Here is a 229,150-nt window from a genome sequence, read left to right as displayed (position 1 = left end):
TCACGGGCTCGGCCGGCAAGACCACGGTCAAGGAGATGCTCGCGCAGATCCTCTCCCGCGTGGGAACCACCTGCAAGAACCACCTCAACCTGAACAACAGGCTGGGGCTGCCGCGCTCTATTTTCGAGGCCGATCCTGACGCCGCTTTCTGGGTGTTGGAGGCCGGCATCAACATGGAAGGCGAGATGGACGATCTGGGCGCCGCGGCCGGACCGGATCTCGCGGTCATCGTCAACGTCGGCCCCGCCCACCTGGAAGGCCTGGGCGACGTGGACGGCGTGGCGCGCAACAAGTCACGCATCCTGGCGCACCTTGCTGAGGATGGACGCGGGCTCATCAACCTCGACTACCCGGAGCTGGTGAGCGCGGCCTTCTCGCTGGAGCCTCGCTGCATCGGTTTTTCCGCCAAAGCGCTGGAGCACGACGAGGCCAGCAAGCTCAAGGGGCTAGCCCGCTACCACGGCGAGTTTCTGGGCATGGACGAGGAGGGCAAATCCCGCTTCGAAATCACCCTGGACGGCGCGACCATCAACCTGGCCCTGGATGTGCCAGGGGCGCTGATGGCCGAGAACATCACAGCGGCCGCCGCGGCCGCGCACCTGCTGGGCGTGGAACCGGAGGTCATCGCCGCCGGGCTGGCCGCCATCGAGTACCCGCAGCAGCGCTTTGCCAGGCGGCAGGCCGGGCCGTGGCTGGTCATCGACGATTCCTACAACGCCAATCCCCTGTCCATGGGCCGGGCCCTGAGCAGCGCGCGTGAGGCCGCCGCTGGCGGGAACCTGGTCGTCGCCCTGGGCGAGATGCGCGAGCTCGGCTCCTCGGCAGGTAGCGCGCACGAGACCCTGGGCCGGCAGATCGCCGCGGCGCAGCCCGCCGCGGTTTTCTGGAAGGGCGGGGAGTACGAGGCCATACGCCGCGGCCTGCAAGAGAGCGGTTACCAAGGCAAGCACACGCTGGTTTCCGGGGCGGACGACTTCATGAACGCATGGAAGAGCCTCGGAATGGATGCGCTGGACGGCGGCGTGATCCTCTTCAAGGCTTCGCGCACCATCCGCATGGAGCAGCTTGCCCAGGCGTTCATCAAGGAGCGTGCAGCATGATATACAATCTTCTCGTGCCCTTGAGTGACGAGTTCGTCATCTTCAACGTGTTCCGGTACATCACGTTCCGGTCCATCTGGGCCATGCTCACGGCGCTCATCCTCAGCATCTTCCTGGGTCCGATGTTCATCCGTTGGCTACGGCGCATCAAATTCGGCCAGTACATCCAGGAGGACGGTGTCTCCGCGCACAAGGAAAAGGCCGGCACCCCCACCATGGGCGGCCTGCTCATGAGCCTCACCGTGGCCGTGTCCGTGCTCCTCTGGGCGGACCTCACCAACCACTACGTCTGGCTTACCATGCTGGTCTTCCTGGGTTTTGGCGGTGTTGGCTTCCTGGACGACTACCTGAAGATCAAGCGCAAGACCAACAAGGGGCTGTCCGCAAAGGCCAAGATTCTGGGACAGATCGGCGTGGCCGCGCTTGCCCTGATCATCCTGGTCTGGGAGCCGGCGTACTCCACCAAGCTCTCGATGCCGTTCTTCAAGATGTTTCAGCCGGACCTGGGCTGGTTCTACATCCCCTTTGCCGTACTCGTTCTCGTGGGCTCGTCCAATGGCGTGAACCTCACCGACGGCCTGGACGGCCTGGCCATCGGCCCCTCCATCGTGGCCGACGTCTGCTTTGCCGTGTTCATCTACGTGGCCGGCAACAAGGTTATCTCCGAGCACCTGCTGGTGCCGTATGTGCCCGGCGTGGGCGAGGTCACGGTGTTCTGCGGCGCGCTTATCGGCGCGGGCCTCGGCTTCCTGTGGTTCAACGCCTATCCGGCGCAGGTCTTCATGGGCGATGTGGGCTCGCTGGCCATCGGCGGCACCCTGGGCTTCATCGCCGTGCTGGCCAAGCAGGAGTTGGTGCTGCTCATCGTGGGCGGGCTCTTTGTGGTGGAGACCCTCTCCGTGATCCTGCAAGTGAGCTACTTCAAAATGAGCGGCGGCAAGCGGATGTTCAAGATGGCCCCCATCCACCACCATTTCGAGCTGCAGGGGATTCCGGAGTCCAAGATCATCATCCGCTTCTGGATTCTGTCCATACTTCTGGGGCTGGCGGCCCTTTCAACCCTCAAGCTGCGCTAAAGGCAACTGATTCGTCATCAACAGGTTTATAAGAAAATGCAAGGAACCAAGATAACATCCACCCCCCTGGCAGGCCGCCGCGCCGGCGTGCTGGGCAGCGGCCGTTCCGGCCAGGCTGCGGCCCGCGTGCTGCATGCCATGGGCGCCGCGGTGCGCGTGGTGGACAAAGACGCCGCACGGCTCGCCTCGGTCTACGACGGCACAAAAGAGGGTGGCCTCTTCGAGCTGGTGAGCGGCGAGCACGAGCCGGCGCAGTTCGCCGGGCTGGACCTCCTGGTGGTCAGCCCCGGCGCGCGTGTGCGCGACATCGAGCCGTTTCTGCCGGCCGACCTGCCCGTGATCTCCGAGCTGGAGCTCGCCTCCCGTCAGGTGCAGGAGCCGGCCATCGCCATCACCGGCACCAACGGCAAGACCACAACGGCCAGCCTGACCGATTTCATGCTCCGCCGCGCCGGCAAGAAGGTTTTTTTGGGTGGCAACATCGGCACGCCCCTGTCCGAGTACCTGCTGACCGAAGACCGCGCCGACGTGATCGTGCTCGAGGTCTCCAGCTTCCAGCTCCAGCACTGCGAGACCTTCCGGCCGCGTGTAGGCGTGCTGCTCAACTTCTCGCCGGACCACCTGGACTACCACGCCTCTCTGGAGGAGTACCTGGAGGCCAAGCTCAAGCTGTTCGAGAACCAGACCGGCGAGGACGTGGCGCTCATCGATCAGACCCTGCGCGGCGAGATCGAGAAGCGCGGCGGGGTGGCTGCCCGGGTGGAGTGGCTGACGACTGAAATCGATTTCAGTACCCCGCACCTGCTGGGCGCGCACAACCGCCAGAACCTGGAGGCGGCGTGGAAGGCCGTGCGCGAGATGGGCGTATCCGAAGAGGACGCCCGTGCCGCGGCGTACGACTTCGAACCGCCGCCGCATCGGTTGCAGATCGTGGCCAACAAGCGGGGCATCATCTTTATCGACGACTCCAAGGCGACCACCGTGGACTCCCTGGTGGCGGCGCTCAAGGCCATGGACCGCCCGGTGCGGCTGCTGGCCGGCGGCAAGTACAAAGGCGGGGACCTGGAAGCGTTGCGGCCGCTGCTTGCGGAAAAGGTCCGCAGTGTTGGGCTGTTCGGCGGGGCGCGCGAGGTCTTCGAAAAGGCCTGGACCGGTGCGGTTCCCGTGTTCTGGGAAGAGACCATGACCAAGGCGTTCGCCAGGCACATGGCCGAGGCCGAGGAGGGCGAGGCGATTCTGCTCTCGCCGGCCACTGCCAGCTTTGACCAGTACAAGAGCTACGCGGAACGCGGCAACGAGTTCCGCCGCCTGGCGGAGGAGGCGTAGACGATGCGTGCGCCCACGAGACAGGAATTCCGCGAGATCCTAGCCGGGTTCGACTTCTGGCTGCTCCTCGCCACCGTGCTTATGGCCGTCTTTGGACTGGTCATGGTTCTTTCGGCCAGCGGCATCATGGCCGAGAAGTACTTCGGCGGGGTCTACTACTTCTTTGTGCGCCAGCTCGCATGCTGCGTGGTTGGCGCCGGTCTCATGGTTTTCCTGGCTCTGGCTCCGCAGCAGATATTCCTCAAGACGCACTACTTCCTGCTGGGCATTGCCTGCGCACTGTTGCTCACTGCGCTGTTCACGCCCCTGGGGGTGGAGGTCAACGGCGCGCGGCGCTGGATATCCCTGGGCATCACGCGCATCCAACCCATGGAGTTCGCCAAAATCGCGCTGGTGCTCTACCTTGCCTGGTTCCTGAGCCACAAGAAGGACCTGGTGCGCACCTTCAGCGTGGGCGTGGTGCCGCCGTTCGCGGTCACCGGCCTGTTCGGCGTCCTGCTGCTCATGCAGCCGGACTTCGGCGGCGCGGCCATGCTCGCCATGCTCCTGTTCCTGATGTGCCTGGCCGGCGGCACCCGGCTCGTCTATCTTTTCATGTCCGTATCCATGGCTGCCGGCGGCGCATTCCTGCTTATCGTCAACTCACCGTACCGTTCGCGCCGACTGCTGGCTTTCCTCGATCCCTTCAAGGACGCCATGGACACGGGCTACCAGCTGGTGCAGTCGCTGTACTCCTTTGGCGCCGGCGGGTTCTGGGGCGTGGGCCTGGGCGCGGGCAAGCAGAAGCTCTTCTTCCTGCCCGAGGCGCACAACGACTTCATCGTGGCGGTGATTGGCGAGGAGCTCGGATTCGCCGGCCTCAGCCTGCTCTTCTTCCTCGTGGCCATCCTGCTCTGGCGGGGGTTCAACGTGGCCGTGAAGCAGGAGGATCTGCACCGCCGTCTGGTGGCGTACGGCATGACGCTGATCCTGGGCCTGGGCGCGATCCTGAACATGGCCGTGGTGCTGGGCGTGGCGCCGCCCAAGGGTGTGCCCATGCCGTTCGTGAGCTACGGCGGCTCCAGCCTGCTGGCATCCTTTGTCTGCGCGGGCATCCTGCTCAATCTTTCCAGGGAGACGGACCCCGTGGTGCGGCGGGCGGCGGTGGGAGGTGCGGCATGAGCCTGTCGCGCGTCATCCTGACCACCGGCGGCACCGGCGGCCACATCTTCCCGGCCCTGGCAGTGGCCGAAGAGATCACCGCGCACAACCCCGGCTGCCGCGTGCTCTTTGTGGGCACGAAGCGCGGTCCCGAGGGCGACCTGGCGCGGAGTCGCGGCCTGGAGTTCAAGGCGCTGCCCTCGGCCGGCGTGCTGGGGCGCGGTTTGCGCTCCGTCTCCGGGATCGCATCGCTCATCGCCGGGCTGGCTCTGGCCATCCCGCTGGTGCTGCGCTACCGGCCCGATGCAGTGGTGGGCTTCGGCGGCTACGCCTCCTTTGCCGCTGTGGCCGCTGCCTTTCTGCTGCACCGGCCCACGGCCCTGCACGAGCAGAACAGCGTGCCCGGCGTGGCCAACAGGCTCCTGGGCCGGATCGTACGTACGATCTTCCTCTCCTTCCCGGACACGCACAAGCGCTTCCAGGCGGAGAAGACCGAACTGGTGGGCAACCCGGTGCGCCAGGACATCCGCGCCCTGGCGAACGCACCCGCGAAGCCTGCGGGCGAGAAGCGCCGCCTTCTTGTGCTGGGTGGCAGCCAGGGGGCCAAAGCGCTCAACGACGCCATGCTCGAAGCCCTGCCTGTGTTGCTGGAGGCCGGCATCGAAATCGTCCACCAGACCGGACCGCGCGATTTCGAGCGCGTCCGGCAGGGATACGAAGGTTTGAAGAGCAGCGGCGCGGATGTGAACAGCCCGCGGGCGTTCATCGAGGACATGGCCGGCACATACGCCTGGGCAGACCTCGCCGTGTGCCGCAGCGGCGCCTCCACCGTGTTCGAGCTCGCGGCCTCCGGCACGCCGGCCGTGCTGGTGCCGTTTCCGTATGCAACCCACGACCATCAGCGCGTCAACGCCGAGTACCTGGCCAAGGCTGGCGCGGCCGAGCTGGTCCTGCAGCAGGACTTCAGCGGCGAACGGCTGGCGAAGATGGTTATTGAACTGACAAGCGACCGCGACCGGCTCGCGGCCATGGCCAAGGCGGCAAAAAGCCAAGCCATGCCCCAGGCCGCCGCGATAATGGCGCAGCGCATCGAGGCGCTGGCCGCATAGGGTGGAACAATGTTTCGTACCAAAGTCACCAAAGTACACATGATAGGCATCGGCGGTTCCGGCATGAGCGGCATCGCCGAGGTGCTGCTCAACCTGGACTACACGGTCACCGGCTCGGACATGTCCGCCGGTCCCATGGTCGACCACCTCAAGGCGCTCGGCGCGACGATCCACCAGGGGCACGACGCCGGCAACCTCGGTGACGCCCAGGTTGTGGTGCGCTCCACGGCCATCAAGGACGACAACCCCGAGGTCATGGCGGCCAACCAGCTCGGCATCCCGGTCATTCCCCGCGCCGAGATGCTGGCCGAGCTCATGCGCCTGCGCACGGGAATCGCTGTGGCCGGAACCCACGGCAAGACCACGACCACCTCGCTGCTGGCCGAGATTCTGGACGAGGCCGGGCTCGACCCCACCGTGATCATCGGCGGCCGCCTCAACGCCTACGGCTCCAACGCGCGCCTGGGCGAGGGCGAACTCATGCTGGCCGAGGCCGACGAGTCCGACGGCAGCTTCCTCTGCCTGCTGCCCATCATCACCGTGGTTACCAACGTGGATGCCGACCATCTGGACTTCTACGAGGACCTCGACGCCATTGACGACGCCTTTGTGCAGTTCATGAACGGCGTGCCTTTCTACGGCATGAATGTGGTCTGCGGCGACGACCCCGGCGTGCAGCGGCTCATCCCCCGCGTGCGCCGGCCCGTACTCACCTATGGCCTGAAGCCGGAGAACGACCTGCGCGCCGTGGATGTGGAGTACGGACCCACCAGCAGCTTCACCGTGATCTACAAAGACCGGGAGCTGGGCCGCGTCTCGCTGCGCCAGCCGGGCCGGCACAACGTGCTCAACGCGCTGGCCGCCATCGGCGTGGGACTCGAATCCGACATCCCGGCGGACAAGGTGCTGGCTGGCCTCGCCCGTTTCGGCGGCGTGGGCCGGCGGTTCGAGCACAAGGGCGAGAAGGGCGGCGTACTCGTGGTTGACGACTACGGCCACCACCCGGCAGAGATTCGCGCGACCATCGAGACGGCGCGGCTTTCCTACCCGGACAAGCGACTCGTGCTCGTGTTCCAGCCGCACCGCTTCTCCCGCACGCAGGCCCTGTTCGGCGAGTTCTGCCAGGCCTTCGACAATGTGGACGAGCTGCTGCTGACCGAAATCTATCCGGCGTCGGAGAAGCCCATCCCCGGCGTGAGCGGCATGAGCCTGGCCCAGGGCATCAGCCAGATATCCCAGACGCACGTGAGCTTCTTCCCCAAGTTTGACGACGTGAACCTGGCACTCCCCACCATGCTCAAGGAAGGGGACCTGTTGCTGACCATGGGCGCCGGCAACGTCTGGCAAATCGGCATGAAGTATCTGGAAGGATAAGGAATATGGCCCTGACGATCATCGAATCTCCCTCGCTCGCAGAGCTGACCACGTTGCGCCTCGGCGGCAATGCGGTCGCGTTGGTGCGCGCCTCCGGGAGCGGTGATCTGGATGCGCTGCCCGAGACGCTGGAAAAGCTCGGCGGAACGATCCATGTGCTGGGCCGCGGCTCCAACATCCTGGCCAAGGACGGCGCAATTGCCGCCACGCTGGTGCAGTTCGACGAGGCCGAGCCGGCAATGACCATGGAGCACGAGGCCAAGGACACCGCCGTGGTCCATGTGTCCGCCTCGCTCTCCCTGCCGGCCCTGGTGCGCAAGCTGGTGGCGGCAGGGCTCTCGGGTCTGGAAGGGCTGCTCGGCGTGCCCGGCTCCGTGGGCGGGGCCGTGGCCATGAACGCCGGGGCCTTTGGCTGCGAGATTGGCACCGTTCTCGAAGCCGTGCAGATTTTTTCGCCGGAGCGCGGACTGGAGTGGCTGGACCGCGACGGTTTTGCCACGGCGTACCGGGCGTTCACGCTGACCAGGCCGGTCTCGTGGATGGTCGTTACCGCGGCGCGGCTCCGGCTGCCCAAGACGGGGGCCGAGGCGACCAAGGCGGCGGCCGACGAGGCCATTGCCAAGAAGAAGGCGGCGCAGCCTCTGTCCGCCTGGAGCGCGGGCTGCGTGTACAAGAACCCGGCTCTGGGCGTGGCCGCCGGGTGGCTGCTGGACGAGGCCGGTTTCCGCGGCAAGACGCTGGGCGGAGTCGGTTTCTCGGAGAAGCATGCGAACTTTCTGGTGAATTATGGAAAAGGAACGTCTACCGAGGCGTTCGAGCTTCTGGCCATGGCTGAAGAAGCCGTGGCGGAGCGGAGCGGTTACACGCTCGTGAAGGAGGTCAGGGTTTGGCCGTGCAGCTAGCAAAACAGGGCGGGATGGTCCGCCGCAAGAAGGCGGGCAACCGCTACAGCGTGCGCAAGGACCGCGCCGGCGCCGCCGTCAAGGCGATTGCCGCCGGGGGCCGCGGGCTCTTGCCCGCGTTCCTCAAGACCATGACCATCGGCGGCTCGGTGGTTCTGGCCGTGGTCTTCTTCCTGGTCGTGAGCTGCGGCCTGCTGATCGGTTACCGATACCTGACCCATCACGAGTACTTCGCGCTCAAGAAGCTGGAGGTGAGCGGGAACAAGCGACTGGCCAACGTGGAGGTGCTCTCGGCGGCCGGCGTGGCCCTGGGGCAGAACACGCTGGAGCTGAACATGCGCGACGTGGAGTCCGGGCTCCTGGCCAATCCCTGGGTGGAGCGCGCCATGGTCAAGCGGGTGTTGCCGTCCACGTTCCGGATCACGATTTTCGAGCGCACGCCGCGCTACTGGCGCCGCAAGAACGAGGAGCTCTACTACGCCGACGCCCAGGGCCGGACCATCGCGCCGGTCACGGCGAACCAGTTCACGTCCATGCCGTTGCTCGAAGAGCAGGCAGACATGCATGACGGCGCGGTGTTCTCGCGGCTGCCGGAGCTGACGTCCCTGCTGGCGGACGCGGGACTGCCGTTTACGGTGCAGCATGCGAGTTGGATACGTGCAAGCCAGGCAGGCGAGATCGAGCTGCGCTTCGACGACGCGGGGCTCACCATGGGTTTGGGAACGGACGACCTCGACGGCAACGTGCAGCGGCTCTCCCTGGTCTACCAGGACCTGGTCAGGCGCGGAGAGCTGAATAGAGTCAAGGCGTTGCGCGCACACGGCCGGCGCGTCTGGGTGCAAACACACGGCAGCGCCGCCGGGTAGGGCGGCTTTTCAAGGCGAAGGCAAGGAGATTTCAATGGCCAAAGGCGAACTCATCGTCGGACTGGACATAGGGACCACGAAAATCTGCGCTGTGGTGGGCGAGCCCACCGAGGAAGGCGTCGATATCGTCGGTATCGGCACGAGCCCATCCACTGGCTTGCGCAAGGGCGTGGTCGTCAACATCGAGCAGACGGTCCAATCCATCAAGAAAGCCCTGGAAGAGGCGGAGCTCATGGCCGGCTGCGAGATCCGCAGCGTGTACGCGGGCATCGCTGGCAGCCATATCAAGGGCTTCAACAGCCACGGCGTCATCGCGGTGAAGGGCGGCGAGGTCGGCCCCAAAGATGTGGAACGCGCCATCGACGCGGCCAAGGCCGTGGCCATTCCCCTGGATCGCGAGGTCATCCACATCCTGCCGCAGGAGTACATCGTGGACGACCAGCGGGGCATTGCCGATCCCCAGGGCATGGCCGGCGTGCGGCTGGAGGTGAAGGTGCACATCGTCACCGGAGCCGTCACCTCGGCGCAGAACATCGTGCGCAGCTGCCACCGCTCCGGCCTGGACGTGGCCGATATCGTACTGGAGTCCCTGGCCTCGTCCAAGGCCGTGCTCACGGAAGAAGAGCGCGAGATCGGCGTGGCCCTGGTGGACCTGGGCGGCGGAACCACGGACATCGCCGTGTTCGCCGACGACTCCATCAAGCACACAGGGGTTCTGGCCCTGGGCGGCGCCAACCTGACCAACGATATCGCCTTCGGCCTGCGCACGCCCATGGTCGCGGCCGAGAAGATCAAGATCAAGTACGGCTGCGCTTTGGCAGAGCTGGTCAAGAGCTCGGACACCATAGAGGTGCCCAGCGTGGGCGGGCGGGACGCCCGCCGCCTCTCCCGCCAGGTGCTTGCCGAGATCTGCGAGCCCAGGGTGGAGGAGATGCTCTCCCTGGTGGACCAGGAGCTCGTACGCTCCGGCTTCAAGAACCAGATCGGCGCGGGTGTGGTGCTCACCGGCGGCACCTCGCTCATCGAGGGCATGCAGGAGCTGGGCGAACAGATTTTCAACATGCCCACGCGGGTTGGTTTCCCCAGCGGAGTGGGCGGTCTCAAGGACGTGGTGAACAGCCCGATGTACGCCACGGCCGTGGGGCTTCTGATGTACGGCGCGGAAAAGGAAGGGATGGAGCACAAGTTCCGGATCCGAGACGCCAACGTGTTCAATCGCATCCTCTCGCGGATGCGCAAATGGTTTTCCGACATCTCCTAGGGGCGGGGGTCCCATAGGAGCAACATCTAAGGAGTGGGAAAGGAGACGCGTTATGGAATTCATGGAAATCGACGGCGATCAGATGGCGAAGATCAAGGTCATCGGCGTTGGCGGCGGTGGTGGAAACGCCGTGAACAACATGATCAACTCGGCGCTCAAGGGCGTGCGTTTCGTTGCGGCGAACACGGACATCCAGGCGCTCAACCGCAGCCGCGCGGAGTTCAAGATCCAGCTCGGCGAAAAGCTGACCAAGGGCCTGGGCGCCGGCGCCAACCCGGACATCGGCAAGGAAGCCACCATCGAGTCCATCGACCAGGTGAAGGAAGTGGTGGGCGATTGCGACATGGTCTTTGTGACCTGCGGCATGGGCGGCGGCACCGGTACTGGCGCTGCCCCGGTCATCGCCCAGGTGGCCAAGGAGTGCGGCGCGCTCACCGTGGGCGTTGTCACCAAGCCGTTCTACTTCGAGGGCAAGAAGCGCCGGGAGCAGGCGGACAAGGGCATCCTGGAGTTCAAGGAGTACGTGGACAGCCTGATCACCATCCCCAACGACCGTCTCCTTGCCCTGGCTTCCAAAAAGGCCACCTTCATCGAGATGCTCAAAAAGGCGGACGAGGTCCTCTACTACGCGGTGAAGGGCATCTCCGACCTGATCATGGTGCCCGGCCTCATCAACCTGGACTTTGCCGACGTGAAGGCCGTGATGAGCGAGATGGGCTTGGCCATGATGGGCACGGGCATCTCCCGCGGCGAGTCCCGCGCGCGTGAGGCCGCCATGAAGGCCATCACCAGCCCGTTGCTGGAGGATGTCTCCATTGAGGGCGCCCGCGGCGTGCTCATGAACATCACCTGCGGACCGGACCTGACCATCGACGAGGTGAGCGAGGCCGCCTCCACCATCTCCGAGGCCGCACACGAGGACGCCAAGATCTACTTCGGTACGGTTTTCGATCAGGACACCAGCGACGAGATGCGCATCACCGTCATCGCCACGGGCATCGAGCTGGAGATGGAGTGCGACGGCACGGACCGCGGCTTCTCCATCCAGCAGGGCCAGTCCGCCGCATCCCTGCGCGGCGGCGGTGGTGGCGGCAATGGCGGCAACGTCACCAAGCTGCCTGGCCGCTCCCGCGCCGAACAGCCCAAGACCGGCCAGGCCCGTGTGGGCGGCGGTCAGCGCCAGACCCGTCGCAACCAGGAAGATGATTGGAACATCCCCAGCTACCTCCGCTATAAGAAGGGCCAGGATGAGCACATGCAGCAGGCTGTGAACAACCACGCGCCCGGCGAGGATGACTTCATCTTCGACGAAGACGAGTTCGAAATTCCGTCCTTTATCCGCAAGCAGGCGGACTAGGACAACGAGCGTTGCCGTACCGCCGCCCGGAATGATCCGGTGCGGTGATGCGGCTTCTCCACCCCCACTCCACGTGGACCCGGGGCGGGCAACTCCCGCCCCGGGGTCCCACGGCTCAAGCTTGGGGGCCTGCCGGCGTCTCCAAGCCGGTCGATCTCTCGTCGCCAGCAGTAGGGCTGCCCTCTTCAGCAGGGTTGATCCCGTTGCACTCCTGCCTCATCCCGCCGCCATATTCCGGACGGCGTCTATCCGCACTTCACGGCGTCAGCCGCGCCAGGGGCTGTTGCGTAGCCGCGTCGATCTGGCGCGCGTCCAGTACGTGAACCACGCCACACCCGCGGCCGCCAGCACAGCCAGGGCGGCCATCCAGTAGTGCGGGCCATGCTGCACATTGGCGGCGGCTATGGCCACGCATCCCCAGACCACAGGGAGCGCATACAGAATGGCGCCGCGCAGTTGGCGCTGCACGCCTATGCACAGTGTGCACGCGCACAGGAGCAGCACGGCGGCCGCGCCTGTCTCGCCCAGGCCGAAGAGGCGTATGTTGATGAATGCGAGGAACGAGGAAATGTTGGCGAAGAGCGCCAGGGAGATCCAGCCGGTGAAGAGCAGGAAGGGCCAGTGGATGAAGGCCCGTCGGCGTTTGGTGAGCACAAAGGCGTCCGGCTGGATGTTGAAGAGCACAACGATCAGCAGAAGGAGCTCGGCCGCGGCGATGAGCACGGTGACGAAGGAGAGCCCTGTAAGTTGCGCCGCCACAACCCACAGCGCGTTGAGCGCGAAGACGATGGCCGAGGGCAGGCGGATGACCGCAAGGATGGCGTCGTACCGCTGGCCGGGCAGAAGCTGGTACACGGCGTAGAGGAAGGACCAGAGATAGATGACGGCCCAGATGGCAAAGGCCCATCCGGCCGGGGTGAGCGGTGTGCGCACTGCCTCGGCCCGGACCGCCACGGTCTGGCCAACGCCCAGGTTGGGCAGGAACATTACAAGGACCTGGACGATGGCGAGCGCCACTATGGTCCAGGCCAGCAGGGATTCGCGTTGCGAGCGTGTTGTGAACGACACGGTATCTCCTGGGGATGGTTGCATGTCGGCGGCAAACAATTAGTATGTAGTCTGCTGGTGGAGCGCTGGCAAGCACGGCGGGAATGTATAGCACGCGTGCTATCGGCGATGAACTCTCACAAGGACGAGCTATGGATTTCCAATGGGTGACGCCCCTGGCCACGGGGCTGGAGCAGTGCCACGACACGGGCGGCAGGGAGGTCCCCTGCGACGACAGCGGGCAGGACGCGGCGTATGGGCTGGGATTGCGCGTGGACGGAGCGCGGTTCGAGCTGGATACGGCAGGCGAGGTCGTGCGCGACCGGCTGACCGGGCTCTACTGGACGCGCGACGCCAGCCAGGGCGGATTTCCCGTGTCCTGGCGGGAGGCGCTGGAGTACATCGCGCAGATGAATGCCGATTCGGCCCATGGTCGCGCAGACTGGCGGTTGCCCAACCGCCGGGAGCTGCGCAGCCTGGTGAACCACGGCCGCCGCAGGCCCGTGCTGGACGAGGATCACCCCTTCGCCTCGGTCTTCCAGAACTGGTACTGGACCTCCACCACGGCGGCCAAAGAGCCGGGCTATGCCTGGCGCGTACACATGGCCGGCGGGCGGATGTTCTACGGCCGCAAGGACGAGGGCTCCATGGTCTGGGCCGTGGCCGGGACGAGCGATATTTTACCCAAAACCGGACAATCCGAGTGCTTCGATGATGTGGGGCGTGTCATCGAGTGCGACGGCACGGGCCAGGACGGTGCGTTGGGCATGGGCGTTGCCTGGCCAGGGCCACGGTTTACGCCGCATCCGGATGACGAAAATGCGGTGCTGGACCGGCTGACCGGCCTGCTGTGGCGGGTGAACGCCCACGAGTGCGGCCGCCTGACCACCTGGAAGGAGGCGCTGGACGTGGCCACGCAGGCTGGAAATTCGCCGGCCGGGCCGTGGCGGCTGCCCAACATCAACGAGCTCGAATCCCTGGTGGACTGCTCGGCCCACGATCCGGCGCTGCCGGCCGGCCATCCCTTCGAAAATCCGCAGGAGGCGTACTGGTCCTCCACCACCAGCGCGTTTGAACCGGACTGGACCTTCAACCTTTATCTGCACAAGGGTGCCGTGGGCGTGGGCTACAAGGCCAACGCGGAGTTCTCCTGCTGGCTGTGCGCCGGGCCTGTGGCCGGGTGATACCGATGTAGCCCTGGCACGGACGGTCCGTGCATCACGTTGCCGCGATCAACATGAAAAAGGCCCGAACCGGATATTTCGGCGCGGGCCTTGTGCATATCGATATGGGGTTTGTCGTCTAAGATGACAGACAAGAGCCGTCCAAGATAATGGACTAGATGCCCATCTGCTCCTTGAGGTAGTTGAAGTCGATGGAGGAGGAGACGAGCTGCGCGCCCTGCTTGATCTTGATGACCGCGCGGAGCTTGTGCCGCGAGAGGATGGCCTCCATCTTCTTGGCCACGGTGTAGGTGTCGTCCCGGACCACGATGATGGGGATGGAGAGCACCTCGGAGCGGGTCAGAATGATGTCGTTGGGATAGAGGTTGCCGGTGAGCACCAGGCAGGGGCAGTTGCCCTCCAGCGCCACGAGCTGTACGTCGGAGCGGTCGCCGCCCACGATGACCGCGGAGTTCTTGTTCTTGCGGAAATGGGTCATGAAGTTCTCCACCTGCATGGTGCCAATGAGGAAGTTCTCCACAACCTTGTCCGACTTGTTGTGCGCGGAGATGATCTTGCCGCCCAGACGCTCGGCCAGGTCGCCCACCTTGATGGCGCCCATGAGCGGGTCCTTGGGGATCACGCCCACCACCTTCACGTCGTTGTGCTCCAGGAAGGGCTTGATGAGGCCGTCCACCTCGGGCATGAAGTTCGGCGGAATATCGTTGAGGATCACGCCGGCCAGGGAGTCGCCCAGGGTGTCTTTCAGCACAACGAGGTAGTCGTAGTTGAGCTCTTTCTGGAGGCGGTCGATGACCACGCACTTGATGCCGAGCTGGCGCACGACGTTGATGCCGTCCAGGCGGCAGTAGCGGCCGGAGTACATGGAGCCGGAGCCGGCCACAACCATGGCGTCGTGCTGATCGGAGAGCTTCTTGTAGGAGCCCACGATGTTCGGCATGAGGTCGTCGCACTGGCCCGAGAACGCCTTGACCTTGAAGTCCTGGGTTACGACAACGGGCGTGACGTCGGTGGGATCTTCCTGGAGGCCCAGCACTTCCTGTACAAAGTGCGCGTCCTCGTCACCCATCTTGCCGTCGATGTCCATGGGCATGGCTCCGACGGGCTTCATGTAGCCGACGTTGTAGCCTTCCTTCTGCAGCCGCAGGCCGATACCCATGACGACCATGTTCTTGCCGGAGTACCCTGCGGTGGAACCGATGTAGATGCCGCCAGCCATTGTGATATCCTCCTTGGGAAAGGGCTGTGCGCACTATACCGCGCGAACCCTCTGTAGGCAAAAGGGTTTTTTCGTCATGCGTCCCCGTTCTCCGCGGCCTTTTCCTGAGGGGCCAAAATCACGCGCACGTCGGCCACCACGGCGCCATCCGGGTTGACGAGCACGGGGTTGAACTCGGCCTCGTCGATCTCCGGAAAGTCCAGGGCAAGCTGCGCCATGATGAGGATGATCTCCTCCAGGGCCGCGAAGTTCACGGGTTGTTCGCCGCGGACTCCGCGCAGCACAGGAAACGATTTGATTTCGCGGATCATCTGTTTGGCGTCGTCCAGCGTCAAGGGGGCGAGTCGCGCAGAGATGTCCTTGAGCACCTCCACGTACACGCCGCCCAGGCCGAAGATGATGAGCGGGCCGAACTGGTCGTCGCGCTTGAACCCCACGATGACCTCGCGCGATCCGGACGCCGCCATGGACTGCACCAGGCAGCCGGAGATGAAGGCGTCCTTGCGCAGACGTTGGGCCCGGGAGGTGATGTCCATGAACGCGGCGACGACTTCCGAGGAGTCCTGCAGGTTGACGCGCACGCCGCCCACGTCGGACTTGTGGGATATCTGGGGCGAGGCGATCTTCAGGACCACGGGGTAGCCGATACGCTCGGCCGCCTCCACGGCCTGCTGCGAGGTGCGGGCCAGCTCCGTCTTGGGCACTGGCAGACCGTAGGAGTTGAGCAGGCCCTGGGCCTGGAACTCCACGATCTCCAGGGCGTTGCGTTCTCGCGCATCGGCAATGACCGTGCGTGCGGCCTCGATGTCCCGGCGGATGCAGAGCTCGGCCGGGGCCGGTCGGTTCCTGCGCTCGTGGTACTCGTACATGGCCTCGATGCCGGCGATGGCCGGCTCCGGGAAGGAGTAGACCGGGATGGAGGCGTCCTGGAGCATGCGCTTGCCCGGACCCACCACCTTGTCGCCCATGAAGCAGGCAAAGACCGGCTTATCGAGCTTTTCGGCGATCTCAATGACGGCCTGCGCCGTCTCCTTTATCTGGGCGGACGCCGTGGGCGAGAGGAGCACGAGAATGGCGTGGACCAGCTCATCCTTGGCGACCACCTCCAGCGTCCTGGCGTAGCGCTCGGCCGAGGCGTCGCCGATGATGTCGATGGGGTTGTACAGCGAGGCGTAGGCGGGCAGGAACTCGCGCAGGGCCTTGGACGTCCTGGCCGTCAGGCTGGAGAGGTTCAGGCCGCTTTTTTCTGTGGCGTCGGCAGCCAGGATGCCGGGGCCGCCGGAGTTGGTGATGATGGCCAGGTTCGGCCCCTTGGGCAGCGGCTGGGTGGAGAAGCAGGTGGCGAGGTTGAAGAGGCTGGCCACGTCATGTACGCGGATCACGCCTGTCTGCCGGAAAGCGGCGTCGTAGGCCTGGTCGCTGCCGGCGATGGCTCCGGTGTGGGACGAGGCCGCCTTGGCGCCGGAGGCCGTGGTGCCGGACTTGATCATCACCACCGGCTTCTTCATGGTCATGGCCGAGGCGGACTCCATGAACCGCTTGCCGTCGGACACGCCCTCAATGTAGCCGAGAATGACGTTGGTCTGGCCATCCTCGGCGAGGTAGTCCAGCATGTGGGACTCGTCCAGCACGGCCTTGTTGCCCAGGCTGATGAACTTGGAAAAGCCGATGTTGTTGCCCAGGGCCCAGTCCAGGATGGAGACGCAGAGCGCGCCGGACTGGGAAAAAAAGGCGATGTGCCCGCTTTCGGGATAGCCGGTGGCAAAGGATGCGTTGAGATCGGAGTCGGTGGCGATAAGGCCCAGGCAGTTGGGGCCCAGCAGGGCGATGTCGTTGTCCCGGGCGATCTTGGCGATCTCCTCCTCCAGGTAGTAGCCCTCGCGGCCCACCTCGCGGAAACCGGCGGTAATGATCGCCACGGCCTTGACCTTCCTGGCTGCAAGGTCTTTCATGACCTCGACCACGGCTGCGGGCGGGATGGCGATGACGGCGAGGTCGAGCCCCTCGGGCAGATCGGCCACGTCCTGCGTCACCGGCAAGCCCAGAATCTCGCCGGGGTCGGGATTGACCGGGTAGATTTTTCCCGTATACCCGGCATCCAGCAAGTTGGAGACTATGATATTGCCTATCTTGCCCGGAGTCGCGGACGCGCCGATCACGGCCACGGAGCCGGGCTCGAACAGTGCGGCGAGTGATTTGTTGCTGACCATAGAGCAGCTTACCTCGATCGGGCACAGGAGATGGAATGGAAGAACAAATCAAGACAGTACAAAATGTTATCAACTATGCGTTTCGAGACGTCAAGCTTCTTCGCACGGCGCTTACGCATTCGTCGTTCGCCAATGAGCAGGGCACCTGCGAAGAGCGCGAGGCCATAGAGCATAACGAAAGGCTGGAGTTTCTCGGGGACGCGGTGCTGGAGCTCTGCGTGACCGAGGAGCTCTTCGGCCGTTTTCCGGACGAGCGGGAAGGAGAGCTGACGCGGATGCGCGCCAAGCTGGTGAGCAAGACGGCGCTCAAGGACATCGCCCTGGAGCTGGGCCTGAACAGCTATCTGCTGCTGGGCAAGGGTGAGGAGAGCCAGGGTGGCCGGATGCGGGGTTCGCTGCTTTCCGACGCGCTGGAGGCGATCATCGGCGCAGTATTTCTGGATGGAGGGTTCGACGCGGCGCGGGTATTTGTCGGCCGGCTCTACGAGGATCTCTGGCCGGGCGGTCCGGAGCGCCGGTACACTAAGGACTACAAGAGCGCCCTGCAGGAAGTGACGCAGGAGCTGTACAAGGAACGACCCGTGTACGCACTGGTGGCGAGCCGTGGCCCGGAACACGAAAAGGAGTTTGAGGTGGAGCTGACACTGCCGGACGGACGCGTCATCCGCGGACAGGGGCCGGGAGTGAAGAAGGCCGAACAGGAAGCGGCAGGCATAGCGCTGAGGCTTCTGGAGCGCGAGAATCCGAGGTGAGGCCCGGGGGCGGACGGTGCCGCCCCCAAGCCTGCATGTCCTTGGTCTCGTGCGTGTGTCGCATTCGTATTTTGTCCTACCTGCTCGCGGCCTAGCCGCCGCCGATGAGCTGCATGGCGAGCCTGGGCAGGGAGTTTGCCTGGGCGAGCATGGCCACAGCGGACTGGGTGAGAATCTGGTTGCGCACGAACTCCGTCATCTCGGAGGCGACGTCCACGTCGGAGATGCGCGATTCAGCTGCCTGCAGGTTTTCCGCCTGGATGGAGAGGTTGGTGATGGTGTTCTGCAGGCGGTTCTGCAAGGCGCCGAGCTGGGCGCGGATGGTGTCCTTGGAGATGATGGCGTTGTTCAGGCTCACGAGCATGGCCTGCGCGAGAGACTGGGTGTTGATGCGGCCATGGATGCCCAATGCGGACGAGGTCGCATTGCCCATGTTGATGAAGTAGTAGTCTTCGTCGCTGTCGTTGCCGGTGCCGAAGTGGATCTTGATGGGACCGGTGGACTGCAGGCCCGTGCCGTCGTGCTGCTGCAGCAGGGTCTGGCCGGCGGATGCGGAGAGGGTGCCGTCCAGCAGCTTGACGCCGTTGAAGTCCGTGGCGATAGCGATACGGGTAATTTCCGAGGCCATGGCCTGGAACTCGGAGTCGATGAGGATACGCTGGTCCGAGTTGTAGGTACCGGTAGCCGCCTGCTCGGCCAGCTCCTTGAGCCGGATGAGCTTTTCGTCAACGACCTGGAGCGCGCCGTCGGCGGTCTGGATCATGGAGATGGCGTCGTTCGCGTTGCGCACGCCCTGGTTCAGGGAAGCGATGTCGGCACGCATGAGCTCGCGGATGGCGAGACCGGCGGCGTCGTCAGCTGCGGTGCCAACGCGAAGGCCGGAAGAGAGCCGCCGCGTCGAGACAGAGAGCCTTCCATAGCTCTCGCCCAGATTGCGGGAGGCGTTCATAGCCATTAAGTTGTGATTGATGACCAAAGACATGGTTCATAACCTCCTTGTTATTTGGCCATGATGAAGCAATGGCGATGCCAAAGTAATCTTTCCACGTAAATTCAACTTGTTAAATATTTTCTAGACTTTTGGGCGGCATTTCCAGCCACCCTGACGGCAATATTTTTCCCTACAATCAGTGCCTCTTGGCGGTTCTTCGACGCTGCCAAGCGCGTGCAGGCCCGGCATTCTGGCCGTGGAGTACTTGTTTGCGGCGTTCCCGGCTGGGATGGAGCGACAAAGAGCCCGTAATGGCTGGAGATTTTTCCCAGGCAGGTCAGGGGGAGGCAAAATCTGCATCCCGCGTCAGGCACGAACGTCAACAAGGATGGGAGCGCGGCGGGCTCATGTCTGCGAAGCTGTACGCAGTGCCTTGTGAGGGAGAGGGCTGCCGCGCTGAGCCGGCGATATTGATTGGTTCACGCGGGTTCCGGCCAGTCCGGGAACCATGGCCAGGTATGTCGGATAACGTCCGGCAGGCAGGTTGTGCCGCCTCGTCTTCAGGACATGGCCGAGGGGCGTCCGGTTCTTGTCGCATTGACTGGCGCAGCACGCTGCCTTCCTCCGGGAGCAGCGACTGCGTGTGAGAGAACACCGGGAAGATCTGTCCGCATGCGCGCATCGGGCCTGACGGCTCACGTGGCCAAGGCGGGAAATGTGCGCTCCGGGGCTTGGCGTGCGCCTGGTCCATGGACAAGAGCTGGCACCCGGCAGAAGTGTGCAGTTGAGCGTTCGACTGGCCCAAACAAGAGAAACCCGCCCCGGACATTCCGGAGCGGGCTCTGCAAGAGTGCCTGTCGAGCTAAGCGTTAGCGCTTGAGCATGATGACTTCGGAAAGCATCTGGTCCGTGGTGGTGATGACCTTGCCGTTGGCCGAGAAGCCTCGCTGCGTGGCGATCATGTCCACGAACTCCCTGGCCAGGTCCACGTTGGATTGCTCCAGCGAGTTGGACGAGATGGTGCCGAGCCCGGCCGTGTTGGGCGGCTGCGAGCTCGTCAGGGGCGATTCCCGCGTTTCGGAGAACAGGTTGTTGCCCTCGCGCCGCATACCCACCTGGCTGGCGAAGTCGAAGAGCGCGACCTGGAAGAGCTCCAGGGTGACGCCGTTGGAGTAGCGGCCCTGCAGGATGCCGTCCTGGGTGACGTTGATGGACTGCAGGAATCCGAAGGTATAGCCGTCCTGGGATTGGAAAAGCGTGGCCGACGAGGCATCGTAGCTCGTGGTGGCCGAGGCGTTCCGGGTGGCGTCGGTGCCGAAGCCGGGCATGCGGTCGAGCACGTCCGGCGTGTTGCCGATGCCCGCGGCCGAGGTCCTGCCGTCGCTGCCGTAGTCCCAGTCGCCGTTGGGCGTAGTGCGCAGGCCCAGGTTGAGCTCGATGAGCTTGCCTTGTGCGTTCTCCATGGGCGGCTTGATGAAGTCGCCGCTGCTGTCCAGCACGGCGCTGGCGTTGGACAGGCCGGTGAAGTTTGCGGAGAAGATGGGGTACCCGTTGTTGGATATCTGGGTAGGATACCACTCGTTCAAGTCCAGCGTCGAGTTGGAGCCGGCAGAAAAGTCCGCGTTCGAAACGATGGTGTAGGCGGACATGTCGGTCATCTGGTTCGCGGAGTTGAAGGTCAGGGTGCCCATCATCAGCAGGCCCTTGGCCTCGCCTTCCACCGCGTTGCCGCCCAGGAAGCGCTTGTCCTCGTCCGGGTCCATGGTCACGATGTATTCCCAGACATTGGTGTCGCCCACGTTGGAGGTGCTCACCTGGTCGTAGTAGATGGTGATGTCGTGGGCCGTGCCGCCTTCATCGTAGACCTTGAGGGTGGACTGGTAGGCGTACTGCTGCGGCGAGAGCGGCTCGTCCTGAGTGCCGTCCCAGGCCCCGGCCAGGGCGAAGAACGGGTTGGCATCGCTGACGGACTGGGAGTTGTCGCCGCCGTTGTCCTTGTCCAGCTGGGTGATCATGGTGATGTTGTTGGTGTGCTGGGGCTGGGCCACGCCGCCGGCGCCGATGCGGATATCACCGATGGAGCCGATGCGGTTGACCTGCTCCAGGCCGATCTGGTCGGAGGAGCGGGTGACCTCCTGGGCCGGCGTGGTGGGCTGGGACTCAAGCTGCCAGCCCTGCACGACAAAGCCGTTGGGATCGATCAGGTAGCCGTCCTTATCGAAACGGAAGTTGCCGGCGCGGGTGTAATAGCGGTCTTCGGAGCCCTTGGGCGAGACGCCAAAGAAGCCCTTGCCGCCGATGGCCAGGTCCGTGGCCTCGTTGGTGGTTTCGAAAGCGCCCTGGCTGAAATCGCCGTATATGGCGTGGACGCTGACACCGCGTCCGACCTGGGCCTGGTAGTCGCCGGTGGTGCCGACGTCCTGGCTGATGAAATCGGCGAAGTGCATGCGCGACGCCTTGAAACCGACGGTGTTTGTGTTGGCGATGTTGTTGCCGAGCACATTCATTCGTTCACCGTGGGCGAGCAGTCCGGAGACTCCGGTCCACATCGATGCTGACAAACTCATATCAGGCCTCCTTGCGTGAATGCTGCCGCGTCTGGGCGGCGCATAAGGTACGTATGTTGTCCGGATCTACCGCCTATGCGGAGGAGTCGGACCCGGAATCTTCTTCCTCGTCGGTGGCGCCATCTTCTTCCGTCGTGTCGCCATCGCCTGTGTTGTTTCCTTCGTCCGTAGTGTCTGCCGGGGTAGTGGGGTTGACCACTTCCTTGATGGAAGTGAAGTCGACCATACGGCCGTCAGCCAGACGCATATAGAACTCGCCGTTTTCCTTTTGGATGCCGACGACCGTACCGCTTACGTCGGTGTCCACCAGTACGGGCTGGCCGTTGTGATCTTCGCAGGCCATGGCAATCTGGTACACGCCATTGGGCGCTTCGTTGCCGTCGTAATCCTCACCGTTCCAGGTGATCTCGTAGCTGCCTTCCTGCATCGCGTTGAGCCGGATGGTGTTCACGATGCCGCCAGCCGAGTCGAAAATATTGATGAAGCCGTGGGCGATGGGCTCTTCGAGCTCGAAGTAGAGCGTGGAGACGCCGTCGTTGGTCTTGCCGACCACGTCGCCTGTGGCGCGCACCTGCTTGCCGATGAAGTTCACGGCCGTGACCATGTCTGTCCGCTCGGAACCACCGTTGAGAGACTCGACGCCTTTGTTGATGTTGGTCAACTGCTCCAGACTGGAGAACTCGGCGAGCTGCGAGGTGAACTGGGTGTCTTCCATCGGGTTCAGGGGGTCCTGGTTCTGCAGCTGGACAACGAGCAGGGTGAGAAAATCCTCTTTGTCCAGGTCAGATTTGCCGACCGGTTCGTTCGGGTCGCGTGCGGCGCCGTACGAGCTGGTAAGGCCCAGGATTTCATTAGTGTTCACGACGGCCATGGTATGTCTCCTTGCGGGGCGGAGGATCGCGTTATGCGATCAGGTGCAGTCCGCCCTGGGAAATTAGTTCCTGCACATTCCCATTCTGCACATCGTGGGCCAATGATGCGGCATCCGAGCCGCGGCCGCCCATTTGTTTCCAGGCGTGAATGGCCTGCTGCCGGGCGTTCTGCTCCTGAGCCGAGTTGTGCTGGTCCATGCCCAGCCAGCCTTGGGAGTTCATGTCGTTGTTGAGCTGCGTCTGCACGTCGAGCTTCTGCACCTTGAGACCCTGTTGCTCCAGGCTGTGCCGGAGATGCTGCATCTGCTCGGCCAGCATCTGGCCGGTCTCGTGCTTCTCGGTGCGCAGCACGGCGGAAACCTCGTTGTTCCGCACCGTAAGCATCACCTGCACGCGGCCCATCTGCGGCGGATCGAGGCGCAAGGTCAGCTGCCGCTGTCCCTGGCCCAGATTCTTCATGAACGCCTGCTCCAGGCTGCGCAGGGTCTGGCGCGGCAGGGAACCCTGGCGGCCCAGCGCCTGGTCGGCGCGCTGTGTCGCGCTGGTTGCGCGAGCCTCGGCCTGGGCTGCAGTATCCGCGACAGAGTAGAAATTCTTGGTCGTGTCGGCCGTGGCTTCGCCCTTGGAGACCTTGTTCCAGAACGCGGACCAACCATTTTCGCCACGGTCGCTGGAGCCGTCTGAGCCTCCGCCCCCGGCATTGTCCTTGCCCTGGCCGGCGGCCTTGTCCTGGGCCACTGCGGCGTTCTCGGCGCGGTTCTTGGCGAAGCGGTCGGTGGCTGCGTCGGCGGCCTTCTTGGTCTCGGCCAGCTCGTCGGCCCCATCCTTGGTGTTGTTGACCGCGGCGGCCTTCAGATCGCCGTCCTTGGCGTCCTTTGCGGCGGCGTCTTTGGCATCGGCGGTCTTGCCGGCGTCGGCAGAGTTTTCCATCACGGGCTTCTTGAAGAAGTGGTCCGTGTCACTTTGTTCGGCTTCCGTGCCGTTCGGACGGGAGACGCGGCCGGCGGCCTCGCCGTAGTTCTCTTCCGCGGCCTTCTTGATGCGGACCTTGGCCTGGGAGACGCTCTTGGTCTCCTTGTTGTCGGCCAGCTCTTCCCGCTTGGCCCGATCCATGGCGTTGCTGATGGCGTCCTGGAGCTTCTCGTGGATGGACTTGAGGCTTTCGGCTGCATTTTCCAACGCTTCCGAGCTCTGCGTGCCCGAGGCCTGCTTGAGCATGAACACGAGGTTCTGCAATCCGGCCGCGTTCATGGTCAGCTTGCCGCCGCCGGCAAAGAATGCGGACAGGGAGGCGTCGTTGGTGCCAGGCACGTTGAAGGCCCTGGCCAGGGCCTTGACCTCGTCGCGGGAGACCGTGATCTGATCGGTGGGAGAAAGGGTGGCGAGCTTGGACGCTATCTTCTGCCATGCGGCGTCCAGCTTGCTCTCGTCCAGGTCGGCAATGATGTCCTTTGTCTCCGTGATATTGCAGCCAATGCGGCCCAGGAAGCCGGTGAGCAGCCGCTTGGTCTCCACGTCCAGGCTCTGGCCGCCCTCGACGTGCTGCGCGGCCAGCGTGCTCACCTTGTTCATCAGCTCGCGCCAGGTCATGCCCTCCGGGCTGTTGACCTGCTCTTCCAGAGCGTCGATGTCGTCGCTGTCCAGGCCGTATTTTTCCAGATCGCCGCGCAGATCGGCAAAATCTTCCTGACTGACCAGGAGTCCCGCTGCGCTGTCTTCCAGGGAGTCGTCCGGGGAAGAGGCGGTCTGTGAGGCATATGATTCGGTCGCACGGCGGCCGGTGTCGTATAGGGTATCCGCCGTACTCTGGGCCGTGCTGCGGGCCGCGCTGTCAGCGGATGCAAGGGTGTCGAGCAGGTCGGCGAAGGGCTGGGACGATGAGGCGTATCCGTTGCTGTAGGACTGGGACGCGCTCTTGCCCAGGGCGTTCATGGCCTGCTCGGCTCTCTCTGCATATTCGGGAAAAATCTGCATGGCGATGCTCCTCGCCGGAGTAATTAACAAGAGCCGTGCCAGAGCGAATGCACGCAGCAGGAAGCTGGCGCAAAGCGGACGCGAACAGAGTGGAACAGGCCAGGCGTGAGCAGGCACAGGACCCGCGCCATGGTTCGCTTATATTGAGGAAGGATCAGCGGAAAAAGGAGGAGACAGAGCCGGGATCAGCTCACCCAGGCTGACAGGACCGATTCGACCAGGGCCGCGGCGTGGGTCAGCGACTCTCGCGAGGCGTTCTCGTTCTCCACATACATCTGGATGTATCCGGCCAGAGGACGCGTGCACGGCGGCCGCGATGACCAGAACGCCTGGGGCAGAGGTTGCTGCGAGGACCGGTGCGCGGCGTGGCCAGCCAGCTCCCGCAGCATGGTCCGCAGATGGCGGAGCAGGGCGCGGTCCAGCTTGGGGAACGCCTCGGCCAGCTGCTTCCGGGCCGTGACCAGGCGGTCCTGCGTCCACAACCCGAAGTGCGCGCCAAAGGCCGCGTGCCAGAACAGGCTCATCAACTCCCGCGCCGGGGCCGGCGGCCGTCCGCTCAGCGGGGCAAGGCAGTGCAGGCCGTCCCGGTCCCGGTCTGTGGCAAAGAGCCGGACCCCGCGGAAGCGTATGCCGTCGAGTGCGTTTGTTGTGCCAAACGCAGCCGGGGTAGGCGCCTCCATGAGCCTTTCGGCGAGCATGGCCGTGCGGCCGGGCTGGAACCGCTCGCGGCAGGCGTATCCCAGGCCGGCGGCGCATTCCCAGCAGCCCACGCAGGAAAGAGAGGTCTGGAGCACGGCGTGGCCCGGTGTGTGCGGCGCCGTCTCGCGCGGGTTCACCGGTCCCATGGAAAGGTCCAGGGTCTTCACGCCGGTCCAGGACATCAGATGCATGGGGCCGGTGTCCGGCGTGATGAACTGGGCGAGCCCCTGGCCGGCCTTGACCAGACCAGGGAGGTCGAACTTGCCGGCAAGGTTCGGGGGCTTGGAGCGGCTGAGCTTCCGCGCTTCCGCAGCGAGCTGCCTGTCATCCGGTCCGCCGAAGAACATGGGCCGCAGATCGCGCTTCACCAAAGCGTCGGCCAACTGGGCAAAGAACGCCGGGTCAGGCCGCTTCTCCGGCTGGCTCGCTCCCACGAACAACCCCACGCTGTGGTTCTGCGTCCCCATGTGTCGCGGTCCGGAGAACCTCGTGGCGGCCACCTCAGCCAGCGGGATCACATCCAGGGCGTTCATGTCCGCCCAATGGAAGCGGTTGTGGCGGTTGTTGTGCACCAGGCTGGCCCGGTAGAGCTGGAAGTGGCCCCGGACGTACGTGGCCCCGTCCTTCTCCACAGGCCCCACCACCTCTTCGGCCTGCACCCTGCCGGCCAGAGCCGCTGCCTCGGGCCTATGGCTCAGGTTGATGACCAGCTCGTACTGCTGCTGGAGCATGCCCTGCAGACTGGACCAGGACAGATACGTTGCCGGCGGGCTGATGGGGATGAGCTGCTTCGAAAACTGCTCCTCGGCCGCCACCCATAACGGATGGCCCGGAAACCGCCGGCCCAGCCACAACAGCAGCGGGAACGTGAGTACAAGATCCCCCATGCGCTGGAGCTGGAGGACGAGAATCGGGCGCTTGCCTGTCATGACGGGTATCTACCGGTGATTTCTGGCAAAAGCAAATTGGTGTGATGGCTTCCTCGGTTGCACAGAGCAGTGCTCCCTGGCGGGTGCTCGGGGGCGGAGCCCTCGAATTACCTGAGTCAGTCTACCCGAACGACTGCCTCATAATCTCCAGCAGCTCGCCGACGCGTATGTCGTAGGTGTGGTGGGCGAGGATGCGCTGACGGGCGGCGGCGATGACTGTGCGCCGGGCGGGTTCGTCGCGCAGGTAGCGTTGGGCCAGCTCGGTGGCCTCGTCCGGGGAGTGGTAGGCGATGACTTCCGCGCCGGGTTCGAAGAGCTGGTCCATCTGGGCGCGCCAGTCCGTGAGCACGAAAGCGCCGGCGGCCGGGGCGTCGAACACGCGCTGGTTCACAGCGCCTTTCATCTGCTTGCTGGTGGCGTTGAAGTTGACGGTGACGCTGGGATAGAAGCCGGGCAGGTCGGCGTAGTAGGAGAGCTCGTGGTGGTAGCGCCAGGGGCGTGGATCGTGGCGCAGGGTGATGCGCCAGCCGCGATCGCCGGCGATGAGCGGGTTCAGGCCCATGACGCCCTGAAGGCAGGCGAGGCGGTACTGCCGGGTGGCCTCCCAGGTGATCATGGCCTCGAAGGCGAGGCGGCGCTCCATGGTGTCCAGAGCTTCGAAGTGGGGCACGAGGTCCGGGTGCTCCAGCTCCAGAAAGCGGCGCACGGAGCGTTCCTCGTGCTCGCCGAACTCGGCGGCCAGACTGCGGTAGCGGACGAGCAGGGGCTTGGGCGGTTTGGCCACGCGCATGCGGTGGCCCACCTTGAAGACCATGGAGTTGCCCACGAAGGCCACGTCAGCAACCGGGGCCGGCGTCTGCCTGGGCGGCTGGAAGCGGTGGGGGTCCGTGGCCAGGGGCAGGTAGTGGACCTGGTCGAAGCCGAGGTCGCGCAGGGTGGCGATGTTGTCGGCGTCCCAGGTGAAGATGGCCGCGCGGGTGCTGACGACCTTCTCATAGAGGTAGAGGATGAGGTGGGGGTTGTCCACGAACCAGGAAGCGAGGGGCAGCTTGAGCCGGTCCAGCAGCTCCATGAGCACGCCTTCGCGATCCACGCCCAGGTGGTTGATGGTGAAGACGAAGTCCGGCTTGAACTCCACCACGGCGGTGAGCAGCTGCTCCACGAACTCGTGCGATCCGATCTCGTCGTCCAGGATGGCCACGAAGCGGTGGGGCACGCCAAGGCGTTTGCAGGCCGCCTCGATCTCGCCCATGAGGAAGTACTGGCTGGTGATGAGCAACACGCGCGGGGGCGAGCTGCGGAACTTGGGGTAGCGCGTTCTGGACCAGAAGTCGGCCTCGCCGGAGGCGGCCAGGCTGGAGCGCAGGGGCTGGTAGTAGCTGCGGTCCAGGCGCAGGTAGAAGGGGTGGGCCAGGGGCATGAGCGGCAACCCGCCGTTCTGCATCTGCCAGCGGGTGATGGCGGCCAGCGCAATGTTCGGATCGGAGTCGTCGAGGAACAGGACCCGATCCGGGGAGGCTTCGGAAAGCTCGTCGCGCAGGCCGGTGACGGCCAGGATGGGTGATTCCTTATCCACAACAGCCAGGGGCAGGGGGCGCTCGTCGTCGTCGGTCTCCTGCAGCAGGGTGCGGACGGCGCCGCCCAAGCCGGCGCCCAGGAAGACGGGCAGGACACGTTCGCCGCGGGCCCGGGCCTCGCGCCACGGCCGGAGGATGGCCGCGTCCTGGGAATCGCCGTAGCGTCCGGCGATGTGCTGCGTTTTGCCGCTCTGGTGGATGCGGATGTCCACAAGGCGGCCGTGCTCGTCCGCCACGCCTTCGGCGGTATAGCTCTGGGTGGGATCGGCGTCGCTGGTCATGGGCGTCCGGGAGGTCGGGGGAATCTGGGCGGCTGGGGGCTGCTACCAGCTACGTTCATCCGGCTTGTGGAAGAAGAACTCCAAACGGTTGTTGGCCTGGCGGTTCTCGGCGGTGGTGTTGGGCAAGAGGGGCAGGGTGTCGGCGTAGCCCACGGCCTTGAGCCGGCCGGCGGAGATGTCGCCCATCTGCATGAGCTTGCGAAGCGCCGCAGCGGCCCGCGCCGAGGAGAGCTCCCAGTTGGAGGGATAGAGATTGCCCGGTGCCGGAGAGTCGTCCGTGTTGCCGCGGACCACGACGTCGAAGTTGTGGTCCTTGAGCAGGCTCACCACGGACTCGAAGTACTTGTCCGCACCGGGTTTGAACTCCACCGAGCCTTGCTTGAAGATGTCGTCGTTGGGAATGCGCACGATGACGCCGTCGTCCTCGGTGGTGATCTTCATGCTGTCTTCAATCTTCAGCTCGCTGGTGATGGACTTCATTTGCAGGACCATGCTGAGCAGGGCCTTTTCGTCCTTCTCCAGCTCCACATCCTTACGCTCGAACTTGGAGGGGGAAAACGCGGCGTAGGATGCTTCCTTGCGCTCCACCTGGACGCCGAAGGCCTCCTTGATGGAGCCCATGAGCGTCTTGAACTTGGAGATGTCCTGCTGGGCGAAGGAGAGCAGCAGGATGAAAAAGCAGAGGAGCAGGCTCATCATGTCGGCGAAGGTCGCCATCCATATGGGCAGACCTTCCTCGACAGGCGGCTCGTCGTTCTTTTTCGGAGGCGGTGGTGGTGGAGCCTCTTTCTTCCGTGGCATGGCCGATTTCCCCTAGGACGACTCGCGCTGGTTGGGCGCGAGGTAGGATGCGAGCTTTTCCTTGAGGATGTTGGGGTGTTCGCCATTAAGGATGGAGAGCACACCCTCTGTGGTGATCTCCATATAGTGGGCTTCCTCCTGGGAGCGCTCGGCCAGCTTGTTGGCCATGGGCAGGAAGAAGACGTTGGCGAGCACGGCGCCGTAGAACGTCGTGAGCAGGGCGACGGCCATGGCCGGGCCGATGGAGGAAGGATCGTCGAGGTTCTGGAGCATGCGCACCAGGCCGATGAGCGTGCCGATCATGCCGAAGGCCGGGGAGAACGTCCCCATGCCCTTGAACACGTTCTGGCCGGTGCGGTGCCGTTTGATCATGGACTGGATCTCGGACTCCATGATGGAGCGGACCAAGGTCTCGTCGGTGCCGTCGGCCACAAGCAGGACGCCGCGGGCCATGAAAGGGTCGTCGAGAGAGACCTTTTCCAGGGCGACGAGGCTTTCCTTGCGCGCAGTTTCCGCCAGGCTGACCAACTGCGAGATGTTCTGCTTGGGGTCCGGGGAGGAGCCGAGGAAGGTTTTCATGGCGACCTTGAAGGAGCTCAAGACCGTTTTGAGGGGGAACATGACAAAGGTGACGGCAAAGGTGCCGCCGATGACGATGAGCACCGAAGGCATGTCGATGAAGCCGCCGACGCCGCCGCCCATAAAGATGGCGCCGGCAATGAGGCCCATCGCCCCGATAAGGCCGATAAGAGTTGCGATATCCATGAGTAAGACTACGATTTGGCTGGTATGTAATCGAAGATGGCCAGGCGGCCTTCCGCATCGAGGCGGATTCGCGCCGGACCGCGGATCTCGTCTATGAACATGCTTTCCTTGCCCATCGTCACCATGACTCCGGGGCGGATTTCTCCTTCCACGATGATCTGGTGCGCATCGGGATTGGCCGGGGGATTGTCCAGGATTTCAATGAGGCTGTCGCGTCGTTGCTCCAGAAGCTTCTTCCTGCGCTGCGTCCGCGCGATTTTGGCGCTGTATTCGCTGTGCAGGGCAGGGCCGAATGTGATTTGTTCGCCGTAGTATTCCATGCGTTCTTCAATATCCAGCAACTCTTCCTCGATCATTTCCAGCTCGATGAGGTGACGCGGGTCCTGTCCGAGCACGAGACTGGTCGTGGTTCCTACGCCGCCGCCGAGGATTTCGCGCACGAATAGGATACGGCCGGTAACGACTCTGCCGCCCTGCAGCCGACCATCGACCAGGATATTGCCGCTGGCTGAAAGCTGGCAATGCATGGCCGAGCCGTCCACCCGAATATGCCGCCCGGCCGTAAGCTGGGCGTTTTCGCAAAAGGCGACACGCATATCCTTCTGTGCTGTAAGGGACGCCTTCTTTTGCCCTTTGATGCCGCCTTGCGCAAGTATTGATCCGTGGGCTGTGAGGTCGGCGCCGCCGATAATGTCCAACACCTTGATATTACGTGCTTTGAGGGAGAAGCCTGTACGCACTGCGCCATGCACGATCATGTCGCCAAGGAAGTTGATATTGCCGGTATGGAAGTCCACGTCGCGGCGAACGTTAAGGATGTCGTGGACATGGATATGGCCATTATCGCAGAATACGTAGCCGTTCACGGCGGCCAGGAGCCGGCGTGGATTTTCCGGATCAAGCTTGGTGTTCTCTCCGGCTGGCAGGACGGGCTCGTCAACAACGAACCGCTGCTCGATATCAGATCCGGCCTCGTCCAGATCCACGATCTCGGCAAGAAGCTGGTCCTGCTTCACGTTCTGGACATAGCCCAGGTCATAGTGGTCCACGCCGCCGTCCAGGCGTTCGCGGGGGCACAGACGGTGATAATCGAAATGTGGGTCGAAATGATGGCGGATGTAGTAGGGCATGGGGTCCGCTCCTGGCTCGTAGGTTGTCTAGTGCGGCAGGAGCTTGTCGAGCTCCTCGTCGTTGTCCAGGCTCGTGAAGAAACGTTCCAGCTTGACCAGGGAGAGGATGCGGCGAACCTTGGGGCTGGGTTTGAGCAGGTAGAACGCCTTGCCTTCGGAGCGAAGGCGTGAGGCCTTGGCCACGAGGAAGCCTATGCCGGAGCTGTCCATGAACGTGGTCTCCGAGAGGTCTATGGCCACGGCCTGGCAGGATTTCGAATCGAGCCACGGCTCAAGCTGCCGCTTGAGCATATCGGTAAACTCGAGACTGAACTCTCCATGAATCTCCACGCGAACCAGGGGCCCGTCACTGGTTATCCGGAAGGGTTCCATCGGTTCTCCTCGACGCGCATCTTGAGATACACGCTGTTGCGGTCGCCGTTGCGCCGGAGCTCGAACTCGTCGGCCAGCTCCGACATGATGAAGAGCCCACGTCCTCCTTCGGCCTCCGGGCTCGCATTCTTTATATCCACAGGAAATTCAGGAAAGCCGCAGCCCCAATCCGATATCTCGATCTCGATGGTCCGGCCCTCGTAAAGCGTGAGGTCGATCTCTATCTGCTGCTTGCTGGAGAAGGGCTCCTTGGCGTAGGCGTGGCGGACCACATTGGCGCACGCCTCGGACAGGCTGAGATCGATGTTGTACATCAGATCGTGATCGGTGATCGCGTCGTTCAGTATGGTCAGAACCGCTTTGGCCAGGCGCCTGCTCGCGGCCGGGCTTGCCTGGGTTCGCAGAACATAGTGCTGCTTGCTCTCATCAAAGGTACGCAGGTCGTCAGCCATCGGCTTCTCCACGATGCACCCAAAGCGCCGTGAGATCGTCACGGAATACCGGCAGCTTGCCGCCGGCTGCCTTGAGGCTGGCGATGAGGTTCTCCAGGAATGATTCTTTTGTGGGCATGAGCCCCTCCGCGAGCTCCAGGAAGTCGTCGAGCTCGAAGAATACGCCGGGCTTGCGCTCCCACTCGTAAAAGCCGTCGGTGAAGAGAAAAAGAGAGTACTCCTCCGAGAAAGGCAGGGTCCGGCATCCGAAATCTATGGGGAAGAAGCCCAGCAGCGGGTGGGTGGAGTTCAACTGGACATTGGTCCCGCCGGCCGTGTGCAGCAGCCCCGGGCAGTGGCCGGCGTTGATGTAGGAAAGCGTGCTTTTTTTCAGATTCAGGTCGGCGGCGAAGGCTGTCACGAAGTCGGCCTCGTCGCCGATGATGTCCACAAGCTGACTGTTGATGGTGCGCATGGTCTCTTCAATGCTCAGGTCGTGTTCCAGCGAGAGCTTGAAGAGAGTGCGCACGATGGCCATGAGGAACGCGGCGCGGGCGCCATGGCCGGAGACGTCCGCAATGGCCACCCGCAGCACGTCGTCGTTCAGCACGGCGTAGTCGAAGTAGTCGCCGCTGGCCTGGCCGGAAGGGCGGTAGAGGCTCTGTAGCTGCACCTTCTCCAGATAGGGGCTCTCCTTGGGCAACAGCCGCGTCTGCAAGGCGGCCACCGTCTCTATCTCGCGGCTGATGCGCTCCATGGAGTGGTGCAGCTCTTGCGTAAGGCGCACCTGTCTGGCGGCCACGCCGATGCGCGCCAGCAGCTCCACCTGGTCGAATGGCTTGAGCAGAAAGTCGTTTGCCCCCAGGTTGAGCGCCTTGGGCTTGATGTCTTGGGCGCTCTCGGCCGTGAGCATGATGATGAAGGTCTGTTCGTCGCGACGGACACGGCGGATATGCTCGATGACGCCGAAGCCGTCGAGCCGCGGCATGATGATGTCCAGCAGCAGAATATTGGGAGCGAAGGAGTCCAGAACCTCCAGAGCGTGACGGCCGTCCCGGGCGGTGCGCACCTCGTACCGCTCGGCAAGGATGGTCTCCAGGGCTTGGCGCATCGTCCTGGAATCATCGACGATCAGAATCCGGACGTTTTGCTGCATGGCGTTGGTTGTCATGCGAAATCCGCACCATCGAGTGTTATGGTCACCGGTCCCCAGTTGACCAGGGAAACGTCCATGTTCGCGGCAAACACGCCTTGCTCCACCTGGCCGGGATACGCCGCGGTCGCATCCTGCACGAAGCGCTCGAACAGGGCCGCGGCCAGCTCCGGCGCAGCCGCTCCCGTAAAGGACGGCCGGCGGCCCTTGCGGCAGTCCGCATACAGGGTGAACTGGGAGACGAGCAGCAGCCCGCCTTCCACGTCGCCCAGGCCGAGATTGAACCTGCCTTGATCGTCAGGAAAGATGCGCAGGGTGAGCAGCCTGGACAGCAGCGCGCGCCACGCCTTGGAGCCTGGCAGCTCCGGACCGTCGCCGGCGCCGAAACCCACCAGGGCCAAAATGCCCGTGTCGATACGGCCGACCGTCTCGCCGGCCACATCCACCCGGGCCTCCTTCACTCGTTGCGCCACTATCCGCATGCGATCATATCTCCGAAGCCAAAAACAGTGGAGCGAATCACCTCATTTGGCGATACCTAAAGAATCACGGGAGGTAAAGATGAGAAATATAAGATGCAGCATCCTGCCGTACTTGCATAGAGTTGTCGGTGAATGTATCAAGCTGGACGTTAGCACGCTTGGAATATAGTAAAAAAGTGTAGGGTAGGCGTATAGCTTGGAGTAACGTCTTAAAAAGGACAAATTGATTTAGTTCTACTGGGAGAGTGGGAATGTATGATAATATCCTAGAGAATCTTAGGGAGGAGAGGTGGCAGCCTCTCACATATGAAAATATAGCGTATTGTTCTGATTTCCCAGGCGTCTATGTAATAACTTTTCTGGGGTCGGAAGGAGAGAAATTTTCATATAAACGAACATGCTATGTTGGAATGACGAACAGAGCGTTACGAGTTAGAATCAGAGCATTTTATAAATCAGCTACAAGCAGAAAGTCAGGACATAGCGGGGGAAGGACATGCCAAAGAGTTTTAGAACAGCTTGATAAGTTCGGATCAAAAAAATATCAAATAACAAAGAATGATCTGCTTTTTATCGAGATTCCATTTATGTTGAGGCATGGAGAGCAAGAGCCTTTCCGTACAGCGCGCATAGAGTACATTGAAAAATTGGTTCAGATAAAAGTAATGCAGGCGACTAGTGGAAAAGGACCCTTGTTGAATAGTGCATGTATGCGACGAAGTGAGATTCCAACGCCTGAGTTCAAGCAGAGAATAGCAACGCTGCTGCAATGAGGCCGGCATAGCACGGAGTGTACAGAGATAGTATTCACCTGACACTCCGCCCCTGGCGGGGTGATGGTTACGCTGCTTCTTCGATTACTTCTGCCTCTGCCTCGCCGGTTACGATGCCATCCAGGAACGCTTGGTAGGGCACTCGGCCGTCCATGCCGCGACCCTGGTGGGTGCGTTCCCGGTTGTAGTGGTTCAGGTAACTGTCCAGATCCTCTTGCATTTCCTCCACCGATTCGTACCACTTCTCGCGGCCCTTGATGCGGAAATGCTCGTCGAGCAATGTCCGATGCAACCGCTCCACAAAGCCGTTGCTCTGCGGCCTGCGTACCTGCGTCGTGCGATGCTCAATCCCTTCTAATTGCAAGAACAATTCGTACGGATGCTTGTCCGGGCGACCGCAGAACTCGCGACCGTTGTCCGAGAGAATCGTCGAAATGCGCGCGCCGTGCTCCTCGAAGAACGGCAGCACGTCCTCGTTGAGCACGTGGACCGCGGTCACTGGCAGCTTGGTGGTGTAGAGCCGGCCCCAGGCGTAGCGGCTATGACAATCGATAACCGACTGCAAATACACGCGTCCGACCCCCTTGAGCGTGCCCACAAAGAAGGTGTCCACGGCCACGAGATCGCCGGTGTGGCGCGTCTCGATGTGCCGGTCACGAAACTCGGGACTGAAGCGCTCCAGGACACGGATTTGCTCGTCCGAGAGTTCGAGGCGCTGCGCCCGCACGCTCTTCTCCAGCCGTAGCAGTCGCTCGTGTCGGGTGAGCAAGCCGTGCCGGCTCCAGACGCCGCGGACGCCGCCGGAGCTGACCTGAACGCCCTGCAGGACAAGCTGTTGGGCGACGCGGAGCGGCCCGTACGTGGGGTGGTCCAGGCAGTAGTCGAGGATTGCCTGCTCGACAGCCTCGTCGACGCGGTTGGGGTGCGGGCCTCGCGGCCCGGGCAGGCGGTCCAATAGACCTTCGGCGCCGAAGGTCTGGTAGTTGCGCCGGATCTCGTAGAACTGCTGCCTGCAATAGCCCATGATTTTGCACGCTTTGCTGACGTTGCCCAATTCAGTGGCCAGCTCTAGCAGACTCATCTTCCTTCGTGCTACTTTGCGTTTCGTGGTCATGGCGTTCTCCTCGAAAGGGTTCGTGAAGCTTCGCAACTCCATCGATACCCAGCCAGGGACGGCATGACCACAACCTTTTGGTGGCCCAGGTGTCAGGTTATATCCATCTCAGTTCACACGGAGTCGCCTCAAAAGAAACTAGTGCTTCAGACTCCGGGGCGTTCCTTGGCGCGTCTTGCCATGGGCTCACCTCTGGTCCGTTTATGTTGCCACCATTCCGATTTTCTATCCTGAAAAATCGTCGAACACCCTTGCCAGGGAGCTAAGCTCCCTGTTCCCATATAGTGGGGTCCGGGGGCCAGGGGGACAGCGTCCCCAGAACTAGCCCGGATAATACGTGGCTGTCTGGCCGGGTTTTTCCGAGACGCTGACGGCCACGAGGATCACGTGATCCGGCAGGGTGGGGCTGAGGCGTGCATAGATATGGCGCGCGAGGTTTTCCGAGGAGGGGTTCTGCAGATCAAAGGGCGCGACCTCGTTGAGGTGGGCGTGGTCAAAGGGCGCGACGGCTTCTTTGAGCCGGGTGCGCAGCTCCTTGAAGTCCATGAGGAACTCGATCTTGGGGTCGAGCTCTGTGCCTTCCACGGCCACTTCGACCTCGAAGTTGTGGCCGTGCAGGTTTTCGCACTTGCCCTGGTAGTGGCGCAGGCAGTGCGAGGCGGCAAAGGATTCACGGATGGAAAGGCGGTAGCGGCCTTCAGGCATGGCTGGCCTCCGCAGAGTGTGATGCGGACGCCTGGGCGCGCCCGTTGAGTTCGCAGGGATCCAGGGCGCGGCACTCCAGCCGCTGGATGGCCTTTTCCAGCTCCGGGCATGGGGACACGCGGTAGCTCGCGCCCAGCTTGAGCAGGCAGCAGGCGTCCGGGTAGTGGACGCGCAGGTTGACCTCGGCCGGGCCGGAGTGGCGGGAGACAAGCGCCTTGAACGCGGCCAGGCCCTCGCCGGTGAGCTGCTCGGCGCGCAGGTCAAAGGTCACGGGCTCGGTGCACTCCTGGGCCGCCTCGGCCAGGAACATGCAGGAGTTGATCAGCAGCTTGGCCTGCTTGGGGCCTTCCTCTTCTTCCGGGCCGGAGCGGTCGCTCACAGTGCCTTCGATGATCAGCGGCTTGTCCGCGTTGATGAACTCCTTGTAGGTCCGGTACGACTCCGGAAAGATCGCGGCCTCGCCCTGGCCGGTGAGGTCCTCGATGCCCAGGAAGGCCATCTTGTCGCCCTTCTTGGTGATGTACTCCTTCTTGGAGGTAATCAGGATGGCGGTGCGGACCGGCTGCTTGGGCGCTTTGTCCGCGCAGGTTTCCAGCGTCTCCAGCCCTAGGCGCGGCAGCTCACGGCGGTAGGGCAGCAGCGGGTGGGCGGTGAGGTAGAAGCCGAGGGCGTCTTTCTCGAAACCGGAGCGCAGCTCGTCCTCCCACTCCTCCATCCCCTGCTCCGGGCAGTCGAAGCCCACGCCAGGCGTGACCGGCGCCTCGGACTCCGGCACCATGGCAAAGAGCGACGTCTGGCCGGACTCCTTGTCCTTGGCGCGTTTCTGCGCCCGGGCCACCACCTGGTCCAGGGAGGCGAGCAGTCCCTGCCGTGTCGCGCCCAGACAGTCGCACGCGCCGGCCTTGATGAGGTGCTCGAAGACGCGCTTGGTGACCTTGCGCAGGTTGATGCGGCAGGCCAGGTCGAGCAGACTGATGTAGGGCCCGTTCTCCTCGCGCTCGCGGACGATCTCGTTGATGGCCTCGTCGCCCACGTTCTTCACGCCGCCCAGGCCGTAGACAACCTCGCCCTCGGAGACGTTGAACTCGCGGCGGCCCACGTTGACGTTCGGCGGCACCACCGGAATGCCCATGTCGCGGCAGGCGTTGATGTACTTGAGCAGCTTGTCCTGGTTGGAAAGCTCCGAGGTCATCAGCGCGGCCATGAACTCGGCCTTGTAATACGTCTTGAGGTAGGCGGTGTAGTAGCTGATGAGCGCATAGGCCGCGGAGTGCGACTTGTTGAAGCCGTACTCGGCGAACTTTTCCATCAAGTCGAAGATCTCGTTGGCCTTCTTCTCGCCGATGTTGTTCTCGGCGGCGCCGGCCACGAACTTCACACGCTCCTCGGCCATGGCCGCGGCGTTCTTCTTACCCATGGCCCGGCGCAGCAGGTCGGCGCCGCCCAGGGTGTAGTTGGCCACCACCTGGGCGATCTTCATGACCTGTTCCTGGTAGACGATGACGCCGTAGGTGGATTCGAGAGTGTCCTGAAGCTGGGGCACGGGGTAGGTGACAGGGACCTCGCCGTGCTTGCGCTTGATGAACTCGTCGACCATGCCGGAGTTGAGCGGGCCGGGCCGGTACAAGGCCAGCATGGCAATGAGGTCGTCGAAGCATGAAGGTTTGAGCATACGTAGATATTTGCGCATGCCCGAGCTTTCCACCTGGAACACGCCGTCCGTGTCACCGCGGGAGTAAAGCTGGTAGGTCTCCTCGTCGTCCAGGATCATGGTGTCCAGGTCCGGCACTTCTTTGCCCTGGCGACCGATGAGCTCCAGAGCGTCCTGGACCACGGTCATGGTGCGCAGGCCCAGGAAGTCGAACTTGATCAGGCCGACCTTCTCCACCATCTTCATGTCGAACTGGGTGACGACCTCGTCCTTTTTCCCGCGGTACAGAGGCAGGTAGTGGTCCAGCTGCTTGTCGCCGATAACCACGCCGGCCGCATGGGTGGAGGCGTGGCGCGAGAGGCCTTCCAGCCGGCGGGAGACGTCGATGAGCTGGCCGATGGTGGGATCTTCCTCGGCCAGGATCTTGAGCTCCGGCTCCTGCTCCAGAGCCTTGTCGATGGTCATCTTGAGATCTTCCGGAATGAGCTTGGCGATGCGGTCGGTCTCGCCGAAGCTCATGCCCAGGGCGCGGCCCACGTCGCGCACCACGGCCTTGGCCTTCATGGTGCCGAAGGTGGTGATCTGCGCCACGCTGTCGTCACCGTACTTCTCGGTCACGTATTTGATTACCTCGCCGCGACGACGCTCGCAGAAGTCCACGTCGATATCCGGCATGGAGACGCGCTCGATGTTCAGGAAGCGCTCGAACAGCAGATTGTACGGGATAGGGTCGAGGTTGGTGATCCTGAGCGCCCACGCCACCAGGGAGCCGGCCGCCGATCCGCGGCCCGGACCCACCGGAATGTTCTGCCCCTTGGCCCAGTTGATGAAGTCCTGCACGATGAGGAAGTAGCCCTCGAAGCCCATCTCCGCGATAACGCCGATCTCTTTTTCTAGCCGCTCGTCGTAGACTTGGCGGTCCACCTCGTACGGCGCCTTGGCGATGCGCTCCTCCAGACCCCGGCGGCACAGGTCCACGAACTCCTCGTGCAGGGACTTGCCCTCCGGCAGGGAGTAGACCGGGAAGTGGTGCGACTTGAGGTCCAGCTCCACATCGCACTGCTCGGCGATGAGCGCCGTGTTCGCGATAGCCTCGGGCAGCTCCGGGAAGTGCGCGGCCATCTCCTCCGGCGACTTGTAGTAGAGATCGCTGGTGGTGAAGCGCATGCGCTTCTCGTCGTTCACGCAGGCCGCGGTCTGGATGCAGAGCAGCACGTCGTGCGCTTCATAGTCCGACGCGGCCAGGTAGTGGCAGTCGTTGGTGGCCACCAGAGGCAGGTTGGTTTGCCTGGACAGGGCGATGACCTTCTCGTTGAGCTCGGCCTGCTCCGGCAGGTTGTTGGCCTGCAGCTCCAGGTAGAACCGGCCGGGGAAAATGTCGGCATACTCCTGGGCCAGGGGGATGGCCGCTTCCACGCCGTCATTCATGAGCTTGCGCGGGATCTCGCCGGCCAGGCAGGCAGACAGGGCGATGATGCCTTCGCTGTGCTGGCGCAAGAGCTCCTTGTCCACGCGCGGCTTGTGGTAAAAGCCCTTAAGGTAGCCGGTGCTGACCAGCTTGACCAGGTTGCGCCAGCCGACCTCGTTCTGGGCCAGAAGTACGAGGTGGTAGCGGCGCTTGGCCTCGGTGCTTTCCCTGTCCTGGTGGTTGTGATGGGCTACGTAAAGCTCGCTGCCCAGGATGGGTTTGATGCCCTCGGCTTTGGCCTTCATGTAGAAGGACAAGGCGCCGTAGAGGTTGCCGTGGTCGGTGATGGCCGCGGCCGGGCAGCCGAACTCCTTGGCGCGGGAAATGAGGTCCTTGAGGCGGATCGCCCCGTCCAGGAGCGAGTACTCTGTATGACAATGCAGGTGTACGAAATCAGGCATGATATCAGCGTGTTGTGGAGGTTACGGATTGATCGGGAAAGGGTACCAGAAGGCGTGCGCAGGGGCAATGCGCAGAAGGAGGCGTCTATCAGAGGACGCTCGAGACTCCGAGGGGCTCTGCCCCTCGGACACCCCGCAAGGGACCATTGGCCCCTTGACCCCAAATTGGGATCAGCCTCCCATGCTGGTCAGATAGGCATCCCGCGTGAGCCAGAGTTCTTCTATTCGATACATATGCCAATGGTCGTGCATCAGGATATGGCGGGCGAAGATCTGCACGCCGTACTGCTGATACTCCGGGTGGATGGCTGTGCGCGCCCAATCGGCGGGGGCTATGCCGGTGAGCAGGTCGACAATGGCCTGCCTGCCTTTCTGGAAGTCGGCCAGAGATTGCTGGACAGGCGGGGGCGGCGCCGGTTTGCTGTTCGTTTCCTCATCGGGAAAGAAGGGGATGAACTCCGGGGTGTCCTCCTGGAGCATCCGGGTGAGCCGCCCGAGCCCCATAGGTTGGACGTCCGCCAAGTGGGCAACGTGCTGGGCAATGGTCCAGAATCCCTCGCCGCGCACGCGGTGGAGCGCCTCTTCCGGAATGGCGGCTACAAACCCAGAGAGAATGGTGCAACTGTCCTGGAGGCCGCGGAGAATGGCGTCGGTCTCGGGTTGCTGAAGATGCATTATTATATCCTATGCTTGTATGCTTCGAGGGGCTCTGCCCATCGAACACCCCACACGGGGCCAACGGCCCCCTGCCTCGCCCCGTCTCTGGGCTCCGGTTAAGACTCCGAGGGGCTTAGCCCTCGGGCTCCCACCAGGGAGCACAGCTCCCTGGACCCAGAACTGGGGTCCGGGGAACAGTGTTCCCCGGCCGCCGGAGGCTCTCTTAATAACTGAGTGTTACACTCCGGCCGCCTTGAACGCGGCGTCCACGATGGCCTGGGCTTCCTCGTGCAGCTGTTTCATATGGCGCTCGCCGTTGAAGCTTTCCACGTAGATCTTGTAGACGTCTTCGGTGCCGGAGGGCCGGGCCGCGAACCAGCCGCTCTGCGTCGCCACCTTGAGGCCGCCGATGGGCTCGTTGTTGCCGGGCGCGTTGGTCAGGATTTGTTCGATGGGGTCGCCGGCCAGGGAGTCGGCCGTGATCATCTCCGGCGAGAGCTTCTTGAAGGCGGCTTTCTGCTCGCGATTGGCCGGAGCCTCGTAACGCTCGTAGAGCGGCGCGCCGAACTTCTCGGCCAGCTCGTTGTAGATGATGTCGGGCGACTTGCCGCGCACGGCCATGATCTCGGCGGCGAGCAGGTCCATGATGATGCCGTCCTTGTCCGTGGTCCACACAGCGCCGTTCTTGCGCAGATATGACGCGCCGGCCGACTCCTCGCAGCCGATGCCAAGGAAACCGGTGCCGAGCCCTTCCACAAAGTACTTGAAGCCCACGGGCGTTTCGTACACGGCGCGGCCCTTGGCCGCGGCCACCTTGTCCAGCATCATGGACGTGACCACGGTCTTGCCGGCCTTGAGGTCCGAGCTCCAGCCAGGCCGGTGGTCGAAGAGATAATCCACGGCCACGGCCAGAAAATGGTTCGGGTTCATCAGTCCGGTGCGGGTCACGATGCCGTGGCGGTCGAAGTCCGGGTCGTTGCCAAAGGCGAGATCGAACTGGTCCTTGAGCGCCAGCAGACCGGCCATGGCAAAGCGCGACGAACAGTCCATGCGGATGGCGCCGTCCTTGTCCAGCGGCATGAAGGCGAAGCGCGGGTCCACGTGTTTGTTCACCACGGTGATGTCCAGGCCGTAGTGCTCGGCAATGGGCTCCCAGAAGCCGATGCCCGATCCGCCCAGGGGGTCGGCTCCCAGTTTTAGCCCGGCGCGGGCAATGGCCTCCATGTCCACGATGTCCGCCAGATCGGCCACGTACGGCTGCACATAGTCGTACTCGCGGGTGGTCTCGGCCTTCAGGGCGCGGGCATAAGGGATACGCTTTACGCCGGCGAGGTCCTTCTCCAGGAGCTCGTTGGCGCGCTCCTCCACGGCCTTGGTCACGTCCGTGTCGGCCGGGCCGCCGTTCGGTGGATTGTACTTGAAGCCGCCGTTGTCCGGCGGGTTGTGGGACGGCGTGATCACGATGCCGTCGGCCGTGGCGTCTTTGTGGTCGCGGTTCCAGGTAAGGATGGCGTGGGATATGACGGGCGTTGGCGTGTAGCCGAAATCCTTCTGGTACATGACCGTGACGCCGTTGGCCGCCAGGACTTCCAGGGCCGTGGCCATGGCCGCCTCGGACAGGGCGTGGGTGTCCATGCCCAGAAAGAGCGGACCGTTGATGCCCTTGGCCGCGCGGTGCTCGCACACGGCCTGTGTCACGGCCGCGATGTGGTTCTCGTTGAACGAGCCGTTGGAGGACACGCCGCGATGGCCCGAGGTTCCGAAAGCAACGCGCTGGTCGGGGTTCGCCGGGTCGGGCGTGAGCTCGTAAAAACAGGTCATGAGACGCGGGATGTTGGGCAGGACGGATTCCGGCGCCTGCTTCCCGGCCAAGGGATGGACGGCCATATGGTTCCTCCGTGGGCTGTGTTGTGTTCTCGGACAGTTGTACCCCACCGGAGCGATGGATGGAAGCGGGAAGCTGTGAAAATAAGCAGCGATACCATCAAAAAGGCCGGCCGCAATGACGCGACCGGCCTTTGTATTCCACTTGTGGAATAGGCAGAGCTAGCAGTTGCCCACGCGATAGACGCAGAACTTGGCCGTGACGCCTTCCTTGATCAGATAGTCCTGCTTGGCCATCTCCAGCAGCTCCCACTGGTTGTCGGCTTCCAGCTCGTGCATGCGCTTGCGGTAGCCGTACTCCTGGTAGGCGCCGTCGCGGATGGTGAAGCAGACGTAGCCGCCGGGCTTGGTCACGCGGATGAGCTCGTTGAACGCCTCGGGCCCCACGTGCTTGTAGGTGAACGTGCCCACGCAGATGCTGGCGTCGTATGTGTCATCGTTCAGAACCTCCAAGGGCTCGCTCATGTCGGCCTGGAAAAACTTGTTGTAAACGTCTTTCTCCTTGGCCACCTGGAGCATGTCCTTGGAAATGTCCATGGCGTCCACCCGGCCGTAGCCGTGTTTGGAGAGGACCTGGCCCACGAGGCCGGTACCGCAGCCGGCGTCGAGCACGCGGCTCTCGGGCGATTCGAGGTAGGTGTCGAGCATCCTGCAGGCCGTCATCGGGCCCACGTAGCCCATGCCCTGCACGCAGTCGCGGTCATAGTCCGTGCACCAGAGCTTGTAGGCGTCGTTCAGCTGATCCTGGGTTTCGGCATCGTACGTCGCTTTCCAGAGTTCGAGGTTGGAACCGCTCATGTGATCTCCTGGGTTTTCCTTAGCGAAGGGGTCGCCGCCCATCCCCATGAGTAGGCGTGACCCGGGGAAGCAAGACAGAAGCAATACGGCAATTGTGCATGACGTACCAATAGATTACCGATGCAGTGTTTCAGTTCTGTGAAAATTGTGCATCGATGATGTACAAATTACACCCAAAACGCAGAGCAAAACGCAATCCATGGATGCAATACGCACACGTATGAGTTTGATTGCTACGTCGGTCGATGCGGACACGTCGCGTCATGAACCGGAACGCGGGACCCGCATCTGGAGTCTCGTACCATACACGGAACATTGGGTTTGTCAAATTTGTCTAACAAGATGCGGGAAGCAACGTTATTGCTTGCACGAGCGCCGTATGGGGCGTTGATTGTTCAAAAAAAATCCGGGCTGCAGCAAAAAAAGCCGCAGCCCGGATTATGGTGTCTATGTAACAACCTAACTATTTGGAATAAATGATCATGGTTGCCTGGGGGACACTGTCCCCCAGCCCCTGCCGGGGACCGCTGGTCCCCGGACCCCAGATTAGGGTCCAGGGAGCATTGCTCCCTGGTGGAGCCTGAGGGCAAAGCCCTCGGAGCCCTACACGTTGAACAGGAAGTGGACCACGTCGCCGTCCTGGACCACGTACTCCTTGCCTTCCACGCGCAGCACGCCGGCCGAGCGGCAGGCGGCCTCAGAGCCGTACTGGACGTAGTCGTCAAAGGAGATGACCTCGGCGCGGATAAAGCCGCGTTCGAAGTCGGTGTGGATGACGCCGGCGGCCTGGGGCGCTTTGGCGCCGCGGGTCACGGTCCAGGCGCGCACCTCTTTGGGGCCGGCGGTGAGGAAGCTGATGAGACCGAGGGTCTTGTAGCCGGTGCGGATGACCTGCTCCAGACCGCCGGCAGTGACGCCGTACTCGGTCAGGTACTCGGCCTGCTCTTCTTCGGAGAGGCCCAGCAGCTCTTCTTCCATGCGCGCGCAGATGCGCACGACCTCGGCGCCGCGCGCCTCGGCGTACTCGCGCACGCGGGTGACCAGCTCCGGCTCTTCGGTCAGGCCGGCCTCGTCCACGTTGGCGCAGTAGATCATGGGTTTGGCCGAGAGCAGGGAGAGCTCCTTGAGCTGCCTGACCATGTCGTCGTTGGGCGGCTCGTAGGTGGCGGCGGGGTCGCCGCCGGCAATGTGGTCGCGCAGCTTTTCAAGCTGGTCGGCAATGGCCGCGGCCTTCTTGTCGCCGCGCTGCTTGCGGGTGCGCTCCAGGCGGTTCTCCACGGCCTGGAGGTCGGCCAGCAGCAGCTCGGTCTCAATGGTCTCGATGTCGCGGATGGGGTCCACGGAGCCGTCCACGTGGGCCACGTCGCCGTCCTCGAAGCAGCGCACCACGTGGAGGATGGCGTGGGATTCCCGGATGTTGGCCAGGAACTTGTTGCCCAGGCCCTCGCCCTTGGAGGCGCCGCGCACCAGGCCGGCGATGTCCACGAAGTTCACCGTGGCGTAGATGACCTTGGCCGGCTTGACGAGCGTAACCAGGGCGTCCACCCGCGCGTCTGGCACGGGGACCACGGCCTTGTTGGGCTCGATGGTGCAGAAGGGGTAGTTGGCGGCCTCGGCGTTCTGGGCCTTGGTCAGCGCGTTGAACAGGGTGGATTTGCCCACGTTGGGCAGTCCGACGATGCCGATATCGAGAGCCATGGTGCTTCCCTTGGCGATATGGGTGGGTGAAACGATGAAAACCGGTCGCGTGGCGCGTGCACGGTTCGTACAGCGATGCCGCGGGTGGCGTCAAGCCCACCGCAAGACGGCGTGGGCCCAGAAGAAAATCTTAAAAAAATGCATCAACAAAAACCGACGTTAATCAACAATACCCGCTCTAAGGCGATGTAAATTCACATAACATCAAGAAATATTTGAAGAAATATAGACATGCTCTGAAATTTGAGATAAATTCAAAACAAAGTCTAGAGGATTTCTATCGGGCTACGGGACGGTGGCCACGGTGTACCTCCAGCCGCTGCCGCCGTCCCCTTCGTGACAGGCTGCGCCCCCCCGGGCCGGAAAAAATCTCTCTCCTGCGCCCACTCGTGTTGGGGTCCGGGGGGAGCAGCCCCACGTTTGCAAAACAAGGAGCGGTCTCATGGCTACGGTCTTGTCGTTCTCCAAGGGGTATTGTCAGGCCTGCGGTCACGAACGCAAGGTCCCGGCGGCGATGCACGGACTGGACGCGCGGTGCCCGCACTGCGGCCACACCGCCAAGGTGCTGGTGGGCGAACCCCACGAGCGCCGCGGCTGCGACCGCCACGAGGTGGGAGGCTCCAGCGTCCGGCTGGGCCCGTTCCTGGGCGAGCTCCCGCTCATCGACATCGGCGCAGGCGGCATGTCCTTCGACGCCAGCGCCAGCGGCTTCCAGTTCAAGCCCGGCGATATGTTGCGCATGGAGATCGTCCACCGCGGCATGAGTCTGGCCGGAGACATCGAGGTCGAGGTGGTGCGCACCGAGGGCCCGCGAATTGGATGCTGCGTGCGCAAGGACGACCCGGCCGCCGAGGCCCTGGTCAACGCCTGCGTCTACACCATGCTGTTCCGCGAGCACGCCGCCCAGCTGCGGCAAAGCGCGTAAGACTGATCTGTCTAAATTTATAGACGGCGGACCGGGCGCAGCAATGGTCGTATCGCGCTTCGTCCGCCGATTTATTTTTCCTGCGCCGGCACCATGACCAGGCTGAGGTAGTGCGGCTTGTCCGGTACTTCCTCCAGCCGCGTGTGCACGGTCTCGCCGTCCTGGCCCACCTGAGAGGCGAACCGCGCACGGCCGGCCATGCCTTCCTCCTCCAGAACCCGTCGAATCATCCTGAACCCCTTGTATGCCTTGAGGATCACCAAGTTCTCCGCCACGTGCAGGGTGGAGCGCAGCTGCTCCTCGTCCGCCACGCCCGAGAGCACGGCCAGGCTTTCGCTGCCGGCGGCGAGCATGGTCCGCGTCCGCGCCGCCGCGGCCTGCATGGCGGTGATGCCGGGCACAACCTCCACGGGAATCTCCGGGAAGTCGCGCTCCAGCTCCCGCGCCACGTAGGCAAAGGTGGAGTAGAGCATGGGGTCGCCCAGGGTGAGAAACGCCGCGCTTTTGCCGGTGCGCAGGAACTCGGCCACCACGGCGGCGTTCTCCCGCCACGAGGTGTGCAGAATGTTCGTGTCTTTGGTCATGGGGAAGCCGAGGCGCACGATGTCGGCTCCGTCCTTGAGGTGCGGCTCGGCAATGTCCAGGGCAAAGGAGTGGTCGTTCTTGGTGGACGAGGCCGCGTAGATCCTGTCCGCCAGGCCCAGCACCTCCACGGCGCGCAGGGTCAGCAGCTTGGGGTCGCCGGGACCGACGCCCACACCATATAATGTGCCATAGCTCATGGCTTTTCTCCTGTGTTGTCAAATAAATGCGGATACAAGGCGGCGGCCAGCTCCTCCACGGCGTCCACGCTGCGCGGGCCGGGCCGGGAGAAAAGCTGCTCATCCACGGTGTAGATATGGCCGCTCTGCACGGCGGCCAGGGTGCGGAAGTGCGGCCGCTCCGAGGGGGGCAGCGGGTCCGGGTTCATGGGGCCCTGCTGCACCACGTAGACGTCCGGGTCGAGCCGCAGCAGCTCTTCCTCGTTGAGGCGAACGAGCTTGCGCGGGGAGTCCACGCAGTTTGCGCCGGCGGCGGCGCGGATTACGTCGTTGACCATGGAGCCGCGCCCGACGGCCAGCAGATTGGGGTAGCGGACCTCGAAAAACACGCTGGGCCGGTGCGGCACGGTGCCGATGGCCTGGGTCACGGCGTCCAGCCGGCTCTGCATAGAGGATATGAGCTCCCCGGCCTTGCCCTCCGCGCCCAGCAGCACGCCCATGCGCGTAATCGCAGAGAACAATCCATTAAAAGTATGGATGTCGAAAACCGTCACGGTGATGCCCTTGGCGCGCAGGGCGGCCACGGCCTCTCCGGCCGCGGCGCGACGTCCGGCCATCTGAAACACCAGGTCGGGCCGCAGGCCCAGGATGAGCTCCACGTTGGGCCGCATGTGGGTGCCGATGGACGGCAACGCGGTGATCTCCGGCGGCAGTTCGTCGGCGCGGGTGCGCGCCACTAGACGGTCCGTTAGATCCATGGCCGCGATGATCTCGTTGAACGCGCCGTACAGGGAGATGACCCGCGCGGCCGGCGCATCCAGGGTGACCGCGTCGCCGGCGTCATCCGTAATGGAGACCTGGGCAGAGGCGGAAAGCGGCAGAAGCAGGCAGAGCAGCGCCGCGAACACGCAGAAATATCTAGTCATTATTTGGTACCAGACAGCATTGGGGCGCGCCGGTTACCGGGTGCGGGAACACGGTGAGCTTTGCGCCGTAGATTTCGGTCAGATGGGTCTCGGTAAAGACCTCAGCCGTGGGGCCGTCCAGCACAATGTGGCCTTCCTTGAGGAAGACGAGGCGGGAGCAGTAGAGCGCGGCGAGGTTGAGGTCATGGATGGCGGAGACCACGGTGGCGCCGGCGCGGTGCCGGGCGCGGAGCAGATCGTGGATGTGCAGCTTGTGCGCTACGTCCAGGCCGGAGGCTGCCTCGTCCAGCAGGAGCACGGCGTCTTCCTGCGGGCACTGGGCAAAGGCGCGGGCAATGGCCGTGCGTTGCAGCTCGCCCCCGGAAAGGCCGCCGGCAGAGCGCTCCGCCAGGTGCATGGTCCCGGTCTCGCGCATGGCCGTCTCGGCCGCGGCGTGATCGTTTTCGCCGTATCGCGCCAGGAACGAGAGGTGCGGGTAGCGGCCCATGAGCACGAACTCGCGTACGGTGAGGTCGTGGCTCGGCTCGATGTGCTGGGGCACGGCCGCGATGCGCCGGGCGCGCTCCTTGGCCGGCATGGCGTGCACGTCGTCCCCGTCCAGAAGCACGCGGCCGGACTCCGGGGCGAGCACGCCGGAGAGGGCCAGGAGCAGGGTGGTCTTGCCGGAGCCGTTGGGGCCCAGCAGGCCGACCATCTCGCCGCGGCCAACCTCGAGGTCGATATCGGAGAGCACGGCGCGACGGCCGTAGCCGCAATGCAGCTTTTCCACCCGGATCATCGGGTCGGGCATCGAAGTATCCACATGACGGTTCGTGGAGTTGTCCAGGATATTAGACGGGCGGCTCATGCGTTCTCCCTTCTGGCGCGGCGGGCCAGGAGTACGCAGAAAAAGGGGCCGCCGAACAGCGCAGTGACAACGCCTACGGGCAACTCCGCGCCGCCGGGCAGCACGATGCGCGCGAGCACGTCCGACCAGAGGAGCAGCAGACCGCCTACAAGTGCGGAGACCGCGAGCAAAGGCCGGTGCGCACCGCCGATGGCCAGGCGCACCAGATGCGGCACTACCAGGCCCACAAAGCCGATGATACCCGAGACCGCCACGGCCGCCGCGGCGGCGAAGCTGGCCCCGAACAGCAGCAGCATGCGCGAGCGGTCCACGTTGACGCCGAGCTGACTGGCCTGGGTGTCGCCCAATGCCAGGATGTCCAATTCCTTGGACAGCAGGAAGACCACGGCCGTGCCGATGGCAGCGTACGGCGCGAAGAGCAGTACGTGCGCCCAACCCCGTCCCTGAAAGCTGCCCATGATCCAGAAGACGATGGCGCTGACCGCCTCCTCGTCCAAAGATTTCACGAATGCGATGCACGCCGAGAGAAATGTGGTGACCACGATGCCGGCCAGGACCAGGGTCTCGCGGCGGAACGGGCCGGCCAGGCGGCCCAGCATGAGCACAACGAGCAGCGCGCAAAGGCTGCCGGCAAGGGCGGCCAGAGGCAAGGCCGTGAGGCCGGAGCCGGCCAGCAGCGAGCCGGTAAGGCCGATGTGGATGGCGATGGCTGCGCCGAAGGCGCCGCCACTGGATACGCCCAGGGTGAAGGGGTCGGCCAGCGGGTTGCGCAGCACGCCCTGGTACGCAGCGCCGGCTACGGCGAGCACAGCGCCGGCAAGCCAGGCAAGCACCGCGCGGGAAAGGCGGATGTCCAACACGACCACACGCGCCGTGTCATCGACGCCGTGGGCGCCGGTCAGCACGTCCCAGACCGTGGACAGCGGCACGTGGAACGGCCCCATGGTGCAGGCGGCCAGGAAGGACAATACGCTGAGCAGAAGAGCGGCGACGCCCAGAACGAGCCCGCGCGAGGAAGCGCCACGGATGGGCGAGCTCCTGTCGCGCGAGCTATGTGTTCCGGGATTACTCATGTTGATTCCAGCGTGCGAGCGCCTGGCGTATTACTCGAAGTGGCTGAACGCACCCTTGAGGTGCTCTATCCAGATATCCACGATGGGGTCCACCTCGGCCGTGCCGCGCAGTACGGGAATGGGCTTGAAGCCCTGCTCGGTGAGCACGGACTTCCAGGAGTCGGGCTCGTCCCCGGCCATGTCGTTGCGGGCGTGGTCGCCGGCCACGGACATGAAGGGTACGAGGTACGCGGTTTTCAGGTCTTTGGCTTTCAACCCGGCGATCACGTCATCCAGGGTGGGGTGGCCTTCCACCGTGCCCACGAAGACGTTGGGGTCGCGCTTGCTCAGGTAGTACTGCAGGGCAGCGTAGTACACGTCCGCCGGATGGTGGGTGCCGTGGCCCATGAGGACCACGGCCTCGTCCGCCTTGCGCTCCTTGGGCAGGGTGGCGATAATCGCGTCCGCAACCTCGGCCATGTCTGCCGACGTCGAAAGGAGCGGATATCCGACCAGAATCCGTTTCATACCCTTGGGCATGGTTGCGAACGCGTGGGCAGTCTCCACCAGGCCGTGGTACTCCTGGCCGGGGATGGTGTGCAGGGACTGCACGGCCACGTGGGTGAAGCCGTCGGCCATCATCTTGGCCAGGGCCTCGGCCGGGGAGGGCAGCTCCTCGCCGGTTTCCTTGGCCACCTTGGTGCGGATGATGTGCGAGGTGTAGGCCCAGCGGACCTCCACGTCCGGGAAGGCGGCTTTGACCTTGGCGTCGATGTTGTCGAAGGCTGGGCGCGCCTCGGGCACGGAGGTGCCGAAGGCCACCAGCAGGATGCCTTTCTTCTCGGGCTTTGATTTGCCATGGCCGGCCATGGCGGGCGAAACCGCCATAAGCATAAGGCACAGAGCACAGGCCAACACAAGCCAGACAGGTCGGGGGCGCCGACGAGGGACGGCAGATACGGACGACATAGGGTTCCTCCGGATGGGAATCCGGGACTCGTTGGGGCTGCAAACGAAAAAACCCTCTCCCCGAATACACGGGAGAGGGCCGATCCGTTTTTCGTGCCCGGGGAGATCGCGGCCGGCAAGAGTCCCGTTGCCGTTGCGAAGTCTTCCATGTCCAGGCAGGTCTTCCGGCTCGCTGCGCACCGGCCCGGCCTTCCCGGAGAAACTCCCCAGTGGCGCGTGCTGGGACGGCGCAATGCTGCAGCTTACGGCGGCGGGTCCGCTCCCGACTTTAACGGGATTCCCTATTCTGCCCCTTGCAAACGGCTCGGGGCCACCCGGACAGGAAACCACTACCCTCGGGGGGCACCTCGGTCAACAGGCGGCAAGCGGTTGACAGAACCGGGTGCGGCTGTCAAACCCCGTGAACTTCCGGGGAGAAATATATCATGCAACGTGACACGCTGACTGCCGATCTTCTATTACTACTCACCGCGCTGCTCTGGGGCTTTGCCTTTGCGGTCCAGCGGGTGGGCAACGAGTTTGTGGGACCGTTCACCTACAACGGCATTCGCTTCGCCCTGGGCGCGGCGTCATTGGTGCCGGTCATCCGCTGGTTGGACAAGCGCAAGATCGGCAAGCCCGTGGAAAAGACGCTGGACGTGCCCCTTCCCTTCTGGGGGGCGTCACTTCTGGCCGGGTTCGTTCTCTTCTGCGGCGCAAGCCTGCAGCAGGTGGCGCTGGTGTACACCACGGCCGGCAAGGCCGGATTCATCACCGGGCTGTACGTGGTCATCGTGCCCATCATCGGCCTGTTCCTGGGCCAGCGTGCGGACAAGGGCCACTGGATCGGCGCGACGTGCGCCGTGCTGGGCCTGTACTTTCTTTCCGTCACCAGCTCCTTTTCCCTGGCGCCCGGCGATGGCATGGTGCTGATCGGCGCAGTCTTCTGGGCGATCCACGTGGTGCTGCTCTCCTGGCTGGCTCCGCGGTACGACGCAGTGCGTCTTGCGTGCGGCCAGTTCACTGTTTGCGCAATCCTCCATCTGGTCATCGCCTTTTTTACGGAAACACTCACCTTATCCGGCCTGTACGGTGGCATGTGGCCCATCCTTTACGGCGGCGTCATCTCCGTGGGCGTGGCATTCACCATACAGGTGGTGGCGCAGCGCAGGGCCAACCCGGCCCACGCCGCGGTACTCCTGTCCATGGAGACGGTGTTCGCGGCGCTTGGCGGCTGGATTCTCCTGGGCGAGATGCTCGGCTCGCGCGGGCTTCTGGGCTGCGGGCTGATGTTCGCGGGTATGCTTATCTCGCAGTGGACGGACATGAAAGCGTCATAAGCTTGCCAAGGCGCCTCGGGTATGGAATAGGGAAGCGGGACGGATAATTAGGTTTTTCTCCTGCATCCTCATCCCGGTTTTTATTTCCGGAGGCCCATACATGTCCGCAACCCTCATCTGGTTCCTCGTCGGCGTCGCCTTTGTGGTGGCGGAGCTGCTCATGCCGGGCTTCATCCTGCTTTTTTTCGCCCTGGGCAGCTGGCTCACGGCGGCGGCCATGCTCTTCTTCCCGTCGTTGACCTTGCAATGGCAGATTGCCGGGTTCCTGGCGGCCTCGCTGGCGTTTCTCTTCAGCCTGCGGCGTGTGGCGCTGCGCACCTTTTCCGGCAATCAGAGCTCGCAAGCCGGAGAGGATGCTGATCCCATGGCCGGCCGCAACGCCGTGGTGACCAAGCCCATCCAGCCGGGGCATCCGGGCGAGGTGAAGTGCATGGGCAGTTTCTGGCGCGCCGAGTCCGGCGTGGCAATTGAAGAGGGTGCGACCGTGCGCGTGGCGGGCAAGGCGTCCGCCGACGGCCTGACCCTGGAAGTACATCCCCTTACTTCGGAGGCGAACAAGCCATGAATGAATCCCTGGTGATGGTTGCGATAATAGCCGCCGTCGTCATTATCCTGTTCCTCAAGACGGCGCGGGTGGTACCGCAGAAGTCCGAGTTCGTGGTGGAGCGTCTGGGCAAGTACCACAGCACCTTGGGCGCGGGCTTCCACATCCTCATTCCCTTCCTGGACCGCGTGTCTTACCGCCGCAGCCTGAAGGAAGAGGTCATGGACATCCCCTCGCAGATCTGCATCACGCGGGACAACGTCTCCGTGGAGGTGGACGGCGTGATCTACCTCATGGTCATCGATTCCAAGCTCTCCAGCTACGGCATCGAGAACTACAAAATAGGCGCGACCCAGCTTGCACAGACCTCACTGCGCTCTGCCATCGGCAAGATCGATCTGGACAAGACCTTTGAGGAGCGCGATTCCATCAATCAGCAGGTGGTGGAGGCCGTGGATGAGGCGGCCCAGAACTGGGGTGTGAAGGTGCTGCGCTACGAGATCAAGGATATCACCCCGCCCAACTCGGTGATGGCCGCCATGGAAGGGCAGATGAAGGCCGAGCGCGAGAAGCGCGCCGCCATCTCCATTTCCGAGGGTGACCGCCAGTCGCGCATCAACCGCGCCGAAGGCGCTCGGCAGGAGGCCATAGCCCTGTCCGAAGGCGAGAAGATGAAGCGCATCAACGAGGCCGAAGGCCAAGCCAAGGAGATCGAGCTCTTTGCCGAAGCCACGGCCCAGGGCGTGCGCACCGTGGCCGAAGCCCTGGCCGAACGTGGTGGTCTGGCCGCCGCCAACCTGCGCATTGCCGAGCGCTACATCCAGGAGTTCGGCCATATCGCCAAGGAAGGCAACACCCTGGTCATCCCCTCCGACCTCTCCGACGTCTCGGGCATGGTGGCCTCGCTGACCACGGTGCTGGAGACGGTGAAGCACAAGAAAGGTGAGTAGCAGTCAATGCGGCGTGACGCTGTTTCCTGCGGCGGCATTGCACAATACGAGCGCGAGGGCGTGATGGGAACCAGCAGCCAGGAATGCCGCGACTGTTCGTCCGGGAATGGAGGCGGAGGCAATCTCCCGTTCTACTTGGCGTGCGGCCTGGTCTTGCTGGTCTTCGTCGTCTACGAGAGCGTGTTTGGCGCGTCGTTCATCACTTTTGACGATACGATATATATCTACGACAATGACATAGTGCGGCAGGGCCTGACGGGGGACGGGCTGCTCTGGGCCTTCTCTACACTAGAGACCGGCAACTGGCACCCGCTCGTATGGCTTTCGCACATGGCCATTGTGGAGCTGCTCGGGCTCAACCCCTTCTGGCAACATACTGCGAACATCGTTCTCCATGCGGCCAGCTGTGTCTTGCTCTTTGCGATTCTGTACAGGCTCACCAGCGCCGCATTCCGCAGCTTTGTTGTCGCTGCGCTTCTCGCTGTCCATCCGCTGCACGTAGAGTCCGTGGCCTGGATATCGGAGCGCAAGGATGTGCTGAGCATGCTGTTCGCGCTCCTGTCCGTGTATGCGTATGCGTTGTATGCGCAGGCAGCGGACAGGGATCGACGGCGATGGCTGCTCGCGTCTCTGCTGTTCTTCGTGCTGGGATTGATGTCCAAGGCGATGCTCGTCTCGCTGCCGTTGCTGCTTCTGCTGCTGGACTACTGGCCGCTCCGGCGGTTCGGGAGCGGCACGTCTGGCAGGTGGGCTGCGGTATGGACCCTGGTCAAGGAAAAGTGCCTGTTCTTTGCCGCGTCAGGCGTGTTTTGCGGCGTCGCCTACTTTGCGCAGGCGCATTCCGATTCGGTCTCGTCCCTGGAGAGGGTCGGGGCCGGCTATCGAATGGCCAACGTGCTCGTGTCGTACGTGGCGTATCTGTATAAGCTTGTCGCGCCATTCGACCTGGGCGTGCTGTACCCGCTGCGGCCGGTCATTCCCAAATGGCATGTGCTCCTGGCCGGCCTGTTGCTGCTGGCAATCACGGCCGGCGTAGTCAAGCTGGCCGCGCGAAACCGGTTCCTGGCCATGGGCTGGTTCTGGTATCTCATCGCCATGCTCCCGGTCATCGGCATCGTGCAGATCGGCAGGCAGTCCATGGCCGACAGATACGCGTACATTCCATTCATCGGGCTCTACATCGCCATTGTCTGGGGGGTATGCGCCCTGGCCGGCAGGTTCCGGTTCTTCAGGAACCGCGCGGTCGGGTACGCCGTCATGGCGGTGGTCATCGCCTACTTCGGTGTGACAGCGCATGCGCAGGCTGCACTATGGAAGAACTCGGGAACCCTTTTCGGGCACACCCTGAGCATTACGGGGCCAAATCCGTACGCCAATAAGGCGCTTGGCCAGTATTACTGGAGCATCGGGGAACGCAAAAAGGCGTTCGCCAACATGCAGGTGTACTACGACCGCGTGTCCGATTCCGTCGACAGCCACGTCATTTTTGCAGAGATGCTTGTCGGCGCACAGCGATATTCAGAAGCGATACGTCTGGCCCAGGACTCGCTGCAGCGTTTCCCGGACAGCGTACGGCTCTACAAGCTGCTGGGCATCTCGCTGTACGCCACTGGCAAGAAGGACGAGGCCTTGCAAGCATTTCTGAAGGCGAGGGAGGTCGATCCGGACGACAAGGATGTGGCCAAGAACATCGGCATACTCCTGCGCGGCAAGACATCGAACGCCACGGAGTGATGTCGTTGCCGGGAGCCCCCAGGACAGCAAGACTCCCAGCCAACCATCGTTATTTCCAGCAATGACAAAAGCCCCGACCGCATCCAGGCCGGGGCTTTCTTCTTTCGTTTTTTATAACGGTGCATCCTACGGCTGCAGCGTCACCTCGTAGGCCTTGTCCCATTCCAGGTACTTCTTGGTCAGGGTCATGAGGTCCTGGGCGGTCAGGGATTTGGCCGCCTCGATGGACTCGCGGTTCAGGTCGTGCGGCAGGCCCTGTGCCATCAGGCCCGAGGCTTCGGACGAACGGCTGAGCAAGCTCTGGTGGTCGCGGTAGTAGTCGCCGGAGAGCTGGTTCTTGCCGCGCTCCACGCTTTCCTCGTCCATGGGCGTGGTGTGCAGCTTGGCGATAAGGTCACGGAAGCCTTTCCGCGCCTTGTCCAGCTTGTCCGGCGAGGTGCCGATGTAGAAGGCCAGGAAGCCGGACTCCGGGCTCTGCCAGAGGAAGGTGGACACGGAGTAGCCCAGGCCCTGTTCGTCGCGCAGGGTGCGGAACAGCGGGCCGCTCATGCCGCCCAGGGTGTTGCGCAGAAGGCGCAGGCCGGGGCCGTCCTGCTGGGCCTGGCCCGGCACCGGGAAGACCAGCAGCAGGTGGGCCTGGTTGCGGTCCTCCATGTGCATGGTGAACTCGTGGTCCTTGCTCCAGTTCGGCGGGGTGAACGCCACCGGGTGCTCGCCGGGAGGCAGGGCGTCGGCCAGACGCTGCGCCGCGTTGACCACGACGTCGCGGTCGTAGTCGCCGCACACGGCCATGACCCACGGCTCGCTGCGTTGCTTCTGCCACAGGTCGACCACGTCGTCGCGGGTCAGCGCCCCCAGCTCCTTGGGCTGACCCATGTGGTAGTAGCTGTAGGGATGGTCGTGGAAGAGCTGCGGGAAAAGCTCGCGGAACATGCGTCCCATGGGCTGATCCTCGCGCTTCATGATGGTGGCGAGCTGGTTCTTCTTCTCCCGCGCAACTTCATCTTCCGGGAAGGTCGGCCCGGTGAGGATGCGCGTGAAGAGATCGAAGATGTCCGCGGAGAAGCGGGTGGGGAACTTGGCCGACACGCCGAGCATGTCGCGGCCGGCGCTGGTGTTCAGGTCCGCAGCGTGGGCCGCCAGGTAGTCCTGGATCTCGGTGGCGGACATGCCGTCGATGCCGCGCGGCAGCACCCGGCCCATGAGCTCCGAAAGGCCCTGCTTGTCCGGAGGAAGCAGCAGGTCGCCCCCGCGGAAGTGCATGGACACGGCGGTGTACGGCAGGGTGGGATCAGGCAGCAGCACCAGGGTGCGGCCGTGGCCCAGGTCCACGTACTCGGCTTTCAGCGCGGCCTCCTTGGCCGGCAGCGAGGTATCCTTGGCAGGGGCCTTCTGCACGGGCCAATCCTTTTGTACGACCTGGAGCATGTCTTTCTGCAACGCGGCGGCGACGCCGTCGCCGGACGGCTTGTTGGATGCGTCATCCTTGGCGGTCTCCTCCGGGATCAAGGCGGAGACGGACAGCCGCGATGGGTTCAGGTACGCCGCAATGATGCGGTCCAGCTCCAGATCGTCCACCAGATTCAGCTCGGTCAGGTAGTTCTCCTCGGCCAGGGGGTTGCCTTCGAAGAACTGGAAAAAGCCGAGCTTGCTGGCCAGGCCGCCCAGGGTCTCCTTGGTCTGGTACAGGGAGTCCTCCAGGTTGAGCTTGGCGCGGTCCAGAATATCCTGGGAGAAGTCCGAGGCCTTCAGCGTGGAGAGATCGGTGATGAACTCCTTCCAGAAGGCGTCCAGGTTCTGGGAGTCGAGCACGGCGTTGAAGTAGAGCAAGCCCACGCGCTCCAGCGAGAGGTAGGATACGGAGATCGTATCCACCAGCTGCTCTTCGTACTTGTACTTCCTGTAGAGCTTGGACGTGTAGTCGCCGCCCAGCAGATGGGCCAGCACCTCCAGCCCCGTGGCGTCCGTTGCCCGGAACCCGGGTGCGGGGAACGCGGCCGAGAGGTACGTCTTGTTGTATGGTCCTTTGCGCACGGTGACCTGCGGGGCGGCGCCGCCAAGCTCCTCCAGGGGCAGGGGATTGGGCGGGGTGAGGGAGCGGGTGTTCTTGAGCCCGCCGAACACGCGCTCGGCAGCGGCCACGGCCTCGTCCCTGGAGACTTTGCCCACCACCACCAGCAGCATGGACTGCGGCTGGTACTGGCGGTTCACGTACTCCCGGATGTCCTGGGCCTGGAGCTTGGACACGGTGTCGCGGTAGCCGATGACAGGCCAGGCATAGGTAGTGCCCGGCCAGACTTTTTTCTGGATATCCTTGAAGATCAGGGTGGAGGGGTTGTCCTCGCCGCGCTCCAGCTCCGAAAGGACTACCTGCTTCTCGCGGTTCACCTCCTCCGGGTCCAGCTTGGCGCCGAAGATCATGTCCTTGAACACGTCCAGGGCGAGCTCCCAGTGATCGGCCGGAAGCTCGGACAGAAAGACCGTATAATCGAAGCTCGTGGCCGCGTTGACGTATCCGCCCACGGCCTCGATATCCCGCGCCACCTCACCGGGGGCGCGTTTTTCTGTCCCCTTGAAGACCATGTGTTCCAGCAGGTGGCTGATGCCTGCCTGGTTCGGGGTTTCGTACGCTGAGCCGGTATGCACATACAGGCGCACGGAAGCGAGCGGGAAGCGGTCGTCCGGTTGAACGAGAACGCTCATGCCGTTCTCGAGACGAACCACGGTATGTTCCACGTCGCTTTCCTGAATGGCCTGCGCCTTGGGGGTCGGGGTCGTCAGTAAAATCATGGAGAGGGCTCCAAATACGAGTAATATACGCCGTACATTCATTGCGACAGTCTCCTTGCCATTAATCTGGGGCTTATTCGGCGATAGCCCATTAGGCAGTATACGCAATTGTGTGGAATTGAACAGCGCAAGCTGGAACGCTGTCATTTTTTTCACGAAAATATGGGAACTCCCGATTTTTGCTGAAAATGCGAAAACCAATTGATCGAACGGCCTCCTTATCTTACACTATCTTAGGAGCATGTTCCGGAGTTTGCAGGCATCATCGTGGAATGTATGGCGATATCGCACAGTATAGGTTTGGCAATCATGGGTACGGCTGCATCATGTACCGGGAGCGAGCTACCCGGCACAAGCGATGCCGGCTGTACCGTGGCCGCTACGCTCTTCAATGTGTGCGATTCCGACCTTGTCCGACAAGATATCCCGAAGACATCCGCCGGAGCGGCATAGCCGCAATCGGAGCAGCATAATAATGTTCACCATGGAGTCTACACAGACGGTGCTGCGGGTAGCCATGTCCGCAGAGCTCGGCAACATCGACGCGGCCTGTAACGAGGCGTGCGGATTTCTTGACCGCCTCGGCCTGGAGCACTGCCGGTTCGTGGTCGTGCTGGGCCTGCGGGAGGCGCTTGCCAACGCCGTAGTCCACGGCGCGAGGTTCGACGCCGGCCAGATCATCCGCGCCGAGCTGGAGTACGGCCGGGACGGCGTCTCCGTGACCGTGTCCGACGAGGGGCCCGGCTTCGACTGGGCCAACGCGGGCAGAGCTGTGCCCCATCCCCTGAGCATGGGCGGACGGGGCCTGCCCATTCTTTACGGCTACTTCGACGCTGTCAGCTTCAACGCAAGGGGCAACTGCATCTGGTTTGCCACAAACGGCGGCTCCAACGTGGTCTCGCAAAGCCCCGACTGGGCTGGCGGCGCGGCCGCCATCGTCATGCCATGCAGGGGGGTGGAGTCGTCCGGCGCGGGAGTTCTGCGCCAGGAGTTGCAAGACCTTCTCCATGCGGGCGTGACCGATATCACCATCGACATGTCTGGCGTCAGCGTCGTGGACTCCACAGGCATTCGTCTCTTCATTGCAGCGCACAACGCCCTTGCCGCGGCCGGCGGCGGATTGCGGCTTCGACGCGTCAGCCAGGACATGACAGCACTCTTCGGCGCAATGCGCCTTGATACGCATTTCCGGGTGGATCCTGAGTAACTGGAGGATGATATGGAAGAAGGCGTGATTCAGATGTTCGTGGATGAGGCCAGAGAACGGCTGGCGAACATCGAAGCCGAGCTGCCGGAGATCGCAAATGGAAGCGGCATCCAGGACCCGGAGCTCCTGAACACTATTTTCCGCACCGCGCACTTCATTAAGAGCGGCGCATGCTTTCTGGGGTTGAGGGCCATCCGCACCCTGGCCCACAGAGTAGAAAACGTGCTGGGCCTGTTGCGCAGCCGAGACATGGAGCCCTCCACAACCGTCATCAACACGGTTCTGATCGCTTTTGGCGTGCTGGACGAGATGCTGGACGACGTGGAGGCGAGCGACGCCGCCGATATCGAACCCCTGATTGAGGCGCTGCTGGGGCTGATAAGCGCCTGCCTGCCTGGCGAGCGTCTGCCTGCGCTGGTGGAGACGCGGGAGGTGCTGCTGCCGGATGGACGGCCCATATTCCGGGTGTGCGAGCACGACCTGATCCAGGCGCGCCGGGCCGGGAATTTCCTGTACGTGGTGGAGTACGACCTGATCCACGACGTGATGCAGAAGGGCAAGACCCCGCTCGATCTGCTGCGTTTCCTGGAGAAGAGCGGGATGTTGCTGGACTGCCGGACCGACCCGTCCGGTGTGGGCGACCTGGACCAAGACATTTCCAGGCGCGTACCTTTGTACATCCTCTACGCGACCATCTTGGAGGAAGATCTCGTGCGTGCGGTGTTTCAGGTGGATTCCAGATACATCCACACCGTGAGGCTGGAGGAGCCGGGCATCGCCCTGACGGTGCCGTTGGCGCAGCACGAGGCATCCATGACAAGCCTCGGAGTAACCATCGACGAGGGGGAGCTGGACGACATGGAAGCGGCTTTCGACAAGTCATTGGCCCAGGCAGAAGAGCTGGCCCACGCCGCGGCCGAAGAGGCGCTGGACACAGAGCCTGATGAGGCGGAAAACTTCAACTGCATCACGCTCTCCGGTCGGCTGACCATCGAGCGCGCTCCGGAGTTCAAGGACCTTTTTCTCAAGGCCCTGGATGCCGGCGTGGACTTCGACGTGGACATGACGGCGGTGGAAAGCGTGGACGTGACCTTCCTGCAAGTGCTCTGGGCTGCCTACAAAAGCGCTGAGAAACGCGGGCTGTGCATCTCGGTGGCCGGGTCGATTCCGGATGAGCTCAAGGAGACGGCCGCACTGGCCGGGTTCGCCGACCTGAGCGGAGAGACGCAGTGTCCGGTCGGATTCCCGCTTCTGGGCGAGAGAATCAAGGGGGAGTAGACGAAGCTGCGGCGTCACGACGCCGAGATCGTCGAGAGGGAACGCCTCGCTTCAGACGTTTTTTCGCAGTAGGCAGACCCTGGACTTTTTCGTTCGGGCGAGCCTTCCGCATACGGCGGAGTTTCCGCAATGCACAACCGGCCGCGCCGTGTGGATCAGGCCGAGACGCGTGAAAGCTCCAGAATGGTCAGATCGTCCGCGGCTTCGGCCCCGCGGGTGAAGGTCTCGAATATTTCCAGAACCGGCTCCCCCAGCGGCGGCGTTGCTCCGGCCAGCGCGTTGAGAACCCGCTGCATGCCGAGCATGGCGCCGTCCGTATCTTCGGCCTCGAACAATCCATCCGAAAAGAGCAGCAGGGAGCCGCCCGGCTCGATGACGAACTCGGTCATGGGGTAGGGCGTGTCCTCCTCGATGCCCAGGGGCAGCGAGTTTGTGCGCTCCAGCTCGGCAACACCGTCCGGTCCGGCAAGGAGCGGAGCCGGATGCCCGCCCGAGGCGAGCTGCACCAGGCCGCCGGGCAGGCCGTAACGGCAGATAACAATGGTCACGAAGTGGGCCTGCCGCTCCAGGGTTCGTACCAGAGCATTGTTCACGCGCTCCAGCAGCGGGCCGGGCTCCGGGGTGCGGTTGGCCTCGGCGCGAACCTGGGCCCAGGCGGCGGCCATGATCAGCGAGGCCGGCAGCCCCTTGCCCGATACATCCGCCACGTAAGCGAGGCCTGTGCCGTCCGGCAGGGGCATCACGTCATACAGATCGCCGCCCACGAACCGGGCCGGCCGAGTCACGCCCCAGGCGCGGACCCCGCCATGCCTACCGTCCAGGCTGGGCAGGAAGGACGCCTGTATCGTTGCCGCGGCCTCAAGCTGGGCCTCCAGCGCCTTCTGCGCCACACGCGCGTTGAGCAGCGCGGCCCGCTGCAAGGACTCCGCCGCAAGGCAGGCAAAGCATTCGAGAACTTTGACGTCCTCCTCCACAAAGCTCTCCCGGTCCAGGGCGTTGAGCACCTCGATCACTCCGAGCAGCTCGTCCTGATAGAGGAGCGGCGCGCAGATGAGGTTGCGCGTAGTAAAGCCGGTGACGGCGTCTGCGCGGGGGGAGAAGCGCGGGTCGGAGCGGGCGTCGCGCACCAGCACGGCGCGGCGTTCCCGGGCCACGGAGCCGGCAATGCCCTCGCCCAGGCGCAGGCGGATAGAGCTCAGGGCGCTGGACACGGATGCATGCTGAAAGAGCCGGGCAAAGCAGCCGGCCCCGCACAGGGTCACGGCGTCGGGGTACTCGTGGCAGACGTCGGATGGAATGGGAGCGGCGTCCGGGTCCGGATCGATGGCGTGGTAGAAGCAGAGCTCTTCGCTCTCGGGATTGAACAGCAGGATGGATGCGGCCTCGGCATTGGTCACGTCCTTGGCCATCTCCAACAGGCTGGGCAGCAACAGCTCGATGGACTCGATGCGCACCAGGGACTGGCTCGCCTTGAGCAGGTTCTCGATGCGGCGGAACGCTACATCCGGCGAAGAGTGGCTGAAGAACTCCGTAGTGGCGGGATTCTCTGGCATTGCCTTTCTCCCAGGCTCCAGGAATGATTGATACTCCTTCCTAACTCGCCAGGGGGAGAGTGGCAAGCCGCATCAGAACCGGGCCGACTCCTTGGTCAGCAGAAAACGCTCCAGCGTGAGGTCCGGGCAGACCCCCATGGCGATCTTCAGCGGGCTCATGTACCCGCCGGACCAGTCCAGGGTGAAGCGCACGGCCGCGTCGTCCTCAAAGCCGTCGGTCTCGATCTCCGTAACGTAGGGCCGCAGATCCTTGGTCTTCACGCCTTTTTTGGTCTCGATCTGTACCGGGAACTCCTCCGCGTCGCGGAAGGCTTCCCAGGTTTCGCGTACCACGCCGCGGTCGGCGTCGCCTTGCATCTCAAGACGGAAGCGCTCGGCCACGGGCTGGGGCTGCTTCTTGCCCATGGAGAGATCCTCCACATAGGTGACGGGCAGGAATGCAGGCATGGCCGGAACCAGGGCGCGGCGCACTGCGGCGGCGTCCAGGGGCTCGCGCAAAAAGCAGTTTATGTACTCGCACTCGCTGGCCACGCCCACGGGCAAGGCCCGGCCGAAGGAGATGAGCGGCAGGGGATGGAACCCGCGGGAAAAGGACAGGGGCAGCCCGGCCCGGCGGAAGGCGCGCTCAAAGGTCGGCTGCAGCTCCAGCTGGCTGAGGAAGGCGGCTTCGCCGCGCGTGGCGTACCAGATACGCACATGGGAGGCCTTCACGCCCAGCACGTCGCAGGCGTCCTCTTCCGCAACGTCTTCTGCGGCGGTGGGTTCTGCTGCAACAGCGGCTTCAGCGGAAGCGGGTGTAACGTCTTCAGTCTCCTGGGTCTCCTGGTCGCGCGTGGCCTGGTTCAGGATATGGGCGATGCCGGCCGGCTCGCCGTGGTCGCTGAACTCGGAGCCCTTGGCCGAGCAGTCGCATACGCCGCAGGAGACACATGCCCCGTAGCGGCAGTCCGGCGTGACCTTGGCGTCCAGCGCCCGTTTACGCTCCCGCAGCAGGAACTCGCGGGTGACGCCGCAGCCCAGGTGGTCCCAGGGCAGGGGGGCGTCCAGGTCCCGCGCCGCAAGATAGCTCTCGGGAATGACGCCCAGCTCGGCCATGGCCTCACGCCAGGGGGCGAGGTTCAGCGAGTCGTTCCAGCTGTCGAAGAGCGCGCCCTTCTCGTAGGCCAGCTCCACCACGCGGGAGAGCGCGCGGTCCCCGCGGGAGAACACGCCCTCCAGCCAGCTCATCTGCGGCAGGTGGTAGCGGAAGTTGACCTTGGCCTGACGGAAACGCTCCTTGAGGAAGGCGATGCGCTCCTTGATCTCGTCCAGGCTGATCTGGCGCTCCCACTGGAACGGGGTGTGCGGCTTGGGCACAAAGGGCGAGACGGCGCCGGTCACGGTGATGCGGCCCTTCTTGTGCGGCGTGGTGCGGAAGGCTGTCTCGCGCACCAGGCGGCACAGCCGGACGATGGCTTCGAGATCTTCCTCGGTCTCCGTGGGCAGGCCGATCATGAAGTAGAGCTTCACGCCGTTCCAGCCGTTGAGAAAGAGGTGCTTCACGTGCTCCAGCAGCTGCTCTTCGGTAACGCCCTTGTTGATGACGTCGCGCAGGCGCTGGCTGCCGGCCTCCGGGGCCAGGGTCGCGCCGGTGCGGCGGATGCCGGCGATGGCGGCCATGATCTCCGGCGTTACCGATCCCACGCGCAGCGACGGCAGGGAGATGGCCACCTGCTCGGCGGCGCAGTGGGGCAGAGTCTGGTGGAAGAGAGCGCCGAGGGCGGAGAAATCGCCGGTAGAGAGGGAGAGCAGGGAGAGCTCCTCGTAACCGGAGGCGGCCAGTCCGTTTTCCACGATGCTGCCCAGGGCGTCCAGGCTGCGCTCCCGCACCGGCCGGTAGGTCATGCCTGCGTGGCAGAAGCGGCATCCGCGCGTGCAGCCGCGGGCAATCTCGATGGTGAAGCGGTCGTGCACGGCGCCGAAGGGTTGCACCGGGGCCAGCGGGTACACGGTGTCGTCCAGATTGCGCACCAGGGTGCGGCGGGCGGCCGGAGGCTCGGCAATCTCGTCCGCCTCCGTCCTGGGCAAATGTATGGATGGAACATAGACGCCGTCTATCCGCGCCAATTGTGCGAGCAGCTCGCCGCGCTCCAGGCCCTCGCGCCGCATGTCGGCGATGGCTTCCACCAGGGGCGGCAGGATGACCTCGCCGTCGCCCAGTACCATGCAGTCCACAAACTCGGCCAGGGGCTCGGCGTTGAGCGTGCAGCCGCCGCCGGCAATGATCACCGGCTCGTCGGTCCTGTCCTTTGTCCGGCGGGGAATGCCGGCAAGGTCGAGCATGAAGAGGACGTTGGAGTAGCAGAGCTCGTGGGTGATGTGGAAGCCGATGCAATCCAGCTCGCGCAGGGGGGTGTCGCTCTCCAGGGTGGTCAGGGCCGCGCCGCGCTCTGTGAGTATGGCGCCAGTCTCGCGGCATGGGGCGAACACGCGCTCGGCCCAGAGGTGGTCGAGGCGGTTGATGGCGTCGTAGAGCATGGTCATGCCCGTGTAGGACATGCCCACCTCGTAGAGATCCGGAAAGGCCAGGGCCAGACGGCCGCGCACGGCGTCCGGGTTCTTGACGACGGCGCCTTCCTCGACACCGAGGTAGCGGCTGGGCTTGGGTAGCAGCGGCAGCAGTTCGCGCATAGAAAAAAAACCCGCGACCAGGTCGCGGGGAGGGCTGGAGAATTGTCCCGAAGGCCCGCCCGAACGAGGGACCACCGGGGAAAGCGACGGCGCCAAAAGGCGCTCAGGTTGCCGACAAAAGCCGAGAGCCGCGTTCCCTCGAAAAAATCAGATCCGTGCGTATGAAAGAGTACGCACCGTCCGTGAATTTTTCTTGGGATATGCTCTCAAACCTTTCTCAGCAACCTGCCGGATTGCATTCAGTCATCAAGCTGTACGCAGCAAGATGCTATTTCTTCAGAAGGTCGGAGATATCCGAAACTCCGCCGCCCTTGCCCTGCATGTTGTTCAGATTGCGCAGGGTGTTGGCCGAGGCCATGGTCAGGTTGGAGGAGGCTTCGAAGTACTTGTTGGTCAGCTCCTCGGGCACGTTCTTATACTGGTAGAGCACGTGCTTCATGGATACCTCGCCGCCGATCTCCTGATCGAAGGGGTACCCGAAGGGCAGGAGCATCATCTGCACGCCCTGCTCGGTGGGCACGGTTTGGATAAGAGCGAGATCGGTGAGCTTGTCGTTCTCGGCGTCGAACTTGCCGAGCACCAGCTCGCCATTGATGAGCTTGACCAGACGGACATCATAGGCCATGGAAAGGACTCCTTTTTTTATTCACGTTTCGCAGCTAGGTATGTATTGCCGGGGTGGCTGTCAAGGCGAGGCGCTCATGCCGCTGCCAGGGCTGCATGCAGCGACGCCTGCCGGGCAAGGGGGGATGGTTCGCCCCCGGGTGTTTTCCGCCAGCTCTCCCGCCAGTTCCGGCCCGGAGGGAAATTCTAGTGGACAACAGGCCGCAGTCACCGTATTCGGCATACGCCGCCGTAACGGCGGGACTGAAGTGACAGAAACAGCGCGCTGCTCGAAAAAGTTTGCGACGCGCGATGTGTTGACTGCGCCAAAAAATCACTGTAAATCTATCTGTTCGTTTTTGCAAAGGAGAAATATATCATGTCGAAGCGTCCTTATCAGCCGAGCAAGATCAGAAGAAAGCGTACCCACGGCTTTCTCGTCCGTTCCCGCACCAAGTCCGGCAGGGCCGTTCTGCGCCGCCGCCGTGCCAAGGGGCGTAAGAGGCTGGCCTGCTAAATCTTTCCCAAGGCCTGCGCATCCGTAAGCGGCCCGAGTACCTTGTCTGTTACGAGGAGGGCCGCCGCTTCGCATCACGGAGCTTCATGGTCTTTGCCCGCGTCTGCCCATGCGATGAGCCGGGATTCCGGTTCGGCATGGCCGTGAGCAAGAAAGTGGGCTCGGCGGTGCGCCGCAACCGGGTCAAGCGGTTGATCCGGGAGTTCTTCCGGTTGCGGCAAGTTGGTATCCGCGAGGGGGTCGCGAAGTTGTCTGCAGTTGCCGGAGCACCCGTCTGTCTGGAGTTCGTCTGCGTGGTCAAGCGCAACGCCAGGCCGGCGCATATGGATCTGGCGGTTGTGGATGAAGAGTTGTGGCCTGTGGTGAACAAAGTGGTCAAGACAATGGGCAAGCGCCTTGGCGGCGACCCGGCGCATCGGGACGTTCAAGGCGCACGCCGGAATCAGCCCTCCGGCAACTGAACCATCATGCGACGCCTCCTCCTGCTCCTCGTGCGCGGCTATCAGCTGGGCATCTCCCCGCTCAAGCCGCCGACGTGCCGGTTCGTGCCCACGTGCTCGGAGTACGCCTGCGAAGCCATGAGCGTACACGGCGCATGCAAGGGGACGTTGCTTTCCCTCTGGCGCATTCTGCGCTGCAATCCGTTCTGCAAAGGAGGCTACGACCCCGTGCCTCCAAAAAAAGTCTCCCCGGCCCCACATCCGGCCGAGGGCGGACCCCCACGTTGATATCATGGATAATAAACGCGTCATCGTCGCCGTGGTCCTCTCCATGCTGGTGCTTATCGGCTGGAACTTCATCTTCCCGCCGCAGCCCACACAACAAGTGGTGTCCACGCAGGGCAACGCCTCCCAGCAGGCGGCTCCTGCCAATACCACGGAAACTGCACGGCAGACGGCTGCCGCATCCGCGGATATCGAAGCCCAACCGATCACCGTCGTGAAGGGCGAGGAAGTCACTGTCAAGACGCCCCTCTACACGGCTGTGTTCAACTCGGCCGGCGGCATTCTCGAGCAGTTCACGCTGCACAAGTACAAGGAAACCATCGAGCCCGATTCGCCGGACGTGGACCTTATCGGTTCCGCCGTTGTGAAGGGCCCCATGGGCCTGTTGCTGAACCGTAAGTCCACCTGGGCCATCGGTTCCTGGGGCTCGGCCACCGATATCAACGGAAAACCTGTGAAGTCTCTGGATGTTTCCGGAGAGAACACCACGCAGATCGTCTTCACCGGCGAGGTGGACGGGATTCGAATCAAGCGTGTGTTCACCTTTGATGCGGCTACCTACCTGGTGCGCGAACAGGTCCACCTGGTCAACACCGGCGACCAGCCCGTGGGCGGCAACCTGCGTTTCACCCTGGCCTCTTCCAGCCTGACCAAGGCGGAAGACCGCTACAACAGAACCCGAGTCGCCGCGCTCACTCCTTCCGGCCTGGAGCAGGAGCACGACGTGGACGACCTGGAGACCGAAGGCGTCATCATCGACAACAACGTGATCTGGGCCGGCATCGAGTCCAACTACTTCCTGCTGGCAGTGACTCCCAAGGAGTCCGACAACCCGGGCCAGGACGTCGGGTATGTCGCCAAGGTCGATGACTCGGTCTACCGCGTGGCGCTGGAGCGGCGTCTCGGCAATCTCGAGCCGGGCAGCGAAACCCTGGTGGACGCCAACTACTATTTTGGTCCCAAGGACGAGCAGGTCATGAAGGGCACGCCGAACCAGATGGCCAAGGCCATCACCTTCGGCTGGTTCGACATCATCGCCAAGCCGCTGCTTGTCGCCCTGAACCTCTTCTACAAGTTCGTGGGCAACTACGGCGTGGCCATCATCCTCCTCACCATCGTCATCAAGATTCTCTTCTGGCCGCTCTCGCACAAGAGCTACAAGTCCATGAACCAGATGAAGAAGCTCCAGCCGATGATGGCCAAGATTCGCGAGAAGTACAAAGACGACAAGCAGAAGATGCAGCAGGAGATGATGGGCCTGTACAAAACGTACAAGGTCAACCCCGCCGGCGGTTGTCTGCCCATGGTTCTGCAGATCCCGGTGTTCATCGGGCTGTACGAGGCCTTGCTCAACTCCATTCAACTCAGGCACGCTCCGTTCATCACCCACGTGCCGTTCACGAACATCATCTGGCTCGCCGACCTTTCCGCCAAGGACCCCTTCTATGTGACGCCCATCATCATGGGTCTCACCATGTTCTTGCAACAAAAGATGACGCCTCAGCCAGGAGACCCGACCCAGGCCAAGGTCATGATGTTCATGCCCTTGATCTTCACCTTCATCTTCCTCAACTTCCCTGCGGGTCTCGTGGCATACTGGCTGACGAACAACGTTATCTCCATTATTCAGCAGCGCTGGATGCTCAAAAAAGCGTAAGGCGGCGCGCGCATGGCTCTTAGAGGAATCGCCCATGGCAAGCGATGCGAAGCATTTTGAAGGAAGATCAATAGACGAAGCCATAGACCAAGCATGCAAACATTTCGACGTCGACCGTGAAGCGCTCGAGGTCGAGATACTCAACGACGCCTCCGGCGGCATATTTGGCCTGGTAGGCGGCCGCAAGGCCACCGTACGGGCCATGCTCCGCGACCAGAGCGTGGAGCTGAAGCTCTATGTCCGCGATGTGCTGATCAAGCTCATCGAACCCATTGCCGGGCACCCCAGCCTCGAGGTCAGCATGGAAGGCCCGGGCAAGGTGCTCGCCGTCATCGACGACGAGGAGCAGGCCGGACTGCTCATCGGCAAGGAGGGCGTGACCCTCCAGGCGCTGCAGTACATCGCCAACCGCATCCTGGCCAAGCAATGGCCGGAGCAGGTTCGCCTGCGGCTGGACGCCGGCGACTACCGTGAGCGCCAGAACGAAAGCCTGCGCGAGATGGCCCTGGGCCTGGCCGAGAAGGCCATTGCCCAGAACCGCTCGCAGTCCACGCGGCCGCTCGCTTCGTACCACCGCCGCGTAGTGCACATGGCGTTGCAGGACGATGCCGCGGTGCAGACGCGCTCCAAAGGCGACGGCCCCATGAAGCGCGTCATCATCCAGCCTGCCAAGAGCAACGGCACAGACGCCGGCAACGGCAACGGCTCCAAGCCTGAGAAGACAGCCCAGTCCGAAAAGGCGGCCAAGTCGGGCAACGGTTCCAAACCCGGCAAGTCCTCCAAGCCCGGCAAGGCTGCAAAGCCCCCGAAGAACGGCAATGTCGCTGAAGCCGCTCTGGAAACGGATGATGCCGTCGCAGCCGATGCTGCCAACGACGCACCTGCCAAGGAAGGCTCCGGCAAGAACGGCCGGTCGCGTTCCCGTGGCTCTCGCGGCGGGCGTTCCCGCTCCGGCCGTGGACGTGGCCGCTCCAGAAAGCCAGCGGCAACGGAGTCGACGGAGCAGTCCCCGACGGAGAACGCTCCCGAGCAGCCCATGGCGGCTGACGCTCCTGCCGAGCCCGCACCGATGGAAGCTCCTTCTGCGCCATCGCCGACGGCAACCGCTCCCGAGCTGTCAGCCGAGTTCGTAGCGCCCAAACAACCTGAGGCACCTGAACCGCCTGTCGAGCCCGAAGCGCCGAAGCAGTCTGTTGCGCCCGAGCCGCCTGTCGAGCCGAAAGCGCCGAAACAGCCTGAGGCGCCCGCGCCGTCCAACGGGCAGTCGGACGCCGAGTAGCCTCAGCAGTCGGGAAGGCGGGTTTCATGAGCCGGACACATGGTCATGACCTCAGCCGCGATACCATAGCCGCCGTGGCCACGCCGCCGGGCGTGGGCGGCGTCGGTGTCGTGCGGCTTTCCGGGCCATCGGCTGCGGCGTGCGCGTTGCGCGTCTTCCAGCCGTCCGCCGCCGGCTTTTTCGGCTTTTCCCCCCGATACATGCACCATGGCCGCATCCTTGCGCCTTCGGTTGATGCGCCGGACGCGCGGATCGTGGACGAGGTGCTCGCCGTCCATTTCCCCGCGCCCAACTCCTTTACCGGCGAGGATGTCGTGGAGATCCACGGCCACGGCGGTCCCCTCGTGGTTGCCGAGGTGCTGCGGTCCGTGCTGTCTGCCGGGAACGACTTGGACGTGCGCGAGGCGCGGCCCGGCGAGTTCTCCAAGCGCGCCTTTCTCAACGGCAAGATGGATCTTGTGCAGGCTGAGGCCGTGGCTGAAGCCGTGGCCGCCGACTCTCCGGCTGGTCTGGCCCTGGCGCAGACGCGTCTTGCCGGCGGTCTGGGCCACCGCGTGGCTGACCTGCGCGACAAACTCGAAGCGCTGCGCATTCAGCTCTGTATTGCCGTGGACTTTCCGGACGAAGACGTGGAATGCCTGCCGCCGGACGCCCTGACCCGGGACGTGTGTGAGCTCATCGACTCGCTTCAGGCCCTGGCCGGTGCGGCCTCGCGCCGTCGCGTCTGGGAGGAAGGGGGCCTCGTGGTGCTCGCCGGCCGGGTCAATGCCGGCAAGTCCAGCCTGCTCAACACCATAGCCGGCTCGAACCGCGCCATCGTCACTGACCGCGCAGGCACCACCCGCGACTATCTGGAAGAGCGCCTGCTGCTGGACGGCCTGCCCGTCACTCTGGTGGACACGGCCGGTCTGCGCGCCGACGGCGAGCTGCTTACCGGCGAGCTCGACCCGATCGAGGCGGAAGGCGTGTGCCGCAGCCGGAGCCTGGCCGCCCGCGCCGACCTCCTCGTGCTCGTGCTCGACGGCGCCCGCCAGGAGCCCCTTGCCGAGCCGGAGCGCGAGCTCCTTGCCCACCTCGACGCCTCGGGCGTGCTCATCGCCCTGAACAAGGTCGACACCTGGGCGCGGTATGAATCGACCACCCCCCGAAGCCCTCTCTCCCGCCTCGCCGACACGCTCCAATCGCTCGGGCTGGGCTCCCTGGAGATCATTCCCCTTTCCGCCGCACAGGGCGTTGGCGTGGATGACCTCACCCGCGCCATCCGCCGCCGTCTTGCCGGTGGCGACACCCCGCCGCGACCCGGCGAGCTGGCCCCCAACCTGCGCCAAGCTCGCGCCATGCACCGCGCCGCCGAGGAGCTCGACGGGCTGCTCCAGGACCTCGACGCCGGCATCCCCTACGACGTTCTCGGCGTGCGGCTCGAAACCGCCAGCCACGCCCTGGCCGAGATCACCGGGGCCATCGCCAGCCACGACGTGCTCAACGCCATCTTCGACTCCTTCTGCATCGGCAAGTAAACTGCTTTACGCTTTTGGCAGCCAGGGAGCACTGCTCCCTGGCGGGGTGCGGGGCAGCGCCCCGCATCACACGTTCATGATTGTCAAATGAAACGGCCGGTCCGCGCGATGCGGACCGGCCGTTGTTGATGGTGCATGTGTTCCCTCGTCAGTAGCCTTTCAGGTGGTCGATGTACTCGGGCAGGAAGAGGGATATCTTCGGGATGTAGGTGATCATGATGAGGAACAGGAGCAGGATGCACAGCCATGGCAGGGCTGCGCGCACGACCCATCCGATGTCGCGTCCTGTGATGCCTGCGGTGACGAAGAGGTTGAGGCCCACGGGCGGTGTGATCATGCCGATTTCCATGTTCACGACCATGATGACGCCCAGGTGGATGGGATCGATCCCCAGCTTGACGGCGATGGGGAAGAGGATGGGCGCCATGATGAGCAGGATCGCCGAGGGTTCCATGAAGTTGCCCGCGATGAGCAGCACGATGTTGACCACGACGAGGAAGCCCCAGGCGGGCAGGCCCCATCCCGTAATCATCTCCGCGATGTGGTGCGGAATGCGCTCGGTGGTGAGCACGTGGGCGAAAAGCATGGCGTTGGCGATGATGAACAGCAGCATGATGGACACGCGCGAGGCGTCCAGCACGGTTTTGCGGACCTCGGGATGGTTGATGGACTTGGGCAGCGCCAGGACTATCTCGTAGATGTTCCGGACTACCATGGCGACAAAGTTCTCACCTTTTTTGCGCCACGGAATGTTCTTCATCGGGCCCATGTCGCGGTAGCCGAACACGGCGATGATGAAGGCGTAGACGGCGGAAACGGCTGCCGCTTCCGTGGGGCTGGCAATGCCGCCATAGATGGAGCCAAGGACGATGACGATGAGCAGCAGGCCGCCCAGCGCCGAGAAGCCGGATTGCAGCAGCGCCAGGAAACCGGGGAAGGGCTGCGCCGGCAGTTTTTTGATCCGCGCCATGATGTAGATGGCGACCATGAGCATGGTGCCCATGAGCAGACCGGGGATGAAGCCGGCCATGAAGAGCCGGGCGGCCGATTCTTCGGTAGCGGCCGCGTACACGAGCATGACGATGGACGGCGGGATGAGGATGCCGAGGGTGCCCGCGTTGGCAATAACGCCGGCGGCCATTTTCTCGGGGTATCCCGCCCGGACCATGCCGGCGATGACGATGGAGCCGATGGCCGCCACCGTGGCCGGTGATGATCCGGAAACCGCGGCAAAGAGCATGCAGGCCAGGACCGAGGCCATGGCCAGGCCGCCGCGGATGTAGCCGACGCAATCGATGGCGAACTTGATGAGCCGGTTCGCCACGCCGCCGGTGGAGAGGAACTGCGATGAGAGGATGAAGAACGGAATCGCCAGAAGGGTGTAGTGCTCGGAGAGCGACTCGAACAGCTTCAGGGCGATGGATGCGAGCGAATCCGGCGAGAACAGCAGGATGGTGCTGATGCTCGCCAGGCCCAGGCCGATGGCGATGGGCATGCCCGTGGCCAACAACAGAAAGAGAAGGGAGAACAGCACGGCGGTTGTCATGGGTTTGCCGCCTCCCCGTTCTCTGCATCATCCTCCATGCGCTTGCCTTCGTACATGCCGCGGGCGTCACGGGCTTCGTCATGCAGCGAGAAGCCTTCGGCCTTGCCCTGGATGATGCGCCACAAGAGCTCCAGGATGCGGAACGCAAGCAGCAGGAATCCGAAGATCAGAATCGAGTGGCCAACCCATTTGGGAATGGGAATGTCCTCCAGCTCGATGCCGATCAAGTGCATCTTCGCTAAGTAAACATAGGAGCCTTTAAGAAACAGACCGCAGTAAATCAGGGCGAGGACGCATGCTATCGCGCTGACGATGCGTTTCGTCTTTGGCGGCAGCAGGCGTACGACCGCGTCCACCCCGATGTGGGAGCCGACCTTGACGCCGTAGGAGACGCCGAACAAGACCATCCACGCAGAGAGCAGCAGTGTGAGCTCCTGGGCCCAGAGCAGGCCCGTGTTGAAGCCGAACCGCAGGACAACCTCCACGAAGACGAGCAGGGTCATGGAAGCAAGGAGGAGGGAAATGATCCCCTCCTCCAGCTCGTTCATGAAGCGCCGGAACATATGGAGTTACGAAGCGCTTATTTGTTGCAGGCCACGGCGGCGTCGATGTTGTCCTGGCCGATGGCAGGGGCGAACTCGTCCCACACCGGCTTCATGGCCTCGACCCACAGGGCGCGCTCTTCAGGCGTCAGCTCGATGATCTCGGTGCGGCCGGAGTCGATGATCATCTGCTTCTGCTCTTCGGAAAGCGCGAAGGACTCGGCGTTTCCGTACTCCAGGGCCTCGGCCAGGGCGGATTCCAGGCCGGCGGCCACGTCTTCGGGCAGGCCGTTCCAGAACTCCGCGCTGGTCACGACCAGGTAGTCGAGCAGGCCGTGGTTGGACTCGGTGATGTAGGGCTGAACTTCGTAGAACTTCTTGGAGTAGATGTTGGACCAGGTGTTCTCCTGGCCGTCGATGGCCTTGGTCTGCAGCAGGGTGAAGACCTCGGAAAAGGGCTTCTTCAGCGGAATGGCGTCCACGGCCTCGAACTGTGCGGCGAGCACATCGGAGGTCATGATGCGGAACTTCTTGCCCGCGGCGTCGGCAGGCACGCGCAGGGGAGAGTTGGCCGAAAGCTGCTTGAGACCGTTGTGCAGATAGCCCAGGCCGAGGACGCCCTTGTCCATCATAGACTTGAGCATCTTCTTGCCAAAGGGGCCTTGCTGGAAGCACTCAACGGCTTCCATGTCTTTGAACAGGAAGGGGAGGTCGTAAAGCTGAAGAACATCGGTGTACTTCTGGAACTTGGAAAGCGCGGGGGCTGCGAGCTGCACATCGCCCAGCAGCAGGGCCTCGAGAACGGCGTTGTCATTGAAAAGCTGGGAGTTGGGGTAGACCTCGACCACAACCTTGTCGCCCATTTGCTCGGCTACAAGGTCGCGGAATTTGTTGGCCATTTTACCCTTGGGGGTGTTCTCCGCCACAACATGGGAAAACTTGACGACAATTGGTTCTGCGTGGGCGCTGAGCGCCAGGCCAAGGCTAAAGACGAGGGCCAGAATGACCGCGACACACGATTTCTTCTGCATACTGCGCTTCCCCTTGGGTAGTAGGTTGGAAAAATTCTTAAAAAATATTTACAGAAAAAACCGCAGAAGAACAACCAGTGAACCCCCATAACGGTAGGAAACAATCTGTGAAAGGATGTATGAACCCGGTGAACGGTAACGCCGCACCGGAAAAACTTGAATCAGAGTGAAGTGGGGGGATTAAAGACCCCATGCGCGGCACAGGTTCGCATGCGCCGCATACAGGGATTCTTCCGTAAGATTCAGAACTTCAAGGATATCGGAGAGGCGACGCGCGCCCTGGATGGCCAGGCACTGCGCGTCCAGAGGGCGGATGCGGCCCCGCGCCACCCACAGCGGGAAGAGCAGGCAGTGGGCGGGCCGATCGTCCTGGGATAGCATGCAACCTGCGTCGCCAAGGAAAACGCAGCGGCCGTCATCCAAAACCCCCAGGCGGGGATGGGTTTCACTTATAGGAAAGTATGTCCGCACCGCATCCTGGTTGTCCGGAAATAATGTGAGCATGGCGCTCAGAAACTCCGGCGTGTTGGGCTCGTGCTCCAGCCAGGACGGACCGATCCCGAGCTCTTCGGCGCAGCGGTTCAGGCGTTCGATCTCCAGAGGAAACAGAGGAAAGACCAGGGGCTTTTCCTCTGGCGTGATAACGCAGCAGCGGGCGCAACGCGCGCACACATGGGGTGTTTCTGGCGGCTCGGGGCGATCCATGGGGATAAACTACCCGCCAGTCGCAACAGGTCAAGCGCAAACATGGATGCGCCAGCGCCGGAAACCGAATGCCGAAGCAGGGCAGGCGGCGCTGAGGCATGAGTTTGGTCGCGCACCCGTGCGGCCGCTCTCCGGGCTTGCCTCTGCGGGCCACGGCGCATAGGACTTGCTGAACGACGCGACACGGCCGCCGTACGAAGGGCCGCAACCACATACCGCCTATCTTCCATGGACCTCAACCACACCTTCATCCACTTCGTCCCGGTTCTGGCTCTGGTGCTGGACATTCTGATTGGTGATCCGCGCTGGCTGCCGCATCCGGTGGTCGGACTGGGCCGTCTTGCCGCGTGGTGGGAGCGCCTTGCGCGGCGCATGCCCGCATCGGGTACCAACGCTGGCGCTTTCCTGGCCGGAGCGCTGGGCATGGTTCTGCTGGCCGGCGGCGCCGGATGGGCTGCGTGGCGGCTCTCCGGCCTGGGCTACGCCGGGCCGCTCCTCGCCCTCTACCTGTCGTGGTCCGGCCTGGCCCTGGGCGGCCTGCTGCGGGAGGCCCACGCCGCCTTCCGCGCGGTGGAGACCGGCTCCATCGGCGAAGGCCGCGCCGCCGTGGCCATGCTGGTCAGCCGGGACACCACGGCCTTGGACGCCCCGTCGCTGCGCAAGGCCCTGGCCGAGACCCTGGCCGAGAACCTCAACGACGGGCTCGTGGCGCCGTTCTTCTATCTCGTGCTGCTGGGGCCGGGCGGGCTGTGGGCGTACAAGGCCGTTTCCACACTGGACTCCATGTGGGGTTACCGCACGCCGGAGTACGCGTGGTTCGGCAAGGCGGCGGCGCGCATGGACGACGTACTGGCGTTCATCCCGGCGCGGCTCACGGCGCTGGGCATGGTGCTGGCCGCCGCGTTGGCAGGGCCTGTCGGGCCGAGCTTTGGGCGCATTGCCAGGATAGTGCGCGGTGTGCGGCGCGATGCCCGGAAAACCTCCAGCCCCAATGCCGGCTGGCCCATGGCCGCCGCGGCGTGGATTTTCGGCGCGACCATGGGCGGCGACGCGATCTACTTCGGGGCGTGGGTGCCGAAGCCGGTGCTGGGTCCGGCCGAAGGGCATGTGGAACTATCCGCAGAAGGGCCGGGCAAGGAATGGACGCGCGAACGGTTCGTCGGTCTCCTGCGGCTCTGCTTTATGGCCGGGGTGGGAACGTGTCTGGCGATGTATCTGGCCGGGATGCTGATCCGCGGCGAAATCTAGGCAGACGATGCGGTCTACGCCTGCTCCTGGACAATCCTTCCGATGTCCGTCTCCAGAAGATAAGTCTGCTTGAAGGCTTCGAGGCCGCTCATCACGCTGGGTGGCATCTCCGGCAGTCCGGACCGGATGCGTTCCAGCGCGATTGTCGCGAGGGTATGCATCTCCTGGCTCGCAAGGGAGTCGGAAAATCGGGTCCACTCCAGAATGGCGGACCACATCTGCTCTTTAGTGTAGCCGGTGATGACGGCTGGTTGGCCTTTGAGATTCATTCCGCGCCTTGCTTGGATTTTCGGATGATTTTTACAATGAAAATTGTTATCAATAATACCCGAAAAGATAAGCGGACAATATTACGAGATATCCAGACAGACCTCGACCACGAACTCGCCATGCGGACAGGTGAACGGAATACAGAGCACGGGCGCTTTGACCAGGTGCTCAACCACATGATCAGGCCCCATGAGCACCTCCGGCACCGAGGCGTGGAACTTCATGCCGATGTGCGCAAGATCGCGCCGGGCCAGACCGGCGATCATGTTGGTCAGCTCGCCCACGCCGTCGCGCACGTCATGGCCGTAGGGAGCCAGCTCTTCGCCGCTGAGCATGGCCGAGATAATGGCCCGGGCGCAGGGCTCGGGAAAGGTCAGTGCGAAGCTGCCTTTGGAATGGCCGGTGACGGCGATGAGACCAGTGACGTCGCCGTGCGCCTTGTCGCCTTGTTTGATATACGGTTTTCCCGGCTCGGTCTCGGTCATGGCCATTGTCCGCAACACCTCGATAACCGCATTGAGAAATGGGTTGATGAATGAGACGTCGAGAGTATGGCGTCTTTGTTGTGGCTTGGCGTCGAGGCTGGGCATCGTATTGTATGTTAGGAAATGGTATTGGAAAATAAAACGCGGACCCGCTGTAATGAATAGAATTACCAAACAACGTTTCCGAAATCCAGCGTTTCCGGGTCCGGATCACAAGTAGGGTATTATGTCGAATAGTGAGCATACACAACGTCGTTTTACGGTGAGTGGCATGACCTGCGCGGCATGCTCCAGCAGAATCGAGCGTGTTCTCGGGAGGTTGGAAGGGGTCGATGATGTCTCGGTGAACCTCGCGGCCGAGACCATGCAGATCCAGTACGATCCAAAGCAGCAAAGCGATAATTCAATCACCAATGCTGTAGAGAAGCTGGGGTTTGGTGCGGGCCTTATACAGGAGGGCGGAGGACGGCAGATTGTGTTGGATATCGGCGGCATGACCTGTGCGGCGTGCTCCAGCCGGCTGGAACGCGTGCTCGGCAAAATGGACGGCGTGGCCGAGGCACAGGTGAACCTGGCCACGGAAACGGCCACCGTTACTCCGGAGCAGGGCGCAAATATCGACAACCTGTTGCCAAATATTATGGAAGCGGTGCAGCGCGCCGGATTTTCAGCCACCAAACGTGAGACCGCCGGTTCGAGCTCCGAAGAGCTGTGGGATCGTCAGCGCCAGGAGATGGCTGAACGGCTGGACACCTGGCGCCGCCGGCTCTATCCGGCCTTCGCCTTTGCGCTGCCGCTGCTGCTCATCTCCATGGGCGAGATGCTGGGCCTGCCGCTGCCGTCGTTCCTGCATCCGCAGGAGGCGCCGCTCACCTTTGCCCTGGTGCAGCTCGCTCTGGTGCTGCCCGTGGTCTGGTCCGGCCGGGAGTTTTACACCCACGGCATTCCCAGCCTGCTACGCGGCGGGCCGAACATGGACTCGCTCATCGCCGTGGGCACCGGCGCAGCCGTGGTCTACTCGGTGTGGAACGTGGCGCTCATCGCCCTGAACATCAACCCGGTGATGCACGCCAAGGATCTCTACTTCGAGTCCGCGGCCGTGCTTATCGCCCTGGTATCGCTGGGTAAGTACTTCGAGACACGTTCCCGCGCCAGAACCTCGGACGCCGTGCGCGCGCTCATGGAGCTCTCCCCGGACGAGGCGACTCTGGTGCTGGAGAACCAGCCCGGAACCGATGATGCGGAGGCAGGCGGCGCAGCCACCAAGCGCATACCCGCCGACCAGGTCCGGCCCGGCAATGTACTGCTGGTCCGGCCCGGAGAGCGCGTGCCCGTGGACGGCGTGGTGGTCTGGGGACGCTCCAGCCTGGACGAGTCCATGCTCACGGGCGAGTCCATGCCCGTGGCTAAGGAGGAGGGCGACCGCGTCACCGGCGGCACGGTGAACGGCCATGGCGCCTTCCGCATGCGTGCCGACCGCGTGGGCGAGGACACCACACTTTCCCGCATTGTCCAGCTCGTGCAGGAGGCGCAGGGCACCAAGGCGCCCATCGCCAACCTGGCGGACCGCGTCAGCTACTACTTCGTTCCCGCGGTCATGACCATCGCGCTCATTGCCGGCGCGGCGTGGCTCATCTCCGGCGCGGACTTCACCTTTGCCCTGCGTATCTTTATCTCCGTGCTGGTCATTGCCTGCCCGTGCGCCATGGGGCTGGCCACGCCTACCTCCATCATGGTGGCCACTGGCCGCGGGGCGCAGCTCGGCGTGCTGTTCAAGAGCGGTCCGGCACTGGAGCAGGCCGGCCGACTGGACGTGCTGGTAATGGACAAGACCGGCACGCTGACGCGCGGCGAGCCCGTGGTGACCGAGGTTGCGCTCCTGGGCAACATGCAGGATGACGAGGTCGTGGCCCTGGCCGCCGGCGTGGAGGCCGGGTCCGAGCACCCCCTGGCCGCCGCGGTGCGCCGCGCTGCCGAGGACCGCTCCATCCAGGCGCCGGAGGCCAAGACCTTCGAGTACCGGCCCGGCGCTGGCGTGGTGGGCGATGTTTCCATAGATGGCGGCACGCGCCAGGTGGCCGTGGGCACCATTGCCCTGGCCGAGGCCGTTGCGAACGAGGCCGGCGCTCCTCTGGACGAGTCGCAGCAAGAGAGCCTGCGGCAGCAGATGAGCACCCTGGCCGACACCGGCGCCACACCACTGGCCCTGATGGTGGACGGAAAGCCCGAGGCCGTGCTGGGCGTGGCCGATCCGCCGCGTGAAGAGACGCGGGATGTGCTTGCCCGGCTGCGTGAGATGGGTGTCTCTGTGGTTATGCTGACTGGCGATACCCAGCGCACAGCCGCAGCCATGGCCAGAAAGCTGGGCATCCCGGACCATGCGCCGGACGAGGCGGCCGGATCCGGCGGCGAGCTGGGCGGCTACTGGGCCGAGGTGCTGCCCGAGGACAAGGCCGAGCGCGTGCGCCGGCTGATGGCCCAGGGCAGGGTGGTCGGTATGGCCGGAGACGGCGTGAACGATGCGCCGGCCCTTGCCACGGCGGATGTGGGCGTGGCCATGGGCAGCGGCATGGATGTGGCCATGGAGGCCGGGGACGTGGTGCTGATGGGCGATTCCTTGTGGTCCGTGGTGGACGCCATCGCGCTGTCTCGCGCAACTGTCCGCAACATCAAGGAGAATCTCGGCTGGGCCTTTGGCTACAACACCCTGGGCATACCCGTGGCCGCCGGTGTGCTGTTCCTCTTTGGCGGGCCCACGCTCTCGCCAATGATTGCGGGTGGGGCCATGGCCCTCAGCTCCGTGAGCGTGGTGTCCAACGCCTTGCGTCTCAAGTGGTTCCGCTCGGGCCGCAACCGGTAATAGAACGTAAGCCGTGGGTCGTCTCTGAGTGTGGCGGCCCTCGGCACTACCGGCTTCAGCTCTCCATTCAGTAGCCGTGCGCGGTGCGGTCCTGCCGGGAATCAGGCAAAAAAAATCCCGCCAGGGGCGGGATCGGATTCGTCGGGAATGCCGGATCGTATGATTAGTGAATCTTCAAATAATCATCGATAGACACGTCTTCGTACTCTTTGGAAACCCAGTAAGCTGTGGCCCAGATCATCAAAGCGGTGGCCTGGGTGTCGTCCAGCTTTTTGATCTTGGCTTCGAGAGTGGAGTAGGAGGAGCCGTGCTTGGTGTGGACCAGGTCGAGCTCGCAGGCGTCCTGCAGCCGGAGCTGGAGGTAGGCGACGCGCGACTGATCGGGCAGCAGTCGGATGTCCCGGTGCGCCTCGATGATCGTCTTGAGCTCGGCAGTGGAGAACATGCTCTTCAGGTTGTTGATGGCGCGGAAGAACGTATCGACGGCCCACGGCAGGATGAACTCCGCACCGGCGGACTTGGTCTTGAAGAACTCTTTGAGCCATTGCTCATGGTTCGTCGTGATCCGTGCTGCTACCTGCGGCATTGTTACCCCCTGCGCCTTGCCAAAATGGACCTGAGAGTCTCACGCCCGCGGACAATTCCATCGGCGCTGCCCTTGTCGAGGACCAGCCGGGCGGCGGCGAGATCGTGCGGATTCCAACCGGCCAACAAGACCAGACTCCTTTCCGATGCTAATTGGTTCTCTTAACTACCGTAATAAGTGCCTGAGATCAAGATTTTTTCTAAATATTGTTCAGGGAAGAAAGGTGGAGCGATTCCGGGGCGTTAAACGGCATAGCCCAATGTTTCCGGCATGTTGTCGTATGGTTGGGCTCACGACAATCTATAAGCCTCTGGGATGCATGATTTCTGCTACACATCGAAGCCGTCGCGAATTTTACGGAAGAGCACCATCAGGAAGGGGTCGGGCACAGGATTGCCGTCGATAGTCAGCTTGGCGATGCGCACCACCCGGTTTCCACTCGGCGTAACGGTCTCCTGCAGCTCGATGGCGTGCTCGTGCCCTTGGCCTGCCGGGTCCTTGGTCGTCAGCGTGAGCACGTAGCCGTCCTTCCCGGCGGCGGTCCAGCGCATGGCCACCTGCCGTTGGGAGTCGCCGGCGTTGCCGCGCACGATGCGGACGAACTCCTGCAGCGAGAAATGGCCGTGCTTGCCGGCCACGCCCAGGTACTCGCCCTTGTCGTTGGTCACCACCAGGGGGCGTTGCATGAAGCCGGCGCCGGGCCGGGCGCTACGTTTCGCGCCAGCATCGGCGCTGCGGTCGATGCGCTCCCAGATCTCCTCGAACATGGCGGCGCGTTCCGCGCGCAGGGCCTCCACCTCGGACTCGAGCCGGGCAATCTCGTCCCGGTAGCGCGCCTCGATGCGCTCCTTCTCCTCCTTCAGAGTGGATAGCTCGCCGCGCAGGGAGTCTATCTCGGCGCGGAAAAGCGCCTGCGTGTCGAGGAGTCCGGAGAGCTTCTCCACCACGCCGGCGAGCTCGGCAACACTCTGCGGCTCGGCCTGGCCGTGGGGGAGGTCGCACACGGGGGAGAACTTACGTGCAAGGTCACGCTCCACTTGTTCCGCAGAATAGTTGTTGTTGAACATATGCCGTATCTCCTTGAATACGGGTATCGCGTCGGCTGGATACCGGATTCGGCGGCCGGAACCGCCCTGTTGCGGTATGAACTGGGAGAAGCGGTCCTTATAGTAGGCAACGGACGACGGCGGAATGTTCAACCGACGTCCAATCTCCCGGAGACTAAGATATTCGCTGCTGCTGGCCATGTTGTTGATCAACCCTGTGGATTGTTTGTTGAACAATATGTGAAATTATATTACATGGCAAGATAATTATGATAAAACTGGGCAGGTAGTTGTTGGTCATGTTTGAACAGGCTGATTGGTTGTTGAACACCAGATAGGAGCAGAAAAAGGCGCTGCCGCTTTGCATGCAGTCTGCCAGGAGTAGGGGCGGTGAGCCGCGATCTGCGCGCCCAAGGTTCGCCAAAAGTTGAAGGCCAGGGCGGAACGGGCGATTGCGGCGGGGAAGGCAGGGGGCTTAGAAATCGCGCAATAGAAAAGCCCCCGAACCGGGAAGGTCCAGGGGCCTGGCAGTATGATCGGTGCGCCTGCGCGCGGCGCGGCTGATAGGATGCTACTTTAGAAGCCGAAGCCGTCGCCGTCGGAACCGGAGGCGCCGAAGCCGAAGTCGTCCGGCACGCCGCCGGTTTCTTCAGCAGCCTCGGCAGGAGCGGCAGCAGCGCCGCCGTCGCCGGCGGCCACGGTGACCACGCCGTGCTTCTTGACGTTCTCAATCTGTTCCAGCAGCTCGTTGACCTTGCCGATGTACTCTTCGACGGTCTGCTGGGAGGTGACGATGACTTTGTCGCCTTCGCCCTTGGCGCTGGCCTCGAAAGCCTCGACCTTGCCCTTGTACTCGGCCACGTCCTTTTCGAGCGCGGTGGCCTTGGTCTCGAACTCGGCCTTGGCGACCTCGAGCTCCTTGATCTTGGCGGCCTGCTCGTCCAGGGTCTTCTTGTAGCCCTCGATGCGCGCGAACACGGCGTCGGCCTCGGCCTTGGCCTCGGCGGGCATGGGCGTCACGGAGACGTTGTCGCCCATGTTCAGGACTTCCTTGCCCTTCATCTTGGCCAGCTCGGGATGCTGCTCGTACACGTAAGCCTTGCCGAGGGCCTCGGCAAAGGGCTGCATGTCGGCGTCAATCTCGCGGCCGGTGAGATGCTCCAGCATCTCTTTGATGTTCGCGGACTGGGCCTCTTTATTCACGCCCTTGATGTAAGCGGCGAAAGTGCTCATGGAGAAAATCTTTCTGGCGTCGGCCATGGCTGCTGGTCCTCCTTAAGGATATGCTTGAAACAATGGAAAAGGGTTGTCCTTATATCTCGAAGGTCTTCTTCTGCACCGGAGGCGCCGGGACGCGTCCGGTCATGCGGGTGAAGATGAGCGCCGTCGTGCGGTAGACCAGGTGGCCCAGCTTGGACCATGGCAGGTAGGCGATGAGCATGAAGACCGCCACGAGGTGCACATAGTAGATGGGGTAGGCCAGGGACGCCGCATCGGCAAGGCGCAGAAGCTCGCTCAGGATGCCGGTGATGGCGACGGCCCAGATCACGCCCAGGAGATACCAGTCGTAGTAGGACGAGGAGTCCTTCTCACGATCCTTGTCCAGCCGCCGCTTGGTGAGGAACCACAGGCCCACGACAAGGGCGATGGCGCCGGCGTTGGCCAGGAGCTTGACCGGGTTGAGCAGGTGCATCGGCGTGTGACCCATGGGCGCGATGAAATGCATGACCTTGCCGCCCCAGTGGCCCAGGAAAACGATCGTGGTGACCGCGAACAGGGCAATGAAGGCCCAGAACACGAGGAAGTGGCCTTTGAACTTCTGCTCATCGGCCTGGGTCACGTCGCCGCACTCTTTCCATTTGCGGTGGGTGACGATCTCGTCGAGGGCCACGTCTCTGGCTGCCTCGAAGAAGTTGGGCTTCTTATAGGGGCCGACAAAGAACGTGGTGGGCGTCTTTTCCTTGAACCCTTTCCACATTTTGGTGACGCCGCGGTAGAACGTGAACAACACGAAGAAGAACGCGAGGCTGAACACGGGGTCGATGGTGTAGTCGCCGGGGAAGACCTTGCCGAAGACGATCTCGCCTTCCGGAATGGAGAGCCCGGTGGAGATCGCCCAGATGATGAGGAACAGCAGCGCCGGGATAGCGATGAGCTTGGGCAGGTGCTTCGGCGAGCTCATCCAGGTGCCCAGAATGGCGGGCTTGGTGAGCTTTTTGTAGGTGATGTTCCGCGCCGCGGCCAGGAGCTCCGCGGGGTTGGCGCCTCGTGGACAATAATCGGAGCAGGCGCCGCAGTTGTGGCAGAGCCAGATGTCGATATCGTCGAGAATCTTGTCCTTGAGACCCCATTGGGCCCAGATCATTTCCTTTCGAGGATAGGGATTGTCCTCCGGAGCGAGGGGGCAGACCACACTGCAGGTGGCGCACTGATAGCACCGCTTGAGCGTGTCGCCTCCGGCTTCCCGGAGTTCATTGATGAACTCCCTGTCTGGCTCGATGCGAACCGGCTGAGGCATGCGCTTCTCCTTGACAGTTGATGACAAAGGAGCGTCCTTCCCGTTGGCGGGTCCGCCGGAAGGGCGTCCGATCATGTGTGCCGTGCTTGTGAAATTTGTAATAAGCAAGGCGATGCTTACCAGGAGTTCGCACAAAAACCAACCCCATCGGGCTCGATCGTCCTGAAAAGTACCGCATGGAAAGCCCGAAGCCGCGTCCCGCGCTGGTAAAAATCAATGCCGTATGGTACGAGGCGCCATGAACTCCCGCCGACTACTCTCGCTCCTCTGTTTTCTCTGGATCGCAGCCCTCATTGTTGCGGCGTTGCCGTGCCGCGCTTTGGCCAAAACATATGTGGCGGTGGCCTCCACCACGCAGGTCGCCGACTTCGCCAGGCAGGTGGCCGGCGACGACATGGTGATCCACTGCATCCTGGCGCCAGGGGCCGACCCGCACACCTACGTGCCCACGCCGGGCGACGTAGCCCTGGTCACCGGCGCCGACATCACCGTGCAGAACGGCCTGCATCTGGAAGGCAACAACTGGATGGCCAAGCTGGCCAAGGACGCCGGCAAGCCCCTGGTGGTCTGCACCGAGGGCATGACCCCGCTCAGCATGGAGTACGAAGGCCGCAACGTAAAAGATCCGCACGCCTGGTTCGACCCGGCCAACGCGGCCGTCTACGTCAAGAACATCGAGCGCGCCTTCTCCGAGCTCGACCCGGCCCACGCCGACAACTACCGCGCCAGGGCCCGGCTCTATCTTTCCGAGCTGCGCGTGCTGGACGGCTGGATGCGCGCCCAGTTCTCGCAGATTCCGCCGGAGGAGCGTGTGCTGGTCACCAGCCACGACGCCTTCAACTACTTCTGCCGCGCCTTCCGCTTCAACCCTCGCAACGACTACCTGAGCCTCGCCCCGGTCGGCTGGTCCACAGGATCGGAGGTGGGCGGCGGCATGACGCCGTCCTCGCGGCTGCGGGTGGTGAACTCCCTGAAGGAGAGCGGAGCCCGCGCCGTGTTCGTGGAGACCAGCGTGAACCCCAAGCTGCTGCGGCAGATAGCCGCCGAGGCAGGGGTGGCCATAGGCGGCTTGCTGTACTCCGACTCCATGGGCGAGGAGGACTCGGCCGGCGAGACATATCTGGGCATGATGCGCGAGAACACGCTGACCATAGTTCGCGCGCTGTTGGTCCCGGCAAAGGACGGACAGTAGATGCGGCTCCTCGGCGTCGCACTGATCTGGGCCGTTATTGCGGGGGCTCTTGGCCTTTTTCTGGTCATGCGTGACCGGCCGGTTCAGCCGGCAACCGTGCAGGAGGTGGCGGTTCACGTTGCGCCGCAGCAGGAGTCCAACGCGACAGGCTACGCGACGGGGTATGCAGCAGGCTACGCCCTGGAGATTACACCCACATTTTCGCCCGCGCCGGACCCCTATGCGCTGGCGGATGATCCTGTATCGAGAAGCGGGCTGGTCGTTTCGCTGAACGGCCATGTCCTTTATACATATGACGGCGGTGGGGCGTTCCCTGGCTCCATCGTGCTGCAACCAGCGCCGGGACTTGGCCCCGGCGTTACGGAGTACCTGGTGGAGGCGGCGCCGCCGCTTGGAGAGGAGGGGATGCCGCAGCAGCAAGCCGTGCGGATGCGGCTGCTGCGACACGGCACAGCCGTGGCGGAACAAACCCTCTGGTCGGAACCGGGCGGTGTCGTTCGCGGAACGTTTCGGGTGGAGCCGGCAACGCCGGAGGAGGACGCCCATGGCGGTTAGACCCATGTCGGCCGAAGGACCGGCCATCGAAGTGGATCACCTGACGGTGAGCTATGGCACGCAGACCGTACTTTTCGACGTCACCCTGACCATTGAACGGGGCCTGCTCGTCGGTGTAATAGGCCCCAACGGCGGGGGCAAATCCACCTTTATCAAGTCTATTCTCGGCTTTGTGAAACGCGACGTGGGAGCCGTGTCTATTCTGGGCCGGCAGGCGGAAAAGGCCAAGGGCCTGGTGGCCTACGTGCCCCAGCGCGGGGCCGTGGACTGGGACTTCCCCATCACTGTGGGCCAGGTGGCCATGATGGGCCGCTACGGCAGAATCCCCTGGTGGCGGGACCCGGGGCCGGTGGACAAGCGCATCGTGGACGAGGCGCTGGAGATGGTGCGGATGTCCGACTTCCGCGACCGGCAGATCGGCCAGCTCTCCGGCGGGCAGCAGCAGCGCGTGTTCATGGCGCGCGCACTGGCTCAGGGGGCGGAGGTGCTGCTCCTCGACGAGCCCTTTGCCGGCGTGGACGCAGCCACGGAACGCGCCATCCTGGACGTGCTGCACACGGCCAGGGAAGCGGGCAAGACCCTGGTGGTCGTGCACCACGATCTGGCCACGGCGGCCGAGTACTTCGACCGTCTCGCGCTCATCAAGAAACGACTCTATGCGTACGGACCGCCGGAGGCCGTGCTCCAGGAAGATCTCATGGCTCAGGTATACGAAGGGCGGCTGCAGGTGTTCACACGCATGGGCGAGTCCAGGAAAGAAGACAAAGAAGCCTGCGGCGGGCATGCATGATTCTGGATGCAGTGCTGGGCCCCCTTGGGGAAACGTACTTTCAGAAAGCATTGCTCGGCGGCATCCTGGTGGCCGTGGTTTCGGGCGTTGTCGGCTCCCTGGTGGTGCTGCGGCGCATGGCCTTTCTGGGCGACGCGCTGTCCCACGCCATGATCGCCGGCGTGGCCGGCGGCTACCTGGGCATGAAGCTCCTTTTCGGCCTGGAGGCGTATGCCCCGGGCATGCTGCTCGGCTCGCTCATTGCCGCCGTGATCACCGTCTTTCTCATCGGCTTCGTGGCGCGTGTGAGCCGCGTCAAAGAGGACGCCTCCATCGGCATCATGTACACGGGCGTCTTTGCCGCGGGCGTCGTGCTTGTCTCAGTTTTTAGACAGCACATTCATATTGACCTGATGCACTTCATCATGGGCGACGTTCTGGCCGTGGGCGATGCCGACCTCTATGTGGCCGCATTCACCTGCGGGCTCGTGCTCACCATTCTCCTGTTGTTTTACCGCAGCTTCCAGATTCTCAGCTTCGATCCGGTCATGGCCGCGGCCATCGGCGTGCCTGTGGTGCTGCTCGATTATGTGCTCACCACTTGCGTCTCCCTCGTGGTGGTCAGCGCGGTGAGCATGGTGGGCGTCATCCTGGTGGTCGGGCTGCTCATTACGCCGGCCGCCACGGCCTATCTGCTTTCGGACAGGCTGGAGCGCATGATGGTCCTCGCCGCCGTGTTTGGCACCTCCAGCGTGGTCGGCGGCCTCTACCTCTGCATCCTGCTCGACGCCTCCGGCGGCGGCGCAATCATGCTGTTCTGCACGCTCCAGTTCCTCGTGGTCTTGCTTGTTGCGCCGCGGTACGGACTGATGGCGCGGTGGCGGCGTCAGCACGGGGTGCCGCCGCAGCTCATCGAGGACATTCTGGCCCTGGCCGCACGCCGGGACGGGGTCATGGAGCTTTCCGAGATACGCGAGCGCGTGGACAGGCCGCGGCTGGTGCCCCGCGCGATCAAGACCATGCAGCGCCAGAAGATGGCCGAGCTCGAAGACGGGAAACTGGTGCTGACCGACCCTGGCAAAGCCAAGGCCATCGAGCTGTTGCGCGCGCACCGGCTGTGGGAAACATACCTGGAGCATGTGGGCACGCCGGCCGAGGAACTGCACGAACGGGCGGAGGAGCTGGAGCACAAGCACGATCCCACAACCATTTCCGACCTCGACGATTTACTGGAGCATCCCGAGATCGATCCGCACGGCGAGCCCATACCGCCGAGCCCGCTTGTGGTCGCCGGGTCCCTCGTACCCGCGTCGCTGCTGCGCGAAGGGCAGGGGGGCACTGTGGAGCGCACGGGCATGCCGGCCATGGAGGCCGGCGTCAGCCCCGGAGAGCAGGTTCACATGGGCGCCCGTCTGCTGACCGAGGACGGACGCACGCGCTGGAATCTGCGCACCAATGACGGCAAGAGCCATGTGTTGAATCACGAGCAGGCCGACGCGGTCATTGTCTGCCTGGAGGACGTAGGCGGCGCAGGACACCCATCCCCGCCCGCCTTGGAGAACCCGGCGGCGTAAGGAATCATGGCCGAGAGTGCGATAATCCCTTGACGCTATGCAGGACGTTGCTATACAAGGCTTCTCCCATCCGCCGACGTAGCTCAGTTGGTAGAGCAGCTGATTCGTAATCAGCAGGTCAGGAGTTCGAGTCTCCTCGTCGGCTCCAGGAAATTTAAGGGGTTATGGTGTATCGCCATAGCCCCTTTTTCTGTTCTCGCTGGGCAGGCAGAAGTACCATTTTTGGTACCATTTGCTAAATAATTCTAACAGCTTCACTTCAATCAATTTCATAGTATGTCAGCTTGCAGCGCTGCCTCCGGGTGTGACGCGCGTTGCGTTTTTCACGGTTTGCTATGGCGCCCATACAGTCTTGCGTTACGGCAAGGCCATGCGAATGAGGCCAAGAAAAGCGCTTCGGTCTGCCCCCCTCGAGTACGCGTCCGACCCATAACAAAGCCCCGCTCCGGACGACCGGAACGGGGCTTCATATATAATAAGGCTCCCGGCAACTTCTGCATGAGGGGGCTTTTCCCCAAACACTCCCCGCCAGAGAGCTTTGCTTTTCGGGGCCAGCTCAGGGAGTGCGCGACAGTGTTTACGACTGCTCCTCCGCACCCACTGTGAGTGCTTCCGCGCAGCTCTTCATTTCGGGTTTTGGCTTTCCTTTGCCTATGAAGCGTCGAATCAACGGCCAGCAGACCATCAAAATGGTCACGCAGAACAGAACCATGGCGATGGGATGTCCCGTAAAAAAGCCGGAAAAACGTCCATCTGTGACCACGAGGCCTTGCCTCAGGCTCATCTCGAACTGGGGACCGAGCACCAGCCCAATGACCAGGGCGGCCAGAGAGACGTTCATGTACCGCAGGGCCATGCCGAGCATGCCCATGGCCAAGGCCACCCACAAATCGAAGAAGCTGCTGCGAACTCCGTATGCTCCGAGCAGGCAGAAGATAACGATCATCGCGAGCATGAGCTGCTCCGGCACTTTAAGTATCCGCGCGAACAGTTTGCATACGATATATCCGAAGGGCAGCAAACACAGGTTGGCTAGAATCAGTGTCAGGAACGAGGCGTAGACCACATCCGGGTTGTCATGCATGAGGCGTACGCCAGGGGTGATGCCGTGGATTGTCAGGGTGGCGAGCATGACGGCCGTCACGGCGTCGCCTGGTATGCCCAGAGCCAGTGTGGGAATGAGAGCGCCGCCCGTCACCGCGTTATTCGAGGCCTCTGAAGCGACAAGGCCGTCGGGCTCGCCGTGCCCCATGTTGTCCCGCCTGGGCGAGGATCGTTTCGCTTCAGCATAGCTCAGAAACGCGGCTGTGGCGGCGCCGGTACCTGGCAGAATGCCGACGCCGGTGCCAATGAGAAACGATTTGATGGTCACCCAGATACGAGGGCGATACTCGGTCCATGTGGGCAGCTTGATGCCGGATACGGCGATAGCCTTGAAGGTGTCTACGTTCTTCTGCGCAATTCGGTCGAAGACCTCGGAGAGCGCAAAGATTCCCACAACGACAGGGATAAGGCTGAAACCGCCGGACAGCTCGAAGCTGCCGAAAGTGAAGCGTAAATCCCCTGTGATCGGGTCGGCGCCCACCATGGCCATGAACAGCCCCAGTACGCCGGCGAGCAAGCCCTTGAACATACTGCCTCGGGAGATGCTGGCGATGCAGGTGAGCCCAAGCAAAATGAGCGCGAAGGTCTCGATGGGACCGAACTGCAGCGCGAACGCAGCAAGTTGCGGCGCTGCGAAAATGAGGACGATGCACGAGAGCAGGCCACCGATGATGGAGGCGATGGTAGACCATCCCAAGGCCTTGTCCGCCTCCCCCCTTTGGCTCATGGGATAACCGTCAAAGCACGTGGCGGCTGATTGCGGTGTCCCTGGCGTGTTGATCAGGATAGCGGAAATCATGCCGCCGTAGACCGAGCCGCCATAAATCGCAAGCAACATGGCGATGGCCGGGACCTGATGCATTGTATAGGTGAAGGGGAGACAGATGGTAATGGCCAGTACCGAGCCCAATCCGGGCAGCGCGCCAACGACGATTCCCCACAACGTGCCGAAGACCAGGGCCAAAACCGTTTCGAAAGATGCTACGAGCGTGAAAGCGTGAATGACATTATCCATGAATCACATCCAGTAAGACCACATCGACGTTGGCAGAGGAATCTTGAGCACCTCCACAAAGATGAGCCAGAGAGCAACAGGGAAGATGATGCCCACGGGGAGCAGGACGGAGTACCTTCCGTAACCGAAGATGAGGCACGAAGCGAAAAAGAAGGCGACGGTCGACAAGAGAAAGCCGATATACTCCATCGCAGCTACGCACAGGCCGATCAACAGGAACATCAGCAGGGCATTTTTCCAACTGTAGTCCTTGCTGGACTTCCCTTTCTTGAAGGCCGCTTCGATCAATATTCCGACTGATAGCAGCAGCCATGCTGTAAGAAGAATGCGAGGATAAAAAATGGGACTGACCTGCGCACCTATCCCCATCACCTTGTAAGCAGAGTCGAACGTGTGGATCATGAACGCGACACCGAGCAGCATCATGACCCCCCCGAACATGAATTCTATAAGCCTTCGTGACATGGCTCCTCCTCGGAAGCGGGGGCGTTCCATAACGCCCCCGCAACGCGTATCGCTTTTATTTCTTCAACCCGGCGGATTCGAGGATCTTGCCGTTCTTGGTGAACTCTGATGCGACGAACTTGGAGAACTCCTGCGGGCCCATGTACTTCGGATCTGTCTTCAACTTCTTGGCCATTTCCTGGAACTTGGGAGATTCCACAGCCTTTTTGCTCGCTGCGGCTACTTTTTCGATAATCTCGGGGCTGGTTCCCTTGGGTGCGAAGATGCCGCGCCAGACTGAGAACTGCAGGTCGTAGCCGAGCTCTTTCATGGTGGGGACATCCGGCAAGGACGGGATTCGTTCCTCGGTGAAGGCGGCCAGGGCTTTTACATCGTACTGCTGGAGGATGGGAGGCGTATCGGCGTAGAACTGGATCACGCCGCTGGCCAGGGATTTCATGGCAGGACCGGTGCCCTTGTCAGGCATGTGTTTCACATCCACCCCCAGAGCCTCCATGGTAGCGGCCAAGGCCACGTGCGGCATGCCGCCAGGGCCGGAGGAGCCATAGAGATACTTGCCGGGGTTGGCCTTCAGGTCCGCAATGACTTCTTGCATGGAGTTCCACTTGGCGGATTTGGCCGTGTAGAACAGAACCGGGCTCAAAGTCACGTTGGCAATGGCATCGAAAGAGTCGATGCTATACGGCAGGTTGCGCAGATTCGGCTGGCAGGTCATGGGACCAATCGGGATGAAGCCCAGGGTGTAGCCGTCCGGCTTGGCCTTGGCTGCTTCTGCCGTTCCCAGGGTGCCGGAAGCGCCGTCCACGTTTTTTACGATTACGTTGGCATCCAATGCGTCGGCCAACAGGGGAGCGAACACTCGCGCCACGGAGTCTGTGCCTCCGCCGGCGCTGAAAGGTACTATGAGCGTGACGGTCCGTTCGGGATAGTCGGCCATCGCCGGTGAGCAAAGCATCAGCACAGATGCCGCCAACAGGAACACACGTAACAAGGCTTTCATGAAACGTCTCCTCTGCTTGTGGCCGGCATGGTGCCAGCCATCATTCGAGACTGCATGTTCTTCGCCAGAACTACGCCTACTTCAAAATTGCTCCATATTTTGCTGTGGACACAGCGCCCGAATACCGCTTCAGGTACCCACTTCCGGCCTGCGGTTTCGGTGTGAAAGTGTTTGCTTCGATTCGCCGCTGCAACTCATCGTCGTCGACATGCAGCTCGATGGATCGTCCGTCCACGTCGATGGTGATGGAGTCGCCGTCTTGAACGGCGCACAGCGGCCCCCCTAGTGCGGCTTCGGGGGAGACATGTCCAATGCACGGTCCTCTCGTTGAACCGGAGAAGCGACCATCTGTGACAAGCGCGACAGATTCGCCGAGGCCCACGCCCATGAGCGCTGATGTCGCCGTGAGCATTTCCCGCATGCCAGGGCCGCCGCACGGACCTTCATACCGGATGACGATCACCTCGCCGGCATTGATCTTGCCTTCAAGTATCGCTTCCGTGGCCTCTTCCTCGGATGAGAAGCAACGAGCCGGGCCGGTGTGCCTGCGCATCTTTTCCGAAATGCCGGTCTGCTTGATCACGCACCCTTCCGGCGCGAGATTGCCCTTGAGAACCGCCAGACTGGATTGCTTCATGTATGCGTTTGCTATGGGTCGGATCACCTCTTTGTTGCTGTTCGCAAATGCCTCGATGTTCTCCCGGAAGGTCTTGCCGGTGACTGTCATCCGGTCCAGGGGCAACATGGAAGACAGCTCCTTCATGACCACCGGGATGCCGCCGGCATCGTTGAGATCCAGCAGCGTGTGGGAGCCGGACGGTTTGATCTTGCAGATATAGGGCGTGGAAGAACTGATGCGCTCGATGTCTTCGAGCGTCAGGTTGAGGCCCGCCTCGTAAGCCAGCGCCGGGAAGTGGATGGACGTATTCGTGGATCCGCCCACGCTCATGACCACGCGCAAGGCGCCTTCCAGCACCTCTTGCGTGACAATGGACAAAGGCAGGAGGTTCTCCTCAACGAGCTGCACGATGCGCCTGCCGCTTTCCTTTGCCATGCGTATCTTCTTGCCCTCTACGGCGTGTGTCGTGGCCGATCCTGGCAAGGTCAGCCCCAGCGCTTCCGAGGCAATGGACATGGAGTTGGCCGTGCCCATCATTGCGCAGGAGCCGGGCCCGGGCGAAAGCGCGTCTTCCAGCTCGAAGAATTCGCCTTCGGTGATCTGCCCGCTTTTCAGGCGGCCCGCCGCTTCCTTGAGCTCATACGTTGCATACTCCTGCCCTTTGACCCGGCCAGGCAACATGGGGCCGCCGGTCACCACGATGGAGGGCAGGTTCAACCGCAGCAGCGCCATGAGCATGCCTGGAACGGTCTTGTCGCAACCACAAATGAACACCAATCCATCCAGCTGCTGGGCCTGGGCCATGATCTCGATGGAATCCGCCGTAATCTCCCTGGACGGCAGGGAGTAGCACATGCCTATGTGGCCCTGAAGGAAGCCATCACAAATGCTGATGGTATGGAACTCGAAAGGCACGCCCCCAGCCTGCTGCACACCGTCGCGAATGGCCTTTCCGATGCGGTCGAAGTGGATATGGCCGGGGTGCATCTCGTTGAAACAGTTTACAATGCCGATAAACGGCTTGCCGAACTCCTCAGCCGTATGGCCTAGGCCTTTCAGATGCGCCCTCGGGCCTCCGCGGGTCACTCCATTGACCACCTTGGCACTTCTGTACTTCGTGTCTTTGAACGTGAAACTCATCTTCTCTCCGGATGCGATATCAGCGTGTTGCATGCCCGGACGTGCACTGCACCGGGCTCACGATTGTTCTCAGTTGGAAGCCTCGACCGGCTTGAGAAGAGGCACGGAGAACTCATCTTCCAGCCTGCGGAGCTCTTCCTTCATCTCGGCTTTCTCAGCCTCGGTCAGGCTGCGCATGGGAGCATGCGGATCGGGGAAGGCAATGCCGCGCAAAGCCAGGACCTGCTTGCGGCGAGTCTGTCCTGCCGGACGGTTAAAGACGTGGCGCAGGCGGGAGGCGAGCTTTTGGAGATTGCGCGCGGCGTCCAGGTTGCCGGCCTCGTACTCTCGCTTGATGCCCACCATGATCTCCGGGTTGCTCGCGGCAAGGGCCGAGATTGCACCTGTGCCGCCGATAATCATGCAGGCCAGGTACATGGCGTCGCTGCCCATCATGGAGCTGAAGTCGCTGCCCAGAAGGTCCACGTAGTCTACATAGCGGCAGTAGTCCTGAGTGGTGTCCTTCACGCCGGCCAGCTGCGGACAGACCTTGCGGAGCTCCATCAGATACTGAGGGGTAAGGTCGTTCCGCGCTGCTGCGGGGAAGTTGTAAAGGTACAGCGGGGTGTTGGGTGCGGACTTGCCGAGAGTCACGAAGTACGTGGTCAGCGCGTCCTTATCAAAGCCGTAGTAAAAAGGCGGGACCGCGGCTATTCCGAAAACGCCAAGGCTTTCCGCATAGTTGGCCAGATCAAACGCTTCATCCTGCCGGGTGCTTCCGACATGCGCGACCACTGGAATTCGGCCGTCCGCAGCATCAACATACGCCTTGATGGCGGTTTTCTGCATCTCGATTGAAAGAACGGCGAATTCGCCCGTGGACCCGTTGACGAAAAGGGCGTCCACACCACTGTCGATCTGAAAATCACAGAACGAGCGGAGCATCTTCTGGTCGACCGAGCCATCCTGATCGACCGGGTTGAAAGCTGCCGTAACTGTTCCCTGAAGAAGCTGTTTAGTCATTTCAATCTCTCCTGATTGGTTATGGTAGCGCTACCATTTGCATAAATGAAACACACTGTCAACCAAATTCACATGTAGCGCTGGCCACAAAACATCCCGGTTTTATTAACAGTTGCCTTATCCAGATGAGCCGGGCATAAAAAAACTTCAGGAGGTTAAATGACAGAAACGCCCCAGAAGAAAAGGAAGCGTCGAGGTAGTGGCCGCGTTACCATGAAGGACGTGGCCAAATTATCCGGCGTCGCCCCCATAACGGTTTCACGAGTTCTTTCAGGGTCTGATTATGCATCACCGGCAGCGCGTGACGCCGTCATGGCTGCTGTCCGTGAGTTGGGCTATGTGCCAAACCGGATGGCGGGAGGCCTCGCCTCCGTGCATGCTCCGGTCGTGCCCATACTCGTGCCGGCTTTGCGAAACGCCGTCTTCTCCGACATTATCATGGGTGCGCAGGAGCATTTTTTCGAGCACGGGCTGGAGACGCTGATCGGCAACACGCTCTATTCGATCTCCAAAGAGGAGCATCTCACCCGAACCTTTCTGGGATGGTCACCCCCGGCCATCATGATAACCGGCGGAACGCATTCCCAGGCCACGCGTGATTTGCTCTCCTCCATCGAGATTCCAGTTATCGAGCTGATGGAGCTTGTGGAAAAGCCGCTGGGCATCAACGTCGGTCTTTCCCACGCCGGGGCCGGCTATGATATGACGTCTGTCCTCATAGAGAGGGGATATGAAGACATTGCTTTTCTTGGAACGATGCCCGACAGGGACCTCCGTGCACTCAAACGCATGGAGGGATACCAAAAAGCGCTCCGAGACAACGGGCTGCGGGGCGACGGCTTTGTCCAGTTCTATGACCAGCCATCAACGTTTCAACTCGCCGCGCAATTCGCCGACATCTATCTCGAAAACAGGGCGAAAATCAGGGCGGTCTTCTGCGCCAACGACGTTCTCGCCGTCGGTCTGCTCATGGAATGCCAACGCCGTGGAATCGCTGTCCCTGGGGAGCTGGCCATTGCCGGTTTCAATGATTTGTCCATTGCGGAAAGCGTACATCCGAGACTGACCACTGTGCATGTGCCCCGCTACGAAATGGGAACAAAGGCAGCATCCATGCTCGTCGAGGTCCTTTCCGGGGAGACGCTTGAATCCCCAATCTATAATGTGGGTTATGAGATCATTGAGAGGGAATCGACCTGAGTTTGGGCTCGACAAATTGAGCCCTCGTTCAAGCGGCGCACACGTGCATGGTATGGTCAGCAGACCATGACTTCGTATCTTTTTCTACACGCAGCACTCCTGCACGAAGGAGGAGCGTTTAATCTCAGCGATAGGAACTGCTACCTCCAAAAGGGTAGAGCGATGTCACGATACCAACGGACGAGTTGCTGCTGAAGTCCTGCCGGCAGCTTCCAATACGAACGCCAGGCTTTGTCAGGACGTACGAGAAGGATGCAGGGATGGACCAGGAGGATGAAGAAGAAGCCTGAAGCGTGTGTTGTAAGAAGGCTATCAGGACTCTCTAAACAAATCCCATGAATGAGCCGCTGATTTTGGGACATGATGACCAAAGCGACGGCAAGTTGCCCCGCCTGTATGCGCAGCCTTCCGCAGTCCCTTTGGTGACAAATTGCTGTAATAAAAACCGCCGGCGCAGCGGAGGATACCACTGCGCCGGCGGTTACTATGAGCGGAGTTCTGAGGGGGTGCTGCCCCTGATACTCACCGCAAGGGAGCATTGCTCCCTTGCCCCATTTCTGGAGTCGCGGGAATTGAGTATACTGGCTTAAATAAAGGAACTAGCTCGAAATTGAGGCAGTCCTTTTCCTGCGGATAATGAAGCTGCATCAAGAGAAGTCTTCACTACGAAGAAAACGTCGTTTCCATATGTCGCGATGCTGAGTTCCCTCGCTTCAACCAGATTCGAAAAATGCAGGCATGTAGACCAGTAATGCATTTATATGGCTATGTTCTTAAGAATCGTGACAACTGAGGCACAAAGGATACGACTCAGAATGTACAGAGATAGTATTCACCTGACACTCCGCCCCTGGCGGGGTGATGGCTACGCTGCTTCTTCTTTTTCTACCTCTGCTTCGTCGATTACGATGCCGTCCAGGAACGCTTGGTAGGGCACTCGGCCGTCCATGCCGCGGCCCTGATGGGTGCGTTCCCGGTTGTAGTGGTTCAGGTAACTGTCCAGATCCTCTTGCATTTCCTCCACCGATTCGTACCACTTCTCGCGGCCCTTGATGCGGAAATGCTCGTCGAGCAATGTCCGATGCAACCGCTCCACAAAGCCGTTGCTCTGCGGCCGGCGAACCTGCGTTGTCCGGTGCTCAATCCCTTCTAATTGCAAGAACAATTCGTACGGATGCTTGTCCGGGCGACCGCAGAACTCGCGACCGTTGTCCGAGAGAATCGTCGAAATGCGCGCGATGTGCTCCTCGAAGAACGGCAGCACGTCCTCATTGAGCACGTGAACCGCGGTAACCGGCAACTTGGTGGTGTAGAGTCGGCCCCAGGCATAGCGGCTGTGGCAGTCGATAACCGACTGCAAATACACGCGTCCAACGCCCTTGAGCGTGCCCACGAAGAAGGTGTCCACGGCCACGAGGTCGCCGGTGTGACGCGTCTCGATGTGCCGGTCGCGAAACTCGGGACTGAAGCGCTCCAGGACGCGGATTTGTTCGTCCGAGAGCTCCAAACGCTGCTCTCGCACGCTCTTCTCCAGCCGCAGCAACCGCTCGTGGCGTGTGAGCAAGCCGTGCCGGCTCCAGACGCCGCGGACACCGCCGGAGCTGACCTGGACGCCTTGCAGGACAAGCTGTTGGGCGACGCGGAGCGGCCCGTGCGTGGGGTGAGCCAAGCAGTAGTCGAGGATGGCCTGCTCGACAGCCTCGTCGACGCGGTTGGGGTGCGGGCCTCGCGGCCCGGGCAGGCGGTCCAATAGACCTTCGGCGCCGAAGGTCTGGTAGTTGCGCCGGATCTCGTAGAACTGCTGCCTGGAATAGCCCATGATTTTGCACGCTTTGCTGACGTTGCCCAATTCAGTGGCCAGCTCTAGCAGACTCATCTTCCTTCGTGCTACTTTGCGTTTCGTGGTCATGGCGTTCTCCTCGAAAGGGTTCGTGAAGCTTCGCAACTCCATCGATACCCAGCCAGGGACGGCATGACCACAACCTTTTGGTGGCCCAGGTGTCAGGTTATATCCATCTCAGTTCACTCAGAAAGACCTTTTCCATGCGACATGGCGTCACTAAGGCAGCTTACCATATGCGCAAGCATTGAATCTGATGCCTAAGACTCAGAATAAACTGGGAGGGTAATGCTTCCTTGCGGCAGTATGGCGACATTTGCTTGAGGATTCTCATCCAGGAAGGCGTCATAGAGCGCCTGGACATTGTCAGCTTTGCTGGCAAAGAGCTTGTGTGTATCTTCTTCGCTCAGCGAAGAGATGATCGTAAGCTTTTTACGCAACGTAACTCGTGAAAACCAATATGCCTTGTGTCCACCCATTACAAAATTCTTACGAATCGCATCCACAATATCCTGTGGGGACATTCCTTTAGACAGCCATTCTTCAAAAACCGGTTCCCCAAACCCCTTCGGGGATTCGGTGAGCATGATGATGTCCCCGCCATTACGCGTCACCCTATCTCCGTGATCAAGAGTCTTTTGTGACTGATACATGTTTACATCGCGTGGATATCCAGATGCTGAGATGATGCACAAGTCTGCAAACTCACTGAATGGAACTTCATACATACTTTTTGAAACTTCCGTCGCCTCGTACCATGCCGATTCCATATCGCCTCCAACAATGTGGACGACTTCCTGGTCATCAGTCACCACTGCATTGAGGATGAAATCAACACCAACTTTCCGAGCGCCCCAAATCATCTCCTGGCTGATAGGATTTTGATGGATTTCTGGCAAGTCATCTACGACATCGAACAACTTTGCATGATTCCTTTCTATGGTCTCATGTCCTGCAACACCAGGGAGGATCGATTTTCTTCCGCCGGAGAAGCCGGCAAAGTAGTGTGGCGCTACGATTCCCAAAGTGATCACGAAATCTGCTTCCACTGCCAGTCGATTGATTTCAAGAGGTATTCCACCAGGAAGCGGCCCAAGATTGACAAGCATCTCACGGTCATCGGCGTCGTGCGAGATAAATTGAAATCGTTCCACCATCTCCGCCCCGAATGTTTTGATATTCAGGGCCTCATCGTGGGGCTTGTGCAGCCCCGTAGCGATGAGGAAGGTAATGTTGGAGTCAGGTATGCCGCATTGTGAAAAGACTTCCAGCAAGGGCGGGAAGAAGATGTCATAGGGCATCGGCCTTGTTTCGTCATTGACGACCACAAGGATCTTATCTTTCTTCTTCTCGTTGAGCAGCATCGATAATGGCTTTGTGCCATTGGGATGGCGCAACACCTCGCGGGTCTTCTCTAGCGGATTCTGGAGGATGCTTGGCCTGTTCGGCTTGTATACCTTGGTGTTGGAACCTTCCCGGATGCGCAATGGAATGGTTGTGCTCCCGTAAGGGAGCGCTATGGCGGCCATTTTTCCTCTCCTTATCCTTTATATGCTGAATATTTTCCCAGTGGGGAGCGTGACTCCGAGACAGTGAGAAAATGCGTAGCAAAACAGAATGATGATTATTTCATCTCTCAACTATCAGCCACTGCGGCGATGGCTGTAGCGACACTGTCGGAAAGGTTCATGTCCAATGGATTAGGCAAGAGATACGTTTCCGAAAGTTTATCATCGGTGACGTAGTTTGCAATTGCGTCAATTGCAGCCAGCTTCATGGCGAGCGTAATATGTGCTGCTCTTGATCGCATTGCACCTTTGACTATTCCTGGAAATGCAAGCAAGTTGTTGACGGTGTTCGGAAAATCGAATCGCCCGGTACCAATATAACGGGCACCTGCCTCTATGGCGTCGGGGGGGAAGATTTCCGGATCAGGATTGGCGAGAGCAAATATTGTGGCATCAGGATTCATTGAAGCCACCATTTCCTTGGAGACCAGGCCCGCGCGAGAAAGGCCGATAAAAATATCGGCACCTTTAAATGCATCGGCCAGATTTCCTTCAAGAGCTACGCTGCTTCGATCAACAACAGATTGCTTGTACTTGTTTAAGTCATTTCTATTCTTGGAAAGCGCGCCCTTGCTGTCGAACATGGTTATCTTGTCGATTCCAAGCTCGAACAGAAGGTTGGCTGTGGCAATGGCCGAGGCGCCCGCACCACTTATGACAACCCGCTTGCTGGACAGGTCGCACCCACTCAACCGCGCGACATTCTTCAGACCGGCACAAATGGCCATGGCTGTCCCATGCTGGTCGTCATGGAATACAGGAACGTTCAGCTCACGATTCAAACGTTCCTCAATTTCAAAACAACGGGGAGCGGCAATGTCCTCAAGGAAAAAGAATCCAAAAGAAGGCTCTACATTCTTGACAGTTTTTACTATTTCATCAACATCAGTAGTTGAAAGGCACAGTGGTACAGGATCTGCATTAGCAAAATGCTTCAGCATAACTCCTTTCCCTTCCATAACAACCATTGCTGCTTCGGGTCCGACATTACCAAGACCAAGAACGGCAGTTCCATCAGTGACAATGGCAAGCATACTGGCCTTTGCCGTATATTGGTATTGAAGGCTTTTATCTGCGTGTACAGCACGGGTGGGTTCGGCGACGCCTGGTGTATAGGCGATGCTCAGTTCTTCAAGATTATTTGCACCGACCTTGTTTGTGACCTCCAGTTTGCCACGTGCATTGGCTACCAGATCAACAGCTTTACGATATATTTCTTCTTCGTTCATTTCTTTCCTCGCAGTGATGTAAGATTTGTTTGCTATTACCTAATGTATGGATGTTTTTTTGAGCAAATTTAAAATTTGCATTCCTCAAATAAATTTTTGCTATGGGCCTGAGGATGGTCGATCATGGCGTATGATGCGAGGCGGCTATGTCGTTTCCTCATATTTTGTCTATAATATTCAAATATTGCATGTGCCGGCCAAATATGCATGCCGTGTGCGGCACGCCCCGGGGTTGCCCCGGCGCCAGCAGAAAACAGCCATAAGCAAGATGCCGACTATTGATTCTGACCCAAAATTATTGAGGGCAGGTGTATGGAATTTTAAGCGCAGCAGAGATACTCGTGGCAGCAGGGCGTGGGCTGCAAAAGGCGAAACTTGCGTGAACGAAGTGCCCGTACCGGCTCCTGCCGCAGGTTGGGCATCACGGACAGGCGGAGTTAACTGGCTGGAAAAATGCCCGATATCCGGGGAGCCGACGCGCGCGAGTCGATGCCCGATCAGAAGAAATCAGCGCCAAATATTGCAGGAGCTTTCAAGCATGCTTCTGCATTGGATGCTTTCTATGGTGATTGTCGACGCGGAAGGCCGCATCACGTCAGGGGCACGTGTGTATTGTGTTGAGGTAGGGACAGCAGCGACAGACCTATTGTTTTGCCAAGAGTATAAGAGGGGAAAATGCGAGCTGCTGGCTCTCGTGGCGTTTTCTGTCCAGAGGTTTGTGGAACTGGTCAGTCATTGAAACTTCGGCAACGGACGCACAAATTTTACTGAATATATAAATTGATAGTGATGGAGCTGGCCATGAACCTTTCTCACCTACAAACATATATCAAGGTTGCTTCGACACGGAGCTTCACGCGAGCTGCACAGGATCTTTTTATAACGCAGCCCACCGTGACACACCATATCCAGTCACTCGAACAGGAGTTAGGGTATCAGTTGTTTGTCCGCTCCAGCTCGGAAATTCGCCTGACAGTGGAGGGGAAGCAGCTTCTCCAAAAGGCTCATGAAATATTTAGGATTATTGATGATATCAAAGGCACGACAATGAGCCAGGAAAGCGGAATGTGCGGCACGTTGAATATTGCTGCATCTTCCGTCATGGGTACATATTTTTTGACCCCCATATTTAAAACGCTTTTAGAAACATACCCCCATGTAGATATTCGGCTCCATTTTGGAAATGCCTATACCACAGCGACATGGGTTCAGAATTCTTTTGTAGATCTCGGTTTTGCTCCACGTTCCCCAGGGTTCTCCCGGCTCAAGTTTACAACGCTTCTTGTTGAGCCATGCGTTCTTGCCATCAGCTCACCGCGTTATGCAACATACAGCTACGAGTTAGAGCATGGGGATTGTGCGAATCAGCCTTTTATTATCCGAGAAAAGGGAACCAAAGTGCATGACGTTGCCATGAGGTGGCTCAAAAAACAATCATGGTACTCTGGTATGCGCACACCGACCATCCTTCCGGATATGGAATCCATCAAGAATCTTGTTCTTGCAGATGCCGGGATAACCATCCTTCCTCGTTGTTGCGTCCGACGATACCTTGATCAAGGTCTCATGAAAGAACTTAAGACGGATATAAAACCAAATGATGTGAATTACTTTATGATACAGCGGAAAAATGAAAATGAGAACGAGCTTATTCGAATGTTTCTGCAGTTGTTGAGAACAACAGCTCAAACGGCAACAACACCGGCCAAAATGTAATAGAAGATAGATACGACATAGTCTGAAATAACAGCGTGAAAAGAATAGATTGCTAATAAGCAGGCCAGGAGTTCAAGTCTCTTCGTCGGCTTCAGAAAAAGAGAGGGTGCCGCCCCAATCGGACAGCACCCTTTTTCCTTATCTCGCTTGTCGGGCTCTGTGCTACGTTGGACACAACGCCTTTGTCGGCGTCGCTCTACGCTACTTGGATTTTGAGAACACGAACTCGCCGGCCACGACCGTTTGCAGCACATCGATGCCGGTCAGCTCGGCCGTGGGGATCTCCAGCGGGTTCTTCGAGAGCACGGCGAAGTCGGCCAGCTTGCCTGGCGCAATGGAGCCCGCCTCGTTCTCCAGCCCGCAGGACGCGGCAGGGCCCACGGTGTAGGCGCGCAGGGCGTCCTCCGCGCTGACGCACTCCTGACCGTGCCAGGGCGTGGCCTCGCAGCCCGGCACATTCCGCGCCACGGCCGCGTGCATGCCCAGAAGCGGGTCGAAGTGCGTGACCGGGCAGTCCGAGCCAAAGGCCAGGGCCATGCCGGCCTTGAGGATGGAGGCGAAGGGGTAGGTGAAGCGACCCAGTTCGCCGAACTCGCCGTCGATCATGTCCATGTCCAGGACGAGGTGCAGGGGCTGCACCGAGACGGCTACGCTACCGGGTTTGAGCCCGGCGTAGCAATCCAGGTCCTCGGTGCGCACCATCTGCATGTGCTCGATGCGGTCCGGCGCAAACCGCTGCGATGCGGTGCAAGACTCGGTCTCGCGGAGCAGCGTCCCCAGGTCGCGTACGGCGTGGTCGCCAATGGCGTGGATCGTCAGGGAGTTACCGCTTTGCCGCGCCAGCTTCAGCAGCCGGCCGATCTCGTCCATGGCGAACATGGGCAGGCCGGAGCCGGCGCTGCTCTTGCGGTACGGATCAAGCACCCAGGCGGTTTTCGCGCCCATGGAACCGTCGGAGTAGACCTTGAAGTGGCCCATGCGCAGCCACTCGTCGCCCATGCCGGTGCGCAGGCCCAGGCGGATTGCCTCTTCCAGATGCTCCACAGCCATGCAGCACCAGGAACGCAGCCGCATGCTGCCGGAGTGGCGGAGCCGCTGCCAGGCCGAGAGGGCCGGGCCGGCCTCCAGGCCGCCCATGAGCCGCAGGTCGTGCACGCCGGTGATGCCGTAGCGGTGCAGCTCCTTCTGGGCATCGGCAAAAGCCTCGTCAATATCCTCGTCCGTCAGCGAAGCCAGGGCCAGGGTGCGGACCGGGTTGATGCCCCAGTCGCGCAGCACGCCGGTGGGCTCGCCGTTCTCGTCCACGTCGATGCGGCCCATGGCGGGCTGGCCAGCGTTTCTGGCGATGCCGGCCGCTTCCAGCGCCTTGGTGTTGACCACGGCCAGGTGCAGGTCGGCGCGCCAGAGCACGGCGGGTTTGTCCGGGCAGACCGCGTCGAGATCGCGGCGGGTGAAGATGCGTTGCTCGGGCCACCCGCCCTCGTACCAGCCGTAGCCGATGACCCACTCCCGCTCCGGCTTGGCCGCCTCTTCGGACACGGCGTCCAGCACGTCGGGAAGGCCGCGCGCCTTGTCCAGCATGAGATGCTTGAGCGCCAGGGCCCAGTCAAAGTAGTGGATGTGGCTTTCCGTAAAACCGGGAACCATGCAGGCCCCGTGCATGTCGCGCCTTTCGGCGGACTCTCCGGCCAGGGCGCGGGCCTGCTCGCCCAGCGCCTCCACCCGGCCGCAGCGCACAAGCACGGCGTCCGTCCGGGGCGTGTTGTCATCCATGGTTACGACATCGGCGTTGTCATAAAGTATAGCGTTCATGGTCATCGTATTGGGCAAAGGATTTCAAGGGGATGGATAGCCGGCATGTTCGAGCCGGCCTTGCCGAGATGTGAGCCTATCTGAAGCACGCAGCCCGGGCAGGCGGCGGACGCGACCTCCGCGCCGCTCGCCGCGATTTTTCCGGCCGCGGCGCTTCCCAGCTCCCGCGCCAGGTCCGGGTTCTTGAGGCTGGAGACGCCGCCCCCGCCGCAGCAGGCGGTCTCGCCGTTCATGACGAGCTCCACGCCGCGTTTGTGCATGAGATCGGCCACGGCGGCCGGGTCGCCACCGGCATGGACAAAGTGACAGGGCTGATGCACGGCCGCGCTGCGTATCTGCGTCGAACCCGGCAGGGACAGGGATGAAAGCCCGGCCAGGAAGGTCAACGCCTCCTGCACCCGAGGGCCGAGGCTTTTGGCCTGCTCCGCCTCCGGACCGCCCATTCGGGCGGCAATCTCCGGGTAATGGGCGCGCAGCACCGAGGCGCAGGTAGGACAGGCCGTGAGAATTGGTCCTTCCACGGCTGCGAGGGAACGCAGGTTCTTGCGCAGCACGGTCTTGAAGCTCTTGAGCCTGCCGCTGAACAGCGCGGGTGCGCCGCAGCATTGCTGGTCCGGCGGAATGAGGACGTCGAAGCCGTTGTCGCAGAGCATTTTCACGGCGGCGAGGCCCGGTCCGAAGTCCACCAGACCGTAGAAGCAGCCCGTAAAGAACACGGCGCGGCCGCGGTTGGGCGAGCCCGGAGAGCGCGGCACCAGGGAGGGCAACCGTTTCTGCAGCGGCCGGCCCGTGATAGGGGGCACGCCACGTCCGGAAAGCATCTGGGGCAGGTACTCCGGGAAATGGCGACGGCCGGCCTTGTCCGCGGGCAGCAATCGGGAGAATACGCCGGCGGTGCGCACGCAGGCAGACATGAGCGAGCGGTGGGGGATGAGCGCATCCATGGCCGCCTCGCCGAGACGGGCTCCAGGACCATGCGGACGGGAGACTTCGGCGCGCGCCGCCAGGACATTGGACGCGGTATCCACCCCCTTGGGACAGGCCACGGCGCAGGAGCGGCAGAGCAGGCAGCGGTCCACGGCCTCGAAGAAGCGCGGGCCGGGGTTGAGCTCGCCGGAGGTCACGGCGCTGGTCAGATCGGTTCTGCCGCGGGGGGAGTCGGTTTCCACGTGGGAGACGGAGTAGACCGGGCAGACCGAGAGGCAGCGGCCGCAGCGGTCGCATTGCGGGGCGTCGGTCGAAAGAACGTCGGGGTCAGTCTTCATTGCTGCAGAAAGACTCGCACTTGCCGGGGTTGAGCAGGTCGCGCGGGTCGAAAGATCGTTTGATTTCACGCGCCAGCCGCAGGAACGCGGGGGAGAGCTGGCGCGGCAGGTGCGCGGCCTTCTCCAGGCCGATGCCGTGTTCGCCGCTCAGGGTGCCGCCGAGCTCCAGCACGGCGTTGCAGGCGTCGCGGTCGAACGCGGCAAAGGCGGCGGACTGCGCCGCGTCGGAAGGATCGTAGATGACCATGGGATGGAGGTTGCCGTCGCCGGCGTGGGCGATGACCGCGACATCCAGCCCGTGTTTACGACCGATATGTCCGATGCCTTCCACGGCTGCCGGCAGCTGGGAGACGGGCACGGCATAGTCCAGGCTGACCATGAAGCTGACCTGCCGGACCAGGGCGGCGGTGCCGCCGCGGCGGGCCTGCCAGAGTGCTGCGCGCTCGGTCTCGTCAGCGGCCACTGTAGTTTGGAACGCGCCGTGCTCCTTGCACAGCCTGGCGATGGCCTGCATCTGGCCGCCCAGGGTGGCCTCTGGGCCGTCCACCTCGATGAGCAGCAGGGCCTGGGCCTCCGCGGGAAAGTCGAAGTCGTAGGCCTGCTTTACGGCCTTCAGGAATGCCCGGTCCATGAGCTCCAGCGTGCACGGCGCGTAGCCGGAGGACATGATGGCGGCCACGGCCTCGGCCGTTGCCTTGAGGTCCGTGAAGTAGGCGCTCATGGCGCGGACGGCTTCCGGCTTGGGCAAGAGCCGCACGGAGGCCTCGGTGATGAGCGCCAGCCGGCCCTCGCTGCCGCAGAGCAGCCGGGTGATGTCGTAGCCGGCCACGTCCTTCATGCAGCGGCCGCCTGTGGCCAGGATCTCGCCGCCGGGCAGCACTGCGGTCAGGCCGGTCAGGTAGTCGCGCGTCACGCCGTACTTCACGCCGCTGGCGCCGCCGGCGTTGGTGGCCACGTTGCCGCCCAGGGTGCAGTAGTCGGCCGAGGTGGGGTTGGGCGGGTAAAACAGCCCCTGCTCCAACACGGCGCGTTGCAGCTGAGCGGTGATGACGCCGGCCTGGACGCGGGCGATGCGGTCCGCGCGCGAAAGATCGAGCACCTTGTTCATGCGCGCCGTACCCAGCACCAGGCCGCCGCGGACAGGCGTGGGCCCGCCAGTCAGGCTGGTGCCGGAGCCGCGGGGGGTGACGGGGGTCTCGAACCGTTCGGCCAGGGCCAGGGCCTCGGCCGCCTGCTCTGTGGATTCGGGCAGCACCACGGCCTCGGGCTCGGCCCGTGCGAACATGTCGTAGGAGTAAACGCGCAAATCCTCGGGCGCATCCAGATACCCTGTGGGCACGGCCTTGCGCAGCGCGGCCTTGAGTTCGGCGTGCAGGCTCACGCCGTCTCTCCATGCCGCTTCATGAATCGCTCCATGCGGTCCATGGCGATCTCCAGACGATCCATGGGCACGGTGCAGGCGATGCGGATGAACGGCTGGCAGGACGGGCCAAAGGTTTCGCCCGGAATGACCACCACCTGCTCCTCCTTGAGCAGGGTCTCGGCAAATGCGAGGCCGTCCATGCCGGAGCCGGAGACGTCTGCGAACATATAGAACGAGCCCTGGGGCCTGTTGACGCGTAGGCCCGGCATCTCGGCAAGGCGCGAGTAGACGTACTGCGAGCGGCGGGTGAACTCGTCCACCATGGCCTGGAACGGCTCCTTGGGACCGCGCAGGGCGGCCAGTCCGGCGCGCTGGCCCGGCGTGCTGGCCGAGGCCGTGGAGTAGCTGACGACCTTGATGAGCTCGCGCATGAGCCACTCCGGGCCGTAGCAGTAACCCACGCGCCAGCCGGTCATGGCGTAGGTCTTGGAGAAGGAGTTGACCACGAGGCAGCGCTCGGACATGCCCGGACGGTCGAAGATGCTCGGAGCCGGGCCGTCAAAGCTCATGGCGTCGTAGACCTCGTCCGAGACCACGAAGAGGTCGCGGCGCACGGCTATCTCGGCGATGGCGTCCAGCACCTCGCCGGGCAGCACCGCGCCCGTGGGGTTGCCCGGGCTGTTCAGCAGCAGCATCCGTGTGTTCTCGTTCACGGCGGCTTCCAGCTCGTCCGGCCGGACAATGAAGCCGTCCTCGAAGCGGGCCTGTACCGTGGCGAGCTTCCCGCCGGCAAAGCCCACGTGGGCGGCGTAGTCCGGGAAGTGGGGTTCGGGCGTGAGCACCTCGCCGCCGTCGCAGAGCAGGCTGCGCATGACGGCCACGAGAGCGCCCATGGCGCCGTGGGTGATCTGGATGCGGTCCGGCGAGACGTCGCGGCCCGCTGCCAGGAGGCTGTCGGAAAGGGCCTGGCGCAGCTCCGGGTCGCCCTGGGAGTGGGCGTAGTGGGTCCAGCCGGCCAGGGCGTCGTTCATGGCCGCGCGGATAACGTGTTTCGGCGTGTCCATGTCGGGCTCGCCAATGCCCAGGGTCACGACGTCGTCGTAGTCCTGAGCCATGAACATCATACGGCGTATGGCACTGAAACCTATGGAAGAAACGCATGAAGCAATGGATGTTTTCACGAGATTGCCTTTACATGTAGCCAAAGAGACGCGGCAGGAACAGGATCAGTCCGGGGAAGTACGTTGCCAACAGCAACACGCCGAACTCAATGAATAAAAATGGCACGACAGCGCGCGTCACCCGCTGCAGACTGAGGCCGGTGACGCCGCAGACCACGAACAGACAGACCCCGAGCGGCGGCGTGAGCAGGCCCACCACGATGTTCAGCACCATGATCAGCCCGAAGTGCAGGGGATCGATGCCCACCTGGGTGGTGACGGCCAGCAGGGTGGGGGCCAGGATGATGATGGCCGCGCCGCCTTCCAGGAACATGCCGATGAACACGAGGAAGGCGTTGATGAGCAGCAAGATGAGGTACGGGTTTTCGGTGAGGCTGAGGAGCATGTGCGCGATGCGTCCCGGCACCTGCTCCGCCGTGAGCACCCAGGCGAAGATGTTGGCCATGCCGATGATCAGGAGCAGCACCGAGGTGGTGACGCCGCTGTTGATGAGCACGTCGACGAACTTCCTGAGGTCCAGCTCGCGGTAGACGAACACGCCCAGGAGCGCGGAGTAGAGCACGGCCACGGCCGCGGCCTCGGTGGGGGTGAACACGCCGCCCAGAATGCCGCCCAGGATGACCACAGGAGCCAGCAGCGCCGGGCCGGCGCTCAGCAGCTCGCGCATCACGCGTTCCTTGGTGACGGGCTCGGTCTCCCTTGGATAGTTGCGGCGGATGGCCACGAAGTAGCTGTAGGCGATCATGGCGAAGCCCAGCATCAGGCCTGGTATGATGCCGGCAGCGAACAGCCCGCCGATGGACAGGCCCGTGGTGACGCCCATGATGACCATGAAGATGGACGGCGGAATGATGGGCCCCATGGTGGAGGACGCCGCGGTGACCGCCGCGCTGAAGCCAGGGCCGTAGCCTTTGCGCACCATGCCCGGCACCATGATGGAGCCGATGGCCGCCGCGTCGGCCACTGCCGAGCCGCTGATGCCGCCGAAAAACATGGAGGCGACCACGTTGGTCTGGGCCAGGCCGCCGGGAACGCGGCCCACCAGCATGCTCGCGAAGTTGATGAGCCGCTGGGTGGTGCCGCCCTGGTTCATGAGCTCGCCGGCCAGCACGAAGAACGGCACGGCCATGAGCGGGAAGGAGTTCATGCCCTGGAAGAAGCGCTGGGCCAGGAGGATGAACGGGGTATCCATGACCGTGAGGCCGGAGAGGGCGGAAAGGCCCAGGCACAGCGCCACGGGCACACCGAGGAACAGGGTGAGGATGAAGACGACGGCGACGATGGCGATCATGAGTTCGCCCCCGATTTCGTAGCCTCCGCCGTATCGGCGGTCCCGTTCTCCTGCTCTTCGCGGGCGCAGGCGGCAATGGTGTCCAGATCCACCAGGGAGGACGTGGCGATGTTGGCGGTGGAGCCTGCCGGCGTGGGGCAGCGGTCGTGCAGGAAGTCGCCCAGCACGTCCAGCACCATCATGGTCATGCCCACCGGGACGGCCAGATAGGGGTAGATCATGGGCAGATCAAACGCCGGGGAGACCTGGAACCGGCTGCGGTAGGCAAGCTGCCAGCCCTGCCAGGCCAGGAGCGCCAGAAAGCTGATGGTGGTGAGCTGCACCACCGGAGCGATGAAGCGGTCGTATACGCCGACGGGCAGGCGTTCCACCACGAAGCGCACGCCGATGTGCCGGCCGCGTCGGAAGGCGATAACGCTGCCGAACATGGCCATCCAGATCATGATGAAGCGGGCTATCTCCTCGCTCCATGGAAATGGGGCGTAAATAACAAACCGGAAGAAGACCTGCAGCAGAATGATGATGGTCATGGCGATGCCAGTGACCACAATGAGCGCGCCGCAGAGCTTGACCTGCCAGTTGGCAAGCAGGTTGATGCTGTACGATAGGGGGCGGAGCCAAGGCATTGTCTTTGACCTGAAGGGGCCGGCCGCACTGGCGACCGGCCCCGGATAGAGTGCGTATGAAACGGCGGCAGCCGGGCTACTTTTGGGCCTCGGCCAGCGCCTTGTTGGCGGTGTCGATGTATTCCTGGACGATGGCGTCTTCCTTGCCGGCCACGGTGGCTTCCGCCTCGGCGGCGGCCTTCAGCGCGGCGTCGACCCACTCGTCGCCGATTTTCTCGCGGATGTACTTCAGTCCGGCGGGCTGGGCGATGTCGCGGAACTTCGTGAGATCCTCGGCGGTGGGATGGTAAATCTCCATGCCCTGGTCCGCAAGATTTTTAAGCGCTTCGCCGTTGGCCTCCTGGTTGAAGGCGCAGTGGGCGATGGCGAACTGCTTGGACGCCTCGTCCAGGGCCTTCTTCTGGGTGTCGGACAGGCCCTGGTAGAAGGATTCGTTCACGAACACGAAGAGCGGGTTGTACAGGTGGCCGTCCAGCACCATGTAGTCCTGGACCTCATAGAACTTCATGTCGTGGATCAGGGCGATGGGGCATTCCATGGCGTCCACCACGCCCTGCTGCAACGCCATGTACAGCTCGCTGAAGGCGATGGGGGTCGGGTCGGCGCCCATGGCCTGAACCATGGCCATGTGGGCCGGGTTCTGCATGGTGCGGACCTTCAGACCCTTGAGGTCGGCCGGCACGTGGATCGGATTCTTCTTGTTAGTGAAATGGCGGAAGCCGTTCTCGGTAATGGCCAGAATGCGCACGCCGGTCTTCTTCACGAACTCGTCCTTGAACTTCTGCATGAAGTCGGAGTTGAAGAACTCCCAGGCCGCGGCGTTGCTGGAGAAGAGGTAGGGGATGTCGAAGACCATCACCTCGGGGAAGAAGCCGGGTACGGGGCCGCCGGAAAGGGTGGCCATTTCGATGGTGCCGATCTGGACGCCTTCCAGGGCTTCGCGCTCGGCGCCGAGCTGGCTGGCGTGGTAGAAGGTAGGATCGAGCTCGCCGTTGCTCATGGTCTTGGCGACGTTCATGAAGATCTGGCCGGCCTTGACAGTGCGGTTGCCGGGCTTGTCCGGACCGGAGTTGGCGATGCGGATGGCGACCGGGTCCGCAAAAGCGGAGGACGACAGCGCCACGGCAAGGAGCACGGCGGCAAACACGGTGAGAAGTCGTTTCATGGAGGAGTCTCCCTGTACAAGATTGTTAATGTTGCAAGGTGTAGTGGGTCGGATTACACACTTTTGTTAAAATTCGTCAACAAGACACAGCAGCATCAGTCATATGCAGCTTACATTCCAAATAATGGGCGGTTCGACGCGGGATCGTCACAAAAGCGCGGCCAGTCCGTCAAGGCGTTTTGGGGGTTTCAGAAGTGTTGCGGGACAGCGGGAGTACATATGCCGCCGTTGCTGTCTGGCTCGGCGTGGAGGCGGCTAGCTCCTGAAGAATCGGTGCTTGAACAGCTCGGTGCTCAGCACGCACGCGCCTACAATGCCGGCCAGGGTGGGGGGAAGGGGGTCCATGGCCGGGCGGCATTCCTACCAGATCAAAGCGTTCTCCGGAGTCGGTCTCCGGAAGGCGTCATGTCTTGTGTCCATGCGTGCGCCTCCAACCCATCTCGCGGTGGGCGAACCACATGCCCGGCAGCATGGGCAGCCAGAAGGTGAAGCCGCGCAGCAGCAGCGTTGCCGTGAGCCCGGCGTCCAGCGGCACGCCAAAGATGTGCAGCATGGCCACGCACCCGCCTTCGAAGCTGCCCAGGCCGCCGGGGGAGATGGTCAGTGTGGCCACCACCGATGCCATGACAAAGCTGGCAAAGGCCTGGGGGATGCCCAGGTGCAGGCCCAGGGCCTTGAGCATGATCCACAAAGTCAGGCCGTCGAGGATAATGACGGACGCCTGCAGCAAAGAGACGGTGATGAAGAGCCGGCGGTTGCGGATCAGGTCGGAGGAGGCTTCGCCCAGGGCCTGGAGCAGGAGCGGCACGCCGGGCAGGCGCGTTACGAACTTCGGCAGCTTGTGCCCCGGATGGCGACGTATCCAGAAAACAACGCCCGGCACAATGATTGCTACCGCGCCGAAGGCCACGGCCATGCCCAACAGCAGATCGTTCATGTCCCCGGCCACGAACAGCACGATCAGCGCCGCGCCCACCATCAGGGCGTATCCCGTATAATAGGACACCATCACCAGCAGGAAGATGCCCAGGCACACGGCGCGCTCCACGCCGCGGTTGCCCAGGGCGTGCACCATGAGCAATGCGCCGCTCACCCCGCCCAAGGGCACGGCCTGGTCGGTGAAGAGCTTGGCCAGACCGAGCTGCACGAACTCCAGAAGCGGAACACGCTTTCCCTGGCTGGAGAGCGCCACCCGCCACGCCAGCGCGGAGTCCAGATAGGTGGTCACCTGCAGACCCACGGCCGCGCAGATCCACTTGGCGTCCATATTGGTGAGCAGTTGGATGAAGCGGCGCTCACTGGAGTAGCCCACGGCGAGGACGATGACGCCGAGAAACAGAACCACCGCTCCAATGAGCGGATAGAACTTCCGAAGCGAGCCTTTAGCCGGGGGCATCGAGATATTCCCTCCAGAAGGTGGCGTAGCGCGAGCTTCCCGCCGGAGTAAGCTGCCGGCAGTTTCGCATGGGAGCACGGAGAACGAGACGACCCTGAGCCGCCCGAGTTTGCTATGTGGCGATAGTACACCCATTACTCGCAAAAGTGCATGGCGGAGCTGTGGAAAAGGGCGAATTCCATGGGGGAATTCATTGGGAGCAAGAGAACGCGGCGCGGGAACGAATCGAGAGGGCACGCGGGTTGCCGGGCCGGATTTACAAGAAGGGTGTCAGGCAGTATTTTATCATACTTGTCCGCACCAGGAATCGGAGTGATCCCCAACCCTTTTCGCGCACATACGAGGAGTCCATGCGTTTTTCGGAAATCGATCTCCTGGCAGAGCTGGAGCGTCCCGAACATGCCGTGCTGCGCGAGCTTTTCCATGCGCGCTCCCTGCCTGCCGGCGCTCTCCTGTATAGCCCGGACTCCCACGAGAATCTGGTCTTCGTGATCCGTTCCGGCGTGGTCCGGGTGTTCCTTTCGTGCGAGCGCAAGGAGTTCACCCTGGCCATTCTGGGCCCCGGCGACATCTACGCCACCCACAGCGGCACCTATGTGGAGGCCATGGACCAGCCCGTGGAACTGCTGGTCACGCCGGTGAACGAGGTGAGCCGCCGGCTGGTGGACGTGCCGGAGTTCACCAAGACCATGGTTCGCGTGCTGGGGCAAATGCTCAGCAACTCCTTCGAAACCATCCGCAGCCTGGCGTTCCAGAGCTCGTCCGAGCGGCTGGCCCAGCTTCTGCTCGCCCAGTCGCGCGCCGAGCGCCTGAGCCATGGCGAGGCCAACGGCGTGGAGATCCGTCTGGGCCTGACCATGCAGCAGGTGGCCGACGCCGTGGGCGCCTCGCGCCAGACCGTCTCGACCCTGATCACCGAGTTTGCCCGGCAGGGCCTTCTGGAAAAGCGCGGCCGCGGCGTCTTTTTCCTGCCGGATCTGGACGGATTGCGTTGCGCCGCTGGCCTTGTGGAGTTTTGCCCCACGGAAAAGTGAAAAAAGTGTCGCGAAGTGTCGGGCATGCGACAAACACGATAGCCGAAACCACGTATCGTCCCCATTGACGAGGAAAGAACGGACACGGAATGCGTTTTTCACACCGGAATGACGCAACGTGAAACGCGGGAGGTACGTATGGCAAAGGAAAAACGGGGCATCGACGATCTGACTCTGTGGGATGACGCCAAGGCCATGATCCGCAAGGCGGAGGCCGAGGGCATCCAGACCGTCTGGGACCGCCTCGAAGGACAGACCCCCCATTGCAAGTTTTGCGAAACTGGCCTGACCTGCAAGAAATGCGTCATGGGTCCGTGCCGGATCAAGCCGGACAGCGAAAAGAAGGCCCACGGCGTATGCGGCGCCGACGCCGACCTGACCGTGGCGCGCAACTTCGGCCGGTTCGTGGCCGCCGGCGCTGCCTCGCACTCGGACCACGGGCGTGACCTGGTCGAGACCCTGGCCGCCATCGGAGCCGGCGAGACCACAGACTACGTTATCAAAGACAGCGACAAGCTGCGGCGCATCGCCGGCGAGGTAGGCCTCAGCACGGACGACAAGGACGACAAGGCCATCGCGGCCGAGCTGGCCGCGCTCTTCACCCGCGACTATGGCTTCGGCTCCAATAAGCGGCTTTCCTTTGCCGCGCGCGTGCCGGAAAAACGCCGCGAGCTCTGGGAAAAGGTGGGCATCGCCCCCCGCGGCGTGGACTGGGAAGTGGTGGAGATGATGCACCGTACCCACATGGGCGTGGACAGCGACGCGGTGAGCATCTGCCTGCACGCGGCGCGCACTTCCCTGTCCGATGGCTGGGGCGGCTCCATGATCGCCACCGAGATCTCGGACATCGTCTTCGGCACGCCCAAGCCGGGCATGACCGAGGTGAACCTGGGCGTGCTTAAAAAGGACCACGTGAACATCCTGGTCCATGGCCACAGCCCCATCGTCTCCGAGATGCTGCTCGCCTCGGCCCGCGACGAGACGTTCATCCAGGCGGCCAAGTCCGCCGGCGCGGCAGGCATCAACGTGGCCGGGCTCTGCTGCACGGGCAACGAGCTGCTCATGCGCCAGGGCGTGCCCATGGCCGGCAACCACCTGATGACCGAGCTGACCATCGTGACCGGCGCCGTGGACCTGATGCTGGTGGACTACCAGTGCATCATGCCCAGCCTGGTGACCATCTCGCACTGCTACCACACCAAGTTCGTCTCCACCTCCAACAAGGCGCACTTCACCGGCGCGGAGCACGTGGAGTTCAACTACAAGAATGCTCGCGAGAAGGCGGACCAGGTTGTGCGCATGGCCATCGAGGCCTTCACCGAGCGCGACCAGAGCCGCGTGCAGATTCCCCAGGGACCCATGCAGATGATGACCGGCTTCTCCAACGAGGCCATCCTGGGCGCTCTGGGCGGCACGCCCGACCCGCTCATCGAGGCGATCAAGGCCGGCTCCGTGCGCGGCGCCGTGGGCATCGTGGGCTGCAACAACCCCAAGCTGAAGCAGGACTACGTGCACACAAACCTGGCCAAGGAGCTCATCAAGCGCGACATCCTGGTGCTCTGCACCGGCTGCGCCACCTCGGCCCTGGGCAAGGCCGGCCTGCTCATGCCGGAAGCCGCGTCCCAGGCCGGCGACGGGCTCAAGGCCGTGTGCGAATCCCTGGGCATTCCGCCGGTGCTGCACGTGGGCAGCTGCGTGGACAACGCACGCATCATCCACCTCTGCGCCGTGCTGGCCAACGCCCTGGGCGTGGACATCGCCGACCTGCCCGTGGCCGCCAGCGCGCCGGAGTGGTACTCGGAAAAGGCGGCCGCCATCGGCCTGTACGCCGTGGCCAGCGGCATCTTTACCCACCTGGGCCTGCCGCCGCACATCACCGGCAGCGAGACCGTCACCAACCTCGCCCTGGGCGGCCTGGACGACGTGGTGGGCGCGCACTTCATCGTGGAGCCCGACCCCTTCAAGGCGGCTGAGCAGATCGATGCGCGCATCCAGGCCAAGCGCACCGGCCTGGGGCTGACGTAGGAGGCTCTCTGGCAGTTGAGGGGCGCTGCCCTTCAACCCCGCAAGGGGCCCAGGCCCCTTGACCCCTTTCTGGGTCTCCTGGACCCGTTACGGGTCCAGGGAGCTAAGCTCCCTGGCGGGGTGCACGAGGGGCAGCGCCCCTCGGTGGCTGGTTCCCCCGGCCGCCGGAGGCATAAGGCTTTGAGCTGCCAAAGGCGTGTCTTTGTACAATCGCCGAAGGCACAACCATATGGACAGCAGCAAGGAGAGCTCATGAAGATCGCGTTCGCCGGAAAGGGCGGCGTGGGCAAGACGACACTGGCGGCGTGGGTGTCGGACTATCTGGCGCGTCAGGGCGCGCACGTCTGGATGCTCGACGCTGACACGGCATTGTCCCTGGGACAGGCCTCGGGCCTGCTGTCGGCATCGCTGCCGGCGCCGCTGGTCACCCGCGAGGACCTGGTGCGGGAGCGCATCGGTCAGGGGCTTCTCGCCATCTCGGCGCAGGTGGACGACTTGCCGGAGAGCCTGGCCGTGGACGCGCCCGTGTCCGGCGGCAATGGCTCCGGCAGCAAGAAGCTGCTGGTGATGGGCACGGTGGCCGCGGCCGGAAGCGGCTGCGCCTGCGCGGCCAATGCACTGCTCAAGGCGCTGCTGGCGCACCTTTTTCTGGAGCGCAACGACTACGTGGTGGTGGATCTGGAGGCCGGGGTGGAGCACCTGGGCCGCGGCGCCATCGAGGGCGTGGACGGCCTGGTGGTGGTCAGCGAGCCCAGCTTCCGCGGTCTGGAAACGGCCGCCTCCATCAGCCGGCTGGCCGGCGAGCTGGGGCTCGACAACCAGGTGCTCGTCTTGAACCGCGTGGCTTCGGCCCCGGCGTCACTGGCTGTTGAGGGCTTGCCGGACCGCGTCGTGACCTTCCCGCCCATGCAGGGTCTGGTGGAGCGCCAGCTCGAATCGCCGTCCGTGCTCGACCTGCCGGAGCAGGAGGATATCGATGCGCGGGTGGGGTCGCTGTTCGCAATGCTGGAGGAAGGCCGGCGGAAGTAGGGCCATCATTCGCAGAGGCTTGTGGGCGGTTGCGGGGCGTCGTTGCCCTGCCTGCCGGAGCGAGCCGCACTGTATACGATACGAAAGCCGGCGCCCCATCCAGGACGCCGGCCTTTTCTGCTGGTGGTTCGGGGGCGGCTACTCGTTGACCGCATCCTCCAGGGCGCGGGTGGGGGTGAAGACCACGTGCTTGCGGCCGCCGGCCGGGTCCACGCGGAACTCGCCCAGGCCTTCGAGCTCAATCACGTCGCTGTTCTTGAGCACGTTGGTGATGACGGCCTTCATGGCGTCGAACACCATGTAGGCGTCGGCCTCGTCGCTCAGCTTGTCCGGAAAGGCGTAGGCCAGGCTCTTGACCAGAGTCTTGGTGTACCCCGTGGGCAGCTTGGTCACGCGTTCATTGGCGGCGTCGGTGTCCATGGGGGTGATTTTGCAATCCTTATCCTGGCAGCCTGCGTAGCAAACACCGGGGAAATCCTGATTGGCCATGTCGTTCTCCTTGGTCCGTTTGGTGAGCGCTTATACATGTTCCTGAGCGGGCACTCCCTTCCGGCTCGGGAATTGAAACCCTGTAATAATATCCGGCCTGTAGATTTAGGGTCAACGTAACGGCGCCTTATCTGGCCCAGCTTACCCGAAAAACACTTGCGACCTTGCAGCGGCTTTAGTGCCATAGTGTATGAGTATTGCGCTGTGTACTCCGCCGTGTTTGCTCAGGAAGACTGATATTGGTTTGGGGTCTGCGCGATGCAGACAGCGTTGATGGGCAGGTGCTTTTCGGCGCCGCCGTCAAATGGCGAAGCGAGAGCCCGGCCGTATGGCCGGATAGAGGAGGAGGGGAGCCAGAGCGCCGAAGCCAGGGTTCGTGGCCCCCGGCCGTATTCACGTCATACAAAAGGAGCGGATCATGGCGATTGTTATCGACGCAGATGCGTGCATGGCGTGTGAATCGTGTGTGGAGCTTTGCCCGGAGGTGTTTGCAATGAACGACGACGGAGATCTGGCTGTGGTGCTTGATCCCAATTCCACGGCGGATTGCGCAGAGGAAGCCATGGAGGCGTGCCCGGCCGAGGCGATCAGCATGTAGCTGGTAGAAGTCATCTCAACAATAGAAGTTTTGGCTTGTGGCAAGGAAGGCGAGTTCCACGCGGAGGGAGCATATCCAATAATATTCGACCTTCGTGTGGGCGAGCCTGACGCTGCCACGGGGCGAAAGAGCATTTTTGAGAAGGCTTCTAAAAAAACAGGGGGCGCGGTGCGTATCGCGTCCCCTTGCATTGGGTTTCTCCTGCTCTGGAGAGGCTCGCCCTCCGGGAAGGCCGTTTGGCTGCTCTGCGAATGGCCGCAGTCCAGTTTCGCCGCCAATCGCGGCGTCAATCCCGTCGATATCTGCGCACGATGCTCAACTCTTCTTGGTCGTTATCGTATGGATGTGCGACACGATGCGTTTCACGTCCTTTGATTTGCACTTGGGACACGGCATCTTGCGCTTCTCCATCTCCGCCACCGTCAGAATCTCGGTGAACACGGCGCCGCATTCATTGCACAGGTACTCGTACATGGGCATGGAAACAGCCTCCTTGCCATGAGCCCCGACACAGTCTTGGTCAGCGGACCACAAGCACGGAACAGGGGGCGTGGGAAACCACCTTGGCGGCCGTGCTGCCCACCAGGAAACGCTCGATGGCGGAAACGCCCTTGTGCCCCACCACGATCATGTCGACATTGGTCTTTTCCGCATCTTCCACAATGGCCGCCGCCGGCGAGTAGCTTTCCCGTACCATCGTATCCACGGTCACGCCCTTGTCCTTGGCCTGCTGCTCGGCCTGCTTCATGAGCTTCTTGGCATTTGCGTGGACGCTGTCCACCACGGAAGGTGGCATCTCTCCGGCGCCCATGAAGTACGGAGAGAAGTTGACCACGGTCATTACGGACAGCTTGGCGTTCTCCGTGCGTGCAAGATCAATGGCCTTGTCCAGAACATGCTTTGCGAAATCAGAGTTGTCGATTGCAGCCAGGATTTTCATGTCAAACCCCCTTTGAGTTGATGGGTGCTGGGAACAAACCGCCTATGGTAAAGTGATAGGACCATCACATGGGGGCGTAAAGGGTATGTATCAGTGATGGGGACAATCTTTTGATGTGATTTAATTATTGGGTGTTATAGGCAAAAGGGCGCGCCGTATCGGACGGGAATCGATGCGGCGCGCCCTTGAAATGGCGGGAAACGATAGGCGAGGCAGAAGGTCAGCTGCGGTTGCGCAGGCGCATGCCCAGATAGAAAACGATGACGCCACCGGCCAGGGCGTAAAAGGCGATGATCCAGACGATGGCTGTGATGCCGGCGCGCGGCCAGGCCAGAAGCAGCACGCCGAAGAGCATGGACAACAACCCGCTGAGGCCTACGGCCCAGCGCGGCGCGTTGAGGGCCAGCATTCCGGTGCGGGAGCGTTCCACCGGGCTGAAGGCGTCCATCAGCTGGGCGAAACCGGTGATCAGCGCCCAGATGGCCACGGCCGTGATCAGCACGAGGCTGGAGAAGCCGGGCGCAAAGAGCAGCATCAGACCGAGCAGCACGCCGGCCACGCCCTCGATGACCACAAGACCGTGCCCCATGCCCTGGCGGCGCCGGGTCCATGCGGTCCACAGGGCCAGGACGCCGTCCACCAAAGCGTACGCGCCCACCAGAAGAAGCAGCAGCAACAGACCGATGCCGGGCCAGAGCAGGGCGAAAAGGCCGAGAAGAATGGCGGCGGCGCCGCGAATCATGAGGATTGAGCCGGGGTTGGAGTTCATATCGTATCTCCCAGAGCTGTTTGAACGTATCGTTGTATGGTATCGTAACGCCTGAGGGCGGCCGGGGAGCGAAACCCACGGGCGAGCATTCCAATAAATACGTATATCATGGCGGGGATATCGCCGTCCATGCAATGGTCATCCTGACCTTCTGCAATATCCTGCAAAGCACCGGGTCATGATCGAGCACCATGCTGCACGCGCGCATCGATGCAAATGCATCGCCTTTATCTACCCATCGCCACGGCGGAGCGCTGCTGCGATAAACAACGGCAGGGAGTTGCGTGGCGCTGCTCCCGTGTATGTTGAGACGACCCGTCGCCGGCGGCCGGATGTCGATGCGCAATTGATGCGAGGTGGAACGGCCAGGCGGCGAAAATGATTGGATGATTACACGCTGCCCGAATGCAGCGACAAGGAGATTGCACATGTCCGTGAGCCGCAAGGAACGCATCGCCGGAACCATCATGGGCTCGCTTATCGGCGACGCCCTGGGCGTTGGCCCGCACTGGTACTACGATCTCGACACGTTACGGCAGGACTACGGCGACTGGATCGACGGTTATACGGAGCCCAAGCAGGGGCGCTACCACGCGGGGCTGAAGGCGGGCGAAAGCTCGCAGACCGGCCAGGTGACCGCCATGCTTCTGGAGTCCGTGGCCGAGAAGGGCGGGTATGACGAGGACGACTTCACCGGTCGGGTGGATTCGTTGCTCGAAATCCTGGATGGTACGGCCAAGGGGGGCCGCTACACAGACCAGGCCATGCGCGAGGTGTGGCACGCGCGGATCAAGGTGAACAAGCCGTGGCGGCAGTCCGGCAGTCTGGCGAGCACGGCCGAGGCCGCGATCCGCGTGCCTGTGCTGGCCGGACGCTACGCCGGGGATATGGGCGCCTGCTACGATGCGATCACAGCCAACGTGATCCTCACCCACCGCGCCGCCGAGACGGCGGGCCGGTCCGTGGCCTTTGGCCTGCTGGTCCATGCGCTGGTTAACGGCGCATCGATGCCGGACGCCAAGCAACATGTGATGAACGGGCTGCGCGATGCCGGCAAGTCCCTGGCCATGCCGGTTCCGGCAGAGACCGTCGAGTACGGCTTCATCGACGACGTGCTCAATGTCACCTGGATCAGCGAGTGCGCAAAGGACCCGGCCATCGCCATCGAGCCGGCGTGGAAAGCGGCGCGGCTATACGGCCTGGCCTGCCCGTTGGCATCGCTCATGCCGGCGGCCGTCTACTTTGCCGCCCGGTTCGAGGGCGACTTCGAATCCGCCGTGCTCCACGCCGTCAACAGCGGTGGCAACAACATGGCGCGCGCCGCTCTGACCGGCGCCATGTCCGGTGCTGTGGTCGGATTGGGCGGGATTCCGGAACGGTTCATCGACGGGCTCCACGACAGCCGGCAGCTCCTGACGCTGGCGGAGCAGGTGGCCGAGGCGGCGGAATGATATCGCTAATGCAGCTCAATAGGTTGAGATAGGAGGAAAAGATTGGCTACATATCGTCAAATACAGGATTGGGTTCGGCAGAATTATGGTCAGGGGGTAAAGACCTGTTGGGTTGCACATGTGAAGGAAATGCACGGGTTGGCGCCAGTCAATTCGAACCGGACGCACCCTTGCCCAACGGGTAGGGTCTCTCAAATAGAGGCGGCTTTTCGGCACTTTGGGATGATATAATGGAGCAAGGGCGTGACCCTGCAAGTACAAGTAAAACAGAGCCCTTCACGATTTAGCGCTGCATTTCGCGCGCAAACAACCCTACACGCTGCAGATGGAGGCGGCCGCCATGGCCTGAATGTCCGGTGGCTCTGACGTGGCAATACTCTGGCCGCGGAAGCCTTCGGTCACGTGCTCGGTCAGGCAGTCCACCACCTCGGAGCGCGACTCCGGGTTGCGGTGCAGGTTCACGCTGGCTGTGGGCAGCAGGGGGAAGCCCTCTTCCTCCCGGAGCACGCGTGCGCCGGGCGGTAGGGAGTGCACGCCGATGGGCGCCACGGCGAGGCCGGCGCTCACGGCAGCCTGGATGGCGTTGATGGAGGCGCTGGAGTAGGCAATGCGGTACTCGCGGCGGATGGCCCGGAGGGCGTTGGTGGCCCAGTGCCGGAAGAGGCAGCCCTGCTGGAACACGGCCAGGGGCACGGGCGTCTGCTCGTGGACGATGTGATGCGCCGAGGTGGCCCAGACCAGAGGCTCGTAGCCGATGACCCTGCCTGGGTCTGAGGAGCCGGTGCACGAGGCCACCACCAGGTCCAGCTCGCCACGGGCGAGAGCCGGGAGCAGCGCGGAGCTGGGTTCGCAGCGCACCTCCACCTGGACAAAGGGAAAGGCCTCCGAGAAGCGGGCCAGGATCTTGGGCAAAAAGTACATGGCATAGTCATCCGGCGCGCCCAGGCGCACCAGCCCGGTCATGTCCGGCTGGGCCAGCGCGGCGTAGACTTCCTCATGGGCGTGGAGGATGCGCCGGGCGTGGGGCAGCAGCGTCTCGCCGTGCGCGGACAGACGGATGTTCCGGCCCTGGCGCACAAAGAGCTCGCGGCCCAGCTCCTCCTCAAGCCGCTTGATCTGCTGGCTCACGGCGGATTGCGTGCGGTTCACCGCCTCGGCGGCCTTGGTGAAGCCACCGGCGTCGGCCACGGCCACGAATGTCTGGAGCAGATCCACGGGAAGTCCCATCATCATCTCCGCTAATGGTAATCATAAAATCAATTCGTTTGTCTTATCTGGCTGAGTGCATCAGCATATCCCCCATGTCAAGCGGGAATTGACCCGCCTGGTCAACCGTCTTGGACAACGGGAGGACGTCATGATGATCATCTGGGGTTTCGCGAATGTGCTCGGCGTATTGGGGCGTATCGTGGTTTTCTTGGCTATGCTGCCCGTGCGGATGGTGGCGCAGGCATCCACCTGGCGGCGAAACGCCATGTACTTGCACGAATTGGAGCGGATGGACCCACGGCTACTCAAGGATATCGGCTACAGGCGTGACGAGGTTGTTGCGGCCATCCGGGAAGGCCGGCAGGCGCGGATGCTGACGGATCAGGAGCGGCTGGAGGAGGCCCGACAGATGCGGCTGGCCAGAGAACGCAGACAGCAGAACCCCAGAGCGGAGACGCCTGAGCGGCATTTGAAGATAGCATGCAAAGGCTGCCGCGAAAGCGGCTAGTCTGGGAGTGCGAAACTATTATTCAGAAGCACGTCATTGGCGTGCTTTTTTTTACGTGGCAGGGCAGGGCGCTGCCGGTCTTTCTGTCGCCGTGCACGTGGCCGGCGCTTCGCCGCATGGAGTGACTCCGCTTCGAGATATCGCAGACGATGGTACGTTGAACGCCTTTTCGCCTGATTGCAGACTTCAGGCGGCGGGTGGTGCGATACGAGTATCGTTTCGAGAACTTCCTGGCGTTCGTCCAGCTCGGGTGCATCGCTATCCGACTGAGGCCTCTGGAGATGGCCTCTGGCCGAACATGTTGCTATGCGCCTGGATTACCAACCGAAATTATACTCAATCGTGGCGATATATCTTCGCTGCCCATATAGACATTTCATATGCCACCTATAATCTGTGCGCATTTGTTTGTTTTATTCGCCATATACATCGATATTGGTATAGAAGTATGGTATGCATAGCTTGATCGTATTCAGTGCGAGCCATCCTTAACCATCGCCCATAATCGATGACGAGAAGATGTATGACTATCAAACAAAAGCTATACCTAATCGGTGGAATCGCTTTGACTGCTCTGGTTGCCATTTTCGTAGTGACCTTTACCGGCATCCGCCTCATCGAAAAGGCCGTGTCCGCCAGCGAAAATTCGTTGAGTGCCGAAGTAGGCATGTTGCAGGCCAGGCGCTACGAAAAAAATTTCATTGAACGCAGGAGGTTGGAGTATATCGACCAGGTGCAGCATCACGTAGCCCAGGCACAGGCACAGCTGGAAGCCATAGCTGCACGGGAGAGTGATTATGGTGAAAAAGCGACCGAAGCCGGCGCCTTGCTCGAATCATATCTCGAACATTTCATGAGTGCCGCGAAAGCTGTGGAAACCTTGGGGCTGGATGAGAACAAAGGCTTGCGCGGCACTCTGCGAGATGCGGTCCACCAGGTCGAGGAAGCCGTTTCGGAACGTAACGATAACGAGCTCTTGGCAGATATGCTCATGCTCCGCCGCCGAGAAAAAGATTATATTATTCGCGGAGACCCGGAGTATCTCAACAAATTCGAAAAGGATCTCGGCGCCATGCGGGCCGATATCCAAGTATCCGGCACCCTGGACACCGTAACTAAAACCCGGGTGAATGGACTTCTGGATACATATGCAGAGGCTTTCAGCGCTTATGTTGCTGAAGCTGAGCAACTGAAGAAGAGCCGCCTGAGTCTGAGCGAGACCACAGCGACGCTTGAGCCCCTGCTGAACGAACTGGCGGCTTTCTTTACGAACAAAGCCAGTACGTTGCAGGATTTCCTGTTCAACACCATGCTCATTGTGGAAAGCTTTGCGGCTTTGTTTCTGATTGTAGGCATTGTATCCACAATCCGCTCCATAATGCGCCCCCTGCAAAGCCTGCAACGCTGCACCCATGATGTGGCCAATGGCCACCACGAGGCCTGTTTGGAGTTTTCATTCACTGGTGAGCTGGAATCGTTGCGCCATTCCGTTGCGTCCATGGTCACGGACCTTAAGAACAGCATGGATAAAGCACAGGCCCAGAGCGACGAGGCTCAGCGCCAGACGCTCCATGCGCAGGATGCCATGCAGGAAGCGCAAACCGAAAAAGAAAATGTGGCCCGCCTTGTGGAGAAGATGGCTGGGGTGGCACAGCGCGCCTCCATCATTGCCGGCAATCTGGCAGAAGCTGCGGATGAACTTTCTTCCCAGGCAGAGGCCATGTCCAGCGGGACGGAGCTGCAACAGTCGCGCATCAGCGAAACAGCTACGGCCATGGAAGAGATGAACGCCACCGTTCTGGAGGTAGCACGCAATGCGGGCAGTGCGGCACAAGGCGCTGACAGCGCCAGAGATCTTGCCACAGAGGGCTCCCAGATCGTTTCGGATGTTGTTACCGCATCCGACGAGGTGATGCAGATAACAGACACCATGAAGACAAGCCTTTCTGAGCTGGGGAATCAGGCCGAGCAGATAGGAGCCATCCTGAGCGTTATTTCCGATATTGCCGACCAGACCAATCTGCTGGCGCTCAACGCCGCCATCGAGGCGGCGCGGGCTGGCGAAGAGGGCCGCGGCTTTGCCGTGGTGGCCGACGAAGTACGCAAGCTGGCGGAAAAAACCATGCGCGCGACAGAAGAGGTGGGCGCATCCATTGCTGGAATCCAGCACGGCGCGACCACGAATATAGACTCCATGGACACGGCGTTCGCCGCTGTAAGTCGAAGCTCAGAACTGGCGAATCAGGCCGGGGAAGCATTGAAACGAATTCTGCATACCGTGGTCAGCACGGCCGATCAGGTCCGATCCATTGCCACGGCGGCCGAGGAACAATCAGCAGCCAGCGAGGAAATCAATAGCGCCACGGAGGAGATCAGTGGCATTTCCCGGAGCACAACGCAGAGCGTGGAGCGATCAACCGAGGCGATCGAGAATGTCACGGCCCTGGCCAGCGAGCTGCACGAGGTCATCCAGGAGCTCAACGAAGCCTCGCGATAAACGCCGCACCCTATGGCGCCAGGAGCTGTCTCAAAAACAGGGATTTAAGATTGTTGTAAGAAAGGCGGGCTCCGCACGGAGGGAGTATCTCCAATGATATTCGACCGTCGCGTGGGGGCGATTCTGATCCTGCCACGGGGCGAAAGAGCATTTTCAGAGGTCCTAATAGACGTAGGGCTCCTTGCCACGAAGCTCAAACAGGAACGGCATGCCCGGCACAGGACCGGGTTCAACGCGCGCAGCGCTGATGGCGAACTTGTCGCCATGAATGGCGGTGAACGCGCCGGGTATGGCGATCGGCAGCGTCTTCGGCAGTGTCTTGGCAGGCGCGAGCGTTCCGGCTGCATGCACCCATTGGCCCTGGGTGTAGCTCTGCGGGTCATCCACATCGACCAGATAGGCGACGCCTGTGGCGTCCGCGAAACAGCACACGATGAATAGCCGGGTGACGGCGATGTAGCCTGCCTCGTCCAGCTCCGGGGTTCGCGCCACAAGCCCTTGCACCGAGTACGCGCCGCCCGGCTCCAGGCGGTTTTCCTGCTCGGCGAGGATCAGCTCCGCGATGTTGGTCTTGATGTACTCGACCCCGTCCATGGTGAACCGCGATCCGTTTTCTTCCTCCGTCACATCGAAGGTTGGCGCCGGTACGTCAGCGCCTGGATTGGCCGGAAACGCGCCGCCTAGTCCAAACGTATCGGGTGGATTTTCCGCATTGGCCATGGCTTGCGCGTCACCGGGCGGCTGGGAGAACGGCTCGAATGAATCGCTGCTGGTTATGCCGGAAGGAGGGACGTCGAACAACGGGTTTGGCAGGGTGACGGCCAGTCCGGCAAGAACGAGGAAGACTGCGAGGCTGGCGATCTCGCTTGCTTTTGGCGTGCGCGTACGATGCAGCAAACCGGCAAGGCTGAGCAGGGCGACGATTGCGCCGGCCGTGAATGTCAGCCACGAGTACTTCGGGTTGAAGAAATGCCAGTACATGGGGGACGTGGCCAACACGAGCATGAACGCCCCGGCCAAGGCCAGGAGGCATGCTTCCAGAAGTCGGACGAGCGAGGCCATGTCACCAGCCCCCCAGGGCCAGGAAGTACGCGAGCACGAAAACCACGACCAACGGCACAACGGTGAGAGCGATGGCGATCCGGCGGTTGAAGACAGCCAGGAACATCGGCACGAGCTTGAGGTCCACCATGGGGCCGATGGCCATGAACGCGACCTGGGAGGTCAAAGGGAAGCCAGCCAGGGACGCCGCCACAAAGGCATCGGCCTCCGAGCAGACCGAGAGCAGGATGGCGAGCGCCATGAGCCCGCCGATGGCCAGGAACGTGTTGTCCGAGATGTACGTGAGTATTGCCGGCGGCAGGAATGTCTTGAATGCGGAGGCCACGACCGCGCCCAGAACCAGGAACCGGGCCATGGAAACGAACTCCGCAGCCGTGTGGAGGAAAATGTCCTTGAGTCGGTTTCCCGAGGCGTGGCTGCAGCAACCACAACCACAGCCGTGGTCGTGCTCCCCGCAACCGTGGTCCAATGGCAGTGCACCCTGCCGCAGAACCAGATGCCCTGGCAGGTTGCCCAATGCCAGCCCGAGACCGGCAGCCGGCACAATGACCAGCAGAATCCGGAGCAGTACAACGGTTACATCACCCTGAAATGCGTAGAGGGTCGATGCGATAACCACCGGGTTCACCACAGGCGCGGCCATCATATAGGGCAGGGCGGTCCGGGGTGGAACGCCTTTCTGAAGTAGCCGCCGGGCGATGGGCACGATGCCGCATTCGCATGTGGGCAGAATCATGCCGGCAAAGAGTCCCACGGCGACCTGGCCCACGGCGTTCCGTGGGAGGAGGCGGGCAAGGGCTTCATCCGGAACCATGACCTCGATGATCGCGCCCAGGAGCGATCCCAGCAGGAGGAACGGCGCGGCCTCGATGACAATGGCCGTGGCCGTTATGGAAAAAAGAGCGAGGTCTTCAGCCATGAGGGTGCTTGTATTCCTGAAGGCGCTGGCCCGCAACGGTCGGGGACGAGCACACACCTGACACGGCAATGAGCGCGGGATGCGACGACCGAGATCGTGCTTTTCGGCACAAGTCAAAAGATGCAATCATAGGAACCAGTTCAGAGATAAACGCAGCGGATCAAGCGCCTGCCACGGCGGTTTCAACGCCATGCTTTTTCATGCGGTACTGCAGGGTGGAGCGGGGAATGCCCAGAAGTTTTGCCGCGCCGCAGGGTCCGCCCACCTTCCCGCCGGCCAGGGCCAAGGCCTTTTCGATGTGCCGTTTTTCCATCTCGGCCAGGGAAGGGAAGCGGCACAGCGAGTTTTCCTCGGTCTGCTCGGGCTGCAGCATGCCCTCCACAATACCTGCGCCGATGGTTTTGCCCGGATGGAGGATGATCAATCGTTTCACCAGGTTCTTCAGCTCGCGCACGTTGCCGGGCCACGGGTAGTGGAGCAGTATCTCCACGGCCTCGGCGCTGAACTCCGGTGCAGGGCGGTTGAGGGAAACGGACTCTGCAGTCGACAGCCGGTCGAGTAACAGGGGGATGTCGTCATTGCGTTCCCGCAGCGGCGGGATGTGCAGGGAGAGGGTGTTCAACCTGTAAAAGAGGTCCTCGCGGAACTCGTCGTCGCGGATGGCCTGCTCCAGATCCTTGTTCGTGGCGGCGATGACCCTGAAATCCGCCTGGATGGGCTGGTTGTCGCCCACCCGCTCGAAGGTCCTGTCCTGGAGAACGTGCAGCAGCTTGGCCTGCTGCGGCAGGGGCAGGTCGCCAATCTCGTCCAGAAACAGCGTGCCCCCGGCGGCCATCTCGAACCGGCCCACACGCTTTGCGTGGGCGCCTGTGAATGCGCCTTTGGCATGGCCGAAGAGCTCGCTCTCAAACAGGGTGGAGGCCAGGCCGGGGCAGTTCACCTTGACGAACAAGCTGGACTGCCGCGGGCTGAGCGAGTGGATGTAGCGGGCCACGTAGTCCTTTCCTGTGCCGGTCTCCCCGGTGACGAGCACGGAGGCGTCCGTCTCCGAGATCATCTGTATCTGGCCCATAACGCTGCGCATGGCAGTGGATACGTAGAAGAAGCTCTCGGGATCGTAGATGTTCTCCGACTGCTTGAGGAGAAAGTCCTTTTGCAGCTGGAGCCTGCGGTTCAGGGCGGTCAGCTGGCTGTGGGCCAGCATGTTGTCCACGGCGATGGCCAACTGTCCGGAAAGTACATTGAGGAATCCAGCCAGCTCCTCCATGTGCTCCGGCGGCGTGCGGAAGGAGAGGTGCATGGAGCCCACCACGTTGCCGCGGGTGATGAGTGGGAACGCCATGGTCGCATTGAGGCCGGCGTTCACCATGGCCTGCACGGAAGGCCAGTAGGTGTGCTTGCGCAGGTCGGGTATGACCAGGGGCTCGCGCGAGCGGATCACTGTCTTGGCGATGGAGCCCTGGGCCAGGGGCCGGGAATCGCCCTCGATGGCCTCCGGGGTGATGCCCTCGGCCGTGGCGAAGTAGCTCAGTGATCCTTGGAACTCGTCGTAAAGATTGATGGAAAGGCGGTCGAACTCGAAGATCTTGCCGAGCTCACCGGCCAGGGCTTTGAAGAGGCTGTCACGGGTGGTTTGGTTGACCAGGGCGTTGTTGATGGTGAGCAGGACCTGATAGCGGGTGGCTGGATTGAGGTGCATTTGGTCGCCGAATATTGGGCACGTTTATTGTGCCGTTCTTGTTAAGTTTTTTTAATGCTCAAAACATACTATGCCGATGTGGAGTTGGGGAAAAAAGGGCTTATCCCAGCAACCACGGGTGTTACAACCGTATGACAGAAAAAAGACGCGATCAAGACCAATATTGGGCAAAATGCCCGGTATTGGGCACCGCGGCGATGCCGATTATTGGGCTCGGCGGAAAAAAAGCACTATATTTCAGCGAATTCGATGATTGTGAAAAAATGGCACATGCATTGCTCATAGAAAACTGAAACCAGCGAGGAATTCATGGATATCACGCTCAAATATGGCCATTCAAAAAAGACTTTAGTGTTCCCCGATCAAGCCGAGGTCGATGTTCTGGAACCGACCTCCCTCCCGTTGATCGAGGATCTGGCTGAGGCAATGGACGGCGCGCTCGACCGCCCGCTCCAGCTTCCCCGATTGGAAGAGCGCGCCGCCCCGGCCTCAGTCTCAATAGCCGTACCGGACGAGACTCGTCCGTTCCCCACCAAGACTCTCCTGCCGCTGCTTCTCGCGCGTCTGCACCGCGCCTATCCGTCGCTACGCCCCGAGGACGTGACCATCGTGGTCGGCGGCGGGCTGCATCCGCCTCACGACAGGGAGGCGCTGGAGCGCATCCTGCCCGAAGAGGTCCTGGCCGACTACACCGTCGTACCGCACGACGCCAAGCGGGCGCCCATGACGGACTACGGCAACACGAGCCGCGGCACGCCCGTGTTCGTCAACAAGGCCTTTGCCGACGGTGACATGAAGATCGTCATGGGCCTTCTGGACCCGCACCAGTTCGCCGGCTTTACGGGTGGAGCCAAGGGCATGGCTGTGGGCTGCGCCGGGGCCAAGACCATCCAGGGCAACCACGCTCTGATGTTCCACGAGAAGGCCCAGGCCGGCGTGCGCGAAGGCAACCCGGTGCGCGAGGACCTCAACGAGATGGGCCGCATGGCCGGGGTGTACCTGGCCGTGAACGTGGTCCTGGACAAGAACAAGCAGGTAGTTGGTCTGTGGGCTGGCAATCCCGAGGCCGTACTGGCTGCCGGCGCCGAGGTCTGCGCTTCGGTTTACGGCGTCACCATCGAGCATCAGTACGACATCGTCATCGCCTCCTGCGGCGGCCATCCCAAGGACATCTGCCTGTACCAGGCGCAAAAAGGGCTGAACCTCTCCTCGCGCGCGGCAGAGCCCGGCGGCAAGATTCTGCTGCTCGCATCCTGCGGCCAGGGGATCGGGGACGAGGACTACTTCGAGTATGTCTGTCGGTTCGACGAGCCTGTCGAGGTGTTTGAAGACTTCAAGCAGAACGGTTTTCGAATGGGCGCCCACAAGGCGTTCCTTTTCAGCCGGACACTGAACGCGTTCGAGGTGGCCGTGGCCACGGAGCTCGACCAATCGGTTCTGGGAAGCTGCATGATGACCAAAGCCGATCCGCAGGAGCGCATCGATAGCTGGCTGAAGTCGTTTGAAGGACGTGTTCGCGTGGGTGTGGTGCCCAATGCGAACGCTACGTACTTCACCCTCGCGTCCGGGGGCGGTTCCGGAGAATAGTCGTAACACGAGGGCCTTAAGAATTACTCAAACGGAGGTCAGGATGATTCAATTTCTCGTTCACGAGAAAGCCGATTCTGTTGGCGTGGCCACGGTGGACATCAAGGCTGGCGAGAGCGTCAAGGGCCTGTACATGGACACCCAGCAACCGACCGAGGTGCAGGCCAACGACGACATTCCACTTGGTCATAAGATTGCAATGGTCGACCACAATGCGGACGATGCCGTGATCAAGTACGGCCACGACATCGGCCGGGTCGTATCCTCCATCAAGAAGGGCGACCACGTGCACACCCAGAATCTCAAGACCAAGAGGTGGTAAGACTATGGGTCTTGGAAAAGTAAAAGGATACAGACGCGAGAATGGACGGGTGGGCATCCGCAACCATGTTGCGATTCTGCCCCTGGACGACCTTTCCAACGCAGCCAGCGAGGCCGTGGCCAACAATATCCACGGCACCATCGCGCTCCCCCATGCGTATGGTCGTCTGCAGTTCGGCGAAGACCTCATGCTTCTTTTCCGGACTCTCATCGGCATAGGCTCCAATCCCAACGTCGCCGCCGTCGTTGTCATCGGTATCGAGCCGGAGTGGACCTCTATCATCGTGGACGGCATCGCCGAGACCGGCAAGCCCGTGACCGGCTTCTCCATCGAGCGCAATGGCGACCACAAGACCATCATGGAAGCCTCCAAGAAGGCCAAAGAGTACGCACAGTGGGCCTCCGAGCTGCAGACCGAGGACGTGGACCTGTCCGAGGTCTGGGTCAGCGTGAAGTGTGGCGAGTCCGACACCACCTCCGGTCTTGCCTCCAACCCCACCGTGGGCGCCGCCATCGACAAACTGGTGGAAGCCGGCGCGACCTGCTGCTTCGGCGAGACCAGCGAGATCACCGGCGCAGAGATGGTGGCCAAGGAGCGCGCCGCCACCCCCGAGATCGGCGAGAAGTTCTATCAAACCTGGAAGGCGTACAACGATTTCATCAACGAGTACAAAACTGACGACCTGTCCGGCTCCCAGCCCACCAAGGGCAACATCAAGGGCGGCCTGACCACCATTGAGGAAAAGGCGTTCGGCAACTTGCAGAAGATCGGCAAGAAAGCCAGGTACGTCGGCGTATTGGAACCTGCCGAGGCTCCCACCGGCCCCGGCCTCTGGTTCATGGACTCGTCGTCCGCTGCGGCCGAGATGGTCACTTTGTGCGCAGCTGCCGGCTTCGTGGCCCATTTCTTCCCCACGGGGCAGGGCAACATCATCGGCAACCCCATCGAGCCGGTGATCAAGCTGACAGCCAACCCGAACACTGCTTCAGACATGAGCGAGCACATCGACTACGACTGCTCCGCCATCCTCCGCGGCGAGATGACCCTGGAGGAATCCGGCGACAATCTTCTCGATATGCTCCGTCGTACCTGCAACGGCCGTATGACTGCGCAGGAAGCTCTGAAACATCGGGAGTTCATTATGACCAAGCTCTACCGGAGCGCTTAAAAGTTTAGTAGTAAGTGCAGTTCCTCCAGCAGTCATTCGCCGGAGGAACTGCCTGCTTTATTGGGAAGTATGGCGGATTGCATCAAACCCTAGCCCATAGGAGAGAGTGGACCATGAAAAAACTCATAGTCATGGCCTTGGCATTCTCACTGGTGCTCGGTCTGGGCCTCATTGCTCATGCTGAGGATTATCCTTCCGAACCTATCACCTACACGATTCCCTTTAACCCGGGTGGTCAGTCCGACCTCGAGGCGCGCCGTCAGCAGCCGATGTTGGAAGACATTCTCGGCACCAGCGTCATCATTCAGTACAAGCCGGGCGGCGGCGGTTCCGTTGGTTGGGCGGAGCTCACCCGCTCCAAGCCGGACGGTTACACCATCGCCGGTATCAACGTGCCGCACATCGTGCTCCAGCCTCTGGCGCGCGGCAACGCGGGATTCGAGACCTCCCAGATCAAGCCCATCGCTTTCTTCCAGACCACTCCGATCGGGCTCGCCGTACTCAAGGATTCGCAGTTCAAGACTCTGGATGACCTGATCCAGTACGCCAAAGCCAACCCCGGCGCCGTGGTTACGGGCGGCTCCGGCACCTGGTCCGGTCACCACATCGCCAACCTGCAGCTGCAGGAAAAGGCCGGCATCGAGACCACGTACGTTCCCTACAAGGGCGCCGCGCCCGCAGTGGCCGCGTTCCTGGGCGGCCACGTTCAGGCTCTGTGGGGTAACTCCAACGACCTGTATCAGCACGCGGACAAGCTCCGTGTACTGGCCTTCGGCACCAAGGAGCCTTTCGCTCCCATGCCCGATGTCCCCACCTTTGAGTCGCTGGGCTACAACCTCTACGCTTCCATTGACCGTGGCGCCGGTGCCCCTCCCGGAACCCCGGATGAGAAGATCAAGGTGCTCCAGGACGCTTTCCTGAAGATCGCCAATGATCCCAAGGTGCAGGAGCAAATGCTCCGGGACGGCTTTGTCCCCATGGCCTTGGATGCGCAGCAAGCCGCTGAGTACATCCAGCAGAAGGTTGAAGACTGGAAGCCTGTTGTGGAGAAGTTCAAGAAGTAGAGTACCCGATAAAAGTCCGGCAGGGGGCCGTCCTGGTGGATGGCCCCTCCTGCCGGATATCTGCATGGAAAGTGAGATTCACTTCCGGGAGGTCTAATGTTCGATCTTGCCGTCGCAGGCCTGGAACACGTGTTCGTTCCGGCTAATTTGCTCTTCCTCTTTATCGGTGTGTTCGCGGGCATCGTTTTCGGCGCCCTGCCCGGCTTGACTGCGACGATGGGACTCGCGCTACTGGTGCCGTTTACTTTCACGATGGCTCCGACCGCAGGCCTCATCATGCTCGCAGGCATCTATGTCGGTGCAATGTATGGCGACGCGGTACCCGCGATTCTTATCAACACACCTGGAACCCCGGCGGCTATCGCCACCAGCTTTGACGGGTTCCCGCTTTCTCAGAAAGGCATGGCCCAGCACGGGCTGGTGGCCGCCGCGGTCGCCTCGTCTTTCGGCAGCCTTGTTGCAAACATCGTGCTGCTTACTGCGGCGCCCCCCCTTGCCGCCGCATCCCTCAAGTTCGGTCCCCCCGAATATTTCTGGCTCGGCGTCTTCGGCCTGACCATCATCGCCACCCTGTCCACGGGCTCCGTGCTCAAAGGGTTCCTGGCCGGCGCGCTGGGTCTTCTGCTGTCCACCATCGGCATGGCGCCCATCGGCGGCGACGTGCGGCTCACCTTCGGTCATCCTGAAATGCAGGCCGGCATCGAGCTCATCGTCGCGCTCATCGGCTTCTTCTGCCTGCCCGAGATCCTGGGCAGCGTCATCGGCAAGCGCCAGGCCAAGTACTCGTCTGAAAACGCCAAGCCGGAGCTCTCCGTTGTCTGGGAGGTCATGAGTTCTCTGTTCAAGAAGCCTGTGCTCATGTTCCGTTCGGCGTTCATCGGCACCGTGGTCGGCTTTGCTCCTGGCGCAGGCGGCAACATCGCCAGTATGGTATCCTACAACGAAGCATGTCGATGGGACAAGAACCCTGAAGAATTTGGTAAGGGAACCATCAAGGGCGTGGCGGCCAGTGAGGCTGCCAACAGCGCCATGGCTCCCGGCTCGCTGGTTCCGCTGCTCACCCTGGGCATCCCCGGCTCTCCCCCGGCCGCGGTTATCCTCGGCGCGCTCATGCTCCACGGCATGCGCCCCGGCGGCGAGCTCTTCACCGTGCACGGCCAGGTTGTCTACGCCTTCATGATGGCCCTGCTCGTGGCGGCGTTCTTTGTCACCATCATCGGCTGCTTCGGCTCCTTCGTATTCTCGCGGATCATCAACATTCCCTCCAGGTTCCTCGCTCCGGTCATCATCTTCATGACGGTGCTTGGCTCCTACGCCATCCGCAACAACATGCTGGACGTCTGGATCATGCTGATCTTCGGCGTGGTCGGCTTCATCTCCAACAAGCTGAAGTTCCACCCCGCGCCCATTGTCCTGGGACTGATCCTGGGACCGTTCGTCGAGGAAGGGCTCGTCCAGTCCATGCTCGCAGGTCACGCGACCGGCAGCGTGGTGCATTATATGGTCTTCCGGCCCATCAGCATCGTGCTTATCACGCTCTCGCTGCTCTCCGCCCTGTGGCCCATTTACGCATCGTGGAAACACAAAAGGAAACAGCGGCGGGAAGGCTGCGCCTGCAATATCGAGGAGGGTGTGAAGAATGCTTAACTCCGACATTCTCATCGGCAGTGCGTCGCTGGTCATCGCGGCGGTCATCTTCTTCGCCACTCGTGACCTCAGCAAACTGGGCGGCATCTTCGTCAACTACTGCCTGACGGTGTTCGTGGCCCTGGCCGTGCTGGAGCTGATCAAGGGCTTCATCAAGCCGGAACGGGTCGAGTTCTTCACCTCCGTCACGGAGCGGAACAACGTCGTCGTGGGCCTGGTCATTCTCATTATCTACCTGGCCATCATGCCGTTTCTCGGGTTCCTGCCGTCCAGCTTCCTCTTCTTCACCGTTATGACGCTGTATCTGGGTGAGGAAGGACTGACGACGCGCAACATCCTGGTGAGCGCCGGTTTGGCTGTTGTCGTGGTAACGATGTTCTACTTCATCTTCAAAGAGTTCCTCATGGTGCCGCTGCCGTCCGGCTCCTTCTTCGAGGCAAGCTGATGACCCAGGCCGGGTTGTCCGATCTCCGGGCCGCCGTCGGTTCCGGCAAAGCTTTCGGCTGCTTTGCCGCACGGGACCGGGGCTGTGTGGAGGCGATCATCGCCGCCGCCCAGGAGACCGGACTCCCGGCCGCCCTCTGCATCGGCTACACGCCTGATGTGGATTTCCAGACGTTGTCCTCCACATGTTGCACCGCCGCGGGCAAGACAGCCATGCCCGTGGCGGTGCATCTCAATCATGGCCGGTCCCTGGGCGAGGTGCTGGCCGCCCTGGACGCCGGCTGCACCTCTGTCATGTTCGACGGCTCGGCCCTGGATCTGGAATCGAACATCACCAGAACACGTGAATGCGTGCAGGCGGCCCATGCCCACGGCGTGGAGATAGAAGGGGAGATCGGCCCGCTCGGCGTCTTCTCCCTGGACGAGGCGCGGGACTTCGTGGCCCGCACCGGCGTGGACTGGCTCGCAGTGTCCGTGCCGGCGCACTGGCCGTTTCACGCCGGAATCATCGAGGCGCTGGCCGGCCTTGGCGCCGGTCTGGTGCTGCACGGGGCCAGCAAGCTCACCCCGGACCAGCGGACCGCCGCCATCCGTGTCGGCGTAGCCAAGATCAACGCCCACTCCGAGCTGGACCGCGCCCTGGCAGAAGGCGTGCGCCAGACCCCGTCGCAAGCCGCCGAATCCTTCCCCAACGGCCTCGACCCGATGTACGACGCCGTACGCAGGACCGTGAGCGAGCTGATGCGTTCCTACGCCCTGCGCTGAGCCCTTCCTGTTTCCTGACGACCCCACTCGGATCGCAGTTATCCCTCTGTTCATCCTGATCGCCGGGAGTTAGTTTTTGAGCCTCCGGTGCCAAGGCGCATGCATCTCCATGCCGAAGCATCCTGCGTATTGGCCACATCGATACGTTCCCGTAGGCTCCGCTGCGTTGCCGGATCTAAGTCAGTGACAGCGGCGCTTTGGCCGGACTGGACGAATGTCTTGTTATTGTTAGCTGATATGACTATAGTGTGGCACAATCGAGTCGGTATTCGGGGGAACGCCGCTCCGCAGTGGTTTCGTCCAATTCCAGCCGCATTCGAGGGCATTGGTTCCATCCAGGGGGGATATGGACATGTCTTCTAGTGGAAAAGGGAAAGCAGGGCACCCTTTGAGTGTTCTGCTTGATCTCGATGACCACGATCTGGTCACCATCCTTGCACAGTGCCTGCAAAAGCAGTCGCAGCGTGCGTGGATGATGGAGCTGATCGCCTACAAGCTGGTGGACTCATACTTTGAGATTTATAAAGAGAAGTATGGGTTCTTCCTGACGTACAAGGACTTCATCCTCTATCTCCTGAAAAGCCTGGAGAACGTTCCCGGACCGAATTACGACATCAATCAAAGGCGATTGGTCTGGTTTGTCCTGGGAAGCTACGTGAAAATGGCGGAAGAGAAGGCGTTTGGCTTTCCAAGACTGGAGAGCAGCATTGCCGATATCTGGCTGCTGTTTGCAAAAGGCAGTCTCAAGATGCCCACGGTACTTAAGGACGACGAGACCTGGAGCGACCAGGAGAAGTACATGTTCAAGGAGATCAAGAGCAACGGCGCGTGGGAGAACTTTGGCGCCTACATCACGCTCTCCGGCTTCGCCCCGCACTTTATTCGCAGAAACCAGAAGGTTCTCGGCTACCTGGAACACTGCCGCGACAAGCTGGGGGTCCTGGACTAGTTGCCGGCAACGGCCCCTTCACGCCGTCCAGGTCGGGCGCGAACCGCGCTCCGCACTGCCGACCCGCCGTTGTCATTTCCGCACGATCCTGAGACGCCCTGTCGGCTACCGGTCCATTAATGCCTGGATAGATGCCGCCCATGGTTGCCTCCTCCCTTGCCCCGAACCTGTGGGGTGATTATCATGGAACGAGTCCTTGCCGCATGGGCGTGGCCGTGCTGCGCCTTCACGCTCCGGCTTATCGCATCGACGCGGAACAGCATGGTATGAGCACACTGCAGCATCTTCTGAAAAAAGCCGAAGCCCTGGGCCGGGAGGCCCTGAAAGGCAAGGACGCCATTGCGGACTTCTGCGCCGGACCGCACACCATCGGCATTGGCAACCGCGAGCTGTCGCGGCTCGACTCCCGCATCGCCTCGGTCATGACCGACAAGGGCGTGGAAGACCTCCGAGTCCGGCTCAAGGACAGTCTCATCCACGTTACAGGCCGCTTTCCGGCCCGGGGCGGCGGCGCTTTCGATGTGGACCTCGTGCCGGACGGCGTTGTCTGGACCGACGACGAGCACGTGCTCCTCTTCAGGATCGCCCGGCAGGACGTGACCATGGACGGCAAGGTGATGAACGCGCTGCAGATGGCCGTGACGCGCACCTTCAACACGCTTTTCGGCGAATCGTTCCTCAACGAGAAGCTTGGCGTGGTGGACAGGGACGGTCGGGTCCGCGTGGAGCTGGACGGCGAAGACTCCCGCCTGGACGCGATTATGGACTCCATGGAGATCCACGCTCTGGAGTGCGCGGGCGAGCGGCTGCGCATCACCTTCACCCCCAGGCTGAAAAACGCTCTGGCCCATGCGAAGACCGTGGTCTCCTGGTGGCTGAAGCGGGAGAAGCAGGACCAGGGGGACGGGCAGAAGGCAGGGTAGGAGCCGGCAGTACGACGCCCTCCGGGCATCCTGCAAAATATCTTGATGCAATTGCGCGATGCCGGAGCCGTGGCAGCTCCGGTGCGGCATGCTGCGTACTTGAAGCGCCCCCTCTCCGCTATGGCATGGAAAGGGGGCGCTGGTTCATGGCGCTCAGGAGGGCTAGGTTGGTGGCATATCAACAGGCCGCGCCATGAAATTCGAAGCGGTGTTTTCTAGCTGTCGGGCCGGAGCTGCAACAGCTCCACGATGACCTTGTCCGTGTTGGAGAACGCCTTGGTGCACAGCTTGGACAACGCCAGGCACGTGGTGCGGATGTCCGGGGAGACCAGTCCTTCGTCCTGCTGCACGCCACGCTTGTCCATGGCCATGAGCGCGGCGGCGTACGCTTCGCCGGCGGCGGCCGAGACCTTGAGACCGCAGGAGCCCTTGGCCCCGTCGCAGAGCATGCCCATGAGTGAGGAGATGAGCGAGGCCACGGCGTGTTCGGCCATGTCCGGGGTACCGCCCAATACGCGCACCATGCCGGCGGCCGCGCCTGCTCCGGCAGCCACGGAGCACCCGCAGATGGGGGTCAGCCGGCCGGTGTAGGTCTTCACATAGCCGGTCACCAGATGGCTGAAGGCCACGGACTCGGCGATGAGGCGCTGGGGAGCGCCCACGGCCTCGCCCACCACGGCCACGGGAATGATGGCGGTGATGCCGTGGTTGCCGCTGCCTGCGCTGCTCATCACTGCGGCGGACTTGCCGGACATGCGCACATCCGCGGCGGCGCCTGCCAGCTTCTTCACGGTGGCCAGCAGGCCGGAGTTGTCCTTGTGCTCCGCCAGGGTGGCTCCCACGCCCAGGCCCCAGGAGCCTTCCAGCCCCTGATTGGCTACGCCCATGTTCATCTGCACGCCTTCGAGCATGTAACCTTCGAGATCCTTGTCGATGGAGCTCGCCAGATCCCACAGCTCTTGGATGCCGAGAGTCATGAGCTCTTCCAGGTAGGGTGGCAGCCCGGCCTTGCTTTTGGCCTCGGTCGCCGGCTTGTCAAAGACCACCTGGCCGTTTTTGGTCACCTTCCGTAGCGTATCGTGCCGGTCCTGGACCACGGCGCAGACCTCGCAGTCCGCGTTGCGCAGGGTGACGGCCACGTAAATGCTGGGACCTTCGTCGCGCACGCTGACATTGACCACGCCGGCGTCCACCATGGCCTTGGCCTTTTCCACAACGGTCTCCGGAATGCCTTCCAGCACCAGCAGACCCTTGTCCGCGTCGCCGGCCAGCGCGCCCAGGACCACGGCGATGCGGTTGCCGCGCTGGCCCATGGCGCCGGGAATACCCACGTCGCGGCCGTTCTTGTAGATGTTCAGCGAGACGTCCAGGTCGATGGACTCGATCTCACCCTCGAACTCCCTGGCGGCGTAGGCCGCGGCAAGGGCCACAGCCACCGGCTCGGTACAGCCCATGGCCGGCTTCACTTCATTGGCGAAAAATTCGTGCAGATCCATATCTGTCTCCTTGGCCGCGCAGAGAGGCTGGCCTGTGTGCGAGGTGGACTGGCCAGGGCAACACGCCCCGTCATCCTGCGCACTGGAACGTTGTCTCAACATTGTAAAAACTCCTCGTCGGTCGCGCCCAGCGTTTTGGCCGTAGCGATGACGTCGTGCACCTGGCGCACCGATTGTCCGATGTGCTTGGAGTAATCCATGAGCTCGTTCAGCTCGTCTTTTGTCAGGTTGGCCGCGATATCCGGGTTCTCGAACAGCAGCTCGCGGAAGGTCTTTCCCTTGGGCGCCGTGGCGGCCAGGATGGTGTCGCGGATCAGATGGTGCGCGGTCTGCTTGCCCACCTTCTTGCCCAGCTGGAACATAAGCGCCTCGGAAAAAAGCATGCCGTGGAGCATGTCCAGGTTTTCGGTGATGCGCGCCTCGTCGATGACCAGGCCGTCCACCACGAAGACCAGCGCGGACAGGGCCTTGTGCAGCATCATGCTGCTCTCGGGAATGGAGTGCCAGTCGAGCCGCCAGGCGCGGGTGTCGCGCTCGTGTTCCGCCACCATGGACTGCAGAGCGAGCTGCACGTTGCTCATGACCACGCGCGTCATGGCCACCACGAACTCCGTGACCTCGGGGTTGCGCTTGTGCGGCATGGTGCTGCTGCCCACGTAGTGCTCGCCCAGGGGCTCCTGGAACTCGCCGATCTCGGTGCGCGCGAGCTGGAATATCTCGTTGGCGATGCGGCCGACGGTGCCGGCCAGCAGGCCCAGCACGGTCTGGTACTCGGCCACGATGTCGCGTGCGCTGCCCCAACCCGTGGGGGGCAGGGCAAGGCCCAGCTCCTTCATGACGGCTTCTGCCGTGGGGTAGGCCTGCTCGCCCAGGCCGGCCATTGTGCCGGTGCCGCCGTGGAGCATGCCCACGAACACGCGCTTCTGCATGTCCTTGACGCGCTCCATGCCGCGGCGCAGCTCGGCCGCCCAGTTGGCGAACTTCAGGCCCAGGGTGATGGGCAGGCCCTGCTGGTTGTGGGTGCGTCCGGCCATGGGGAAGGACTCGTACCTGGCGGACAGCTTGAGCAGGGTGGATTCGAGCTTGGCCAGGTCGCGGAAGATCAGCTTGGAGGCGTCCTTCATCTCCAGCACACCGCCGGTGTCCTCAATGTCCTGGGTGGTGGGGCCGTAGTGGATGTACTCGCCCAGGTTGCCCTCGCAGCGCTTCTGCACGGCCTTGAGCAGGGGCACCAGGGAGTGGCCGGTCTTGGCCAGCTCGTCCTTGATGAAGTCGGTGTCGAGCTCCTCGACGTGGGCCTTGGCCTTGATCTCGGCGGCCGCCTCCTTGGGGATGACGCCCAGCCCGGCCTGCACTCCGGCCAGCACGACCTCGATGTCCAGCCAGCGCTGGTAGCGTTTGCGGTCGTCGAAGACCTCGCGCATCTCAGGCGTGCACCAGCTACCGCCGTAGAATTCCGAATCAATGATATGGGACATGGCTATTCCTCGTCAGCTATCGCAAATGGTGAACAAAAACGGTTCCACCGCCGCGCGGTGTTCTAGATCCAGGGCCCAGGAGACGATGTTCTGTCGCTGGGACGGTGAAAGCAGTGAGCCGGTCAGCTGCTCCAGCTTCTCCTGCATGTCTTCGGCGGACATGGGGTTCTCGGGGTCGCCCTTGCGGAAGCGGTTTTCTTGAGAAAGCACGCGGCCGTCCTTGCAACGGACCACGATGCGGCACGGCCGGCTGGCCGGGAACCCGGCGTCCATCTCGGCGTCGAACTTCAAGGATACGCGGTGGGAGAGCTCGCGCACGGCAGCGTCCTCTACGACGTCCTCTGTAAAATTGGCGAATGTGAGTGCGCCCCGCGTCAGCAGGAAGGCCAGACAGAACTGGTTGGAGAACTTGGCCTGCTCCAGATTCACGGGCTCGGCAATGCCGGCGATATCGATGGCGCGCTGATACACGTTTGCTTCCACGCTCTTCACGTCGGCGGCGGTAATGCTCTCGCGCTCCATGATCGCGGCCGTGGCGTCCAGCATGCTGTGGGTCTGGCCGCAGGTGGGGTAGGCCTTGAAGTTGACCTCGGAGATCTTGAAGTGCTCGCCGAGTCTGTCGGTCAGGGCCTCGAAGCGCGGCTTGGGTGCGGCAAAGGCGCAGATTCCCTTGTCGCCCTCGAAGATGCGCGTGGCACCCGCGATGCCGGCCTCGGCCAGCAGGGCGGCCTGCATGCCGTTCTGCACGGCCTTTGCCGGGTGGAAGGGTTTGGCCCGCACCGCGCCGTCCTGCAGGAACTGCCAGACACCGGCGGCCTGGGTCCCGGCGTGGCCCAACGCCCACACCGTCTGCTCATGCGTGAGCTTGCAGCATTTGGCCGCGGCGGCTGCCGCGCCGAACGTGCCGGCCGTGCCCGTGGTGTGGAAGGTGGCGTAATGCTCCGGGCCGAAGCACTCGCCGGCGCGGATGGCCAGGTCGTAGCCGCAGATCATGGCCTCCAGCATCTCGGCGCCGCTCAGGCCGCGCTCCTGCGCCAGGGCCAGGACCACGGGCATGACCACCACGCCGATGTGCATGATGGACTGGCGGTGGCCGTCGTCGGTCTCGGTCACGTGGCCCTTGGCCGCGTTGGCGAATGCGGCCCATATGGGGGGGAGCTGCCCGTCGCCGATGACGTGCGCCGCACCGATAGTCTTGCCCGCCATTGATGCGGCGTAGTCGGTGTAGGCGGTGGATAGCTCGACCCCATGGGCGTTCCAGGCCGCTGCGAGGTAGTCGATGGCGCAAAGCCCGGCTTTACGCGTCACTTCCTCGGGCAGATCGGCCGCGCGGACGGAACAGATGTACCCGGCCAGGGAATCGGAGATGGAGCTAGGCATGTTGCGCTCCTTCGCCGTTCTTACCGTTTTTGCCGTTCTTGCGCCGCCTGTACACGCTCTTGATGAGCGGCGTGGCCACGAAGAAGAGCGCGCCGATGAGCAGCACCAGGCTGATGGGCCGGGTGACGAAGATCGACAGGGAGCCGTGGGAGAGCGTGAGGCTCTGGAACAGCCCGCGCTCCATCATGGCGCCCAGGACCACGGCCAGGATGAGCGGGGAGTGGGGCAGGTCGCACTTGTTGAACACGTAGCCCAGCACGCCGAAGCCGATGGCCACCCAGATGTTGAAGACGCTGTTGCCCACGGCGAATGCGCCGGTCAGGCAGAGCACGGAGATGACAGCGCCGAGCACCTCGCGCGGCAGCTTGAATATCAGCCGGGAGAGGGTGCGGCCCAGGAAGATGCCCATGGGCGCCATGACGATGTTGGCCACCAGGAAGGAGACGACGATGAGGTAGGCGATATCCGGCGTGTCGCGGAAGAGCGCGGGGCCGGGACGCAGACCCTGGATGAGCAGGGCGCCCAGGAACAGGGCCGAGGTGGAGTTGCCGGGCACGCCCAGGGAGAGCAGGGGCACCATGGAGCTGGCCACCACCGCGTTGTTCGCCGCCTCGGGCGCAGCCACGCCTTCGGGCACGCCGCTGCCGAAATCCTTGTCTTTGTGCCGCCGCGCGGTCTGGTCGTAGGCCATGTAGATGGCCATGAGCATGCCGGCGCCGGGAATGATGCCGATGACGTTGCCGATGCCGGAGCTGATCATCCAGGTGGGCAGCAGGCGCTTGACCATGGACCACTTGGGCAGCACGCGGCCGATGCGCGGAATCTTGATCTCCACATCCTCTCCGGCGCGGCTGCGCAGCCGCTGCTCGCAGATGGACTCGGCAAGCTCCAGCACGCTGGTGACGCCGAACAGGCCGATAAGCATGGGAATGAAGGGGATGCCGTCGTAGAGGTTGGGACTGTCGAAGGTGAAGCGCGGGTAGCCGGTGAGAGGGCTGATGCCCACGGTGGAGATGAGCAGGCCGATGAGGCAGACGATGAGGCTCTTGACCATGTTGCCGCCGGACATGCCGGCCACGGTGGAGAGGCCCATCAGCGCCAGGGCGAAGTACTCGGGCGGTCCGAAGCGCAGGGCGTAGCTGGCCAGGATGGGCGCGAAGAAAAGCAGGATGATGGAGCTGGTGATGCCGCCGAACACGGAGCTGGTGGTGGAGATGCCCAGCGCCTGCCCGGCCTCGCCCTTCTGGGCCATGGCGTAGCCATCCAGGGCTGTGACCACCGATGACGCCGTGCCTGGTATTCGCAGCAGTATGGCGGGAATGGAGCCGCCGTAGCAGGCCGCGCAGTAGATGCCCACCAGCAGAGGGAATGCGTAGTCAGGGTGCATCGAAAAGGTCACCGGGATGAGCACGGCAAGGGTGATGCTGTCGTTGAGCCCTGGGATGGAACCGACGGTCAGGCCCACGGCGACGCCTGCCAGCAGGAAGAGGAAGACGGTCGGGTTGGCCAGATGGACGAATGAAGCGATGATGTGTTCCATGACGTTCTCTCTGCGAAGAAATGTCTGAACGAGTAATTATTCCATGAAAGGCAGCCGGGGCAGCGGCACACCCAGAAGCACGCCGAAGACGCCGTATACAGCCAGCACAAAGAGCAGCGAGACCAGGAGCAGCAAGCCGGAGCGGCGATAGCCCAGCACCCAGCCCACAAAGAGCATCAGCAGCACGGACGGGGCGATGAACCCTGCGAACTCCAACGCGGCGGCGTAGGCGCACATGACCACGGTGACCATGGCCGGCATGATGTAGCGGTGGCAGCCATGCGCCGGGGCTTCTTCCGGTCCATTCTGTCTGCGCACCTTGAAGAACGTGTTCACGAACAGAAGGGCCGAGAGAACCATGAACGAGATGGCCAGCAGTATGGGGAACCGCGAAGGTATGTCGTCGAAGCCCGATGCCATCTTGTAAACCACGACGCCGGTGGCGAAGAAGACTATGGAAAGCCAGGTGTCTATTTTCTTGAGCAGCATGGAGTGTTCCTCCGCATGGCGGGGTACAGGGCGCCCCCGCCCGGAAAAGGGCGAGGGCGCTTCGGAATGACCTTACTTCTTCAGGGTCGGCAGGATCTCCTGCATAACCTCGGCCACGCCGTCCACGTACTTTTCGAACGCTTCAGGCCCGCGGTAGACCACCGGGTAGCCGGCCTTCTTCATGCCTTCGACGAACTTGGGGTCCTCGATGACTTTCTTGAAGCCAGCCGCCTGGTAATCCACGATCTCCTTGGGGGTGTCCTTGGGCACGGCCAGGCCGCGGAAGGTGCCCCAGAGCATGTCCACGCCGGCCTCGCGGAAGGTGGAAACACCCGGGAAGTCCGGATGCGGCTCTTCCTGCATGATGCCCAGCACGCGGATCGTACCGCCGTCCACGTAGCCGCTGGCCTCGCCGGAGGACATGAAGCCGGCTTCCACATGGCCGCCCATGAGCTGCTGCAACTGCATGGCCGCGCTTTCGTTGTGGATGAAGCTGAACTTGGCGCCGCTCTTCTTTTCCAGCACCAGAGCGGCAACGTGGTGGGAGGTGGAGAAGCCGGGAGTGGCGATGGAGATCTCCTTCTCCTTTGCCGCGGCCAGGAAGTCTTCCAGCGTCTTATAGGGGGAGTCCGTGGGCACGACCAGAACCTCGGGGTCGAAGCAGTACATCACCACGGGCTGGAAGGACTTGTAGGTGTAAATGGTCTTTTTAGTGATGGGGTTGTTCACCACGGAGGAGGTGTAGGCCAGGATGGTGTAGCCGTCGGGCTTGGCCTGGGAAACGAAAGTCTGGCCGATGACGGCGCCGCCGCCGGGCATGTTCTCCACAATGATCTTTTTGCCGTCAAAGTACTGGGGAGCGACCTCGGAGATGAGGCGGCTGGTGAAGTCCACAGCGCCGCCCGGAGCGAAAGGCACGATGATCTTGATGTTGCGGGAAGGATAGTCGGCGGCGAACGACGCGCCGGCGGCCATCGCGACAAGGGCCAACGCCATCACGAAAATGGTCAGCAAACGTTTCATGTAGTCCTCCTGTTGTGTTTAGGCCGGAATAGAAAAAATGGCCTCGATTTCTATTTGGCCTCCCAGAGGCAGCGCGGCGACCTGCACGGCGCTGCGGGCCGGGAAGGGGCTCTCGAAGAATTCCTTGTACACCTCGTTGGCCGCTGCGAAGTCCGCGATGTCGGCGAGAAAGACGGTGACCTTCACGGCGTTCTTCAGGGACGTGCCGCCGGCTTCGGCCACGGCGGCCAGGTTGGTCAAGGAACGGCGGGTCTTGTCCTGGATAGTGCCTTCCACCATGGAGCCCGTTGCAGGGTCGATGGGAAGCTGGCCGGAAACAAAGAGCAGATTACCGGTTTTCACAGCCTGGGAGTAGGGACCGACAGCTTTCGGAGCCTTTTCGGTGGAGACGGCCTCATTGGACATTTGAACCTCCTTTCTCCGTGTCAGACAAGGTCTGTCTCACGGATCTCTTTTAAATCGTTATAAATAGTGTAGCGGGTAACACCGAACAATCGTGCGACCTGGTTCACTGCTCCCTTGAAGACAAAAACCTCGCGCGTGTTCAGGCGACGCATGAACTCCAGGCGTTCGTCCTTGTCCATGGTGGCGGGCTGCTTGCCCATCTCGGCGACGGTCTCGTCCAGAATGGACTCCAGCGTCTCCTGGAACGAGGAGGCGAACCGCTCGGGCGATTGTGACGAATCGGCGGAAAAATGGGTGAACTCGTCCAGGGCGGCCTTGGCGTTCAGGAAATCGGTCACGTCCAGGTTGATGCAGAGGCAGCCGATAACCTGGCCGGCGCTGTTGCGCAGAAACGTGGTGGAGGACTTCATGATCCGGCCGTTGAAGATGGTGCGGTAGCCGGCCAGGTCTTCCGCCTGGTCCCCCTTGTCCTTGTACGTCTTGAAGATGAGGTCGGTGATGGGCGCGCCGATCTGGCGTTGGGTGAGGTCGCCGGCCACGTGGATGAGCGAGGCGCTGAGATCCGAGAAGTCGTGGAGCACGACCTCACAGTTCTTGCCCATGGCGTTGGACAGACCGTCGGCCACACGTTTCATGGTTTCAAAAATTGCAACGTTTTCCCGAATCATGGTACTTCTCCGCGCCTGGGGTGAGCAAAATTGTTAAAGACACAATCATGCTAATTTTTGTTGAAGTCAACAACTTTTGTTGAATTTTAAAAAATAAAATGGAGCTCCGGCGCCCGAACGCCGTGCTCTTGACCTGCTGCTCCCCTAACTATCTGAAATATAGAGTGCTTGTGTTTTTCGACGCGTGCTCGTAGGAAGGAAAACCGAAACGCAGAGGAGGCGTGGCGTTTGAGGCCGCTCATCGCGGGCCTTCACTCTCACTTCAAGACAGGACGGCAATGGAATTTCGCAGGCCCGTCGCCCGGTTGTTCTCCCTCCTGAAGCCCAAGACGCTCCAGCAGCATCTGCTGTTCATGGTCTCGGCACTGGTGCTCTTGCAGATCGGCATCAGCTGGTACCTCGTCTCCCACGTAACGGCCAAGATCCTGCGCGAGCAGGTGGGCCAGAGCGCCCTGGACGCCGCCCATATGGTCGCGCGCATCCCGACCGTCCGCCAGGCCTTGTACTCGGGTGATCCAGACGGCTTCATCCAGGTGATCGCCGAGAACATCCGCCACGACATCGGCGCGGAGTACGTGGTGGTGGCGGACACGACCGGCAGACGCTACTCCCACCCGGTGGTGGAGCGCATCGGCCAGTACTTCGTGGGCGGAGACACCGGCCCGGTGGTGCACGAGGGCAAGTCCTACGTATCCGAGGCCGTGGGCACGCTCGGTCCGTCCCTGCGCGGCTTCTCCCCCATCTACAGCCCCTATCCGGACGAGGAGGGCGACACCCCGGTCATCGGCTTTGCCAGTGTGGGCTACCTGACCAGAAATCTGCACGCCACCATCCGTCAGAACCTCCAGCGGCCCATGCTCTTCATCGCGGCCATGACCATGCTGGGCTTTCTCTGCGCCGTGCTCATCGCCCGGCATCTCAAGCGCATCACCCTGGGGCTGGAGCCGTCCCAGATCGCGAACCTCTATCTGGAGCGCGGCGCGGTGCTGGAGGCCATCCGCGAGGGCGTGGTGGCCGTGGACAGGCAGGGCTCCATCCGGCTGATGAATCGCGCGGCCCAGGGCTACGCCGGCCTTTCGCCGGACGATCGCATGGAGGGCCGGCCTCTGGACGAGGTACTGCCGGGCTTCAATCTGCATCGGGCCATGGGCACGGGCGAGGCCGAGTACGACATGGAGCGCACCGTGAACGGCCTGCCCATGATCATCAACACGGTGCCTCTCCGCCACGATGGCGTTGTGAAAGGAGCAACAGTCAGCTTCCGCCGCAAGGACGAGCTGGACCACGTGGCGCGGGAGCTGGCGCGAGTGCAGCAGTACATCGAGATGCTGCGCGTACAGACGCACGAGTACTCAAACAAGCTGCACACCATCGGCGGCCTGATCCAGATTCAGGCCTACCAGGAGGCGCTGGACCTGGTGGTCAAGGAGGCCACCGGGTATCAGGACATCATCCGCTTTCTGCAGCAGACCGTGCCCCATCCGGTTATCGCGGCCATCATCCTGGGCAAGTACAGCCGGGCCAAGGAGGTGCGCGTGGACTTCCATATTGACCCGGAAAGCAGCATGGTGGACGTGCCCGAGTGGATAGACCAGGAGGCCGTGGTGACCATCCTGGGCAACCTCATTGACAACGCCATCGAGGCCGTGGTGGATCAGCCCGCCTCGGCGCGCCGTGTCGAGCTCTCGTTCACCGACCTGGGCAACGAGCTCATCTTCGAGGTGGGCGACTCCGGGCCGGGCATCCCCCCCGGCAGGCTGGAGCACGTTTTCAGCAAGGGCGTCTCCACCAAGGGCAAACGCCGCCGCGGCCTGGGCCTTTATCTGGTGGAGCTGCGGCTGGAAGACATGAACGGCAACATAACGGTTTCGGAGAGCGAGCAGGGCGGAGCGCTCTTCACCGTGGCCATCCCAAAGGCGGCGCGGTGCATGCTATGAAAGAGATTCGAGTGCTCATTGTGGAGGACGACCCGCGGATCGCCGATCTGCATCGCCGGTTCACGGAGCGGGTGGAGGGCTTTGCCGTGGCGGGCATTGCCGAGGGGCTGTCCGACGCCATGGACATGGTGGACTCCCTGCAGCCCGACCTGGTGCTGCTCGACCTCTACTTCCCCGAGGGTACCAGCATGGATCTTTTGCACCACATCCGCGGCCAGGGCATGGAGACGGACGTCATCTACATCACCGCGGCCAAGGAGGTCGCTCCTCTGCGGCAGGCCATGCGCGGCGGCGTGTTCGATTACATCATCAAGCCGGTCATCGCCTCCCGCTTCCATGAGAGCCTGGAGAAGTACCGCTGGTACCGCTCCCGTCTTTCGCACATGGACGTGGTGGAGCAGTGCACCGTGGACTCCCTGCGGCCGGCGGCCAAGAACATAGGCGAGGGCAAGGAAGACCTGCCCAAGGGCATCGACGCCCTGACCCTGGAGAAGATCTGCGCCGTGTTCCACTCCAAGGACGCCAGCGCCGGCCTTTCTGCCGAGGACGTGGCCGCACGCGTGGGTGTGAGCCGCTCCACCTCCCGTCGCTATCTGGAGTATCTGGTCTCCGTGGACTTTCTGGTGCCGGACGTGGTCTACGGCTCCGTGGGCCGGCCCGAGCGCCGTTACTTCAAGGTCTGATCGTCCATTTCTCGCAGGCGCTTCCCAAAGCGCCGCCTCCCAGGCTGCCTGCCCGATTTTCCAAAGGGTAGTCTGTGTTGTTGTCCCGTATTGCTTCGGGGCGGCTCCTGCCTTTGTATTTCCCGCCAATCTGCCCCGTGAACAATATGAACAAAAAGGGCAGTAAGGAGAAATAGCTTCTTACGGTCTAAATCGCCATATTTTCTGTATTTTATGCAATTCATGGGATGCCTTCAACGATTTGGGTCAATGCATATCCCCGACGCATTTGGGCAATGGTGCCTAAAAACTGCAATGCCAAGGAGAGTTCCCATGAAAAAACGGATGCTGACGATTTTCGTGCTGCTGCTCGCGCTGGCCATGGCCGTGCCTGCATACTCCGCCACCGTGCTGAAGCTGGGCCACATCGCCGAGCCTGTGCACCCCTACGGCAAGGGCGCGGAGAAGTTCGCCGAGCTGGTGAAGGAAAAGTCCGGCGGCGAGATCGAGGTCAAGGTATTCCCGTCCTCCCAGTTGGGCGGCCAGAAGGATCTCATCGAAGGCCTTATTTACGGCACCGTGGACATGGCCCTGGTGGGCACCGCCGTGCTGGGCCAGTTCCAGCCGAAGATCTCCATCTTCGACCTGCCCTTCCTCTTCAAGGATCGCCAGCATGCGTACAAGTCTCTGGACACGGTGGGCATGGAGCTCGGCAAGGAGCTGGAGCCCAAGGGCATCAAGCTGCTGGGCTACATGGAGAACGGCATCCGCCACATGACCAACAACGTCCGGCCCATCAAGACGCCCGCGGACATGGAAGGTCTGAAGATCCGCGTCATGAACAACAAGATCTATGTCGAAACCATGAAGGCTCTCGGCGCCTCTCCCACGCCCATGGCTTTCGGCGAGCTGTACTCCGCCATGCAGCAGGGCACGGTGGACGGCCAGGAGAACCCCAGCGCCCACATCTGGACCAAGCGCTTCTTCGAGGTCCAGGACTACGCCTCCCTCACGGCCCACGCCTACTCCCCGGAGCCCATGCTCATCTCCATGATCTCCTGGGGCAAGCTCTCCGACGACCAGAAGGCCATCGTCCAGGAAGCCGCCGACGAGGCCATCGCCTGGCAGCGCCAGCTCTCCGAGGACCAGGACAACGAGTACTGGGACAAGATCAAGGCCACCGGCAAGATCGAGGTCATCGAGGTTGACCGCGAGCCCTTTGCCGAAGCTACTGTCTCTGTGCACGAGATGTTCGCCGACGAGGTGGGCCAGGACAACCTGGACAAAATCAAGGCCCTGGCTGAGTAGGGGCCGGCTCGCAGTACGGCCCGGTTCGATGGATGGCCGGGCCGTACTGATTACATAGCGCGTGGGGTCGGCTGACGGATTCACTGCCGGTAAACGGTTTTTGGGGTACCCGCGCCTGGGAGGGCGGCGCTTCATCTCCAGGCCGCCCGGCTGCGTTTCCGGGACATCGCTCCACGGCCGACTCTGCGCCTGCGAGCCATCGCGCCGCCGCCACAATCACGGAAGAGGTGAGAGATGGAGAAGCTACTGAAATTTGTCCGCGCGGTCCTGTTCTACATATCAGTCATCGCCATGGGGGCGATGCTGGCCATCATCTTCTATCAGGTCATCACCCGCTACGTGTTCAACTTCTCGCCGGACTGGTCGGAGGAGCTGGCGCGCATGCTCTTCGTCTGGGTCGTCTTCCTGGGGTCCGCGCTGATCATGGGCGAGGAAGGCCACTTGGCTGTGCAGATTCTGCCCAGGAAGTTCGAGGGCACGGCCTTTGGCGATTTCCTGCAGATCTGCATCAACGTGTGCAGCTACATTTTCATCGGCCTGCTCATCGTGCAGGGCACCAAGATGACCCGGACCATGTCCTTTCAGACATCGCCGGGGCTGGGGCTGTCCATGAGCTTCGTCTACTTCGTCATGCCCTTGTCCGGCCTGTTGATGCTGCTCTACCTGATCAAGGACTCCATCCGCATTTACCGTTGCATCGTGACCCGCCGCCAGAGCGCCTGCGAGGTCCCGCAACAGACCCCTCCAGCGGAGTAACCCCATGGAAGCGACACTTCTCCTCTCATTTCTGGTGATGACGGCGATCGGCGTGCCCGTGGCGTTCGCCCTGGCGCTTTCCGCCTCCCTGGTCCTGTTTACGTTCATGGACATGCCGCAGGTCATGGTCACGCAGGTCATGTACTCGGGCATCGACTCCTTCTCCTTCATGGCCGTGCCTTTCTTCATGCTGGCCGGCGCCTTCATGTCCGCCGGCGGCGTGACCACCCGGCTCGTGAACTTCGCGCTCGCCCTGGTGGGCTCCTTCCGCGGCGGACTGGCCCAGGCAGTGGCCGTGGCCGGCATGTTCTTCGCCGCCATCTCCGGCTCCTCGGCCGCCACCACCGCGGCCATCGGCTCCACCATGGTCAACGAGATGGAAAAGAAGGGCTACCGCCGTGAGCTGGCCACAGGCATCGTGGCCGCCGGCGGCACCGTGGGCATCGTCATCCCGCCCTCCATCACCCTGGTTGTTTACGGCGTCATCGCCAACACCTCCATCGGCGACCTCTTCATGGGCGGCCTGCTGCCGGGCTTCCTCATGGGCGTGGTCATGTGCGCCGTGAGCTGGTTCCTGGCCAGGAAGGAGGGCATCCCCAAGGAAGGCTCCTTCTCGGCGGTGTCCGTATTCAAGTGCTTCAAAGACTCGTTCTGGGCGCTGCTCACACCGGTCATCATCATCGGCGGCATCTACGGCGGCATCTTCACCCCCACCGAGGCGGCCGCCGTGGCCGCGGTCTACGGCATCGTGGTAGGCCTGTTCATCTACCGCGAGCTGAAGATCAAGGACTTTCCCAAGATCATCTTCCAGGCGGTCATCGGCACCACCATCATCATGTTCATCGTGGGCGCGGCCAAGGTCTTTGGCTGGCTCATGACCAACCTGGAGATTCCCCACCACATCGGCGCGTTTATGGTCTCCATCACGAGCTCGCCGATCATGTTCCTGCTGATGGTGAACGTGCTGCTGCTGGTCATCGGCACGCTGATCAACGCCTCGGCCGCGGTGGTCATTCTCACGCCCATCCTGCTGCCTGTGGTCGAGCAGCTCGGCATCGATCCGCTGTTCTTCGGCGTGCTCATGGTCATCAACCTGGCCATCGGCTGCATCACGCCGCCCGTGGGGTTGGACCTGTTCGTGGCCAGCGCCATCACCAAGGTGCCGCTGGAAAAGGTGATGCGGGCGTCGTTGCCGTATCTGATATCGTTGTTGCTCTCGCTGCTGGCGTTCACCATGTTCCCGTCCATCATCACCGTACTGCCCAACATGCTGCGGTAACAGGGATGAGCCCGACATCAAGCGCGCCGACGAATGTCGCGCCACATCCGCCCCGCCGGTCACAGAGATCGGCGGGGCGGTTTGCTTTAGGATGCGGTGGATGGGTCCGCTAATCGCAGGCACAAAAAAAACGGGTCCGCAGCACGTACGGACCCGTCAATGGCAGGATTGGGTGGGCGAGGCTCTTAGCGCAGGGCCTGGTCCAGATCGGCCTTGAGGTCTTCCACGTCCTCGATGCCCACGGAGTAGCGGATGAGGCTCTCCGGAATGCCCATGGCGGCGCGTTCCTCGGCCGTGCACTCCACGTGGCTCGTGGTGGCCGGCGGCCCGGCAATGGTCTCCACCGAGCCCAGGTTGGCGGCGCGGCGGGCCAGCTTCAGGCGGGTGAGGCAGCGGGCGGCGTCCTCAAAGGTGTTGCCTTTGACGATGAAGCTGAGCATGCCGCCGAAGCCGCGCATCTGCTTGCGGGCGATGTCGTGGCCCGGATGGTCGGGCAGGCCGGGGTAGAGCACGCGCTCCACGTTGGGATGGCCGCTCAGGAACTCGGCCAGGGCCTGGGCGTTCTCGTTCTGGCGCTGGATGCGCAGGTGCATGGTCTTCATGCCGCGCAGCAGCAGGTAGGCGGACATGGGGTGCAGGGTGCCGCCCACGATCTCGCGGTAGCCGTAGATGCGCTTGATCAGCTCCTCCTTGCCGGCAACAACGCCGCCTAGGGCGTCGGCATGGCCGCCCATGAACTTGGTGGCGCTGTGTACGACCAGGTCCGCGCCCAGGAGCAGGGGGTTCTGGTTAATGGGCGTGGCGAATGTGTTGTCCACAATCACCACGGCGCCGGCAGCCTTGCCTACGCGGGCCAGGCGCTCCAGATCCACGATCTTGATGGTCGGGTTGGTGGGCGTCTCCAGGTAGAGCACGTTGCAGCCCTTAGCCACCTCGGCCTCCACCTCGTCCTCGTCCATGGTGTCGCACAGGGTCACGTTCACATTCTGGCGGGGCAGGAACTCGGTGAACAGGCGGTTGGTGCCGCCGTAGGTGTCCTTGACGGAGACGACGCGGTCGCCGGGAGCGAGCAGGGTGAAGAGGGTGCTGCTGATGATGCCCATGCCGGTGGAGGCGCTGGTGGCCGCCTCGGCGTGCTCCAGCACGCGCACCTTCTCCTCGAAGACATCGACGGTGGGGTTGGTGTTGCGGCTGTAGATGTGGCCGGGCTTGTTGCCCAGGGCCACGTCCATCCACTCTTCCATGTCGTCGTAGCCGAAGGACACGCTGTGCACCACGGGCACCTGCGTGGCGTTGCCTTCAAATAGGCGTTGTTCGCCGGCCCACACAGCTTGTGTGGCCGGTTTGTACTGCTGGTCGTTGCTCATGATGACTCCTGAATGATGACGCCCAACGGCCTGTGCCGGGGCAATTCAATACGGTGGGCGCCCACAGATGGGCGTCACGATGCGCTCGGGTGGGGGCCGAAGCGGCCCACTATGAAACAATGATCGAGCGAATTCAACTCCCGTGTTTTCGCATAAACACGGTACAGGCGGGCATTCTGCGCGTCCTGACGTCCGGCCTTCTCTAGCTCCTGCGGGCGGGAAAGGCCAGTGCGGAGTCATTACACGCGCCGGTCCAGCTAGGTCCTCCGGGGAATGAAATACGTGACGGCTCTACTCTGCCCATAAGCCAGGCCAGCCCGTCAGGGACGCTACGCCTTGTGTTCCGATTCCAAGTCCGTGCTGCGCTCGCCGGGGTAGAGGTCGTGCAGAATGTCGAGCCACACGCGCGCCGCGTGGGACAGGTAGCCGCCGCGCCGCCAGATAGCTGCCATGTGCCAGTCGGTTTCGGGCTCGTCGAGCGCGACGACGCGCACCCCCGGCCCACGCCGCATCTCGGCGATCAACCGGGGCAGAAAAGCCACGCCCAGCGCGGCCGAGGCAAGCTCGCAGATAAAGCTGATCTGGCTGCTTTTCGCAATGATGTTGGGCTCGAACCCGTGCCGCCTGCACGCGGCCAGGATGATCCGGTTCAGGGCGAAACCGTCCTCGAACAGGATGAAGGGCACGTCCTTGAGGTCGGCGAGTGTGGTCGCGCGGCCAGCATCGTGTTCGATTACGTGATCGTACACGGGCGAGATAAGCGCCGCCAGCGGCTCCCGGCGGATCTCCTGCCATTCAAAATCGTTGGGTACCGGTAGCAACGAGGCGGCGAGCTCCACTTCGCCGGCGCGCAGAATCTCTTCGAGCTGGTCGCTGCCGTGCTCCACGAGCTGGATGTCGATGCCCGGGTAGCGCTGGTGATAGAGGGTGAAGACCGGAGCGAACAAAGCGCTCGCGCCGATCTGCGGCAATCCCAGCAGCAGTGTCCCTTTCTGCAGCCCCTGAATCGCGGCGATCTCTTCCATCATGTCGTCGCGCTCGGCCAACAGCCTCAGCCCCCGGCGAAAGACCACCTCGCCGGCCGCCGTGGGCGCAATCCCGCGGACGCCGCGGTCGAGAAGCTGCACGCCCAGCTCGTTCTCCAACTGCCGTACCGCCTTGCTCACATTGGACTGCGTGCTGAACACGACCTCGGCGGCGCGGGAAAAACCCTGCTGCCGCACAACCTCGATGAACATCTGAATCTTGCGAAATTCCATGACTATTCCAATACGGAATGGAGTCAAGAAATACAAGTCATTTGAATCATCGTCCGGCCGGTCTTACTGTCCTCTCCAGGAGATGGACATGAGTACGCGAAGAATAACGATCCCATTGCGCCGCAGGTTCCACCGCAGCCGTCTGGCGCAGATCGGTCTTCTATTTATGGTCTGGTGGGCGGGCGAAGCCGCCGTCCGTTTGCTGGGCTTTCCCATACCCGGCGGCATCATCGGCATGATTGCCACTTATAGCATGCTGATGTGCCGCCGGCTTAGCATTTCGAGCCTGCGCCGCGGCGCCGAATGGTACATCGGGGAGATGCTGCTCTTCTTCATTCCGGCCGTACCGGCCATTACCGAGCACCGGGAGCTGTTCGGTCTTATCGGACTGAAGATCTTGGCAGTCATCTTCGCCGGCACCGTGGCGGTGATGAGCGTCACGGCCCTGACCGTGGATATCTTCTATCGCTGGAGGATGCGGACATGACGTTGCCGATTCATTGGAATGACCCGCTGGTCCAGGCGTGCTGCTGGTCCGTGCTGACAATCGGGCTCTACCTGGCCGCCAAACGCATCTACCGCCGCTGGCATCAATGGTGGCAGATGCCGCTGGCCATGGCGCCGGCGCTGCTCATCGCCGTGGTGCTTTACTTCCAGGTATCCTACCGGGATTACTACCAGGCCACGAGCTGGCTCGTGGCTCTGCTCGGTCCGGCAACCGTGGCCTTTGCCGTGCCCATCTACGAGCACCGCGCCCTCATCCGCCGCTTCTGGCCGCTCCTTATCATAGGCATGGTCGCCGGCAGCGCCACGGCAGTGCTTACGGGCTGGGCGTTCTCCACGCTTCTCGGCATTGACGGCTCCCTGCGCCTGAGCCTGCTGCCGCGCTCCATGAGCACGCCCTTTGCCATGAACGTGTCCAAGGATATCGGTGGGATATCGGACCTGACGGCCATCTTCGTGATCATCACGGGACTACTCGGCTCGCTCCTCGGCGAGTTCATGATGCGCCGGCTGCCTCTGCGGTCGGCCCTTGCGCGCGGCGCCATGATGGGGGTTGCCGCGCACGCCGCCGGAACAGCCAAGGCGCACGAGGTGGGCGCGGAAGAAGGCACTATAGCCGGGCTGCTCATGATCTTGGTGGGCATGGTCAACGTGGTCGCAGCCTCGATATTTACCGTTCTCCGGTAACAAAGCCCCGACACGGCGGATAACGGGACGGCCGCCGCTTCTCCATCCTGTCCAAGCAGCATGGAAGCGGCCACCGTCCCATTTTTTATGCCTGGCTCTTGCCGTCAGACAGGGAGGCAACGAGCTTGGTGATCTTGCAGGCCGCGCAGGCCGCGCCGAAGCCGTTGTCGATGTTCACCACGGTGACGCCGCTGGCGCAGGAGGTGAGCATGCCCATGAGCGCGGTGAAGCCGGAGAGCGAGGCGCCGTAGCCGACCGAGGTGGGCACGGCCACGATGGGTTGGGAGACGAGCCCGCCGATGACGCTGGCCAGCGCGCCTTCCATGCCCGCCACCACGATGATTACCTGCGCAGGGCGGATGTCGTCCAGCCGGTCCAGGAGCCGGTGGATGCCAGCCACGCCCACGTCGGAAATCACCCGCGCATGGCTGCCGAGCATCTCGCAGGTAACGCGCGCCTCCTCGGCCACAGGCAGGTCCGAGGTCCCGGCCGTGACGATGACGACCTCGCCCTCGCGGTAGTCGATCTCATGCCGCGCACAGGTCAGGGTCCGCGCCAGGGCGTTGTACAGAACATCCGGGCAGATGGACTGCACATGCGCCGCGGCCTCGGGCGAAACGCGCGTGCCCAGGACGTTGGCGTGCTCGCCCATGCGCTCGAAAATCTCGCCGATCTGCTCGGGCGTCTTGCCTTCACCGTAAATCACCTCGGGAAAGCCGTTGCGCAAGGCCCGGTGCAGATCGATCTTAGTGTGACCGATGTCCATCACCGGGAAGTCGCGCAGCTGCTCCATTCCCTTGTCCACGTCCAGGTTGCCGTCGCGGATTTCCGTCAGCAGCCGCCGCAAAGTATCGTGTGCGTCCATTGTTTAAACAGCTTGTTTTACTTGAGGTTGAAAAAGGTATGCGAGGGGGAAACTTCTTGAAAGAAGCTTTCCCCCTCGCGCTCCCCCTTCCAGAACTTTTTAACGGGCTTATGAGCGCGGAATCGAAAAGGCCTGGGACAGATGCGGGGAGCGACAAACGATGCGGATAAATGGAAAAACATAGAAAGGTTACGTCCCGTTTTTGTTCAGGCTGCCCATGCGGTAGCCGGCCAGGTCCACGGTGACGTGGCGATAGCCCAGCTCCTTGAGCCGTTTGTCAATGCCGTGCTCCGCGTTGGCCCGTACCACCTCGGCCACCTGTTCGGGCGGCACCTCGATGCGCGCGATATCATCGTGGCTGCGCAGCCGCACTGCTGAAAAGCCGATATCCTTGAGGAAGAGCTCGGCCTGCTCGATGCGTCTGAGCTCGTCCTCGTCCACGCGCGTGTCGTGCGGGATGCGCGTGAGCAGGCACGCTGCAGCCGGCTTGTCCCAGACGTCCAGGCCATGGGCCCGGGCCAGAGTCCGCAGGTCCTGCTTGCTCAGCCCGGCGGCGAGGAGCGGGCTTTCCACGCCGAGCTCGCGCAATGCCTTGAGGCCGGGCCGGTAGTCGCCCAGGTCATCGAGGTTGGTGCCGTCCAGCACGTGTCCGATGCCTTTTTTGCGTGCCATTTCCATGAGATGCGAGAACAGGCTGTGCTTGCAGAGGTAGCAGCGGTCCGCCGGGTTGGTGCGGATGGACTCCGGGAAGGGCAGCTCGATTATCTCGTGGCGCGCGCCCATCGCACGGGCCGCGCACTTTGCTTCTTCGATCTCGGCTTTTGACATGTACGGTGTGGCGAGCGTCACGGCCAGGACATTGTCCTGCAGGGCCTGGCGCGCGGCGTGGAGCAGGAACGTGCTGTCCAGCCCGCCCGAGAAGGCGACCACGGCGGCGTCCATCTCGCGCAATGATTGGAGCAGGCTCTTGTACCTGGCGTCCGGATTGTGATCGGATTGCGACATAATAGCGGCTACTTCCTGGACTTCTCGATGACGGCGTAGACCTCGGACAGGGGCATGTCGTTGCGCCGGGCGATATCCCGGCACTCCTCCAGCTCCGGTTTGGATCGGATGATCCGCCCGTCCAGGATGGCGTTCTTCATGGTCACGCTGCCCAGCGGCGTGTCCAGCTGCTCGAAGGAGATATCCAGCGCGGTCTTGTGCAGACGGATGCTCTTGATTCCCAGGGTGGTCGTGTGGCGGAAGAGCAGCTCCTTGAAGCGCGCCTCGTCCGCCTCATCGCAGAGCAGCGAGAGGCAGGTGCCCGGCCGGTTCTTCTTCATCTGGATGGCCGTGAAGTGTACGTCCCTGGCGCCTTTCTCCATCAGCAAGTCCATGGCCGCGCCCAGCATCTCGGCCGTCATGTCGTCGATATTGCACTGCAGAAGACGCGCGTTGGCCCCGGATTCGGAAGTTTCGGGGAGAGCAGCCTCGGCCAGGTGGACGCGCAGGGCGTTGGGAATCTCGGATTCCCGGTGGCCGATGCCATAGGCTGTTTTTTCCGTAATCATTTCAGGAGAATCAATGAACTTCTCCACCAGAGCGGCGAGGATGGCCGCGCCCGTGGGCGTGGTGGTTTCCTGTTGCACCTTGCCGCGGGTGGTCGGAACTCCATGAAGGATCTCAATGGTTGCCGGCGCAGGCACCGGGATCAGCCCGTGCGCGCAGCGGACAAAACCGCCGCCCAGCTCCACCGGGGAGGCCCACACCGCGTCCACGCCCAGCCGGTGCAGGCAGATGGCCGCGCCCACGATGTCCACGATGGAGTCCGTGGCGCCGACCTCGTGAAAATGAACCTCGTCGATGGGCTTGCCGTGCACCTTCGACTCGGCCTGCGCTACCTTGCGGAAGATGGCCAGGCTGGTCTCCTTGATCGCATCGGCGAGTGTGCTGGCCATGATGATCGCCTCGATATCCGCGAGGTTGCGATGGGCCGCATGCCCATGATGACAATGCGCATGGCCGTGCGTGTGTCCAGAATCATGGACATGGTCATGTCCGTGCTCGTGTCCAGAATGTTGGACATGGTCATGATCTGCATGGCTGTGCGGATGGTCCGGCGCATGCGCCGCGTGCTCGTGGCCATGTCCATGGGAGTGGCCGTGATGTTCGTGACCGTACTCATGACCGTGGTTGTGATCGTGGTCATGATGCCCGTGCTCATGCGCATCCCCGTGGCCGTGCTCGTGCCCATGATGATTGTGATCATGTGCGCTGTCCTGGTTTTTCAGCTCCACGTCCACGCGCGTGCCACAGATGCCGTGGCGGGAGTCGGCGGATACCTTGAGCTCGAACTCGTGGTCCAGCCCGAGCTTGGAGAGCGCGGACCGCAGATACTCGGGCTCCACGCCCAGGTCGATCATCGCAGCCAGATTCATGTCGCCGCTGATGCCGGCGAAGCAGTCGTAGTACAGTATTTTCATGGAAGAAATGGGGTGCGGTTGGTTTTTTGGGAGTGGGGCCATATCACGGAAAAAAGCTCGGGCTTGGAATCGTCAGGATTAGACGACGCGCCCGTATACGCGTCGTCTAATCCAAAACAGCGGCTAGGGGTTGGCTCTCAAATGCGCTTCAACCATGGCGAGGCGCTCCTGGATGTCCGGTCCTTCCATTTCCGCGGCAACTTTTTCAAGCATATCTGGAACTTGAATTCCCTGCGGACACTTCTCCAGGCACTCGCCGCAGGCAACGCACTGGGAGGCAAAACCGGGGTCCTCGTTGCTGGTCAGGCCGCTTACAAAGGCGACGTACATGTACTTCGCCCGGTTCTCGTCCCCAAACATGTGCATCCGGTTGTAGAAGTCGAAGCACTTGGGAATCTGGACGCCCATAGGGCAGGGCAGACAGTAGGCGCAGCCGGTGCAGCCAACCTGCATCAGCTCCTGGTACTTTTTCCTGGCGCGGTCCACTAGGTTCAGCTCCTCCCGGGTGAGGGAGTTCGCTTCAGCCTTGTCGGCAATAGCCAGGTTCTGCTCGATGTGTGCTTCCTCGTTCATGCCCGAGAGCACCACCGTGACTTCCGGGTGGTTCCAGACCCAGCGAAGGGCCCACTCCACAGGTGTACGTTTTGTTGCGGCCTCGTCCCAGATCTCAGCAACAGCCGGGGGCGGTGTGGGAAGACCCAGGTTGCCGCCGCGCAGAGGTTCCATGATGATCACGCCTATACCCTTGGATGCGGCATACTGCAGCCCTTTGGTGCCTGCCTGGAACTCCTCGTCCAGGTAGTTGTACTGGATCTGGCAGAATGTCCAGTCGTAGGCGTCGATGATGCGCACAAAGTCCTCGGCCAATCCATGGAAGGAGAAGCCGGCGTTGACGATGCGGCCGTCTTGTTGGGCCTTGTCCAGGAAGTCGCGGACGCCGAGCGCATTCATGGAGTCCCACGAGGCGCCGTGCAAGGCGTGGATCAGGTAGTAGTCGATCTGGTCGACTCCCAGTTTTTTCAGCTGGGCGTTCAGGAGCTTATCCATATCGTCGCGGGTCTTGACCAGCCACGTTGGCAGCTTCGTGGCGATCTTGACCTTCTCGCGATAGCCGTCTTTCAGCGCCTTGCCGAGCAGGGGCTCGCTTTCGCCGTCGTGGTAGGGCCAGGCCGTGTCCAGATAGTTGACGCCGCTGTCTATGGCGCTGCGGATCTGGGCGATGGCCCGCGGTTCATCGATGGCGCCATCCGCCACGGGCAGGCGCATGCATCCGAATCCGAGAATAGAGAGCTGGTCTCCGTTTTTGGGCATGGTTCTGTAAAGCATTGTACTTCTCCTTCGTTGTGCAGAGGGCTTGATACGTCAGGCGGCTGGTCCATCACAGCAGCCTTGATTGATACTCGAAGCGACAGGAGCAGGGAACGCATATTCCTGCTTGATTTTTGCCCGATTCTCCACAACGTCACAGAAAAATGTCGGATGCGGCGTAATCGACACCGTCGGCACGGTTATACCGACGGCCTGTGCGCGACTTGCTCGGCCGCAGCCTATCTGAGGTCAAGAGCGGACGGGTACTGCTCGTCGCTCACCTTCTCCAGCCACTCGCCGGTGGAGCCGTTGAGCTCCTCCTGGATGGCGATGTGCGTCATGGCCGTGGCCGGGGCGGCGCCGTGCCAGTGCTTTTCATGCGGGGCGATGCGGACCACGTCGCCAGGGCGGATGTTCTCGATAGGGCCGCCGTCAAGCTGCACCAGCCCTGCTCCGGCCGTGACGATCAGAGTCTGGCCCAGGGGATGGGTGTGCCAGGCCGTGCGCGCGCCGGGCTCGAAGGTGACGGCGGCGCCGGTCACGCGCGAGGGCTCATCCGCCTTCATGAACAGCGGGTCGATGCGCACCGTGCCGGTGAACCATTCGGACGGCCCCTCGATCGAGGCCTGCGAGCCGTTCTTTATAACTTCCATGTCGGTTGTCCTCCAGAGTCTCGCGATATGTGGGACGCGTTGTTTCAGAACGTCTGGGAGGGCCATGGCCGGGTTTTCAAGAAGCCTCTCCTGCTCGGCGCGGCCGCTTCAGGCGTTTTTTATTGAGTGTCAGGCATTGTCAAGGCGTTCTTCCTGGCTGGTTGCACGCACTGCGGCCCTGGTTTTCAGAAGATATAGTGCGATGGGGGTTGCGCAGAGTACGACCACTGCGCTGACAAGGAACACCGAGCCCAGTCCGGTGTGGGCCGCGACGAGCCCAAGCGACGGACCCGCAAGCCCCAGGGACAGATCGAGAAACGCCGTGTAGGTTCCCATGGCCAACCCGTAGTTTTCCGGCGATGCAAGATGAACCGCCACGAGGCCGAAGCCGGGGTAGACCAGGGAGTAGCCCAGGCCAGTGAAGGCTGCTCCGATGAACACCAGCGTTGGTGACGGCGCAAGCCAGATCAGCAGTACGCCGAAGGCCTCGACCAAAACGCTGACCAGAGCCACGCGGGCGCCGCCGAGCTTGTCCGGCAGATGGCCGAACAGGATCCGTCCAAGAATGAAGGCCACGCTGAGCGACGTGAAAACGAGCCAGGCTGAGCTCCAGTCCCGATGTGCAAAGAGCAGGGCGCCGAACGTGGTGATGGCGCCGAACCCCACCGCAGTCAGGGCCAACCCGATGCCCGGAAGCCAGACAACGCCAAGGACCTGGGTCATCGCCTTCAGGGCGCTGGATGATCGATTCGTGGCCTGTTTTGCGGTGAGCGGCACGACAAAGAGCAGGGTCAGCAGCGGCAGGATGATCGTGCCCAGGGCGATGGAAATGAACCCATAGTCGTCGTAAAGGGCTGTGCCTGCCGGAGCGCCCGCCGCAAAGCCGGCCCACAGAGCCGTCCCGAGCCAGGCAATGACCTTGCCGGCGTTCTGTACGCCTGCGGTTGCCAGGCCCCAACTCAGTGCGCCGGTGATGACGAAGCTTTCCGCTGCGCCGAGCAGCCCCCTGCCCAGGAGCAGGACCAGGATCGAAAGGCCTTGCATGGACAGCAGCGACAAGGAGGCGACGTAGAGAAGGCCGGCGATGGCGCCCATTATCAAGCCTATGATCACCGTACGCTTGGCCCCCCGGGTGTCGGCGTGGTGTCCGGCCCAGATCCGCGAGAACAGCGCCGTGGCGAACTCGCAGCTGACAGCTAGGCCGACCATGAACGTGCCGAGGCCGAGCCCGTGCGATACATAGAGCGGGACCACGGGTATGGCCATGCCGATGACCAGAAAGGAGGCGAAAACAACACCCATGAGCGGCAGAAGCGCCGGCAGGCTCCAACGGCTGTTGTTGGACGTCTGGATTTCTTCCGCAGACATAATCAATATCCTGTAAGGCGAAGCGGGGCAGGGCCGTGTTCACGACGTCTTGCTGCCGGCGCATGGCGAACGCCCTTCGCCTGTATGCCAAGGTGTGCAAAAAAACGAGGCATGCCGAAAGAGTATACTCGTTTTGAAGACTTCGTACTCAACAAAACACAACGCCAGGCGCACCTGCTCCAATGGTCCGGACAGCGCGGCGTCCGCATGTGCGTTGCGCATTACGTATGGTGGACTGTAATCGTGGTGATCGTGTGCCGGATTCAAGGCGCATTCTTGCCGAGCCCGTAACCTACAGCCTGGGGGCGGGCAGTCAATTCCGAAAAACACCGAGCACTTTCGTACGTGTTGCTTTTTAATGCCGGCATGACGACAAATGATAGATTGATTCTGCCGAATTCTTGCCTGATAGCCCAAAATCCACGGTGAGTGTATTGCCCAAAGGGAGCAGGCTTATATAAGGACAGGGGCAAGGAGAGTTTGCATGCACGAGTCGTATATACCATATCCGGAAGGCCACGGCCTGAATGGCGCGCGCAGTGCGCTGGCCGAAAAGCTGGGCCGGCTGACAGGGAAAGAGTGCCATCTGGAAACGCCGGTTCCCGGGTTGTGGCTTAACAAATGCACAGCGCCCACGGAGCCGGCCAGCTACATGCACGAGCCGAGCATCTGTCTGGTGGCCCAGGGAGCCAAGCGCGTGCTCCTGGGCGAAGACGAGTACAGGTACGACGCCCACCATTCTCTGATTACGTCCGTGGGGTTGCCCGTGGTGTCCCAGGTGACCGAGGCGACCGAGGAGACGCCGTACCTCGGGCTGAAGTTGAAGCTCGATTTACGGATGGTCGCGCAGCTGATGGTGGACAGCAACCTGCCCGTGGCCCGGGCGCAGCAGGCACAACGCGGCATAGCTGTCAGCGAGGTGTCGCTGCCGTTGCTCGGCGCGTTCCTGCGGTTGCTCGATCTGCTCGATACGCCGCAGGACATACCGATACTTGCGCCTCTGGTGCAGCGGGAGATCGCCTACCGCCTGCTGGTGGGGAGTCAGGGGCCACGGCTGCGGCAGATCGCCGCGGCAGGGAGCCACAGCCATCAGATCGCGCGGGCTATCGACTGGCTGAAACTGAACTACACCCAACAGCTGCGCGTGGACGATCTCGCCGCGCACACCGGGATGAGCACGTCGTCCTTCCACCACCATTTCCGCGCGCTGACGGCCATGAGCCCTTTGCAGTTTCAGAAGTGGATTCGGCTGCACGAGGCGCGGCGGCTGATGCTCATGGATCACCTGGACGCCACGAGCGCGGCGCTGCAGGTGGGATACGAGAGCGCGTCGCAGTTCAGCCGCGAGTACAGCCGGCTGTTCGGCGCGCCGCCTCTGCGCGACATCAAGCGGCTGCATCAGATGGCGCAGCTGGAGACGGCGCAGCTGGGGAACTGACCCCCGAGGGTAGACGCCTTGGTGCCGTGTCGCGACGGGGCCCGTGGGGTTCGGCAAATGCCGCGACCGCCTGCCCATGATCACCCTGGCGCATGGCGTGGCGGAAGCGGCCCTGTTGCTTTTGCTAAGACGCTTTTTCGATTTTCGGCGCCTTCCAGGTCTTCAGCTTTTCCAGGTCCGGCACATAGATGCGCATGATGATGTCCAGGTTCTGGTCCTTGCGGTTGATAGGCAGCCAGTTCGCTTCGGGCACGCCCTCGGGCTTCTCGGCCGCGATGTGGACCTCGATGCCGCCGTCCTTGTTCAGCTCCATGCCCGCGTTCTCGCCCACGCTGTATTTTTTGCGGTCATTGGGAATGAAGAACCCGTTATCCGTATCATACAGGGTCATGGACCAGAAGGCTGTGGCCGGAGGCAACTCGTCCTTGCTCATGCGGATGACGTAGTCATTGAGCGCGTTCATGGTCTGGCCGTCGGCCGTGCTCAACGCCGGGTAGGCCGCCTCCTGAACAGGTATGCCGAGAGGGCCGACAACGGAAAGAATGGAGATCGCCTCCAGGCTTGTTTGTCCCTTGGGCTGGAACATCAACGGGGTGATCCTCGCGGTTACTTCGGGATCAAGCATTGCGGCCAGCGCATATTGGCGGAACCCGTCGGCGGCTTTGCGAAAGCGCGCACCATCGATTTGGGCGACTGCGGACGGGTCGTACTCCTTGCCGGGGACGACACCCAACTGGGCGTAATCCGCCAGCACGGCCTGGTCCAGAGGGTTGTTTGGGTCGAACTTCACATGGTTGAAGACGAACTGCATCACTTCGAGCAGGTTGTTCTCGTACGTGTCCAGATCGGTTGCGCCGATGGCAGGGAAACCTGGATCGCTCGCCGGTCTGGCCTCGCCTCCCTGGAACTCCGAGAGCGACGTGAGCGTTACTTCCTGCATTGCGCCCATGATTTTTCGGGAACGATTAGCCTCGTTGAAGTGGGGCATGACCCGGAAGACGGCGGAGACGAAGTCGCCCGTGGTCTTGATCGTCCTGTCCACGCCCTCCACGGGCTCGCCGTCGTAGCCTCTGGTGTTTTCAGAGTAGAACAGAACCCGCTCGGGCTGTGCAAAATCGCCCCGCCGTGTGGACATGGGCACGGCCACGTAGTGGTCATAGGCCGTGACCATAAGGGAGACGTATTTCGAATCGAACGTCGGGATGTCCAGGATCATGGCGTCTTCGCGCAGGTCCAGCAAACAGCCAATGTACAACGTGTCGTTGTTTGGCCGGGGGATGTCCGTCTGGGTGTGGTCTTTGAGCGTGGTATCGGCAACGACGGTGTTCCAGCCGCCCTGGGTGATGGCGAACTTGTTGTTGACGTTATACATCGCGACATACTGATAGGAGCGCTGTACAATGTCCGCGACCTGATCGTCGCTGAGTGTAACGCTCTCTGCGGCCGAAGCGGGTTGGACGGCCAGGATGAACGCCGCCAGCAGTACGGTGATGGAATGCAAGAGTATCTGTTTCATGATGCAAACCTTCCTGACTGATGGTTTGTGCGGACCGGTCGGATTGTTCTGCGCCGAGCTCAGAACATGAATCCGAAGCCGATGAAGGGGCCGTGGAGCACGAGATCCATGTGGATCTTGGGCCTCTTCTGCGTAAAATAGTCCAGGCCGATGGCTTTGTAGCCCACGGTGATGGAGAAGACATCCGTCACCTCGTAGCCGACCATGCCCACGGCGTCCCAGGTGAACTGGGAGCCGAAGCCGAATCCGCCTACGCCGCCGCGCAGGGAGCAGACCCAGTTGTCGCCGAAGTGGAAGATCGACCGCGCGGCGATAACTGGATCGACCCAGGTGTTGCTTCTGCTGATGGATTTTGAACCGCGCTCCAGGTCAGCGTCGATGTTCAGCCACAGCCCCCAGATTCTTGGCCCACCGAGAAGGTCCACGGAGATTGTGTTCTGGCCCTCGCTGCCAAAGGCGTAGGTGCCGAATCGGTAGTAGGCCAGCAGGTCTACGATGAGCATGTCCAGGTAGACGTCCGAGCTGGACCCCACCTCGGAGTGGAGGCTGGCGAAGACCATGTCGGCGGAGAGCCCGACCAGATTCCCGTACAGCACCTCGCCGTGCAGCATGGCGCCGAATCGCAGCTCCGGCAGGACCTCGTCAAAAAATCCGGCATCCACGGTTTTGGTCTTACCAAGCACCTTGGTTGTGCCGGTTATGCTTGGCATCCACACATACGCGTTGATGTAGTACTTGAGCTCGCGCGTCTCCGCATTGTCCTGCGGTTCCTCGGCCGCGACTCCCGCAACGGGAAGGCAGAGAACGACAAAGAGGATCAGTGCAGCCTTCAGAAAACGTGTCATGGAATCCTCCACTCGCTGTCCAGGTGTTCTCGCCAGCCGTGGGGGCACGGCGTCCATGGTTTCGGCGCTTCCTCCCGGCGTCTTCGAGCATGGCAAGCGCCGGAGTCTGTTGATCGTATCCTAAAAGCCTGCGCGCGCAGCATTTTGCGTACGCCCTGTGAGCTCGTGCCTCTGCCCAACCCGTCAGAAGGACAGGATCGGGGTGAGCTGCAGCCAGAAGTCCCACTCTGCGCTCGGTATGGTGCGCGGCCTGAACACCGAGTACTCGGCGGATGCGGCAATCTTCACCGGTACTTTGCCCACATGGACGATCTTGGCCAGCATCAGGCCAACGGGAACGGTCCACCTGTTGTCCGGGTCCTTTTGCAGCCAGTCTATGGTGATGGTCGGGGCCATGCCTATCTGCCAACCATTCCCCAGGCCGAGCATGGCAAAGTACTGCGCCTGGGTCAGGCTGACGTCGTTGCGGTCGGGATCGCCGCCCACGGACCACCAGTGCTGCGGAAAGATGCCGGCTATCCAGCCTTTGCCCGAGTATCCGAGGAACCCGGCCGAGCCGATGGACCACTTGCCGCGGCCCAGGATCTTGTCCGTGGCCGTGGGAAACATGAATGTCGGCCCGAGGCCCCCGATGAATCCCTCGGCCTCCTTGGAAACCGGAGAAAACATAGCGGCAAAGACAATATCGCCAAGGCCGAACGTGTAGTCGGTGCCCGTGTCCACAAGCGTCTTGTGACGGCGGCTGCCCGCAGTGGCGAAGGTCCGGTACGGCTGGCTGATAAGCGGAATGACAGGCCGCATCAGCAGCCGCCAGTCCTCGGACAAGGTGATGGGAATGACCGGCTGGACATTGATGATCAGCGAGGTATCGGTTCTGTCGGAGTAGGGGCCCTCCCTGGAGTCGACCAGGGCCAGGCTCGTCTTGATGTTGAACATCGTCAGTGATCCGACAGGGTTGCTGGACTCCTGGGCCAGGTCGGCTCCCTGGGACTCGTCCGCCGCAAGACCCTCGCTGTTGACTGCGGCCTGTTTACCGAAAACTAGCTGATTCGATGTGCCCTTGAGGTCGTAGCAAAGCTTCTGGTCGCTGGACGCCAGGGCTTCTTGTATGGCGCCGGGTGATGCCCCGACTGGGAGAATGACCCATAGAGCTGCAAGCAAAAAGCAATACAGATTGAGGCGTTGCAGTGCCGGCATGTGGATTTCCCCCCGATAGATGACTGAGAGCCGCCACAAAAGCATCAGAATGTAGATTGCTGCATAACTTGACACGTGTTGAAGCGAAAAACCTGATAATAAGCGCCATTTAATGGGAGAGCTTGGGCGGAAAGTGATGATATCGGCGGGTGCGTGAGGACGTCTGAAGCCATTGCCGACGGGGCCAGGCAGAAAATGGCAGCGGTAGCGATGGAGGATGGAGAACGATGTCCGTGCTGCGCGAACCGTTGACTTCTACACACGCTTTTGTTTTTCAATGAGACATTGAAAAATCGTTTTCCCAAAGGTTGGGGCAATGACTCAGCACATCCCATTAGCCCGGCTTTCACACGTCTTCAGAATTGCTGACTATCTACAACAAGTCGGCTTTTCTGCAACATCTTTGATGGACCGTCACTGCATTCCGCAAAGATGCGAGAGAAGGCAAGGAGGATTTGTCACGTCATTTTCTGCTGCACGATTTATAAAAGACGCAACATACCAGACAGGAATATATGATTGCATGCTCAAGGCTGGGCTTCATGGTCGTACATATGGATTTTACGCCAAGGAAATTAATTCAGTAGGAAGTTACACGACACTGAAAGAGTATCTTCATTCGCTGTGTAGCAACATGGTAAAAGAAAGCTCCTATGTCCAGGTGTCGATGCGATATGAGAACAGTCTTGACGGTAAGGTCAATATTGTTCTTGTCATATCAGACAGCAGCCAGTCGCGTATCCCGCAGACGGAATTGTACACGTTGGGAATACTTCTTGGGGCTGTTCGGGAATATCTTGGTTGGCCGTTTAAACCTGCACGGGTCTATCTTCAGGAAAATCACGTAGGCAAGGACGTTATCAACGTTAATTTTGAAGATGGGCAGGTTTACTATGACGCAAAGTTTACAGGCTTTGAAGTACCGTTGCCGTTGCTCGGGTCTCGACCGGCCAACGGAAAGCCGCATGAAATCATTTATAATGGGGAAGAGTGCCCGAGCCGGGAGTTTGTCGATTCCTTAAGGCAGCTCATGAAGTCCTACGTGGGGATGAACATCTTCACCGTCGGGATGGCTGCGGAGCACTCCTTCATGAGCGTCAGGACGTTGCAACGCAAGCTTGCCGCGAGGGAGACGAACTTCAAGCGCCTCTACAACCAGGCGCGTTTCGAGGTGAGCCGGACGCTGCTTCTGGAAACAGATTTGCCAGTAGCGGACATAGCGCACGACGTAGGCTACGCAGATCCTACGTGTTTCACGCATTTCTTCCGCACCCTGACAGGCATGTCGCCCCGGGCGTTCAGAAAGGAGGGGCGATTACAGGAAGTTGTCCGGGCCGATCCCCCACAGGGGGCTTTGACGCAGGAACGGAGTCTTTGACGGCCAATGTCGTCTGAAAACCAGGCGAACCCTTTGGCATTCATATGGAACATATCACCGGTGATAGGAGAACGATGATGAAAAAAAGAGCGTTGCTGATTGCTTTTGTTTTCTTGAGTGTCTTCTGTCTTGCCGCGTTTGCACAAGCGGCCGATAAACCGAACATCCTGTTGATTGTTTCCGACGACACCGGCTACGGCGATCTCGGCGTGTACGGCGGCGGCGAAGGCCGCGGCATGCCCACGCCCAACTTCGACCGCCTAGCCGACGAGGGCATGGCGATGTTCTCGTTCTACGCCCAGCCGAGCTGCACCCCGGGCCGCGCCGCCATGCAGACCGGCCGCATCCCCAACCGCAGCGGCATGACCACCGTGGCATTCCAGGGCCAGGGCGGTGGGTTGCCGGCGGCCGAGTGGACCCTGGCCTCGGTGCTCAAGCAGGCCGGCTACCAGACCTACTTTACCGGCAAATGGCACCTGGGCGAGGCCGACTACGCCCTGCCCAACGCCCAGGGCTACGACGAGATGAAGTACGCCTTCCTGTACCACCTCAACGCCTATACCTACGGCGATCCGAAGTGGTTCCCGGACATGGACCCCAAGCTGCGCGACATGTTCCAGAAGGTGACCAAGGGCTCGCTCTCCGGCAAGGCTGGCGAGCAGGCCAAAGAAGACTTCAAGGTTAACGGCGAGTATGTGGACACCCCGGACAAGGGCGTGGTCGGCGTTCCTTTCCTGGACCAGTATGTGGAAAAAGCCACCCTGGAGTTTCTTGACGAAGCGGCCAAGTCCGACAAGCCGTTCTTCATCAACGCGAACTTCATGAAGGTGCACCAGCCCAACCTGCCGGCGCCCGAGTTCGAGCACAAGTCCCTGTCCAAGACCAAGTACGCCGACTCCATCGTGGAGCTCGACACCAGGGTCGGCAACATCATGAACAAGCTCCGCGAGCTCGGTCTCGACAAGAACACCCTGGTCTTCTGGACCACGGACAACGGCGCCTGGCAGGACGTGTATCCCGACGCCGGCTACACGCCGTTCCGCGGCACCAAGGGCACGGTCCGCGAAGGCGGCAACCGTGTTCCGGCCATTGCCTGGATGCCTGGAAAGATCAAGGCCGGCGTCCGGAATAACGACATCCTCGGCGGTCTGGACCTGATGGCCACCTTCGCCTCCGTGGCCGGAATCAAGCTTCCGGAGAAGGACCGTGAGGACAAGCCGATCGTCTTCGACAGCTACGACATGTCCCCCGTGCTGTTCGGCACCGGCAAGTGCGAGCGCACCAACTGGTTCTACTTCACCGAGAACGAGCTGACCCCCGGCGCCGTCCGCGCCGGCAACTACAAGGCAGTGTTCAACCTGCGCGGCGACGACGGACAGGCCACCGGCGCCCTGGCCGTGGACAGCAACCTGGGCTGGAAGGGCCCCGAGAAGTACGTGGCCACCGCGCCGCAGATCTTCGATCTCTGGCAGGACCCGCAGGAGCGCTACGACATCTTCATGAACAACTATACGGAGCGGACCTGGACGCTGGTGACCTTCAACCAAGCCGTCAGCGAGTTGATGAAGACCTACGTGAAGGACCCGCCGCGCAAGCTCCAGAGCGAGGTCTACACCGGTCCTGTGACCATTTCCCAATATCAGCGTCTCCAATACGTTCGGGAAAGGCTCCAGAATGAAGGCATCCACATTCCGCTGCCTTCCGGCAACTAGCTGTCCCCCGTGGACGTAATTGCACCGCAGCCTTGAGACGACCGGCCCTCGGGTAAACGCACCTGGGGGCCGGTGCTGTCTGGGACGATTCGCAACGCCGCGGGCAATGAAGGAGAAAACACTCATGTGCAACCGTATGAAACAAGTACTTCGCGCCGCAGTCGTACTGGCCTTTATCCTGGTGTTCTGCCAGACGGCCCGGGCCGACGATCCGCTGCTGTCCTGGAACGACGGACCGGCCAAGACGGCGATCATTGATTTTGTGGAGAAGGTGACCGCGGACGGCACGGCGGACTTTGTGCCTGTGGAGGAGCGCATCGCCACCTTTGACAACGACGGTACGCTGTGGGCGGAGAAGCCTTTGTACTTCCAGCTCTTCTTCGCGCTGGACCGCGTCAAGGCGCTCGCGCCCGAGCATCCGGAATGGCAGACCCAGGAGCCATTCGCCTCGCTGCTCAAGGGCGATACGAAAAAGGCCCTGGAAGGCGGGCAGAAGGCGGCTCTCGAAATAGTCATGGCCACCCACACGGGCATGACCACCGCGGAGTTCGAGAACATCGTGACCATGTGGATCGCCACGGCGAAACATCCGGAAACCCACCGCCTCTACACGCAGATGGTCTACCAGCCCATGCTCGAACTGCTCGACTACCTGCGCGACAACGGCTTCAAGACCTTCATCGTCTCGGGCGGCGGCATCGAGTTCATGCGCCCCTGGACCGATAACGTCTACGGCATCCCGCCGGAGCAGGTGGTGGGTAGCAGCATCAAGACCAGGTTCGAGATGCGTCCGGACGGCCCGGTGCTCATCCGGCTGCCGGACATGAACTTTGTCGACGACAAGACCGGCAAGCCCGTGGGCATCAACTCCCATATAGGCCGGCGACCCATCGCCGCCTTCGGCAACTCCGACGGCGACCTGCAGATGCTCCAATGGACCATGGCAGGCCCCGGCGCACGGTTCGCCCTGCTGGTGCACCACACAGACGCCGAGCGGGAGTTCGCCTACGACAAGGGCGCGGAAAACGCTCTCAAGGAAGCGGCAGCCAATGGCTGGACCGTTGTGGACATGAAGGATGACTGGAACGCAGTCTACCCGCCGGATGGGCAGTGAGGAGGGGTGGACGCATCAGATAACGCAGCCTGTAGCGATACCTTCCGGTTTTCCCGGTGCTTTTTCATCGAGTGAGCGCCGGCAGGGTACCGCGCAGGCTGAATATTGTTGGCATGATGTAACCTTAGTTCCTCTGGAGGTGATGTATGAGAGAACGAAAATGGTTTGTTGCGGCTGTGTTGGGTGCGCTCCTAGTGGCGGTTGCTCCGGGGCTTGCCCTTGGGCAATCCAAACCCAACATCGTCTACATCATGGGCGACGACATCGGCTGGTACAACATCGGCGTCTATCACCGCGGCATCATGGCAAGCAAAACGCCCAACATCGACAAGCTCGCCGCCGAAGGGGCGCTTTTCACTGATTACTACACCGAGGCGAGCTGCACGGCCGGCCGGGCCAACTTCATCACCGGCCAGCTGCCCATCCGTACGGGGCTCACCACAGTCGGCCAGGCCGGACAGGACATCGGTATGCCGAGCGAGTCGCCGACCATCGCCACCGCACTGAAAGAGCAGGGCTACGCCACGGCCCAGTTCGGCAAGAACCACCTGGGCGATCTGAACAAGTACCTGCCCACCATGCACGGCTTCGACGAGTACTTCGGCTGGCTCTACCACCTGGACGCCATGCAGGACCCGTTCAACAAGACGTATCCTGAGAACCTGAAGGCAAGCGTCGGCCCGCGCAACCTGGTGTCCAGCGTGGCCACGGACAAGGATGATCCTACGGAAGACCCGCGCTGGGGCAAGGTCGGCAAGCAGAAGATCACCGACGAAGGCCCGCTGCCGCCGCATCCTACAAAGGGCATCAAGTACAACATGGAGACCATCGACGAGGAAGTGGCGCGCCGGTCGGTCGACTTCATCGAGCGCAGCCACAAGGCCGGCAAGCCGTTCTTTCTGTGGCTCAACCCCTCCCGGATGCACGTCTTTACGCACCTGTCCGAGGAGTACATGAACAAGATCACGCCCGAGAACAACTGGACAATTTCCGAAGCCGGCATGGCCCAGTTCGACGACGTGATCGGTACCGTGATGGCCAAGCTGGACGAGCTCGGCATCTCGGACAACACCATCATCGCCGTGACCACCGACAACGGCGCCGAGTATTTCAGCTGGCCCGACGGCGGCATTACGCCCTTTGCCGGAACCAAGGGCATGGTTACGGAAGGTGGTTTCCGCTCACCCATGGTTATGCGTTGGCCTGGCAAGATCAAGCCAGGCGCCGTGATCAACGGTATCGTGTCCGGTCTCGACTGGTTCCCGACCTTCGTGGCCGCTGCTGGCGGTCCGGCCGATATCGGCGACCAGCTTCAGAAGGGCCTTACACTGGACGGTACGGAGTACAAGGTGCACTTGGACGGCTACAACCAGATGGACCTGTTGACCGACGCGGGAGAGTCCAAGCGTCATGAAGTCTGGTACTTCGCCGAGGCGAACATCGGCGCGGCGCGCATCGATGATTACAAGTTCACCTTCCTGGATCAGCCCGACGGCTGGTTCGGACCCAAGCAGTCCGTGAATTGGCCGATTCTGACGAATCTTCGCACTGATCCTTTCGAGCGGTGCAAAAGCTTTGCAGAGTGCCCGAGCGCCATGATGGACTTCTTTGCGCATGAGTTCTGGCGCTTCACCTTTGTGCAGAAGGAGGTGGCGAAGCTCGCCAGGACCTTTATCGACTTCCCGCCGCAGCAGGATCCGGCATCCTTCAACCTGGAGCAGGTGAAAGCGAAGATCAAAGAGGTGCAGAAGAAGATGCAAAACGGGCAACCCGGTAACTAGTACACCTCGGGGAGCGAAATTGCTTCGATTTCGCTCCCCGTCATGGTAACAGGAAGACGCTCCTCCATCTCCAATTGCAGCGCGCGGGACAACTGAATGCGGTCTTCCAGAAGATCCATCACCGACCTGATCCTCCACCTGCATCCGCGCAGCGTGTCGTTCAGCACGCTCAGGTTCACCCTGAGCTGGGGACTGGGGGGCATGGCGGTCACGCTGACCGGCCTGTTGTTCCTCACCGGCATCCTGCTTTTGCTGGTCTACCAGCCCTCCACAGATTCCGCCTACAGCTCCGTGCTCACCCTGACGCGCGAGGTCCCCTTCGGCCTCTGGGTGCGCAACATCCACTACTGGAGCGCCAACCTGCTGGTCGCGGTCGCCTTGCTGCATCTTCTGCGGGTGATTCTGACCGGAGCCTTCGGACCAGGACGGCGGCTCAACTGGATCATCGGCCTGGCCCTGCTTGTGCTGCTCCTGGCCGCCAACTTCACAGGCTATCTGCTGCCCTGGGACCAGCTCGCCTACTGGGCAGTGACCATCTGCACCAGCATGCTGGGCTACATACCTCTGTGCGGCGAGTGGTTGCAGGCGCTGTTCCGCGGCGGGTCCGAGATAGGCCCGTCCACTCTGGCCAACTTCTTTGTGCTGCACGTGGCGTTCATTCCCGGCTCCCTGTTCATCCTGATGCTCTGGCACTTCTGGCTGGTGCGCCGCGCCGGCGGTCTGGTGCAGGCGGAGCAGGGCAGGGCGGAACGCTCGCCCACCGTGCCCGACCTGGTCATGCGCGAAGCCGCCGTGGGGCTCACGCTGGTAGCTCTGGTGCTGCTTCTGGCCATGGTCTGGAACGCGCCGTTGCAGGAGCAGGCCAACCCGGGCATGAGCCCGAACCCGACCAAGGCGCCGTGGTACTTCCAGGGCTTCCAGGAGCTGCTGCTGCACATCCACCCGGTGTACGCGGTCTTTGTCTGGCCGCTGCTGGGTGGGGTGATCCTGCTGGCAATCCCGTTCTGGCGCGGAAGTTCGCTGCCGTCCGGCGTCTGGTTCGGATCGGAACGCGGCCGTGTTGCAGCCATCTGGACAGCCGTTGCCGGGATAGCCGCTACCTTTGGCGTGATTCTCCTTGATACTTTGGTCCTGAGCTCGGACGCCGTGGCCGCGAACACGCTGATCACGCGCGGCCTTGCGCCCACGGCGGTGCTCATCGTGCTTGCGGTCGCCCTATACGCGCTGATGGTCCGGAAGCTTCGGTATACCCGCGCCGAGGCTGTCATGGCCGGGCTGCTGCTCGCAGTGGTGGTCCTGTCCATGTGCACGGTGGTCGGGGTCTGGTTCCGCGGTCAGGGCATGCACCTGGTCATGCCCTGGGCGCAGGGCGCGATGTAGCGCCAACAACACGAGGCCATGCGATGAAGGAAAACAGCTCCACGGAAACGGCAACGCCCACGTCTGCGCCCACTCGGCGGCGGTTTCTCAACTGGGCCTGGGCCTTCTTCGGCCTGGCCGCCGTGACGGAGCTCGGCTGGCTGGGCGTATCGTTCCTCAACTTCCGCAAGGACCGCAGCACGCCGGCCAGGGCGAAGAGCATCATCACGGCCGGGCCTGTGGATATGTTCGAGCCGGCCACCGTGACCGCCATCCCCCAGGGGCAGCTCTACCTGGCGCGTCTGGAGGACGGCGGCTTCCTCGCCCTCTCGCGCACGTGCACCCACCTGGGCTGCTCGCTGCGTTGGGACGAGGAGCAGGGCAAGTTCATCTGCCCCTGCCACGGCTCCTCCTACAACGCCGCCGGCGAGGTGCTCACGGCGCCGGCTCCAAGACCGCTGGACTGCTACCCGGTGCGCATCGAGAACGGCATCGTAAAGGTGGACATCGCCGCGCCGCAGAAACGGCAGTGCTTCGAGCCCGGCCAGGTCACACGGGTGTAGCGCCGAAAGGCAGCAAAGCGAACTCGATCCATGAGCAGACACGCCGCCGACATCACTCGCTGGGAACGGCTCGCGCTTATCGCCGCGGTCGTCATCCTGCTGTCGCCGGGGATCTACCTGCTCAGGTCGCGCTCCCTTGCACCGCCGCCACCGGAAGCTCCGGCGCAGTTCGTGGGCAGCGAGAAGTGCAAGTCGTGCCACGAGGCCGCCTACGACAAGTGGCGCGGCTCGGACCACGACCGGGCCATGGACGTCGCCACCGAGGCCACGGTGCTCGGGGATTTCGGAAACGGCACCTTTTTCGACGCGTACAACAACGTCACCTCCCGCTTCTTCCGCAAGGGCGAGAAGTTCTTTGTGGAGACCGAGGGGCCGGGCGGCGAGCGCGGCGAGTTCGAGATCGCCTACACCTTTGGCGTCTACCCGTTGCAGCAGTACCTCGTCCCATTCCCCGGCGGCCGTTTGCAGTGCCTGAACATCGCCTGGGATGTGGACAGGAAGCAGTGGTATCGCCTGCCGCCGTTGGAGCGCATCACGCCGGACAACTGGCTGCACTGGACCAAGGGCGGGCAGACCTGGAACGTAATGTGCGCCGAGTGCCATTCCACCAACGTAAACAAGGGGTACGACCCGGCCACGGATACCTACAGCACCACGTGGTTCGAGATCGACGTGGGCTGCGAGGCGTGCCACGGCCCCGGCTCAAAGCATATGGAGTGGGCGGGAAAGCCGCCGCTGGCGCGTGCGAAGATCGAGAATTACGGGCTGGCGGTGCGCACCGGGGACCTCGACACCGGCGAGCTGATCCGAATCTGCGCGCCGTGCCACTCCCGGCGGTTCCAGCTGGGCGACAATCATCACCAGGAGGGCGATCTGCTTGATCTGATGGTTCCACAGCTTTTGAATGAGGGCCTCTACTACCCGGACGGCCAGATCCTCGACGAGGTCTACGTGTACGGATCGTTCGTGCAGAGCAAGATGTACCAGCGCGGCGTGCGTTGCAACGACTGCCATGACGTGCACAGCCTCAAGACGCACAAGGAGAAGAACGAGCTCTGCACCCAGTGTCATCGTGCGGAGATCTACGACTCCAAGGCGCACCACTTCCACAAGAAAGAGCACGAAGGCAAACCGAGCGAGGGCCATCTCTGCGTCAGGTGCCACATGCCCGGTCGCTACTACATGGGCATCGACTACCGGCCGGACCACAGCCTGCGCATTCCCCGGCCCGATCTGAGCGCGGTGCTCGGCACGCCCGACGCCTGCTCGGCAGAAGGTTGCCACGCGGACAAGACCCTGGCCTGGAACATCGAGAACTACACGAAATGGTACGGCGAGACCCGCAGGCCGCACTACGGAGCCGTCATCAAAGCCGGCAGGGAGCATACGGACGGCGCGGATATCGAACTGATCCGCCTGGCCGAGGATGCGCTGCTGCCGGCCATTGTCCGGGCTACTGCCTTGAGCCTGCTGCGTGCCTATCCCGGAGAGGCCAGCCAGGCCACCCTGGCCAGGGCGCTGGAGGACGACGACGCCGTGATCCGCTACACCGCCATCCGCAGCCTGGAGTACTTCGACGCCGAGACGCGGCTGAAGCGGATCGCACCCAAGCTGTACGACCCGGTCGAGGCGGTGCGCATGGAGGCGGCGATGATGCTCTCCATGCTGCCGGAGGAGCGCCTGCGTCGGGACGACCGGGACGCTTTCCACGAGGCGCTGAACGAGTACCGCAAGGCCATGCTCTACAACGCGGACCTGGCGCCGCAGCGCTACAATCTGGGCAACCTGGCCGTCAATCTGGGGGACGAGCAGGGCGCGCAAGCGGACTATGAAAAGGCCATTGCAATCGACGACCGGTTCTACCCGGCCAAGGTGAACCTGGCCATGCTCTACAACCGCCAGGGCAAGAACCGCCTGGCCGAGAAGCTGCTGCGTGAGGTGGTGGCCCAGGAGCCGGAGCTGTACGAGGTGTCGTACTCCCTGGGCCTGCTGCTGGCGGAGATGAAGCAGTACGAGGATGCGGCGTACTACGTGGGCAGGGCCGCGGCCGGCATGCACTACGCCCGCGCCTACTACAACCAGGGGCAGATACTGGTGGCCCTGCGCCGGCCGGAGCAGGCGGAGCAGGCGTTCCACAAGGCGCTGTCCCTGGACCCGCAGGATCAGGACGTCTTTCTGGCGCTGGCGGACCTCTATCTGCGCACGCGGCAGGTGGACAAGGCGCGCGCAATGGCCGAGGAGCTGCTCCGCGAACATCCGGAGCACCAAGGCGCGCGGCAGTTCCTGCAGCATCTGGGGCAATAGCAGCGCCGCGTTTGGCCGCTGGTGCAGCGGGGGGCTCAGACGGCTTGCAGGCCGGGATAACCATGCGAACTCTTCAACAAGGACCTTCGTATGCTCGTTGTTGATCCCGTCACCAAGACCATGGTGATCATCGCGGTGTTGTTGCTGTTGGGGCGGGCGGGTGAGTTCATTTTTACCAGGACCGGCGTTCCGGACATGGCCTGGTTGGTGCTGGCCGGCGTGGTGGCCGGGCCGGTGCTGAAGCTGGTGCCCCTGGGAATCCTGATGCCTGTGCTGCCTTTTTTCGGGGCCGTGTCGCTCATCGTCATCCTGGGGGGCGGCGTTCGCCGTGGTCAAACGGCAGTCCCTGCCCGGGAAAGGGGCTGTGGCGGCAACCCCAGAGGCATAGGGATTCCGACCACGAGAGCCGGACCCGGCAAGGATATAAGGGATAATTACAGCCGCGTATTGGCGGTAAAAAATGAGACGCCGCCGTGGTTTTCGGATCCGGAGGCATGGTCCTGGTCCACGGCGGCGCCGTTTCACTTCCCAGCTCGAGTACCTCGGCTGGCGATGTGAATCTTCGTTGTCCGGCACAGAGTTACGAGGCGGCTCGTACTTCTCTGTGTCGTTACTTCACTATCCGAGCAGAATCTCGCGGATGCGCTGCTCTCTGGCGCCGATGACCACATCGTCGCCAACCACAAGGGTTGGGAAGGAAAGCTCTGGAGTATAGTTTTCGAGCTCGCCCATGCAGTGGCTGCGTTCCTCGCCGGCCAGGCGATCCACATACAGCGTGTCGAAATCGACATGCAGAGAGATGAGCAGCGCCTTGACCCTGGCGCAGTGCATGCAAGTGCTGAGTGCGAAGAGCTTGGGGCGCGTCATGTCGTCTCCGGGGTTCAGAATCATGAGGGGAAAGGCGACCGGCGATACGCGCTGCTCCAGCTTTTGCAGCAACGCCCTCTGGGCGGCCTGCCCCATGTAATCGATGTTGACCGTCTCAAAGTCCATGCCCAGCATGGCGAGTTGCTGCTGGATGCTGGATATGGGCCGAGCGCACGCAGAAGCTCCTGGCGTACAAAATAGGTTTGCTCATTGGTGGTGCTCCGGCCCCTGTATCAGTCGCACTCTGCTGTCCGCTTTTCACGGTCGGAGTCGTGGACGAGAGACAGGAAGCCGCAGACTTTGGCATGCGCGGTGTTGCCCCGCCCCTCCACCAGGAGCCGGCCGCCTTGTCGCACGTCATATTGCGTGATCATACTGTTCTCGGCGAGCAGATCGAGTGCTTCACGACATTGCTTTTCAAAATCGCAGGCATTCATGTGGCTCATGCCGCTCAGTTCGCAGAGGGTGGCGAAGTCCGAAGAGAAACCGGCGGGTAAGATCCAGAGCACGCCGTGCAGCCATTTGGAAAGCCCATCGGCGCCCAGGCTGCGGCGCTCGTTGAGCATCAGATCGAGGCCGCGCCTCAGGCGGATAGCTCCGGCAAAATCGCTGTTGATCTCCACCAGACTAGCGCAGGCATCTTCGTCCAGCAAAGCGCGATTCACCAGCCGGGTCATGTAGCGGTAGCCGTGGCCCTCGATGCCGATGGTGCATTCCTGCAGCCGGGCCAGGCTGTCGCATATGCGCTGGCGCGTGCTCGCTTCGTTGCGTTTGCCCAGAGACTTGATGAGGGTCGCGTGTTCGATCCATGTGCCGCGGCGACGCGACGAGCCGGCAGCGGCCGTGCAGTGCAGCAGGACGTCGAGGTCGAACTGGTCCAGCGGTTCGCCGCTGTACGTATAGCGCTTGTTCCTGGACAGACCGATGAAAGGGGCGTCGCGCACGCGATCGCGCTGCTTCGTACATGCCGCGAACAGGCTGGAGACAAAGTAGCGGATCGGTTTCTGCACATTGAAGGATGACCCGGGCGATCCGAAGAGGTCCGTGTTCACGGACGCGAAGGGATCGAAAGCCGCGAAATCCTCAGGATCATGGTAGTGCAGCGGCGTATTCAACATGGCTTTGTCCTCATGTGATGGGCCGTGCGCCGAGATGCTTCGAAAGCTCATTCGAGCGGAAGCACGCAGATGTACGACCATCTCCCGGTGATTTGTCGTCCGGCAGGCGTTGAGGATTTGGGAGGAGGGGCCCGAAGGCCCCTTTCCCGCGCGTGGAGGATGAGGGCTGTGCCGGTTGGCTGCCTGCTCAGCGCCTCTGCGACAAATCGGAAACTACAACGTGCCGCGTGCGCCTAGTCCTTCAAAAGCCCGTGGAGCATGCGCATGTGGGAGCGTTCTTCCTCGATGCATTTCTGGACCATGGGTTTTTCTGAGTCCGGGACGAGTTCCTTCATTTCCAGGAAGAAGAGCAGTGTATCTTTTTCGAAGGCGAGGGCGATGTTCACGGCGGTGACCATGTCGCTGGCTTCGGAGGCCAGGCGTTCTGCGATGCCGCCGCTGAACAGGGCGTGTGAGTCGATGAGCGCTTCGAGGTACTCCTGGTACTCATTGGCATTGGAGTAGGCCGGCATTTCGATTTCGCCGAGGCGGTTTTTGAGGGCCTGGAAGATCGCCTCGTGCTTGGCCTCTTCGCCGGCCATGAAGGTGAAGAGATCACGGGCGGCCTGTGCCGAGGCGGCATTGGCCACGTTGCGGTAGAAGGCCTGGCCTTTTCGTTCTATTTCCACGGCGGCCTGGGCCACCTCGTTGGCTTTGAAGAACTTCATGTGCGTTCCTTTTCTCGCGCTGGCTTACAGCTCGTTGGGAAGTTCGCCCAGCTCGGCCGCGGTGAAGACAGGGCCGTCCACACAGACATACTTGTCGCCGATGTTGCAGCGGCCACAGATGCCCACGCCGCATTTCATGCGTTTTTCCAGGGTGGTGATGATCTGGGTGTCCTCGAACTTGAGCTTTTTGAGCGCCTGCATGGTGAACTTGATCATGATGGGCGGGCCGCAGGTGACGGCCACGGTGTTCTCGGCGCTGGGCTCCATTTCCAGGAGCACGTTGGGGATGAGTCCCACGGTGTGCTCCCAGCCTTCGGACGGGTTGTCAATGGTGAGCACGGTATTGAGGTCCTTGCGCTCCAGCCATTCGGGCAGCTCGTACTGGAAGGCCATGTCCTGCGGGCTGCGCGCGCCGTAGAGCAGGGAGATGTCGCCGTAGTCGGCGCGGTTGTCGAGCATGAAGAGCATGAGGGTGCGCAAGGGGGCCATGCCGATGCCGCCGCCGATGAAGACGATGTTCTTCCCTTTCATGGACTCGTAGGGGAAGTAGTTGCCCAGGGGGGCGCGCACGCCGATCTTGTCGCCGGCCGAGAGCTGGTGGAGCTTGCTGGTGAGCTCGCCCACGCGCATGACGCTGAACTGGAGGTACTCTTTGCGGGTTGGCGGCGAGTTGATGACAAAGGTGGACTCGCCCACGCCGAAGACGGAGAGCTGTCCGACCTGTCCGGGCTCGTAGGTGAACTCCCGCATTTTTTCCTCGTCGTCGAGGATCACGCGGAAGGTTTTGATATTCGGGGTCTCCTGGATGACCTCCTGAATGGTGGCGATCTCCGGGAGATACAGGTTTTTCTCAGGCATGTTCGTCATCATCGGTGGCGTCCTCTAACTGGCCTTGGTTTCTGCGGCAGCGGTCTCGATGGCGCGCTGGACGATCTCGCGGATGTCCACGCTGACCGGACAGCTCTTGATGCACCGGCCGCAGCCGCAACAGGCGATGAGCCCGTCATGCAGGCCGGGGTAGTAGCTGAACTTGTGACCGACGCGGTTCTTCAGGCGGTGGGCCTTGGTGGGCCTGGGGTTGTGGCCGCTGCCCTCCAGCGTGAAGAGGTAGGACATGCAGTTGTCCCAGGAGCGCACGCGGTGGCCCTGCGAGCCGCAGGTCTCGTCCGTGATGTTGAAGCAGTAGCAGGTGGGGCAGAGGTAGGTGCAGGCCCCGCAGCTGATGCACTTGGCCGAGACGTCCTCCCAGAACTCCATGTTGTCGAAGAGCGCCAGCAGGGCTCCGCGGGCCTCGCTCACGTCCACGGCCTCGCCGAGCTGTTCGCGGGCGTCCTTCTTCATCTGGGCCGCGGCGTCCTGCTGCTCTTTGGATGCGTCGGCGAGCAGGGAGGAGGTCAGCAGGCCTTCGCCCTTTTCCGTAACGGGTTCGAGCACATAGCCCGCGTCCACGGGCACGGCGAGCACGTCGCTGCCGCGGGAATCCGCCGGGCCTTCGCCTGTCCAGTGGCAGAAGCAGGTGTTGGCGGTTTCCTTGCAGACCTGGGAGATGAAGGCCGTCTTCTCGCGCCGGGATTCGTAATAGATGTCGGCGCCGTAGACGTTGTCGAAGATGGTGAAGCCGCGTGCGTCGCAGGGGCGGCAGCCAAAGACCACGGTGGGCTGGGCGTTGATGGTGGGCTGCACGCTCACGTCCACCTTCTCGGGCTCGTCCTCGTGCTTCTGGTAGCTGAAGGTAAGCAGGGGCTCGCTGGCCGGGAAGACCGCGTTCTTGGGCGGCACCGTGGCCTGCTTTTCGAGCTCCAGCGGCGTATCGGAGCCGGCCTCGCGCGGGCGGAAGACGATGGAGCCGTTCTCCACCACCGGAACCAGCACGCGGTTGTCCGCGGCGAGCCCGTCGAGCCAGGCGGTGAGCTTGTCTGCGGGAATGTATTTGGAATTCATGGAATTACCACTCCCTCTCTCGGATGTTCTGCTCCTCCACCTTGAAGGCGAGCAGCGGCGGCGTGGCTTCGGGGTCGATGCCGGCCTGATAGTCGAAGAGCTCCTTGATTTCCTTGTTGATCTTCTTTTTCAGGCGCACGAGGGGGATGTCCACCGGGCAGGCGCGTTCGCACTCGCCGCACTCGGTGCAGCGGCCGGCCAGGTGCATGGCGTGGATGAGCTGGAACATCATCTTCTCGCCCACGTCGTGGCGTTGGGAGAGCCAGTTGGGATCGCGGCTCTGGGCCACACAGTGGTCGCGGCACACGCACATGGGGCAGGCGTTGCGGCAGGCGTAGCAGCGGATGCAGCGATTCATCTGCGATTCCCAGAAGGCCATGCGCTCGGCCGGGGTCTGCTCTTCGAACTCCAGGATGTCGGCGTAGACCTGGTCCTCGGGCACGCTGGGCTCGATGGGCTCGCCCACAAAGACGTCGGAGAGCACGGCGTTGTGGTACTGGCAGACCGTGCACTTGTTGTTGAGCACGTCGGCCAGGGCCAGGGCGTGCTCCTTCCCGCCGGCCGTCACCGTGATGGTGTCGCCGGAGATCTGCACGTCGCGGACCATGCCGAGGTCGCCCACGGCGTTCTTGATTTTGGTGAGATCGACCACGCCGGTGCAGGGCATGCCGAAGATCACGAGGTCCTCGCGATCGATGAGGTTTTCCTGCATCAGCTGGACCACGGAGCGGCTGTCGCAGCCCTTGACCACCACGCCCACCTTCTTGCCGCGCAGGCTGGGCAGGTAGGTGGCGGTGTTGTGCACGTTCAGGGGACCCCACTCCAGCTTGTCCACGTCGGCCTCTGTCCGCATGAACAGCGGGGTGGCGTGGATGGGATCGAACCCGCGGCCCCAGCCGATAACGAAGTCCAGCTCCGGCAGGCGCTCTTTGATGGCGGATTTGAGTTCATCAAGATGCGGCACGTTCCACCTCCTGCTTCTCTGCGCCTGCGTTCTCGGGGCTGGCCAGCACGCCGGCCATCTGCTTCTCCAGCTGCTCCATGGAGACGCCGAAGGGCTTGGCCGGTCCGATGGCGTGGATCTCGTCGGTGAAGGTGCCGACAACCTTCTGCCAGCGCTGGCCTTCCGAGGCCGAGACCCAGGTGTAGGAGAACCGCTCCGGCTCGATGCCGATGAAGGGCATCAGCCGCTGGAGGATTTCCAGCCGGCGGCGGGCATAGAGGTTGCCCTCGGAGTAATGGCAGTCACGCGGGTGGCAGCCCGAGACCAGTACGCCGTCGGCCCCGTTCATGAACGTCCGCAGGATGAACAGCGGATCGATACGGCCGGAGCAGGGGACCCGGATGATGCGCAGGTCCGTGGGCTGGGAAAACCGGCCCACGCCTGCCGTGTCCGCGCCGCCGTACGAGCACCAGTTGCACAGGAAGCCGACTATTCGAAGCTCTTTTCCAGCAAGGGGGGGCATAGCGAAGTAACCTCTGCGAGAATCTGGTTATCGGTGAAGTGCTGCAGCTGGATGGCGCCTTGCGGGCACGTGGCCGTACACAGGCCGCAGCCCTGGCACACGGTCTCGATGACCTCGGCCTTTTTCTGGCCGCGGAAATCGATTTCCTTGATCGCGCCAAAGGGGCAGGTGCTCATGCACTTGCCGCAGCCGATGCAGCGCTTGATATCCACCTGGGAGATCTGGGGATCGCTCTCCAGCTGATCCTTGGAGAACATGGCCAGAACCTTGGCCGCCGCGGCGCTGCCCTGGCCCACCGAGGACGGGATGTCCTTGGGACCCTGGCAACAGCCAGCCAGGAACACGCCGGCCGTGTTGGTCTCCACCGGCTTCAGCTTGGGGTGGCTCTCCATGTAGAAGCCGTAGGTGTCGTAGGAGATGCGCAGCTTCTCGGCCAGCTGGGCCGCGCCCTTGGCGGACTCCGCGCCCACGGCCAGGACCACCAGGTCCGCCTCCACCTCGATGGAGGTGCCGGTCAGGGTGTCGGCGCCGCGCACGATGAGGGTGTCGCCCTTCTCGTACACCTGGGCCACGCGGCCGCGGATGTACCGCGCCCCGTACTGCTCCATGGCCCGGCGGGTGAACTCGTCGTAGTTCTTGCCCGGCGAGCGGATGTCCATATAAAAGACGTAGGACTGGGAGTCCGGGATGTGGTCCTTGGTCAGGATGGTCTGCTTGGCCGTGTACATGCAGCAGAAGCCAGAGCAGTAGGGCCGGTCCACGGACTTGTCGCGCGAGCCCACGCACTGGATGAAGACTACGTTCTTGGGCTCCTCGCCGTTGGAGGGCCGCTTGATGTGGCCGCCCGTGGGGCCGGAGGCCGAGAGCATCCGCTCGTACTGCATCGAGGTGATCACGTCCGGGATGCGGCCGCCGCCGTACTCGGGGTACTTGCTGTGGTCAAAGAGGTCGTAACCCGTGGCCGCGACAATGGCGCCCACTTCCTCGTGCACGATCTCTTCCTGCTGGTCGAAGCGGATGGCTTCCACCGGACAGACCTTGGCGCAGGCTCCGCACTTGCCCTTGGTGAGCATGATGCACGCCTCGGCGTTGATGGACGCCTTCTTGGGAATGGCCTGCGGGAACGGGATGTTGATGGCCGTGGTCGGGCCGATGAACTCGTTGAACGCGTCCGGCGTCTTCTTGCTGGGACACTTCTCCATGCACTGGCCGCAGCCCGTGCAGAGGTCCCAGTCCACGTACGTCTGCTTTTTGCGGATGGCGACCTTGAAGTTGCCCACGTAGCCGGAAACGTCGTCCACTTCGGACGCGGCGTAGAGCGTGATGTTGGGGTGCTGGGCGATGTCCACCATCTTGGGGCCCAGAATACAGCTGGAGCAGTCCACTGTGGGGAAGGTCTTGTCCAGCTTGGCCATCTTGCCGCCGATGGTCGTGGTCTTTTCCACGAGCACGACGTCGAGACCGCCGTCAGCGCAGTCCAGCGCGGCCTGGATGCCGGCCACGCCGCCGCCCAGGACCATCACGCGCTTGTTGATGTCGAACTTTTTGGGGAACAGGAGCCGGTCCTCGCGCAGCTTGGCAACGGCCATGGCTACCAGCTCGGCGGCTTTGTTCGTGTTCGCGTCCATGTCCTTGCCAATCCAGGAGACGTGCTCGCGGATGTTGGCCATCTCAAACATGTAGCGGTTCAGGCCGGCGCGCTCCACCGTGCGGCGGAAGGTGGCCTCGTGCATGCGGGGGGTGCAGCTCGCCACCACGACGCCGTCCAGACCGTGCTCCTTGACGGCCTCGACAATGCCTTCCTGACCGGGCTCCGAACAGGCGTACATGGTGTCGGTGGCAAAGGCCACGCCGGGCAGCTTGCGCGCCGCGGCTGCGACCTTTTCGGTATCCACGGTGCCGGCGATGTTCGAGCCGCAGTGGCAAACGAAGACTCCGATTTTCATAAAATACTACTCCTTGGCAGGTGCTGTGACCGGGTAGGGGATGCGCGTGGAAAAACAGCCGGAGGTGCGGCCAGGCTGTTTAGCTCGCGGCATGCGAGGGCTCCTGGATGGCTTTCAGGACCGGGGCCGGGTTCACCGCCAGTTTATCGAATCCCAGCTCCTTCTCGGGCAGGCCCAGGGCGATGCCGAGAAGTTGGGTGTAGTAGAAAATGGGCATCTTGTAATTGGTCTTGTTCGCCGAGTTGATCTGGCCTTGGCGTAAATCCAGGTTCATCTGGCACAAGGGGCAGGCCGTGACCATGGCGACGGCGTGCTCCGCGTAGGCCAGGTCGAGCAGACGGCCCGAAAGCGTGGTCACCACGTCCTTCTGGGCAATGCCGTGCGATGCGCCGCAGCACTCCACCTTCAGACCGTACGGCACCACGTCCGCGCCCAGGGCCTTCAGGATCTCGTCCATGGACGTCGGGTTCTCCGGATCGTCGAACTGCATCACCTCGGGCGGGCGGTTCATCAGGCAGCCGTAGTACGGCGCCAGCGCCAGTCCATCCAGCGGCCGGACCACCTTCTCGCGGATGGCATCCGGGCCCACGTCCTCGAAAATGACCTGCAGGACCGACTTGACCGCCACGCCGCCGGGCGCGGGCTTGTCCAGAAGCTTGTCCACCTTGGACCTGAACTCCGGGTTCTCCATGCGGTGCGTCGCGGTCTTCAGATTGGTCAGGCAGCTCGGGCAGGGCGTGATCACCGTGTCCAGACCCATGGACTCCGCGATGGACAGGTTGCGGCCGGACAAGGCGGCCGACAGCACGTGGTCCACCGTGTGCGCAGGCGTGGAACCGCAGCAGCTCCAGTCCTCCAGCTCCACAAGCTTGATGCCCAGCGCCTCGCAGACCGCGCGGGTCGAGCGCTCGTACTCCATGGACGTGCCCATGCCGGAGCAGCCCGGATAGTAACCGTAGGTGCGCGCCTCGCTCATCGTTGCTGCTCCTTGTAACGCTCGAAAATCTTGGCCACTTCGTCCCTGCCCTGGATGCGATGCGGCTTGAAGGAAAGCTTGCCCTTGGGAAGGACCTTCGGGCTCAGATCGGTGTCCGTCCAGAAACGGCCCGTCTTGGTCATGTAGGCGGCCATCAGACCCATCTCAAAGACGCGGCCATGCTTCTCCACCGAGTTGAGAAAGCTGTCCACAAAGGTGCGGACCGTGGGCACGGCGTTGTAGTTGTACCGCCGGGCCATGTGCCGCAGCACGTCCATGAGCCGGGCTACGTCGATGTCGTTCGGGCAGCGCGTCGTGCACGACTCGCACGTCGCGCAGATCCAGATCGACCGGCAGCTGAGAACTTTCTCCTTCTGACCCGCCTGAACCAGACGCATGATCTGGCTCACCGGGATGTCGTACGCAAACGTGTACGGACAACCCGCCGTGCAGTTGCCGCACTGGTAGCAAAGCCGAACGTTCTGCTCGCTCTCGGCTTCTACCTCTGCAACAAAATCCGGGTCGTAGGATTTCGTGATGTTGATGACTTCCATAAACTTTCCTTGGTGCGTGGCTTGCTTGATGGTGCGTATCCCAGGAAGGGGTGAGCCGTACGGTGAGGCCAAGGGGAGGTGGGGAGTGAGAACCACCAGGGTTCACGAGTTGAAGGGTTGCTGTATTTCATTGCCAACTCTACCGAGCTACTCGCCTTCTAACAAGTACCCCCGAGGTATGTAAGACCATACCTCGGGGGCTGCAATCCCCCCGAATCGATATTCGGGGACTGATGAAAGGCTAGGCGCTTTCGTACAGGCGGGTGATGATGAACTCGCGATGGCCCATAACCTCGGCAGAGGTGAGGCGGCCATTGGCAGTGCGGAGCATCATCTCCAGCAGAGAATCGCCGGCTTCGTCCGGGGTCATCTCACGGCGCAGCAGGCCGGAAACGTCCACGTCGAAGTGCTCGCTCATGGTGCGCAGGGTGCGCGGGTTGGAGCAAAGCTTGACCACGGGCAGGATCGGGTTGCCGATGATGTTGCCCTGACCCGTGGGGAAGAAATGAATGACAAAGCCGGCAGCGGCGGCCAGGGTGACCATCTCTGCAGCGGCGGAGGAGGAGTCCATGAACCACAGGCCAGGACCGGTAGGAGCCTCGGCCTTATCCAGGCAGCCAACGACAGGGGCCTTGTGGCCGATCTTCTGGATGTTGCCCAGGGCCTTTTCCTCGATGGTGGTCAGGCCACCCTCGATGTTGCCCTTGGTGGGCTGGGAGTCGGAAAGGTCGCTGGTCTTGTGGTCGTCGACAACCTTGGCGTAGCGATCGAAGAAGAACTGGAACTTCTCGCGCACTTCGTCGTTGACGCAACGCTCGGCTACCAGGTGCTCGCCGCCGGTGAGCTCGGTGGTCTCACCGAAGAGCAGGGTGTTGCCCAGCGGGTAGAGCTTGTCATAGGCGTTACCAACGGTGGGGTTGGTGGCGATGCCGGAGGTGGTGTCGGACTCACCGCATTTGGTGGAGATCCAGAGTTCCTTCACATCGCACTCGACACGCTGCTGCTCGCTGGCGAAGTGCATGAACTCCTTGGCCTTCTTGGAAGCGGCGCAGATGGTGTTGAAGTCGCCGTTCTGCTCGATGGAGAAGCCGGCAACGGGCTTGCCGGTCTTGGCGATGCCCTCAACGATGCGGTTGGTCCACTGGGGCTCGATGCCGATGACGATGACAGCGGCAACGTTGGGGTTGCAGCCCATGCCGATGACGGTGCGGAAGTAGAGCTCCAGGTCCTCGCCGAACTGCAGGCGGCCGTAGGCGTGGGGCAGGGCCAGGGTGCCCTTGACGTTGTTGGCGACGGCCTCGGAGGCTGCGTTGGACAGGTCGTCCAGGGGCAGAATGACTACGTGGTTGCGCACCCCGACACGGCCGTTCTCACGACGGTATCCTAAAAACTTGGTTTCCATTGTTTACCACCTTTTGGTTTTGACGTTGTGGACGTGGAGGTGCTCGCCTTTCTTGATGGGCGCCACGACTTTGCCGATATCAGTGTTGTATTTGATCACGGTGTCGCCGACGTTGAAGTCTTTCAGCGCCACTTTGTGACCGATCGGAATGTCGTTGAGGATTTTGACCGTAATCGTCTGGTCTTCCTTCATAACCCAGCCGCTGATTTCTTGATTGGCTTTGAGCCCTTCCACCACGACGACGCCCACGCCGTCTGCGGCTTCATGCACCAAAAAATCGATAGCCATGTTGGTCTCCTTACGTAGTTGGGGTGACTATTGAGAACCGCAGACAACCCGCAGTTCCTGTCTTGTGTTGCCGGTTGCTACACAGCGCATCCGGCGGTCGTGGCAGCAATCCGGGACCAAGCCCGGCGCGCCTACGAAATTTGCAGGCCCAGACATCATTGCCCTGGCCCAAAAAATTGCCTGTTCAGGGGCTGTTCCGCATAGCCCGCGCCGCTGGAGCTTCGGGCGCAGTCCATCCAGTTCAGCTCCTCGTGCTGACCAAAGACGCCGTTGATGATGCTCAGGCCCACCGGCTTCTCAGCCATAGCGTCGAAGCCGGTGGACTTGAGCTCAGGACCGACGCAGCCGCCGGTTTCGGACTCGCCGAAGCGGTCGATATGCGGCGACTTGGATGCAGCAATAATGCGGTTGGCCCCTGAGACGGGGGCGCCGCTGATGACGCTTGCCGCCAGTTTAAGGATATTGTCGGATTCGAGCGAATTCACATTCTGGGCCGGCACCCTGCGCAGAGGGGAGGGGGCAAAGACGGAGCCCCCCACACAGGTGCGGGACCATTGCCCGGTGGCCTCATCCACATCGATCCGGCGTGTGGCTAGGTCCCCGTGCAGCATTGTTTCTGTGTATCCGGACGGCATCGGAACAATCTCCAAGTTTTCTGGCAGCTATGCGTCTACGTTAATGGTTTTTGTTGCTGGGGCCCAGCTATGCACCCAGCCCGGCCATGCAGGTGTACTTGAGCACGGTGTAGTCATCGAGGCCGTACTGCGAGCCTTCGCGACCAAAACCGCTTTCCTTGACGCCGCCGAAGGGCGCTTCGCAGGTGGAGATGAGGCTCTCGTTCACGCCGACCAGGCCGTACTCCAGCGCCTCGGAAACGCGGAAAGCGCGGCCCAGGTCCTGGGTGTAGACGTATCCGGCCAGGCCGAACTCGGTGCTGTTGGCCAGCTTGACGGCCTGCTCTTCGGTCTGGAAGCGGAAGACCGGAGCAACCGGGCCGAAGGTCTCTTCCTTGGCGAAAAGCATCTCTTCCGTGGCGTCGGCGATGATGGTGGGCTCGTAGTAGGTGCCGCCGAGGGCGTGGCGCTTGCCGCCCATCACGATGCGGCCGCCTTGCTTCTTGGCGTCCGCTACCTGCTCTTCCATGCGGATGACGGCGCTTTCGTCGATCAGCGGGCCCTGGGTGACGCCGTCTTCCATGCCGTTACCCACCTTGAGGTCGTTGACGGCCTTGCCCAGGCGTTCCAGGAACTCCTCGTAGATGCCGTCCTGCACCAGGAAGCGGTTGGTGCAAATGCATGTCTGGCCCGTGTTGCGGTACTTGCTGTTCATGGCGCCGGGAATGGCCAGATCGAGGTCCGCATCGTCAAAGACCAGGAACGGAGCGTTGCCGCCCAGCTCCAGAGACATCTTCTTCACCGTGCTGGCGCATTGCTCCAGGAGCATCTTGCCGACGGTGGTGGAGCCGGTGAAGCTGACCTTGCGCACCGTGGGGTTGCTGGTGATCTCGCCGCCGATCTCCTTGGAGGAGCCGGTGATTACGTTGATCACTCCGTCGGGCACGCCGGCGCGCTTGGCGAGCTCGGCAACGGCCAGGGCGGAGAAGGGGGTCTGGCTGGCAGGCTTGATGACTACCGGGCAGCCAACGGCCAGGGCCGGACCGATCTTCCGGCAGATCATGGCCGTGGGGAAGTTCCAGGGCGTAATGATGCCGACAACGCCAACGGGCTCCCGGGTCACGATCATCTTCTTGTTGCGCCAGGGGGCGGGGATGACGCTGCCGTAGGCACGGCGGCCTTCCTCGGCGAACCAGCGCAGGAAGCTGCAACCGAAGCCGATTTCGCCGCGGGCTTCGGCCAGGGGCTTGCCCTGTTCCAGAGTCATCAGACGGGCCAGTTCCTCGCGCTCCTCGATCATGAGGTTATGGAGGCGCATGATGATGTCGCCACGTTCCATGGCGGTCATGGCGCGCCATGCGGGCCAGGCCGCTTCGGCAGCGGCGATGGCGCGGGCGGTCTCTTCCTTGCCGCAAAGGGGCACACTGCCGATAACGTCGCCGTTTGCAGGGTTGCGGACGTCAATGGTTTTGCCGGAATCGGCCTGAATCCATTCACCGTTTACTGCACATGCAGTTCGGGACAACATTGTTTCTGTTAGGCTCATTGCATCACTCACATGTATATGGTTTACGCAGGATTGCGTTTCAGTTTTTAGTTCCCGTATCCCGTCACGCGGGGGAGCCAGGTGACGATATCCGGTACGAAAGTGAAGAGCAGAATGCAGAGTATCAACGTCGCCAGATACGGCAGGACGCCCACGGATATTCGCTCAACAGAGACATTGGCGATGCGTGAGGCCACGAAGAGGTTTACACCGAGAGGCGGAGTAAGCAGCGCCATCTCGTTGGTCACAACCAGAATCACGCCGAAGTGGATGGGATCGATGCCCAGCATGTTCAGCATGGGCATGAGCACCGGCACAAGGATGATGATGGTGGAAAGGGTTTCCATGAACATGCCGAGCACGATGAGCACGCCGATGATCATCAGCATCACCATGTTCGGGTCGTTGGAGATGTTGAGCACGGCCTCGGCCAGGCGCTGCGGTGCTTCCTCGAAGGTCAGGATCTTGCCGAACAGGGTGGAGGTGCCCACGATGAGCAGCACAGCGCCGCAGATCTGCGCGCCTTCCAGAAGAGACCAGTAGACCTTTTTCAGGTTCAACGAACGATTGACCAAGAAGCCGACGAACAGAGCGTAGCCGATTGCCAGGACAGCAGCCTCAACCGGCGTGCACAGCCCGGTGTAGATCGAGCCCAGGATGACGAAAGGCGTGGCCAGGGAGAAGAAGCTGCTCCAGCAACTCTTGAGGAACATCGTCAGGTTGAACGGCGGCGTATCCGGATCGGCGCCGAAGCCCTTCTTGCGCGCTACGAACCAGGCCGTGGTGCACATGCTGACGCCGACCACGAAGCCGGGGATGAAGCCGGCCGTGAACATGGCCGTGACCGAAACGTTGCCCAGGATCGCGTAGATGATCATGGGGTTGCTGGGCGGAATGAGCAGGCCGATGGTGCCGCCCGACGAGGACGTGGCCGCGGCGTATTCCTTGCTGTAGCCACTGCGCAGCATGGCCGGTACGAGAATGGTGCCCACAGCGGCCACGGTGCCCGGCCCGGAGCCCGAGATGGCGGCGAAGAAGGTGCACGCCAGAATGGTCGTGATACCCAGACCGCCGTGCATTCGGCCAACGAGCTGTTTCACCACCCCGACTATCTGGCTGGTGATGTTGCCGTGCTCCATGAGCGTGCCGGCAATGACGAAGCATGGAATCGCCAGCAGCGGGAAGATGTTCAGACCATCGAAGATGGAGTTGTGAACCACCGACATGGGCAGATAGCCGCCGTACGACAGCGCTACGATGGAGGCTACGGCCAGGCTCATGAAGACTGGCATGCCCAGGATGAATAGGGCGCCGAGGGAAATCAGCACCATTGTCATTACTGAAAGTTCCATCGCCTAGCTCCCTTCGTACTCGTGAGGTTCAGTCACAATGTTAAGCAACGTGCCCTTGCGCCAGTGGATGATGTAGCCTTCCACTATGCGCCAACTCATGAGAGCGAATCCGAAGGGGATGATCATTTCGACATAGCCACGGACGATGTTCAGTGTGGGGGAGAGTTCCGGGAACTCAAGCCCGCTTTGGATGACGTTCCAGCTCAGTGATGCGATGTACAGGTTCATGCAGACCCAGAGGGCGTCAACGAACATGCGGAAGACGAGCCGCGCCTTGGGAGGCATGAGCAGATACTGTGCGGAGATGCGTACGTGCGTTCCTTGCTTTGCCACCAGTGCGGCGGCCACGAATACAGACCATAAAAATGTGTAGCGACTCAATTCCTCGGTCCATGGCACGCCGGCGCCCGTAATCCAGCGTGCCCCAACCTGGATCATGAGACAGGCAACCATTGCGCCTACACAGAGCGCGCTGAAGACCTCCTCGAAGTTATTGTAAAACAAGCGTAACAATCGTGTCAGTTGTTGAAACATGGCTGCCTGTCCCTTTCTAGCTGATCAAATCAGGATACTAGTTGGAGATGATGGCCACTGCTTCGTCGATCATTTCCTTGCCCCCAACCTGGTCGTAGAACTTGGGCCACAAGGAACGAGCCTTTTCCTGCCAGACAGGCTCATCTTCGAGGGTGGTAATCTCCATGCCATGGTCCAGGCACTGCTGCAGGGCGATCTGGTCCTGCTCGGCAGCCCATTTCCATTCGTAGGCGGCAGCTTCGGTTGCGGCGCGTTGGATCAGCGCCTGGGTGTCGGAATCAAGCTTCTGGAACCAGGACTCGCTCACCAGCATGGGACCAACCCACAGCAGGTAGTGGAGCTCGGTGATGTACTTCTGCACTTCCCAGAACTTCTGGTCGCGGTTCACGGTGTGCGGGTTTTCCTGACCGTCCACAACACCCTGCTGCAGAGCGTTGAAGGTCTCGGACCAGGCCAGGGGATGCGGCTCAACGCCCCAGGATTTGAAGGATTCGAGCTGAATCTCGACAGGGGGAACGCGAATCTTGAGACCTTGCAGGTCATCAATGTTCTTCACAGGGCGCACGGAGTTGGTCAGATGGCGGTAGCCGCCGACCAGCCAAGCCAGAGGACGCGTGCCGCTTTCCTTGGCGATGATGTCCGAGGTCTTTTTCACGAAGGCCTCGTCGCCAAGCAGCTGGTAGGCGCCTTCGATGGTGGGGAACATGTACGGAAGGTAGAAAATGTTGGCCTGGGGTGCGAAAGGCGTCAGGTTGCCCACGGCCAGCACGGCCAGGTGGATCTCCTTGCTGCGGAGCTGACGGACGTTGGACTGCTCGTCGCCCATGGAGCCGCCGAAGAAGGTCTGCACCTTGATATTACCGCCGGATTCCTTTTCTACAATTTCCTTGAACTTCTCGATAGCCGTGGTGTGCAAGCTGCCTGTCGGGTTGGCCGTAGCCGCCCGGATGGTCATTTTCTGGTAGTCCGCCGCCTGAACCTGTACAGCGCCAAAAACAAACGCCATAACCGTGATGAGGATAAGAAGTCGTTTCATATTCACTCTCTCCTTGTGCTCCAGGCTTGAACGTCGCCTGCTGCTATCGGGGACACGCTCCACCAGCGCAGCATTCGACGCCTGCATTGAACTCCAAGAGGCCGTCCAGCACCTCTCGCAGCGCTGCATGTTCTTTTATTTACCCACGACTTTCGCTACCGCGTTGCAATCCTCCTTGCCAAAACCGTCCTGGCTGGCTTGTTTGTAGTATTCGAGAGCTGCTTCCATGGACTTGAGGTTCAGATCCCACGCCCGGGCCATTTCCAGACCAAGCCGCACGTCCTTGAGCGCGAGGTCCAGACCAAAACGGGGGGCATAGTCGTCCGCCGCGAGCCAGGGGCCGCGAACATCCATCTGGAAGCTGCGTGCGCCGGTGTCGCTCAGAAGCTCCAGAAGCAGGTTGCGGTCCATACCGGCCGCATCGCCGACCTTGATGCCCTCGGCCAGGACGGCCAAGTTGGTCATGCCCACCATGTTCGAGATCAGTTTCACGGCGCAGGACGCGTCGATGCCGCCGACGTACTCGGGGATACCGATGATCTTGAAAAGCTCGGAGTTGCGATCGAACAGGACCTGTTCGCCGCCTATGAACATGGGCTCCTCGGCCTTTTCGGCGTGGGCCGGAGTCTTGCCCAGGGTGCACTGCAGATAGTCGATTCCCTTGGCCTTGGCGGCCGCTGCCAGCTCGTTGGCAGTGCCGGGATCGATGGTGGAGAGCTCGATGTGCAGAGCGCCTTCCTTCAACACCGAGTAGAGGCCTCCATCGTCCAGGCACACGCCTTTGATGTGTTGGGGTAGGGGAAGGCTGGTGAAGACAACGTCACAATCCTTGAGATCCTTGATAGAAGCCGCGGCCTTGCCGCTGGTGCCGACTTCCAGGGTTCTGGCAATAGCCTCCTGGCTCAGGTCGAACACGAGCACGCTCTTGCCGGCCCGGATCAGGTTGCGGGCCAGCGGCCCGCCCATGAGGCCTGCTCCGATGAATCCAATCTGCATAGACGCCTCCTTTTTCATGTTGATCGGGAGCTGATGACGATAAGGATGTTGCCCAAACAACCTCCTTCCCATAGTTCCCGAGACGTCGGTTGATATAATTCCGTCGAATTGAGCAAGGAGCATGCCACCAAATCGACACATTCATGGCGCCTTGTACCTCTTGGAAACACACGGTTTTGCGGAAATTGAAATAATTTTGACCTTGACCTGTCTGCCCATATGCGAGCAGGATGCCCACATACAGGTTGGCACAGGTAGTTGGCAGGCAGTCAATAGGCAGCAGTTCTGGTATAAAGTGGGAGTTTGAAATGAAGGAAAAACCTATGGGAGTCCCAGTCGCAAAAAACGAAATTCGGGCCATCGCGCGCAGTATTGCTCAAGAGCTTCACAAGGAGCTGGAAAAGGATTCGACGCGCCCGGCCTTTTTCCAGGCCCTTGCCGGGCAGTTACGGCAGTTCTTCGAGTACGACAGGCTTTGCATCAACCTGTACGACCCTCACAGCGACCTGCTCAGCTACTTCTCCGCAGCCGCGGGCACCGTGGTCAACTCGCTTTCTCCCGTGCGCAAGGCGGAGAAGGATACCGTGGCCGGCCACGTCATCGCTTCGCGAAAGCCTGTCGTCATCACCGACATCGCCCAGCATTTCACCGAGTCTATGCTGCACCCCATGGCCGAAGCCGGCCTGACCACCACCATGGCGTTCCCCCTGGTGCTCAACGATAATATACTGGGCACGCTCCATTGCTCCTTTGTCCGTCAGCCGGAGGACCTCTACAGCATCATGAAGCTCTTTCTGGAGCTGTGTCCCAGCGTGGCCGTCTGCCTGGGTGCCGTGCTGTCCGTGGAGGGCCATGGGCAGGACGGGGCATCGAACCCGTTTGAGCCCGCTGTGCCGCCCGTGGACTGCGACGACTTCATCTTTGTGGATGAGACGATGCGCCATTTCATGTACCGGGTGAACACCGTGGCGAGGCTGGACGTGCCTGTCTTGCTGCTGGGGGAGACAGGAACCGGCAAAACCCATCTGGCGCGCTACATCCATTGCCATAGCAAGCGGAGCAAGCAGAACTTCGTGAAGGTCAACTGCCCGGCTCTTTCACCCACGCTTATCGAAAGCGAACTCTTCGGCCACGCCAAAGGTGCCTTTACCGGTGCCGCCAACAAACGGATGGGCCGGTTCGAGCTGGCCAACGAGGGCACCTTGTTCCTGGATGAAATCGCGGAGCTGAACAGCGATATGCAGAGCAAGCTGCTGCACGTGATCGAAGACAGGCACTTCGAGCGCGTGGGGGAAAGCGTATCTTTGGGTGTGGATATCAGACTCATCACCGCAACCAACGTGAACGTGCAGGAAGCCATGGCCAACAGACAGTTGCGCAGCGATTTCTACCACAGGCTCTCTGTCTGTACCCTGGAGCTCCCGCCGTTGCGAAAGCGTGTGGAGGACATCCCGGTGCTGGCGCGATTTTTCGTCAAACAGCTTTCCTCCACATACGGCATGCAACGCATCAAGTTTAAGGAAAGCATCATGTCCCGTCTGAAGCAGCACACATGGCCGGGAAATATCCGTGAGCTCCGCAACGTTATCAATACGCTGCTGCTCAGCTACTGCATGACCGGCGACGTCGCTCTTCTCGACGTGGAAGAGGCGCTGTCCAACGGACATGCCCGTGAAGATGCTCCTGAAATTTCTGTTGCGCCCCGGGTGGAGGAGGTGCCGTCGCCGAGCGGGCCCGACATGAGCCTGGAGGAGATGGAGCGGCGCCATATTACCGAGGCTCTGAAGCGGTGCGGCGGCGTGGTATCCGGTCCCAACGGTGCTGCCAAAATACTGGGCATACCGCGGTCAACGTTGCAGCACCGCATGGGCCGGCTGGGCATCTCCGCGCGCGGGGCGTGAGCGCATCCCCGGGAGAGGGGCAAAGGCACCACTCCCGGCCTCCCTGCCAAGGGGCGGGCATACGGTAACAATCTGAAATGTTGATTGCGGAGCGAGGGCGCCAACGCGTCAGGTCATGATCCCGGCGCGGCCGTCATGCTGTGGGAGCAGGATGACGGCGAGGTGCTGTGGGCTCTCGCCGGGCCATGGGAAAGGTTCTGGCTCCGGCGGCTACCACGCCGTGCGTTGCTCGAAAGGGAGCTCCAGGCTGAACAGGCTTCCCTGACCCAGGTCGCTCTGGGCAGTGATGTTGCCCCCGGCCAGGTTGGCCAGCCGCTTGGCGATACTCAACCCCAGGCCGGCGCCTCCGTGCTCCTTTCTCAGGAAATTCTCCGCAATGATGAAGCTGCGGAAGATGTCGGCCAGCTTGTCCGGCTCGATGCCGTCGCCCGTATCACGCACCGAGAACCGAATCCAGACCAACGCGTCTTCAGAAGGAGCGGCGTGCCCGGCGTTGGCTGCATGCTTGTCGCGGCTGGCGGAAATGGGCTCTACTCCCAGGGATATTTCGCCGGACTGGGTGAAGGAGATGGCGTTTTCGATGAGGTTGACGAGAATCTGGAGCAGGGCGGCGCGGTCGCCGATCACCGTTTGCGGCAGCTCCCGATCCATGTGTACGGAGAACGCAAGCCCTTTTTCCCGGGCCTTTTTCGAAAATACGCTTTCGATAAGTTTGATGGGCTCGGTCAGAGTAAAAGGCCTGGGCGTGAGCAGCAGACTGCCGGCGTCGAGCTTGGCCAGCTCCAACAGCGAGGTGAGAATCGGCTGCAGACGGTTGGCCGCCGTCTTGAGGTAGGAGAGCAGCTCCAGCTGCTCCTTGTCCATGGGGGTGCCGTTGAGCAGCTGGAGAATCCCCTGGATACCGTTGAGGGGCGTCCGCAGCTCGTGGCTCATGTTGGCCAGGAGCTTGGATTTCGCCTGGTTGGCGGCCTCGGCCTCCTCCTTGGCCCTGATCAGGTCGGCCGTGCGCTCCTGGACCATCTGCTCCAGCACCCTCTTTTGCCTGTGCAGGGTGAGATGGGTCTTGACCCGCGCCAGTACGATCGAGGGCCTGAAGGGCTTGGTGATGAAGTCCACGGCACCCAGGCGGAAGCCCTTTTCCTCGTCCTCCACGCCGGACATGGCGGTGACGAAAAGAATCGGGATGTGGCGGATCTTCGGGTTCTCCTTGATGCGGCGGCAGAGCTCATACCCGTCCATGCCCGGCATCATGATATCCAGCAGCACGATGTCGACCTCCAGGGACGAGGTCAGCAGCTCCAGGGCATCCGAGCCGCTCGACGCCACACTCACGGCGTACTCGCCGTGCAGGATTTCGTTGAGTACGATCAGGTTTTGCTCTTCATCATCGACGACAAGAACCCGTAGCGTGTTCTCGGACATGTTCCATCCTCGGAGGTCTGGGCCGGATCAGGCCTGGAGCGCTTCCCGCTCCGAATCGCAATCGGCGAACTCAAGAGAGATTTTCCGTATCTCTTCCTTGTGCGCCATGAATATGTCCACGATGGTCGGATCAAAATGCGCGCCGCGGCCCTCAAATATTATCTCTACGGCCTTGCTGTGCGGCATGGGCTGCTTGTAGACCCGGTTGCTGATCAGGGCGTCGTACACATCCACCACAGCCATGATCCTGCCCGAGACGGGAATGCTCTCGCCACTCAGGCCTTGGGGGTATCCGCTGCCGTCCCATTTTTCATGATGGGTGTAGGCGATGTCGCTGGCAAGGCTGAGGAAGCTGTCGTGGTTCAGGACATCCTCGGCCCGTTGCAGGATGTCCCGGCCGTGCACGGTGTGCAGCTTCATCACCTCGAACTCTTCCGGCGTGAGCCGGCCCGGCTTGAATAGGATATGGTCAGGCGTGCCCACCTTTCCCACATCGTGCAATGGGATGGATTTGCACAGGATATCGATGGAGGTTTTTCGGAAAAAATCAAGGTAGAACGGGTGCTTCGTCATGTCATGGGCCAGGATTTCGGAGACATGCTGTGTCCGTCGAAAATGCCCGCTCAACTCGTTGTCCCTCGTCTCGGCCAAGGCCGCCAGACTGTAAATCGTCACGTCCTGCATCTTGACGATCTCTTTGGTGCGCTTCTCCACCTCGTCCATGAGATGGTCCTGATACTCCTTGAGATTGAGGTGGTTGCGTATGCGTGACAACACGACGGCGGGGCGGATGGGCTTGGTAATGTAGTCCACGGCCCCAAGCTCCAGGCCGCGCGACTCGTCTTCCTCGTCGCTGAGGGTGGTGACGAACAGAACCGGGATGTTGCGTGTCTCGTCGTTGGCCTTGAGACGCCGGCAGACTTCATACCCGTCCATGCCGGGCATGAGAACGTCCAGGAGGATGCAGTCCGGTTTGGGATCGCTCGATGCGATGTCCAGGGCTTCGGATCCATTGGAAGCGGCGATCACCGTGTACTCGTCCAAAAGAATCTCACGCAGAACCAGGATGTTGTCTATGGTGTCGTCTACCACCAGGATGCGTTTCTGCTTTGGGGTCATGCCTCTGCTCCGAGGGTTCCAACCTGTTCGCACAGCTTCTGGGTAAGGGGTAGCGCCTTCTTGAACTGAAGGCTTCTCAAGGCCAGGGCGAGATCGTTCGTTGTCGCCTCGTCCATTGCAGCCAGGGTCGGCTCCAGAGACTTGAACTCGTCCAGCGCCCTGGTGTCGTGCTCTTCGAGTAGCCGGGCCAGGTTCGCCAGGGCCGTAATGAGCTCCTGCTTTTCGAGCATGGGGCCCGCATTTTGGGCGGTACTTTTCGGATGGTGGGTATCCAGATACTCCTGGACGGCCTGCATGGTGGCGGCCATGTCGCTTTCGAGCTGCCCGAGCATGGTGGTGCATGGCTTGAGCCCGGTGTTGATGCACGACTCCATCTCGCTGGCGGTGTTGAACAGCCGGAGCGCACCGATGTTGCCGGCGACCCCTTTGAGCGTATGGGCCATGCGCCGGGCCTCCTTTTTCTCGCTGGCCGCCATCTTTTCCTTGAAGGATTCGGCGATCGATTCATACTTCCGGGCGAAATCGGCCAGCAGCTTTCTGTACAGCACGGCGTTGCCGCGGACACGGTACAGCCCGAGCTCGTGGTCCAGCGTCGCGTTCTGGTTCTGTGCGGGGGCATCCTCAATGGGCGTGCTCTGCTCCGGCGGCGCGCTTTCGTCCGGTTCCCAGCCCTGATCGGAAATCCACCGGCGAAGCGTTTCGATAAGTTCCCTGGGGTCGAAGGGCTTGTTCACGTGGTCGTTCATGCCGGCGGCCAGGCTCTCCTTCCGGTCGTCGGACATGGCGTGCGCGGTCATGGCAATGACTGGCAGCTCCTTGAGCCCAAGCTCGTTGCGCACGCGGCGCGTCGCCTCCAGGCCGGTGATGCCGGGCATCTGGATGTCCATGAGCACGGCCTGGAAGGTATCTCTGGCCAGCAGTTCCAGGGCCGTCTCTCCGTCGCCGGCCACGGTCACCCTAAGGCCGACGGCCTCCAGCAGTTCGCTGGCCACCTGCTGGTTGATCTCGTTGTCCTCCACCAACAGGATGTGAGCCCCACGGATGCCTTCGGCTCCGGCCTCGTAGGGAAAACCGCCGGCGCCAGCGCTGGAGCCCGAGCTGATCGCGCTGCCAAGGGCCTCGGCAATGGTGTTGAAGAGCACCGAGCGCGAGACCGGCTTGAGCAGGAAACCGTCGATGCCGATGTTCTCGGACTCTCGGCGCACCTCCTCCCGGCTGTATGCGGTGATCATGATCAGGGCGGGTTGCGTCTCCAGCGGCATGGCCCGAATCCTTTTGGCGCACGACAGGCCGTCCATGCCCTGCATCTTCCAATCCAGCAGAATCACGTTGTAGGTCTCTTCGCCGCGTTCGATCAGGCGTAGCGCCTCTTCGGCGGACTCCGCCAGGGTGACGGAGAAGCGCAGGGAGGTCAGAATATCCTTGAGGATCTGGCGCGAGGTGGCGTTGTCGTCCACCACCAGAACAGCAGACCCGCTCAGCCCTTCGGCGTCCGCGAAGCTGAGGCGCGTGGTGGCGGCGCCGATGGGGAAGGTCAGCGTGAAATGGAAGTCGCTGCCCTGGCCCTGGGTGCTGTCCACCTCCAGCGCGCCGCCCATGAGCTGCACCAGGTGGCTGCAGATGCTCAGCCCCAGGCCCGTGCCGCCGAAGCGCCGGCTGATGGAGCCATCGGCCTGCGAGAACGGTTTGAAGAGGTTCTCCAAGTGCTCCTGGGAGAGGCCGATGCCGGTGTCCCGCACGCTGAAACGCAGAGTGGCGGTTTCCTCATCCTTTTCTACGGTGGAGACCCTGAGCAGGACCTCGCCCTCATCGGTGAACTTGAGGGCGTTGCTCAGGAGGTTCATGAGCACCTGGCCCAGCCGTAGCGGATCGCCGATCAGGTTGCTGGGAACGCCGTCCTCCACGGAGAGCAGAAACTCCAGGCGCTTCTCCTCCGCATTCAGGCTGTTGATGTCCACCACGTTGCCGAGCACGGTGTCCAGGTCGAACTCCACGTGCTCGATGGCGATCTTGCCGACCTCTATCTTGGAGTAGTCCAGGATGTCGTTGATTACGCCCAGCAGGGCGTCGGAGGAAAGGCGTATCTTGTTGAGGTAATCCCGTTGTTTCTGGCTCAACTCGGTCCGGAGCATCAAATGGCTCATGCCGATGACCGCGTTGAGAGGCGTGCGGATCTCGTGGCTCATGCGCGCCAGGAACTCGCCCTTGGCCTGGTTGGCTCTCTCGGCCTCCTGCCGCGACTCTTCGATAAGCTGCTGGGCCTTCTTGGCCTGGGTGATGTCCCGGGCGACGCCGCGTCTGCCTATGGCGTTGTTGTGGTCGTCCAGGACTGGCAGATAGCGGACCTCCAGAATCTTGCGCTCGCCTTGCGTATCGTAGCACGTCATCTCCCAGCAGGCAGGCGCCTTGCCCGCGGACTCTTCAAAGTGCTGCTCATCCCACTCCGTGGATAGAATGCCGCAGAGCGGTTTGCCCACCAGCTCCTCTGGCTCCAGGCCAAAAAGATCAGCAGAGCGGGGGCTGACGTACACGAAGTTGCCCTTGCTGTCCGTCTCCCAGATAAGGTCCGGCGATGTCTCCACCAGGTCGCGGAAGCGGGCTTCGCTCCGGCGCTCAGCCTGCTGCGCCGCTTGGCGCTCCAGCATCCGGCTGGTGTGCAGGTACGCGCCCAGGCCGCTGAGGATGATGACCAGCAACGCGGCGGCCAGATACTGCGGCCAGTCTTGCCAGAGCATCGCCGACATGAGCGTGATCGGCGTGAAGGACACCACCTTCCAGGTCTGAACGAACTCTGGAGCGACAGTGGCGTTCCTGTGATGTTCATGCAGGGCCGACTTGGGCGAAAGCTTCAGCGTATCATAGGTGTATATGCCGCCCGGCCCCTCCAGCTGCCCGGATTCGGTTTCCTGCATGGCCTTCCATATCTTCGGGTGGGCCGCGGCGAACGTACGGTCCGTACGGTCGGGGAACATGAAGGCCCAGTTCGCCTCCTCGCCGCCGCCGTGGAGCCAGTAGCCGTCCTGGTTGATAAGCATGATGGTCTGGCCGCTGTACTCCAGGTGACCCTGCATGTTGTCCAGCAGAACCTGGCCGAGGTAGTTGAGCACCAGCACGGCTTTGACCTTACCGTAGGTGTCATAGAGCGGGGCCGCTATCCGCAGCATGGGCTTGTGTGGCAGCTCTATCTGCTTGTGCTCGATGTTGAGGTCGAGCGGGGAGGTATAGAGCTCGCCCTGAGGCAAGGTCACCGCATCCTTGAAGTAGTAGCGGTCCGCTTTGTTCTGGAGATCTTTCTTGGCAACGAGCCAGGACCGGCCGTCCTTGGCGTTGACGCGCACGATCTCCTGGCCCGAGGGATCGATCAGGCGGAGCTGGTCGTATTGGGGATTGTCGAGGCTGAACAGCAGATAGGACTGCTCGACCTCGTGCAGGTTCTCCGGATTCGGGTCGGCGAGGTAGTGTGTCACGGAACGGCGGTGCATCAGGTCGAAGAGATCATGGAACACCCGTTCCATATCAATCGAGATCGATTCCGTGACGTAATCGAGCTTCATCTGCTCCGTGTCGAGGTAGAGCTGCCTTCTGTGCTCGAGCCCCTGGTAGATCAGCGTCGACAGAAACAGCAGCAGCAACGTGGTAACGGGCAAGAACCGCAGAAAAAATGGCCGCCAGAATCCGGAACCGTGTGAGCGCATGAACCCTCCCGACACAAGCGAAGTTCAACTGTCCAGGAAACCTTGTCGGACAATGCTGGCAAATCTATTATAGAACTAAAGAATTTGTGTGCAAATCGCAATTCCATTTCAGATGTGCGCAACAGTGCGATAATTTTTCAGAATATAGTTTGTTGTTTGATATCGGGGCGTAGCTGTCTGGCGCGCAGGGCGTGTCAGAGTCGGATGCGCATAGTTGGGGAGTAGGGGCCTCGTAGCCGGGTGTGGCCTTGCTCGTGTATCCAGCTATAATAAAAGAAAATGATGGTTGAGACGGCGGAACCGTGCTGAAGAATTTGTTCAAATCGTCATCGTAGACATGAATTATTAATTCATCCAGCCGAGTCAAAAAGATGCGCTGGGCGCGGGCCTGCGCCCGTGCAGGTCCATTTGGGAGCCTTTTCTGGAATATGGATAAGTATATTTGCAGATATGTAATAATTTATTGATGGCGATCCACGTATGCTTGTGGCATGCTTGCAGAAGGAATTGACCCTGAAGGCAATAGCACCATACTATTGGTATAGTATATCGGCTTCACGGCGACAGGAACGCAGGCGAAGCCATGTCGGCCCGTGGTCCAGCCTGCATGCCCACCCGCGGCCAGAGGAAATACATGTCAACTCCCGAGCTCCTTCGACACCTCACCCTCCGCAAGGAAGACTTCCTGAAGAAGTGGGTCCGCACCATGGGAGAGGCCGGCTACCTGGACCACACCACGGCAAAGCGCGAGGACTGCCTCGACGCCTTCAACTGGTTCCTCGATCCCGTGCTGGAGCACCTCGACCAATGCGGCGGGGCGCCTGCTTTCGGCGAGCTCATCGCAGGCCAGGCGAACTGGGCCGAGGCGTTGCTCGCCTCCTCGGAGCGCCACCGTTTCCGCGGCGTGAACAGCAACATGTTCGTGGGCTGCTTCTTCACGATGATCCACTCCATCGAGGAGATGATCGACGAGACCGAGGCGCCCCTGGCCGCCAAGGTGGAGGCGGCGGACATCGTCCGCCTCTACGCCGATGCCTTCACCACGCTCCTGCTTGCCAGATGGGGCGAGCTCTCCAGCGAGGAGGTCGCCGGCAGGCTCGACGAGTCCGCCCGGCTGCTGACGCTGGAGAAGAACAAGTACGAGAACATCCTGGCCGTCATCTCGGACATGGTCCTTATTGTCGACGAGAACGGCAAGCTGCTGGAGCTCAACCAGGCCGCCAGCGAGTTCTTCGCCGCCGCCACCATGGGCCTGCCTGTCTGGTCTCTGCTCGACCTGGAGGCGCGCAGCATGGAGGACATGCTCAAGTACTACCCCCAGGACACGGCGCAAGAGCTGGCCGCGCCGGACGGCAGCTCTTTTTTCGAGATGCGGATCATCCCTCTGGAGCGTGTCAGTCTGGCCTCGCCGGCGTACCTTGTGGTGCTCAAGGACATCACCGTCCACGTTACCCACCGGGACATTCTGGAAGATACGGTGCGAGAACGCACCGAGGCGCTGGAGCAGGACAAGCAGCAGCTGGCCGAGATGAACATAACCCTGCGCAACGTCATGCGCAGCGTGGACAACGAGCTGGACGACCACAAACAGACTGTGGGGCGGATGGCCGAGGAGCTGTTGCCCGCCCTGGACAAGCTGCGCCGCGCGGACAGCCCCATGGTGCGCAAGGCGTATCTCGACGTGCTTGAGGACCAGCTGCTCAAGCTCTCGGCAGGGGCCAGGCCGGATCAGCACCCGGCTTTGCTCAGGCTGACGCCCACGGAGATGAAGGTCTGCCAGTTCATCGAGGCCGGGGCCTCCACCAAGGATATCGCCGAGGCGTTGAATCTGGCCGTGGGTACGGTGCAGAGCCATCGCAAGAATATCCGCCGAAAACTGAAGCTCCAGAACAAGGACGTCAACCTGCGGACCTTCCTCAGTAAAACGCACAGCTCGAACAGTCATGTATAGTGGGTAGAATCGGCTCCCCACTAATACCCTATTTCCTCTCCTAGCCGCCGCAACCACACGTTACGTATTCTGACATCCTCATAATTCTTTCCGGAGGATGCCATGACTTGTCACAATGAGCGCGCTGCAACAGCGCGACGATTGGAAGCCCTCAGAGATTTCTTCATGGCGAGGGACGCAGACGACCTCGCCGACGCCTGGATAAAGCTGACGCGCCAGGATGAGCGGACGCTCTACCTGCCGACGCCGCCGGCGATTCCCGACTGGGAAGCGGTCGAGTTTTCGTTCAACAGGCTCTTTGTCGGACCGCAACCGCCGCTGGCGCCGCCGTTTTCCTCGATCTACCTGGACTCGGAGCCCTATGTCATGGGGCCGAGCACCATGGAAGTGCGCAATATCTATCGCCTCCTCGGTCTTCAATCCCCATTGGAAGGGAGCTTTCCCGACGACCACGTGAGCCTGGAGCTCGACGCTCTGCTGGCCATGGATGCGTCCTTGGAATGGGGCGGTCGCCCGGAGCTGGCCTCCATGCGGAACTACTTCCTGGAACAACACATGCTGGCTTGGATACCGGAGTTCTGCGACGGCGTGTACGCGCAGGAGGCAACGCACCCGGCCATCATTTACGCCGCCATGCTGCTCGTGCGGTTCCTTTTGGATCTCGCCGACACGACCGGGTGTTCACCCCGGGAACATCAATTCACTGCGCGAACCGCAACCGTGGAGGATAATGCATCATGAAGACGCACACGAAGGAATGCGTCGGCCAGGCGCTGTCCAACGCCTTTTCCAGGCGGCGCTTTCTCAAGGCCATGGCGGCCAGCGGCGCGCTGGCGTGCCTGCCGGGAGCCTTGCTTCGGCCGCTTACGGCCGAGGCGGGCATCGTCTACGAGGGCGACTACCAGACCTTCCGCAACGCCTGCCCCAGAAACTGCTACGACACCTGCTCCATCAAGAGCTACGTCAAGGACGGCGTGCTCCAGTTCATCGAAGGCGCGCAGGAGTCCACCTACACGCGCGGCGGCCTGTGTGTGAAAGGGTACGCCTACACGCGTCGGCCATACGAGCCCACCCGCGTGAAGTATCCCATGGAGCAGCAGGGCAGGGGCAGTGGCAACTGGAAGCGCCTCTCCTGGGACGAGGCCATGGACAAGATAGCCCGCAAGGTACTGGAGATGCAGGAGAAGGACGGCAACCTGCTGGGCCTGGGCATGACCAAGTACTCGGGCAACTTCGGCATCACCAACTACGTGGTCGAGGGCATGATGTCCTCCCTGGGCTACACCACCCGCTTTACCGGCACGCCGTGCTGGCCGGCGGGCATCGATGCCCAGAACTACGACCTGGGCAACATGTGGTGCAACGACCCCGAGGACTTTCCCGACGCCCGCTATGTGATCCTCTGGGGCGTGAACCCGGCGTGGTGCTCGGTCCACTCCATGAAGTACATCTATGCCGCCCGTGACCGCGGGGCCAAGATCGTGGCCATCGACCCGGTGATGACCCAGACCGCGGCCAAGGCCGACGAGTACTGGCAGGTCAAGACCTCCGCGGACGGCGCCCTGGCCCTTGGCATGGCCCGGCATATTCTGGATCAGGGCCTTGTGGACAGGGACTGGGTGGACAACAACTCTGTGGGTTTTGAGGAATTCGCCAGCTACCTGCGCAATAACGTCACTGTGGACTGGGCCGCCGAGCTCTCCGGCGTTCCGGCCGAGCGCATCAAGGCCGTGGCCGAGGAGTTCGCCACGGCAAAGCCCGCCACCATCTGGATCGGCTACGGCATGCAGCGCCACGTCAACGGCGGGGCGACTGTCCGCGCCGTTGACGCCCTGGTGGCCATGACCGGCAACGTGGGCAAGGTCGGCGGCGGCGCCCGCTACGGCCATTTACAGACCTGGGGCTTCAACTACCACGCCATGCTCCAGAAGCAGCCCGAAGGCGCCAAGGGCGTGCCCGGCAAGACCGAAGTCAAGGGCGACTTCCACTTCACCGGCGACCAGGGCGAGGTTTCCTACTCGGACCGCATCCTGAACATCAACAAGACGGCCCAGGAAATCCTGGACGCGCAGGACCCGCCCGTGCGCATGCTCTGGGTCTCCTGCAAGAACCCCTTCAGCCAGGACTTCGACCGCAACAAGATGCAGAAGGCCTTTGACAAGCTGGAGATGGTCGTCACCGTGGACAACTTCTTCAACCAGACCGTGGAGCAGTCGGACATCGTGCTGCCCGTGACCACGCTCTTCGAGGAATGGACCATCAATGCCTCGTACTGGCACTACTGGCTGTCCATCAACGAGCAGGCCATCAAGCCCATGTACGAGGCCAAGTCGAACATCGAGATCGCGGCCGCCCTGTCCAAGAAGATGAACGAGCTCAGCCCTGGCTCCTGCACCTTCCCCACCGAGGTGGACACCAAGGAGTGGATGGTCAAGGAGTTCAACCAGAACATCTACGACCAGTTCGGCCTGGAATCCTGGGAGGACCTGCGCGAGGGACCGCGCAAGATGAAGCTGGCGTCCTCGGCTTCTTGGAGCACGCTGGAGTTCGGCACGCCCTCCAAGAAGTACGAGTTCAAGAGCGAGCTCTGCGCCGAGCACGGCCACAAGGCCCTGCCGGAGTGGAAGGAGCCGCGCGAACCCAACGCCAAGCTACGCCTGCTCACCCCGCACACCAAGTTCGCCATCCACTCGCAGTTCAACAACATCGACTGGATGCAGGAGTTCAACCCCAGGCCGTACGTCTACCTGAACCCCCAGACCGCCTCGGAACGCGGCATCGACGACGGCGACACGGTGCGCGTGTTCAACGATCTGGGCGAGGTGACCATCCAGGCCAAGCTGACCTCCATCCTGCCAGCCGACACCATCATGATGTACGAGGCGTGGTTCCACGCCAACCCGTACAACTGCCAGAACCTGGTGGACGACACGGCGGCGGACATGGGCAGCTACAAGACCGGCCAGCCCGGCGTGGCCATCCATGACCAGTTCGCCGACGTAGCCAGGGTCTGATCCGGAGGAATCATGCCGGACCGTAATCATCCAATGGAATGTTCAGGGGAGTGAAACCCATGACGAAACAATACGCCTTTTTTGTGGACGCCAAGCGTTGCATCGGGTGCTTCACCTGCGCCATGGCGTGCAAGAACCAGTATCACCAGGAGCCAGGCGTGCACTGGCGGCAGGTCTATCCCCTCAACGAGGAGATCTACCCCCACCGCGAGCGCGCCTTCTACTCCCTGGCCTGCAACCACTGCGAGAACCCCACCTGCGCCAACGTCTGCCCGGTGAAGGCCTACTACAAACGGGAAGAGGACGGCGTGGTGGTGCACGAGCAGGACAAGTGCATCGGCTGCGGCAACTGCATCCGCTCCTGCCCGTACGGCGCGCCGCGCTACAACCCGGTGCTCAAGAAGGCCGAGAAGTGCAGCTTCTGCTACCAGCGCCTGGACGCCGGCCTGAAGCCGGCCTGCGTGCAGAGCTGCCCGGTGGAGGCTCTGCAGATCGTGGACCTCGCCGAGTTCGACAACCCCAACGCCGTGCAGTACCCGGCCGGGTTCCCCCGTTTCACCAAGCTCAACCCCTCGGTGCGCTTCATCCTTCCGGAGCAGCCCCGTATGGTCACAAGGAGCGACGTATGAGCATGGAGCTTCCCCTCGTCGTCTTCACCGTGTCCGCCCAGGCCGCCATCGGTCTGGTCGCCATCTCCACGGTGCGGCAGTTCGCAGGCCATGGCCCCCTTGGGAAGATACGGCAGGAGTGGCTGTTCGCAGCCGCGGTCCTGGCCATCGGCCTCCTCGCCTCGCTCTTTCACCTGGGCCATCCCCTGGGCGCTCCCACAGTCCTCAACCACCTGGGCACGGCGTGGCTCTCGGCAGAGGCCGTGGGCGCTGGCGTCCTGCTGGCCGTGGTGGCCGTGGCCGCCTTCACCATCAAGGGCGGGGTCAACAAGGCCCTCGGCATAATCGCCGCCGTGCTCGGCCTGCTCGTGGTCTACTTCATGGGCATGACCTACTCGCCGCCCAGCTTTCCGGCGTACAACAACGTGTTGCCCTTCGCCTTCTTCCTGCTCACGGCCGCCATCCTGGGGCCGGCCCTGGCCAGCTACTTCGCCTCGCAGGAGAAGCAGGCCATGCTCGCACGCTGGCTCACCGGCGCGCTCCTTGTGGGCCTGGTGGTCCACCTGCTGGCCCCGTGCATCTGGCTCTCCGGCGGCACCGTGATGCGTGAGACCGGCATGGCCTTCGTGGCCTCGCCGCTCTACTGGGCGCGTATCGTGCTGGGCCTGGCCCTGCCGCTGGCCGTGATGGTGCGGATGAAGAGCATACCGGTCTGGCTGCCCGTGCTGCTGGTGGCCGGGGAGCTGGCCGGCCGGCTGCTTTTCTTCATGTACTCCATCCACACGGCGTCGAACCTGGGTGGTATATATTGATGTGATGAACGAGGTGTTCCGAGGGGCGCTGCCCCTCGGGCACCCCGCCAGGGAGCATTGCTCCCTGGCCGCCGGAGGCATCAAAAAAAATGACCAGGACACACTGCATGGCACCAATTTCTATACGGCTCCTCGCCTGTCTGGTGCTGTGCGGTGTCCTGATGCTGTGGATGGTGCTCAATGCCCACGCCCAGGGGGCGGGTTCCGGAAATCAATCAGACGATAAGCCGATTGCAGCCTGCCCGTTGACCACGCCCGCGTACACGGCAGCGCTGGCCGCCGAGGAGCTGGACGCGGTGGCTGGGCACAAGGTGCGCGCCCACATGACGCTTGACCCGGCGACGCCGCCCATGGGCTTCTATGTCACCACGCTGGTGGATGTGCTTGACGCGCCTGAGGGTGCAGGGCTCGATGTGCTGCCCGGCTTTCCGGACATCGCCCTGACGCCCTCAATCGCCGGCGAGTACCGTGTGGAGGTGCGCATTAATCTCATCGCCAAATCAAGCTGCGGCGGCGTCAAGGCGGCGCAGATCGGCAGCGGGACCCTCACCCTGCACGTCGGCGAAGCGGAGTAGCAGGGGCCCGTCCGGGGCACTCGCCACTGCCTATGTGAAGACGGTGGGGGACTGCTTCAGATACCGAGCGTCCCTGATTCATGCTGGGCAGGGCGTCGTGGAGAGATGTTTCCTCATAAAAAGCACGATGCAGCGAATCAATCCCATCACACACGCAATCGAGGCCTGACAAATGTGTCAATGCTCTGTCGCGAGCAGACGCTGCCAACGGGCTGATCTTTCTGGTTATTCTTTGGAGGACTTCGATAAGGAAGAACTCCGATAAGAAGTTCTCCTGGCTGTTTGAAGAACTGCCCGTCGTGTCGTTTTTTCCAGGGTTACCGCTTCGATTCTTTTCTTACGGTCGTGTGCCGCTCTCTGCTGACAGATGTCATGAACGCGGGTAGCGTAAAATCTTGCTCTGTTCTTTTCGGTACTTTTTGATTCGGAACTAAGTGCCAAATTTATTGAAGTTTTTTGCCAAGAAGCTGCAGGTGTCTGCAAAAAAAGAGTTGCCATTTTTTTACAATATTGCAAAAAATGACTCGTGTTGATCTTTGTTGACGAATATAAAAATTGATCCACGGAAAATTCGAAAAAATGAATCGAATCTTCTGAAGATTCACAGGGAGACAACAGATGCAAACTCCATATGACGCTGAAACAGGCGCTGCTGCGATCATCGGGCGTATGATGGAGGCGTCGGGAAAGAATACGCAGAAAGAGCTCGCGGTTGCACTGGAGACAATCCCTTCGACCATCAGTGCCTGGAAGGCGCGCGGGGCAGTTCCCATGGAGTGGGTCTACCGGGCATCCCATCTGTTCAAGGTAGCTCCGGAATGGCTTACCACCGGGGAAACTCCCGGGAAACAGGAGCAGCGTCCGGACGAGCCCGGCATCACGGTGCTCGACATCACCGGAGCGGCGGTGTCGGTGCGCATCACGTTGCCGGCGGATCAGCAGCTCATCGGCATTGTGTATTCGGAAAGCGGCACCATGAAGCTGCGGGAGTATGTCTGCCGCCCAGTGGTTCGCCCCTGGCTGAACGAGTACGGCGAGATGGTGCCGGATCTGGGCTCCGTGCCTTATGTTATGCGCAGAGTTGCCGCGGATAGCCTGGGGGACTGGCTCTCTATGGTCTGCTTTCGGGCGGGAGAAAGCCTCGGGCCCATTCTGCCCGGAGACTGGCTGCTCGTGGATACCAGCCAGACTGAGCCCGTCGCCTCAAGGTTTTACATGATCGCCGTTGGCGGACGCCTGGTCATCCGGCGGTTCGAAGTATCTGCAGAAGGCGGCATCTTTGTTACGGACCGGGAAGATACACCGACCATCCACGAGAGCGATGCCATCATCCTGGGTATTGTCCTGGAAAGGGCCGGTCCGATCTACGGTCCACAAAGTTGAATTTTGGATCAGGTCCGCGCGGCATCTTCTGAAACCTCTTTGTGCGAATTTGTAAATTTTAGCCATTTTGTTTTAGCTGCTCAATCGCACCCCTAGAAGCCTATTGTTTAGTTAAACGATTTAATATTAGTCTGTTATGGAACAGGCACATCAAATGCGCTGTGCATTTTGCACGGCGCATTTCTTTTTTGTTGCTGAACATTCACTTTAATATCTAGCGATAATTTAAGAGGATTTTCTTGATGGTATGGATGGTGCACAAAAAAGTAAAATCAAAGTCGTCTCTTCCAAGGGCTTCTCCCAAGCCGACAGGGCAGAAGAGGCAAACGCGAACATGCAGCGAGGTGTTTCCATGCAGGTCACAGAAATCAAAGACTATATTCAAGACAACGGCATCGACTCCATACGGGTTGATTTTTCGGACATTCACGGGGTGAACCGCGGAAAGATCGTACCTGCCTATCGATTCGAAGAGATCGTCGAGGAGGGAATCACCTGCGCGCAGGCGGTCTCAGCCGTTATGCTCAATAACGACATTGCCCCGGGCTCCGGCGTTGCCGATGAAATAAGCTACGGGGACATGAAAATAGTTCCTGACATTACGACCTTCTCCACGGTCCCGTATCTCGACAAGACCATCCGTTTTATCGGGGACCCCGTGGTTGACGACCAGCCCTGGCCTTTCTCGCCGCGCAACCAGTTGAAACATATTCTCGCCAAGTACGCCCAGCTCAACCTGCGTCCCATTGTGGCCAGTGAGCTTGAGTTCTATGTCTTCAAGACAAATGGGGCAGGAACCTGCGATTTCTACTGCGACAAGCCATCCAACGTCTACACAATGAGTCCGCGTGTGGACCCTCAGAACATCATGCACAAGCTGCAGCAGATCCTTTCCGAAATGGGCTACGATATCCTCTACTACAATCATGAGTTCTTCCAGGGACAGTACGAGTTCAACTGGAAGCATTCCGATGCATTGAAGATGGCCGACCAGACATTCACCTTCAAGAATGTCTGCAAAGAGCTTGCACACCTTGAGAATTTGCTGATCACCTTCATGGGGCGGCCGCGCAACGATGCCGGCGGCAGTGGCTTCCACATGCATTTCTCCATGAACGACGCCGATGGAAAAAATATCTTCGATGATCCGTCCGGCAACATGGGCATGGCCGAGACCATGCGCCATTTCATCGGCGGTATTATGGAGCATGCCAAGGCAAGCACTGCTTTTCTTGCCCCCACCGTCAATTCCTACAAACGCTTCCAGCTGGACAGTTTTGCTCCCTACTACATCGGATGGGGCCTGGACAACCGCACGGTCTATCTGCGCGTTCCGTCCGAACGCGGCCCGGCAACGCGCGTGGAAGTACGCGCAGGCTGCGCTTCCGCCAATCCGTATCTGGCCATCTCGGCCGTCCTTGCCGCGGGATTGGAAGGCATCAACAACGCGATCGATCCGGGCGAGCCTTTCGAGGGCGACATGTACCGGGAGAGTCCGGACCGGTTTGAGACCATGCCTCTTTCCCTTTTCCGTTCGCTCCGCGAGCTCGAAGGAGACACCGACTTCTGCGACGCCATGGGGAAGAAGATTGTTCAGAACTTCATGGCCATGAAAGAGGCGGAGATCGAACTCTACCGGAGCTGGGTCTCGGATTGGGAATTCGAACATTACTCGTACCATCTCTAATTAAGCGGGTGCACCGGATCATCCTGATGCAACGGATGTCCTGTGCCACAGCAAAAGCAGCAACTGTGTAGAAGACGCTCTTGTTGGATGGAAGGTACTCACTTTGCTTCGGCTACAGCGCGGCCTTCCATATAATCCAGTGCAAGGGAATCATAGATCTCGCGCACCGGATAACGACCAACAGAAGAGTGGGGCAGACTCTTTTTGCCAAAAAACAGTCTGCGCAGAAGCGTCTCAGCCACCCAAGGAGAAAAACATGTGCGGAGTTGCCGGCATTATAGCCGCAGGTTCCCAGACATTGGGAACGGATTTACTGGACATGCTGCAGTTGGTGCAGCACCGGGGCCTGGATGCCACAGGCGTGGCCATTTACGAAAAACGCGACCATGTGAAGCTGCGCGTCGCCATGCCCAGTCCCGAGTTCGTGGGAATTTTACGCGATCTCGTCAGCCAGCATGCACGGGAAATCGAACATAAGGTGTACCAGGGCCAGGGTATTTTTACCTTCTATGAAGCAAGCCTGGACATAGACGCTGCCGAGATACCGCTGCTGCACACAGTCGTGAATGCCCATCCGAAGCTGTGTGTCCATTCCATAGGCAAGAGCATTGCCGTGTACAAGGACCAGGGCCACGCAGTGGACATCAGGGCGCGCCATGAGATTCGCCCCACAGCCGGCACACACGGCATCGGCCACGTCCGGCTGGCCACGGAAAGCGCAGAGGACATCAACGCGGCCCATCCCTTCGTTACGCCTCACTATCCGGAGCTGGCCATTGTTCATAATGGGCAGTTTACCAATTACTTCAACATGCGCCGGTTTCTCGAGTCCAAGGGCACGCAGTTCAAGACCCGCAATGACTCCGAGATGGCCGCGCACTACATCGGCTGGCAGATGGGGTCCCAGGGCCTGAGCCTGCAGGATGCGCTTGCCGCGTCATTGGAAGATCTGGACGGCATTTTCACCATCCTGGCCTCCACGCCTACGGAGCTGGGTTTTGTCAAAGACAGGCTGGCCATCAAGCCCCTGCTTCTTTTCGAGCAGGATGGCGTCACGCTTTTCGGTTCCGAGCAGATCAGCCTCACGCCCATTTTCGACGACGTCTTTGCAGACGAAATGGATCCAGGGACGGTGAACGTATGGTCACTCTAGACGCCTCCGCGTTGGCGAAACGCGAGCTCAATAAAAAGATCAAGTCGTGCATGGCCTCGGGAGAAGCCGAGATTCTGGTGGAGCATCCGGGCTCGGTCCACAACCTGGGTACCGCCTTGAAAGGCGAGGCCACCATTACGGTGGACGGCTCCACTGGATTTTATACCGGCGGTTTTCTGGAAGGGCCGCGCCTGGTCATCAAAGGCAACACGGGTTGGTACACCGGCGACAACATGCTCTGTGGCGAGATCATCGTGGAGAAGAACGCCGGCAGCAACTGTGCGCCTTCCACCATTGGCGGAACCATCGTAGTCCGCGGGAACACGGGCGGGCGCGCCGGCCTGGGCATGAAGGGCGGCGACCTGGTCATTTGCGGTTCCACCGGACGCTGGTGCGGCCAGATGACCATGGGCGGGCGCATTGTGGTGCTGGGCGAGGTCGGGCAGGGGCTCGGCGAGTCCATGTACCGCGGTCTGATCCACGTGCGCGACCCGCAGGCCGAAGAAAAACTGGGCGGCAACGTGGAGTTCCATCCCATATCAGAGCAGGAGGCCGAGAGCCTGAACATGCTCTTTGAGAAATACGCCATCGATGCCGACGCTTCGGAGTTCATGTCCCTACGGCCCATGACCAGCGGGCGGCACCACTATACCTTGTTCAACCCCAAGATTGAAAAGGCGGAAGCCTGATGACAGAGCAAGCAAAAAACAAACCCGCAGTGGTTAAAGAAAGGCCCCATTCCACCTGGAGCAAAGAGGTGCTTTCGGACATCCGCTGGAAGGCGGAGAATGGTACGCACCGCATCCGCGGCTGTGGAACCCCGCGGCCTTTTCCCACCTTCGACGACATAACCGTGCTGCCTTCGCAGCTGACCCGCATGTCCGTGGATACCTACCGCGAACCTTGCGAGACGCGCACCACGCTGGGAGGTCGCTACTGTTCCGAGCCGCTGGTGGTGGAAACCCCCATTCTGATTTCCGGAATGAGCTACGGCGCGCTTTCCAAGGAGGCCAAGATCGCCCTGGCCAAAGCCACACAACTTGTGGGCACGTCCATCAACAACGGCGAGGGCGGACTGCTCCCCGAAGAGCGCGCCGAATCCTACAAACAGGTAGTGCAGATTCTGCCCAGCCGCATGGGCTTTTCCCTGCGCTCCATCGAGGTGGCCGATGCGCTGGAGATCATCATCGGCATCGGCGCCAAGCCGGGTCTTTCCGGACACCTGATGGGCTCCAAGATCAGCAAGGAAGTGGCGGCATTCCGGCAAATTCCCGAAGGCATAGATCTGCACAGCCATCCGCGCCACGGCGATATTTTCGGAGCCGATGATCTGGTCATCAAGATGGAGCAGCTCCGGGAAGTCACGGACAACCGCATCCCGATTTTCCTCAAGCTGGCGGCCGGACGCGTCCGCGAAGACGTCAAGATAGCGGTCAAGGCCGGTGTGGACGGCGTGGTGGTGGACGGCGCGCAAGGCGGCACAGGCGCGGCGCCCGTGGTGGCTGCGGACAACATGGGCATCCCCACGCTGCCGGCCCTGGTGCAGGCCGCACGCGCGCTGGAGGAAATGGGGGTGAAGGATGAAGTCTCCCTGATCGTTTCCGGCGGCATAAAAAGCGGCGCCGACGTGGCCAAAGCCCTGGCGCTGGGTGCGGACGCCGTGGCTCTGGGCCAGTCCGTCATGGTGGCCATGGGTTGTACCGTGTGCCAGCGCTGCCAGAGCGGTCGGTGCGCCTTTGGTATCGGCACCCAGGACCCGGAGCTGCGCGCACGCCTGGACGTGGATGAAGCAGCCCAGCGCGTAGCTAATTACATCAAGGCCATGACCCATGAGGCTATTATTCTGGCCAAAGCCGCGGGCAAGACCAAGCTCCGCAACCTGGAGCGCGAAGACCTGCGCTCCCTGACCCTGGAGTCCTGCGCCGTTACCGGCGTGCCCCTGATGGGTACGGACTTCACCTTCACCGAACCGTTCGGGTTTTTCTAGGCGAGGTGCCTGACAGGCCATTGAAAACAGCCTGCGCACGCCTTGCGGCTGGCATGGCGCGCCGAGGCCTGAACGGAGCAACGTGGAGTGAATGACTCGTGCGGGTTGGCGAAACAGCGTTTTCGCTGATCCGGCCTGAAAGAACTCAGGACGGCTTTTTCAACACGTGGCCAGTGAGCAAGTCATAAAACAACATCCCCATATGTGAGGGGGCAGGGGGCCCCTGGCGGAGAGTTACTTAATTATCTGCTCTACATACAAGGTCGCTGACAATGAACAGATTAGCAGAACATCCGGTGCTTGGCACCTATGAGCGCGGCCGCAGGGTCACGTTCACTTTTGACGGCGAGCCCATGGAAGGGTTTGAGGGCGAGCCCATCGCGGCGGCGTTGCGCGCCGCGGGAGTGCTGACGCACCGGTATACGGCCAAAAACAAGGAGCCGCGCGGCGTATTTTGCGCCATCGGGCGCTGTACGGACTGCGTCATGGTGGTCAACGGCAAACCCAACGTGCGTACGTGCGTCGAACCTTTGTGCGAGGGCATGGCGATCCGAACCCAACATGGACTTGGCAACGGAGCTGTTGCGGAAAAAGAGGAGCGGCCATGAAACGGCGCGACCTGATCATCATCGGCGCTGGGCCGGCAGGACTTTCGGCGGCCATCGAGGCTGCACAGTACGGTCTGGACGTTGTGGTTTACGACGAAAACGCCCTGCCGGGCGGACAATTGTTCAAGCAGATCCATAAGTTCTTTGGCTCCAAGGAACACCGGGCCCGGGAGCGTGGGTTCCGGATCGGGCAGCAGCTGTTGGAAGAAGCCGGACGTGCGGGCGTGGAAGTGGTGCTGGGGGCGCAGGTCATCGGCCTGTACGACGGCCTGATCGTCCAGGTCGTACGCGGCGACCGCATCGAACGGGTCCGCGCCAATGCCGTGGTCATTGCCACGGGCGCTTCGGAAAACATGGTTCCCTTTCCCGGCTGGACTCTGCCGGGCGTCATCGGCGCGGGCGCGGCCCAGACCATGGCCAATCTGCACGGCGTACGCCCTGGCAACGATCTGCTGATGGTCGGCTGCGGCAATGTGGGCGTGGTTGTTGCCTACCAGATGCTGCAGGCGGGCTGCCGTGTTCAGGCCATGATCGATGCGAGCAGGGCCATCGGCGGCTACGGCGTGCACGCGGCAAAGGTGGCCCGGACCGGCGTTCCCTTTTTTCTCGGACATACCATTCTGCAGGCAGAAGGCGACGGCAAGGTCGAATCCGCGACTATCGCCCAGGTGGACGAACGTTGGCAGCCGGTTCCCGGAACGGAAAAAACGTTTGCGGTGGACACGATCTGTCTTGCCGTGGGCCTGACCCCGGCTACCCAGCTTTCCCGCATGGCGGGTTGCACAATGGTTAACCTGCCCGGCTTGGGCGGACTGGTCCCGGCAACGGCCCAGAATGGAGCGACGTCTGTTCCTGGGCTGTATGTGGCGGGCGACGCCGGCGGCATCGAAGAAGCCAGCTCGGCCATGATCCGCGGGCGGCTTGCCGGCCTGGCGGCTGCCCGGCGCCAGGGTTTTGCGGATTCGCAAGCGGCTGAATCGCGCGGGCAGGAGTTGCACGAATCCCTGGACCGGTTGCGGGGTGGTCCTTTCGGCGAGCGCATCCGTGCGGCCGAAGAGCTGATGCACAAGGCTTTGGAGAAGGAGGCGGCATGTCAGACTGCTTAAAAACCAACGGCTACCTTCTGATGGAAGACCTTGCGAACGCCCCGGGCGTTCCTTCTGCCGAGCGCCGTAAACAGGGCCCCGTGGCCATATTCGAATGTATTCAGGAAATTCCCTGCAATCCGTGCGAGCAGGCCTGCGACAAAGACGCGGTGCGCGTTGGCAGCAAGATCACGGACCGTCCTGAACTGAATGCCGAGAACTGTTCCGGATGCGGCAAATGCGTTTCCGCCTGTCCGGGACAGGCCGTGTTCATCGTGGACGAGAGCAAGGGCGATGAGGCCTATGTGACCCTGCCGTACGAGTTTTTACCCCTGCCGGACAAAGGCGAGATCGTCCTGGCGCTGGACCGTTCGGGTTCCGTGCTTGGTGAAGCCAGAATCGTGCGAAGCAGGCTTTTGGACTCCATGGACCGGACCGCGCAGGTCACCATGGCCGTCCCTCTCGAATGGTCCATGCAGGCGCGTTTTTTCAAGCGAAAGGAGGCGTAGATGCACTCTGAAGGATGCAACTGCCAGGGCCGCAAGGCTCACGCAGACGACGATTTAGTGTTGTGCCGGTGTGAAGAGGTCACAAAGGGGGAAATCCGGGATGCACTGGCGGCCGGAATAACCACCGTCAGCGGGGTGAAGCGGGCCACTCGGGCCGGGATGGGGCTTTGCCAGGGGCAGACCTGCGGGCGGCTGGTCGCCGGAATGGTGGCCAGAGAGGCCGACGGCCCCGTGGACCCGGCAACGATGGAGCCCGTGACCGCGCGTCCGCCTGTCAGGCCCACGCCCATGGGCGTTCTCGCCAACGACAGCCAGGGCGGGGAGGAGGAGAGGTAGTATGGCCAAGACCTATGACGCCATAGTCATCGGCGCCGGAGTCAATGGTTGCTCCATTGCCTACAACCTGGCCCGGCGCGGCCTGAAAACGTTGATTTTGGACAAGGGCGAGGTCTGTAGCCAGGCTTCCGGACAGAACGGCGGGGGGGTACGCCAATCCGCCCGTGATCCGCGCGAGATGCCGTTAGCCATGTACAGCGTGAAGCTCTTTGAAAATCTTGCGGAAGAGCTGGGCCTTAACGTGGAGTACAAACAGGGCGGTAACCTGCGTCTGTGCGTAACGCCGGCGCAGGAAGAAAGCATGCGCGCGGCCGTGGACAAGCAGAGCCAGGCTTTTGGCCTGCCTGTGGAGTATCTGGACAACGAGGCCGTTCGCGAGATCAATCCGTATGTGTCGGATATTGTTCTGGGCGCCAGCTACTGCCCCACGGACGGCCACGCCAACCCCATGCTGGTGACCTACGCTTTTCTGCGCAAGGCCCGCAGCCTGGGCGCGGAGTTGCGCACCGGAGAAACGGTCCGGGAAATCCGGCTGTCCAAGCGGCATGTCAGCGGCGTGGTGACGGACAAGGATACGTACTCCTCCAAGATCGTGGTCAATGCGGCGGGGATTGGCGGACGTAAAGTGGCCAACATGGTTGGTCTGGATTTCCCCATGACGCCGGTGTTCACGGAAATTCTGGTCACGGAAGCACGGGAACCACTTTTTCCGCAGATGATCGGCACCGCGGCATCGGACTTCTACGGCCACCAGACCGAGCACGGCTCGTTCGTCTGGGGCGGTTTCATCGGCTACGACACCTTCTTGTACGATGACCGGGGCAAGTCGGAGCGCCGCCCCAATTATCCCGAGGTCGCTCCGGCGATCTGCCGGGCAGTTCTGCGCTTTTTCCCTTTCCTGCAGGATGTGAACGTCACGCGGGTCTGGAGCGGCCTTATCGCCCAGGTGGCGGACAAGGTCCCGGTTCTGGGTCCTGTGAGCGACGTGCCGGGCTATGTCTCGGCCACGGGTTTTTCCGGTCATGGATTCGGCATTTCCCCTGCCGTGGGGCGGGTCATCAGTCAGGCTGCTCTGGGAGAGACGCCCGATGTGGATATCTCGGCCTTTGTCTCGGACAGATTTCGTCCCGTCAACTGAACAACAATGAGGAGAGAGCTATGGAGCTTACGCGTCAAATGATCGCTTCCGGCGCCCCCCTTGAGGAAAAGGTCGGATACAGCCGGGCGGTCCGGGTCGGTCCTTTTGTCTATGTGGGCGGCACCACGGCTACGGATTCCGAAGGCAATGTTGCCTGTCCCGGCGATGCTTACGGCCAGGCCAAAAACATTTTTGAAAAAATCGGCGACGCCCTGGAGCTGGCCGGCTCCCGCTATTCGGACGTCGTGCGTGTGCGCACCTACATCACGGACATAAGCAAAGCCGGGGACTGCATTCGCGCCTATTCGGAATATTTCAAAAAAATCAAACCGATCACAACCATGTGCGAAATCAAGGGCCTGTTCCGGCCCGAGCAGATCGTGGAGATCGAGGTGGACGCCGTCATAGGTTCGAGCACCTGATGTTCCTTTTTCAACAGCACAGGAAGACCCTGAATCGTTGCTGAGTATAGGGCGTTCCGGTGGCAGAGGAGAATTGAAATGGCTTCTGATAATCAACTGAAACGGACGTTGGGCTTCTGGTCCTGCCTGGCTGTGGGCGTCGGGCTTGTGGTGGCTTCCACCACGCTGGTTTCCCTGGGGCAGGGCATGGGAATAGCAGGCGGCGGATTTCTTTTCGCCATGATCGCCGCCTGGCTGCTGCAATATTTTACGGCCATGAGCTTCGCCGAGCTCGCCTGCATCATGCCGCAGGCGGGCGGCATCAGCACCTACACCCGGGTGGCCATGGGCTCGCTTCCGGCCATTGTGGCCACTATCTGCGGCTACGTTGTTGTGAGCATGCTGGCCGGTCCCGCCGAGCTGGCCGTTTCCGGGTTCGTGGTCAACGGCGTGTTCATGCCGTCGCTCCCGCCCATGGTTTTTTCACTTTTTCTGCTGGCATTGTTGGTGATTCTGAATGTGGTGGGCGTGGATATCTTCGCCAAATCGCAGATTCTCTTTACCGGCATAATGATCCTCTCGATGTCCGCCCTGGGCGCCGTGGGCCTGCTGGGGCTGGGCGCACCCGCACCGAGTATGCCTCCCATGCCTTTCAACCCGATGGGCATGGAGGTTTTTTCGCTGATCGCTCTGGCCATCTGGCTGTATATCGGCATCGAATTCGTCTGCCCCATGGCAGAGGAAACCATCGATCCGGAGAAAAACATTCCCAAGTCCATGTTCTTGGGGCTTGGAATCATTTTCATCGTGAACCTGCTCTATGGATACGCGTCCATCAAATACATTCCCCTGGACAGACTGGCGGAATCAGCCAGTCCGCACGTTGACGTAGCCTCGGCCATCCTTGGCAGAACCGGAGAAATTTGGATCGGTATTGTCTCCCTGGCGGCCACGGCCAGCTCGGTCAATACCCTGGTGGGCGTCATCCCCCGTATGCTGTACGGCATGGCGCATGATGGCGAGATCCCTTCGATCTTCGGCATGATCCATCCGCGTTTCCGGACCCCCTGGGTCGGCATTGTGCTCATGGGCGTCGGCATGGCGGCCGTGCTGGTCTCCGGCGTGGCGGGTATCGAGGCAATCGTCATCTTCATCATGGCTGCAGCGCTGTCTTGGCTCATCGCCTACATCATCGCGCACGTGGACGTGATCATCCTGCGTACGCGCTACAAAAATATCGCCCGCCCGTACAAGGCGCCGTTGTATCCCCTCCCGCAGATTATCGGCATTGGGGGCATGATCTTTCTGATCATAAACATCTTCCCTGATCCTATTACAGCCGCTGAGATCTACAAGTTCGGCGGTTTGATGGTGGGCATCGCCATAATCTACGCCCTGCTCTGGATCAAGCTCGTCATGAAGAAACCCCTGTTCAAGCCTATCAGCCTGGATGCGGCGGAGTAGCCGATGTTCGGTTTCGGCAAAAGGTACGCACCTCGCGTTCACGGCGCGGCTTTGGATGCCCTCCGCCGTACGGCCGGTGCACTCGAAGGGGCCGGGTTAGGCCCCTTCGAGGAGACAGGAGAAAATTTCGAGTTTGCGCCGGGGCGGGGCGGCGCACGCAGCTTGCGCCTGACCTGGGAGCAGAAAAAGAAATTTATGGGCGGGGTTTATCGCACGGTCTTGGAAGCGGAGTTCGATTCGGATGTGCCTGTGCGAGCCCCCCTTGTGCTGCATTATGGCGGTGCGCTTTTCAAGGGTGCGCCCGAATTTAAAAACAAGAAGCAGGAAGCGGCAGAAGGGGCACACGATGTGCTCGCCGACCTGTTGAACCAGAACAAGGGACTCGTCGATCTGCTGTTTCTGCAGGACATCGAGAAAATGACGTTGGAACCGGGAGACAAGGACGGAACTGTCCGCATGCGCCTTGCTCCTGTTGGCGGCTCGTTTGTCTGGATGCTCATGCCGCCCATGAAGTACGCCGTAAAACTGCCCGCAAAACATGGCGCCGCCATGGTGGAAACCGTGAACGTTCTGGCACGGCTTCTTGGGCATGGAGCTGCCGTACGAGACGATCGTACGAAATGACGGACTCCAAGAATTTTTTCAGAGAGGTACCCATCATGCGATTAGCCGGATACACGAAACTCTTTCTTGTCATTACACTTCTTGCTGCCATGCAAGCGGCCGGCACCACCGCCATGGCCGCCGAACCCCTGGCTGTCGCTGGAGGCAGTTTCGGATATGTGTTCGAAGTTTCAAAAGGCCACAGCTTGGATTTCAGCAAGCTGGATAAAGTGCACTCAAAAACAGTCTATGCGTCGGCATACCGCGACGGCTTGCTTCTGACCGGTGACAAGAAAGGACGGTTGGCCGCATGGAATCTCAAAAAGAAGGATGGCGAAATCCTCGAGGATTCCCACCGCGGAGCCGTACGGTCCATCGCCTTCAGTCCGGACGGTTCGCTCTTCGCAACGGCGAGCAAGGACCGTACGGTGTTTATCTGGGAAACCAACGGGCTCAAGCATACGCAGACTCTCGAAGGCCACGACAGCTACGTATACGGCACGGATTTCAGTCCGGACAGCACCCTGCTGGCTTCAGTGGGCTCCGACAACAAGCTCGTGCTTTGGGACACCAAGACCTGGGAAGAGTCCAAATCCATAGACGCGCACTACAACGCCATCTACGCGGTGCGTTTTTCTCCGGACGGGAAAACCCTGGCCACCGCCAGTGCAGATAAATTCCTTAAAGTCTGGAATGTGCCCGACCTCTCGGAAAAATGGGAGGTGCTGGCTCATGACAACGGCGTCTACTGCCTCGACTTCAGCCCGGATGGAAGCCTGTTGGTAACGGCGGGCGCGGACAAGACAATCCGCATCTGGGACGCCGCCACAGGCAAGGAGCTGCGCCATGTCGAAAATCCCGACTCCGTGTCCATGAACTCCGTGGAGTTTACCGCCGATGGAAAATTCGTGTTCGTGGGAGACGATTCCGGCGACATCCTCGAAGTGGATGTGGAGCAGGGAACCATTGTCGAGCGTGGCAAAGCAGATACCGCGGTGAAAGCACTGGCAGTCATCAACTAGAGCCGGCCGTCTGGCCTCGAACAAACAAAAGGTGCGAAGCATGGACAACTGGTTTGAATCTCTGGTTCTGGAAGTCGGCGATATCTGGCGCTCCACCACCCGCCTCGGCGCGGTGACCGAAACCATGAAAGACATCGCCGACGAGGTGGAATTCGGCCATCACGAAGTGGACCTGGTTGCCCAGGAGCTGGTGCGCGACGCCTTGCAAAGCAAGAAAGGGTATACGGCTCTTATTGCACCCAAGAAGAAAACCCAGGTGCAGGTCTGGGGGTACCTTCTATACGACAAGTTCTTGCATGTGGCTCTCTTCGACGTACGCACCAGATTTGAAGAGCATCGGCTGATCTTCAACATGATGCGCGAAAAGCACAACCTGGAGCACTTGTGTCTGTTGACGCTCAAGACGCTGCTCAAATCCCAGCACACGCCCGAAGCGTTGAAAAAAATGGATGTGGTCGTCTCGGCGGGAGTCGCCACGGTCACCCTGAAAGACAGCGGCCCGGCCTATGTGCCGGAACTGGACCAAAGCGATTTCCTGGCAGGGTTCACCTCGCCGGGGTTCAAGGGCGATGTCACCCTGCAGCTGAAGCACGTCCATGACTTGTAAAAGCGTGATGGCGTGGGAGCAGCTCCATTGAAAACACGCTGAAAAGAGTCCGGCATGTGGCAGGAAAGACATTGGAGCATGCCGGACGTTGACCCCTCATCTATACAAAGGGCGCCGTTCTCTGCGGCAGTAGGATTAGGGTACTGGGACGTACTCGAAAGAAACGATCGGTGTTGCGAGGGGCGTGGACTCGGCTCCCTTGCGCGAAACAAAGCTGCTCGCATCCATTCGGACTCGATCTCCCGAGCCATCCCTCGGCGCACACCTTGGTTTCAAATGTCTTGCAGGAACAGGGAACCACGCGTTCGGAGCGACGCCATGGCTCCCTCTCGCTCCAGGGCAACCCTGGAGCGAAAGTGGAGCAAAATGGCAAGTCAGCGAGGAGTCGTTGGGAAAACGACTTGCTAAGTTGCTGAAATTCTTGGTGCCGGGGGCGGGAGTCGAACCCGCACACTGTTGCCAGTAACGGATTTTGAGTCCGTCGCGTCTACCAATTTCACCACCCCGGCAGGGGAAGAAGAGATATCTACGAGGACCGGCGGGACGTGTCAATAGTTGTCGTGCCTCAATTCCCGGTCAATGTCCGGGCCGCGCCGAATGTGCAATACCGAAGCCCATGCTGGAGAGCCCGCTGCAGATCGACGCCAAAGCGGACAGCAGGGGGATTTCGATCCGCAGTCAGTCGCCGTCCTTCGCTCTTCCCCTTATCGCGCCTTTGCGGTAGAGGAATCCACGTCTCCGGCTGCGGGGAGCCATCTGTTCGAGCTCCCTGAAACCGACGCCTCTGGCCGGCGCCGCCTAGATTTCCATGCTTCCCATCGGCACCATCGTCAATATAGCCGCTGTCATCGCCGGCGGATCAATCGGCCTCGTAGCCCACGGCCGCATGCCCGACCGCGTGCGCACCATCGTGTTCCAGGGCCTCGGCCTGTGCACCCTTGTCATCGGCATGCAGATGGCGTTCAAGGTGCCCAACCCACTTGTGCTCATCTTCAGCGTTGTGCTGGGCGCCATCGCCGGCGAGCTGTTGAACCTCGAAGATCGCTTCATGGCGCTGGCGGAAAAGCTCAAGAAAAAAGTGGGCTCCAAGTCCGATCACTTCACCGACGGCATGATCACCGCCTTCCTCATCTTCTGCGTTGGGCCGTTGACCATCCTGGGCGCATTCGACGAGGGCCTGCGCGGCGACCCGGCGCTTTTGCTCACCAAGTCCATGCTGGACGGCTTCGCCTCCATCGCCCTGGCCTCCACCTACGGCGTGGGCGTCCTGTTTTCCATCATCCCGCTGGCCATCTACCAGTTCGGGCTCACGTTCTTCGCCTCCAGTCTGCAGACGATATTTTCCGATCCCGTGATCACCGCGCTCACGGCCACGGGCGGCACGCTTATCCTGGGCATTGGCATCAACCTGCTGGAGCTGGCGCGTATCCGCCTGTCCAATCTCCTGCCTGCCTTGGTCATCGTCGTCCTCATCACCATGGCGCTGGGAGCCTGACACTTTTCGAATTTTAGGCCGAAACGGTCTTGTTTTTTCGCCGGGGATGGCTAACTTGACTGGTTATGCTGGCATGTACGGCCCGCATCCCAAACAGCTATCCATTCCCCCGAATATGTTGGAGTTCTTGTGAAACATCAGGTTATACGCATAGAAGGCGCAAAGCAGCACAACCTCAAAGATCTCACCCTGGAGATCCCCCGCGACCAGCTCGTGGTCATCTGCGGGCCCTCCGGTTCCGGCAAGTCCACCCTGGCGTTCGACATCGTGTATGCCGAGGGCCAGCGCCGCTACGTGGAGTCCCTCTCGGCCTACGCGCGGCAGTTCCTGCCGCAGATGGACAAGCCCCAGGTGGACAAGATCGAGGGCCTGTCTCCGGCCATCAGCCTGGAGCAGCAGACTGCCTCGCGCAACCCGCGGTCCACGGTCGGAACGGTCACCGAGGTCTACGACTTTTTGCGCGTCTTTTTCGCCCGGCTGGGCACGTTCTACTGCCCGGAGTGCGGCCGGCCCATCGAGGCCCAGACCTCGGACCAGATCATCGACCAGATTCTCGATCTGCCCGAGGGCACCAAGTTCATTCTCATGGCCCCGCTGGTGGACCATCAGAAGGGCACGCACCTGGACCGGCTCAAGAAGCTGAAGGCCCAGGGCTTTGCCCGCGTGCGCATCAACGGCGAGGTCACGCCGCTGGAGCCGTTGCCGCAGTTGGAGAAGAACAAGAAGCACACCATCGACCTAGTGGTGGACCGGCTGGTGAGCAAGGACGGGCTGCGCACCCGGCTGGCGGACTCCGTGGAGCTCGCGCTCTCCTACGGTGGCGGCCGGTTGCAGGTGCAGGTCGTGGGCGAGGACAAAGACCGCGTCTTTTCCACGCAGTCTGTCTGCCCCACGTGCAAGATCAGCCTGCCGGAGCTCACGCCGCAGCTTTTCTCCTTCAACTCGCCGCAGGGCGCGTGCCCGCGTTGCTCCGGCATCGGCAGCGTGGAGTACTTCGAGCCCAACCTGCTGGCGCCCAACAAGGGCCTTTCCCTGGAAGGAGGCGGGCTGCTGCCGTGGCGGCGGGAGTCCGTGTTCGGCCGGTACGAGGAGCGGTTGAAGAAGCTGGGCAAGCGCCACAAGTTTACGCTGAAGACGCCGTTCGAGGATTATTCGCAGGAAGCGTGGGAAGCGCTGTTCTTTGGCGACGCCGGCGCTGGCTGGGAAGGGGTGGTGAACGTTCTGGAGATGGGCATGGGCTTTGGCAGTGTCTGGCGGGACGAGCTTTCCCGCTACCGGCAGAGCCGGCCCTGCCCGGAGTGCGACGGGGCGCGGCTCAAGCCGGCGGCCCTGGCAGTGCGCGTGGGCGACCTGAATATCTACCAGTTCTGCTCCCTGCCCATATCGCGGGCGCTCACCTGGCTGGAAACGCAGGAGTTCTCCGGCCACAAGAGCTTCATTGCCGAGCCTCTGCTCAAGGAACTCATCCACAGGCTCTCGTTCCTGGCCAACGTGGGGCTGGACTACCTGAGCCTGGCGCGGAACATGTCCACGCTCTCGGGCGGCGAGGCGCAACGCATCCGGCTGGCCGGGCAGCTGGGCTCCGGCCTGGTGGGCGTGACCTACGTGCTGGACGAGCCCTCCATCGGCCTGCATCCGCGGGATAACCAGCGCTTGCTGGACACCCTGCGCAACCTGCAGAGCCGCGGCAACACGGTGCTGGTGGTGGAGCACGACGAGGCAACGATTCGCAGCGCCGACCATGTGCTGGAGCTTGGTCCCGGCTCCGGCCGCCTGGGCGGCGAGCTGGTACATACCGGACCAGTGCGCGGTGAAGGAGGGCTGCTGACCAACCCGGACTCGCTCACGGCCAAGTACCTGCGCGGCGACCTGGCGATCATTCCGCCCACAACCAGGCGCGAGTCTAAAGGCGCGCTTAAGCTCATGGGCGCGCAGACCAACAATCTCAAGAACGTGAACTGCGAGATCCCCCTGGGCAACCTTGTCTGCGTCACCGGCGTGTCCGGCTCGGGCAAGTCGTCCCTGGTGGTGGATACCTTATATAAGCACCTGGCCCTGGCGCGGGGCATCAAGGTGGACAATCCCGGTCTCATCCGCGGCATCGAAGGCGCGGAGCAGGTGGAGAAGATCATCGAGATCGACCAGACGCCCATCGGCCGCACCCCGCGCTCCAATCCGGCCACGTACACCAAGATTTTCGACGAGATACGCAACATCTTCGCCCAGACGCCGGAGGCCAAGGCCAGGGGCTACAAACCCGGCCGCTTCAGCTTCAACGTCAAGGGCGGCCGCTGCGAGAATTGCCAGGGCGACGGCCAGATCCGCGTGGAGATGCATTTTCTGCCGGATATCTACGTGACCTGCGACGTGTGCAAGGGGAAGCGCTACAACCGCGAGACCCTGGAAGTCACGTATAAAGGTAAAAACATCGCTGATGTACTGGACATGACCGTACGCGAGGCGCTAGCTTTCTTCGAAAATTATCCGGCGCTTGAACGACGGCTCACCGTGCTCAAGGAGGTGGGGTTGGAGTATCTGGCCCTGGGCCAGCCTGCCACCACGCTTTCCGGCGGCGAGGCCCAGCGCATCAAGATATCCAGGGAGCTGGGCAAGCGCAGCCTGCCCGGAGCGCTGTATATTCTGGACGAGCCCACCACCGGCCTGCACATGCACGAGGTGGGCAAGCTCATCCAGGTGCTGCACAAGCTGGTGGACCGCGGCGCCAGCGTTGTGGTCATCGAGCACAACATCGACGTTATCCGCGCGGCCGACCACGTGATCGACCTGGGGCCCGGCGGCGGCGAGGCCGGCGGCTGCATCGTCTCCAAGGGAACGCCCGAGGAGATCATGAACGACCCGGATTCCGTAACAGGCAGTTTCCTTGTTGCGGAAGCGACCGAAGCTATCGCATAAGACATCGAACGCATGGTGAATGAACCTCGAAATATCGCAACACGCTCCACTCGCCTTGCGGCGATGTGGGGCGTTTCTTTTACTGGGGATAGCAAGAACAATGCTTCATGAGCGCGTCTTTCTCATCGGCCTGCGAGCGTCCGGCAAATCAAGCCTAGGTAAACTGCTGGCAGAGCACATGAGCGCGGCGTTCGTGGATGCCGACGTGGTGGCCGTGGACTGTCTTAGTTGTCCGATATCGGATTTGGTGGAGCGCGAAGGATGGCCCGCATTTCGTGAGTTGGAGACCACAATTCTGGACGAGATCGCCACGCGTCCCGGCCCCCTCGTCATCGCCACCGGCGGCGGCGTGGTGCTGGACCCGGCAAACCGCGAAAGGATGCGCGAGGCCGGTATCGTGGTCTACATAGAAGCCTCGGCAGAGGTGCTGGCGGACAGGCTTTGCTCAGACCTGCAGCCCGGGCAGCGGCCGTCGCTCACAGGCTGTTCGCCGGTGGAAGAGGTGGCCCAGGTGCTGGCGGAACGCGAATCACTGTACAAAGACACGGCGCATATCGTTGTGAACGGAGAAATGCCGCTGGATCAGCTGGCGGCCGACCTTGCCGCCAGACTGGAGGCGGACCCGCAACAAGAAGGAGTGGATTCATGAGCGGCGATAGCTTTGGCCGTCTCTTTCGTCTCACAACATTCGGCGAATCCCATGGCCGCGGCCTGGGCGGTGTGGTGGAAGGCTGTCCGGCCGGCGTGCCCCTTTCCGAAGAGGCCATCCAAGAAAAACTCGACAAGCGCAAGCCCGGCCAGCCCGGCGGCGCCTCCACAACGCGCAAGGAACCGGACCGCGTGCAGCTTTACTCCGGTGTGTTGGAAGGCGCGACCACAGGCACGGCCATCGGCTTCCTCATTGAGAACCAGGACCAGCGCTCCCGCGATTACTCCAAGGTCAAGGACGTCTACCGGCCCGGCCATGCGGACATCACCTACGACGCCAAGTACGGCGTGCGCGACTACCGCGGCGGCGGCCGCTCCTCGGCGCGGGAGACCGTGAGCCGCGTAGTTGGCGGCGCCGTGGCCCAGGCGTTTCTGGCCGGGTTGGGTGTCTCCTTTCGGGTCTTTCCGGTGGAGCTGGGCGGCGTGGCCGCGCCGGCTTTCAGCGAGGCGGACCTGGCCAGCGCGCAGGAACGGCCGTTCTTTGCGCCGCATCCGGACGCCGTGGAAGCGTGGAAGGAGCGCGTGGCCGAGGTGAAAAAGGACGGCGACTCCATCGGCGGCGTCGTGCAGGTGGAGATCCACGGCATGCCTACCGGCCTGGGCGAGCCTGTTTTCGACAAGCTGGACGCCCGTCTTGCCTACGCCTTGATGGGCGTGGGCGCGGTGAAGGGCGTGGAGATTGGCTCCGGGTTTGCGGCGGCGCGGTCCCTGGGCAGCGTCAACAACGATCCCCTTGTCCCCATAGGCATGGAGCAGTCGAGCAACAACGCTGGCGGCATCCTGGGCGGTATCTCGGATGGACGGCCCGTGGTGGCACGGGTGGCGGTCAAGCCCATTCCGTCCATCTTCAAGGAGCAGCGCACAGTGAATAGCAGCGGTGAAGCCACGACCATCTCCATGGGCGGCCGGCACGACGTTTCGGCCATACCGCGCATTGTGCCCGTGCTGGAGGCCATGGCCTCCCTGGTGACGGCGGATTTCGTGCTCCTGCAGCGGCGCATGGGCGGCCGGCCATAACGACGAGAAAGAAAGACCTTGATGTCCATCGCGTACGTGGGAATACTGTTTGACAAACTTTGAGACGCACATGCGCTTCTCCACTCGCCAATTTTCTCACGTTACTCTATACGACGATCATCATGATGGCCGCGTCTGCTGAGGAACTCCAAGGAACCAACGGTCCATTCCACATCCTGGTGGCCGACGACGATGTGGTGAACCGCTCGCTGCTCCAGCGCATCCTGGAGAAGCGCGGTCACACAGTCCTGCTTGCAGAGGACGGGGATATGGCGTTGGGAATGGCGGAACGCGAACAACCTGACCTGCTGGTGGTCGATCTCTCCATGCCCATCATGGGTGGTATCGAGATGCTGCGGGCCATCCGCCGCGGCGTGCGGGACATCGATGCGGATATTCCGGCCATCGTGCTCACAGGGCACGACAAGGCGGACGTGTACGCTGAGTGCGTGGAGTGCGGCGTCACCGCCATCATCACCAAGCCAGTGGTCGCCCAGCTCTTGCACGATGAGGTTGCGGCCGTCATGTCCGGGAGAGCGCGCTGATGAGCGCAGACAGATATATGGGGCAGCAGCAGGGCGAACCGCTGTTGCTGGATGGTGTGGAAAA

The 229,150-nt window shown here is 61.9% G+C and carries 201 protein-coding genes, 2 tRNA genes, 1 pseudogene and 1 riboswitch (2 of these 205 cut by a window edge); of the genes and pseudogenes, 96 read left to right on the top strand and 108 right to left on the bottom strand.

The window, feature by feature from the left end; genetic code table 11:
• The 10 genes in view from E8L03_RS07970 to ftsZ are tightly spaced (at most 52 nt apart) and all read left to right on the top strand, a layout consistent with a single transcriptional unit that may run on beyond the window.
• A protein-coding gene (locus E8L03_RS07970; RefSeq protein ID WP_171267032.1) for a UDP-N-acetylmuramoyl-tripeptide--D-alanyl-D-alanine ligase crosses the window boundary here: on the top strand, positions 1–1,100 show its 3' portion. It extends 337 nt beyond the left edge of the window; only the last 1,100 of its 1,437 coding nucleotides appear in the window; its start codon lies beyond the left edge, outside the window; its stop codon occupies positions 1,098–1,100.
• The gene (gene mraY, locus E8L03_RS07965; protein ID WP_144233764.1) at positions 1,097–2,176 is read left to right on the top strand and encodes a phospho-N-acetylmuramoyl-pentapeptide-transferase; all 1,080 of its coding nucleotides are present in this window, start codon (positions 1,097–1,099) and stop codon (positions 2,174–2,176) included. Before E8L03_RS07970 ends, mraY begins: the two co-directional genes overlap by 4 nt.
• A 36-nt stretch (positions 2,177–2,212) precedes the next feature.
• Positions 2,213–3,502: a UDP-N-acetylmuramoyl-L-alanine--D-glutamate ligase gene (gene murD / locus E8L03_RS07960; RefSeq protein WP_171267031.1), complete on the top strand. Its 1,290-nt coding sequence runs from the start codon at positions 2,213–2,215 to the stop codon at positions 3,500–3,502.
• 3 nt (positions 3,503–3,505) lie between these two features.
• The gene (gene ftsW / locus E8L03_RS07955; protein WP_171267030.1) at positions 3,506–4,663 is read left to right on the top strand and encodes a putative lipid II flippase FtsW; all 1,158 of its coding nucleotides are present in this window, start codon (positions 3,506–3,508) and stop codon (positions 4,661–4,663) included.
• A 2-nt stretch (positions 4,664–4,665) separates the two neighbouring features.
• Complete coding sequence (gene murG, locus E8L03_RS07950; RefSeq protein ID WP_171268452.1) at positions 4,666–5,751, top strand: undecaprenyldiphospho-muramoylpentapeptide beta-N-acetylglucosaminyltransferase; 1,086 nt, start codon at positions 4,666–4,668, stop codon at positions 5,749–5,751.
• A 9-nt stretch (positions 5,752–5,760) separates the two neighbouring features.
• Positions 5,761–7,125: a UDP-N-acetylmuramate--L-alanine ligase gene (murC, locus tag E8L03_RS07945; RefSeq protein ID WP_171267029.1), complete on the top strand. Its 1,365-nt coding sequence runs from the start codon at positions 5,761–5,763 to the stop codon at positions 7,123–7,125.
• Positions 7,126–7,130: 5 nt separating this feature from the next.
• Entirely contained in the window at positions 7,131–8,027 is an 897-nt protein-coding gene (murB, locus tag E8L03_RS07940; RefSeq protein ID WP_171267028.1) for a UDP-N-acetylmuramate dehydrogenase, read from the top strand.
• Positions 8,018–8,893: a cell division protein FtsQ/DivIB gene (locus E8L03_RS07935; RefSeq protein ID WP_144233769.1), complete on the top strand. Its 876-nt coding sequence runs from the start codon at positions 8,018–8,020 to the stop codon at positions 8,891–8,893. Before murB ends, E8L03_RS07935 begins: the two co-directional genes overlap by 10 nt.
• A gap of 34 nt (positions 8,894–8,927) precedes the next feature.
• Entirely contained in the window at positions 8,928–10,154 is a 1,227-nt protein-coding gene (gene ftsA, locus E8L03_RS07930; RefSeq protein ID WP_144233770.1) for a cell division protein FtsA, read from the top strand.
• 52 nt (positions 10,155–10,206) lie between these two features.
• Entirely contained in the window at positions 10,207–11,511 is a 1,305-nt protein-coding gene (gene ftsZ, locus E8L03_RS07925) for a cell division protein FtsZ (RefSeq protein ID WP_144233771.1), read from the top strand.
• 264 nt (positions 11,512–11,775) lie between these two features.
• Here the strand turns inward: ftsZ and E8L03_RS07920 are convergent, their stop codons facing one another.
• Complete coding sequence (locus tag E8L03_RS07920) at positions 11,776–12,579, bottom strand: hypothetical protein (protein ID WP_171267027.1); 804 nt, start codon at positions 12,577–12,579, stop codon at positions 11,776–11,778.
• A gap of 131 nt (positions 12,580–12,710) precedes the next feature.
• On the opposite strand from E8L03_RS07920, the gene E8L03_RS07915 reads away from it, so the two are divergent.
• Complete coding sequence (locus E8L03_RS07915) at positions 12,711–13,742, top strand: Lcl C-terminal domain-containing protein (protein ID WP_171267026.1); 1,032 nt, start codon at positions 12,711–12,713, stop codon at positions 13,740–13,742.
• Positions 13,743–13,896: 154 nt separating this feature from the next.
• Here the strand turns inward: E8L03_RS07915 and E8L03_RS07910 are convergent, their stop codons facing one another.
• Positions 13,897–14,961 (bottom strand): phosphotransacetylase family protein, encoded by a 1,065-nt coding sequence (locus tag E8L03_RS07910; protein WP_144233774.1) that lies wholly within the window; start codon positions 14,959–14,961, stop codon positions 13,897–13,899.
• A 74-nt stretch (positions 14,962–15,035) separates the two neighbouring features.
• A complete protein-coding gene (gene acs, locus E8L03_RS07905) occupies positions 15,036–17,171 on the bottom strand; it encodes an acetate--CoA ligase alpha subunit (RefSeq protein ID WP_171267025.1) in 2,136 nt (711 codons plus the stop codon).
• A gap of 35 nt (positions 17,172–17,206) precedes the next feature.
• Here acs and rnc point away from each other — a divergent pair, with 35 nt between their 5' ends.
• The gene (gene rnc, locus E8L03_RS07900; RefSeq protein WP_171267024.1) at positions 17,207–17,923 is read left to right on the top strand and encodes a ribonuclease III; all 717 of its coding nucleotides are present in this window, start codon (positions 17,207–17,209) and stop codon (positions 17,921–17,923) included.
• Positions 17,924–18,014: 91 nt separating this feature from the next.
• Here the strand turns inward: rnc and E8L03_RS07895 are convergent, their stop codons facing one another.
• From E8L03_RS07895 to dtd, 13 genes are all read right to left on the bottom strand, one after another.
• Positions 18,015–18,905, bottom strand: coding sequence for a flagellin N-terminal helical domain-containing protein (locus E8L03_RS07895; RefSeq protein WP_144233777.1), 891 nt, complete (start codon positions 18,903–18,905; stop codon positions 18,015–18,017).
• Between the two features lie 818 nt (positions 18,906–19,723).
• On the bottom strand, positions 19,724–21,421 hold the full coding sequence (locus E8L03_RS07890; RefSeq protein ID WP_144233778.1) for a flagellar hook protein FlgE: 1,698 nt from the start codon (positions 21,419–21,421) through the stop codon (positions 19,724–19,726).
• Between the two features lie 73 nt (positions 21,422–21,494).
• Positions 21,495–22,292: a flagellar hook assembly protein FlgD gene (locus E8L03_RS07885; RefSeq protein ID WP_144233779.1), complete on the bottom strand. Its 798-nt coding sequence runs from the start codon at positions 22,290–22,292 to the stop codon at positions 21,495–21,497.
• A 31-nt stretch (positions 22,293–22,323) separates the two neighbouring features.
• The gene (locus E8L03_RS07880) at positions 22,324–24,267 is read right to left on the bottom strand and encodes a flagellar hook-length control protein FliK (protein ID WP_171267023.1); all 1,944 of its coding nucleotides are present in this window, start codon (positions 24,265–24,267) and stop codon (positions 22,324–22,326) included.
• A 185-nt stretch (positions 24,268–24,452) separates the two neighbouring features.
• Positions 24,453–25,895, bottom strand: coding sequence for a glycosyltransferase family 9 protein (locus tag E8L03_RS07875; protein ID WP_171267022.1), 1,443 nt, complete (start codon positions 25,893–25,895; stop codon positions 24,453–24,455).
• A gap of 121 nt (positions 25,896–26,016) precedes the next feature.
• Positions 26,017–27,753 carry a CgeB family protein gene (locus E8L03_RS07870; RefSeq protein WP_171267021.1) on the bottom strand — a complete coding sequence of 579 codons (1,737 nt, stop codon included), beginning with the start codon at positions 27,751–27,753 and terminating at the stop codon, positions 26,017–26,019.
• 42 nt (positions 27,754–27,795) lie between these two features.
• The gene (locus E8L03_RS07865; RefSeq protein ID WP_144233783.1) at positions 27,796–28,554 is read right to left on the bottom strand and encodes a flagellar motor protein MotB; all 759 of its coding nucleotides are present in this window, start codon (positions 28,552–28,554) and stop codon (positions 27,796–27,798) included.
• A 12-nt stretch (positions 28,555–28,566) separates the two neighbouring features.
• Positions 28,567–29,319, bottom strand: coding sequence for a motility protein A (locus tag E8L03_RS07860; protein WP_144233784.1), 753 nt, complete (start codon positions 29,317–29,319; stop codon positions 28,567–28,569).
• 8 nt (positions 29,320–29,327) lie between these two features.
• Complete coding sequence (locus E8L03_RS07855) at positions 29,328–30,449, bottom strand: flagellar assembly protein A (RefSeq protein WP_144233785.1); 1,122 nt, start codon at positions 30,447–30,449, stop codon at positions 29,328–29,330.
• Between the two features lie 27 nt (positions 30,450–30,476).
• Positions 30,477–30,821, bottom strand: coding sequence for an STAS domain-containing protein (locus tag E8L03_RS07850; RefSeq protein WP_144233786.1), 345 nt, complete (start codon positions 30,819–30,821; stop codon positions 30,477–30,479).
• The gene (locus tag E8L03_RS07845; RefSeq protein ID WP_144233787.1) at positions 30,803–31,273 is read right to left on the bottom strand and encodes an ATP-binding protein; all 471 of its coding nucleotides are present in this window, start codon (positions 31,271–31,273) and stop codon (positions 30,803–30,805) included. Before E8L03_RS07845 ends, E8L03_RS07850 begins: the two co-directional genes overlap by 19 nt.
• On the bottom strand, positions 31,266–32,423 hold the full coding sequence (locus E8L03_RS07840; protein ID WP_171267020.1) for a PP2C family protein-serine/threonine phosphatase: 1,158 nt from the start codon (positions 32,421–32,423) through the stop codon (positions 31,266–31,268). The genes E8L03_RS07845 and E8L03_RS07840 overlap by 8 nt, the downstream gene beginning before the upstream one ends.
• The gene (gene dtd / locus E8L03_RS07835; protein WP_144233789.1) at positions 32,420–32,887 is read right to left on the bottom strand and encodes a D-aminoacyl-tRNA deacylase; all 468 of its coding nucleotides are present in this window, start codon (positions 32,885–32,887) and stop codon (positions 32,420–32,422) included. The genes E8L03_RS07840 and dtd overlap by 4 nt, the downstream gene beginning before the upstream one ends.
• A gap of 251 nt (positions 32,888–33,138) precedes the next feature.
• Between dtd and E8L03_RS07830 the strand changes: the two genes are divergently transcribed.
• Entirely contained in the window at positions 33,139–33,660 is a 522-nt protein-coding gene (locus tag E8L03_RS07830) for a hypothetical protein (protein ID WP_171267019.1), read from the top strand.
• A 67-nt stretch (positions 33,661–33,727) separates the two neighbouring features.
• Here E8L03_RS07830 and E8L03_RS07825 read toward each other — a convergent pair whose 3' ends face one another.
• The 7 genes from E8L03_RS07825 to ychF all read right to left on the bottom strand — a co-directional run bounded on the left by E8L03_RS07825 (position 33,728) and on the right by ychF (position 44,036).
• Positions 33,728–34,774 (bottom strand): IS481 family transposase, encoded by a 1,047-nt coding sequence (locus E8L03_RS07825; RefSeq protein ID WP_171267018.1) that lies wholly within the window; start codon positions 34,772–34,774, stop codon positions 33,728–33,730.
• Positions 34,775–35,095: 321 nt separating this feature from the next.
• Positions 35,096–35,479, bottom strand: a complete 384-nt coding sequence (gene queD, locus E8L03_RS07820; protein WP_171267017.1) for a 6-carboxytetrahydropterin synthase QueD — start codon at positions 35,477–35,479, stop codon at positions 35,096–35,098.
• On the bottom strand, positions 35,472–38,999 hold the full coding sequence (dnaE, locus tag E8L03_RS07815) for a DNA polymerase III subunit alpha (protein WP_144233792.1): 3,528 nt from the start codon (positions 38,997–38,999) through the stop codon (positions 35,472–35,474). The genes queD and dnaE overlap by 8 nt, the downstream gene beginning before the upstream one ends.
• Positions 39,000–39,170: 171 nt before the next feature.
• Positions 39,171–39,674 carry a DinB family protein gene (locus E8L03_RS07810; RefSeq protein WP_171267016.1) on the bottom strand — a complete coding sequence of 168 codons (504 nt, stop codon included), beginning with the start codon at positions 39,672–39,674 and terminating at the stop codon, positions 39,171–39,173.
• A 219-nt stretch (positions 39,675–39,893) separates the two neighbouring features.
• Positions 39,894–41,543: a phosphoglucomutase (alpha-D-glucose-1,6-bisphosphate-dependent) gene (pgm, locus tag E8L03_RS07805; RefSeq protein ID WP_171267015.1), complete on the bottom strand. Its 1,650-nt coding sequence runs from the start codon at positions 41,541–41,543 to the stop codon at positions 39,894–39,896.
• Positions 41,544–41,702: 159 nt separating this feature from the next.
• Positions 41,703–42,338 carry a class I SAM-dependent DNA methyltransferase gene (locus E8L03_RS07800; RefSeq protein ID WP_171267014.1) on the bottom strand — a complete coding sequence of 212 codons (636 nt, stop codon included), beginning with the start codon at positions 42,336–42,338 and terminating at the stop codon, positions 41,703–41,705.
• Between the two features lie 603 nt (positions 42,339–42,941).
• Positions 42,942–44,036, bottom strand: a complete 1,095-nt coding sequence (ychF, locus tag E8L03_RS07795) for a redox-regulated ATPase YchF (protein WP_144233796.1) — start codon at positions 44,034–44,036, stop codon at positions 42,942–42,944.
• Positions 44,037–44,478: 442 nt separating this feature from the next.
• Between ychF and E8L03_RS07790 the strand changes: the two genes are divergently transcribed.
• A complete protein-coding gene (locus E8L03_RS07790) occupies positions 44,479–44,961 on the top strand; it encodes a PilZ domain-containing protein (RefSeq protein ID WP_144233797.1) in 483 nt (160 codons plus the stop codon).
• A gap of 71 nt (positions 44,962–45,032) precedes the next feature.
• Here E8L03_RS07790 and cobI read toward each other — a convergent pair whose 3' ends face one another.
• Genes cobI through E8L03_RS07765 form a run of 5 tightly spaced genes read right to left on the bottom strand, consistent with a single transcriptional unit; the run spans position 45,033 to position 49,435 of the window.
• Complete coding sequence (gene cobI / locus E8L03_RS07785; protein ID WP_171267013.1) at positions 45,033–45,743, bottom strand: precorrin-2 C(20)-methyltransferase; 711 nt, start codon at positions 45,741–45,743, stop codon at positions 45,033–45,035.
• Positions 45,740–46,648 carry an ABC transporter substrate-binding protein gene (locus tag E8L03_RS07780; RefSeq protein ID WP_171267012.1) on the bottom strand — a complete coding sequence of 303 codons (909 nt, stop codon included), beginning with the start codon at positions 46,646–46,648 and terminating at the stop codon, positions 45,740–45,742. Before E8L03_RS07780 ends, cobI begins: the two co-directional genes overlap by 4 nt.
• Positions 46,641–47,495, bottom strand: coding sequence for an ABC transporter ATP-binding protein (locus E8L03_RS07775; RefSeq protein ID WP_244963692.1), 855 nt, complete (start codon positions 47,493–47,495; stop codon positions 46,641–46,643). The genes E8L03_RS07780 and E8L03_RS07775 overlap by 8 nt, the downstream gene beginning before the upstream one ends.
• The gene (locus E8L03_RS07770; RefSeq protein ID WP_171267011.1) at positions 47,492–48,568 is read right to left on the bottom strand and encodes a FecCD family ABC transporter permease; all 1,077 of its coding nucleotides are present in this window, start codon (positions 48,566–48,568) and stop codon (positions 47,492–47,494) included. Before E8L03_RS07770 ends, E8L03_RS07775 begins: the two co-directional genes overlap by 4 nt.
• Before the next feature lie 30 nt (positions 48,569–48,598).
• Positions 48,599–49,435, bottom strand: coding sequence for a sirohydrochlorin cobaltochelatase (locus E8L03_RS07765; protein WP_244963690.1), 837 nt, complete (start codon positions 49,433–49,435; stop codon positions 48,599–48,601).
• A 218-nt stretch (positions 49,436–49,653) separates the two neighbouring features.
• Positions 49,654–49,849: riboswitch (cobalamin riboswitch) on the bottom strand.
• 92 nt (positions 49,850–49,941) lie between these two features.
• On the opposite strand from E8L03_RS07765, the gene E8L03_RS07760 reads away from it, so the two are divergent.
• The 4 genes from E8L03_RS07760 (at position 49,942) to E8L03_RS07745 (ending at position 54,063) form a co-directional block, all read left to right on the top strand.
• The gene (locus tag E8L03_RS07760) at positions 49,942–50,835 is read left to right on the top strand and encodes a DMT family transporter (RefSeq protein ID WP_144233802.1); all 894 of its coding nucleotides are present in this window, start codon (positions 49,942–49,944) and stop codon (positions 50,833–50,835) included.
• Between the two features lie 100 nt (positions 50,836–50,935).
• Positions 50,936–51,400, top strand: a complete 465-nt coding sequence (locus E8L03_RS07755; protein WP_171267009.1) for an NfeD family protein — start codon at positions 50,936–50,938, stop codon at positions 51,398–51,400.
• Entirely contained in the window at positions 51,397–52,329 is a 933-nt protein-coding gene (locus tag E8L03_RS07750) for an SPFH domain-containing protein (protein WP_171267008.1), read from the top strand. The genes E8L03_RS07755 and E8L03_RS07750 overlap by 4 nt, the downstream gene beginning before the upstream one ends.
• A gap of 6 nt (positions 52,330–52,335) precedes the next feature.
• Positions 52,336–54,063 carry a tetratricopeptide repeat protein gene (locus tag E8L03_RS07745; protein WP_171267007.1) on the top strand — a complete coding sequence of 576 codons (1,728 nt, stop codon included), beginning with the start codon at positions 52,336–52,338 and terminating at the stop codon, positions 54,061–54,063.
• 126 nt (positions 54,064–54,189) lie between these two features.
• On the opposite strand, the gene E8L03_RS07740 is transcribed toward E8L03_RS07745, so the two are convergent.
• The gene (locus E8L03_RS07740; RefSeq protein ID WP_244963689.1) at positions 54,190–56,853 is read right to left on the bottom strand and encodes a M16 family metallopeptidase; all 2,664 of its coding nucleotides are present in this window, start codon (positions 56,851–56,853) and stop codon (positions 54,190–54,192) included.
• 484 nt (positions 56,854–57,337) lie between these two features.
• Between E8L03_RS07740 and E8L03_RS07735 the strand changes: the two genes are divergently transcribed.
• Positions 57,338–58,060 (top strand): ATP-binding protein, encoded by a 723-nt coding sequence (locus E8L03_RS07735; RefSeq protein WP_167512313.1) that lies wholly within the window; start codon positions 57,338–57,340, stop codon positions 58,058–58,060.
• A gap of 12 nt (positions 58,061–58,072) precedes the next feature.
• Positions 58,073–59,338 (top strand): STAS domain-containing protein, encoded by a 1,266-nt coding sequence (locus E8L03_RS07730; RefSeq protein ID WP_171267005.1) that lies wholly within the window; start codon positions 58,073–58,075, stop codon positions 59,336–59,338.
• A 155-nt stretch (positions 59,339–59,493) separates the two neighbouring features.
• On the opposite strand, the gene E8L03_RS07725 is transcribed toward E8L03_RS07730, so the two are convergent.
• The 3 genes from E8L03_RS07725 to E8L03_RS07715 all read right to left on the bottom strand — a co-directional run bounded on the left by E8L03_RS07725 (position 59,494) and on the right by E8L03_RS07715 (position 64,186).
• On the bottom strand, positions 59,494–60,891 hold the full coding sequence (locus E8L03_RS07725; RefSeq protein WP_171267004.1) for a PP2C family protein-serine/threonine phosphatase: 1,398 nt from the start codon (positions 60,889–60,891) through the stop codon (positions 59,494–59,496).
• Positions 60,892–60,963: 72 nt separating this feature from the next.
• Positions 60,964–63,561, bottom strand: a complete 2,598-nt coding sequence (locus E8L03_RS07720; RefSeq protein ID WP_171267003.1) for a TIGR03960 family B12-binding radical SAM protein — start codon at positions 63,559–63,561, stop codon at positions 60,964–60,966.
• A 268-nt stretch (positions 63,562–63,829) separates the two neighbouring features.
• Positions 63,830–64,186 carry a hypothetical protein gene (locus E8L03_RS07715; RefSeq protein ID WP_144233811.1) on the bottom strand — a complete coding sequence of 119 codons (357 nt, stop codon included), beginning with the start codon at positions 64,184–64,186 and terminating at the stop codon, positions 63,830–63,832.
• A gap of 357 nt (positions 64,187–64,543) precedes the next feature.
• On the opposite strand from E8L03_RS07715, the gene rpmH reads away from it, so the two are divergent.
• The 6 genes from rpmH to mnmE are packed head-to-tail and all read left to right on the top strand — an operon-like array spanning position 64,544 to position 69,859.
• Positions 64,544–64,681, top strand: coding sequence for a 50S ribosomal protein L34 (gene rpmH, locus E8L03_RS07710; RefSeq protein ID WP_144233812.1), 138 nt, complete (start codon positions 64,544–64,546; stop codon positions 64,679–64,681).
• Entirely contained in the window at positions 64,675–65,142 is a 468-nt protein-coding gene (gene rnpA, locus E8L03_RS07705) for a ribonuclease P protein component (RefSeq protein WP_171268450.1), read from the top strand. Before rpmH ends, rnpA begins: the two co-directional genes overlap by 7 nt.
• A gap of 6 nt (positions 65,143–65,148) precedes the next feature.
• The gene (gene yidD / locus E8L03_RS07700) at positions 65,149–65,409 is read left to right on the top strand and encodes a membrane protein insertion efficiency factor YidD (protein WP_144233814.1); all 261 of its coding nucleotides are present in this window, start codon (positions 65,149–65,151) and stop codon (positions 65,407–65,409) included.
• Positions 65,410–65,413: 4 nt separating this feature from the next.
• Entirely contained in the window at positions 65,414–67,063 is a 1,650-nt protein-coding gene (gene yidC, locus E8L03_RS07695) for a membrane protein insertase YidC (protein ID WP_144233815.1), read from the top strand.
• Positions 67,064–67,097: 34 nt separating this feature from the next.
• Positions 67,098–68,342 carry an RNA-binding cell elongation regulator Jag/EloR gene (jag, locus tag E8L03_RS21150; protein WP_171267002.1) on the top strand — a complete coding sequence of 415 codons (1,245 nt, stop codon included), beginning with the start codon at positions 67,098–67,100 and terminating at the stop codon, positions 68,340–68,342.
• Between the two features lie 26 nt (positions 68,343–68,368).
• Complete coding sequence (gene mnmE, locus E8L03_RS07685) at positions 68,369–69,859, top strand: tRNA uridine-5-carboxymethylaminomethyl(34) synthesis GTPase MnmE (protein WP_171267001.1); 1,491 nt, start codon at positions 68,369–68,371, stop codon at positions 69,857–69,859.
• A 148-nt stretch (positions 69,860–70,007) separates the two neighbouring features.
• Here the strand turns inward: mnmE and E8L03_RS07680 are convergent, their stop codons facing one another.
• From E8L03_RS07680 to E8L03_RS07665, 4 genes are all read right to left on the bottom strand, one after another.
• Positions 70,008–71,405: a TRAP transporter large permease gene (locus E8L03_RS07680; protein WP_144233818.1), complete on the bottom strand. Its 1,398-nt coding sequence runs from the start codon at positions 71,403–71,405 to the stop codon at positions 70,008–70,010.
• Positions 71,402–71,953 carry a TRAP transporter small permease gene (locus E8L03_RS07675; protein WP_235896488.1) on the bottom strand — a complete coding sequence of 184 codons (552 nt, stop codon included), beginning with the start codon at positions 71,951–71,953 and terminating at the stop codon, positions 71,402–71,404. Before E8L03_RS07675 ends, E8L03_RS07680 begins: the two co-directional genes overlap by 4 nt.
• Positions 71,954–71,985: 32 nt before the next feature.
• Positions 71,986–72,978, bottom strand: a complete 993-nt coding sequence (locus E8L03_RS07670; RefSeq protein WP_144233820.1) for a TRAP transporter substrate-binding protein — start codon at positions 72,976–72,978, stop codon at positions 71,986–71,988.
• 180 nt (positions 72,979–73,158) lie between these two features.
• Positions 73,159–73,683: a YkgJ family cysteine cluster protein gene (locus E8L03_RS07665; protein WP_144233821.1), complete on the bottom strand. Its 525-nt coding sequence runs from the start codon at positions 73,681–73,683 to the stop codon at positions 73,159–73,161.
• A gap of 228 nt (positions 73,684–73,911) precedes the next feature.
• Between E8L03_RS07665 and cbiB the strand changes: the two genes are divergently transcribed.
• A complete protein-coding gene (gene cbiB / locus E8L03_RS07660; protein ID WP_171267000.1) occupies positions 73,912–74,931 on the top strand; it encodes an adenosylcobinamide-phosphate synthase CbiB in 1,020 nt (339 codons plus the stop codon).
• A 14-nt stretch (positions 74,932–74,945) separates the two neighbouring features.
• Here the strand turns inward: cbiB and E8L03_RS07655 are convergent, their stop codons facing one another.
• Together E8L03_RS07655 and E8L03_RS07650 are read right to left on the bottom strand one after the other, a co-directional pair.
• Entirely contained in the window at positions 74,946–75,200 is a 255-nt protein-coding gene (locus tag E8L03_RS07655; RefSeq protein ID WP_144233823.1) for a hypothetical protein, read from the bottom strand.
• Positions 75,201–75,281: 81 nt separating this feature from the next.
• Positions 75,282–75,791: a chemotaxis protein CheX gene (locus tag E8L03_RS07650; protein WP_144233824.1), complete on the bottom strand. Its 510-nt coding sequence runs from the start codon at positions 75,789–75,791 to the stop codon at positions 75,282–75,284.
• A gap of 166 nt (positions 75,792–75,957) precedes the next feature.
• Between E8L03_RS07650 and E8L03_RS07645 the strand changes: the two genes are divergently transcribed.
• Entirely contained in the window at positions 75,958–78,546 is a 2,589-nt protein-coding gene (locus E8L03_RS07645) for a heavy metal translocating P-type ATPase (protein WP_244963688.1), read from the top strand.
• A 163-nt stretch (positions 78,547–78,709) separates the two neighbouring features.
• Here the strand turns inward: E8L03_RS07645 and E8L03_RS07640 are convergent, their stop codons facing one another.
• From E8L03_RS07640 to qmoC, 5 genes and pseudogenes are all read right to left on the bottom strand, one after another.
• Positions 78,710–79,132 carry a hypothetical protein gene (locus E8L03_RS07640; RefSeq protein ID WP_144233826.1) on the bottom strand — a complete coding sequence of 141 codons (423 nt, stop codon included), beginning with the start codon at positions 79,130–79,132 and terminating at the stop codon, positions 78,710–78,712.
• Between the two features lie 329 nt (positions 79,133–79,461).
• The gene (locus E8L03_RS07635) at positions 79,462–80,199 is read right to left on the bottom strand and encodes a host-nuclease inhibitor Gam family protein (protein ID WP_235896490.1); all 738 of its coding nucleotides are present in this window, start codon (positions 80,197–80,199) and stop codon (positions 79,462–79,464) included.
• Between the two features lie 21 nt (positions 80,200–80,220).
• Positions 80,221–80,379 (bottom strand): annotated as a pseudogene (locus tag E8L03_RS21190) (MerR family transcriptional regulator); the annotation flags it as partial.
• 375 nt (positions 80,380–80,754) lie between these two features.
• A complete protein-coding gene (locus E8L03_RS07630) occupies positions 80,755–81,438 on the bottom strand; it encodes a hypothetical protein (RefSeq protein ID WP_144233828.1) in 684 nt (227 codons plus the stop codon).
• Positions 81,439–81,490: 52 nt separating this feature from the next.
• Positions 81,491–82,696, bottom strand: a complete 1,206-nt coding sequence (gene qmoC, locus E8L03_RS07625; RefSeq protein WP_144233829.1) for a quinone-interacting membrane-bound oxidoreductase complex subunit QmoC — start codon at positions 82,694–82,696, stop codon at positions 81,491–81,493.
• Positions 82,697–82,934: 238 nt separating this feature from the next.
• Here qmoC and E8L03_RS07620 point away from each other — a divergent pair, with 238 nt between their 5' ends.
• The 5 genes from E8L03_RS07620 to E8L03_RS07600 all read left to right on the top strand — a co-directional run bounded on the left by E8L03_RS07620 (position 82,935) and on the right by E8L03_RS07600 (position 86,934).
• Positions 82,935–83,888 (top strand): metal ABC transporter solute-binding protein, Zn/Mn family, encoded by a 954-nt coding sequence (locus E8L03_RS07620; protein WP_144233830.1) that lies wholly within the window; start codon positions 82,935–82,937, stop codon positions 83,886–83,888.
• Entirely contained in the window at positions 83,889–84,443 is a 555-nt protein-coding gene (locus tag E8L03_RS07615; protein ID WP_171266998.1) for a hypothetical protein, read from the top strand.
• Positions 84,433–85,233, top strand: a complete 801-nt coding sequence (locus tag E8L03_RS07610) for a metal ABC transporter ATP-binding protein (RefSeq protein WP_244963687.1) — start codon at positions 84,433–84,435, stop codon at positions 85,231–85,233. The genes E8L03_RS07615 and E8L03_RS07610 overlap by 11 nt, the downstream gene beginning before the upstream one ends.
• Positions 85,230–86,786: a metal ABC transporter permease gene (locus tag E8L03_RS07605; protein WP_171266997.1), complete on the top strand. Its 1,557-nt coding sequence runs from the start codon at positions 85,230–85,232 to the stop codon at positions 86,784–86,786. The genes E8L03_RS07610 and E8L03_RS07605 overlap by 4 nt, the downstream gene beginning before the upstream one ends.
• A 72-nt stretch (positions 86,787–86,858) precedes the next feature.
• Positions 86,859–86,934 (top strand) — tRNA-Thr (locus E8L03_RS07600).
• Between the two features lie 429 nt (positions 86,935–87,363).
• Here the strand turns inward: E8L03_RS07600 and E8L03_RS07595 are convergent.
• The 5 genes from E8L03_RS07595 to E8L03_RS07575 all read right to left on the bottom strand — a co-directional run bounded on the left by E8L03_RS07595 (position 87,364) and on the right by E8L03_RS07575 (position 93,131).
• Positions 87,364–88,905 carry a tripartite tricarboxylate transporter permease gene (locus E8L03_RS07595; RefSeq protein WP_171266996.1) on the bottom strand — a complete coding sequence of 514 codons (1,542 nt, stop codon included), beginning with the start codon at positions 88,903–88,905 and terminating at the stop codon, positions 87,364–87,366.
• 3 nt (positions 88,906–88,908) lie between these two features.
• Complete coding sequence (locus E8L03_RS07590) at positions 88,909–89,370, bottom strand: tripartite tricarboxylate transporter TctB family protein (protein WP_167512316.1); 462 nt, start codon at positions 89,368–89,370, stop codon at positions 88,909–88,911.
• 55 nt (positions 89,371–89,425) lie between these two features.
• Positions 89,426–90,370 (bottom strand): Bug family tripartite tricarboxylate transporter substrate binding protein, encoded by a 945-nt coding sequence (locus E8L03_RS07585; protein ID WP_144233833.1) that lies wholly within the window; start codon positions 90,368–90,370, stop codon positions 89,426–89,428.
• 76 nt (positions 90,371–90,446) lie between these two features.
• The gene (gene ilvD / locus E8L03_RS07580) at positions 90,447–92,129 is read right to left on the bottom strand and encodes a dihydroxy-acid dehydratase (RefSeq protein ID WP_144233834.1); all 1,683 of its coding nucleotides are present in this window, start codon (positions 92,127–92,129) and stop codon (positions 90,447–90,449) included.
• 69 nt (positions 92,130–92,198) lie between these two features.
• Complete coding sequence (locus E8L03_RS07575; RefSeq protein ID WP_171266995.1) at positions 92,199–93,131, bottom strand: dihydrodipicolinate synthase family protein; 933 nt, start codon at positions 93,129–93,131, stop codon at positions 92,199–92,201.
• 159 nt (positions 93,132–93,290) lie between these two features.
• Here E8L03_RS07575 and E8L03_RS07570 point away from each other — a divergent pair, with 159 nt between their 5' ends.
• Positions 93,291–94,331 (top strand): LacI family DNA-binding transcriptional regulator, encoded by a 1,041-nt coding sequence (locus E8L03_RS07570; protein WP_171266994.1) that lies wholly within the window; start codon positions 93,291–93,293, stop codon positions 94,329–94,331.
• Between the two features lie 865 nt (positions 94,332–95,196).
• Here the strand turns inward: E8L03_RS07570 and E8L03_RS07565 are convergent.
• The 3 genes from E8L03_RS07565 to E8L03_RS07555 form a co-directional block, all read right to left on the bottom strand.
• On the bottom strand, positions 95,197–96,240 hold the full coding sequence (locus E8L03_RS07565; protein ID WP_171266993.1) for an IS481 family transposase: 1,044 nt from the start codon (positions 96,238–96,240) through the stop codon (positions 95,197–95,199).
• 191 nt (positions 96,241–96,431) lie between these two features.
• On the bottom strand, positions 96,432–97,700 hold the full coding sequence (locus tag E8L03_RS07560) for a nickel-dependent lactate racemase family protein (protein WP_171266992.1): 1,269 nt from the start codon (positions 97,698–97,700) through the stop codon (positions 96,432–96,434).
• 107 nt (positions 97,701–97,807) lie between these two features.
• Positions 97,808–98,968, bottom strand: coding sequence for an NAD(P)-dependent malic enzyme (locus tag E8L03_RS07555; RefSeq protein ID WP_144233838.1), 1,161 nt, complete (start codon positions 98,966–98,968; stop codon positions 97,808–97,810).
• Positions 98,969–99,769: 801 nt separating this feature from the next.
• On the opposite strand from E8L03_RS07555, the gene E8L03_RS07550 reads away from it, so the two are divergent.
• A complete protein-coding gene (locus tag E8L03_RS07550; protein WP_171266991.1) occupies positions 99,770–100,684 on the top strand; it encodes a LysR family transcriptional regulator in 915 nt (304 codons plus the stop codon).
• Between the two features lie 201 nt (positions 100,685–100,885).
• On the opposite strand, the gene E8L03_RS07545 is transcribed toward E8L03_RS07550, so the two are convergent.
• The 8 genes from E8L03_RS07545 to E8L03_RS07510 form a co-directional block, all read right to left on the bottom strand.
• Entirely contained in the window at positions 100,886–102,496 is a 1,611-nt protein-coding gene (locus E8L03_RS07545) for an amidohydrolase (RefSeq protein ID WP_171266990.1), read from the bottom strand.
• Positions 102,497–102,498: 2 nt separating this feature from the next.
• Positions 102,499–103,761 (bottom strand): (Fe-S)-binding protein, encoded by a 1,263-nt coding sequence (locus E8L03_RS07540; protein WP_171266989.1) that lies wholly within the window; start codon positions 103,759–103,761, stop codon positions 102,499–102,501.
• The gene (locus tag E8L03_RS07535) at positions 103,751–105,142 is read right to left on the bottom strand and encodes an FAD-binding oxidoreductase (protein WP_171266988.1); all 1,392 of its coding nucleotides are present in this window, start codon (positions 105,140–105,142) and stop codon (positions 103,751–103,753) included. Before E8L03_RS07535 ends, E8L03_RS07540 begins: the two co-directional genes overlap by 11 nt.
• The gene (locus E8L03_RS07530) at positions 105,139–106,239 is read right to left on the bottom strand and encodes a pyridoxal phosphate-dependent aminotransferase (protein ID WP_171266987.1); all 1,101 of its coding nucleotides are present in this window, start codon (positions 106,237–106,239) and stop codon (positions 105,139–105,141) included. Before E8L03_RS07530 ends, E8L03_RS07535 begins: the two co-directional genes overlap by 4 nt.
• A 76-nt stretch (positions 106,240–106,315) precedes the next feature.
• Positions 106,316–107,596 carry a TRAP transporter large permease gene (locus tag E8L03_RS07525; protein WP_144233844.1) on the bottom strand — a complete coding sequence of 427 codons (1,281 nt, stop codon included), beginning with the start codon at positions 107,594–107,596 and terminating at the stop codon, positions 106,316–106,318.
• Positions 107,593–108,222 (bottom strand): TRAP transporter small permease, encoded by a 630-nt coding sequence (locus tag E8L03_RS07520; protein WP_171266986.1) that lies wholly within the window; start codon positions 108,220–108,222, stop codon positions 107,593–107,595. Before E8L03_RS07520 ends, E8L03_RS07525 begins: the two co-directional genes overlap by 4 nt.
• Before the next feature lie 76 nt (positions 108,223–108,298).
• Positions 108,299–109,387: a DctP family TRAP transporter solute-binding subunit gene (locus E8L03_RS07515; RefSeq protein WP_144233846.1), complete on the bottom strand. Its 1,089-nt coding sequence runs from the start codon at positions 109,385–109,387 to the stop codon at positions 108,299–108,301.
• Between the two features lie 403 nt (positions 109,388–109,790).
• The gene (locus E8L03_RS07510; RefSeq protein WP_167512320.1) at positions 109,791–110,783 is read right to left on the bottom strand and encodes a lysylphosphatidylglycerol synthase transmembrane domain-containing protein; all 993 of its coding nucleotides are present in this window, start codon (positions 110,781–110,783) and stop codon (positions 109,791–109,793) included.
• 350 nt (positions 110,784–111,133) lie between these two features.
• On the opposite strand from E8L03_RS07510, the gene E8L03_RS07505 reads away from it, so the two are divergent.
• The 3 genes from E8L03_RS07505 to E8L03_RS07495 all read left to right on the top strand — a co-directional run bounded on the left by E8L03_RS07505 (position 111,134) and on the right by E8L03_RS07495 (position 114,871).
• Complete coding sequence (locus E8L03_RS07505) at positions 111,134–111,817, top strand: Crp/Fnr family transcriptional regulator (protein ID WP_171266985.1); 684 nt, start codon at positions 111,134–111,136, stop codon at positions 111,815–111,817.
• Between the two features lie 138 nt (positions 111,818–111,955).
• On the top strand, positions 111,956–113,842 hold the full coding sequence (cooS, locus tag E8L03_RS07500) for an anaerobic carbon-monoxide dehydrogenase catalytic subunit (RefSeq protein WP_171266984.1): 1,887 nt from the start codon (positions 111,956–111,958) through the stop codon (positions 113,840–113,842).
• 252 nt (positions 113,843–114,094) lie between these two features.
• Positions 114,095–114,871: an ATP-binding protein gene (locus tag E8L03_RS07495; protein ID WP_171266983.1), complete on the top strand. Its 777-nt coding sequence runs from the start codon at positions 114,095–114,097 to the stop codon at positions 114,869–114,871.
• A gap of 138 nt (positions 114,872–115,009) precedes the next feature.
• On the opposite strand, the gene E8L03_RS07490 is transcribed toward E8L03_RS07495, so the two are convergent.
• Positions 115,010–115,360, bottom strand: a complete 351-nt coding sequence (locus E8L03_RS07490) for an HU family DNA-binding protein (RefSeq protein ID WP_144233851.1) — start codon at positions 115,358–115,360, stop codon at positions 115,010–115,012.
• 418 nt (positions 115,361–115,778) lie between these two features.
• Between E8L03_RS07490 and E8L03_RS07485 the strand changes: the two genes are divergently transcribed.
• Positions 115,779–115,958, top strand: coding sequence for a ferredoxin (locus E8L03_RS07485; RefSeq protein WP_171266982.1), 180 nt, complete (start codon positions 115,779–115,781; stop codon positions 115,956–115,958).
• Between the two features lie 315 nt (positions 115,959–116,273).
• Here E8L03_RS07485 and E8L03_RS07480 read toward each other — a convergent pair whose 3' ends face one another.
• From E8L03_RS07480 to E8L03_RS07470, 3 genes are all read right to left on the bottom strand, one after another.
• Positions 116,274–116,438, bottom strand: coding sequence for an FmdB family zinc ribbon protein (locus E8L03_RS07480; protein ID WP_144233853.1), 165 nt, complete (start codon positions 116,436–116,438; stop codon positions 116,274–116,276).
• Positions 116,439–116,478: 40 nt separating this feature from the next.
• A complete protein-coding gene (locus E8L03_RS07475) occupies positions 116,479–116,898 on the bottom strand; it encodes a universal stress protein (protein ID WP_144233854.1) in 420 nt (139 codons plus the stop codon).
• 220 nt (positions 116,899–117,118) lie between these two features.
• Entirely contained in the window at positions 117,119–117,667 is a 549-nt protein-coding gene (locus tag E8L03_RS07470) for an HdeD family acid-resistance protein (RefSeq protein WP_144233855.1), read from the bottom strand.
• A 428-nt stretch (positions 117,668–118,095) separates the two neighbouring features.
• Here E8L03_RS07470 and E8L03_RS07465 point away from each other — a divergent pair, with 428 nt between their 5' ends.
• Complete coding sequence (locus E8L03_RS07465; protein WP_171266981.1) at positions 118,096–119,118, top strand: ADP-ribosylglycohydrolase family protein; 1,023 nt, start codon at positions 118,096–118,098, stop codon at positions 119,116–119,118.
• 312 nt (positions 119,119–119,430) lie between these two features.
• On the opposite strand, the gene E8L03_RS07460 is transcribed toward E8L03_RS07465, so the two are convergent.
• On the bottom strand, positions 119,431–120,345 hold the full coding sequence (locus E8L03_RS07460) for a LysR substrate-binding domain-containing protein (protein ID WP_216367954.1): 915 nt from the start codon (positions 120,343–120,345) through the stop codon (positions 119,431–119,433).
• Between the two features lie 130 nt (positions 120,346–120,475).
• On the opposite strand from E8L03_RS07460, the gene E8L03_RS07455 reads away from it, so the two are divergent.
• Both E8L03_RS07455 and E8L03_RS07450 read left to right on the top strand, forming a co-directional pair.
• A complete protein-coding gene (locus E8L03_RS07455) occupies positions 120,476–120,835 on the top strand; it encodes a YjiS-like domain-containing protein (protein ID WP_171266980.1) in 360 nt (119 codons plus the stop codon).
• Positions 120,836–121,358: 523 nt separating this feature from the next.
• The gene (locus tag E8L03_RS07450; RefSeq protein WP_171266979.1) at positions 121,359–123,332 is read left to right on the top strand and encodes a methyl-accepting chemotaxis protein; all 1,974 of its coding nucleotides are present in this window, start codon (positions 121,359–121,361) and stop codon (positions 123,330–123,332) included.
• A 162-nt stretch (positions 123,333–123,494) separates the two neighbouring features.
• Here the strand turns inward: E8L03_RS07450 and E8L03_RS07445 are convergent, their stop codons facing one another.
• The 3 genes from E8L03_RS07445 to E8L03_RS07435 all read right to left on the bottom strand — a co-directional run bounded on the left by E8L03_RS07445 (position 123,495) and on the right by E8L03_RS07435 (position 127,012).
• Positions 123,495–124,394 carry a TIGR03943 family putative permease subunit gene (locus E8L03_RS07445; protein WP_171266978.1) on the bottom strand — a complete coding sequence of 300 codons (900 nt, stop codon included), beginning with the start codon at positions 124,392–124,394 and terminating at the stop codon, positions 123,495–123,497.
• Between the two features lies 1 nt (position 124,395).
• Positions 124,396–125,313: a permease gene (locus E8L03_RS07440; RefSeq protein ID WP_171266977.1), complete on the bottom strand. Its 918-nt coding sequence runs from the start codon at positions 125,311–125,313 to the stop codon at positions 124,396–124,398.
• 160 nt (positions 125,314–125,473) lie between these two features.
• Positions 125,474–127,012 carry a sigma-54 interaction domain-containing protein gene (locus tag E8L03_RS07435; RefSeq protein WP_144233862.1) on the bottom strand — a complete coding sequence of 513 codons (1,539 nt, stop codon included), beginning with the start codon at positions 127,010–127,012 and terminating at the stop codon, positions 125,474–125,476.
• A gap of 131 nt (positions 127,013–127,143) precedes the next feature.
• On the opposite strand from E8L03_RS07435, the gene E8L03_RS07430 reads away from it, so the two are divergent.
• The 10 genes from E8L03_RS07430 to E8L03_RS07385 all read left to right on the top strand — a co-directional run bounded on the left by E8L03_RS07430 (position 127,144) and on the right by E8L03_RS07385 (position 135,881).
• On the top strand, positions 127,144–127,305 hold the full coding sequence (locus E8L03_RS07430; RefSeq protein ID WP_153307158.1) for a hypothetical protein: 162 nt from the start codon (positions 127,144–127,146) through the stop codon (positions 127,303–127,305).
• A gap of 58 nt (positions 127,306–127,363) precedes the next feature.
• Positions 127,364–128,599, top strand: a complete 1,236-nt coding sequence (larAH5, locus tag E8L03_RS07425; protein ID WP_235896492.1) for a nickel-dependent malate racemase, LarAH5 family — start codon at positions 127,364–127,366, stop codon at positions 128,597–128,599.
• A 43-nt stretch (positions 128,600–128,642) separates the two neighbouring features.
• A complete protein-coding gene (locus E8L03_RS07420) occupies positions 128,643–128,921 on the top strand; it encodes a UxaA family hydrolase (protein ID WP_144233864.1) in 279 nt (92 codons plus the stop codon).
• Between the two features lie 4 nt (positions 128,922–128,925).
• A complete protein-coding gene (locus E8L03_RS07415) occupies positions 128,926–130,089 on the top strand; it encodes a UxaA family hydrolase (protein ID WP_171266976.1) in 1,164 nt (387 codons plus the stop codon).
• A 113-nt stretch (positions 130,090–130,202) separates the two neighbouring features.
• A complete protein-coding gene (locus E8L03_RS07410; RefSeq protein ID WP_144233866.1) occupies positions 130,203–131,153 on the top strand; it encodes a Bug family tripartite tricarboxylate transporter substrate binding protein in 951 nt (316 codons plus the stop codon).
• Positions 131,154–131,249: 96 nt separating this feature from the next.
• A complete protein-coding gene (locus E8L03_RS07405) occupies positions 131,250–132,800 on the top strand; it encodes a tripartite tricarboxylate transporter permease (protein WP_171266975.1) in 1,551 nt (516 codons plus the stop codon).
• On the top strand, positions 132,793–133,245 hold the full coding sequence (locus tag E8L03_RS07400; protein ID WP_144233868.1) for a tripartite tricarboxylate transporter TctB family protein: 453 nt from the start codon (positions 132,793–132,795) through the stop codon (positions 133,243–133,245). Before E8L03_RS07405 ends, E8L03_RS07400 begins: the two co-directional genes overlap by 8 nt.
• Entirely contained in the window at positions 133,245–134,009 is a 765-nt protein-coding gene (locus E8L03_RS07395; RefSeq protein WP_171266974.1) for a class II fructose-bisphosphate aldolase, read from the top strand. Before E8L03_RS07400 ends, E8L03_RS07395 begins: the two co-directional genes overlap by 1 nt.
• Positions 134,010–134,397: 388 nt before the next feature.
• Entirely contained in the window at positions 134,398–134,958 is a 561-nt protein-coding gene (locus E8L03_RS07390) for a hypothetical protein (protein WP_144233870.1), read from the top strand.
• Positions 134,959–135,224: 266 nt separating this feature from the next.
• A complete protein-coding gene (locus tag E8L03_RS07385) occupies positions 135,225–135,881 on the top strand; it encodes a hypothetical protein (protein ID WP_171266973.1) in 657 nt (218 codons plus the stop codon).
• Positions 135,882–136,096: 215 nt separating this feature from the next.
• On the opposite strand, the gene E8L03_RS07380 is transcribed toward E8L03_RS07385, so the two are convergent.
• The 8 genes from E8L03_RS07380 to E8L03_RS07345 form a co-directional block, all read right to left on the bottom strand.
• Complete coding sequence (locus E8L03_RS07380) at positions 136,097–137,377, bottom strand: L-cysteine desulfidase family protein (RefSeq protein ID WP_171266972.1); 1,281 nt, start codon at positions 137,375–137,377, stop codon at positions 136,097–136,099.
• 95 nt (positions 137,378–137,472) lie between these two features.
• Positions 137,473–138,855 (bottom strand): class-II fumarase/aspartase family protein, encoded by a 1,383-nt coding sequence (locus E8L03_RS07375; RefSeq protein WP_144233873.1) that lies wholly within the window; start codon positions 138,853–138,855, stop codon positions 137,473–137,475.
• Positions 138,856–138,867: 12 nt separating this feature from the next.
• Positions 138,868–140,235: an MmgE/PrpD family protein gene (locus E8L03_RS07370; RefSeq protein WP_144233874.1), complete on the bottom strand. Its 1,368-nt coding sequence runs from the start codon at positions 140,233–140,235 to the stop codon at positions 138,868–138,870.
• Entirely contained in the window at positions 140,228–141,775 is a 1,548-nt protein-coding gene (locus tag E8L03_RS07365; RefSeq protein WP_144233875.1) for a tripartite tricarboxylate transporter permease, read from the bottom strand. The genes E8L03_RS07370 and E8L03_RS07365 overlap by 8 nt, the downstream gene beginning before the upstream one ends.
• Positions 141,776–141,811: 36 nt before the next feature.
• Positions 141,812–142,264, bottom strand: coding sequence for a tripartite tricarboxylate transporter TctB family protein (locus E8L03_RS07360; protein ID WP_144233876.1), 453 nt, complete (start codon positions 142,262–142,264; stop codon positions 141,812–141,814).
• A gap of 72 nt (positions 142,265–142,336) precedes the next feature.
• Entirely contained in the window at positions 142,337–143,287 is a 951-nt protein-coding gene (locus E8L03_RS07355) for a tripartite tricarboxylate transporter substrate binding protein (RefSeq protein ID WP_144233877.1), read from the bottom strand.
• A gap of 18 nt (positions 143,288–143,305) precedes the next feature.
• Positions 143,306–143,692 carry a RidA family protein gene (locus E8L03_RS07350; protein WP_171266971.1) on the bottom strand — a complete coding sequence of 129 codons (387 nt, stop codon included), beginning with the start codon at positions 143,690–143,692 and terminating at the stop codon, positions 143,306–143,308.
• Positions 143,693–143,712: 20 nt separating this feature from the next.
• Positions 143,713–144,360, bottom strand: a complete 648-nt coding sequence (locus E8L03_RS07345; RefSeq protein WP_144233879.1) for a helix-turn-helix transcriptional regulator — start codon at positions 144,358–144,360, stop codon at positions 143,713–143,715.
• A gap of 278 nt (positions 144,361–144,638) precedes the next feature.
• Here E8L03_RS07345 and E8L03_RS07340 point away from each other — a divergent pair, with 278 nt between their 5' ends.
• The 5 genes from E8L03_RS07340 (at position 144,639) to E8L03_RS07320 (ending at position 150,302) form a co-directional block, all read left to right on the top strand.
• Positions 144,639–146,297 carry an ATP-binding protein gene (locus E8L03_RS07340; RefSeq protein WP_144233880.1) on the top strand — a complete coding sequence of 553 codons (1,659 nt, stop codon included), beginning with the start codon at positions 144,639–144,641 and terminating at the stop codon, positions 146,295–146,297.
• A complete protein-coding gene (locus E8L03_RS07335; protein WP_144233881.1) occupies positions 146,294–146,980 on the top strand; it encodes a response regulator in 687 nt (228 codons plus the stop codon). The genes E8L03_RS07340 and E8L03_RS07335 overlap by 4 nt, the downstream gene beginning before the upstream one ends.
• Before the next feature lie 312 nt (positions 146,981–147,292).
• A complete protein-coding gene (locus tag E8L03_RS07330) occupies positions 147,293–148,267 on the top strand; it encodes a TRAP transporter substrate-binding protein (protein WP_171266970.1) in 975 nt (324 codons plus the stop codon).
• A gap of 234 nt (positions 148,268–148,501) precedes the next feature.
• Positions 148,502–149,023 (top strand): TRAP transporter small permease, encoded by a 522-nt coding sequence (locus E8L03_RS07325; RefSeq protein ID WP_144233883.1) that lies wholly within the window; start codon positions 148,502–148,504, stop codon positions 149,021–149,023.
• Positions 149,024–149,027: 4 nt separating this feature from the next.
• Positions 149,028–150,302: a TRAP transporter large permease gene (locus E8L03_RS07320; protein WP_144233884.1), complete on the top strand. Its 1,275-nt coding sequence runs from the start codon at positions 149,028–149,030 to the stop codon at positions 150,300–150,302.
• A gap of 185 nt (positions 150,303–150,487) precedes the next feature.
• Here the strand turns inward: E8L03_RS07320 and E8L03_RS07315 are convergent, their stop codons facing one another.
• Both E8L03_RS07315 and E8L03_RS07310 read right to left on the bottom strand, forming a co-directional pair.
• Entirely contained in the window at positions 150,488–151,669 is a 1,182-nt protein-coding gene (locus tag E8L03_RS07315; RefSeq protein ID WP_171266969.1) for a cystathionine gamma-synthase family protein, read from the bottom strand.
• Between the two features lie 329 nt (positions 151,670–151,998).
• Complete coding sequence (locus E8L03_RS07310; protein ID WP_171266968.1) at positions 151,999–152,928, bottom strand: LysR family transcriptional regulator; 930 nt, start codon at positions 152,926–152,928, stop codon at positions 151,999–152,001.
• 88 nt (positions 152,929–153,016) lie between these two features.
• Between E8L03_RS07310 and E8L03_RS07305 the strand changes: the two genes are divergently transcribed.
• A complete protein-coding gene (locus tag E8L03_RS07305; RefSeq protein WP_171266967.1) occupies positions 153,017–153,415 on the top strand; it encodes a CidA/LrgA family protein in 399 nt (132 codons plus the stop codon).
• On the top strand, positions 153,412–154,119 hold the full coding sequence (locus E8L03_RS07300) for an LrgB family protein (RefSeq protein WP_171266966.1): 708 nt from the start codon (positions 153,412–153,414) through the stop codon (positions 154,117–154,119). The genes E8L03_RS07305 and E8L03_RS07300 overlap by 4 nt, the downstream gene beginning before the upstream one ends.
• A gap of 85 nt (positions 154,120–154,204) precedes the next feature.
• Here the strand turns inward: E8L03_RS07300 and larB are convergent, their stop codons facing one another.
• From larB to E8L03_RS07270, 6 genes are all read right to left on the bottom strand, one after another.
• Positions 154,205–154,984: a nickel pincer cofactor biosynthesis protein LarB gene (gene larB / locus E8L03_RS07295; protein WP_144233889.1), complete on the bottom strand. Its 780-nt coding sequence runs from the start codon at positions 154,982–154,984 to the stop codon at positions 154,205–154,207.
• A gap of 189 nt (positions 154,985–155,173) precedes the next feature.
• Entirely contained in the window at positions 155,174–155,989 is an 816-nt protein-coding gene (gene larE, locus E8L03_RS07290; protein WP_171266965.1) for an ATP-dependent sacrificial sulfur transferase LarE, read from the bottom strand.
• Between the two features lie 8 nt (positions 155,990–155,997).
• On the bottom strand, positions 155,998–157,449 hold the full coding sequence (gene larC, locus E8L03_RS07285) for a nickel pincer cofactor biosynthesis protein LarC (protein WP_171266964.1): 1,452 nt from the start codon (positions 157,447–157,449) through the stop codon (positions 155,998–156,000).
• 123 nt (positions 157,450–157,572) lie between these two features.
• On the bottom strand, positions 157,573–158,775 hold the full coding sequence (locus E8L03_RS07280; RefSeq protein ID WP_171266963.1) for an aldo/keto reductase: 1,203 nt from the start codon (positions 158,773–158,775) through the stop codon (positions 157,573–157,575).
• Positions 158,776–158,996: 221 nt separating this feature from the next.
• Complete coding sequence (locus tag E8L03_RS07275) at positions 158,997–159,410, bottom strand: (R)-mandelonitrile lyase (protein ID WP_171266962.1); 414 nt, start codon at positions 159,408–159,410, stop codon at positions 158,997–158,999.
• Between the two features lie 129 nt (positions 159,411–159,539).
• Entirely contained in the window at positions 159,540–160,778 is a 1,239-nt protein-coding gene (locus E8L03_RS07270) for an arabinose transporter (protein ID WP_144233894.1), read from the bottom strand.
• A gap of 484 nt (positions 160,779–161,262) precedes the next feature.
• Here E8L03_RS07270 and E8L03_RS07265 point away from each other — a divergent pair, with 484 nt between their 5' ends.
• Positions 161,263–162,216 carry an AraC family transcriptional regulator gene (locus E8L03_RS07265; protein WP_144233895.1) on the top strand — a complete coding sequence of 318 codons (954 nt, stop codon included), beginning with the start codon at positions 161,263–161,265 and terminating at the stop codon, positions 162,214–162,216.
• Positions 162,217–162,340: 124 nt separating this feature from the next.
• Here the strand turns inward: E8L03_RS07265 and E8L03_RS07260 are convergent, their stop codons facing one another.
• From E8L03_RS07260 to E8L03_RS07250, 3 genes are all read right to left on the bottom strand, one after another.
• Positions 162,341–163,732 (bottom strand): DUF1214 domain-containing protein, encoded by a 1,392-nt coding sequence (locus tag E8L03_RS07260; RefSeq protein ID WP_216367953.1) that lies wholly within the window; start codon positions 163,730–163,732, stop codon positions 162,341–162,343.
• Positions 163,733–163,791: 59 nt separating this feature from the next.
• Positions 163,792–164,577, bottom strand: coding sequence for a hypothetical protein (locus tag E8L03_RS07255; protein ID WP_144233896.1), 786 nt, complete (start codon positions 164,575–164,577; stop codon positions 163,792–163,794).
• A gap of 183 nt (positions 164,578–164,760) precedes the next feature.
• Complete coding sequence (locus tag E8L03_RS07250) at positions 164,761–165,774, bottom strand: hypothetical protein (RefSeq protein ID WP_171266961.1); 1,014 nt, start codon at positions 165,772–165,774, stop codon at positions 164,761–164,763.
• A 316-nt stretch (positions 165,775–166,090) separates the two neighbouring features.
• Here E8L03_RS07250 and E8L03_RS07245 point away from each other — a divergent pair, with 316 nt between their 5' ends.
• From E8L03_RS07245 to E8L03_RS07210, 8 genes are all read left to right on the top strand, one after another.
• Positions 166,091–167,152 (top strand): helix-turn-helix transcriptional regulator, encoded by a 1,062-nt coding sequence (locus tag E8L03_RS07245; RefSeq protein WP_171266960.1) that lies wholly within the window; start codon positions 166,091–166,093, stop codon positions 167,150–167,152.
• Between the two features lie 74 nt (positions 167,153–167,226).
• On the top strand, positions 167,227–168,864 hold the full coding sequence (locus tag E8L03_RS07240; RefSeq protein ID WP_216367952.1) for an arylsulfatase: 1,638 nt from the start codon (positions 167,227–167,229) through the stop codon (positions 168,862–168,864).
• Between the two features lie 136 nt (positions 168,865–169,000).
• Entirely contained in the window at positions 169,001–169,978 is a 978-nt protein-coding gene (locus tag E8L03_RS07235) for an HAD family hydrolase (protein ID WP_171266959.1), read from the top strand.
• Between the two features lie 146 nt (positions 169,979–170,124).
• Entirely contained in the window at positions 170,125–171,759 is a 1,635-nt protein-coding gene (locus E8L03_RS07230) for an arylsulfatase (protein ID WP_171266958.1), read from the top strand.
• Between the two features lie 96 nt (positions 171,760–171,855).
• Complete coding sequence (locus E8L03_RS07225) at positions 171,856–173,139, top strand: cytochrome b N-terminal domain-containing protein (RefSeq protein ID WP_171266957.1); 1,284 nt, start codon at positions 171,856–171,858, stop codon at positions 173,137–173,139.
• A gap of 23 nt (positions 173,140–173,162) precedes the next feature.
• Positions 173,163–173,681 carry a QcrA and Rieske domain-containing protein gene (locus E8L03_RS07220; RefSeq protein WP_171266956.1) on the top strand — a complete coding sequence of 173 codons (519 nt, stop codon included), beginning with the start codon at positions 173,163–173,165 and terminating at the stop codon, positions 173,679–173,681.
• A gap of 30 nt (positions 173,682–173,711) precedes the next feature.
• Positions 173,712–175,985, top strand: coding sequence for a tetratricopeptide repeat protein (locus E8L03_RS07215; protein ID WP_171266955.1), 2,274 nt, complete (start codon positions 173,712–173,714; stop codon positions 175,983–175,985).
• Between the two features lie 90 nt (positions 175,986–176,075).
• Positions 176,076–176,543 carry a hypothetical protein gene (locus E8L03_RS07210; RefSeq protein WP_171266954.1) on the top strand — a complete coding sequence of 156 codons (468 nt, stop codon included), beginning with the start codon at positions 176,076–176,078 and terminating at the stop codon, positions 176,541–176,543.
• 60 nt (positions 176,544–176,603) lie between these two features.
• Here the strand turns inward: E8L03_RS07210 and E8L03_RS07205 are convergent, their stop codons facing one another.
• From E8L03_RS07205 to E8L03_RS07120, 18 genes are all read right to left on the bottom strand, one after another.
• A complete protein-coding gene (locus E8L03_RS07205; RefSeq protein ID WP_216367950.1) occupies positions 176,604–176,987 on the bottom strand; it encodes a glutaredoxin family protein in 384 nt (127 codons plus the stop codon).
• A 98-nt stretch (positions 176,988–177,085) separates the two neighbouring features.
• Positions 177,086–177,970: a hypothetical protein gene (locus E8L03_RS07200; RefSeq protein ID WP_171266953.1), complete on the bottom strand. Its 885-nt coding sequence runs from the start codon at positions 177,968–177,970 to the stop codon at positions 177,086–177,088.
• 233 nt (positions 177,971–178,203) lie between these two features.
• Positions 178,204–178,677, bottom strand: a complete 474-nt coding sequence (locus tag E8L03_RS07195) for a ferritin-like domain-containing protein (protein ID WP_171266952.1) — start codon at positions 178,675–178,677, stop codon at positions 178,204–178,206.
• Positions 178,678–178,701: 24 nt separating this feature from the next.
• Positions 178,702–179,544: an FAD/NAD(P)-binding protein gene (locus E8L03_RS07190; protein WP_144307513.1), complete on the bottom strand. Its 843-nt coding sequence runs from the start codon at positions 179,542–179,544 to the stop codon at positions 178,702–178,704.
• A gap of 15 nt (positions 179,545–179,559) precedes the next feature.
• Complete coding sequence (locus E8L03_RS07185; RefSeq protein WP_171266951.1) at positions 179,560–180,618, bottom strand: 4Fe-4S dicluster domain-containing protein; 1,059 nt, start codon at positions 180,616–180,618, stop codon at positions 179,560–179,562.
• A gap of 4 nt (positions 180,619–180,622) precedes the next feature.
• A complete protein-coding gene (locus E8L03_RS07180) occupies positions 180,623–181,582 on the bottom strand; it encodes a 4Fe-4S dicluster domain-containing protein (RefSeq protein WP_144307509.1) in 960 nt (319 codons plus the stop codon).
• Complete coding sequence (locus E8L03_RS07175) at positions 181,569–182,084, bottom strand: hydrogenase iron-sulfur subunit (protein ID WP_144307508.1); 516 nt, start codon at positions 182,082–182,084, stop codon at positions 181,569–181,571. The genes E8L03_RS07180 and E8L03_RS07175 overlap by 14 nt, the downstream gene beginning before the upstream one ends.
• Positions 182,051–184,030 carry a CoB--CoM heterodisulfide reductase iron-sulfur subunit A family protein gene (locus E8L03_RS07170; protein WP_144307507.1) on the bottom strand — a complete coding sequence of 660 codons (1,980 nt, stop codon included), beginning with the start codon at positions 184,028–184,030 and terminating at the stop codon, positions 182,051–182,053. The genes E8L03_RS07175 and E8L03_RS07170 overlap by 34 nt, the downstream gene beginning before the upstream one ends.
• Before the next feature lie 79 nt (positions 184,031–184,109).
• Entirely contained in the window at positions 184,110–185,006 is an 897-nt protein-coding gene (locus E8L03_RS07165; protein WP_171266950.1) for a CoB--CoM heterodisulfide reductase iron-sulfur subunit B family protein, read from the bottom strand.
• Positions 185,003–185,560: a 4Fe-4S dicluster domain-containing protein gene (locus E8L03_RS07160; RefSeq protein ID WP_171266949.1), complete on the bottom strand. Its 558-nt coding sequence runs from the start codon at positions 185,558–185,560 to the stop codon at positions 185,003–185,005. The genes E8L03_RS07165 and E8L03_RS07160 overlap by 4 nt, the downstream gene beginning before the upstream one ends.
• Before the next feature lie 241 nt (positions 185,561–185,801).
• Positions 185,802–186,962, bottom strand: coding sequence for a UxaA family hydrolase (locus E8L03_RS07155; RefSeq protein ID WP_144306073.1), 1,161 nt, complete (start codon positions 186,960–186,962; stop codon positions 185,802–185,804).
• 3 nt (positions 186,963–186,965) lie between these two features.
• Positions 186,966–187,250, bottom strand: a complete 285-nt coding sequence (locus tag E8L03_RS07150) for a UxaA family hydrolase (protein WP_144306074.1) — start codon at positions 187,248–187,250, stop codon at positions 186,966–186,968.
• Positions 187,251–187,405: 155 nt separating this feature from the next.
• On the bottom strand, positions 187,406–187,861 hold the full coding sequence (locus E8L03_RS07145) for an aldehyde ferredoxin oxidoreductase N-terminal domain-containing protein (protein ID WP_171266948.1): 456 nt from the start codon (positions 187,859–187,861) through the stop codon (positions 187,406–187,408).
• Between the two features lie 91 nt (positions 187,862–187,952).
• Positions 187,953–189,392 (bottom strand): NAD-dependent succinate-semialdehyde dehydrogenase, encoded by a 1,440-nt coding sequence (locus E8L03_RS07140; RefSeq protein WP_280530787.1) that lies wholly within the window; start codon positions 189,390–189,392, stop codon positions 187,953–187,955.
• A gap of 65 nt (positions 189,393–189,457) precedes the next feature.
• The gene (locus tag E8L03_RS07135) at positions 189,458–190,762 is read right to left on the bottom strand and encodes a TRAP transporter large permease (RefSeq protein WP_171266946.1); all 1,305 of its coding nucleotides are present in this window, start codon (positions 190,760–190,762) and stop codon (positions 189,458–189,460) included.
• 3 nt (positions 190,763–190,765) lie between these two features.
• Positions 190,766–191,296, bottom strand: coding sequence for a TRAP transporter small permease (locus tag E8L03_RS07130; RefSeq protein WP_171266945.1), 531 nt, complete (start codon positions 191,294–191,296; stop codon positions 190,766–190,768).
• A 37-nt stretch (positions 191,297–191,333) separates the two neighbouring features.
• Complete coding sequence (locus E8L03_RS07125; RefSeq protein WP_171266944.1) at positions 191,334–192,332, bottom strand: TRAP transporter substrate-binding protein; 999 nt, start codon at positions 192,330–192,332, stop codon at positions 191,334–191,336.
• 135 nt (positions 192,333–192,467) lie between these two features.
• Entirely contained in the window at positions 192,468–193,328 is an 861-nt protein-coding gene (locus tag E8L03_RS07120; protein ID WP_144306080.1) for an NAD(P)-dependent oxidoreductase, read from the bottom strand.
• A gap of 323 nt (positions 193,329–193,651) precedes the next feature.
• Between E8L03_RS07120 and E8L03_RS07115 the strand changes: the two genes are divergently transcribed.
• Positions 193,652–195,229 carry a sigma-54-dependent Fis family transcriptional regulator gene (locus E8L03_RS07115; RefSeq protein WP_144306081.1) on the top strand — a complete coding sequence of 526 codons (1,578 nt, stop codon included), beginning with the start codon at positions 193,652–193,654 and terminating at the stop codon, positions 195,227–195,229.
• Between the two features lie 210 nt (positions 195,230–195,439).
• On the opposite strand, the gene E8L03_RS07110 is transcribed toward E8L03_RS07115, so the two are convergent.
• Genes E8L03_RS07110 through E8L03_RS07100 form a run of 3 tightly spaced genes read right to left on the bottom strand, consistent with a single transcriptional unit; the run spans position 195,440 to position 201,465 of the window.
• Positions 195,440–196,651, bottom strand: a complete 1,212-nt coding sequence (locus E8L03_RS07110; RefSeq protein ID WP_144306082.1) for an ATP-binding response regulator — start codon at positions 196,649–196,651, stop codon at positions 195,440–195,442.
• A gap of 27 nt (positions 196,652–196,678) precedes the next feature.
• Positions 196,679–197,770 (bottom strand): response regulator, encoded by a 1,092-nt coding sequence (locus E8L03_RS07105; protein WP_144306083.1) that lies wholly within the window; start codon positions 197,768–197,770, stop codon positions 196,679–196,681.
• A complete protein-coding gene (locus E8L03_RS07100; RefSeq protein ID WP_171266943.1) occupies positions 197,767–201,465 on the bottom strand; it encodes a response regulator in 3,699 nt (1,232 codons plus the stop codon). The genes E8L03_RS07105 and E8L03_RS07100 overlap by 4 nt, the downstream gene beginning before the upstream one ends.
• A gap of 634 nt (positions 201,466–202,099) precedes the next feature.
• On the opposite strand from E8L03_RS07100, the gene E8L03_RS07095 reads away from it, so the two are divergent.
• The 21 genes from E8L03_RS07095 (at position 202,100) to E8L03_RS07000 (ending at position 222,408) form a co-directional block, all read left to right on the top strand.
• Positions 202,100–203,416: a LuxR C-terminal-related transcriptional regulator gene (locus E8L03_RS07095; RefSeq protein WP_171266942.1), complete on the top strand. Its 1,317-nt coding sequence runs from the start codon at positions 202,100–202,102 to the stop codon at positions 203,414–203,416.
• A 165-nt stretch (positions 203,417–203,581) separates the two neighbouring features.
• The gene (locus E8L03_RS07090; RefSeq protein ID WP_167512532.1) at positions 203,582–204,157 is read left to right on the top strand and encodes a molecular chaperone TorD family protein; all 576 of its coding nucleotides are present in this window, start codon (positions 203,582–203,584) and stop codon (positions 204,155–204,157) included.
• Positions 204,154–206,430, top strand: a complete 2,277-nt coding sequence (locus E8L03_RS07085) for a molybdopterin-dependent oxidoreductase (protein WP_171266941.1) — start codon at positions 204,154–204,156, stop codon at positions 206,428–206,430. The genes E8L03_RS07090 and E8L03_RS07085 overlap by 4 nt, the downstream gene beginning before the upstream one ends.
• A 59-nt stretch (positions 206,431–206,489) precedes the next feature.
• Positions 206,490–207,059: a 4Fe-4S dicluster domain-containing protein gene (locus E8L03_RS07080; protein WP_144306088.1), complete on the top strand. Its 570-nt coding sequence runs from the start codon at positions 206,490–206,492 to the stop codon at positions 207,057–207,059.
• Positions 207,056–207,850, top strand: a complete 795-nt coding sequence (locus tag E8L03_RS07075; protein WP_171266940.1) for a dimethyl sulfoxide reductase anchor subunit family protein — start codon at positions 207,056–207,058, stop codon at positions 207,848–207,850. Before E8L03_RS07080 ends, E8L03_RS07075 begins: the two co-directional genes overlap by 4 nt.
• 107 nt (positions 207,851–207,957) lie before the next feature.
• Positions 207,958–208,425, top strand: coding sequence for a hypothetical protein (locus tag E8L03_RS07070; protein ID WP_171266939.1), 468 nt, complete (start codon positions 207,958–207,960; stop codon positions 208,423–208,425).
• A gap of 618 nt (positions 208,426–209,043) precedes the next feature.
• On the top strand, positions 209,044–209,808 hold the full coding sequence (locus E8L03_RS07065) for a LexA family transcriptional regulator (RefSeq protein ID WP_144306092.1): 765 nt from the start codon (positions 209,044–209,046) through the stop codon (positions 209,806–209,808).
• Between the two features lie 247 nt (positions 209,809–210,055).
• Entirely contained in the window at positions 210,056–211,495 is a 1,440-nt protein-coding gene (locus tag E8L03_RS07060) for a glutamine synthetase family protein (protein WP_216367949.1), read from the top strand.
• Positions 211,496–211,814: 319 nt separating this feature from the next.
• Positions 211,815–212,648 (top strand): class II glutamine amidotransferase domain-containing protein, encoded by an 834-nt coding sequence (locus E8L03_RS07055; RefSeq protein WP_208738255.1) that lies wholly within the window; start codon positions 211,815–211,817, stop codon positions 212,646–212,648.
• Positions 212,636–213,337, top strand: coding sequence for a GltB/FmdC/FwdC-like GXGXG domain-containing protein (locus E8L03_RS07050; RefSeq protein WP_171266938.1), 702 nt, complete (start codon positions 212,636–212,638; stop codon positions 213,335–213,337). Before E8L03_RS07055 ends, E8L03_RS07050 begins: the two co-directional genes overlap by 13 nt.
• The gene (locus tag E8L03_RS07045) at positions 213,337–214,635 is read left to right on the top strand and encodes an FMN-binding glutamate synthase family protein (protein WP_171266937.1); all 1,299 of its coding nucleotides are present in this window, start codon (positions 213,337–213,339) and stop codon (positions 214,633–214,635) included. The genes E8L03_RS07050 and E8L03_RS07045 overlap by 1 nt, the downstream gene beginning before the upstream one ends.
• A 272-nt stretch (positions 214,636–214,907) precedes the next feature.
• Positions 214,908–215,243: a (2Fe-2S)-binding protein gene (locus E8L03_RS07040; RefSeq protein WP_144306096.1), complete on the top strand. Its 336-nt coding sequence runs from the start codon at positions 214,908–214,910 to the stop codon at positions 215,241–215,243.
• On the top strand, positions 215,240–216,349 hold the full coding sequence (locus E8L03_RS07035; RefSeq protein WP_216367948.1) for an NAD(P)/FAD-dependent oxidoreductase: 1,110 nt from the start codon (positions 215,240–215,242) through the stop codon (positions 216,347–216,349). Before E8L03_RS07040 ends, E8L03_RS07035 begins: the two co-directional genes overlap by 4 nt.
• Positions 216,334–216,837 (top strand): 4Fe-4S dicluster domain-containing protein, encoded by a 504-nt coding sequence (locus E8L03_RS20890; protein WP_208738257.1) that lies wholly within the window; start codon positions 216,334–216,336, stop codon positions 216,835–216,837. Before E8L03_RS07035 ends, E8L03_RS20890 begins: the two co-directional genes overlap by 16 nt.
• Positions 216,838–217,173 (top strand): (2Fe-2S)-binding protein, encoded by a 336-nt coding sequence (locus tag E8L03_RS07030; protein ID WP_171266936.1) that lies wholly within the window; start codon positions 216,838–216,840, stop codon positions 217,171–217,173.
• A gap of 1 nt (position 217,174) precedes the next feature.
• Entirely contained in the window at positions 217,175–218,311 is a 1,137-nt protein-coding gene (locus tag E8L03_RS07025) for an NAD(P)/FAD-dependent oxidoreductase (protein ID WP_171266935.1), read from the top strand.
• A 20-nt stretch (positions 218,312–218,331) separates the two neighbouring features.
• A complete protein-coding gene (locus tag E8L03_RS07020; RefSeq protein ID WP_144306099.1) occupies positions 218,332–218,733 on the top strand; it encodes a RidA family protein in 402 nt (133 codons plus the stop codon).
• Between the two features lie 78 nt (positions 218,734–218,811).
• Positions 218,812–220,176 (top strand): APC family permease, encoded by a 1,365-nt coding sequence (locus tag E8L03_RS07015; RefSeq protein WP_144306100.1) that lies wholly within the window; start codon positions 218,812–218,814, stop codon positions 220,174–220,176.
• 3 nt (positions 220,177–220,179) lie between these two features.
• Entirely contained in the window at positions 220,180–220,800 is a 621-nt protein-coding gene (locus tag E8L03_RS07010) for a DUF3156 family protein (protein WP_171266934.1), read from the top strand.
• Positions 220,797–221,801: a WD40 repeat domain-containing protein gene (locus E8L03_RS07005; RefSeq protein WP_171266933.1), complete on the top strand. Its 1,005-nt coding sequence runs from the start codon at positions 220,797–220,799 to the stop codon at positions 221,799–221,801. The genes E8L03_RS07010 and E8L03_RS07005 overlap by 4 nt, the downstream gene beginning before the upstream one ends.
• Positions 221,802–221,841: 40 nt before the next feature.
• Positions 221,842–222,408, top strand: a complete 567-nt coding sequence (locus tag E8L03_RS07000) for a hypothetical protein (protein ID WP_171266932.1) — start codon at positions 221,842–221,844, stop codon at positions 222,406–222,408.
• A 422-nt stretch (positions 222,409–222,830) separates the two neighbouring features.
• Here E8L03_RS07000 and E8L03_RS06995 read toward each other — a convergent pair.
• A tRNA-Leu gene (locus tag E8L03_RS06995) sits at positions 222,831–222,917 on the bottom strand.
• 299 nt (positions 222,918–223,216) lie between these two features.
• Here E8L03_RS06995 and E8L03_RS06990 point away from each other — a divergent pair.
• The 6 genes from E8L03_RS06990 to recD2 all read left to right on the top strand — a co-directional run.
• Positions 223,217–223,903, top strand: a complete 687-nt coding sequence (locus E8L03_RS06990) for a DUF554 domain-containing protein (RefSeq protein WP_144306104.1) — start codon at positions 223,217–223,219, stop codon at positions 223,901–223,903.
• Positions 223,904–224,032: 129 nt separating this feature from the next.
• Entirely contained in the window at positions 224,033–226,816 is a 2,784-nt protein-coding gene (gene uvrA / locus E8L03_RS06985) for an excinuclease ABC subunit UvrA (RefSeq protein WP_171266931.1), read from the top strand.
• A 100-nt stretch (positions 226,817–226,916) separates the two neighbouring features.
• The gene (gene aroL, locus E8L03_RS06980) at positions 226,917–227,465 is read left to right on the top strand and encodes a shikimate kinase AroL (protein ID WP_171266930.1); all 549 of its coding nucleotides are present in this window, start codon (positions 226,917–226,919) and stop codon (positions 227,463–227,465) included.
• Positions 227,462–228,541, top strand: coding sequence for a chorismate synthase (gene aroC / locus E8L03_RS06975; RefSeq protein WP_171266929.1), 1,080 nt, complete (start codon positions 227,462–227,464; stop codon positions 228,539–228,541). Before aroL ends, aroC begins: the two co-directional genes overlap by 4 nt.
• Positions 228,542–228,666: 125 nt before the next feature.
• Positions 228,667–229,086: a response regulator gene (locus E8L03_RS06970; RefSeq protein WP_167512534.1), complete on the top strand. Its 420-nt coding sequence runs from the start codon at positions 228,667–228,669 to the stop codon at positions 229,084–229,086.
• A protein-coding gene (gene recD2 / locus E8L03_RS06965) for an SF1B family DNA helicase RecD2 (RefSeq protein ID WP_235896683.1) crosses the window boundary here: on the top strand, positions 229,086–229,150 show its start. It continues 2,194 nt past the right edge of the window; 65 of the gene's 2,259 nt are visible here — the first part of the coding sequence; the start codon lies at positions 229,086–229,088; its stop codon lies beyond the right edge, outside the window. Before E8L03_RS06970 ends, recD2 begins: the two co-directional genes overlap by 1 nt.

The sequence above is a fragment of the Oceanidesulfovibrio marinus genome, from assembly GCF_013085545.1.
Lineage (GTDB): Bacteria > Desulfobacterota > Desulfovibrionia > Desulfovibrionales > Desulfovibrionaceae > Oceanidesulfovibrio > Oceanidesulfovibrio marinus.
This window is presented reverse-complemented; position numbering and strand designations above follow the sequence as displayed.

Excerpts from the sequence above, each read along its gene's own strand:
- mraY (WP_144233764.1), top strand. The coding sequence starts at position 1,097 with ATGATATACAATCTTCTCGTGCCCTTGAGTGACGAGTTCGTCATCTTC.
- murD (WP_171267031.1), top strand. The coding sequence starts at position 2,213 with ATGCAAGGAACCAAGATAACATCCACCCCCCTGGCAGGCCGCCGCGCC.
- ftsW (WP_171267030.1), top strand. The coding sequence starts at position 3,506 with ATGCGTGCGCCCACGAGACAGGAATTCCGCGAGATCCTAGCCGGGTTC.
- murC (WP_171267029.1), top strand. The coding sequence starts at position 5,761 with ATGTTTCGTACCAAAGTCACCAAAGTACACATGATAGGCATCGGCGGT.
- murB (WP_171267028.1), top strand. The coding sequence starts at position 7,131 with ATGGCCCTGACGATCATCGAATCTCCCTCGCTCGCAGAGCTGACCACG.
- ftsA (WP_144233770.1), top strand. The coding sequence starts at position 8,928 with ATGGCCAAAGGCGAACTCATCGTCGGACTGGACATAGGGACCACGAAA.
- ftsZ (WP_144233771.1), top strand. The coding sequence starts at position 10,207 with ATGGAATTCATGGAAATCGACGGCGATCAGATGGCGAAGATCAAGGTC.
- E8L03_RS07915 (WP_171267026.1), top strand. The coding sequence starts at position 12,711 with ATGGATTTCCAATGGGTGACGCCCCTGGCCACGGGGCTGGAGCAGTGC.
- E8L03_RS07910 (WP_144233774.1), bottom strand. The coding sequence starts at position 14,961 with ATGGCTGGCGGCATCTACATCGGTTCCACCGCAGGGTACTCCGGCAAG.
- acs (WP_171267025.1), bottom strand. The coding sequence starts at position 17,171 with ATGGTCAGCAACAAATCACTCGCCGCACTGTTCGAGCCCGGCTCCGTG.
- rnc (WP_171267024.1), top strand. The coding sequence starts at position 17,207 with ATGGAAGAACAAATCAAGACAGTACAAAATGTTATCAACTATGCGTTT.
- E8L03_RS07895 (WP_144233777.1), bottom strand. The coding sequence starts at position 18,905 with ATGTCTTTGGTCATCAATCACAACTTAATGGCTATGAACGCCTCCCGC.
- E8L03_RS07890 (WP_144233778.1), bottom strand. The coding sequence starts at position 21,421 with ATGAGTTTGTCAGCATCGATGTGGACCGGAGTCTCCGGACTGCTCGCC.
- E8L03_RS07885 (WP_144233779.1), bottom strand. The coding sequence starts at position 22,292 with ATGGCCGTCGTGAACACTAATGAAATCCTGGGCCTTACCAGCTCGTAC.
- E8L03_RS07880 (WP_171267023.1), bottom strand. The coding sequence starts at position 24,267 with ATGCAGATTTTTCCCGAATATGCAGAGAGAGCCGAGCAGGCCATGAAC.
- E8L03_RS07875 (WP_171267022.1), bottom strand. The coding sequence starts at position 25,895 with ATGACAGGCAAGCGCCCGATTCTCGTCCTCCAGCTCCAGCGCATGGGG.
- E8L03_RS07870 (WP_171267021.1), bottom strand. The coding sequence starts at position 27,753 with ATGACCAGCGACGCCGATCCCACCCAGAGCTATACCGCCGAAGGCGTG.
- E8L03_RS07865 (WP_144233783.1), bottom strand. The coding sequence starts at position 28,554 with ATGCCACGGAAGAAAGAGGCTCCACCACCACCGCCTCCGAAAAAGAAC.
- E8L03_RS07860 (WP_144233784.1), bottom strand. The coding sequence starts at position 29,319 with ATGGATATCGCAACTCTTATCGGCCTTATCGGGGCGATGGGCCTCATT.
- E8L03_RS07855 (WP_144233785.1), bottom strand. The coding sequence starts at position 30,449 with ATGCCCTACTACATCCGCCATCATTTCGACCCACATTTCGATTATCAC.
- E8L03_RS07850 (WP_144233786.1), bottom strand. The coding sequence starts at position 30,821 with ATGGAACCCTTCCGGATAACCAGTGACGGGCCCCTGGTTCGCGTGGAG.
- E8L03_RS07845 (WP_144233787.1), bottom strand. The coding sequence starts at position 31,273 with ATGGCTGACGACCTGCGTACCTTTGATGAGAGCAAGCAGCACTATGTT.
- E8L03_RS07840 (WP_171267020.1), bottom strand. The coding sequence starts at position 32,423 with ATGACAACCAACGCCATGCAGCAAAACGTCCGGATTCTGATCGTCGAT.
- dtd (WP_144233789.1), bottom strand. The coding sequence starts at position 32,887 with ATGCGGATAGTGGCGCAACGAGTGAAGGAGGCCCGGGTGGATGTGGCC.
- E8L03_RS07830 (WP_171267019.1), top strand. The coding sequence starts at position 33,139 with ATGTATGATAATATCCTAGAGAATCTTAGGGAGGAGAGGTGGCAGCCT.
- E8L03_RS07825 (WP_171267018.1), bottom strand. The coding sequence starts at position 34,774 with ATGACCACGAAACGCAAAGTAGCACGAAGGAAGATGAGTCTGCTAGAG.
- queD (WP_171267017.1), bottom strand. The coding sequence starts at position 35,479 with ATGCCTGAAGGCCGCTACCGCCTTTCCATCCGTGAATCCTTTGCCGCC.
- dnaE (WP_144233792.1), bottom strand. The coding sequence starts at position 38,999 with ATGCCTGATTTCGTACACCTGCATTGTCATACAGAGTACTCGCTCCTG.
- E8L03_RS07810 (WP_171267016.1), bottom strand. The coding sequence starts at position 39,674 with ATGCATCTTCAGCAACCCGAGACCGACGCCATTCTCCGCGGCCTCCAG.
- pgm (WP_171267015.1), bottom strand. The coding sequence starts at position 41,543 with ATGGCCGTCCATCCCTTGGCCGGGAAGCAGGCGCCGGAATCCGTCCTG.
- E8L03_RS07800 (WP_171267014.1), bottom strand. The coding sequence starts at position 42,338 with ATGAGCGGTTCCAACCTCGAACTCTGGAAAGCGACGTACGATGCCGAA.
- ychF (WP_144233796.1), bottom strand. The coding sequence starts at position 44,036 with ATGGCTCTCGATATCGGCATCGTCGGACTGCCCAACGTGGGCAAATCC.
- E8L03_RS07790 (WP_144233797.1), top strand. The coding sequence starts at position 44,479 with ATGGCTACGGTCTTGTCGTTCTCCAAGGGGTATTGTCAGGCCTGCGGT.
- cobI (WP_171267013.1), bottom strand. The coding sequence starts at position 45,743 with ATGAGCTATGGCACATTATATGGTGTGGGCGTCGGTCCCGGCGACCCC.
- E8L03_RS07780 (WP_171267012.1), bottom strand. The coding sequence starts at position 46,648 with ATGACTAGATATTTCTGCGTGTTCGCGGCGCTGCTCTGCCTGCTTCTG.
- E8L03_RS07775 (WP_244963692.1), bottom strand. The coding sequence starts at position 47,495 with ATGAGCCGCCCGTCTAATATCCTGGACAACTCCACGAACCGTCATGTG.
- E8L03_RS07770 (WP_171267011.1), bottom strand. The coding sequence starts at position 48,568 with ATGAGTAATCCCGGAACACATAGCTCGCGCGACAGGAGCTCGCCCATC.
- E8L03_RS07765 (WP_244963690.1), bottom strand. The coding sequence starts at position 49,435 with ATGGCGGTTTCGCCCGCCATGGCCGGCCATGGCAAATCAAAGCCCGAG.
- E8L03_RS07760 (WP_144233802.1), top strand. The coding sequence starts at position 49,942 with ATGCAACGTGACACGCTGACTGCCGATCTTCTATTACTACTCACCGCG.
- E8L03_RS07755 (WP_171267009.1), top strand. The coding sequence starts at position 50,936 with ATGTCCGCAACCCTCATCTGGTTCCTCGTCGGCGTCGCCTTTGTGGTG.
- E8L03_RS07750 (WP_171267008.1), top strand. The coding sequence starts at position 51,397 with ATGAATGAATCCCTGGTGATGGTTGCGATAATAGCCGCCGTCGTCATT.
- E8L03_RS07745 (WP_171267007.1), top strand. The coding sequence starts at position 52,336 with ATGCGGCGTGACGCTGTTTCCTGCGGCGGCATTGCACAATACGAGCGC.
- E8L03_RS07740 (WP_244963689.1), bottom strand. The coding sequence starts at position 56,853 with ATGATTTTACTGACGACCCCGACCCCCAAGGCGCAGGCCATTCAGGAA.
- E8L03_RS07735 (WP_167512313.1), top strand. The coding sequence starts at position 57,338 with ATGGAGTCTACACAGACGGTGCTGCGGGTAGCCATGTCCGCAGAGCTC.
- E8L03_RS07730 (WP_171267005.1), top strand. The coding sequence starts at position 58,073 with ATGGAAGAAGGCGTGATTCAGATGTTCGTGGATGAGGCCAGAGAACGG.
- E8L03_RS07725 (WP_171267004.1), bottom strand. The coding sequence starts at position 60,891 with ATGCCAGAGAATCCCGCCACTACGGAGTTCTTCAGCCACTCTTCGCCG.
- E8L03_RS07720 (WP_171267003.1), bottom strand. The coding sequence starts at position 63,561 with ATGCGCGAACTGCTGCCGCTGCTACCCAAGCCCAGCCGCTACCTCGGT.
- E8L03_RS07715 (WP_144233811.1), bottom strand. The coding sequence starts at position 64,186 with ATGGCCTATGATGTCCGTCTGGTCAAGCTCATCAATGGCGAGCTGGTG.
- rpmH (WP_144233812.1), top strand. The coding sequence starts at position 64,544 with ATGTCGAAGCGTCCTTATCAGCCGAGCAAGATCAGAAGAAAGCGTACC.
- yidD (WP_144233814.1), top strand. The coding sequence starts at position 65,149 with ATGCGACGCCTCCTCCTGCTCCTCGTGCGCGGCTATCAGCTGGGCATC.
- yidC (WP_144233815.1), top strand. The coding sequence starts at position 65,414 with ATGGATAATAAACGCGTCATCGTCGCCGTGGTCCTCTCCATGCTGGTG.
- jag (WP_171267002.1), top strand. The coding sequence starts at position 67,098 with ATGGCAAGCGATGCGAAGCATTTTGAAGGAAGATCAATAGACGAAGCC.
- mnmE (WP_171267001.1), top strand. The coding sequence starts at position 68,369 with ATGAGCCGGACACATGGTCATGACCTCAGCCGCGATACCATAGCCGCC.
- E8L03_RS07680 (WP_144233818.1), bottom strand. The coding sequence starts at position 71,405 with ATGACAACCGCCGTGCTGTTCTCCCTTCTCTTTCTGTTGTTGGCCACG.
- E8L03_RS07675 (WP_235896488.1), bottom strand. The coding sequence starts at position 71,953 with ATGAACGAGCTGGAGGAGGGGATCATTTCCCTCCTCCTTGCTTCCATG.
- E8L03_RS07670 (WP_144233820.1), bottom strand. The coding sequence starts at position 72,978 with ATGCAGAAGAAATCGTGTGTCGCGGTCATTCTGGCCCTCGTCTTTAGC.
- E8L03_RS07665 (WP_144233821.1), bottom strand. The coding sequence starts at position 73,683 with ATGGATCGCCCCGAGCCGCCAGAAACACCCCATGTGTGCGCGCGTTGC.
- cbiB (WP_171267000.1), top strand. The coding sequence starts at position 73,912 with ATGGACCTCAACCACACCTTCATCCACTTCGTCCCGGTTCTGGCTCTG.
- E8L03_RS07655 (WP_144233823.1), bottom strand. The coding sequence starts at position 75,200 with ATGAATCTCAAAGGCCAACCAGCCGTCATCACCGGCTACACTAAAGAG.
- E8L03_RS07650 (WP_144233824.1), bottom strand. The coding sequence starts at position 75,791 with ATGCCCAGCCTCGACGCCAAGCCACAACAAAGACGCCATACTCTCGAC.
- E8L03_RS07645 (WP_244963688.1), top strand. The coding sequence starts at position 75,958 with ATGACCTGCGCGGCATGCTCCAGCAGAATCGAGCGTGTTCTCGGGAGG.
- E8L03_RS07640 (WP_144233826.1), bottom strand. The coding sequence starts at position 79,132 with ATGCCGCAGGTAGCAGCACGGATCACGACGAACCATGAGCAATGGCTC.
- E8L03_RS07635 (WP_235896490.1), bottom strand. The coding sequence starts at position 80,199 with ATGTTCAACAACAACTATTCTGCGGAACAAGTGGAGCGTGACCTTGCA.
- E8L03_RS07630 (WP_144233828.1), bottom strand. The coding sequence starts at position 81,438 with ATGGCCGACGCCAGAAAGATTTTCTCCATGAGCACTTTCGCCGCTTAC.
- qmoC (WP_144233829.1), bottom strand. The coding sequence starts at position 82,696 with ATGCCTCAGCCGGTTCGCATCGAGCCAGACAGGGAGTTCATCAATGAA.
- E8L03_RS07620 (WP_144233830.1), top strand. The coding sequence starts at position 82,935 with ATGAACTCCCGCCGACTACTCTCGCTCCTCTGTTTTCTCTGGATCGCA.
- E8L03_RS07615 (WP_171266998.1), top strand. The coding sequence starts at position 83,889 with ATGCGGCTCCTCGGCGTCGCACTGATCTGGGCCGTTATTGCGGGGGCT.
- E8L03_RS07610 (WP_244963687.1), top strand. The coding sequence starts at position 84,433 with ATGGCGGTTAGACCCATGTCGGCCGAAGGACCGGCCATCGAAGTGGAT.
- E8L03_RS07605 (WP_171266997.1), top strand. The coding sequence starts at position 85,230 with ATGATTCTGGATGCAGTGCTGGGCCCCCTTGGGGAAACGTACTTTCAG.
- E8L03_RS07595 (WP_171266996.1), bottom strand. The coding sequence starts at position 88,905 with ATGGATAATGTCATTCACGCTTTCACGCTCGTAGCATCTTTCGAAACG.
- E8L03_RS07590 (WP_167512316.1), bottom strand. The coding sequence starts at position 89,370 with ATGTCACGAAGGCTTATAGAATTCATGTTCGGGGGGGTCATGATGCTG.
- E8L03_RS07585 (WP_144233833.1), bottom strand. The coding sequence starts at position 90,370 with ATGAAAGCCTTGTTACGTGTGTTCCTGTTGGCGGCATCTGTGCTGATG.
- ilvD (WP_144233834.1), bottom strand. The coding sequence starts at position 92,129 with ATGAGTTTCACGTTCAAAGACACGAAGTACAGAAGTGCCAAGGTGGTC.
- E8L03_RS07575 (WP_171266995.1), bottom strand. The coding sequence starts at position 93,131 with ATGACTAAACAGCTTCTTCAGGGAACAGTTACGGCAGCTTTCAACCCG.
- E8L03_RS07570 (WP_171266994.1), top strand. The coding sequence starts at position 93,291 with ATGACAGAAACGCCCCAGAAGAAAAGGAAGCGTCGAGGTAGTGGCCGC.
- E8L03_RS07565 (WP_171266993.1), bottom strand. The coding sequence starts at position 96,240 with ATGACCACGAAACGCAAAGTAGCACGAAGGAAGATGAGTCTGCTAGAG.
- E8L03_RS07560 (WP_171266992.1), bottom strand. The coding sequence starts at position 97,700 with ATGGCCGCCATAGCGCTCCCTTACGGGAGCACAACCATTCCATTGCGC.
- E8L03_RS07555 (WP_144233838.1), bottom strand. The coding sequence starts at position 98,968 with ATGAACGAAGAAGAAATATATCGTAAAGCTGTTGATCTGGTAGCCAAT.
- E8L03_RS07550 (WP_171266991.1), top strand. The coding sequence starts at position 99,770 with ATGAACCTTTCTCACCTACAAACATATATCAAGGTTGCTTCGACACGG.
- E8L03_RS07545 (WP_171266990.1), bottom strand. The coding sequence starts at position 102,496 with ATGAACGCTATACTTTATGACAACGCCGATGTCGTAACCATGGATGAC.
- E8L03_RS07540 (WP_171266989.1), bottom strand. The coding sequence starts at position 103,761 with ATGAAGACTGACCCCGACGTTCTTTCGACCGACGCCCCGCAATGCGAC.
- E8L03_RS07530 (WP_171266987.1), bottom strand. The coding sequence starts at position 106,239 with ATGGCTCAGGACTACGACGACGTCGTGACCCTGGGCATTGGCGAGCCC.
- E8L03_RS07525 (WP_144233844.1), bottom strand. The coding sequence starts at position 107,596 with ATGATCGCCATCGTCGCCGTCGTCTTCATCCTCACCCTGTTCCTCGGT.
- E8L03_RS07520 (WP_171266986.1), bottom strand. The coding sequence starts at position 108,222 with ATGCCTTGGCTCCGCCCCCTATCGTACAGCATCAACCTGCTTGCCAAC.
- E8L03_RS07515 (WP_144233846.1), bottom strand. The coding sequence starts at position 109,387 with ATGAAACGACTTCTCACCGTGTTTGCCGCCGTGCTCCTTGCCGTGGCG.
- E8L03_RS07510 (WP_167512320.1), bottom strand. The coding sequence starts at position 110,783 with ATGCCCCCGGCTAAAGGCTCGCTTCGGAAGTTCTATCCGCTCATTGGA.
- E8L03_RS07505 (WP_171266985.1), top strand. The coding sequence starts at position 111,134 with ATGCGTTTTTCGGAAATCGATCTCCTGGCAGAGCTGGAGCGTCCCGAA.
- cooS (WP_171266984.1), top strand. The coding sequence starts at position 111,956 with ATGGCAAAGGAAAAACGGGGCATCGACGATCTGACTCTGTGGGATGAC.
- E8L03_RS07495 (WP_171266983.1), top strand. The coding sequence starts at position 114,095 with ATGAAGATCGCGTTCGCCGGAAAGGGCGGCGTGGGCAAGACGACACTG.
- E8L03_RS07490 (WP_144233851.1), bottom strand. The coding sequence starts at position 115,360 with ATGGCCAATCAGGATTTCCCCGGTGTTTGCTACGCAGGCTGCCAGGAT.
- E8L03_RS07485 (WP_171266982.1), top strand. The coding sequence starts at position 115,779 with ATGGCGATTGTTATCGACGCAGATGCGTGCATGGCGTGTGAATCGTGT.
- E8L03_RS07480 (WP_144233853.1), bottom strand. The coding sequence starts at position 116,438 with ATGCCCATGTACGAGTACCTGTGCAATGAATGCGGCGCCGTGTTCACC.
- E8L03_RS07475 (WP_144233854.1), bottom strand. The coding sequence starts at position 116,898 with ATGAAAATCCTGGCTGCAATCGACAACTCTGATTTCGCAAAGCATGTT.
- E8L03_RS07470 (WP_144233855.1), bottom strand. The coding sequence starts at position 117,667 with ATGAACTCCAACCCCGGCTCAATCCTCATGATTCGCGGCGCCGCCGCC.
- E8L03_RS07465 (WP_171266981.1), top strand. The coding sequence starts at position 118,096 with ATGTCCGTGAGCCGCAAGGAACGCATCGCCGGAACCATCATGGGCTCG.
- E8L03_RS07460 (WP_216367954.1), bottom strand. The coding sequence starts at position 120,345 with ATGGGACTTCCCGTGGATCTGCTCCAGACATTCGTGGCCGTGGCCGAC.
- E8L03_RS07455 (WP_171266980.1), top strand. The coding sequence starts at position 120,476 with ATGATGATCATCTGGGGTTTCGCGAATGTGCTCGGCGTATTGGGGCGT.
- E8L03_RS07450 (WP_171266979.1), top strand. The coding sequence starts at position 121,359 with ATGACTATCAAACAAAAGCTATACCTAATCGGTGGAATCGCTTTGACT.
- E8L03_RS07445 (WP_171266978.1), bottom strand. The coding sequence starts at position 124,394 with ATGGCCTCGCTCGTCCGACTTCTGGAAGCATGCCTCCTGGCCTTGGCC.
- E8L03_RS07440 (WP_171266977.1), bottom strand. The coding sequence starts at position 125,313 with ATGGCTGAAGACCTCGCTCTTTTTTCCATAACGGCCACGGCCATTGTC.
- E8L03_RS07435 (WP_144233862.1), bottom strand. The coding sequence starts at position 127,012 with ATGCACCTCAATCCAGCCACCCGCTATCAGGTCCTGCTCACCATCAAC.
- E8L03_RS07430 (WP_153307158.1), top strand. The coding sequence starts at position 127,144 with ATGACAGAAAAAAGACGCGATCAAGACCAATATTGGGCAAAATGCCCG.
- E8L03_RS07420 (WP_144233864.1), top strand. The coding sequence starts at position 128,643 with ATGATTCAATTTCTCGTTCACGAGAAAGCCGATTCTGTTGGCGTGGCC.
- E8L03_RS07415 (WP_171266976.1), top strand. The coding sequence starts at position 128,926 with ATGGGTCTTGGAAAAGTAAAAGGATACAGACGCGAGAATGGACGGGTG.
- E8L03_RS07410 (WP_144233866.1), top strand. The coding sequence starts at position 130,203 with ATGAAAAAACTCATAGTCATGGCCTTGGCATTCTCACTGGTGCTCGGT.
- E8L03_RS07405 (WP_171266975.1), top strand. The coding sequence starts at position 131,250 with ATGTTCGATCTTGCCGTCGCAGGCCTGGAACACGTGTTCGTTCCGGCT.
- E8L03_RS07400 (WP_144233868.1), top strand. The coding sequence starts at position 132,793 with ATGCTTAACTCCGACATTCTCATCGGCAGTGCGTCGCTGGTCATCGCG.
- E8L03_RS07395 (WP_171266974.1), top strand. The coding sequence starts at position 133,245 with ATGACCCAGGCCGGGTTGTCCGATCTCCGGGCCGCCGTCGGTTCCGGC.
- E8L03_RS07385 (WP_171266973.1), top strand. The coding sequence starts at position 135,225 with ATGAGCACACTGCAGCATCTTCTGAAAAAAGCCGAAGCCCTGGGCCGG.
- E8L03_RS07380 (WP_171266972.1), bottom strand. The coding sequence starts at position 137,377 with ATGGATCTGCACGAATTTTTCGCCAATGAAGTGAAGCCGGCCATGGGC.
- E8L03_RS07375 (WP_144233873.1), bottom strand. The coding sequence starts at position 138,855 with ATGTCCCATATCATTGATTCGGAATTCTACGGCGGTAGCTGGTGCACG.
- E8L03_RS07370 (WP_144233874.1), bottom strand. The coding sequence starts at position 140,235 with ATGCCTAGCTCCATCTCCGATTCCCTGGCCGGGTACATCTGTTCCGTC.
- E8L03_RS07365 (WP_144233875.1), bottom strand. The coding sequence starts at position 141,775 with ATGGAACACATCATCGCTTCATTCGTCCATCTGGCCAACCCGACCGTC.
- E8L03_RS07360 (WP_144233876.1), bottom strand. The coding sequence starts at position 142,264 with ATGCTGCTCAAGAAAATAGACACCTGGCTTTCCATAGTCTTCTTCGCC.
- E8L03_RS07355 (WP_144233877.1), bottom strand. The coding sequence starts at position 143,287 with ATGAAACGTTTGCTGACCATTTTCGTGATGGCGTTGGCCCTTGTCGCG.
- E8L03_RS07350 (WP_171266971.1), bottom strand. The coding sequence starts at position 143,692 with ATGTCCAATGAGGCCGTCTCCACCGAAAAGGCTCCGAAAGCTGTCGGT.
- E8L03_RS07345 (WP_144233879.1), bottom strand. The coding sequence starts at position 144,360 with ATGATTCGGGAAAACGTTGCAATTTTTGAAACCATGAAACGTGTGGCC.
- E8L03_RS07340 (WP_144233880.1), top strand. The coding sequence starts at position 144,639 with ATGGAATTTCGCAGGCCCGTCGCCCGGTTGTTCTCCCTCCTGAAGCCC.
- E8L03_RS07335 (WP_144233881.1), top strand. The coding sequence starts at position 146,294 with ATGAAAGAGATTCGAGTGCTCATTGTGGAGGACGACCCGCGGATCGCC.
- E8L03_RS07330 (WP_171266970.1), top strand. The coding sequence starts at position 147,293 with ATGAAAAAACGGATGCTGACGATTTTCGTGCTGCTGCTCGCGCTGGCC.
- E8L03_RS07325 (WP_144233883.1), top strand. The coding sequence starts at position 148,502 with ATGGAGAAGCTACTGAAATTTGTCCGCGCGGTCCTGTTCTACATATCA.
- E8L03_RS07320 (WP_144233884.1), top strand. The coding sequence starts at position 149,028 with ATGGAAGCGACACTTCTCCTCTCATTTCTGGTGATGACGGCGATCGGC.
- E8L03_RS07315 (WP_171266969.1), bottom strand. The coding sequence starts at position 151,669 with ATGAGCAACGACCAGCAGTACAAACCGGCCACACAAGCTGTGTGGGCC.
- E8L03_RS07310 (WP_171266968.1), bottom strand. The coding sequence starts at position 152,928 with ATGGAATTTCGCAAGATTCAGATGTTCATCGAGGTTGTGCGGCAGCAG.
- E8L03_RS07305 (WP_171266967.1), top strand. The coding sequence starts at position 153,017 with ATGAGTACGCGAAGAATAACGATCCCATTGCGCCGCAGGTTCCACCGC.
- E8L03_RS07300 (WP_171266966.1), top strand. The coding sequence starts at position 153,412 with ATGACGTTGCCGATTCATTGGAATGACCCGCTGGTCCAGGCGTGCTGC.
- larB (WP_144233889.1), bottom strand. The coding sequence starts at position 154,984 with ATGGACGCACACGATACTTTGCGGCGGCTGCTGACGGAAATCCGCGAC.
- larE (WP_171266965.1), bottom strand. The coding sequence starts at position 155,989 with ATGTCGCAATCCGATCACAATCCGGACGCCAGGTACAAGAGCCTGCTC.
- larC (WP_171266964.1), bottom strand. The coding sequence starts at position 157,449 with ATGAAAATACTGTACTACGACTGCTTCGCCGGCATCAGCGGCGACATG.
- E8L03_RS07280 (WP_171266963.1), bottom strand. The coding sequence starts at position 158,775 with ATGCTTTACAGAACCATGCCCAAAAACGGAGACCAGCTCTCTATTCTC.
- E8L03_RS07275 (WP_171266962.1), bottom strand. The coding sequence starts at position 159,410 with ATGGAAGTTATAAAGAACGGCTCGCAGGCCTCGATCGAGGGGCCGTCC.
- E8L03_RS07270 (WP_144233894.1), bottom strand. The coding sequence starts at position 160,778 with ATGTCTGCGGAAGAAATCCAGACGTCCAACAACAGCCGTTGGAGCCTG.
- E8L03_RS07265 (WP_144233895.1), top strand. The coding sequence starts at position 161,263 with ATGCACGAGTCGTATATACCATATCCGGAAGGCCACGGCCTGAATGGC.
- E8L03_RS07260 (WP_216367953.1), bottom strand. The coding sequence starts at position 163,732 with ATGAAACAGATACTCTTGCATTCCATCACCGTACTGCTGGCGGCGTTC.
- E8L03_RS07255 (WP_144233896.1), bottom strand. The coding sequence starts at position 164,577 with ATGACACGTTTTCTGAAGGCTGCACTGATCCTCTTTGTCGTTCTCTGC.
- E8L03_RS07250 (WP_171266961.1), bottom strand. The coding sequence starts at position 165,774 with ATGCCGGCACTGCAACGCCTCAATCTGTATTGCTTTTTGCTTGCAGCT.
- E8L03_RS07245 (WP_171266960.1), top strand. The coding sequence starts at position 166,091 with ATGACTCAGCACATCCCATTAGCCCGGCTTTCACACGTCTTCAGAATT.
- E8L03_RS07240 (WP_216367952.1), top strand. The coding sequence starts at position 167,227 with ATGATGAAAAAAAGAGCGTTGCTGATTGCTTTTGTTTTCTTGAGTGTC.
- E8L03_RS07235 (WP_171266959.1), top strand. The coding sequence starts at position 169,001 with ATGAAACAAGTACTTCGCGCCGCAGTCGTACTGGCCTTTATCCTGGTG.
- E8L03_RS07230 (WP_171266958.1), top strand. The coding sequence starts at position 170,125 with ATGAGAGAACGAAAATGGTTTGTTGCGGCTGTGTTGGGTGCGCTCCTA.
- E8L03_RS07225 (WP_171266957.1), top strand. The coding sequence starts at position 171,856 with ATGCGGTCTTCCAGAAGATCCATCACCGACCTGATCCTCCACCTGCAT.
- E8L03_RS07220 (WP_171266956.1), top strand. The coding sequence starts at position 173,163 with ATGAAGGAAAACAGCTCCACGGAAACGGCAACGCCCACGTCTGCGCCC.
- E8L03_RS07215 (WP_171266955.1), top strand. The coding sequence starts at position 173,712 with ATGAGCAGACACGCCGCCGACATCACTCGCTGGGAACGGCTCGCGCTT.
- E8L03_RS07210 (WP_171266954.1), top strand. The coding sequence starts at position 176,076 with ATGCTCGTTGTTGATCCCGTCACCAAGACCATGGTGATCATCGCGGTG.
- E8L03_RS07205 (WP_216367950.1), bottom strand. The coding sequence starts at position 176,987 with ATGCTGGGCATGGACTTTGAGACGGTCAACATCGATTACATGGGGCAG.
- E8L03_RS07200 (WP_171266953.1), bottom strand. The coding sequence starts at position 177,970 with ATGTTGAATACGCCGCTGCACTACCATGATCCTGAGGATTTCGCGGCT.
- E8L03_RS07195 (WP_171266952.1), bottom strand. The coding sequence starts at position 178,677 with ATGAAGTTCTTCAAAGCCAACGAGGTGGCCCAGGCCGCCGTGGAAATA.
- E8L03_RS07190 (WP_144307513.1), bottom strand. The coding sequence starts at position 179,544 with ATGACGAACATGCCTGAGAAAAACCTGTATCTCCCGGAGATCGCCACC.
- E8L03_RS07185 (WP_171266951.1), bottom strand. The coding sequence starts at position 180,618 with ATGAATTCCAAATACATTCCCGCAGACAAGCTCACCGCCTGGCTCGAC.
- E8L03_RS07175 (WP_144307508.1), bottom strand. The coding sequence starts at position 182,084 with ATGCCCCCCCTTGCTGGAAAAGAGCTTCGAATAGTCGGCTTCCTGTGC.
- E8L03_RS07170 (WP_144307507.1), bottom strand. The coding sequence starts at position 184,030 with ATGAAAATCGGAGTCTTCGTTTGCCACTGCGGCTCGAACATCGCCGGC.
- E8L03_RS07165 (WP_171266950.1), bottom strand. The coding sequence starts at position 185,006 with ATGAGCGAGGCGCGCACCTACGGTTACTATCCGGGCTGCTCCGGCATG.
- E8L03_RS07160 (WP_171266949.1), bottom strand. The coding sequence starts at position 185,560 with ATGGAAGTCATCAACATCACGAAATCCTACGACCCGGATTTTGTTGCA.
- E8L03_RS07155 (WP_144306073.1), bottom strand. The coding sequence starts at position 186,962 with ATGGAAACCAAGTTTTTAGGATACCGTCGTGAGAACGGCCGTGTCGGG.
- E8L03_RS07150 (WP_144306074.1), bottom strand. The coding sequence starts at position 187,250 with ATGGCTATCGATTTTTTGGTGCATGAAGCCGCAGACGGCGTGGGCGTC.
- E8L03_RS07145 (WP_171266948.1), bottom strand. The coding sequence starts at position 187,861 with ATGCTGCACGGGGACCTAGCCACACGCCGGATCGATGTGGATGAGGCC.
- E8L03_RS07140 (WP_280530787.1), bottom strand. The coding sequence starts at position 189,392 with ATGTTGTCCCGAACTGCATGTGCAGTAAACGGTGAATGGATTCAGGCC.
- E8L03_RS07135 (WP_171266946.1), bottom strand. The coding sequence starts at position 190,762 with ATGGAACTTTCAGTAATGACAATGGTGCTGATTTCCCTCGGCGCCCTA.
- E8L03_RS07130 (WP_171266945.1), bottom strand. The coding sequence starts at position 191,296 with ATGTTTCAACAACTGACACGATTGTTACGCTTGTTTTACAATAACTTC.
- E8L03_RS07125 (WP_171266944.1), bottom strand. The coding sequence starts at position 192,332 with ATGAAACGACTTCTTATCCTCATCACGGTTATGGCGTTTGTTTTTGGC.
- E8L03_RS07120 (WP_144306080.1), bottom strand. The coding sequence starts at position 193,328 with ATGCAGATTGGATTCATCGGAGCAGGCCTCATGGGCGGGCCGCTGGCC.
- E8L03_RS07115 (WP_144306081.1), top strand. The coding sequence starts at position 193,652 with ATGGGAGTCCCAGTCGCAAAAAACGAAATTCGGGCCATCGCGCGCAGT.
- E8L03_RS07110 (WP_144306082.1), bottom strand. The coding sequence starts at position 196,651 with ATGTCCGAGAACACGCTACGGGTTCTTGTCGTCGATGATGAAGAGCAA.
- E8L03_RS07105 (WP_144306083.1), bottom strand. The coding sequence starts at position 197,770 with ATGACCCCAAAGCAGAAACGCATCCTGGTGGTAGACGACACCATAGAC.
- E8L03_RS07100 (WP_171266943.1), bottom strand. The coding sequence starts at position 201,465 with ATGCGCTCACACGGTTCCGGATTCTGGCGGCCATTTTTTCTGCGGTTC.
- E8L03_RS07095 (WP_171266942.1), top strand. The coding sequence starts at position 202,100 with ATGTCAACTCCCGAGCTCCTTCGACACCTCACCCTCCGCAAGGAAGAC.
- E8L03_RS07090 (WP_167512532.1), top strand. The coding sequence starts at position 203,582 with ATGGCGAGGGACGCAGACGACCTCGCCGACGCCTGGATAAAGCTGACG.
- E8L03_RS07085 (WP_171266941.1), top strand. The coding sequence starts at position 204,154 with ATGAAGACGCACACGAAGGAATGCGTCGGCCAGGCGCTGTCCAACGCC.
- E8L03_RS07080 (WP_144306088.1), top strand. The coding sequence starts at position 206,490 with ATGACGAAACAATACGCCTTTTTTGTGGACGCCAAGCGTTGCATCGGG.
- E8L03_RS07075 (WP_171266940.1), top strand. The coding sequence starts at position 207,056 with ATGAGCATGGAGCTTCCCCTCGTCGTCTTCACCGTGTCCGCCCAGGCC.
- E8L03_RS07070 (WP_171266939.1), top strand. The coding sequence starts at position 207,958 with ATGGCACCAATTTCTATACGGCTCCTCGCCTGTCTGGTGCTGTGCGGT.
- E8L03_RS07065 (WP_144306092.1), top strand. The coding sequence starts at position 209,044 with ATGCAAACTCCATATGACGCTGAAACAGGCGCTGCTGCGATCATCGGG.
- E8L03_RS07060 (WP_216367949.1), top strand. The coding sequence starts at position 210,056 with ATGGATGGTGCACAAAAAAGTAAAATCAAAGTCGTCTCTTCCAAGGGC.
- E8L03_RS07055 (WP_208738255.1), top strand. The coding sequence starts at position 211,815 with ATGCTGCAGTTGGTGCAGCACCGGGGCCTGGATGCCACAGGCGTGGCC.
- E8L03_RS07050 (WP_171266938.1), top strand. The coding sequence starts at position 212,636 with ATGGTCACTCTAGACGCCTCCGCGTTGGCGAAACGCGAGCTCAATAAA.
- E8L03_RS07045 (WP_171266937.1), top strand. The coding sequence starts at position 213,337 with ATGACAGAGCAAGCAAAAAACAAACCCGCAGTGGTTAAAGAAAGGCCC.
- E8L03_RS07040 (WP_144306096.1), top strand. The coding sequence starts at position 214,908 with ATGAACAGATTAGCAGAACATCCGGTGCTTGGCACCTATGAGCGCGGC.
- E8L03_RS07035 (WP_216367948.1), top strand. The coding sequence starts at position 215,240 with ATGAAACGGCGCGACCTGATCATCATCGGCGCTGGGCCGGCAGGACTT.
- E8L03_RS20890 (WP_208738257.1), top strand. The coding sequence starts at position 216,334 with ATGTCAGACTGCTTAAAAACCAACGGCTACCTTCTGATGGAAGACCTT.
- E8L03_RS07030 (WP_171266936.1), top strand. The coding sequence starts at position 216,838 with ATGCACTCTGAAGGATGCAACTGCCAGGGCCGCAAGGCTCACGCAGAC.
- E8L03_RS07025 (WP_171266935.1), top strand. The coding sequence starts at position 217,175 with ATGGCCAAGACCTATGACGCCATAGTCATCGGCGCCGGAGTCAATGGT.
- E8L03_RS07020 (WP_144306099.1), top strand. The coding sequence starts at position 218,332 with ATGGAGCTTACGCGTCAAATGATCGCTTCCGGCGCCCCCCTTGAGGAA.
- E8L03_RS07015 (WP_144306100.1), top strand. The coding sequence starts at position 218,812 with ATGGCTTCTGATAATCAACTGAAACGGACGTTGGGCTTCTGGTCCTGC.
- E8L03_RS07010 (WP_171266934.1), top strand. The coding sequence starts at position 220,180 with ATGTTCGGTTTCGGCAAAAGGTACGCACCTCGCGTTCACGGCGCGGCT.
- E8L03_RS07005 (WP_171266933.1), top strand. The coding sequence starts at position 220,797 with ATGACGGACTCCAAGAATTTTTTCAGAGAGGTACCCATCATGCGATTA.
- E8L03_RS07000 (WP_171266932.1), top strand. The coding sequence starts at position 221,842 with ATGGACAACTGGTTTGAATCTCTGGTTCTGGAAGTCGGCGATATCTGG.
- E8L03_RS06990 (WP_144306104.1), top strand. The coding sequence starts at position 223,217 with ATGCTTCCCATCGGCACCATCGTCAATATAGCCGCTGTCATCGCCGGC.
- aroL (WP_171266930.1), top strand. The coding sequence starts at position 226,917 with ATGCTTCATGAGCGCGTCTTTCTCATCGGCCTGCGAGCGTCCGGCAAA.
- aroC (WP_171266929.1), top strand. The coding sequence starts at position 227,462 with ATGAGCGGCGATAGCTTTGGCCGTCTCTTTCGTCTCACAACATTCGGC.
- E8L03_RS06970 (WP_167512534.1), top strand. The coding sequence starts at position 228,667 with ATGGCCGCGTCTGCTGAGGAACTCCAAGGAACCAACGGTCCATTCCAC.